The organism is Sphingomonas sp. BL-S-30, from assembly GCF_055521475.1.
In genome coordinates this window covers 2,096,903-2,319,887 of sequence record NZ_CM145481.1, presented here as the reverse complement: position 1 = coordinate 2,319,887, position 222,985 = coordinate 2,096,903, and the positions used below count along the sequence as shown (strand labels likewise).

Here is a 222,985-nt window from a genome sequence, read left to right as displayed (position 1 = left end):
GCGCTGGCGACGGGCGAGGCGGGGACGGTGTATCTGTGCCACCCGTTCCTGGTTCACGCGGCGCAGCCGCATCGCGGGACGATCCCGCGCTTCATGGCGCAACCGCCGCTGCTTCCGGCCGAACCCCTGGCGCTGCGGCGGGCGGATGGGGGGTATAGTCCGGTCGAGGCGGCGATCCGGGAAGCGCTTTCCGACGGTTGACGGCTTGAAGGAGCGGCCGCCGGCTGCCTATGCGTGTTGGATACCAACGGCGGCCCAAAGGATGATGCGGACATGACTCAGCCAGGCGACGATCTTCCCGAGACCCTGCGATCGGTGCGGACCCGGCCGCTGTTCGTACTGCGCCTCGATGTGAGCGCGATGCATGCCGTCGGCGGTCCGGAAGGGTCACCGCGGCGTGTCGCGATCGTGCCGGGCGGGAGGTTCGAGGGCGATCGGCTCTCCGGCACCGTGCTGGACGGCGGCAGCGACTGGCAGATCCTGCGCGGTGACGGGGCGGCCACGCTCGATGTGCGTCTCATCCTCCAGACCGGGGACGGCGCGCTGATCGGCATGACCTATACCGGCCTGCGCCACGGCCCGGCCGAGGTCATGGACCGGATGGCGCGGGGCGAGGCGGTCGACCCGGCCAGCTACTATTTCCGGTCGAGCGCGAGCTTCACCACGTCGGATGCGCGCTACGAATGGCTCAACCGGATCATCGCGATCGGCATCGGCCACCGGATCAAGACGGGGCCGGTCTATAGTTTGTTCGAGGTGCTTTGAGCGCGAAAGACGCGGGCACCTGCCGAACCTCGAGGGCATGATGATCGACCAGATCGGCGCGGTGCCGGGCGTGATTCGCTGTTGGGGCGACACGATCATCGACGACGGGACCGGTTAAGCGGGAGCCTCCGAACGAGGCAGCTCGGACAGGACCTGTCGGCCGCTCTCGATGAGCTCGCTCAGCTGCCCGGCATAATGCAGCGCGATGGTTTGCCCGCCCGGGGCCTCCGCGGTTAGGCGGCCATGACCATGATAGATGAGAAAACCCTCGTCATGGGCGCGCTTCAGCAGGCGCCGGACATGGAGATGCGTCACGTCGAAGCGGCGCGACAGGTCGCTCAGCGACACGGTGACGGGCTCGTGCGTGTCGATGAGCGTGAGCGTCCACAGAAATTGCGAGCCGGCATAGGGATGGAGGAACGCCCGGCGCAGCGCGGGGAACGGATCGTGCATGCGCGACAGGGCGTGGAGCCGCGCGGCCTGAATTACGAGCAGCCGTTCGAAGATGGCGGGCTGGTCGAGCAGGTCCGGCAGTGGCGCCAGCGCCGGCTCGATTATGGCCGCCGCGTCGATCGCGGCCTGCAAATGCCGGCGCCAGGCAGCGAGGAACAGCGCGGTCGGCCGATAGGTCGATGGCCCGCTCAGCTCCAGATAGCCGATATACTGCAGGAACTCGACGATCGACCTGGCCCTGCCCGCGCTGAGGAAGCCGGAATCCGCGCAGATCTGCTTGAAAAGCGGCAGGGTCAGGCCGCCCATACCGTGCAGATAGGCCGCCGACATCGCCGCGATATAGCGGCCGGCATCCTTGAAGACGGAAGCGAGCCGGCGGTCGTCGTCGCACAGATCGAGCATGTTGGCGGCCAGCCGGCGCGACGCCGCGCTGAATGCCGCGTGACGGCTGACCTCGCCCCAGGCCGCCGGCACGGCGGGATCGGTCGACGGGATCGTCGCGTGCATCAGCCCTCCGAACTTTTCCCGGCGCGCCGACATATCACAGCGCCGGGCGCGAACAAATTTGTTCAATTGCCGTAACGATCTCCCCGTCTCACGGTCGACCGGCTCGGCCAAGGACGATGCGGGAGGGGACCGCGGCGCCATTCGGCCGGGCGTCGATCTGTCGTTGGGGAAATGCCGATGCCGACCATCAGGGCCTGCCTCCGGACGCTTCGCTGGATCCGGTTTCTGCCGGCCGCGGCGGTGCCGGTCGTGGCATGGAGTCAGACTCCGCCCGCCAAGCCGCCAAGCCAGCCGGCCGATGCCGCGGGCGTATCGGCCGCGATGAGGCAGCAGCTGCTGTCGGCGCAACGCCAGCTGCTGCCGCGCACGCCGGCCGAAGCCAAGCTCGACTCCGGCCTGCTGCTCGCGGCGCGCGGCCCCGTCGTGACTCAGGCCGGCGCGGCGCCGCTTCGCCCCTACGCCGCCTTGCCCGGCGGCAAACCGTCCACCGGCGGTGAACTCGTCGTGATCAAGGGGGACATAACGCCTGCGCTGCATGACTTCATCGTCAGCCAGGGCGGCACCGACATCGCCGAAATTCCCGAATATCATAGCATGTCGGTGCGGCTGCCCTTGTCGAGCCTCGCGGCGGTGACGGCGCGGCCGGAGGTGCGCAGTATCGCGCTTGCCCGGTCGCCGGTGGTCAACCAGGCGACCCCCGCGCCGGGCCAGGGCGCCAATTGGGATGGCGACGCGGCGCATGAAGGCGCGTTGCTGCGCGGCACCTTCAAGGCCGACGGTACCGGCATCAAGGTCTGCGTCATCTCGGACAGTATCGATCACCTCGCCGAATCCCAGCAGAACGGCACGCTCGGCGCCGTCGAGGTGCTGGCGGAGCCCGCGGGCGTCCCGACTCCCCACGGACATGGCGAGGGCACCGCGATGCTGGAGATCGTGCACCGCATTGCCCCGGGCGCCACGCTCGCCTTTGCCGATATGGGCGACACGCGCGTGCGCATGGCGATCAACGTGGCGCGGCTCGCGCTCGACCATTGCACCATCATCGTCGACGACATCACCTATTCCGACGAGACGCCGTTTCAGGATGGCGAGATCGCCCGGGCCGCCCGCGCCGCGACGGACAATGGCATCCTGTTTTTCTCGTCAGCCGCCAATAGCGGCAATCTCGCCCAGCATACGAGCGGCACCTGGGAAGGCGATTTCAGCCCGAGCACGAGCACGATCCAGCTACCGTCGTTCGACCCGGCCACCAACCAGATCACCAATATCACCTACCGCTTCCATCAGTTCGCGCCGGGGGTCGTGTTCGACGAGGTCACCCAGGCCAATCCGGGCGCTCCCAATGCGCAACTGACCTGGAACGACCCCGTCAGAGACTCGCCGGACACCATCAACGACTATCTGTTCGCGGCGTTCGACGAGGCGGGGCAGTTGCAGACGCTCGCTTCCTCGGTCGATGACGTGCCGATGATATCGGTCGACCTCAGGCCGCATTACCGCCTCGCCGTCCTGAAGGCGGAAACCGACGCCGCGCGCGTCGTCCGCATCGTCACCAATCGCGGCAGGCTGGCCTATGCCACGGACGGACAGACCTTCGGGCACAATGCGCTTGGCGCCGCGAAGGCCTTCACGATCGCCGCGGTGACGGCGCAGCAGCGGACGGCACCGTTCCGGTCGAACGGCTATGATCGCGGCGCACCGACGCTCGACGTCGAATCCTTCAGCTCGGACGGGCCGCGCCGGGTCTATTATGACGGTGCCGGGCAACCGCTCGCGCCCGACAGCCTGACCTATGCGAGCGGCACGATCCTGCGAAAGCCCGATTTCGCCGCAGCCGACTGCGTCGTGAATTCAGTCCAGGATCCGGCCTTTCAGCCCATGTTTTGCGGCACCAGCGCCGCCGCGCCGCAGGCCGCCGCGATCGCCGCGCTGATCCTGTCGGCCGCGCCGAAGGCCGATGTCAAAGAGGCGTTCGCTGACAGCAGCCTGCTGCTGAAGGACATGTCCGGCCCCTCGGGCCTGGGCGCCGCCACCTGGACCGACAGCCAGGGACTGGGCCTGATCAATCCGGTCGTCGCGCTGCGCAGCGCGCTCGACGATCAGGGGATCGCCATCGAATCCTTCACCGAAATCGCGCCGCTGGGCGGCGTGTCGGACTCGAGCGGCCATCGGTGCGGGCTGACCGCGGCGTCAGGCGGCGCGGTGCCGACCCTGAACGGGGCGACACCGGGCTGGACATTGCCGCCCAATGCTTCGGTGTCGATCGTCTGCAAGAACCTGCCGGCCGACGCAGTGCGGATCGAGGCGCTGCTCGGCTTCGAATATAGCTCACCCACCGCCAATGCCGTGTGGCGAGTCCACACGGTCGCCCGAAACGCGGCGACCGGGGCCGAGGTGCGCACCAACAACTGGACCGGCTCCTGGGGCCCCGGATATAATCACAATCCGGGCGTTGGCAGGGTCTGGTCGGAGAATATCCCGGAACTGCCCGCCGGCACGCGGATCGACTATCAGTTCGACATCTCCAACGCAGGGAATCTGCGGACCCTGTTGCTGCGCCGGTTCCGGATCGGTCCCCTCGCGGCGTTCTAGGACGATACGAGGCTGGGCATTCATGAATCTCCTGCATGATGACATGCCGGTTTGATGGGGTAATCGTGCAGCGCCCGGACGCGTAGGCTGTAACGGCGCGCAAGGGAGACCCATGATGAAACCGATCGTCGCGACCACGGCGGCGCTGCTCCTGGCAGGGCCCGCGGAAGCACAGCGAACAGCCTCGGTCGCGCCCAGGGCGATGCAGGTGATCGCGCCAGCGCTGGCGGATTATACCGACGCCATCTTGTTCGGCGATGTCTGGAAAAGGCCCGGCCTCGCCGCGCGGGATCGCAGCCTGGTGACGCTGTCCGTGCTGGTCGCGACCGGCAGGACCGCGCAGATGCCGGGGCATCTCAACCGCGGGCTCGATAACGGCGTCCGGCCGACCGAGATTGCCGGGCTGGTCACCCACCTCGCTTTCTATACCGGCTGGCCCAATGCGGTATCGTCGCTCGAGGTGGTGGAAAAGGCGTTTGCCGCGCGGGACATCGACCCGGCGACCTTGCGGGCCGCCGCTGCGCCGTTGCCCGTGCCGGCATCCGACGCCGCCCGTGCCCGGTCGGTCGAGGAGAATGTCGGGCCGGTGGCGCCCAAGCTTGCCGAACTGACCAACGACGTACTGTTCGGCGATCTCTGGCGGCGGACCGATCTCAGTCCGCGCGATCGCAGCCTCGTCACCATCGCGGCGCTCGCGGCGATCGGGGCCGACGACCAGCTTGCCTTCCATCTGCGGCGCGGCGTGGAGAACGGGCTGACGCGCGACCAGATCGGCGAGGCGCTCACGCATCTCGCCTTCTACGCCGGCTGGCCGAGGGCGATGGCGGCGGTCGCGGTCGCCGGGAAGGTGCTTGCCGGAGGCGCCCCAGCGCCAGAGGCGAGCGATCGCGCCGACGCGTTGAGCGTGGTGCGGCCCGGCGGACAGCCTGTTCCGGGCTCGGCGGCCAATTTCACCGGATCGGCTCTGGTGAGCTCTCCGTTCAAGGGCAGCGGCGATGCGCGGGTGGGCGGGGCGACCGTCACCTTCCAGCCGGGTGCGCGAACGCACTGGCATCGCCATCCGCTCGGGCAATTGCTGATCGTCACTGCTGGGCGTGGCTGGGTGCAGGCCGAGGGCGAGCCGGTGCGCGCGGTCGGCCCGGGCGATGTCGTCTGGACCGGGCCGGGCGTGGCGCATTGGCACGGCGCGACGCCGGCCAGCGCGATGACTCATGTCGCGGTGGCGGAGACGCTGGATGGCAAGGCGACCGAGTGGCTCCAGCCCGTCAGCGACGCGCAGTATCGCGGGCCCGACTGAGTCGTCCGCCCGCTCATGAAACCGAGTCATGGGCGCATGCCGGATACGGCATCAATCGCGCGCATCGCGACTCGGTTTCGTGCGTTGAGTTCTGAAGTGCTACACTCTCCTGTTTTCCGAGACGCTGGAAAGGAATCGACCCGATATGGCTGGCGATCTGGAAATCTCCCGGCGCGGCGTTCTGGCGGCGACCGCCGCCACCGCCGCGCTCACTGCCGTCCCCAAAGCGGAGGCGCAGGGCGTCCCGCCGCGCACCACGCCGTCGATGATGACGGTGGCGATGGAGGTGAACGGCAAGCGCCGCGAGCTCGAGCTCGACACGCGCACGACCCTGCTCGACGCGCTGCGCGAGCATCTGCAGCTGACCGGCACCAAGAAAGGCTGCGACCATGGCCAGTGCGGCGCCTGCACGGTGCTGGTCGAGGGCAAGCGCATCAATTCCTGCCTGAGCCTGGCGGTGATGCACGAAGGCGACAAGGTCACCACGATCGAGGGGCTTGGCACGCCGGGCGACCTGCACCCGATGCAGGCGGCCTTCATCAGGCATGACGGCTATCAATGCGGTTATTGCACCCCCGGCCAGATCTGTTCGGCGGTGGCGGTGCTCGGCGAGATCAGGGCCGGCGTGCCGAGCCATGTGTCGGCCAGTCTGACCGAGCGGCCGCAAGCCACCAATATGGAGATGCGCGAGCGGATGAGCGGCAATATCTGCCGGTGCGGCGCCTATTCCAACATTGCCGAAGCGATGGCGGACGTTGCGGGAGGGGCGGCATGAAACCGTTCAGCTACGAGCGCGCCGAAACGCCGGCCGCCGCTGCCGCTGCCGTCGTACGGACGCCCGGCGCCAAGTTCATCGCGGGGGGCACCAATCTGCTCGACCTGATGAAGCTGGAGATCGAGGCGCCGCAGCATCTCGTCGATGTCGGACCGCTGAAGCTCGACCGGATCGAGAAGACCGAAGCAGGCGGGGTCCGGATCGGCGCGCTGGTGACCAACACCATGCTGGCGTCGGACGATCGCATCCGGCGCGATTATGGCGTGCTGACCCGGGCGATCGTGGCGGGCGCGAGCGGGCAGCTGCGCAACAAGGCGACGACCGCGGGCAACCTGCTCCAGCGGACGCGCTGTCCCTATTTCTACGACACCAACCAAGCCTGCAACAAACGCAAGCCGGGGTCCGGCTGCGCCGCGATCGGCGGGTTCAGCCGGCAGCTCGGCGTGATCGGGACGAGCGACACCTGCATCGCCACCTATCCGGGCGACATGGCGGTGGCGATGCGGCTGCTCGACGCGACGGTGGAGACGGTCGACGCGGCGGGGGTGGCGCGGACCATTCCGATCGCCGATTTCCATCAGCTGCCGGGCAAGACGCCGCATATCGAGACGGTGCTGAAGCGGGGCGAACTGATCACGGGCGTGACCCTGCCCAGGCCGATCGGCGGCACGCATCTCTACCACAAGGTGCGCGACCGGGCGTCCTATGCCTTTGCGCTGGTGTCGGTGGCGGCGGTGATCCGGCCGGACGGCACGGGGCGCGTCGCGATCGGCGGCATCGCGCCGAAGCCCTGGCGGATCGAGGCGGCCGAGGCGTCGATGCCGCGCGGGGCGAAGGCCGTCGCCGCGCACCTGCTGGCGGGCGCGAAACCCACCCATGACAACGCCTTCAAGGTGCCGCTGGTCGAGCGAACCATCGCGGCGGTGATGAGCGACGCGAGGAGCCGGTCATGAAGTTCGACACGCCCGCGGGCACCAATCCGATCGACCAGCTCAAGGTGATCGGCAAGCCGACCGACCGGATCGACGGGCCGCTCAAGACCACCGGCTCCGCGCCCTATGCCTATGAACGGCATGATGCGGTGGCGAAACAGGCTTATGGCTATCTCGTCGGCAGCGCGATCGCCAAGGGCCGGATCAACCGGATCGATACCGAGGAAGCGAAGGCCGCGCCCGGCGTGCTGGCGGTCGTCACCACGCTCGACATGCCGAAGCTGGCCAGGGGCAATTTCAACACCGCCTCCCTGTTCGGCGGGCCGGAGGTGCAGCATTATCACCAGGCGGTCGCAATCGTCGTCGCCGAGACGTTCGAGCAGGCGCGGACCGCGGCCAATCTGGTGCGTGTCGATTACGCGCGGGCGAAGGGCAGTTTCGATCTGGCCGCGCTCGCGCCGACCGCGCCCTATACCGGCGATGGCGATGCCAAGATCATGCGCGTGGGCAATTTCGACGGCGCGTTCGCCACCGCGCCGGTGACGCTGGACGCGACCTATACGACGCCCGACGAATCGCATGCGATGATGGAACCGTTCGCAACGATCGCGGCGTGGGAAGGCGACAAGCTTACCCTGTGGACGTCGAACCAGATGATTGCCTGGACCAAGGCCGATCTGGCGAAGACGCTGGGCATTGCGAAGGAGAATGTGCGGCTGGATTCGCCGTTCATCGGCGGCGGGTTCGGCGGCAAGCTGTTCCTGCGCGCCGATGCGGTGCTGGCGGCGCTCGGTGCCAGGGCAGCGAAGCGTCCGGTCAAGCTGGCGATGACTCGCCCGATGATGATCAACAACGCCACCCACCGACCGGCGACGATCCAGCGCATCCGGCTGGGCGCGACGCGCGAGGGGCGGATCACCGCGATCGCGCATGAAAGCGCGTCGGGCAATTTGCCGGACGGCAAGCCCGAATCGGCGGTGCAGCAGACGCAGCTGCTCTATGCCGGCGAGAACCGGCTGACCGCGATGCGCCTGGCCGAGCTCGACCTGCCCGAAGGAAATGCGATGCGGGCGCCCGGGGAAGCGCCCGGCCTGATGGCGCTCGAAATGGCGATGGACGAGATGGCGGAGAAGCTCGGCATGGATCCGGTGCAGTTCCGCATGCTCAACGACACCCAGGTCGATCCGGCAAAACCGGAGCGGAAATTCTCGCAACGGCAGCTGGTCGAGTGCCTGCGCCTCGGGGCGGAGCGTTTCGGCTGGGACAAGCGCAACGCCAAGCCGGCCTCGGTGCGGGAAGGGCGCTGGCTGATCGGCATGGGCGTGGCCGCGGGTTTCCGCAACAATCTGCTGATGAAGTCGGCGGCACGCGTTCGCCTCGACGGCAAGGGCGTGGTGACGATCGAGACCGACATGACCGATATCGGCACCGGCACCTACACCATCCTGGCGCAGACCGCGGCGGAGACGATGGGCATCGGGCTCGACAAGGTGGTGGTGAAGCTGGGCGATTCCGATTTTCCGGTTTCGGCCGGGTCGGGCGGGCAATGGGGCGCCAATAATTCCACCGCCGGCGTCTATGCCGCATGCATGAAGCTGCGCGAGACGGTGGCGCAGCGGCTCGGCTTCGATCCGGCGACCAGTGCCTTCGCCGATGGCAAGGTGCGGGCCGGCAAGCGCAGCGCCGCGCTGGGCGAGGCGGCGCAGGGCGGCGAGATCGTGGTCGAGGACGGCATCGAATATGGCACGCTCGACAAGCAATATCAGCAATCGACCTTTGCCGGGCATTTCGTCGAGGTCGCGGTGGATGGCTTCACCGGCGAGACGCGGGTGCGGCGCATGCTGGCGGTCTGCGCGGCGGGGCGGATCCTCAACCCCAAATCGGCGCGGAGCCAGGTGATCGGCGCGATGACCATGGGTGTCGGCGCGGCGCTGATGGAGGAATTGGCGGTCGACAAGCGTTTCGGCTTCTTCGTCAACCACGACCTCGCCAGTTACGAGGTGCCGGTCCATGCCGATATCCCGCACCAGGAGGTAATCTTCCTCGACGAGGTCGATCCGATCTCCTCGCCGATGAAGGCGAAGGGGGTGGGCGAACTGGGCCTGTGCGGGGTCGGGGCGGCGATCGCCAATGCGATCTACAATGCGACGGGGGTGCGGGTACGCGATTATCCGATCACGCTCGACAAGCATCTCGATCGGTTGCCGGAGATGGCCTGAAGCAGTGTTCGCTGGCGGTTATTTGTGCGACGCGACGGGCCGCATCTTGAAGCCGGTGATTTTCGTCCCGTAGCTGCACTCGAACGAGCGTCGTTGCTTGCCGTCGTCCACCGTGCCCCAGACGACGATCTTGCTCGCGCTGCGCTGCTCGACGTCGATGAGGCGCACTGTGCCATAGGACGACGCGCGGGTGCTGCAGTCGGTCGCTGCCGCGCCGTGCGACTGTTCGTTGTTCTTCGGTGTGCCTGCCACGCCGCGGGCTGCCATGCCGGCGGCGCCGACCGCGAGGCCGGCGACGCAACCGCCCAGCGCTAATGCGGTCCCAGCCAACAGCGCTGATGCGATTATGCGAGTCATCCCGGTCGAGGCCCCATTGCCCGCGGCATCGGCGCCACGGCCGGCAACCTATGATGGCACTTCACAGGGCGCAATGGCGCCGAGACAAGCTAGACGGCGTTGGCCGCGCTGAGCACCGCCCTGACCGATGCCGTGGCGATATCCGCGTCGATGCCCACGCCGAACACCGTGCGGCCGTCCGACGTGCGGCATTCGACATAGGCCGCCGCCTGCGCATCCGCCCCGTGGCCGATCGCGTGCTCGCTATAGTCGACCACGTCGAGCTGCGGGCCGGTCGTCTCGCCGAGCGCGGCGATGACGCCCGAGATCAGCCCGTTGCCGCGGCCCGAGATCGAGCGCTCCTCGCCGCCAATTGCGACACGGCCGACGAACAGCCGGTCGCCGGACGCCCCACTCTCATGATAGTCGAGCAGGGTGAAACGATCGTGGGGCTTGGCGAGATAGGCCTTGTGGAAGGCGTTCCAGATGTCCTCGGCGTTCAGCTCCCGGCTCGTCTCGTCGGCCATGGCCTGGACGTGACGGCTGAGATCGGCCTGGAGGCGCTTGGGGAGCTTTAGCCCCTTGTCCTGCTCGATCACCCAGGCGACACCGCCCTTGCCGGACTGTGAGTTGACCCGGATCACTGCCTCATAGCTGCGACCGAGATCGGCCGGGTCGATCGGCAGATAGGGGACTTCCCAGAACTCGTCGTTGCGCGCGGCCTGGGCAGCGAAGCCCTTCTTGATCGCATCCTGATGTGAGCCGGAAAAGGCAGTGAACACCAGCTCGCCGGCATAGGGATGGCGCGGATGGACGGGGAGCTGATTGCAATAAGTGACGGTGTTGATGATCTCGTCGATGTCCGAGAAATCCAGCTTTGGATCAATACCTTGCGTGTACATGTTGAGCGCGACCGTCACCAGGTCGCAATTGCCGGTGCGCTCGCCATTGCCGAGCAGGCAGCCCTCGACGCGGTCGGCGCCGGCCATCAGGCCCAGCTCCGCCGCCGCCACGCCGGTGCCGCGGTCATTGTGCGGATGCAAGGAGATCACGACGCCGTCGCGGTTGCGGATATTCTTGCCGAACCATTCGATCTGGTCGGCATAGATGTTGGGCGTGGCGCACTCGACCGTCGCCGGCAGGTTGAGGATCAGCGGGTGATCGGGGGTGGGGCGCAGCACCTCCATCACGGCCTCGCAGACCTCTACCGAGAAATCGAGCTCGGCAGTGGAGAAGGTTTCCGGGCTATATTCGAAAAACCAGTCGGTATTCGGCTGGGCGGCGGCGCAGTCGCGCAGGATCTTCGCGCCGTCGACTGCGATCTGGCGGACTTCGTCGCGGCTCATGCCGAACACGATCTTGCGCCAGGCCGGGCTGACCGCATTGTAGAGATGGACGATCGCCCTGGGGGCACCGCGCAGGGATTCGAAACTCGTCTCGATCAGGTCGCGGCGGGACTGCGTCAGGACCTGGATCGTGACGTCGTCCGGGATGCGGCCGGTTTTCACGAGGCCGGAGATGAAATCGAACTCGGTCGCGCCGGCGCTCGGGAAACCGACCTCGATCTCCTTGATGCCGACCTTGCAGATCAGGTCGAAGAAGCGGGTCTTCTTCTCCCCGTCCATCGGATCGATCAGCGCCTGGTTGCCGTCGCGCAGATCGGTCGAGAGCCAGCGTGGCGGCTGGGTGATGGTTCGCGACGGCCATTCGCGGTTGGGCAGATCGATCTGCGGGAAGGGGCGGTATTTGGTCGAAGGGTCACGCAACATGGGTCTAATCTCGCTGCTCGCGGTCGTCGTTCGGGTCGGTTGAGGCCCTTAGGCGGGTCGCGCGCGCCAAAGGCGCACGGCGGAAATCGCGCCTAAGGGCGCGTAAGTCGAAGCAGCGAAAGGCGTAGCGCCAGCGTCATATGAATGCGCGTTACCGCGTCACCGCGCCTCATGTCCAGCCTGTCCTTCGAACAAACGGTCGAGCGGGCCTTCGGGCAGGAACCACAGGACCGCAACGAGCGCGGCGCAGGTGACGCCAAGCCAGGGCGAGAGGAAGGTGAGGGGGATGCCTGCCAGATAGAGCAGCCCGGCAAAGCGGCCCTTGCGGCCGTAGCTGCGATAATAGGCCTCCGCTGCCGGGCCCTGCCTGCCGGTGCGCCGGATGACCGACTGGAGCCACATATAGGCGACCGACGGCAGCAGCATCGTCACGAGATAGAGCAGGGTCGCCTCGCGGTTGAAATGATGCTCGCCGAGATAGGAGGTGGAGAAGGGCACCAGCGAGAGCGCGAACAGCAACAGGATGTTCGACCAGATCAGCCCGTTGGTGACATGAGTCGCATGGGTGAACAGGCGGTGATGATTGACCCAGTAGATCGCGACATAGGCATAGCTCAGCACATAGGCGAGAAACACCGGCCAGAGCGTCCAGAGCTTGTCCATCCCCTCGGAAATCGGGGGATGAAGCTCGAGCACCATGATGGTGACGATGATGGCGACGACGCCGTCCGAGAATGCTTCCACCCGGCCGATGCCCGGCCGGCCTTCCTCAATCGCGGACGGCGCCGGGTCGGTCACTGCGCGACGAAGCCGGCGTTGATGGTCAGATCGACCTTGTCGGATACGGCGGGGACCAAAAAGGTGATTCCGAAATCGCTGCGCTTGATGCTGGTGGTCGCAGCGAAGCCGAAGTTGAGTTTCTTGGCGCCCTGGGTGGCGTTGCCCGCGCCGACGAAGCGCGCGGTGAGCACGACTGGCTTGGTCACATCCTTCAGGGTCAGGTCACCGGCGATCGTCGCGGTGGTGCCGTTGATCGTGACCTTGGTCGAGACGAACTTGGCGGTCGGGAATTTCGCGGCGTCGAAGAAGTCGGGCGTCTTCAGATGCGTGTCGAGCGCGGGGAGCGTGGTGAGCACCTTGTCGATCGGGATGGTCACGTCGACCTTCGAGTTGCCCGGGTTGGCGGTGTCGACCACCAGCGTACCGGTCGGCTGGGTGAACTGGCCGGTATATTCAGTGAAGCCGAAATGGTTGACCGTGAACAGGATTTGGCTGTGGCGCGGCTCGACCTGATAGGTGCCGGAGACGACTTTCGTGGCGTCGAGCGTACCGGGAGGGCCGGCCGGGGTTTGCGCCAGCAGCGGGGCGGTCGCGAGCGCCAGGACGGCGACAAAGGCATAGCGCATGGGAAATCTCCGAGAGAAAAGGGCCGCGCCAAGATGACGCGGCCCCCTATGAATGCAAGCGCCGAAGCGGAAACGATCCGTTGGCTGTGAGTGCCCTTGACGCCACTAACCCCACATCCGTTCGTCCCGAGTAGCCATCGAGCCTGTCGAGATGGCGTATCGAGGGACAGGCGTTTCGTGCGTAACCTGTACCTCGATACGCGCCCTCGATACGACTTCGCCTACTCGGTCGCTACTCGGCACGAACGGGTGGTGAAATTGTAGCGCGCTCAGTTCTTGTCCTTGTCCACCAGCTTGTTCGCGCCGATCCAGGGCATCATTGCGCGCAGTTCGGTGCCGACCTTTTCGATCGGATGCGCCGCTGCCGCCTTGCGGGCTGCCTTGAGCTCGGGCTGGCCGGCGCGGTTGTCGAGCACGAAGTTCTTCACGAAACGGCCACCCTGGATGTCGGCGAGCACGCGCTTCATTTCGGCCTTGGTCTCGTCGGTGATGATCCGCGGGCCCGTGGTGATGTCGCCATATTCCGCGGTATTCGAGATCGAATAGCGCATGTTGGCGATGCCGCCCTCATACATCAGGTCGACGATCAGCTTCACTTCGTGAAGGCACTCGAAATAGGCCATTTCCGGGGCGTAGCCAGCCTCGACCAGGGTTTCGAACCCGGCCTGGATGAGATGGGTGAGACCGCCGCACAACACGGCCTGCTCGCCGAACAGGTCAGTCTCGCATTCCTCGCGGAAATTGGTCTCGATGATGCCCGAACGGCCGCCGCCGACGCCCGACGCATAGGCCAGCGCAATGTCGTGCGCGTTGCCGCTCTTGTCCTGGTCGATCGCGATCAGGCAGGGCACGCCGCCACCGCGGACATATTCGCTGCGCACGGTATGGCCCGGGCCCTTGGGCGCGATCATGATCACGTCGAGATCCTCGCGCGGCTCGATCAGCGCGAAATGCACGTTGAGGCCGTGCGCGAAGGCGATCGCCGAACCCTTTTTCAGGTTCGCGTGCAGATCATCGGCATAGATCGCCGCCTGGTGCTCGTCGGGCGCGAGGATCATGGTGATGTCGGCCCAGGCGGCTGCCTCGGCATTGGTCATCACCTTGAAGCCGGCACCTTCGGCCTTTTTCGCGGTCGCCGAACCGGGGCGGAGTGCGATCGCGATCTCCTTCACGCCGGAATCGCGCAAATTCTGGGCATGGGCATGGCCCTGGCTGCCATAACCGACGATCGCGATCTTCTTGTCGGTGATCAGGTTCAGATCGGCGTCGCGATCATAATAGACACGCATTGTATAAGCTCCTTCGTTCGATTTTTGCGCGTCATGCTGAACTTGTTTCAGCATCCAGGCGCGGTCAGCTGATCCAGGAGCGACGCTCCCGAGGCGATTGGCCGCGCATGGACCCTGAAACGAGTTCAGGGTGACGGTGTGTTTGTGGCGCGGTTACGCGGCTTCTTTCCCCCGCGCGATGGCGACGATGCCGGTGCGGGCGACCTCGATCAGGCCGACTTCACGCATCAGCGTGATGAAGGTGTCGATCTTCTCCGGCCCGCCCGTCACCTCGAACACGAAGCTCGACGTGGTCGCGTCGACCACGCGGGCGCGGTAGACATCGGCGAGGCGCAGCGCCTCGATCCGGTGGTCGCCGGTGCCGCGGACCTTGACCAGCGCCAGCTCGCGCTCGACATGCGGGCCCAGCGCGGAGAGATCGGTCACCGAATGCACCGGCACCAGCCGGTCGAGCTGGGCGAGGATCTGCTCCATCACATGATCGGACGCCGAGGTGACGATGGTGATCCGGCTGACCGCCTTGTCGGCGGTGACGTCCGACACGGTCAGGCTTTCGATATTATAGCCGCGCGCGGTGAACAGGCCGGCGATCCGGGCGAGGATGCCCGGCTCGTTATCGACCATGATCGCCAGCGTGTGGCGCTTCGCGGTTTCTTCCTTGATGTGCATCAGACCAGTGCCTTCGCCTCGTCGTCCATCTCGCCCGAGACTTCGGCGGCCTGGAGAATCATGTCGGTATGGGCAGCGCCCGAGGGGATCATCGGGAAGCAGTTGGCGAGCTTCGCCACCATGCAGTCCACCATCACCGGCCCGTCATGCGCGAGCATCTCGGCGATGCCGGCCTCGAGCTGGTCGGGGTGCTCGATGCGGATGCCCTTCCAGCCATAGGCTTCGGCCAGCTTCACGAAGTCCGGCAGGGAATCGCTGTAACTCTCGGAATAGCGGCTGGAATAGGTTAGTTCCTGCCATTGCCGGACCATGCCCATATATTCGTTGTTGAGGATGAAGATCTTGACCGGCAGCCGGTATTGGGTGGCCGTGCCGAGCTCCTGGATGTTCATCTGGATCGAGGCTTCGCCGGCGATGTCGATGACCAGCGCATTGGGGTTGCCGAGCTGCGCGCCGATCGCGGCGGGCAGGCCATAGCCCATCGTGCCGAGCCCGCCCGAAGTGAGCCATTTGTTCGGCGCCTCGAAATCGAAATGCTGCGCGGCCCACATCTGGTGCTGGCCGACCTCGGTGGTGATGATCGGCGATTTTTTGTGCGTCGCCTCCCACAAAGCCTTGATCGCGCGCTGCGGCATGATCTCAGTGGCGCTGTCGACGAAGTCGAGGCTCTTCACCGCGCGCCAGCCGGCGATGCGCTGCCACCAGTCGGACAGGTCGGGCTTGGGATGGCGCCGCGCCTTGTAGACGCGGACCATGTCCTCCAGCGCGTGGCCGACATCGGCAATGATCGGCAGGTCGACGCGGACGTTCTTGTTCACCGACGACCGGTCGATATCGATATGCACCTTGCGGCTGTTCGGGCTGAAGGCGTCGAGCCGGCCGGTGACCCGGTCGTCGAAGCGCGCGCCGAGGCAGAGGATCAGGTCCGCCTGGTTCATCGCCCAGTTCGCTTCATAAGTGCCGTGCATGCCGAGCATGCCGAGCCACTGGTCGGAGGTGGCGGGGAAGGCGCCAAGCCCCATCAGGGTCGAGGTGACCGGCGCGCCGGTGATCCGCGCCAGTTCACGCAGCAACTGGCTCGCTGCCGGGCCGGCATTGATGATGCCGCCGCCGGTGTAGAGGATCGGCCGTTCCGCCGCGGCGAGCATGTCGACCGCCTGCTCGATCAGCGCCTGGTCGGCCTTCACCTGCGGGCGATAGGTCTTGTGCTTGATCGGGCCCGGCTTGACGTAGCGGGCGCTGGCGACCTGAACGTCCTTGGGAATATCCACGACGACGGGGCCGGGGCGGCCCGAGGTGGCGATGTGGAATGCCTCATGGATGACGTCGCCGAGCTGCGCCGGGTCCTTCACCAGATAATTATGCTTGGAGCAGTGGCGCGTGATGCCGACGGTATCGGCTTCCTGGAACGCGTCGGTGCCGATCAGCGCGGTCGGGACCTGGCCGGTGATGACGACCATCGGGATCGAATCCATCAGCGCGTCAGTGATGCCGGTGACGGCATTGGTCGCGCCGGGGCCCGAGGTGACGAGCACGACGCCAGGCTTGCCGGTCGAGCGGGCATAGCCCTCCGCGGCGTGAGTCGCGGCCTGTTCGTGCCGGACCAGGATGTGCTTGATCCGCTTGCTGCGGAACAGCGCGTCATAGATCGGCAGGACGGCGCCGCCGGGATAGCCGAACACGACCTCCACGCCGAGATCGCACAGCGCCTCGACCAGGATATCGGCTCCGCTCTTCTCGGTCGTCATATCGTATCTGCCTCTTATGACCCAGTGCGACGCAACATTGCTTCGCGAAAGGCGCCGTTAATGATCGAAAATTTGTGCGTCAAGCTTCTTGTGGAAATCTAGTTTCAAAATCGTCCAGCAGCACGCATGTTTCTGTCGCTGCCACGCGGGGCCACATAGCGGGAGGTTGGTTCCGAAACCACGTAAATTGTCGTTTGGCATATTGGCGCGTCGCCAGTTGCGCCGCCGCCAGCGCCTGATCGGGCGTCATGGCGCCGGCCAGCATCGCGCCGATCTCCGGCACGCCGATCGCCAGGCGGACGGGCGCTGAGGGCAGGATATCGGTCCGGGCGAGCACCGCGCGTGCTTCCTCGATCCCACCTTCCGTGAACATCGCCTGCAGCCGCACGTCGCAGCGCGCGAGCAGCCAGTCGCGATCAGGCAGCATGACCATCGGCATCAGCTCGATCGCATGGCCGATCCCGCCGGTCTTTTCCTGCTGCCATGTCGCCAGCGTCCTGCCGGTGGAGCGAACGACCTCGAGCGCGCGCGCGACCCGAGTGGTGTCGGCGGGCGCAAGCCGGGCGGCGGCGGGCGGATCCAGTTCCCCAAGCTGCGCATAGGCCCGGGCGACGGGCAGCGCGCGCACCTCGCCGCGGATCGCCGGATCGATCGGCGGCACAGGGGCGATGCCGTCGAGCAGGGTACGCATATACAGCCCGGTCCCGCCGGCCAGCACCGGCAACTGGCCCGCCGCATGCGCCCGGTCGATCTCCGCCTTGGCCTCGATCGCCCAGCGCGCGGCGGAATAGATGTCGGCGCCATCGACATGGCCGAACAGCCGGTGCGGCACGCGGGCTTCTTCCTCCACGCTCGGCCGCGCCGACAATATGCGCAGATCGGCATAGACCTGGGCTGAATCGGCGTTGATCACCACGCCGCCATGCTTTTGTGCGATCGCCATGGCGAGCGCGGACTTGCCGCTGGCGGTCGGCCCTGCAATGAGCGCCACGCGCGGCTTACGAGGCAGGGGAGACGTCATGTTCATCGCAACGCTGATAGCAGCGGGAAAACTCAGCGGGGACGATATTTCCGCCGCGCAGCACCGGCTCGACGCGGCGGGTTGCCTGCCCGCGGCGCATGTCTGGCTGGACGAGGGATATGCCGCCGACATCATGTTCGGGCTCGCGCCAGAGGCAGCGCGCAGCGCGCTGGTGGGCGTGTTCCCGGATATGGACGTGGTCGTGCAACTGGCCGAGGGGCGCGAGAAGAAGCTGCTCGTCGCCGACATGGATTCGACCATGATCACCGTCGAATGCATCGACGAACTGGCCGATTATGCCGGCATCAAGCCGCAGATCGCCGCCGTCACCGAGGCGGCGATGCGCGGCGAGCTGGATTTCGAATCGGCGCTGGATGCGCGCGTGGCGCTGCTCAAGGGACTGGACGAGGGTGTCATCGCCCGATGCCTCGCCGAGCGCGTGACGATCATGCCCGGTGCGGTGGCGCTGATCCGCACGATGAAGGCGCGCGGCGCGATGACGATCCTCGTGTCGGGCGGCTTCACCCGCTTCGCCGAGCCGGTCGCGGAGATGATCGGCTTCGACCGCGCCATCGCCAACCGGCTGGAGATCGTCGACGGGGCGCTGTCGGGTCTGGTGACCAAGCCGATCGTCGGCTCCGACACCAAGGAGCGCACCTTGCTGGACGCGACCGCCGAGCTTGGCCTGCCGCCCGAAGCCACGCTCGCGGTGGGTGACGGCGCCAACGATCTGGCAATGATCAAACGGGCAGGGCTGGGCGTCGCCTATCACGCCAAGCCGATCGTCGCCGCCGCAGCCGCCGCGCGGATCGACCATAATGATCTGACCGCTATGCTCTATGCGCAGGGAATCGCCCGGAAGGACTGGGTCGGGGCCTGACCTAGTCCGCCGGTCTTACGGGCGGACGAATCGCGCTGACAGTAACCGATCGATCGACCACGCGCCGCCGCCGCGCGCGATCAGCGGCAGCAGGATCGCCGCCCAGCTGAGATGCGTGGACCACGCATCGGGATAGACGAAGATCTCGATGGTTAGCGTCATCAGGAACAGCGCCAGCGCCGAGAAGCGCGTCGCCAGCCCGAATACCAGCAGGATCGAGAAGAGGTGCTCCGACACGGTCGCGGCCACCGCGGCGATGTCGGGCGGGACCAGCGGCAGGGCATATTCGGTACGGAACAGCTCAAAGGTGCTGTCGGTGATGGTCAGCAGGCCCTCCACTTTGGTCCTGCCCGACAGGAAAAAGACCGAAGCGATGCCGAGGCGCGCGACGAGCAGCAGCAGGGCATCGGGCAGCAGCGCCGAGCCACGGTCGACGGTGCGCCGGTAAAGCGAGATGATTGGGACCATGATGGGCTCCATTGGGAGGTGGCCGGGGCGCGATCGTGTCGCGCCCCGGCGGATGCGGCTTACGCCCTGGGGGTCAGCGAGCCCGCGCCCTTGGGGGTCTTGATCGTGGTGCAGGTGCCGGCCTTGACCAGCTTCCATGCGTCGCCCTGATAATTGACCTTCGAGGTACCTGCGCAGCTCGTACCGGCGCCGGCCTTGCAGTCGTTCTTGCCGGCGAGCGAGACGCCGTAACATTTCTCCATCGCGGGCTTGGTCTGGGCCGAGGCGGCGGTGGCGAGAGTCGCGCCGGTGATGGCGAGGGCGAGCGTGGCGGCGATGGTGGCGTGGGTCGAACGCATGGTCTTTTCCTTCGATTTGGGGGCCTCCGGGGCGCGCGGCGCCGCCGGGGGAAGGGCGGCGCCGCGCGGTGCCCGGGTAGAGGAGGCTGGAATGCCCGGGTCACCCTGCCAGTTCGCCGGCGACGCGACCGCGGTTACAAATTTCGCCCTCGAACATTTTTTTCGACGATCGGCCGCGATGCTGTAACCAATCGCGCGGACGCCCCGAATTCTTCCCGAGGGAGCGCGAATGCGGGCAAGCGAGGCAGAATTGCGCGGATTGATGATCAGCGGGCTCGACGGCAATGCCGGCGATCACGCTGCGCTGCTGCGCCTGCTCGTGCCCCTGCTGCGCGGCTTCTATCGGCGTCGATCCGGCGGCGACGACGATATCGAGGATCTGGTGCAGGAAACGCTGATTGCGGTGCACACGCGCCGCGCCACTTATGACCGGGACCGCGCCTTCACCGCCTGGCTGTTCGCCATCGCGCGCTACAAGATGATCGACCATTTCCGCCGCCACCGCCGCTTCCAGCCGATCGACGGGCTGGAGGACATCCTGGTCGCGGAAGGGTTCGAGGATGCGTCGAGCGCCCGCATGGATGTCGCCGACCTGCTCGACTCCTTGCCGGCCAAGCAGGCGCGGATGATCCGCGCGACCCGGCTCGACGGGCTGAGCATCGCCGAAGCGGCCGAGGCCGACGGGATCGGCGAATCCGACGTGAAGGTCTCGGTCCATCGCGGCCTCAAGACGCTGATGGCGCGCATCCAGGGAGGCCGGCGATGAATACCGACGACCTCATCACCGCGTTGTCGAGCGACGTCGCCCCGGTTCGCCGCGGCGCGGTCGGCCGGCGCGTGCTGCTCGGCCTGGGCGGAGGAATGTTGGTGTCGCTCGGTCTGGTTGTGGCGTGGATGGGCATTCGGCCCGATCTCGGCACCGCGATGCACGGCTTCGCCTTCTGGATGAAATGGGCCTACACCATCTCGCTGTCGATCGCCGCGCTTGCAGTGACGATCCAGCTCGCCAGACCCGAGACCACGCGGCTGCGCGGCCTGTGGCTGGTCGCCATCCCGGCGGTGTTGCTCACCGGCCTGGGCGCAATGGAGCTGATCCGGACGCCGCCCGGCGACTGGCTGCGGATGTGGCTCAGCTATAGCTGGATGCAGTGTCCGTGGCGTGTCGTCGCGCTGGCGATGCCGATTTTTGTCGGGTTGCTCTGGTCGTTCCGGCGGCTCGCCCCAACCCGGTTGCGCGCGGCCGGTGCGGCCGCGGGGCTGTCGGCGGGGGCCTTTGCCGCGACGGTCTATTGCCTCCATTGCCCCGAGGTGTCGGCGATCTTCGTGCTGACCTGGTATTCGCTCGGTATCCTGCTCGCCACTGCGATCGGAGCGCTACTTGGGCCGCGCCTGCTGCGCTGGTAGATTTTTGGGGTAAATTTCCCAGCGCTGTAACCCGCCACGCGACCCGCCCGAATGACGGAAGCCAATCCGGCATCCCCCATTCGGAGACCATCATGACCATCCTTCGCACCGGCGTCAGCTTCGCCGCAGCCGCCGCCGTCGTTGCCATCAGCGCCGCCGCTCCCACCGTTGCCGTGGCCAAGGGAGCCGCCGCCAAGGTCCATTGTTACGGCATCAACACCTGCAAGGGCACATCCGACTGCAAGACGGCGAAGAACGACTGCAAGGGCCAGAATGACTGCAAGGGCATGGGCTTCAAGGAACTCTCGTCCAAGCAGTGCAAGGCCGCCGGCGGCAGCCTGACCGCGCCCAACTGATCGCGCGACGGCCCGGCGGTGTCAGCGCCGTCGGGCCGGCTTTCTCTCTGACGTCCCCAAAAACATTGCTTCCCCGGCGAAGAGTGCCGGGTCGGATCGTCCCCCGGACGATCCTTGAACATGCGGGGCATGTTCAACCCGGCAATCTTCGCCGGGGAAGAAGACAAGGCGATATTACTGGAAGACCCTTCATGATCTCCCCTTTCTCCGGCTATGGCCTGGGCCTGCGCAAGCCGCATTATGCCGACTTTCTCGATCACCGTATCGGCGTCGATTTCGTCGAGGTGATCTCGGAGAATTTCATGGTCCCGGGGGGCCGGCCCCGGCAAATCCTTCGCGACGTCCGCGAGCGCTATCCGGTCGCGCTGCACGGCGTGTCGATGTCGGTCGGGTCGGCCGACGGGCTGGACGGGGCCTATCTCGCGCGGCTGCGGCAGCTGGTGGAAGAGATCGAGCCGTTGTTCGTCTCCGATCATCTGAGCTGGTCGCGGATCGAGGGGTTCAATTCCCACGACCTGTTGCCTTTGCCCTATACGGACGAAGCGCTCAGCCTCGTCGCGGCCAATATCGCCCGCGCGCAGGACACGCTGGGCCGCCCCATGCTGATCGAGAATCCGTCGACCTATATCGATTTTCCCGGCGCCGACATGACCGAGTGGCAGTTCCTTGATGCGCTGTGCGCGAGGACTGGCTGCGGGCTGCTGCTCGACGTCAACAATGTCTTCGTCAGCGCGACCAATCACGGGTTCGATCCGATCGCGTATCTCGATAGAATCCCCGCAGGCCGCGTCCGCCAGATCCATCTCGCCGGCCATAGCCAGGGCGCGGCGTTGTTGATCGACACGCACGACCGGCCGGTGCCGCCCTCGGTCTGGGATCTCTACGCCTATATCCTGCCGCGACTGGGTCCGGTGGCGACGATGATCGAGCGCGACGACGCCATTCCGCCGCTCGAGGAACTGCTCGCGGAGCTGGCCATCGCGCGGCGCATCGGCGGCCGGGCGCTGCAGGCAGCGGCATGAGCCTGCTAGACCTGCAGCGCGACATGCGCGCCTGGCTCGTCAGCGAAGACGAACCGGCCGCGGCCCGCCTCGGCACGGGTGTCGCGCCGGGGCTACGCGTCCATCAGAATAACTACCGCGCTCAGCTCGTCGCCTGCTTGGCCGACAGCTTTGCGCGGACACGTGACTGGATCGGCGCCGAGGCATTCGACGCAGCGGTCGCCACCCATATCGACCGCGTGCCGCCGAGCAGCTGGACGCTCGACGCCTATCCCGGCGATTTCCCGGCGACCCTCGCGTCGCTCTACCCCGACGACCCCGAGGTGACCGAGCTCGCCTGGATCGAGAATGCGCTCGGCGAAGCCTTTGTCGCCCACGACGCCACGCCGCTGACGCGCGGGGACCTCGCCGATATCGACTGGGACCGGGCAGTGCTCGCCTTCACGCCGACGCTCGATCTCGGCGCGCTGACCAGCAACGCCCCGGCGATCTGGTCGGCGCTGGCCGAAGGCGAGGCGCCGCCCGCAGCCGTGCTGCTGGCAGAACCGGGCGCGATTCTGGTCTGGCGGCAGGACCATGTGTCGCATTTCCGCGCGATCGATCAAGTGGAGCGTCAAGCGCTCCTCTGGGCGCGTGTCGGCTTGCCGTTCGCCGGTTTATGCGATCGCATGGTGGCGTCCTGGGGCGAAAGCGACGGGATCGCCCGGGCGGGCGGCATGCTCGGCCAATGGATCGCCGATGGATTGATCGTCGGGTGGCGTTTCACGGCGACCTGAGCCGGCTGCCACCGCTTCCAAGGGCGCGGCTCCGGCCAGCGTTGCCTCGGCGATTGACGCCACTGGCCGGCCCCGCGACAACCCCTATGGCCCGTTAACTGCTTCTTGACGTCTGCGGTGGCATTCCTCCCCCTCGAACAGTGGGAGTTGATGGGGCACATGCGCGTTCTCGCGATGGCATCGCAAAAAGGCGGATCCGGCAAGACCACTTTGTCGGGGCATCTGGCCGTTCAGGCGCAACTGGCGGGCGCTGGCCCGGTCGTGCTGATCGATATCGATCCCCAGGGGTCCCTGTCCGATTGGTGGAACGAACGGCACAGCGAATTTCCGGCCTTTGCCCAGACCACCGTCGCGCGGCTTGCCGCCGATCTGGAGGTGCTGCGTCAGCAGGGCTTCCGCCTGGCGATGATCGACACGCCGCCGGCGATCACCATGGCGATCCAGAGCGTGATCGCGGTGGCCGAGCTGATCGTCATCCCGACCCGCCCTTCGCCGCACGATCTGCGCGCCGTCGGCGCCACGGTCGATCTGTGCGAGCGCGCCGGCAAGCCGTTGCTGTTCGTGGTCAACGGCGCGACGCCCAAGGCCAAGATCACTTCCGAAGCCGCCGTCGCGCTGTCGCAGCACGGCACGGTCGCGCCGATCACCGTCCATCACCGCACGGATTTCGCCGCATCGATGATCGATGGGCGCACGGTCATGGAAGTGGATGGCAATGGCCGGTCGAGCCAGGAGATCCAGCAGCTCTGGACCTATATCTCGGACCGACTGGAGCGGAATTTCCGCCGCACCGTCTTCTCGGCGCCGACCACGCAGAATGGCTATGCGTCGCAGCGTCCGGCAGCTGGCGGTTTCGGCCGCCGCGTGGTGGGGTGAGAGGATGACGATGTTAGGGCAGTCCAAGCCGTTCGCTTCGCTCTCGTCGACGCTGCTCGCCCGCAAGGGCCAGGCACGTCCCGCCATGCGGCCCCAGGGTTTTGGCGGCTTCGGCGCCATTCCGGCGCCGCACGACGATCTCGGCTGGAACGACATGGGAGAACCGGACGGCCATGGCGCCGAGCCCTATGCCCCGCCCGCCATCGTGCCGCCCGTGCTGCGTCAGCGCGAGGCGCTGCAGGAGGAATTCGAGGCACCGCAGGTCGCGCGGTGGCCAGCGACCGAGCTTGGCTCTCACGAGTCCGAACCGGCGTTTGAGGCTGTGCGTGACGAGGCGGAGTCAGCTTCTATTCCCGACCCGGAAGCCGAGCCCGAGCCCGAATTCGAGTCGGCCTCGCTGCTCGCGATCCGGGTCGCCAAACCAGTGCCGGCACCCGTTGCCGTATCGGCGGCCGTCGTCGCCCGGATCGGGCATGAGGCGCAGGCCAAGGCCGGCAAGGCCGCCTTCACGCTGCGGCTCGACCATGGCCGGCATCTGCGCCTGCGCCTTGCGAGCGCGCTGCACAATTGCTCCGCTCAGGTCCTGGTGACTCAGGCGCTGGACTCGTTCCTGCAATCCCTGCCCGAGGTGGAAGAGCTGGCCAGCCAGCTGCCGCCCCGCGCGACACGCTGAATTGAAGTTGGGGGAGTTCCGATGAAGACCCGGGCGATCGTCACTCTTGGGCTCACCGCGCTTGTCGGCTGCGGTGCGCTGGCCGGCATCACTTCGCATGGCGGCATCGCTTTCGCCAGCGCGCGCGACGAATCGCGTGCCGAGCGCAAGGCGGCGTCGGAAGCGGGCAAGGCGCGCGCGGCGCTGAACCGGGGCAAGACCGGGCAGGCGGTATTCCATGCCGAAGCCGCTGTCGGGTTGCGCCCGCAGGTCGCGGGCTTTCGCGCGCTGCTAGCCGAAAGCTATTTGCGCGCCGGCCGGTTCGATTCCGCGCGCCAGGCCTTTGCCGACGCGACGACGCTCGATCCCGGCAACGGCAAGCTGTCGCTCAACCTCGCGCTGGCGCAGATCGCCACGGGCGACTGGGGCACGGCGCGTCAGACGCTCGACACTCACAAGGACATCATCCCGGTCAGCGACCGCGGGCTGGCAATGGCGCTGGCCGGCGATCCCGCCGGCGCGGTCGACGTGCTGAATGTCGCGGTGCGCTCGCCCGGCGCCGATTCCAAGACACGGCAGAATTTCGCGCTCAGCCTTGCGCTGGCCGGCCGCTGGCAGGAAGCGAAGACGATGGCGTCCTTCGATCTCGCACCCGACCAGATCGATCAGCGCATGCTGCAATGGGCCGCATTCGCGCGCCCGACATCGGCCTATGATCAGGTCGCCGCGCTGCTCGGCGTCAGGGCGGTGATGGATCCCGGCCAGCCGGTGGCGCTCGCGCTCAACCGTTCGATGCCGGGCACCGCGCTGGCCGCCGCAGCCCCGGTCGACGCGTTCACGCCCAGCCAGGCGGACAAGGCGCCTCAGGCAGCTCAAGACGTGCCCGCCGCGGCCGTGGCGGTTGCCGCGATGCCCGTCGACGCCGCCCCGGCGGCCAAGCCCGCCTTTGCCAATGTCGTGTTCGGCCCGCGCGAGGAAATCGTTCAGCGCCTCCCGGCGACCAGGCTCGCCTCGCGGCCCGTTCGTATCGCGAGCGTGAAGGCGAAGCCGGTCGTGGCAGCGGTGACGCGTGCGCCGGCGAAGGGTAATTATTTCGTCCAGCTCGGCGCATATCAGAACGCCGCCGTGGCGAAGGATGCCTGGGGACGGGCAGTCCGCGGCAATGCGACCTTTGCCGGGCAGATGCCGTCGGGCGTGAGCATCACATCGGGTGCCGGCAGCCTCTACCGCCTCTCGGTCGGCGGCTTCGCCCGCGCCGAGGCCGACGCGTTGTGCCGGCGCTTCAAGGCCAGGGGCGGCACCTGCTTCGTCCGCGTCCAGGCCGGCGATCAGGTGGCGTCCTGGGCGCGTCCCGCCGGCCGGCAGATCGCGTCGCGCTGAGCCTCAGGCTGGTGTTGCGCCGTTCCCGGTTGCGCCGGGAAATCCGCGCAGACTCTGCATAAAGACCGGCCATGCCGGCTCGTCCGCCAGCAGCATATGGTTCTCGCTGTCGCAGGACAGCAGCCGCGCGTCCGGGATCAATCGCGCCATTTCCTCGGCGCAGGCGTGCGGGATGATGCGGTCGCCCCGGCTGTGCGCGATCAACGTCTCGGCGGTGATCGCGCCGAGCTCGCCGCGCAGGTCGAGCGAGCGGAAGACATCCTGCAGCGATTCGTTCAGGCCCATGATCGTGCCGAGCCGATCGTTGAACCAGTCGATCATCGCGCCGCGCGCATCGGGCCAGTAGAGCGCCCCGAGCATGCGCCCGAACACCTCCCGGCCGCCGTCGCGGTAGATGCGGCCCATGTCGAGCAAGGACTTGCGCCGCTTGATCTCCTCGGGATCGCCGCGCACCTCGAAGCCCGCGGCATAGCCGCCATACAGTATCATGCGGCGCACGCGCGCCGGGTGGCGCGCGGCATAAGCGAGCGCGACCAGTGATCCATGCGACAGGCCGAACAGGTCGAACCGGTCAACGCCCGATGCGTCGACCACCGCCGCGAAATCCTCGAGCAGCGCGTCGAACGTCCAGCGCGGCGGATCGCGGTCCGACCGGCCCACGCCGCGCAGGTCGCTGCGGATCAGCCGCCGGCCCCGGCGTGCCTCGCTGACCCAATGCTGCCAGGCGACCGAGGCGCGATCCTCCTCGATCTGGTGGAACCACACCGCCGGCTGGAGCAACGGGAAGCCTTCGCCCATGTCCGACCAGCCGATGCGCGTGCCGTCGGGCGAGGTGCAGACGGCGATCCTTTCCTCCGCCTTCGCGGCGGCGGATGGCGCCGCCGGGTCGCTGTCGCCGGCACTCCCGGCTTGTGCCAGCCTGCGCCGCCACACGCCGGGCGGATCGCCATATTCGCGCTTGAAGGCGCGGGTAAAGGCTGCCTCGGAATTGAAGCCGACATCATAGGCGATATTGGTGCTGCTTGCTCGGCCGTCGCGCAGCATGTTCGCCGCGACGCGCATGCGCCAGCGCGCGCAATAGCGCATCGGTGCCTCGCCGATCAGCGCGGTGAAGCGGTCGGCAAAGGCGGAGCGCGACATGCCGACCTCCCGCGCCATGCCGGTCACGTCGAGCGCCTCGGCATAGCGATTGTGGATGATCGACAGCGCCCTGGCGACGCCTGGGTCGCGCAGGCCGGTGAGCCATCCCCCTTCTCCCTCGGGCAGGCCCTCGATGTAGCGGCGCACCGCCTCGCCGAACAGCAGCTCGGTCAGACGCGCGACGACCATCGGGGGCGCTCCGGCATATTGCTCCGCGGCGAAGCGGAGCGAGCTTTCGAGCCAGTCCTTGGTGGAAGGGTCGCCGGCGTGAATCAGCATCATGCTGGGCAGGCTCTGGATCAGCGCATTCTCGGGCGAGCTGCTGCCCAGAAAGCCGCAGTAGAGCATGGTCTGGTCGCCGTTGCCTGCGACGCGGATTCGAGCGGGCTCCCCGCTCGGCCCCGGCTCGATCAGATCCTCGGACGCGACTGGCGGCAGCCCCGGTTCGGAATAGAGCAGGTGCCGGTCGTTGCGCGGCAGCAGGATGACGCATCCGGCCTCGGCCTCCACCGGCGGCTCGCCCGGAACCTCCACCCAGATCCGGCCCGACCGGACATAATGATAGGCAATCACATGCGCCGGTTCGGCAAAATAGGCCGCGCAATGTTCCTTGGTGAACTGGGATGCAAGGCAGGACGGCCCGCCGAGCTCGGCGTCGATCACGACGCCGCCGCTCAGGCGCATCGACGACAATATGTCGGCCAGTACATCCATCGCCGGATTGTCCTCTTTTCCGGCGTTTCGATCAATTGTTTCGGTTGCGCGATCATTCAGCTCAGGGCCGAACCGGCCTAATTCGCCGTCAACGATAAGAAACCTGGTCGCATTTTTTAGGGCACCCCCCGCCCGCATCCAGGAGAACAAAAGACAATGAACATCATTCCCCCGCCCGACGTGACGAAATTGCTGTTCGTCACCTGCGGCACGCTGATTTGCGGCGGCTTCACGCTGGCGCTGGCGCTCACGCCCTTCGGCATCGCCTGACCCTTCACGGAGATTTTCCATGTATCGCGACTTTACCTACGCGGAGGTGCTTGCCTCCTCGGAGCGCGCCGGCTGGCGCCTCGACGACGTGCTCGGGCCGGACGACCGGCTCGACTTCACCGCCCGGTTCATGCCCGAAGCCCTGGCACGAACCGATGCGGCCCCTGGCCTCGACGCGGCGGAGCGCACGCTGCTCAACCAGATCAGCGGCCATCAATATCTCAGCCTGTTCGGCGTGATCGAGGAGTTCATCCTCCCGTTCGTGCTCGATCATGTCCGGCCGCTGCTCGATGCGGACGATTACCGCGTCCGCGCGCTGCTCCAGTTCGCCGGCGAGGAGGCGAAGCATATCCAGCTCTTCCGGCGATTCCAGGAAGCCTATGCGGCCGGGTTCGGCACGCCCTGCCAGGTGATCGGCCCGGCCGAGGCGATCGCGGCGGAGGTGCTGCGGCACGATCCGCTCGCGGTGGCGCTGGCCATCCTGCACATCGAATGGATGACGCAGAACCATTATCTGGACAGCGTCCGCGACGATGCCGGGCTCGATCCTTTGTTCAAGAGCCTGTTGCGGCATCACTGGATGGAGGAATGCCAGCACGCCAAGGTCGACACCCTGATGGTGGAGGCACTGGCCGATGGCCGCGACGATGGCGCGATCGTCGCCGCGGCGGGCGAATATCTCGAAATCGTCGCCTTTATCGACGGCGGGCTCGGACAGCAGGCGGCGTTCAACGTCGCCGCGCTGGAGCAGGCGACCGGCCGCCCGGTCATCGACGGCATGGCGCTGATCGCGCAGCAGCACCAGGCGGCGCGCTGGACCTATCTCGGTTCGGGCATGGCGCATCCGCAGTTCGTCGGCACGCTTCAGGCGATTTCGCCCGCCGCGCTCGCGCTGGTGAATGCCGCCGCGCCGCAATTCAACTGATCATCAACCAAGGAGAATTCCCATGCTGGACATGGTTTCGAACAAGAACATCAACGACATCGATCTGACCGCGCTGGGCGAGGTCGTCGAGGCGATCCAGGCGGAGCCCGCTCGGGCCAAGGCCGGCTTCCACGTCACCAGCCGGTGGACGGGGCAGACCCGCAGCGAAACGACCGTCGAGGAAATTACCCTGGGCGGCGAGCGGATCGCGCGCGATTTCCGGATCGTGGCGGACGAGCCAACCGAATTGCTCGGCACCAACACCGCACCGAACCCGCAGGAACTGCTGATGGCGGCGGTCAACGCGTGCATGATGGTCGGCTATGTCGCCGGCGCTTCGATCGCCGGGATCGAGCTCGACCAGCTCGAGATCGAGACGCGGGGCGAGCTCGACCTGCGCGGCTTCCTCGGGCTGAGCGACTCGGTGCCCGCCGGATACCGGACGATCGATTATGACGTGCGGATCAAGGGCAATGGGACGCCCGAACAGTTCGCGGCGATCCACGAAACGGTGATGGCGACCTCGCCGAACTATTTCAACATGAGCCGCCCGATCCAGATGAACGGCCGTCTGGTCGTCGGCTAGGCGTTCGGTTCATGCCAAACGGGGAGGCCCTTCCGCCGGCAGGCGGGAGGGCCTTTGCGCGTATCCAACGAGACTTGTTGCGCGGAATCACTCTCCCCGTTCGGGCTGAGCTTGTCGAAGTCCTGCTCTTCCCTTCTCCGGAAGAAAGAACAGCCCTTCGACAAGCTCAGGGCGAACGGAGGTGGGGGATCAATCGAGCTTAAAAATGTTCTAGCGAAGCTCGCTGCCGCCCTTGAACAGGCGCAGCACCTTGCCCTGCACGGGCAGCTTGTCGAACGGCGTGTTGCCGGCCTTGGCGACCATGCGATCGGTGTCGATCTGCCACGGCGCTTCCCAGTCGAGCAGCATGAAATCGGCAGGCGCGCCTTGCGTAAGCGTGCCCGCTTCAAGCCCCAGCACCTTCGCCGGATTGGCCGCCAGCAGCGCGAACAGCCGGTCGATCCCGATCACGCCGTCACGCACCAGCCCGAGCGATAGTGCCAGCAGGGTCTCCGCACCGGCCATGCCCGCCGAGGAATCGGCGAAGGGCAGGCGCTTCTCCTCGGGCCCGCGCGGATCGTGGCTCGAGCACAACAGGTCGATCGTGCCGTCGGCCACCGCCGCGAGCGCTGCCTGGCGGTCGCTCTCGCTGCGCAGGGCGGGGGAGAGATGCGCGAAGGTGCGGAAATCGCTCATCGCATTGTCGGACAGGAACAGATGCGCCGGCGTAATGCCGCAGGTCACCGGCAGGCCGCGCGCCTTGGCGCGGCGGACCAGGTCGAAGCCGGCCGCGGTCGTCACCTGGCGGAAATGCAGCCGGGCGCCGGTTTCCTCGGCCAGGATCAGGTCGCGCGCGATGGCCAGCGCTTCGGCGGAAGCGGGCGCGGAAGGCAGGCCCAGGCGGGTCGCGGTCTCGCCTTCGGTCGCAGCCGCCGCGCCGACCAGCCCGGCATCCTCGGCATGCGTGATCACCGTCAGGTCGCAGTCGTGCGCATAGGCAAGCACGCGGCGCATCACGCCCGAATCGGCGATCCAGCGCCGTCCGGTCGCGACAGCGCGGGCGCCGGCATCGCGGGCGATCGCCATTTCGGCGAGGTCGGTGCCGGCCAGGCCGCGCGTCGCGGCGGCGATCGGGTGGACCCAGATGTCGGGCTTGCCCATGTCGGCGGCGCGCTGGATGATGCCGGGGTCGTCGAGCACCGGCGACTGATCGGGCATCAGCCCGACCCGCACGATGCCGCCCGCGCGGCAGGCGGCCTTGTCGACCGCGAAGACGCCGAGATCGATGATCGCAGGAGCGACGAGCACGGAGCGGCCAAGCGTGGCGCAATCGGTGAGGTCGGCGCCCGCGGGCGCGTGGCCGCCGATCGAGACGATCTTCTCGGCGTCGATCACCAATGTCGTTGGGCCGTCCGCCTGTGCGCTCACCAGCACGGCGTTGGAGAAGGCGCGGATCATGCCCAGCCCTCCACTTTCCGCGCTCGCCTCGTCAGCACATCCAGGCACGCCATGCGCACCGCGACGCCCATCTCGACCTGTTCGGTGATCGCCGATCGCTCGACATGGTCGGCGACGTTCGAATCGATCTCGACGCCGCGGTTCATCGGGCCGGGGTGCATCACCAGCGCATCGGGTCTGGCGCGCGCGAGCCGCTCCAGGGTCAGGCCGTAGCGCATATGATATTCGCGGGTGGACGGCACGAAGCCGCCCGACATGCGCTCGGTCTGCAGGCGCAGCATCATCACCACATCGGCACCGTCGAGCGCCGCGTCGAAATCGGTGAAGGGCGTCACGCCCATCCGCTCGATCGCGGCGGGCATCAGGGTCGAGGGCGCGCAGACCCGCACCTCGGCGGCGAGCGCGGTCAGCGAAAGGATGTTGGAGCGCGCGACCCGGCTGTGCAGCACGTCGCCGCAGATCACCACGCGCTGCCCCGCGACAGACCCGCGACGGCGGCGGATCGTCAAGGCGTCGAGCAGTGCCTGAGTCGGATGTTCATGGCTGCCGTCGCCGGCATTGAGCACCGGACAATCGACCTTGTCGGCGATCAGCCGCACCGCGCCCGAGCTCATATGGCGGATGACGATCACATCGGCGCGCATTGCGTTGAGCGTCATCGCCGTGTCGATCAGCGTCTCGCCCTTCTTCACCGAGGACTGGGCGGCATGCATGTTGACCACATCGGCGCCGAGCCTTTTGCCCGCGATCTCGAACGACAGCAGCGTGCGCGTGCTGTTCTCGAAAAAAGCGTTGATCTGGGTGAGACCTTCGAGCCTTTTGTCGCTCTTGGCGCGGCTGCGGTTCGCCTCGACCCACTGCTCCGATTCGTCGAGCAGGAACATGATCTCGTGCGGCTGCAATCCGTCGATCCCGGTCAGGTGCCGGTGCGGAAAGACGGCGCTGCCCTGGATGAGGGTCGCGGGGCGGTGATCTGATGCTGGCATTAAAGGGGTTCGGTAGCGAGGGGTGGGGCAGGGCGCAAGATGGCGCCACGCGGACAGGGGCCTGGAAAGAAACGTCCAGAGACCCGCATATTATGGCAGGATCGTCATTCGATCACGCCCCAAGGCAATGAAATATTGAGAGTTTCCACTTGGAGGCTGGCCCACTCCGCGAAACCATCCATTTGGTGGTGAATCCAGTTCGGCTTGGTACGCACGACATGAATTCCACGCGATCTATCGATCGTCCCGCGAGCACTCGGTTTAGGTGATCTGCGCTTGCCTGCTCGCTGCGCCGAAGGATATTGATACCAAGAATTCCGCCGCCGTTTAACTAACCATCGGTTCGCGAACGAGATAGCTGCCGCTCTTTGCCGCATAAGGCGGTAATTGTTTGCCATCCAAGGGGGCGCGCTCCGCATTACCATCAAGGCAGTCTGACCATGGGCAAATCCGCAATTGTCATAGTAATATCAATGGCTTGTGTCATATTGCCGGGAACGGTGTGGGCCGTATCTGACACATCAGCCGCTATTTCGGAGGCGTTGCGCCGGGCGGACAGGATCGAAATCCTCGTCATCAGGCCGGATCTGGAATCACCGGTTCGGATTAACCAAAATACGCTGAAATCCTATGCGTGTCATATCGAGTTGAGCCGAGGGACGCGCACCATGTCGGATTTCTCCCATGCATTATCGACTCGATCGATCCGCTATGAGTTTGGTCGGAACTCTGGTGGAGATTTGCGCATCGGCGTGATCATCTGGAAAGATGGTCAGATGATAAAGCAGATTTACTCAGCAGGGGTGGCGGGGGCCGATGGCAGAACAATCGCCGTCGTCGACGGTGGGGCCGCGACAATATCGAGCAGTCTCGGAGATGTGGTGCGTCACTATTTCCGATCTTACACGGGCCCGAAAATGCCTGCTCCGGGCTCAGCGCCTACCTGTCGGACATTATAGGTTGTTTGATGACCTGCGCGGGAGGATCGCGCAAATTGCAGACCCGATCAGCGTAAATATCCGTCGAGCCGATTGTTTGCGTCCAGTCGAGTATCGACGGCGCATCGCACAAGGTCATCCGGAGGACTCGACGCGCGCTTGGCTGGTTAACATGTAATGCACCAACGCACGGCTGAATGTGTCTCGACCTCAGGCACTTGCCGTGTAGGATCATGGTACATCCGGGTCGCGGGTCGGTGGGGAAACGAGTGACGAATGACGATGCGGGGGCGGCTTTTGGCCGGCTTGTGCCCGATGTGCGGTTCCATCTGCCGGCGCCTGAACTTCGTGATCTGATCACTGCCTATGTCATCGTCGAATCGACGTTGCCGCTCTGCGATTTCCTTCATCCCGAATGGGCGAATGTCCGGTTCGTGCTGTGGGGCGAATGGGAGATTCAGGATCTCGCCACCGGCGCGATGGTTCCGGCCTTCGCGCCGGCGCTGTTCGGCCCGACTGATCGCACCCGCCAGTTTTCGAGTCCCGCCGGCGGGCTGCTCGGCGTCGGGCTGACGCCATTGGGATGGGTCAGGCTGATCGGCGGTAATGCGGGCGCGGTCGCGAACAAGGTGGTGCCGCTCGGCGACGGATTCGGCATCGATGGTGTGGAACTGGCGGCCACGCTTCGCGCCTGTCCCGACGATGCGTGTCGCGTGGCGCTGCTCGACCGCACGCTCATTCGCCGCTCGCGGCATGGCGGCAAACAGAACCCGCTCGCGCTCAGGGCGCATGACGTGCTCGTCTCCGGCTCGGCGGCCGATGTCGCCGAATTCGCCGATCAGCTCGATGTTCAGCCGGCCAAGCTCAGCCGGCTGTGCCTGCGCGTGTTCGGCTTCACCCCCAAGCGCCTGCTGCGCCGCCAGAGGTTCCTGCGGACCCTGGGCGCGGTGCGTAATGCGCTGGATCAGCCGCTGACCGAGCTGATCGATCCCGCCTATTACGACCAGGCCCATTTCAACCGCGATTTCAAGGCGTTCATGGGCACGAGCCCGCGGGCCTATTTCAAGTCGCCGCGCGAGGTGTTGCGCCGCGCGATCGAGGAACGACTGCGCGTGGTCGGCGCGCCCGTCCAGGGGCTTCACCCGTCGAAACGGAACGGTGAGAATGAACCCTAGCGATTGAGAAAAGGTGCATTGAATACCTCCGTCATGCCGGACTTGTTCCGGCATCCATTTCCCCTCCCGCGCTGAAGGTATTCGTTGCGCGATGGTCCCCGGAACAAGTCCGGGGTGACGGTTGGGTAGGTCGGATTCTAGCCGCTCACCAGCGCGTCGATCGCGCCCTGCAGGATGTACGCCGCCGCCATCTTGTCGACCAGTTTCGCCCGTTTCGCACGGCTGGCATCCTGCTCGATCAGGGTGCGGGTAACCGCCTGAGTCGACCAGCGTTCGTCCTGGAGGAAGATCGGCAGGCCGAGATCCTCCATGTTACGGGCAAAGGCGCGGCTCGACTGGCTGCGCGGGCTCTCGCTGCCGTCGGTCAGGTTGAGCGGCAGGCCGATGACGATGCCCTTGACCTGCTGCTCGACGATCAGCGCGGCGAGCGCCGTCTTGTCCTTCTGGAACTTGGTGCGGCGGATCAGCAAGGCCGGGCTGGCGAAGCTCCACCCCGCATCGCACAGCGCTGTGCCGATCGTCTTGGTGCCGACGTCCAGCCCGATCAGGCGCCCGCCCGTCGGCAGCGCCTCGCGGAAGACGGCGCGGTCGGTGGTGATCATGAAAGGGCATACCCCAAACTGTCACCCTGAACTCGTCTCAGGATCCGTGCGCGGCCAGCTGCCTCAAGAGCGGCGCCGGTGGGGCAAGTGAACGCGTATGGATGCTGAAACAAGTTCAGCATGACGAGTGGAGGAATATCAGTCATTTTCGCGCCTTGAACGCCGCCAGCCGCCGCGCGGCATCGGCGCGGACATTGGCCCAGAACAGGCTGTAATCGTACACATGGTAATTGTTGCCCGGCAGCACATAGCTGCCGAGGTCGGGCGGCGTGCCGATCATCAGCAGCCCGCGTCCTTCGCACTGCGCCGGGACCTGGCCCGCCTGGATCGTCGCGGCACCCAGATCCTTGTCGGGCACCAGGGTGCCGAGATTGGCCGTCGCCGGCGCGGCTGCATTGGCCGTGCCGGTGATCGGGTTGGTGCAGACCATCGCGGTGCCCCGGCGCGGCGCGCCGGTGAAGCCGCTGGTCGCGTCATAGGCGTCGAGGATCAGCGCCGGATCGGCCGGCTCGGCGAAGCTCTGCCAGGAAAGGATGCAGCCGGCCTGGTTGGCCGCGGCGCATTCCGGCAGGCCCATGCGCGCCAGGTCGGCGGCCTTCGAGACCGGCCAGCCAACCACATAAGCCGCGACGATCCGCTTCGCGAGCGGCGTGCCGGCGATCCGCTCATGCAGCAGCCGGGTCAGATGGAGCGCGCCCTGGCTGTGGCCGGCAAGGATGATCGGGCGGTCGCCCGCCTCTTTCAGGAACTGGTCGAAGGCGGCGGCGACATCGCCATAAGCGAGATCCAGCGCCTTTTGCGCCTCGGCCTTGGTCGTCAGGAACGCGCCGAAGGTCGCCTGGCGGTAGCGCGGCGCCCAGATCGCGCCGGCCTCGTTGAAGGCGGTGGCCTGGGCGCGCAGGAACAGCTCGGCCCGGGCATTGGCGTCCACATCGTCGAGCGGCGCGTTCCAGCGCTGGCCGTTGAGGAAGGAGGTCGGGTGGATGAAGAATATCGCTGCCTCGGGCGCTGCGGCCGGCTGATACCCAGCAGGTGTCCATAGCGCGGGATTGCCGCGCTTGTCCGGCCGCGCGAACCACATCTTCGCATCGGCATAGGCGTTCGGCGCGACCGCGGGTTGGGCCTCGAACACGGCCTTCGGCACGAAGGTCCACCGCGTCATCTCGATGCCATACAGCCGGAAGACGAACAGGCCGGCGATTGCGAGCACGATCAGCACGGCGATCAGATAGAGGAATTTGCGGGCCATGGAGGGCCCGTGCCGCAGGATCGCGGCGCTTGCAATCGGCTTCGGCGGCGCGAGGCTGGCGGAACAACCTGATCGCGTACGGCGCCTTTTGGTTGCGCGCCTTGGCCGCGCTCTGCTAGCCGCGCGGCCATGTCCGTAGATATCGCAACCGTGAAGAAGATCGCGAGCCTTGCCCGCATCGCGATCACCGAGGAAGAGGCCGCGCGCATCGCGCCGGAGCTCGACAACATCATGGGCTGGATCGAGCAGCTCGGCGAGGTCGACACCTCGTCGGTCGAGCCGATGACCGCCGTCATCCCCAACCATCTGCGCCTGCGCGACGATGTCGTCACCGACGGCAATGTGCGTGATGCAGTGCTCTCCAACGCCCCGGCGGCGGAGCATGGCTTCTTCGCCGTGCCGAAGGTGATCGAATGATGATCGCAGATCAGCATTCGATCATCCCGGCGCAGGCCGGGATCCAGGAGTCAAAGGCATGACCGAGCTGACTGATCTGGGCGTCGCCGCGATCCGCGACGGCGTGCGAGAGGGCACCTTCTCGGCGCGCGAAGTGGCCGACGCGTTCGTCGCCAAGGTGAGCCAGGCCAAGGCGCTCAACGCTTTTCTGGTTGAAACGCCCGATCATGCCATCGCCGCCGCCGAGGCGGCCGACGCGGCCCGCGCGGCGGGCGAGACGCTCAAGCCGCTGGCCGGCGTGCCGATCGGCATGAAGGACCTGTTCTGCACCAAGGGCGTGGCCTCCACCGCGGCGAGCCATATCCTTGAGGGCTTCACGCCGCCCTACGAGTCCACCGTCTCCGGCAAGCTGTGGGATGCGGGCGCGGGCATGCTGGGCAAGCTCAACATGGACCAGTTCGCCATGGGCTCGTCCAACGAGACCAGCTATTTCGGCAACGTCATTTCGCCCTGGCGGCGTGCGGACGGCGGCAACGCGGCGCTCGCGCCGGGCGGTTCTTCCGGCGGCAGCTCGGCGGCGATCGCGGCGCGGCTCTGCCCGGCGGCGACCGGCACCGACACCGGCGGCTCGATCCGCCAGCCGGCCGCCTTCACCGGTATCTCCGGCATCAAGCCGACCTATGGCCGCTGCTCGCGCTGGGGCGTGGTGGCGTTCGCCTCGTCGCTCGACCAGGCCGGACCGATGGCGCGCGACGTGCGCGACTGCGCGATCATGCTGGAGGCGATGACCGGGTTCGATCCGAAGGATTCGACCTCGCTCGACCTGGAAGTGCCGAAATGGGAGGCGGGCCTGTCATCCAGCCTCGTCGGCAAGCGCATCGGCATCCCCAAGGAATATCGCGTCGACAGCATGCCGGCCGAGATCGAGGCGCTGTGGCAGCAGGGTATCGACTGGGCGCGGGACGCCGGCGCGGAGATCGTCGAGGTTTCGCTGCCGCATACGATTTATGCGCTCCCGGCCTATTACATCATCGCGCCGGCGGAGGCCTCATCCAACCTCGCCCGCTATGACGGCGTGCGCTATGGCCTGCGCGACCTGCCCGAGGGCGCCAACCTGCAGGACATGTATGCGGCAACCCGCGCCGCCGGTTTCGGCGACGAGGTGAAGCGCCGGATCATGATCGGCACCTATGTGCTCTCGGCCGGCTTCTACGACGCCTATTACACCCAGGCGCAGAAGGTCCGCACGCTCATCGCGCGCGATTTCGAGCGCGCCTGGGAAAGCTGCGACCTGCTGCTCACGCCGACCGCGCCGTCCGCGGCGTTCGCGCTGGGCGAAAAGACCGATCCGATCGCGATGTACTTGAACGACGTGTTCACCGTGCCCAGCTCGCTTGCCGGCCTGCCGGCGATGTCGGTGCCCGGCGGCCTCGACAAGGCGGGATTGCCGCTCGGCCTGCAGATCATCGGCAAGCCGCTCGACGAGCAGGGCGTGCTGAACGCAGGGCTGGCGCTGGAAGAACGCGCCGGCTTCGTCGCGCGGCCGGAGGCGTGGTGGTAGGATGGGGCTGCTGGTCGAATTACTGTTCGAACCGGCGCTCCATTTTGGCTGGCGATTGATCAAGTTTCTTTGTCGGGAGCCCGAGCCGCGACGGCGGCGATGGCCCGACCAGGACGAAAGCGAATGAAATGACTGAAGCCGCATACCGCATCCGTGGCGCCACCGGCGATTGGGAGGTCGTGGTCGGCCTCGAAGTCCATGCCCAGGTGACCTCCAACGCCAAGCTCTTCTCGGGCGCGGCGACGGCGTTCGGTGCCGAGCCCAACACCCAGGTGTCGCTGGTCGATGCCGCGATGCCCGGCATGCTGCCCGTGCCGAACCGGGAATGCATTCGCCAGGCGGTGCGCACCGGCATGGCGATCGACGCGCAGATCAACAAATGGTCGCGCTTCGACCGCAAGAACTACTTCTACGCCGATCTGCCGCAGGGTTATCAGATCAGCCAGCTCTACCATCCGCTGGTGGGCGAGGGCGCGATCGACATCAGCCTCGACGACAAGAACCCGGACGACGCGACCAAGCGCATCGGCGTGGAGCGCATCCATGTCGAGCAGGATGCCGGCAAGCTGATGCACGATCAGCATCCGACCCAGAGCTATGTCGACCTCAACCGGTCAGGCGTGGCGCTGATGGAGATCGTCAGCCGCCCGGACATGACCTCGCCGGCCGAGGCCGGGGCCTATCTGCGCAAGCTCCGCTCGATCCTGCGTTATGTCGGCTCGTGCGACGGCAATATGGAAGAAGGCTCGATGCGCGCCGACGTGAACGTCAGCGTGCGCAAGCCCGGCGATCCGCTCGGCACCCGCACCGAGACGAAGAACGTCAACTCGGTCCGCTTCGTCATGGCCGTGGTCGAGCAGGAAGCGCTCCGCCAGGTCACCGCGCTGGAGGCTGGCGAACGCATCGTCCAGGAAACGCGGCTTTACGACCCCGACAAGAATGTGACCCGGTCGATGCGCTCCAAGGAGGATGCGCACGATTACCGCTACTTCCCCGATCCCGACCTGTTGCCGCTCGAACTCGACGACGCGTTCCTCGAGGAATGCCATGCGAGCCTACCCGAGCTGCCCGACGCCAAGCGCCGCCGCTACGAAGCGCTGGGCATCACGCCTTATGCCGCTGCCGTGCTGACGGCTGAGGTCGAAGCGGCACGCTGGTTCGACGCCTTGCTGGAGACGGGTGCGAAGCCGGTCGCCGCGGCGAACTGGGTGACGTCGGAGTTGTTCGGCGCGCTCAACCGCATCGGCAAAGACATCGAGGAGTCGCCGGTCAGCCCGGCCCAGGCCGGCGAGCTGCTGGGCCTGGTCGCTGACGGCACCCTGTCGGGCACGCTCGCCAAGCAGGTGTTCGAGATCATGCTGGAGACGGGGCAGGGCGCCGGCGCGATCGTCGAGGAACGCGGCCTCAAACAGACCAGCGACACCGGCGCGATCGAGAAGGTCATCGCCGAAGTGATGGCCGCGAACGAGGACAAGGTCGCCGAATATCGCTCGGGCAAGGATAAATTGTTCGGCTTCTTCGTCGGCCAGACGATGAAGGCGATGGGCGGCAAGGCCAATCCCGGCGTGGTCAATGATCTGCTGAAGAAAGCGCTTTCCGGTTAGGAGCGCGCAAATATAAATTGCCTATTTCTAGGGGTAATTTCAGATCATTTCATTGGGCTTGCCGGTACGCTATTAATTGCAGGCGCAGCGACGGAGAAATCGTAGATCCTAGAAGTGCCATTGGCTCCGGTGAAGACGAAGGCATACTCTCCGGTTGCTAAGCCAGCTCCAAATGAAACTTCGTAAATTCCTTTTTCCTTTTCTTCACTATCAAAATGGATCGTGACCTTTGGATCGATTCCCTTTCGCATGAAAATGGGTGATCCACCATAGAAAGATGCCTTTCCAATAGAGATTTCGCGGCTTCCACTCTTCTCGCGGAATTTTATCAAACTGAATTCTTCCGGAGATTGTGCGGCAATTGAATTTTCTGTCCCAAAATCTGACACGTTTGGGTTAGACGTGTCAAAATAAAAGTAAAAGACGGGAGCAGTTGTCGGAATTTTTAATTGCCCTCCAACTCCCGGTACGACCATTTTGGCCACCAAGGGGAAAACGATACTGCCGTTCCCTGAAGTCTGCATGCCGCTCGATTTTGAAGGGCGCAAAATCTGAAGTTTGGCGGGGCCACTCCAATTCTGGAGCAAATAAATACCTGGGGAATGCTTTACGCGCGGGTCGGGTGAAATGTCGTTTCCGGCAACTCCGCGCTGCTGATCCAAGGTAGCGCACCGCCGCACCATTGCTGAAATGACATTGTCAGCAAGGCCCGTTTGTTTCAACACGATAAGTTGATCGGTTGATACATCATAATTACAGGGCGTGCTATTAATCTTGTCAATAATCACAATTTCCCCGAGCCCAGCTTTTGTCAATGCTACGATGGTGCCATTATCATTTGTCTGCGCCTCTGCGCTAATGGAAAAAAGTACGATAGCAAGAATAGAGCTGGAAATGAACTTCATGAGATATACCCCCCCCCCCGGGACCACCGATGGTCGGCAGTAACCGACCCACCACATTTGCTCAATATGATTCCCGTATCGAATAGGCAGATGGGGTACATCAATGCGCCATCGGCACGCAAAAGAACCGGCAGTAAACGCAACAAGGCGATGCAGAAGGGACACTGCAATCGTTTGAGGCAGGTCCGATAGTTTAGTGGCACCTAACCACCACTAAACATGGCAGACTCTACCGACGGATCTCTACCGCCCGATTCGGCGCTCTACTGCGTGTCGTCCTGGTTCTTCGTCACGCCGCCGGTGCCGCCGATGCCATCCGGAATGCCGGACGAGGTGAAGGCGTCGGGCTCGCGTCCGCCTTCGCCGCGTTCGACCGCGTCCTTGCGGGCATCGACGATCTGCTCGATGTCGCTGCGGTTGTCATTGTCCGCCTCGGGCGGGCTGTCGGGGTGCGGGTCTCGATCGGTCATGGGGTCGTCCTCTCAACGGAAATCGGTGCCGCCGACCGGCTGGCCGGGCGCGAAGCCCGGATCGCTGTCCGGCTGGGGCGCGGGCACGTCGATGTCGGGGGCATTGGGCCCAACCTCGGGCGGCGGTGCCTCGGGCTGCGCCGGCTGGCTCGGCTCGGGCGGCAATTCTTGTGGCGGGGTAGTGGCCATTGGCATTCTCCTCGACTACATAACGCGCTTGCACCGCGCCGGGTTGCTACGCCCGTGCGAGTTGCTATAGACGCCGCCGACCGGCGGTGTCCCATGCGGGCGTGGCGGAACTGGTAGACGCGCCTGGTTTAGGTCCAGGTATCGCAAGATGTGGGGGTTCGAGTCCCTTCGCCCGCACCAGTCTCGTCGCGCTGGGCGAGGGGTGCCGCGACCCAGATCCCCTGAAAAGGCCCAGAGCTAAAAAAGGCAAGTGTTGAAATGCAGACTGTCGAGACGTTGAACGAGGGCCTGAAGCGCGCCTACACGCTGAAGATCACGGCAAAGGACATCGATTCGAAGGTCGATGCCGAACTGAAGCGTGTCGCGCCCCAGGTGCGCATGCCCGGCTTCCGCCCCGGCAAGGTGCCCGCCAATCTGGTCCGCAAGATGCACGGCCCCGCGCTGCTGCAGGACGCGCTCAACACCTCGATCCAGGAAGGCGTCCAGACCCTCCTCACCGAGCAGAAGCTGCGCCCCGCGACTCAGCCTGCGGTCAGCCTCGATGAAGGCTATGAGCTCGGCCAGGACGCCGAGGTCAAGGTCGAGCTCGAAGTGCTCCCGGACGTCCCGACCCCGTCGATCGACCATCTGAAGCTCGAGCGGCTGACCGTACCCGCCGACGATGCGGCGCTCCAGGCGCAGCTCCAGAAGTTCGCTGACCAGCAGAAGCGCTGGGACGATGCCAAGCCGACCTACAAGGCGAAAGAGGGCGACCTGGTCGTCATGGACTTCGTCGGCAAGGTCGACGGCGTCGCCTTCGACGGCGGCACCGGCACCGACATGTCGGTCGAGCTTGGCTCGGGCCGTCTGATCCCGGGCTTCGAGGATCAGGTCGTCGGCGTGAAGACCGGCGACGAGCGCCAGATCAACGTGACCTTCCCGGTCGACTATCAGGCGAAGGACCTGGCCGACAAGGCAGCGACCTTCGACCTCAAGATCACTGCGGTGAAGACCGCCGGCGAGACCAAGATCGATGACGAGCTCGCCGTCTCGCTCGGCCTGAAGGACCTGGATCAGCTCAAGGAGCTGCTCAAGGGCCAGATCGAGCAGGAGCTGAATCAGCTCACCCGCACGCACATGAAGCGCAAGCTGCTCGATCAGCTCGCCGAGGGCCATGATTTCCCGGTTCCGCCGTCGATGGTCGAGGCCGAGTTCGCCCAGATCTGGCAGCAGCTCGAGCATGAGGCCACGCACGAGGCCGATCCGGAAGCCGCGATCGCCGAGATGGAATCCGAGCGCGACGATTATCGCGCCATCGCCGAGCGCCGGGTGCGCCTCGGTCTGCTCCTGTCGGAGATCGGCCAGGCGAACGGCGTCGAGGTCAGCCAGCAGGAAATGAACCGCCTGATCGCGCAGGCCGCGTCGCAATATGGCCCCGAGGACCGCACCCGCTTCATCGAATATGTCCGCTCGGAGCCGATGGCCGCCGCTCAGCTGCGCGCCCCGCTCTATGAGGACAAGGTCGTCGACTGGCTGTTCGAAAAGGCCGACATCAGCGACCGCGAAGTGACGCGCGAAGAGCTGGAAGAGGCGATCGAGTCCGAGGACGGCTTCGCCAGCGGCACGCATCATCACGATCATGACCACGACCATGATCATGATCACAAGCCGAAGAAGAAGGCTGCCGCGAAGAAGGCCGCTCCCGACGAGGCAGCAGACGAGGCCCCCGCCGAGGAAGCCAAGCCCGCGAAGAAGGCTGCCGCCAAAAAGGCCGAGCCTGCTCCCGAAGCGGCCGAAGAGCCGGTGAAGAAGCCGGCTGCCAAGAAGGCGGCCAAGCCGGCGGCGGAAGAGGCCCCGGCCGAGGACGCCGCACCGGCCAAGAAGCCGGCGGCCAAGAAGGCGCCCGCCAAGAAGGCCTGATCTATCTGTGGGGCGTCGCCGCGAGATGCGGCGACGTCCCGCAACCTTTAAGACCTCTCAGGCGAAGACTTCTTCCAGATTGGATCCGTCGAGCCCGCGCTGACCCTGCGTGATGCCGCGAATCAACAGGATCGCGGGGACGGCCAGGGCGATATCGATCACGCTGCTCACGCCAAGAATGATGGTGTTGTCGCCCCCTTCCCGAGTAGAGGCGGCGAGAAACCACCCCGAGAGGTTGGTCACCAGCCACGCCGCCCACCAGCCGGCGACGAGGCTGTCATTGGTATCGTACGGCACCACACCGCGACTGGCGTTCCACAATTCGCGCATGCCCTGGAACGGCTTGAACAGGCTGGCGATCGGCACGGCGAACCACCAGATCCGCGAGGCCGGCGTGAACTCGAGATCGTCGATATTCGCTGCGATCAGGTTGCGTCCTGCCCGATAGATCCAGAAAGCGAACACGATCATCGTGACGATCTTGAAGACGAGCGCGGACATATCGACTTCCGTGGCGATCGGCATGATCAGCGCCTGGAAACTTCCCGGCAGCAGATACGCCCAGAGCAACACGACCGGAGTCCACAGGGCGTCGATCACCACCATGGCCGCAACGACCGCCGTCAGCGGCCGCAGGTCCCGAATTTCCATTGATATTCCCCCCGATGCTCCCGGTGGCGATCATCCGGTGCCCGGGGGAGATCGTCAAACGACAAAATGGTCGAACCCGGACGAATTCGTCCCTATGGCTGCGGCATGACGTCCCGCATTGCTGTCCTGCTGCCCTGCTACAATGAGGAAGCCGCCATCGCGCAGACGGTGGCCGGTTTCCGCGCCGCGCTGCCCGACGCGACCATCTACGTCTATGACAATAACAGCCGGGATCGCACGGTCGAGGTGGCGCGCGCCGCGGGGGCGATCGTCCGCACCGAACGCATCCAGGGCAAGGGCAATGTCGTCAGGCGGATGTTCGCTGACGTGGATGCCGACATCTATGTAATGGCCGACGGCGACGCGACCTATGATGCGGCCTCGGCGCCGGCACTGGTGGCCCGCGTGCTCGAGGAACAGCTCGACATGGTCGTGGGCGCCCGCGTCACTCAGGCGGATGCGGCGTACCGGCGCGGTCACAAGATGGGCAATGCGCTGCTCACCGGCATGCTCGCGCGGCTGTTCGGGCGCAGCTTCACCGATATCCTGTCGGGCTACCGCGCCTTTTCGCGTCGCTTCGTGAAGAGCTTCCCCGTGCTGTCGGCGGGCTTCGAGATCGAGACCGAGATCAGCGTGCACGCGCTCGAACTGAAAATGCCGGTCGCCGAGATCGAGACGCCCTATTTCGCGCGGCCCGAAGGCTCCGAATCGAAGCTCAGCACCTATGGCGACGGGTTCCGCATCCTGCGCACGATCGTCCAGCTCTACCGGATCGAGCGGCCGGTGCTGTTCTTCGGCAGCATCGGCGCGCTGCTGGCGGGGCTGGCGGTAATCCTCGCGATTCCGCTGATCATCACCTATATGCATACGCATCTCGTGCCGCGCTTCCCCACCGCGATCCTCGTGACCGGGCTGGTGATCCTCGCCTCGCTCAACCTGTTCACGGGGCTGATCCTCGATACGGTGGTGCGCGGCCGGCGCGAGGTTCGGCGCCTCGCCTATCTGGGGCACCGCGCGCCGGGCGGTGAGGATCGGCGGAGCGGCGGGTACGGGGGTTGAACTCGTTTCCGCCAGCGCCGATGTAAGGCATCTACTGGGGCATAAGGATTCAAAGGCACACTATGCATAACCCGTTCGAGACCGGCGACTTCATGCGCCCGCTCACTTCCAATGGTTTCACCACCCAGGCGCCGCAGGCGGGCCTGGTTCCGATCGTGATCGAACAGTCGAATCGCGGCGAGCGCAGCTTCGACATCTATTCGCGCCTGTTGCGGGAGCGGATCATCTTCGTGACCGGCGGCGTCGAGGACCATATGGCCTCGGTGATCAGCGCCCAGCTGCTCTTCCTGGAGTCGGAGAACCCCAAGAAGGATATCTTCATGTACATCAACTCGCCGGGTGGCGTCGTCACGGCGGGCATGGCGATCCATGATACCATGCAGTATATCCGGCCGCGCGTCGGCACGGTCTGCATGGGCCAGGCCGCCTCGATGGGCAGCTTCCTTCTGGCCGCCGGCGAGCCAGGCATGCGTGTCGCGCTCACCAACGCGCGCATCATGATCCATCAGCCTTCGGGCGGTGCGCAGGGCATGGCCAGCGACATCGAGATCCAGGCACGCGAGATCCTGCGTATCCGGCACCGGATGAATGAGCTCTATGCGCATTACACCGGCAAGCCGATCGGCGAGATCGAGCGCGCGATGGATCGCGACAAATTCCTGTCGGCGGATGAGGCCAAGGAATTCGGCCTGATCGACGAGGTGTTCGACAAGCGTCCGGCGATTGCGGACGATAGCGCTACCCCGATTCTGCCCGCATCCTGATGCGGACCGGCCATGTCGCCGGCGTCATGGCGATGTTCGCCCTGGCGCTGGCGACGGGTTCGTCGGCTGCCGGGGCGATGGCGCTTCATTCGGGCGGCGCGCAGAGGGACGAGCGGGTAGTCGAGCAGACTGACGACCGGGCGCTCGGCAAGACGCCCGATCAGGCGACACTCGATGCCATCGACGACGCTATAGCGCACAAGGATGCGAACCTGGCGCGCGACAGAATCGCCAGGGCGCTAGGCACACCATCGCTCGATCGCGACGCCGTGATCGGCCTGCTGAGACTGAGGGCGATCACGTTTTCCTGGGGGAACGATACCACAGGCTTGCGCGATTCGCTTGCGCGCCTGGAAACGGCGGCGCCCGATGATCCGGAGCAAGCGGCGTTCGCAGTTGGCCTGCTCGGGCATATGATCAGCCCGCAACTCGGATCGGAAGTCCTGAGCCGGTTCATCGCGCAATTCCCCGACAAGATCGGCCTGCTGGACGCGGGCTATACGTCGACGCTTGTCGGGCGTATCCGCCGTGGCGGGCTGGCCAGGGAGGCGGACGACGCAACGCTGTTCCTGGCGGAACATGGCTTTTCCGCCACCTCGATGGATATTCGTACCGCGTTCCAGCGGACGGCGGCGGGTGTCGCCATCGCCAGGGGGCAGGTCGATCGTGCGATCGCACTGGTCGCCGATGTGCATGATCGGGATGCGCTCACCTTTCTCCTGACCGATCGCCGGTTTGCACCGTTGTGGCCGGCACTCTCGACGCGTGTCGGGCCGCATATGCGCGCGGCCGAAGCCGCGAACATCGCGGAGACCAAGGCTGTGCTGGCGCAGTCGCCCGACGATCCGGAAGCCAAACGGAGCTTGCTCGACGCCTATTTCTCCGCGGGCCAATTCGACAATGCCGATGCGATCGGCGCCAGTTTCGGCGCCACGCCGGAAGCGCTGCAGTCGTTGAACGAGGCCGATAGCTGGGTCGTCGTCGATCACGCCTATTCATTGTATATCCGCAATCGCCAGGCCGAATCGGATGCGCGGTTCGCTTCGGTCACTAACCGGGATATCGCGCGCAATTTCTGGATCATCAACGCGATGATCACGCGGGTGGACATGCTCGTTCGAACGGGCCGCTTCGAGACGGCTGCGCCCTTGTTGGACCAAGTGATTCCATTGACGGAAACATCGGCCACTCCGGCAGCGCGGCAGTTTCTGCGGCGCGGGAAGATATGTTCCGATCGGGCGCTACGCCCGGGCATCGACCAGTCCGCCATCATCGCCCAGCTAGAGGCTCATGCGCGCGATGCCCCGATCAGTACCGTCGAGGGCCTGTTCTGTATCGGCGAGCCGGACAAGGCGGCGGCGCTGATCATCTCGATGCTCGCCGATCCGGAGCAGCAGCCCGATGCAATCGCCTGGCTTCAGCCGGACGGCGTCTTCCGGCTCGGGCCTCCCTCGATATGGTCTGCCGACTGGAATTCACTGCGTGCACGCCCCGACGTGCACGCCGCGTTCGATCGCGTGGCGCGGACCTTGCCGAAGGACCTGTGGCCGTCGGATGCGTCCGAGAAGCCTCTGCGCTGATCGCAATGGGTTGTTTCCTGTTTCCTGCATGAACATATTGGCTATCGTCGGCGCTGAACTATCATTAGGCTGTTTCGCCGGACGATAGTGAAAGCGGCTTGAACGCCCTCGCGGCTGCGACGGGTTGCGTAATCGAATGAAGGTATCTGGTTTATGACGAAGCTCAGCGGTGGCGACTCGAAGAGCACGCTGTATTGCTCGTTCTGTGGCAAGTCGCAGCACGAGGTACGCAAGCTGATTGCCGGGCCTACCGTGTTCATCTGCGATGAGTGTGTCGAGCTCTGCAACGACATCATTCGCGAGGAAACCAAGTCCGCGCTCGTCTCCAAGAAAGACGGGGGCGTGCCCACGCCGCAGGAGATCTGCGACGTGCTCGACGACTATGTCATCGGGCAGAAGCGCGCCAAGCGAGTCCTCTCGGTCGCCGTGCACAATCACTACAAGCGCCTCAACCACGGCCAGAAGGGCGCGGATGTCGAGCTTGCCAAGTCGAACATCCTGCTCGTCGGGCCGACCGGCTGCGGCAAGACCTTGCTCGCCCAGACGCTCGCGCGAATCCTCGATGTGCCTTTCACCATGGCCGATGCCACCACGCTGACCGAGGCGGGCTATGTCGGCGAGGATGTCGAGAACATCATCCTGAAGCTGCTCCAGGCCTCCGACTATAATGTCGAGCGGGCGCAGCGCGGCATCGTGTACATCGACGAGATCGACAAGATCAGCCGCAAGGCCGAGAACCCGTCGATCACGCGCGACGTGTCGGGTGAGGGCGTTCAGCAGGCGCTGCTCAAGCTGATGGAGGGCACCACGGCCTCCGTCCCGCCGCAGGGCGGGCGCAAGCATCCGCAGCAGGAATTCCTGCAGGTCGACACGACGAACATCCTGTTCATCTGCGGCGGCGCGTTCTCGGGTCTCGAAAAGATCATCGGCGATCGCCTCCAGGGCAAGTCGATCGGGTTCGGCGCCTATGTCGCTTCGCCTGAGGAACGCCGCACCGGCGAGACGCTCAAGTCGGTCGAGCCCGAGGATTTGCTGAAGTTCGGCCTGATCCCCGAATTCGTCGGCCGTCTGCCGGTGATCGCCACGCTCGAGGATCTCGACGTGCCGGCGCTGGTGACGATCCTTACCGAGCCGAAGAACGCCCTGGTCAAACAGTATCAGAAGCTGTTCGACATGGAGGAAGTGAAGCTCGGCTTCACCGACGACGCGCTGGTCCAGGTCGCCAGAAAGGCGATCGACCGCAAGACCGGTGCGCGGGGGCTGCGTTCGATCCTCGAGGGCATCCTGCTCGACACCATGTTCGACCTGCCGGGAATGGACGGGGTCGATGAGGTGATGATCGACAAGGACGTGATCGAAGGCCGCAAGGAACCGATCCGCGTCTATGCCAAGAAGGACAAGGCGGGCGCCGGCGCCGCTTGATAACGAGGCAGGCATCTCAAATCGCGATGCGTGTCTTCTTCTCCCTCTCCCCTTGTGGGAGAGGGAAGGGGCCCATCGCTCTTGCGATGGGAAGGGTGAGGGGGACACGCGTAGTTGCGGTTTTGAACCTCACTCCCCCTCATCCGGCGCTTCGCGCCACCTTCTCCCACAAGGGGAGAAGGGTATAGGCGCCTCATAACGGCATGCCTGAACACGCCAACCCAACTATCCGAGTCGCCGCCACCAGCGACCGCACCGCCATCGCGGCCATGCTCGCCCGCGCCTTCGTCGACGACCCTGCGACCAGCTACATCTTCCCCGACCCCGCAGAGCGCGCCAAACGCCTGCCCCGAATGTTTGCCCTGTTGTTCGACGAGGACGCGCACGGCATGCGCCTCGTCACTACGGGTGGCGAGGCGGCCACCTTATGGCGGGCCCCCGGCCACAATCGAACGACCCTGCTCGATCTGCTGCTCCACGCGCTGCCGCTGGTGAGCCTGTTCGGCACCGCACTCGGCCGGGCGCTGGCGGTGTCCAACGCGATCGACGCGCATTTTCCCGCCGGTGACTATTGGTATCTCCACATCGCCGGTTGCGATCCCGCATCGCAAGGCAAGGGCCTTGGCGGCGCCACGATCCGATCGGGATTGGAACGTGTCGCGGACAGCGGATTGCCGGCCTATCTCGAGACACCGAGTGAGAAATATATCGGCTTCTATCGCGGACTCGGCTTTGACGTGATCGGCGAATGGGCCGTGCCCAAAGGCGGCCCGCGCTTCTGGTCGATGATGCGGCCGGCGGATTGATCCATGCGAGCACTCGCCATCCTTGCCCTCGCTCTCTCGTCGGTTACTGCCATGCTCTCCGCACCGCCGGCCAATGCCCAGCAGGAAAGAAGGCCCAGCGAGATGAACGAAGCACGATTCTGGCAGATCGTCAGCGAATCGGCGCGCAATGAGCCGGATCCGCAGAGCCAGGCGACTGCTTTGCGCGCGGCGCTCGACCGCCTGACGCCGCAGGAGATCGAGGCCTTCGCCGACATCTTCGACGAACTGATGCGCCGATCCTATCGCTGGGACCTATGGGGCGCCGGCTTCGTCGTGGAAGGCGGCATGTCCGATGACGGCTTTGAATATTTCCGCCGCTGGCTGATTTCGCGAGGCAAGACCGCGTTCGAAAAGGTCAGCGCGGACCCGGACTCCCTCGCCGACATCATACCGGACGATCATGACGGCGAATTCGAATTCGAGGAATTCCGCTATGTCGCCGACGAGGCCTGGGCGAACAAGACCGGCCGCAGCGCCGAGGCGATGCCGCGCAAGGCTCAGACGTACAGTTCGGACCCGTCGGGCACACGGTTCACCGAGGACCCTGCAGCCCTCAAAAAGCGCTATCCGAAACTATGGGCGCGGTTCGGCTCGGATTGATCGATTCAACTTTACCCTCGACCATTGCAGCAACGAGCTGGGCAGAATGCTGCAAGCATCCGCCCCGCTCTTTCACATGGTGAAATGTTGGACGATTCCAGCCGCCGATGAGCGGAAAGAACAGCGCGTTTTGTCGTCTGTTATCCGCTGTTACTGCGTAACAGGGAAAACGCAGCGCAAGCAGTTGATCCGGCTCCGGAAAATCGAGCCGAAACTCCAACATAACAGCGGAAGAAAAAAACATCGCCCGAACAGGGGCATTGTTGGAGCGAATCAGGACTCCGCCAGGAAGTCGCCGAGCCGGTCCAGCCGCCGCTCCGCCGGTGAACGTCGATCGCGGATCCATTGTTCGAGGATCGAGAAGCCGCCGGGCACCAGCTGGCAGCTCCGCACGCGCCCGACCTTCTCGGTGCGGACCAGCCCGCATTCCTCGAGCACCTGCAGATGCTGAGCCACCGCGGTCAGGGTGATGCCGAGCGGAGCAGCCAAGGTGGAGACGGACAAGGGCCCTGCGGTCAGCCGCTCGACGATCGCCAGTCGCGACGGGTCGGCAAGCGCGCGCAGCACGCGCTCGACCCTGGCCGCCGGCTTGGTGTCGGGAATCGTCACGCCTCCGGCAATATCGCCCCAAGCCGGTCGAACAAGGCGTTCCACCCATGCTCGCGCATCTCGGGGCCGTCCGCGCCTTCGAGGAACACGGCCTGATGCGTGCAGATCAGGTCGGTGCCGCTGTCGGTCGCGACGAGTTCGATGGTCAGCAGCGCGACCGAGATGGGCTTGCCGCCGATCGTCATGGTGGCGGCGCTGACGATGCGCTGGTCGGGGACGATGTTGTGGAAATATTCCTCGTTGGCGAGTTCCACGCCCTCGAACGGCGTATCGGGGCCCATGCGCGATCGGGAGACGGAGCGGCCGCCAACGCGGAAGTCCATCTCGAATATGGCGCCTTCGCGATCGGCGTACCAGCGGCGCTTCCGATCTTCCTGGCTGAGCGCGGCGAACACGCGCTCCCTTGGAACAGGATAGCTGCGCTCGATCACGAAGGTGCTGGGAAGGACGGGCAATGTGTCCATGATGTCACGACTCCATAGTGAAGTGATGGCTTCACTATGGCGAAGCTCGCGTAACAGTCAAGTCATCACTTCACTATTGGTTCGTGCATGGCGCATCAGCACTGCATAGGTCCCGAGCGCCAGGAACAGCCCGGTGAACCAGGCATATGCATAAAGCCCGGTCCAGAAGCCGCCGAGCCAGCCGAACGTTCCCGGCGCCACGGTCGCGAGGAAACCCGGCAGATTGGGCAGCACGCCTGCCGCGAAGGCGATGAGGGCGCGGCCGTTCCACCCGCCGGCATAGGCATAGCGTCCGCCCTCGCGGTACAGGTCGTCGATATCGAGCCGGGTCCGCCGGATCAGCCAGTAATCGGCGATCAGGATGCCGGCGATCGGGCCGAGCAGCGCGCTGTACCCGGTCAGCCAGACGAAGATGTAGCCGCCGGTCGTCGCGAGCAGCTTCCACGGCATGATCAGCACGCCAATCACTGCGGTAATGAGACCTCCCGTGCGATAGGAGATCTTCCCAGGCGCGAGCGACGAGAAATCATAGGCGGCGCACACCAGGTTCGCGGCGATGTTGCACGAGATGGTGTCGATCGCGATGACGATCAGCCCGAGCAGCACCAGCGGCCCGGCCAGCGTGCCCGACAGCGCGACCGGGTCCCAGATCGCATGGCCGTAAATCACCACCGTCGCCGAGGTGGTGATGACGCTGGCCAGCGCGATCAGCCCCATGCCCGGCGGCAGGCCGATCGACTGGCCGATCATCTGGTCGCGCTGGCTCTTCGCGAAGCGGGTGAAGTCGGGGATGTTGAGCGCGAGCGTCCCCCAGAAGCCGACCATCGCGGTGAGCGATGGCCAGAACACCAGCCAGAACTGCCCGTCGCGCGCGCCGCCGGGCACGAAGGCGGAGGGGCTGGCGAAGATCGGACCGAGTCCGCCGGCCTTGTCCACCGCCCACCAGACGAGCGCGACGCACACCAGGATCTTGATCGGGGCGGTCCAGGTCTCGAGCCGCCGGATCGTCGTCAGCCCCTTGCTGACGAAGAACAGCTGCAGCGCCCAGAAGGTCGCGAAGGACAGCATCTGCCCGACGCCGATGTCGAGCACGGGCACGACCGGCCCCTTCAGGCTCTGCCCGACGAACACGCCGAGCAGGGTCAGCAGCGCCTCGCCGCCGATCCAGGTCTGGATGCCGAACCAGCCGCACGCGACCAGCGCTCGCGCCACCGCGGGCAGGCGGGCGCCCCTGGTGCCAAACGACGCCCGCGCCAGCACCGCATAGGGGATGCCGTAACGCGCGCCGGCATGGCCGATCAGCAGCAGGGGGACGAGCACCACGACATTGCCGAGCAGTACGGTCAGCGCGGCCTGGCCCGCCGACATGCCTTGCTCGATCAGGCCGGAGGCGAGCATCCAGCTGGGCACCGCGACGATCATGCCGATCCAAAGGGCCGCGAAATGATACCAGCGCCAGGTTCGCTGCGTCGCGTCCGTCGGCGCGAGATCGCGGTTCCAGAGCGAATCCGTGGCGTGATCGGTCATGTGCGTTCCCCCGTCGGGGAGTTGGCCGCAATTCGCGCAGCGGCGCAAGAGCGGGAAGGATCAGGCCGGTTGCTGGATCCGCTGCACGATGTCCTCGGCGACCTTGCCCGCGACCGGGGCCAGGTGGTCGAAATGCGCCGTGTAGCGCGCCATGCCCTGGCTCAGCGATCGGAGTTCGGCATCGAGATCGTGCAGCTCGGCATCGGGCAGCAGCACCTCGATTACGTCCCAGCGCGACCAGCCCGCCAGCGGCGTCATGCCGAGCATCTGTCCGCGCCGGCTGGCGACCGCCGAGGTGATGCGCGAGCTGGCGCTGCCCGGCGCGTGAATCGTCACCTGCGCGATCGGTTCGAGCAGATAGGGCGACGCGGCGGCGAGCGCTTCCGCCATGGCGATCCGCCCCGCGGTGCGGAACGCCAGTTCGGAGCTGTCGACCGCATGGAACGACCCGTCGACCAGCGCGACCGCGACATCCACCACCTCGACGCCGAGCGGTCCTTTCGCCATCGCGTCGCGCACGCCCTGCTCGACGGCGGGGATCCATTGCCGCGGGACCGCGCCGCCGGTGATGCGGTCGTCGAAGCGGAAACCCTGTCCGCGCTCCAGCGGCGCGATCTCGATCACCACATCGCCATATTGGCCATGCCCGCCCGACTGTTTTTTGTGCCGGCCGCGCTGGCTGGCGGCTTTCCTGATGGTCTCGCGATAGGCAACCGCGGGCGGCCGCGCCGAGATCGCCACGCCGTAGCGCCGCTTCAGCCGGTCGAGCGCGACCGCGAGATGCTCGTCGTTGATTCCTCGCAGCAGCGTCTCGCGCGATCCCTCGTCCTGGCCCCAGCGCAGCCCGGGATCTTCCTCGGCCAGCTTGTTCAGCGACGTGGACAGGCGGACCTCGTCCTTGTGATCCTTGACCGCGATGGCCAGCGCATGGTTCGCGGTCGGCACCGGGGAGGCGGCGGCTAACGCCTCGGGTCGCGCGGCGATGCCGATCAGGTCGCCGGCCCTCGCCGCATCGGCCTTGGCGATGCCGACGATCTCGCCCGGCTCGGCGCGCTGGATCCGCGTCGCCGCGCCACCCTGAAGCGCGAACAGCGCGCCCGCGCGCATCGCCTCGCCATCGCCCCCGACCAGTTCGGCGCCTTCGCTCAGCGGCCCGCCGAACACCCGCGCGATCGCCAGTCGGCCGATCGTGCTGCCGTGCGAGATCTTGAGCACCTGCACCGCCGGACCGGCGATGCCGATCCGCTCCGCGGTCCGCGCGGCGGTCGGCGTGTCGTGGCGCAGCATCTTGAGCAACCGGCGGATGCCGAAGCCGTTGAGCGCCGAACCGAACAGCACCGGCACGACCAGCCCCGCGGCGGTCTCCCGCGCCAGGTCGCCAAAGATCGTCTCGAGGCTCGGCACCTCGTCCGATAGCAGCTGTTCGAGCAGCACATCGTCATGATCGGCAAGCTGCTCGAGCATATGGAAACGCGCCGCCGCCTCATCCTGCCTGAGATGCGCGGCGAGGGGGACCTGCTCGGAGCGTTTGCCCGGTTGGTAATGATAGGCGCGTTCGAGCGCGAGATCGACGAACCCGGCGGTGCGCTCGCCGGCGCGGATCGGGATCTGGCGCGCGACCAGCGCGGCGGCGCTCATCGGCTGCAGTGCGGTCAGCAAATCCTCGATGCTGCCCCGCGCCTGGTCGATCTTGTTGACGAACAGCGCGTGCGGGATGCCGATCGCTTCCAGCCGCCGCAGCGTGGGCTCGATCAACGGCGCCCGCGCCGGATCGGGATCGATCACCACCAGCGCCAGATCGGCGGCGGCCAGCGCCATCTCCATGTCGGTCGCGAAGGCGGGAGAGCCGGGCGCATCGGCGATCAGATAGCGGTCGCCCATCCAGTCGAAGCGCAGCAGGTTGAGTTCGGTCGATCCGCCCCTTGCCCGCGCCTCGGGGCTGGCATCGCCGACACAGCTGCCGGCATCGACCGCGCCAAGCCTCGGGACGGCGCCGGCGGCGAACAACAGGGCTTCGCCAAGGCTGGTCTTGCCCGTGCCGGCGGGGCCAACAAGCGCGATCGCTCTCGCGCCTCTGCGGATCTCGTCCACTCACGCTCTCCTCGTCCTGCCGGCCTTTCGTAGCGAAGGTCGGTCGTCGGGAGTCGCGACGGTCTGCCTATAGCGCCCGGAACGCAAGAGCGGGGCGGGATTTCAGTCGCCGATCCGGCGGCAATGCATTCCGCCCTATGTCAGGAACGCGACCGACGCCCGAGGCACGAGACTGGTGCCGACCATGCAGATCTCCGCATCATGCGGTCGTGGCGCGGCGATCCGTTCGGTCAGCATGGAAAGCGCGCGTTCCGCCATTTCCTCGACCGGCAGCTCGATCGTCGAAAGCGATGGCAGGCTCTGCTCCGCGAGCGGGATATCGTCGAAGCCGAGGACGGAAAGGTCTTCCGGAACACGCAAGCCGCTTGCCTGCGCATGGCGCAGCGCGCCGATCGCGATGACGTCGGCGGCCGCGAAGACGGCGGTGGCGCCCCCCGTCGTGATCGCCGCGCGCGCCTCGGGCTCCAGGTCGACCGAAAAGGCATTGCGCACCCGAAAGGCGAGCATGCCCTCGGCGCGGATCAGCGCCTCCGCGCCGTCGCAGCGGTCACGCATGCTGGCGATGTCGGTCGGGCCCGAGATGATCCCGATCCGGCGATGCCCGGCGTCGAGCAAATGCCGGGCGGCGATCCGGCCGGCACCGAGATAGTCGACTCCGACCGTGGCATAGCCGGGCAGCGTTCGATCGAGAACGACCGTCGGGGTATGCGCGAGCACGCTTTGCGACGTATCCTTGTCGCGGATCGGGAACCAGACCAGGCCGTCAACGCCCAGGTCGGTCGCCTTGGCGAGCGCAGCATGTTCGAGCGCTTCATTGCCTTCGGTATCGATCAGGAACATCGCATGGCCGCGGCTCCGCGCCGCGCGGAACATTGCTTGCGCCAGTGCCGGGAAGAACGGATTCGCCAGGTCGGGCAGCAACAGCGCCAGGGTGCCCGATCGGCCCGTCTTCATCGCCCGCGCGGCGACGTTCTGGCGATAGCCGATACGCTGCGCCACCGCGAGAATGTGCGCGCGGGTCTGCTCGCCGACCGATCCGTTGCCGTTGACGGCGTAGGAAGCGCTTGCCAGCGAGACGCCGGCTTCGCGGGCCAGGTCCTTGAGCGTCGGTCGCCGGCTGGAAGGAACGTCAGGCATGGGATGGGGCGCACTCGGGAAGCTGCCGACCGGCATAGGGTCGCATGCCGCCACCAGCAACCGTCACGCTGGTCAGGGCGCCGGTGCCGGCAGCGCGGGGTTGAGCGCGAGAATTGCCAGCCGCGTCGGCGCATCCCCGACGAAATTGTTGTCGTTGACCAGCACGATCCGGTCGCGCCTCGGCGAAGGCCACCAGGCCATGCCTTCCAGATTGCCCATATCGCCGGGAAGATCGTCGAAGTCGATCAGCAGTCGCTTGGCCGCTACCGTGATGGCTGCCCCTTCGAGGCGCGCGACCGCCGCGACGTCTGTCGCGGCCGTGAAGTCCGCCAGATAGAGCCGGCAATGGAAACGGTAACGCCCGCCGCCGACGGGCGCGCCCGAGCGTTCGAGCACCAGCATGCGCCGATCGTCGAGCGCGAGGATCTCGGAAATGCCATTGTCCGCATCCTTGCCCGTTGCGCGAGGCGGAACCGCATCGAGGCGATAGGCGAATTGCCGCCTCGGTGCGCCCGCCTCCAGCCTGATGAAGCGAACCAGCGCGCTGCGACCGTCCCCGGCGGGCAGGCCATCCTCGATCAGCGGTGCCTCCATGGCGAGCCACAGGGCACCGTCCGGGGTGAAGTCCAGGCCCTCGATCGTCCGATTGTCGCGCGGCCCGGATCGCCCGGTCGGGTCGGGCGCGAGGTTGGCCGGCAATGCCGCCTGGCCCTGTGTTCGCCCCTGTCGGTCCATCCAGCGTATCACGGGGCCATAACCATGGTTGATATCGCCTTCGCTCGACCAGATCAGCCGGCGGCCATCGGGGGCGACCCGGACTGCCTCCGGATCGACGGCTTCGCGCCCTTGCCCCGCCGACGGAAAGACCGCGCCCCGTGCATCCCTCAGCGCCACGCTCTCTCGATCGGTCACGCGCCAGTGGCCATGCGCGGCGCGGGCGAGCCGTGCCGTGTAGAAGCGAGCGGGCGCATGATCGGAACGGTCGTCGCTCAGCAGCAGCCAGCGCCGCCGCCGGGCGTCATAATCGACCCCCGAGATACCCCCGAAACCCGTGTCGAAACGATGCGGGTCGAGCTCGATCGTATCGACCAGCCGGACGGCGGCCGCCGCCAGCGCCGCCGGGCACTCCTGCGCGCCTCCCTGCGTGGCCAGGACCAGCAGGGCCATTGCCGGCAAGGCGGCGCAGCACGCGAGGCGTCCCATCAGAACTTGACGCGGAACGACAGCGTATAGGTGCGTGGCGCGCCGAGGAAATAGCGGTCGAGCGTGATCGCCGGCAGGCTGAATTCGGGCTGGGTCGCGGTGGAGCTGGAAACCGATCCGATATACGCCTTGTCGAACAGGTTATCGACGTTGAACTGCAGCGTGACCGCGCGGAACGGCCCTGTATCGCGCAGCGTGTAGCTCGCGCCGGCGCCTGCCACGGCATAGCTCGGGATGGTCTCCACGCCGACTTCGCGAAAGGTCGTCGCGGCCACCAGGTGTCCGCCGACGCGATCGCCGACATATCGCAGATTGGCCTGGATGCGCGCGCCTTCGATCGGCGTCACGCCGATCTCGCCATAGGCACTGTGGCGCGGGATATTGCGCACCCGCTCGCCCGCGATCACGCCCACTGCGGCAAGCGCCGCTCGTTGGGGAGAACCGACCGGCAAATCGTCGTGCCTGGCGTCCTGGTAGGAATAGCTCGTATAGAAATCGACCGGGCCGAAATTGCCCAGCGCGGTCGCTTCGATGCCGCGCGTGCGCTGCCCGGCGATGTTGGCGGCGCGAGTCGCGACATTCCCGCGGATGATCTCGTCCGGCTCAGTCGCGCCGGGATCGTTGGGGACGATGCCGATATTGTTGGCGAGATCGACGGAATAGGCCTGAAGCGAGAGCGCGAGGCGATCCGTCGTGTAGCGCACCCCGAGATCGATATTCTCCGACTGGATCGGGTCGAGCGCGCCTGGACTGATCACGGCGGTGGAACCGAGGAACGCATCCTCGGGAATGCCGGCGAAGTTCCGGGCATAACCGCCATAGACCTCGATTCCGCGTATCGGGGTCAGGGTGAAGCCAACCTTCGGGTTGATGTCCGAATGCTGCGAAAAGTCGAGCTCGGCCTTGTATTCGAGCGGCGAGCGCGCCTTGTATTTCACGTTGATCCAGTTGGCGCCCAGTTCGACGCGCAGCAGGCACGGCACCAGCGCAACCGAATCCTGGGCGTAGAGCATCGTCGTCTCGATGCTCGTCCAGCGCCGATATTCGACATAGTTGAGCGCGCTGCGGTCATAGGTGATGCCCGAAGCGGGATCGATCAGGCGATAAAATCGCCGCTCCTCGCTCGACTCGCCGCCTTCCCACCAGCCGCCAACGCGGACGCGGTTGCCGGCGATCAGATCGTCGAGGCGGAGTTCGGCAGTGGCGCCATAGCGGTCGCGATCACGCGGCGTGACCCGCATGTCGGCGGGCCCGCCCACGACGTTGCTGTTGCGCAGGGTCGTGAGCGCCGGGCGGATCGCGCCGCCGCTCGCATTATAGCCGGTCACCGCATAGGGATCGCCGCTGGCAAGGGCGCGGGCACGATCCTGATAGCGGAAGGATTCACCGCGCAATGTCTGGTAATAGGGATTGACCGTCAGCAGCACCTTGTCGCTGACCTGAAGCCCCATATTGGCATAAGCGAGCAGATCCTGGCGCGTGCCGCCAAGTGCGCCGCCATAGTTGACGTCGATCGCCGGAATGCCGCTCAGCCTGTCGGTGGCCTGGTCCGAGCGTGGAGCGGCACGGAATTCGGCGAGCGAGATGATGTTGAAATCATTATCCTGCTGGTCGTTCCAGCTCACGCGCGCCTTGATGAAGGATCCGCCCTCGAAGGTCTTCACGGCCTTGAATTCGGCATGCTCGCGGTGCGAATGGCGGTTGGCCGGGCCGGTCCAGACATCGTTCGCCTGATTGGAATAGCTGGCATAGGCGGACAGGCCGGGCGCGATCTCGCCGGTATCGACGCGGAAATAGCTGCGCCAGAAATCATAGGACCCATAGCCCGCCTCGAACGCGGCGCTTGGGCGCAGCGACGGATCGTCGGTGGTGAAGTCGACAAAGCCGCCCAGCGCGAAGCGCGAGGGCGCGCCGAGATCGCCGGCGCTCTGCGATACGGTGATGCGGCGGATATTGCTCGTTTCGATGAAGCGCTGGGGCGGCGAGCCACCGTTGAAACGCGCGTCGCCCGTGGGAATGCCGTCGAGGGTGAAGCCGACCTGTTCCTTGTTAAGCCCGCGCATGGCGAATTCGAACGAGAAGCTGCCGCCGCGCGCATCGCCGGTCGTCGCCTGGACGCCGGGGATCTTGTTGAGGCTCTGGGTGATGTCGGCGCCGAACGGACGGCCGTCGATATCGTCGCGCCCGAGCACCAGCACGGCGCGACTTTCGCCGGCGCCCACACGCGCCGCGGTCACGACGATGTCGTCCTGTTCCCTGGCGGCCGGCACGGGCGGAGACGTCGCGTCCTGCGCCTGCGCCTGCGCCTGCCCGGCGGCGAGCGCGGCCAGCGTCACGCCAAGCAACAGGCGGCGGGGCGAGAGCGGAGCGGAAAGGAATAGATCGGGCATGGTCGGCGTTCCCCCTGAAGGTCTGATGGGGCGCCTCTCGCATGGTGATGTGACTATTTAGTGAAACGTTTCACTAAAAATGGGACGGCCGTCGTGAAGCCATCGATTTGCACTGACTTTGGACCTGAAATGGATTGGGCAGGGCTCTAGCTACCTTGCGTAAACCGCCATGCTGGGCGGGGTTAAATGCCCAGCCATGCAAGTCCCCCCGGCAGCGTCTCCGGGGCATAGTCCACCTGCAGAACCCGCCGTCGCCGGGGGTGAACGGCCGCATCGGACGCATGAAGGATTGGCGTGGCATACAGCCAGACATCGCCATCGTCCGCGAGGCATTCGGCAATCCCGCACTCGGCCACTACGGCATCGATGTCGTCTTCCGCCACCCGCCCAAAGCGATGCGATCCCGGCGCGACGAGCAGTGGCGCATTATCCGGACCGACGGGGTCGAGATGAACCCGCAACGTCACCATGCCCGCCAGCAGCTCGAACGGTGGCGCGACATGAAGCAGCCCGGCCTTGACCGTCCACGGCCCGAAACCGGCGACGTCGCGCCGCTCGGCTACGACGATCGTCCGGTCCTGATGCCAGCCCAGCGCCCAGTTGGTGGCGGCGGTCTTGTCGAACAGGATCGCGCGAACCGGGCGCGCGCCGGCGCCAATCGCATCGGCGGCGATCCTGGCGATCGGGCCGGCGGGATCGAGGACGCCGCGTAACCCCTCGATACCGTGCAGCCGGATGCCGGCGCGGTCGGGATCGAGAGTCGTGACGATCGCCTCGATCTCCGGCAACGATGGGGCCGCCGCGGAGGGGAAGCGCTCGGCACCGTCCCTCGCGAAGGTCAGCTTCTCCGTCAGAAAACCCCCGGCACGAATCGCTTCACCCGCGCCGCATAGGCGTCGTAGTCCGCGCCGAACTGGCCGCGCAGCAGCCGTTCCTCATGCCGCACGCGCAGCCAGGTTGCGATGGCATAGACCGGCACCGCGATCATCAGGTTGCGGGTGTGGCCATAAGCGACGGCCATCGCGATCATGAACAGGAACAGCGCGACATAGATGGGGTGGCGCACCACCGCGAAGGGGCCGGTCTGCACCAGCTGATGATCCTCGCGGGTGCGCGCGACCAGGCTCCAGTTCTTGCCCATCGTCCGCGACGAGGCGTGGAACAGGCCGACCGCGCCGAGCATCAGCACGAATACCGCGACCCCCTCGATGATCGTCCTGGCCGACATCGGGTCGAGCGATACGTCGATCCGGCCATAACCGGCGATGGCGATGCCCAGGCCCTGCACGGCGATCCAGATCCAGGACGCCCGGTTGCTGCTCGCATCGGCCACCTTGGGCACCCTGGTCGCCCGGTACCGCGCAGCCATCAGCGCCGTGAAGAAGGCAAGGAAGCCAAGGGCCAGCGCCGCGAGGCCGGGTAGTCCGACCGGATCGATGGGGAACAGGGTCATCGCACTCCTCCTAATATTTAGCTTTCCCCGGCGCTGCCTTCCACGCCTTGTATTCCTCCAGCGCCCTGGAGCGTTTGAGGATTCGGGCAGCCGGGTCGATCACGACATGCGCGCCGGGCGCGACCGCGATACTGTCCTTGCCCCCGGTCATCGCCAGCCGCTCGACCTCGTCATCGATCTGCACCTCGACCGGCATGGGGAAGGGGAGGCCGTCGGGCGCCTTCCAGCTCAAGTTCAGCATGCCGCCGTCGCGGGTCTCGACCAGCTCGGGGAGCGCGGCCTTGCGCAGATAGACATCGAAGAACCAGCCATAGTCCTCGCCGGTCACCTGCTTGACGAAGCCTTCATATTCCAGCGACGATCCGAAGCGCGGCGAGAAATTGCCCGGCTTCGGGTCGATCCGGCCATAGACGGCGAGCCGGGTCACGTCGCGAAATGCCGCATCGCCGATCAGGTTGCGCAGGGTGTGGAGCATCCACGATCCCTTGTAATAAATGTCCTGGGCCGGACCACCCTTGGCGGTCTCATAGACCTCCTCCTCGGTGCGGACTTTGCCGGAGATGAGCGGCTGGAGGTTGGCGATCTTGTTGCGTTGATCGTCGAGCATCGTCGCATAGCGCGCGCTGCCCTCGCGCCACAGCCCGTAATAGGGCTGCATGTACGAGCCATAGCCCTCGTGCAGCCAGTAATCGTCCCAGTTCGCCGCCGTCAGCTGGTTGCCGAAATATTCATGGGCGAATTCATGGTGGAACAGCCAGTCGAAACCTTCCGGCGCCTTGGCATATTCATTGCCATAGGCATTGATCGTCTGGTGCTCCATGCCCTTGTGCGGCGTCTCGACCACGCCGAGCTTCTCGTCGCCGAACGGGTAGGGGCCAATCTCGCTCTCGAAGAAGTCGAGCGTGGGGGCGAATTCGGCGAACAAGCCCTTCGCCTTCGCTTCCTCGCCCGGCAGATACCAATAGAACATCGGGATTTCGTTGCCGTAGCGGCTCTTGTAGATGCCCGAGATCTCCTCATACGGTCCGACGTTCAGCGCGATGCCATAGGTGTTGGGCTGGCGCACGCTCCAGTTCCAGGTGGTGCGCCCGTCCGGCAGCGTATCGACCCCGATCAGCTTGCCGTTGGACGGCGCCTTCAGTCCCTTGGGCACGGTGATGTGCAAGGTGACGTTCTCGGGCTCGCCGGTGGGGAAGTCGAGACAGGGCCAGAACAGGTCGCAGCCATAACCCTCCGCGGTGGTCGCGAACCAGGGCCGTCCGTCCGGCGTCTTCGCCCAGACCATGCCGTCGTCCCAGGGCGCGTTCACCGCGACATGCGGCGTACCGCCATAGGTGATCGTCGCGACGACCTGCTCGCCGGCGGCGACGGTTCTCGGCAGCGTGATCGTCAGCCGGCCGTCTGTATCGGAGAAATCGCTCTTGGGGAGCGGCGTACCGTCGATCGCGACGGCGCTGGGCGCGATATTCCTGTCGAGGTCGATCAGCAGCCGCGTCAGCGGTGCCTTGGCGGTGAAGGTCAATGTGGCGAGTCCATGCAGTTCCTGCGTCGCCGGCAGCACCTCGAACTTCAGGTCGGCATGGTCGAACTTCAGCCTGGCCTGGTCGGGGTCGATGACACCGCCCGATCGTTGAGTCTGCTCGGTGATCGGCGGCTCGCCTTTTTTCGGGAGGGCGGTCGCGGCGGTGAGCGACAGCGCGGCGAGCGCCAGGGCAGGTTTCAGGAGCATGGGAATTTCGTACCTCAGCATTCGGTAAGCACAGTCGATATGGCCGCTAAAAACGTTCGGCGATTGATGGATTGGTCAACAGCACCATATAAGGGAGAACTGGCGCCTCGTTCAGGCGCTGCCGGAGTATCCATGACCCAATCCTACCCAGTCCTGCCGCTTCGCGATATCGTCGTCTTCCCGCACATGATCGTGCCGTTGTTCGTTGGCCGCGACAAGTCGGTCGCGGCCCTTGAAGCGGCGATGGCCGCCGACAAGGAAATCTTCCTCGTCGCCCAGCTCGACCCCGCCGAGGACGATCCAGAGCGCGAGGACCTCTACGACATCGGCGTCACCGCCACCGTGCTCCAGCTGCTGAAGCTCCCGGACGGCACCGTGCGCGTGCTGGTGGAGGGCAAGGTCCGCGCGTCGCTCGACACCTTGTCGGCGACCGACACCTATCTGACCGCGACCGTCGCGACCGTCGAGGAGGCCGTTGCCGAAGGCAATGAAGTCTCGGCGCTGATGCGCTCGGTGGTCGACCAGTTCGAGAATTACGCCAAGCTCAACCGCAAGCTGCCGGCCGAGACCGCGGTGCAGCTCGGCGAGATCGAGGATGCGTCGCGCCTGGCCGACGCGGTCGCTGCGAATATCTCGGTGAAGGTCTCCGACAAGCAGTCGCTGCTGGTCGAAGCCGATCCTTCGCGCCGCCTGGAAATGGCCTTCGCCTTCATGGAAGGCGAGCTTGGCGTCCTGCAGGTCGAGAAGAAGATCAAGAGTCGCGTCAAGCGCCAGATGGAGAAGACGCAGCGCGAATATTATCTCAACGAGCAGCTCAAGGCGATTCAGCGCGAGCTGGGCAATGAGGGCGAGGAAGGCGAGGGCGACGAGATCGCCGAGCTGACTCAGAAGATCGCGACGCTCAAGCTCTCCAAGGAAGCCCGCACCAAGGCGACCGCCGAGCTCAAGAAGATGAAGACGATGGCGCCGATGTCCGCCGAGGCGACCGTCGTGCGCAATTATCTCGACGTGCTGCTGGGCCTGCCCTGGGGCAAGAAGTCGAAGATCAAGAAGGACATCTCCGCCGCGCAGGCGATCCTCGACGAGGATCATTATGCGCTGGAGAAGGTCAAGGACCGGATCATCGAATATCTCGCGGTCCAGGCGCGCACCAACAAGCTGAAGGGTCCGATCCTGTGCCTCGTCGGCCCGCCCGGCGTGGGCAAGACCTCGCTCGGCAAGTCGATCGCGAAGGCGACCGGGCGCGAGTTCATCCGCCAGTCGCTCGGCGGCGTGCGCGACGAAGCCGAGATTCGGGGCCACCGGCGGACCTATATCGGCTCGCTACCGGGCAAGATCGTGACCAACCTGAAAAAGGCCGGCACGTCCAACCCGCTGTTCCTGCTCGACGAGATCGACAAGCTCGGCCAGGATTTCCGCGGCGATCCCGCCTCGGCTTTGCTCGAGGTGCTCGACCCGGAGCAGAATTCGAAGTTCCAGGATCATTATCTCGAGATCGACATCGACCTGTCGGACGTCATGTTCGTGACGACCGCCAACACGCTCAACCTGCCGCAGCCCTTGCTCGACCGCATGGAGATCATCCGGCTCGAGGGGTATACTGAGGACGAGAAGGTCGAGATCGCGGAGCGGCACCTGGTCGCCAAGCAGGTCGAGGCGCACGGCCTGAAGGACGGCGAGTTCACGCTCACCACCGAGGGGCTGCGCGCGCTGATCCAATATTATACGCGCGAAGCCGGCGTGCGCACGCTCGAGCGTGAGATCGCCAAGCTGGCGCGGAAGGCGCTGCGCCAGATTCTCGAAGGCAAGACCACCAGCGTGACGATCACGCCCGACAATCTCGCCGAGTTCGCGGGCGTGAAGAAATATCGCCACGGCCTGGGTGAGGAAGAGAATCAGGTCGGCGCGGTGACGGGGCTCGCCTGGACGGAAGTCGGCGGCGAGTTGCTGACGATCGAAAGCGTGACCGTGCCCGGCAAGGGTTCGGCCAAGGTGACCGGCAAGCTCGGCGACGTGATGAAGGAGTCGATCGAGACCGCGTTCAGCTTCATCAAGGCGCGGTCGCCCAGCTACGGCATCAAGCCGAGCGTGTTCGCCCGCAAGGACGTGCACATCCATCTGCCCGAGGGCGCCGTTCCCAAGGACGGGCCGTCGGCGGGCATCGGCATCGTCACCGCGATCATCTCCACGCTGACCGGCGTGCCGGTGCGGCGCGACGTCGCGATGACGGGCGAGGTGACCCTGCGTGGCCGGGTGCTCCCAATCGGCGGGCTCAAGGAGAAGCTGCTCGCGGCCTTGCGCGGCGGCATCACCACCGTGCTGATTCCGCAGGAGAATGAGAAGGACCTGGCCGAGATCCCGGCGAACATTCGCGAAGGGCTGACCATCATCCCCGTCGCGCATGTCGACGAGGTGCTGCGGCTTGCGCTGACCGGTCCGCTGACGGCGATCGACTGGACCGAGGCGGATGACCTCGCGGCCCAGCCTCCGGCCGGCGTGGCGCCGATCGGCGGCGAACTCCATCATTAATCAAGCTGTCAAGCGAAACGGCCTGAATTTCGCCCCTTTAGGCGAAATTTTAGGTCGTTTTGTTTTGACAGCCCCGGATTGAGCCGCCTTACTGTACCACCGGCTATGCGCCGCGACTCATTTCAATGTATCATTTTTCAAGACGGGGGTTCTTTCGGCATGAACAAGCAGGAATTGATCGGATCGGTCGCCGACGCGTCCGGACTGGGCAAGGGCGATGCCAGCAAGGCGGTCGAGGCAGTGTTCGATGCGATTTCGGCTGCACTGAAAAAGGGTGACGAGGTTCGTCTGGTCGGTTTCGGCACTTTCTCCGTCAGCAAGCGCAAGGCCTCGACGGGCCGCAACCCGCGCACCGGTGAGCCGATGACGATCAAGGCGTCGTCGCAGCCCAAGTTCAAGGCGGGCAAGGGCCTGAAGGATTCGGTCAACTGATCGACGAATGATATGGGCGCCGGGGCTGGACAAGCCGCGGCCCCTTTTCTAAGGCGATGACATCAGGGGCGGCGGCGACGCCGCCCTATTCCGTTGGCGGCAACGCCGGCGAAGACATTGCGGCCCTTTCGGGGAATCGCGATGGGCGCGTAGCTCAGCGGTAGAGCACACCCTTCACACGGGTGGGGTCACAGGTTCAATCCCTGTCGCGCCCACCAGTTTTTCAAACCCGCCGGTCGTTGGCGACCGGCGGGTTTTTCGCGTCGCGCTCTCTGGTGCGTCATCTATCTGCAATATCAGTCATCAATCTGACACGATATTGTCGCCGTTGAGTCTTCGAATCCGCACCGAGGAGTCACGGGCCGTCCCTAGCGGGGGCTCGTGGTCGACAGGGGGAACACCGAGTCGATCCGGAGAGCGTGCCCGCTCTCACCCACAGATCGAACGGAGACCTTATGGCCAGCTTCAAGCGCGTTAGCCTCATTCTTTTGACCAGCTGCGCGGCGGCAGCCCTTTCGGGTTGCGGCGCGAGCGACATCGCTTCGCCAGGCGAAGGCGTGATTGTCGTTCCGGCTCCCACCCCGGCTCCCGCGCCGACCCCGACCCCGACGCCGACCGGCCCCGTGCTGGTGACTCCGGCCGCTGCCTGCCCGGCCATCCCCGGCCCGGATCAGCTGATCAATGCCGGCACCATTTCCGGCCCGACCGGCGAATATCGCAACTGCGCCTTCCCGGCCCGCTTCACCGCCAACACCCAGATCGCCCGCACCACCGGCGTGATCTACTCGCTGCCTGGCCGTGTCGATGTAGGCACCGATCAGGGCGCGGCGAGCACCGGCAACAACGTCACGCTGACGATCGATCCGGGCGTGGTGATCTTCGGCGCGACCGGCGTGTCCTTCCTGGCGGTCAACCGCGGCAACCGCATCGACGCAGTCGGTTCGGTGACCCGCCCGATCATCTTCACCGGCCGCGGCAACGTGACCGGTTCGGCGACCGACGATACGTCGCAGCTGTGGGGCGGCGTCGTCCTGCTCGGCCGCGCGCCGATCACTGACTGCCTTGCACCGCTGGCCACGCCGGGCACCACCGCCTGCGAGCGTGACACTGAAGGAACCAGCAACGCGCTCTATGGCGGCGCGACCCCGGCCGACAACAGCGGCCGCATGCAATATGTCCAGATCCGCTATTCGGGCTTCATCCTCTCGGCGGCGTCGGAACTCCAGGGCCTGACCCCGTCGGGCGTCGGCAGCGAGACCGTGCTCGACCATATCCAGGTCCATAACAGCTCGGACGACGGCATCGAGATCTTCGGCGGCCGTCCGAACCTGAAATATCTGGTGCTGACCGGCAACGAGGACGACAATCTCGACACCGACGTCGGCTACAAGGGCTTCATCCAGTTCGTGATCGCGGCCCAGCGCACCGGTCTCGGCGACGCGATGATCGAGGCTGACTCGGACAACACGCTGGAAGAGAACACGCCGCGGCAGAACACGCGCCTCGCGAACTTCACTTTCATCCAGCGCTCGACCACCGGCGCCGACCTCGCGGCGATCCTGCTGCGCGGCAGCACCGACTACACGATGGTCAACGGCGTCGTCGTCAGCCCGAGCCTGGCCTGCCTGCGCATCAGCCGTGCAAACACGCTCCGTGCCGCCGATGCGGCCCTCGACGAAGCCGGCCCGCCGGTGTTCCACTCGATCAACATGCAGTGCGCAGCCAATCCGTTCCTCGGGAACAGCGGCGTGACCGATGCACAGGTTCGTACCGCATTTGAAGCCGGCACCAACAACAGCTCGACCTACACGCCGAGCCTGACCAGCGGCTTCATCAACGGTGCCAACGAAACCGCTCGTCCGGCCTTCGCGGCGGCGACGCTCGGCAGCTTCTTCACCTCGCCGGGCTATGTCGGCGCGGTCAAGGACTCGACCGACACCTGGTATGCCGGCTGGACCTGCAACTCCTCGACGCTGAACTTCGGCGCGACGAGCCAGGCCTGCACCACCCTGCCGACCAGCTGATCGCCGATCGGTCAAACGGGGCGGCGCGGTTGCGTCGCCCCGTCATTTCTCAAGTAAACCTACCCCGGGGGATAATACATGTCGAAGCCGCTTAGCCTGGCGAGCTTGCTCCTCGTTTCCACCGCTCTGGTGTCCCCGGCCGCTTTCGCTCAGACGGCACCTGGCGCGACGCAAAGCACGACTCCTGCCGCTGATTCCGCAACGGCCGCCGATCCGGCGCCGCAGCAGGAAGAGCAGGCCGATGTTTCCATTCCCGGCGGCGGTGACGATACCGGCCCCGACATCGTCGTCGTGGGCCGCAACGTGCCCAACGTCGTGCGCGCTACCCCGCAGGTCGCTTCGGTGCTGTCCAGCGCCGACATCGCGCGGACGGGCGAGGGCGACATCGCCGGCGCGCTGACTCGCGTCACCGGCCTCAGCGTGGTCGGCAACGGCTATGTCTATGTGCGCGGTCTCGGCGACCGCTATTCGCTCGCCCTGCTCAACGGCTCCCCGCTGCCCAGCCCCGAGCCGCTCAAGCGCGTCGTTCCGCTGGACATCTTCCCGACCAGCGTGATCGCCTCCTCCTATGTGCAGAAGAGCTATTCGGCCAATTTCCCCGGCGAATTCGGCGGTGGTGTCGTCAACCTGACGACCAAGGCGATCCCGCGCGAGGCCTTTCTGTCGGTCGGTGCCTCGGTCAGCGGCGATACGGTGACCACCGGGCAGCTCGGCTACACCTATGCGGGCAGCCGTCTCGACTGGACCGGCTTCGACAATGGGACGCGCACGCTCCCGACCAACTTCCAGAACGCGCTGGACAGCGGCAAGCTGATCACCGTTGGCCCGGACTTTTCGGTCGAGCAGATCGGCCTGCTTGCCTCCAGCCTTGCGAATGCGCGGACCACCGTCCTGCAGCGCAACGACAATATCCCGGTCAACTTTTCGGGCGATCTGTCGGGCGGCGCCTCGATCAATCTGGGCGATACGCTGCTCGGCGTGATCGCGTCGGCCAGCATCGCCAATACCTGGCGCACCCGCCAGTCGCTGCAGCAGACCGCCGGTGCTGCCGACCTGTCGGTGCCGGACAACAACTTCAACCGCGTGATCACCGACAATCGCGTCGTGGTGAGCGGCCTGCTCGGCCTTGGCCTCGAATTTGACGAGAACAAGGTCCGCTGGACCAACCTCTATATCCGCGACACCCTGAAGCAGGGTCGGCTCGGCGTCGGCAACCGCTTCATCTCGGCCAATCGCGACCTGATGGTTCAGGACACCGGCTGGTACGAGCGTCAGCTGATCGATACCCAGCTGACCGGCGAGTTCCGCTTCGACAATCTCAGCCTCGATCTGCGCGGCGGCTATGCGAACACCCAGCGTGAGGCGCCGTACGAGCGCAGCTTCACCTATGTCCGGACCAACCAGCCGCTGACGTCGGATCCGACGGGCAACAAGTACGTCAACGATCTGGGTGGCAACAACCAGGAAGGTACCGCGACGGTATCGTTCAGCGACCTCAACGAGAATCTCTACTCGGGCGGCGCCGACCTGTCGTACAAGTTCACGCCGGAGATCACCGCGACGGTCGGCTATGCCTATTCGGATACCGACCGCACCTCGACTCGCCGCGACTTCACCTATCGTGGTTCGAACCTGCCGATCAGCGTGCGCCAGCTGCGCCCGGACTACCTGCTGTCCGACTATACGATCCAGTCGTTCGATATCGTCCTGCTCGAAACCTCCGGTTCGGCCGGCACGGCGGCGTTCGAGGCCAAACTGCGCACCCATGCAGGCTATGGCCAGATCAAGGCCGAGGTCATTCCCGGGCTGAAGTTCGACGTCGGCGTCCGCTACGAGACGGCGAAACAGACGGTGCTGCCGATCAACCTGTTCGGCACGGTCAGCACCGCGATCGTCGAGACTAACCTGAAGAACGATTACTGGCTGCCGGCTGCTACCCTGACCTGGGAAGTCGCCAACAACATGCAGGTGCGCGCGAGCGCGTCGAAGACGATTGCCCGGCCGCAATTCCGCGAACTCGTGTCGCAAATCTATCTCGACACTGACTCGAACCGTCAGTTCCGCGGCAACCCGTCGCTGGTCGACAGCAAGCTGACCAATGCCGAGGCGCGCTACGAATGGTTCTTCGCACGCGACCAGCGCATCATGCTCGGCGGCTTCTACAAGAAGATCGATCGCCCGATCGAGGCCTTCTCGTCCTTCAACTCGGACGGGTCGGTCAACACCAGCTTCGCCAATGCTCCCGAGGCGACTCTCTACGGCGCCGAGTTCGAGGCGCAGAAGCATTTCGACATGGCTGACTGGTTCGGCGGCAATTTCTTCGCCAGCCGCCGCCTAGTGGCGATCGCGAACTATACCTATTCGAAGTCGAAGCTGAAGGTCCAGGCGGGTGATCTCGCGGTCGTGAACGGCGTGCCGCTCGCCGCCGCCAGTTTCTTCCGCGATGGCGCGCCGATGACTGGCCAATCGGAGCACCTCGTCAATCTGCAGCTCGGCATCGAGGACAAGGAAAAGCTGTCCCAGTTCACCTTCCTCGTGAACTATGCCAGCAAGCGCGTGACGAGCCGCGGCCCCTCGGGCCAGCCGGACATCTACGAACAGCCGGGCGTCGATTTCGACTTCGTCGCGCGTCAGGGTGTGAAGCTGTTCGGGCTCGATACGGAGCTGAAGTTCACCGCGCGCAACATCCTGGGCACCAAATATCAGGAGTTCCAGGAGCTCGGTGACAACCGGATCTATTACAACCGCTACGATGTCGGCGCGAAATTCTCGCTGGGGATCGGCATCAACTTCTGATCACGCCAGAAAAGGGGAAACTGACCCCGGCCGCGCCGCCGCGCGGCCGGGGTTTTTCTGTGATCGCCGGTCGCGCGGATCGGCGCCGAATGACGCCCCGCCTGACGGACCTCCGTTACGCCCAGCCCCAGGGCTTTTCCCGAAACCATTTCGTGATCACATATTTCACGCCGCTGCGCACTTTCATGCCTTGATGGATCGTCGCCGGGTTCAGGCTGCCGTCCGGGCGCCGGTTGTTCCAGGTCAGCAGCTTGCCCGTTTCCGGCTGGACGATCTTGTCGATCGCCTTGAACCGGGTCGCGCCGCCGGCCTCGGGCTCGTTGAGGTAGATCATCACCGTCCAGGTGCGATTGCCGGCGACCCCGCAATAGCGCTGATAGTCGATGCCGGACGGCTCGAAATAATCGGTATGGCCCTTGAATTCCTGGCCGACGGCATAACGCTGGCCCTGCATCGGCTCGCCGAACACGGGATCGAGGCCGGTAAAGGCGATGATCCTCGCCTCGACCTCTGCCACCACGGGATCCAGCGGGTCGAGATCGCCGGTTTCGCTGGTGCGGAAGGCCGCATCGCCATTGGGATCGGAGATAGTCGACGGCCGGCGTACGGAGTCGATTCGGTCGATCACCGCAGCGCAGGTCGCGGGATCGAGGAAGCGGCGACGCAGGAACAGATTCAGCTTCGGGCTCGGCACGCGCTGTACGCCGGGTTGTCCGGTGAGATGCGCGGTCAGGCCTTCGGACGGCAGGCCCGAACCAAAAGGGCTGGGCAGGGCGGTGGTTTCCGGGGCATCGGCCATGGTGGCGCTGATGCCAAAAAGCCCGGGTCTTTTCCAGTATGACAAGCTATACATGTCGTGTCTCGGAAGGTTCACAGGGGCGACCTACGACTGTAACAATCGCCGCCTAGCAGGTGCGCGATCGGGGATTTTCCGCATGCGTTTGGTTCTGGATGCGCGGGCACGCGCGCTGCTGCGGCGGTTGCCCCGCACCACTGTCTATACGGCGCTTGAGCTGCTGCTGCTCGCGCTGCTGGCGGTGCAATGCGCCCGGCTGATCTGGGTGCTGGTCACGCCCGTCGGGGCGCTCGGCCCGTGGCAACCGGTGCGGCCTGGCTTTACCGGTTCGCCGACCGCGCTGCTGCAGGGTTTCGATCCATTCTTCCGGCTGAGCGGCGGCGCCGACAACAAGACCGTGGTGGTGACCTCGCTCCAGCTCAGCCTGTTCGGCACGCGCGTGAACGAGGCGATGGGCGGTGGTTCTGCGATCATCGCCGGTCCCGACGGCGTGCAGCAGAGCTTCGCGGTGGGCGACGAGATCAGCCCGGGCGTGAAGCTGAAGGCCGTTGCGTTCGATCACGTCACGATCGATCGCGGCGGCGCCGCGGAGGATCTGTTCCTCGACCAGAGCGGCGCGGTCGAGCCTGTCGCTCCATCGCCGCCGTCGGGCGCCACGCCGTCCCTGCTGCCGAACCCGCCGAATCTGCCCGGCCTGCCTAACGCGCCCGGCCCTAGGGTCGGCCTGACACCGGCCCAGCTACGCGCGGATATCGGTTTCATCCCCCGCGTCGATGGCGGCAAGATCAGTGGTCTCGTCGTGCGCCCGCAGGGCTCGGGCGCCGCCTTCCGTCAGGCCGGTCTGCGCGAAGGCGACGTCATCACCGCGATCAATGGTCGCGCGGTGACGGGGCAGGGCGATATCGAGCAACTCGGCACGCAGATCGGCAAGGGCGGCACCATCCCCGTCACGGTCGAGCGCGGCAACGACACACTTTCCCTCACCCTTACGATCGCGGGCCAATGAAAAAGCTACTTCTTGCACCCGTCCTCGCGGCCGTGCTGGTCGGCACGGTAACCGCGCAGACGACGATGAACGTGCGCGATGCCGATATCCGCGCCTTCATCGCCGATGCGGCGCGAGTCACCGGGCGGACCTTCATCATCGATGCCCGGGTCCAGGGCAAGGTGACCGTCGTCACTGACCGGCCGCTGTCGCGCTCCGAATATTTCGAGGTGTTCCTCTCGACGCTCCGTGCCAATGGCCTGGTCGCGGTGCCGACCTCGAACGGCGCGTTCCGCATCCAGCCAAGCGACAATTCGGCCTCCCAGCCGAGCCGGATCGGCTCGAGCGGCGCCGCGCGCAACAGCCTGGTCACGGAGATCGTCCGACTCCGCGCGATCGATGCGGCGTCGGCGGTCGACACCGTCCGGGCGCTGGTCAGCGCTCAGGGGTCGGTGACGGCCAACCGCGGCGGCAATTCGATCGTGATCGTTGATTTCGCCGACAATGTGCGTCGCGTGCGCGAAGTGCTGCGCCGGATCGACACCGACAATAATTCGACGCGGGTGATCGCGCTCAAGAATGCCGGCGCGCGGGAGATCGCGACCGCGCTCCAGGCGCTGGTGGGATCCGGCGGGCAGGGTACGGCGCCGGGCAGCGGCCAGAGCGTCAGCGTCGTGGCGATCGTCGGCTCGAACTCGGTGGCGCTGCGCGGCGACCCGTCGTCGGTGGCGCGGCTGGCAGTAGTAGCCGAGGATCTCGACCGGCGTGCCAAGAACGGCACCGAGATCAAGGTCGTCTTCCTCGAAAATGCCGATGCCGAGCAGCTCCTGCCCGTGCTGCAGCAGCTGGTCGGCCAGACGCCGACTCAGCCGACGCAGAGCAACACATTGTCGCGCTCCAATTTCGGCGGCACGGGCAATAACGACAGCCAGACCTCGAACACGCCCGCGCCCGTGCAGCAGGCGGCCCCGGCTGCCGCCGGCGGCGGAACCGGCCAGCCTGCGATCGTCGCCGAGGGCGGCCGTACCGCGGCAGTGGTGACTCGCTTCACCGGCGCCAATGCCATCGTCATTGCCGCGCCCGCCGAAGTGCAGCGTCAGCTTGCTGAGGTCGTGCGACAGCTCGACACGCGGCGCGAGCAGGTGCTGGTCGAGGCGATCGTCGCCGAAGTCTCCGACGCGACCGCCAGCAAGCTGGGCGTCCAGTTCCTGCTCGCCGGTCTGCCGGGCAGCGGGGTTCCGACCTTCGCCACGGCATACAGCAACTCGGCGCCCAACCTGCTGACCATCGCCGGTGCAATCGGCGCGCGTTCGCTCGCCACAAGCACCACCACGGTCAACGGCACCACCACCGTCACCACCAACGGCAGCGCGGTGGGCGATTCGCTCGCGCAGTCTGCGCTGAACTCGATCCTCGGCGCCTCGGGCGGCTTTGGCGGCGGTGCGTTCAACATCGGCAAGGACGCGATCTTCGGCACGATTATCAGTGCGGTGAAATCCGACACCACGTCGAACCTGCTCCAGGCGCCGTCGCTGACCACGCTCGACAACCAGCCCGCCCGCATCCTGGTCGGCCAGGAGATCCCGATCACGACCGGCCAGGCGCTCTCGACCAATTTCGACAATGCGTTCCGCACCGTCCAGCGCGAGAATGTCGGCATCCAGCTCGAGGTGCGGCCGCAGGTCAATTCGTCCGGCGCGATCAAGCTGTTCCTGCACCAGCAGGTCAGCAGCATCGCCGGCCCGGTGTCGAGCGATAATAGCGACCTCATTCTCAACAAGCGCGAGGTCGAAACCACCCTGACCGTCGATGACGGTCAGATCGCGATCATTGGCGGCCTGCTCAGCGACGACGAGCGGCGCACGATCGAGAAGGTGCCGTTCCTGGGCGATTTGCCCGGCATCGGCCAGTTGTTCCGCTCCAAGGCGAAGCAGCGCACCAAGACCAATCTGATGATCTTCATTCGCCCGACCGTGCTGCGCACGCCCGAGGATAGCCGCAGAGTGGCCGAGCGGCGCTATGGCTATCTGCGCCTCCAGCAGGCCGGGCAGAATCCTGAGTCCGAGCCCAGCATCGATCAGCTGGTACGCGACTATATGGGGGCCGCAGCACCCCTGCCGGCGGCGGGTACGCCGGGCGGGATCGAGGATCCGCGGGTCGCCGTGCCGGTGATGCGCAATTCGACTAAAGTCATCCGGCCGAGGGACAAGTGATGCAGATCGCTCCAGGCAATGCGGAGGATGCGGTGGAACCGCTGGTGCTGGCTGAAGGCAGTGCGCTGCCCGATCGCATGATCGCGATTCCCTATGGCTTCGCCCGGCGCTTCGGTGTCGCGCTGGACATCGGGGAGGGCAGCCACCTGTCGATCGCCATGCGCGAGGGGTCGGACCCCAAGGTCCTGCTCGAGCTGCGCCGCCATCTCGCCCGCCCGTTCGATGTCAGCTTCGTGACGCCCGAGGATTTCGACCGACTACTGTCCGATCGCTATGCGATGGACGGCCAGGCGGCGGCGGTGGCCGCCGGCACGCTCGGGCTGGGCGACGAGCTCGATCTGCTCGCCGGCGACCTGCCGACCGCAGACGACCTGCTCGACACCGCCGACGATGCGCCGGCGATCCGCCTGATCAACGGCATCATCGCCGATGCCGCGCGCCACGGTGTGTCGGATATCCATATCGAGCCCTACGAAACCGGCCTGGTGGTGCGCATGCGCATCGATGGCGTGCTGCGCGAGACCCTGCGCATGCCGCCGCACGTCGCGCCGGTGGTGGTCAGCCGCGTCAAGGTCATGGCGCGCCTCGACATTGCCGAACGCCGCATCCCGCAGGACGGCCGTATCGGCCTGACGCTCGGCGGCAAGCTGCTCGACGTCCGCGTCTCGACTCTGCCGAGCCGCGCCGGCGAGCGCGTGGTGCTGCGAATCCTCGACAAGGAGAATGCCGGGATCACGCTCGACGTGCTCGGCATGACCAATGCGATCAACACGATGCTGAAGGGCGCGCTGTCCGAGCCCAACGGCATCATCCTGGTCACCGGCCCGACCGGCTCGGGCAAGACGACCACGCTCTACGCCGCGCTCCGCCTGCTCAACGACGGCAGCCGCAACATCCTGACGGTCGAGGATCCGGTCGAATATGCCATGGACGGCATCGGCCAGACTCAGGTCAACCCCAAGGTCGGCCTAACCTTCGCCGCCGGCCTGCGCGCGATTCTGCGCCAGGATCCCGACGTGGTGATGGTCGGCGAAATCCGCGACCGCGAGACCGCCGAGATCGCGGTCCAGGCGTCGCTCACCGGCCATCTCGTGCTCTCCACCGTCCACACCAACGACGCTGTCGGTGCGATCACCCGGATGCGCGACATGAAGGTCGAGCCGTTCCTGCTCGCCTCCACCTTGCGCGCGGTCATCGCCCAGCGCCTCGTGCGCAAGCTGTGCGAGCATTGCCGTCGCCCGGTCCAGGCCAGCGGTTCGGTATCGGCCTTGCTCGGCTTCGACGTCGGTGCCGTGGTCTACGAGCCTGTCGGCTGCGAGCATTGCCAGGGATCGGGGTTCAAGGGCCGGATCGGCGTGTTCGAGGCGATCCGCGTCGACGAAACGATCCGCCGCCTGATCAACGACGGCGGCGACGAGGCGATCATTGCGCGCCACGCCTTCCTTCATTCGCCCAATCTCGGGTCGGCCGCACGCCAGCTGGTGCGCGAGGGCCTGACCACGCCCGAGGAAGCAGTCCGCGTCTCGCGCCGCGACATGGCCGATGTCGAGGCACCGCTGGTGGTGGACGCGCCGACGAATGGCTGATTTCGACTATCTGGCCATCGACACGCGCGGCCGTGAGACTCGGGGGCATATCGCCGCCGAGTCGATCGACGATGCGCGTGTCCTGCTGGATCGAAAACGCCTCTATGTCGTGAAGGTGGAGGCCGGATCGGGGGCGGCCCCGCGCGGCAAGCCGCTGCTCGCCGATCTGCGCTTCGGCTCGAGGAAGATGAGCGCGAAGCAGCTTTCCCTGTTCACCCGCCAGCTGGCGACGCTCAACCGTGTCTCGCCGCTGGAGGAATCGCTCCGCACCATCACCCGCCAGACCGAGCAGGAAACGGTGCGCACGATCGTCTCGCAGGTCCATGCCGGCGTGGTCGAAGGCCGCCGCCTCGCCGAGGCAATGGGCCGCGAGCCCAAGAGCTTCCCGCCGCTCTATCGCGCGATGGTTTCGGCCGGCGAGCGCTCCGGCTCGCTGCCGATCATCCTCGAACGCCTCTCGGTCCTGCTCGAGCGCCAGGCCGAGATCAACGGCAAGATCATCACCACGCTTGCCTATCCCGCCGTGCTCGCGGTGGTTGCGATGGGGGTGGTCACCGCGCTGATGATGTTCGTCGTGCCGCAGGTGGTCGAGCAGTTCGACACGGTCGGGCAGGAGCTGCCGTTGCTGACCAAGATCGTCATCGGCATCTCCGCGGTGCTCGTCGGTTATTGGTGGGCGATCCTCATCGCGATCGCGCTCATTGCCTTCGGGGCGTGGTGGGCGCTCAAGGATCCGGGGATCAGGCTTGCCTTCGACAGCTGGCTGCTCCGACTGCCGCTGCTCGGTCGCCTGATCCGCGATCTCCACGCAGCCCGCATGGCGCGCACGCTCGCGACGATGGTCGCCAGCCGCTTGCCCTTGCTCGAGGGCCTGACCCTGACCGCGGGCACGATCCACAATCGCCGGCTCAAGCTCGCCTCGGACGAGATCGTCGAATCGATCCGCGGCGGCGGCAGTCTGTCGGCGGCGATGCGCCGCGCCGGGGTGTTCCCGCCGCTACTGACCTATCTCGCCGCGTCGGGCGAGACGGCGGGGCAGCTCGACGACATGCTCGAGCGCGCGGCGGATTATCTCGAACGCGAGTTCGACCGCTTCACGGCCACCGCGCTGTCGCTGCTGGAACCCGCGATCATCGTGCTGATGGGCGGAATCGTCGCGACCATCGTTCTTTCCATCCTGCTGCCGATCCTGCAGCTCAACACGCTCGCCGGCCAGTGAAGCCATGATGAGGACTGCCATGAACACCCCCCGCAAACCCGCCAACCGCAAGCGCCGTCAGGAAGAGGGATTCACCCCCGTTCGGCGTTCCGCCGAACGCGGCTTCACGCTCGTTGAGCTGATGGTCGTGATCGTGATCCTCGGCCTGCTCGCGACGATCGTCGCGATCAACGTCATCCCGAGCGGCGAGAAGGCCAAGGTCATCAAGGCCAGGACGGATATCTCGACGATCGAGGGTGCGCTCGACACCTACAAGCTGCACAACGACGTCTATCCGAGCACTTCGCAGGGGCTTCAGGCGCTCGTCACCGCGCCCGACGGCGCTGATCCCGCCAAGTATCAGCGCGGCGGCTATATCAAGCGCCTGCCGGACGATCCTTGGGGGCGCCCCTATCTCTACGCCTCGCCGGGCCAGCATGGCGACGCCGACATCTGGACGCTCGGTGCCGACAACAAGGAAGGCGGCGAGGGCGCCGACGCCGATATCGGCAGCTGGCAGTAATTGTCGCGACCGACCGCCTTTGAACTGCGGCCCCACCGCAACGATCGCGGCTTCGAGCCGCGTCGGCGTTCCGCCGAACACGGCTTCACGCTGATCGAACTGATGATCGTCATCACGATCATCGGACTGGCCTCGGCTGCGGTGGTCTGGGCGCTGCCTGATCCGCGTGGGCGGCTGCTCGACGAGGCGACGCGCTTCGCGGCACGGACGCGCGCGGCGCAGCAATCGGCGGTTGTCGGCGCGCGCCCGGTGAGCGTGTGGGTGTCCGGCGGCGGCTATGGTTTCGACGAGCGCACGCACGGCAAATGGGTGCCCGTGGCGGAGAAGCCGCTGCGCGTGACCAGCTGGGGCAAGGGCACGCGCGCCGTGGTGACCGATACCGGCGGGCGCCAGCGCATCATGTTCGACACGACCGGCCTCGCCGATCGCCCGCTCGACGTTCGGCTGAAGCGCGACGCGGAGGAAGTGTCGGTGCGGATCGCTCCCGATGGCTCGGTCAAGGTCGGCGGGTGATGAAGCATCCTTCTTATCGTTCCCCCGCGGAGGCGGGGGTCCAGGAGCCACAATCGGCTCGCTTGCGGCTCTGGGTCCCCGCGGTCGCGGGGAGATTTTCGCGTAGGCGCGAAAGTGGCTTCACGCTCATCGAAATGATGGTCGCGCTGGCGGTGTTCAGCCTCGCCGCGCTTGCCCTGATCCGGCTGGAAGGCGCGACGATCCGCGGCACCTCGATCCTCGATTCGACGCTGACCGCGCAGATGGTTGCGCGCAATGTCGCGATCGAGGCGATGACCGACGCCAAGCCGCCCACGGTCGGTATCGCCAAAGGTGTCGAGCAGAATGGCGGCAAAGCCTGGACCTGGACCCGCGAAACGCGCGCGACCGCTGACGCGCGCATCCTGCGTATCGACGTGCAGGTCGCCGACGCCGCGGGCAGCCGCCAGGGTCACCTCACCGTGGTGCGCGTCGCGACGATCGGAGGCGCTGCCTCATGAAACGCGCTGCTGAACACGGCTTCACGCCTGTGAGGCGTTCCGCCGAACACGGCTTCACGCTTGTCGAGGTCATGATCTCGCTGATGATCTTCGGCCTGCTCGCGGCGGCGGGCGTGGCGCTGTTGTCGTTCAGCGTGCGCGCGCAGGCGGCGACCGACCGGAAACTCGACGACGTCCAGGCGCTCAACCGCCTCTCCTCGGCGCTGGCGGGCGATCTCGCCCAGGCGACCGAACGCCAGACGCGCAACGAGGCAGGCGATCTTCTGCCCGCCTTTTCTGGCGAGGCCGGATCGGGCAGCACGCCGATGCTCCGCCTCGTCCGCGCCGGCTGGAGCAACCTCGACGCCGCGCCGCGTCCGGGCGAGCAGAAGGTCGAATATCGCCTCGCCAATGGCGCGCTCGAACGTGTAGCGTATCCGATGCTCGACGGGGCGCAACCGCTTCCCGCAGCGGTGATGCTCACGCACGTCCGCCAGGTGTCGCTGCGCTATCGCATCAACGGCGCCTGGAGCGACCGCTGGCAGGGCACGCCGATCTACGCCTTGCCCCAGGCAATGGAGATGCGCGTGCTGCGCGACGACGGAGTCGAGTTCCGCCAGATGTTCCTGGTCGGCGCCGGCTATGGCAAGCGGAAGGCACCCGATGGGAGCTGAGCGCGCCTCCGAACGCGGTGCGGCGCTGCTCACGGTGCTGCTGCTCGTCGCGCTGATCGCGGTACTGGCCGGTACCGCATTGGAAAAGCTGCGCCTCGCGACAAAGCTTGGCGGCAATGCCATCGCGATGGACCAGGCCCGCGCCTATGGCCTCGCCGCCGAGACGCTGGCGCTGACCAAGGTCAGCGACCTGCTCGCGCGCGACGCCAGCCGCGTGACGCTCGCCGGCGGCTGGAGCGGCCGCGCGATCCCGCTGCCGGTGCCGGGGGGACTCGCCACCGCCCGGGTCGTCGATGGCGGCAATTGCTTCAACCTCAACAGCCTGGTGGTCGAAACCGCGCCCAGCACCTATTCCTCCTACACGCCCGCGCGCATCCAGTTCGCCCGGCTGATCCGGCTGGTAGGCGGGCCCAGCGCCTCGGCCGAATCGATCGCCGCCGCCGCGTCGGACTGGATCGACAGCGACACCAGCCCGATCGATCTCGGCGCCGAGGATGCGAGCTATAGCGGCCAGTCGACGCCCTATCGCACCGCCAACACGCTGATGACGGATCCGAGCGAGCTGCGCGCGGTGGCAGGTGTCACACCGGCGATCTATGCAAAGCTCCAGCCTTGGCTCTGCGCGCTGCCGCTGGCCAAGCCCTCGAAGATCAACGTCAACACCTTGCTCCCGGAACAGGCGCCCTTGCTCGCGATGCTGATGCCCGACACCATGACCGTCGAGGCCGCCCGCCAGGTGCTGCTGCGCCGTCCGCCAGGTGGTTATGAAAGCCCCGCCGCTTTCTGGAAGCTGCCCTCGCTGAGCGCGATCACCCCGCCGCCTGACGCCTTTGCGCAGACCGCCGTCACGACGGGCTGGTTCGATCTGCGGGTCGATGTAACGCTTGGCGGGGCGGAACTCGAACAACATGCGCTGATCGACGCGACGGAGCTTCCCGCGCGGCTCGTCTCCCGGCACTGGGGCGAGCCGTCATGACCGAGTCGCTCACCCTCTTCCTGCCCACGGGCACCACGCCCTGGCGCTGGCTGCGCATCGCCGACGGCTCGGTCGCGGCGCGGGGCGAAGGTTTGCCCGATCTCCCCGATGCGGATGCCGCGCCGCCGATCGTGGTGGTGCCGGCGGAAGCGGTCACGCTGCACTGGGCGGAACTGCCCGATCGCTCGACTGCCCAGGCAGTCACGGCGGCGCGGATGCTGGTCGGCGACGCCAGCGCGGCGCCGATCGGCGAGCTGCATGTCGCGGTGGGCCGGGAGGGCGACAATGCCGAGCGTCCGATCGCGGTCGTCTCGGTCGCCCAGATGCGGGCATGGCTTGAAACGCTCGCGGTGCACGGCATCGATCCGGTGATGCTGGTGCCGTCGCCGATGCTGTTGCCCCGGCCGGACCAGGGATATCTTCGCGCCGATCTGGGCGGCGAGGGGGTGGTGCGCGGCCCCACCAGCGGTTTCGCCGACGAGGCGCGGCTGACCGAGCTGGTCACGGGCGGCGTCGCGCCCACGGTGCTCGGCCGCGACGAACTGGAGGTCGCGATCGCCGCTGCGCTGGCCTCGCCCGCGCTCGACCTTCGCCAGGGGCCGTTCGCGCGGCGCAAGCGTTTCGCGATCGATTGGGGCCTGATCCGCCGGCTTGCCTGGCTGTCGGTCGCGATCCTCAGCGTCACGCTGCTGATCAGCCTGGTGCAGATCATGAAATACAGTTTCGCCGCGGATTCGCTCGAGCGCCAGGCCGATCTGGCCGCGCGCCAGGGCCTGCCGCGCGGCGAGACGGTCAACAATGCCGATCGCCAGCTCGATGCGCGCCTGTCCGGCCTGCGCGGCGGCGGGGCTGGGTTCAGCCGCACCGCGGCCGCCGTTTACGCCGCCGTCCGGTCAGTGCCGGGCGCTGAGGTCCGCGCGGTGTCCTTCCAGGCCAATGGCGATCTGCGCGTCTCGGCCGCGACCGAGAATGAGGGTCAGGTGAACGACCTGAAATCGCGGATCGAGGCTTATGGCTTCGTCGTGAAGGCGGGCGTGTTTCAGTCCAACGCGGGCCGGGTGACGGGCGAGATGACGGTGAGTGCGCGATGACCGAGCGATTCCGCCTCTGGTTCGCCGGGCGCTCCTTGCGCGAACGACGGATGCTGTTGGTCATGGTCGCGCTGCTCGCGCTGACCATCGTCTGGGGCGGGATCATTCGCCCGGTGACGGACGGTCTGTCGTCCGCGCGGGAACGCCATACCGACGCATTGATCCGCCTTGCCGAGGCCCAGGCGCGCGTGAAGGAGCTCGAGACAGTCCAGCGCCAGCGGCCAGCGCCACTCGAGGCGCAGCTCGACACCGTCATCCGCGACCGGGCGAACGAGGCTGGCTTCGCGCTGGCCAGCGTCACGCCGGACGGGCCGGATCGGGTGCAGATCACCATCGCCACCGCGCGGCCAGGGCCGCTGCTCGGGTGGGTCGCCGGCCTGGAATCGGCGGGCATCCTGGTCGACTCGCTGTCGACCACTGACAATGGCGACAAGACGGTGTCGGCGCAGCTGTCCCTGAAGGTGCGCGGGCAATGAAGCGGCTCCGCCTGACGACCGGTCCCCGGGCCTTTTTCGGCGCGGCCCTGGTGATCGCGCTGATCGTCTTTCTGCCGCTGCGCCTCGCCATGGGCTGGTTCGATCTCGGCAATACCGGGCTCACCGCGCGCGAGGTCAGCGGCAGCATCTGGTACGGCACCTTGCGTGAGGCGAGCTTCGGCGGCGTCGCCCTGGGCGATCTGCGGGCGCGCCTGTCGCCGATCCAGCTGCTCGTCGGACGTGCGCGAATCGATCTCGCGGGGCCGGGCAGGGGCACGGCCCAGCCGTTCCGCGGTGCGATCGGCGTCAGCCGCCACAGCTTCGGTGTCGACGATCTCACCGCGACATTGCCGGCGGGCAATGTCTTTGCCCCGGTGCCGGTCTCCGCGCTCGATTTCGACGATGTCAGCGTGCGATTCCAGGACGGCAATTGCCAGAAGGCGGAAGGGCGGGTGCGCGCGACGATCTCGGGCGATCTGGCCGGCATTAGTCTCGGCCAGGGCATGACCGGCACCGCGCGCTGCGATGCGGGCGCGCTGCTGCTGCCGCTCGCCAGCCAGGCTGGCACGGAAACGGTCGCGCTGCGCCTCTGGAGCACCGGGCGTTTTCGGGGCGAACTGACCGTGCAGCCGCCGGCGGACCCCGCCGCGACCGAGAAGCTCGTGCTCGGCGGCTTCCAGGCAACGCCCGCGGGTTATACGCTTTCGATCGAGGGGCGCTTCTGACGCTGGGGCGGACACAGCGGCGACGGGTGGCGCCGCGATAGGGAAAAGGCTAATCTTGACGATGCCATGTTTCGCCCGCTAGGGGCGCTGGCTCTGCGGCGATCGTAGTTCAATTGGTTAGAGCGTCGGCTTGTGATGCCGGATGTTGCGGGTTCAAGTCCCGTCGGTCGCCCCATTCTTTCATCAGCCAGGAAAATCGCGTGACCAGCGGCTGGGGCTTCCCCGATTTTGACGACCATGAGGGCGTGCACCTCTTCACCGATCCGGCTTCGGGCCTTCAGGCGGTCATTGCGATCCACTCGACGGCGCTGGGTCCTGCGGCCGGCGGCGTGCGCTTCTGGCATTATGCCGACAGCGACGGCGCGATAACCGACGCGCTGCGCCTGTCGCGCGGCATGAGCTTCAAGAATGCCATGGCCGGCCTGCCCATGGGCGGCGGCAAGGGCGTCGTGCTTGCGGCGAATCCGGGTGATTCGATCACCGTTCCCCAACTCGAGGCGTTCGGCCGCGCGGTCGACTCGCTCGGCGGCCGTTATGTGACCGCCGAGGATGTCGGCATGTCCGAAGCGAGCATGAAGACCATCGCCACGATGACGCGTCATGTCTCCGGCCTGCCGGTCGCGGCGGGCAGCGCGGGCGGCGATCCCGGGCCCTTCACCGCGATGGGCGTGTATCTCGGCGTGAAGGCAGCGGCGAAGCGCGGTCTTTCGGCCGATTCGATGAAGGACGTGCATGTCGCGATCCAGGGCGTCGGCAGCGTCGGGGGCGGTCTCGCCCGCCTGCTGGCGAAGGATGGCGCACGCCTGACCCTCGCCGACGTCAATGCCGACAAGGCGGCCGCACTGGCGGCGGAGCTGGGCGCGGAGACGGCGCTGGCGGATGCGATCCTCGGCATCGAGGCGGACCTGGTCAGCCCCAACGCCCTCGGCGCGATCCTGACCGCCGAATCGATCGGCGCGCTGCGCACGACGGTCGTGGCCGGCGGCGCGAACAATCAGCTCGCCACCAGGGAAGACGGCGCACGCCTCGCCGAGCGCGGGATCCTCTACGCGCCGGATTACGTCATCAACGCCGGCGGCATCATCAATGTCGGCCTCGAATATCTCGGGCACGGCGACCAGGCGGAAGTCGAAGCCCGCATCGCGCGCATTCCCGATCGCCTGATCGAAGTCTGGGACGAAAGCGACCGCACCGGCGCGCCGGCGTCCGACGTGGCGGACATGATTGCGCGGCGGTTGATCGGGCGACAAACCTCCTAGGCATTTCTGTTCCCCGGCGAAGGCCGAGGCCCAGCTGGGAGGCGATCATGGCAAGGCGCTGCACAAGGCTACAGTAACCTTTCCAACTGGGCCCCGGCCTTCGCCGGGGAACAGAATCCCGCACGTAATCCAACCGCGCCGTTATGAAGCAACCCCCACCAATTTATAAAACCGCACCGCATTATTATAGAAGATATCCCGCTTCTGTTCCTCGCTGAGGAACGCGGCTGACTCCACCCCCTCGATGGCCAGGCCGATCGCATCCGGCCAGTACATATGGTCGGAGCCGAACATGATGCGCTTGCCGAAACCCGCATCGACGAACTTGCGCAGATAGTCGTGGAAATGCGGGCGTGGCATGAGCCAGTCGAGCGCCCCGGTATCGATGTTCACGTTCGGGTAGAGCATCAGCATGGCCAGCGTATCGTCGAGATAGGGCCAGCCGCCATGCATCAGGTTGATCCGCAGCGTCGGATGGCGATTGAGCGCTTCCTCGATCAGACCGGGATTGCCGAAGCGCGCCCGCGCCGGCCGGCAACAGGGATCAAAGGGCGTTCCTTCCGGCATCGTCCCGCTGTGGAGCGCCACGGGAATGTCGAACGCCTCGGCCAGCGCCAGATAGGGCTCATAGGACGGGTCGCTGAGCGACAGGCCGGCATATTGGGAGGTGACTTCGCCGAGCACGCGCAGCTTGCCTGTGGAAAAGGCGCTCCGCAACATATCGAGCGGCGGCAGCGGCGTGTCTTCCGACCCGCGTATGCCTGCCCCGGCGACGAAACGATCCGGATCGCGGTCATGCCAGTCGATCGCCGCCTGCAAGCGGTCGCCATCGCCACCGCTGACGATCCCCTTCACCACATTGTGCCGCTTCATCTCGGCGATGCACGCCGCCAGGTGACCCGCGCCGTTCCGGATCGGGCTCTTCGCGCCGGTGATCGGATTGACGATCGGGTTGGGGAACGGCGTGGTGGCCGGATAGGCATGCATATGCACGTCGATGATCGGCCGTGCCCCATTGGCATCGGAGGCGATCAGGGCGCCGGGCAGGGCGACGGAGGCGATACCGGCCCCACTCAGTTTCAGGAAATCCCGGCGCGCGATCTGCATTCCAGTCCTCACTCGATCCTGTAGCAATGTCGGCGGTTCGATGGCCTCCGACAATCGGGAGCTATCCCGCGCATTGCCCGCGCGAAATGACCTCGGAGGTCATGTCTCCTGAAAATTAGCGGTCGATAATGCGTGCCGGGTGGCCCCCGCCGCGGATTTGCCGCCCATGCGGTGGCATCCACGCAACGCGCAGTTGAGTAGCACCCCAACTGTCTCTAGACGCGGAGGCCAACGTGCCGAGCCTCCATGCCTTCGCCAATCCCGCGCGCTTTCTGAAGCTCGCCAGGCCACTTACCCCGATCCTGTTCTGGTCGGGGCTCGTGCTGCTCGCGATCGGCCTGTGGGGCGCGCTGTTCCGTATCCCGCCCGACTATCTCCAGGGCGAGACGGTGCGGATCATGCACATCCACATCCCGACCGCGTCGCTCGGCATGGGCGCCTGGGCCGGGATCGCGCTGTCGTCGATCGTCTATCTGGTCTGGCGCCATCCGCTGGCGATGGTCGCGGCGCGCGCCATCGCGTTGCCGGGCGCGGTGTTCTGTGGCCTCTGCCTCGTCACCGGATCGATCTGGGGCCGGCCGACCTGGGGCACCTGGTGGCAATGGGATGGCCGGCTGACTTCGATGCTGTTGCTGTTCTTCGTCTATCTCGGCTTCATGGCGCTGACCCGCGCCGATGCCGAGCGGGGCGGAGACGGCCGAATTCCGGCGATCTACGGCATTGCCGGGTCGGTGCTGCTGCCGATCATCCGCTATTCGGTGGTCTGGTGGAACACGCTCCACCAGGGGCAGAGCATCAGCCTGACCAAATCGACCATCGACAATTCCATCCTCTGGCCACTGCCCTTCACCTTGCTCGGCTTCTCGCTGATCTTCGGAGCGGTGGTGCTGATGCGGATGCGGACCCTTCTTGCCACGGCCAAGGCCGAGGCGCGCATGCGGCGGATGGCGGCATGAACCCCTGGCCGTTCGTTTTCGGTGCCTATGGCATCACCCTCGCCGCGGTCACCGCCCTGGTCCTGTGGAGCTGGGTCGCGATGCGACGGAGCGAACCTAAATGAAGGCCAAGCATCAACGGCTGACCCTCGCACTGCTGGCGGTCGCGGCGGTGATCGGCGCCGCGCTGCTCGCGCTGTCGGCGCTGAAGGACCAGGCCGCGTTCTTCTACGCGCCGGGAGACGTGAAGAAGGGCGAAATGCCGCTGGGCCGCGCGGTGCGGCTGGGTGGCATGGTCGAGGCAGGCTCGATCGCGAAGCTGCCCGACGGCGTCTCGATCCGCTTCGTCGTCACCGACGGCATCGCCAAGGTGCCGGTCGCGTTCAAGGGCATCGTGCCCGACCTGTTCCGCGAGAAATCGGGCGTGGTGGCCGAGGGCAGCTTCAACCCGGACGGCAGCTTCACCGCGACCAACCTGCTGGCCAAGCATGACGAGAAATACATGCCGCCCGAAATCGCAGGCAAGATGCACGAGACGAAGTCGCTCGAACAATGATCGCTGAAGCAGGCCTGGCCGCGCTCTGGTTCGCTGCCGCGCTCGCGGCGTTGCAGCTTGCGCTGGCGGCGGTGGGCGTTCGCCGCGCGATATTCTCTGGCTCGTCCAAGGCCAGCGCCGACGATGTCGCGCTGACCAACCAGATACTCTCCGCCGTGCGCCCGGTCGCGGTAGTGCAGGGCCTGCTCGCCGGCCTGGCGCTGCTGCTGCTGATTACCGTGTTCGTCCGCTCCGACATGTCGGTGTTGCTGGTCGCCACCAACAGCCATTCGGACAAGCCGCTGCTCTACAAGATCGCCGGTGCCTGGGGGAACCATGAGGGCTCGATGCTGCTCTGGGTCACCATCCTTGGGCTTGCCGGCGGGGCGGTCGCGATCCTCGAGCATCGTCTCCAGCGTGCGACCCTGATCGCGACGCTCGGCGCGCAGGCAATGATTGCGCTGGGTTTCTATGCGTTTCTGCTATTTTCCTCCAATCCGTTCGCAAGGCTGAATCCGGCGCCGGTCGACGGCAACGGGCTCAACCCGCTGCTGCAGGACCCGGGCCTGGCCTTCCATCCGCCGACGCTCTACATCGGTTATGTCGGAATCTCGGTCGCTTTCTCCTTCGCGGTCGGCGCGCTGGTGACGCGCGATGTCGGGCCTGCTTTTGCCCGCGCGATGCGGCCCTGGGTGCTCGGCGCCTGGATCTTCCTGACTCTCGGCATCACCGCAGGCAGCTATTGGGCTTATTATGAGCTCGGCTGGGGCGGCTGGTGGTTCTGGGACCCGGTCGAGAATGCCTCGCTGATGCCGTGGCTCGCCGCGACCGCGTTGCTTCATTCGGTGACGGTGCTGGCCACGCGCGACGGTCTGCGCGCCTGGACGGTGATGCTGGCGGTGGTCGCTTTCTCCATGTCGATGATCGGCACTTTCCTGGTGCGCTCGGGCATTCTGACCAGCGTCCATGCCTTTGCGGTCGACCCCAAGCGCGGCGCGTTCATCCTCGTGCTGCTCGCGCTCTATATCGGCGGCGCGCTGTTGCTGTTCGCGGCGCGGGTCGGCACGGTGCGCCAGGGCAATACCTTCGAGCCGGTCAGCCGCGAAGGCGCGCTGGTCGCGAACAATCTGCTGCTGAGCGTTGTCCTGGGCATCGTGCTGATCGGCACACTCTATCCGATCGTCGCCGCGGGCATGGGCGTGCAGCTCTCCGTCGGCCCGCCCTTTTTCGACAAGACCGCCGGGCCGATCGCGCTGATCCTGGTCGCGATCATGGGGGCGGGGCCGCTGATGCGCTGGCGTCGCGACGAGCCCAATGCCGTGCTCGGTCGCATGACCGTGCCCGTCGCGGCGACCGGCATTACCTTTGCGGCCTTTGCGGCGCTCGGCGGCGGGATCGGCATTCTGCCGCTGCTCGGCCTGTCGCTCGCGGTCGGGGCCGGCACCGCGAGCGTCGCGCCGTTGTGGAAACGCAATCTGCGGCGCACGCCGCTGTTCACCTGGGGGATGGTGATCGCGCATCTCGGCATCGCGGTGAGCCTCGCCGGCATGGCCTCCGACAGTGCCTTCACCAAACAGACGCTCGTCGCGGCGCGGATCGGCGAGCCGCAGCGCGTCGGCCCGTTCACGGTCACGCTCGACCATATCCGGCCGGTGATCGGCCCGAACTGGTCGGCGCTCGAAGCGACGCTGACCGTGCGGCGCGGCGACGGCACGGCCTTCACCCTGCGCCCGCAGTCGCGCTTCTTCGCCTCGCCGCCGACCGTGACCAGCGAATCCGCCATCGCGACCAAGATCGACGGCCAGCTCTATACCGTGCTGGGCCAGGAGGACGAGCAGGGCCGCTGGCAGCTCCGCCTGTGGTGGAAGCCGTTCGTCACGCTGATATGGTTTGGCGGCGCGCTGATCGCGCTCGGCGGGGCATTGTCGCTGCTCGGTCGCCTGCGCCGTGAGCGCCGCGTCGTGGCGCGGGAGGAGGAGGCATGAAGCGGATGCTGCTCTGGGTGCCGTTCGGGGCATTCGCCCTGTTGTTCGCGGTGGTGGCAAGCGGGCTGATCGCGCCGGTCGATCGCACGGTGAAATCCGCGATGGTGGGCAAACCCTTGCCGAAATTCACGCTACCGGCGATCATCGAGACGAAGCCCGGCCTCGGCACCGAGACCTTCCAGCAGGGCAAGCCGCGCCTGCTCAACGTCTTTGCCAGCTGGTGCGTGCCGTGCATCGCCGAAGCGCCGAACCTGATGCGGCTGAAGGCGATGGGCGTACCGATCGACGCGATCGCGATCCGCGATACCGGCCCGGCGATCCGCGGCTTCCTGCAGCGCAACGGCGATCCCTATGAGCGCATCGGCGACGACAAGGTCAGCGCGGTACAGCTCTCGCTCGGCTCGTCCGGCGTGCCCGAGACCTTCGTGATCGACGGCCACGGGCGGATCGTGAAGCAGCATATCGGCGACATCCGCGCCGAGGACATTCCCGCGATTCTCGAAGCCCTGCAGGCGGCGAAATGACGCCAACTCACAGCCGTCATGCCGGACGTGTTCCGGCATCCATCGAGCCGCAAACGCTGCTGCGTGTGCGGAAGCGTGGCCCCCGGAACACGTCCGGGGTGACGGCAGGTTTGTTGGGATTGCTGCTCCTCGCAGCCCCGCTCCACGCCGATAGCGGCCTGCCGCCTGCCGCGCTCGCCAATACGCAGCTCCGAGATCCGGCGAAGGAGGCAAAGGCGCAGGCGCTGATGATTACCCTGCGCTGCCTCGTCTGCCAGGGCCAGTCGATCGCGGACAGCGATGCGGACATGGCGGGAGACATGCGGGCTTTGGTGCGCCAGCGTATCCAGGCCGGAGAAAGCCCGGAGTCGGTGCGGCGCTGGCTGATCGAACGCTATGGCGACTATGTGACCTACGACCCGCCGTTCAATGGCGTGACGGCGGCGCTGTGGCTGGCGCCGCTCGCCATGCTCGCCATCGGGGCGTGGCTCGCGCGCGGCAGTTTCAAGAGGAAACGGCGCTGATGGGCTGGATCATGCTCGCTCTGATCGGTCTGGGCTCGGCGGCCGTGCTGTGGTTCGCCGGCGTCGCACGATCGCTCTGGACCTTTGTCGGCGCGGCGATGATGCTGGGCGCGGCCGGTTATGCGCTGCAGGGCGATCCGGTGCTGCCGGGCCATCCGGTCGCGGCCAATGCCGATCCGATCGAGGTCGATCCCGCCCTGACCGAGCTGCGCGATTCGATGCTGGGGCGCTATACCGCCGAGGGTGCCTATCTGATCGCCGCTGACGGCGTGACGCGCACTGGCGATACCCGAAGCGCGGTCCAGGCGGTGCTCGGCGGGATCAACAAATATCCGCGCAGCCTGGCGCTGTGGACCGGGCTCGGCTCAGCACTGTCGGTGCATGACAATGTCGTGTCGCCCGCCGCACTCTACGCCTTCCGGCATGCGGCCGAGCTCAATCCGAAGCACCCGGCGCCGCCCTATTTCCTTGGCCTCGCCTATATCCGGGCCGGTGAATATGCGGTGGCGCGGCCCTATTGGGCCAGGGCGCTGGAGCTGTCGCCGCCCGAACAGCCCTATCGCAAGGAGATCGCGGCTCAGCTCGCGCGGCTCGATGCGTTCCTCACCATGGCCGAACGCGGCCAGCTTCAGGCGCCCGCCAACTGATTGCTGCATCCGGCAGGCCCGTTAAGTAATATATTGTAATGTATAGATAATTCTACGTATCAGGCGTCGCCTTCGGACGAGAAGATATGGGACAAGCTGGTGTCTCATATCTCCCTCGATTCAATTTAGCCGATACGTGCCGTACCCAGCCGCGGTGCCGTCCGTAAAAGCCTGTCAGCCCCGCCAAGCCTCGAACGGCAGATCGAGCGCGTCGGCGACGGCCTGATGGCGGATTTTGCCGCCCGAGACGTTCAGGCCGTTGGCCAGGTGTGGATCGGCCTTCATCGCGTTCTCCGCGCCGAGCTTGGCGAGCTTCATCACGAAGGGCAGCGTGGCGTTGTTGAGCGCGAAGGCCGAGGTCCGGGCGACCGCGCCGGGCATGTTGGCGACGCAATAATGGATCACGCCGTCGACCTCGAACACCGGGTCCTCATGCGTGGTGGCGTGCGAGGTCTCGAAGCAGCCGCCCTGGTCGATCGCGATATCGACCAGGACCGAACCGCGCTTCATCGTCTTGAGCATCTCGCGGGTGACCAGCTTCGGCGCTGCGGCACCCGGCACCAGCACCGCGCCGATCACGAGATGCGCGTTCTTCACCGCCGCGGCGATCGCCGCCTTAGAGGCATAGGCGGTCTTGATCTGGCTGCCGAAGAACATGTCCAGCTCGGCCAGCCGCGCGTTGGAGATGTCGTAGATCGTCACATCCGCGCGCATGCCGACCGCCATCTGCGCCGCGTTTACGCCCGAGACGCCGCCGCCGAGGATCGCGACCCGCGCCGGCGCCACGCCGGGCACACCGCCGAGCAGCACGCCGCGTCCGCCCTGTTCCTTCTCCAGATAATGCGCGCCGACCTGGATCGACATGCGGCCGGCCACTTCCGACATCGGTTTGAGCAGCGGAAGGGAACGGTCGTTCGCCGTCACCGTTTCATAGGCGATGCACGTCGCGCCCGACTTCATCAGGCCCTCGGCCTGCGGCTTGTCGGCGGCAAGATGGAGATAGGTGAAGAGCAGATGACGCGGCTCCAGCATCGCCACTTCGCCCGGCTGGGGCTCCTTGACCTTCACGATCATGTCGGATTGCGCAAAGACGCTCGCCGCATCGGGCAGGATCTTGGCGCCCGCCGCGACATAGTCGGCATCCTCGAAATCGATGCCGAGGCCCGCGCCGGTCTGGACGAACAGCTCGTGCCCGGCCGCGGTCAGCTCGGCGACCGACGGCGGGGTGAGACCGACTCGGTACTCGTGGTTCTTGATTTCCCTGGGAACACCGATGCGCATGAAAGCTCTCCTGGATTTTGCCTGCATATACACCAGAGGGGCCGGGAAGTGCTTGCAATCTGCTGGTCGGCTGGCCCCGAGTTGCAATCGCATTGCGTATATGACGCGATTAGCGCAATGGATTCCCGCATGGACAGCATCGATCGCAAGATCATCGCACAGCTTGGTGAGGAGTCGGGTATCACCAGCGAGGAGCTGGGCGAGCGAGTAGGCCTCTCTCCCTCGGCCGCGCATCGCCGGGTGAAGACACTGGAACAACTGGGGTTGATCCAGGGTTATCGCGCCCGGCTGTCGCGTGCCGCGCGCGGCAATCCGTCGACGGTGTTCGTCTCGGTCACGCTCACCGACCAGCGTCAGGCGACGATGATGGCGTTCGAGCACGCGCTGTCATCGACCGCGCAGGTCAGCGAGGCGCATCTGATGAGCGGCGAATCCGATTATCTGCTCAAGGTGCTCGTCCGCGAGGATGACAGCTATGAGCGGATTCACCGCGAAGTCCTGTCGGTGCTGCCGGGCGTCCACCGACTCGTCACGCAGTTCACCATCCGCACCTTGGCGACGGAGGAATAGGATGCGCCCCAGCCCCAATCTGGGTGGCGTTGCCGGGGCATTGGCCCCGTGCTACTGCGCCGCCTCTTCGAACGCAGGGGCGCAGTTCGTTTCACCCATGACCTATGTATTTGAAAACCGGGCAAGATTGTCCCGCCCGTGAGCAGTGACTCGCCCAGCGTGGACGAGTCCGCGCCCGCGGAGGCCACGGCATCCGCCATTCATCATCATAAGGACGGGCTCGCCAAGCTCGCGCTCGGCGCGATCGGCGTCGTTTTCGGCGATATCGGCACCAGTCCGCTGTACGCCTTTCGCGAGACCTTTGCCGGCCACCACAAGCTGGCGCTCGATCCCGCGCACATCTGGGGCGTCGTCAGCCTGATGTTCTGGTCGATGACGGTCGTGGTGACGTTCAAATATGTCTCGATCATCATGCGCGCGGACAACAAGGGCGAGGGCGGCAGCCTGGCGCTGCTCGCGCTGATCAACGGACAGACCAAGACGCGGCGCTGGTCGAACGGCATCATCCTGCTCGGCGTGTTCGCGACGGCTTTGTTCTACGGCGACTCGATGATCACCCCGGCGGTGTCGGTGCTGTCGGCCGTCGAGGGGCTGGCCGTTGCGGCGCCTGCGTTCGGCAGCCTGGTGATCCCGATCGCGGTGCTGATCATCATCGGCCTGTTCATGATCCAGCGTAACGGCACGTCGCGCGTGGGGCTGTTCTTCGGGCCGATCATGCTGGTCTATTTCGCGGTGATCGCGACGCTGGGCCTGCTGAGCATCGTCCACACGCCCGCGATCCTCTGGGCTTTCTCGCCGCATTATGCGGTCGAGTTCTTCATGCTCGATCCGATCCGCGCCTTCCTCGCGCTCGGCTCGGTCGTGCTCGCAGTGACGGGTGCCGAGGCGCTTTATGCGGACATGGGGCATTTCGGGCGCAACCCGATCCGCGTGTCCTGGCTGTTCTTCGTGCTGCCGGCGCTGATGCTGAACTATATGGGGCAGGGCGCGCTGCTCTTTCGCGAAGGCGATCACGCTTTGCGCAGCCCATTCTACATGCTCGCGCCCGAGCATCTGCAGCTCCCGCTGGTCGTGCTCGCCACGGCTGCGGCGGTGATCGCCAGCCAGGCGGTTATCTCGGGCGCCTTCTCGGTGACTCAGCAGGCAATCCAGCTCGGCTTCATCCCGCGCCTCCGCATCGAGCACACCAACGCCGCGACCGCGGGGCAAATCTATATCCCGCTGGTCAACTGGGCGCTGCTGGTGATGGTTCTGCTGCTGGTGATGTTCTTCCGCACCTCGTCCAACCTCACCTCGGCCTATGGCATCGCGGTGACGGGCGCGATGCTGATCGACACCTGCCTGCTCTCGGTCGTGCTGTTCCGCCTGTGGCATTGGCCGAAATATTACGCGATTCCGCTGCTCGCGGTCTTCTTTCTGGTCGACGGCGCCTATTTCGCGGCGAACCTGACCAAGGTGCCCTCGGGCGGCTGGTTCCCGCTGCTGGTCGGCTTCATCATCTTCACCTTCCTGACGACCTGGTCGAAGGGGCGGCAGCTGATGATCGACCGGATGCGCGAGGCGGCGATGCCGATCAAGGTGTTCATCCAGTCTGCCGCGACCTCGGCGACTCGGGTGCCGGGCACGGCGGTATTCATGACCTCCTCGCCCGAGGGTGTGCCGCATGCGCTGCTGCACAACCTCAAGCACAACAAGGTGCTGCATGAGCGGGTGATCCTGCTCACGGTGAAGATCATGGACGCGCCCTATCTGCCCGAATCGGAGCGCTTCATGCTCGAGAATCTGGGGGACGGTTTCCACCGCATGATCCTGCGCTACGGCTTCATTGAGGAGCCCGACGTGCCGGTCGCGCTCTCCCGAGTGCATCAATGTGGCGCCGATTTCCGTATGATGGACACCAGTTTCTTCCTCGCACGGCAGACGCTGTTGCCCTCGGCGCGGCCGGGCATGATGATCTGGCGCGAGAAGCTGTTCGCCTGGATGCTCCGCAACGCGGAAAGCGCGATGGAATTCTTCCGCCTGCCGACCAACCGCGTGGTCGAACTCGGCAGCCAGCTCGAGATTTGAGCGAGGCCGCGCCGATTATCGTGACGGCTTTGCTCGGCAAGGCCGATGCGGCGTGGTTCGATGGCCTGCGCCGCGCGCATTTCCCGCCGGAGCGGAATCAGCTGGATGCGCATCTCACGATGTTCCACCACCTCGCGCCCTCGCTCGAGGCCGAGCTGAAGCACCGGCTGGCCGGCGAGACTCGCGGCGTGAACTCGCCCCAGGCATGGGCGGCTGGCCTGGTCTCGCTTGGCGGCGGTGTCGCCTTCCGGATCGAGAGCCCTGAACTGGCCGATATCCGCGACCGGCTGGCCGAGGCATTCGCGCCGATGCTGATGCCGCAGGACCGCGCCGGCTGGCGCCCGCATGTGACGATCCAGAACAAGGTGCCGCCACAGCAGGCCAGAGCGTTGCTGCGGGTGCTGGAGGCCGATTTCCGGCCGCGGCCGGTCGTGATCGCGGGGCTGGCGAGCTGGTGGTATCGCGGCGGACCATGGGCGCCGCTGTCGCGTCACATGTTCGCTTGACCAGAACGGGCGAGCGCTCCTATAGGCGCCGCTCTCGAATGGCTGGGGCGGAGTAGCTCAGCTGGTTAGAGCACGGGAATCATAATCCTGGGGTCGGGGGTTCAAGTCCCTCCTCCGCTACCATATCGTAGTGGGCCCACCTGCCATTCGCGATCCTCACAGACTGACCGAATCGATCCAGCGCCGCGCGCGCCGGGAGATGTCGGCCGGCAAGTCGGCCGGGTCGGCCTCGATGACTCCCTCGATCTCGATCGACCAGCGCTTCGGCCGGTAGATCACGTTGTGCACGAGGAAGACCGAGGCGCGGTCCTGGCGGTTATGGAGTGGCTCTTCTACCTCGAAAACCAGGCTCGGCGCGTCATGCGCCGTCATGCCGATTTCCTCGCGCAACTCGCGCAGCACATTCTGCTCGGCGCTCTCCCGAGGCTTGCGACCGCCGCCTGGAAGGTGCCAGCCGCGCGCATAGCTCAGTTTCACGAGGATGATCCTGCCCGCAGGGGTGATGGCGACGGCATGCGCCCCATCGACATCGGGTCTAGTCAGAGCCCAGAGGCGACCGCGCCCATATTGGAAACCGCCGACCAGGAGCCGGAGTGCCTTCCGGTACAGGGTGTGGATCAAGGATCTTCCCCTCAGACCGCCGCTCGTGGCGGGAAGTGCCGCGACTTGGCGCTGACATGCTGTTTTGGCATCAAGGAAGCAATGCGCTTGCCGAATTCATATTGGCCTCCGCCTTTTCTGCCCTTCGCAATTCGGCTAGCGGAGCCTGATCCAAGGAGATGCCCATGAAGACCCGCGCCGCCGTTGCATTCGAGGCGAAGAAGCCGCTTGAGATCGTCGAGCTCGACCTCGAGGGACCCAGGGCCGGCGAAGTGCTGGTCGAGATCATGGCGACGGGCATCTGTCACACCGATGCCTACACGCTGGACGGGCTCGATTCGGAAGGGCTGTTCCCGAGCGTGCTCGGCCATGAGGGCGCCGGCATCGTGCGCGAGGTCGGGCCGGGCGTGACCAGCGTGAAGCCGGGCGACCATGTGATCCCGCTCTACACGCCCGAATGCCGCCAGTGTAAGTCGTGCCTCAGCGGCAAGACCAACCTGTGCACCGCGATCCGCGCGACCCAGGGCAAGGGGCTGATGCCCGACGGCACCAGCCGCTTCAGCTACAAGGGCCAGACCATCTTCCACTATATGGGCTGCTCGACCTTCTCCAACTTCACCGTGCTGCCCGAGATCGCCGTCGCCAAGATCCGCGAGGACGCGCCGTTCAAGACCTCGTGTTACATCGGCTGCGGCGTCACGACTGGCGTCGGCGCGGTGGTGAACACCGCCAAGGTGCAGGTCGGCGAGAATATCGTGGTGTTCGGGCTCGGCGGCATCGGCCTCAACGTGCTGCAGGGTGCGCGGATGGCGGGCGCCAACAAGATCATCGGCGTCGACATCAACCCCGACCGCGAGGAATGGGGCCGCCGCTTCGGCATGACCGACTTCATCGACGCCCGCGGCAAGTCGCGCGAGGAGACGATCGCGGCGATCCTCGCCCTCACCGATGGCGGCGCCGACTTCACCTTCGATTGCACGGGCAATACCGAAGTCATGCGCACCGCGCTCGAGGCGTGCCATCGCGGCTGGGGCACCAGCATCATCATCGGCGTGGCGGAAGCGGGCAAGGAGATCAGCACGCGGCCGTTCCAGTTGGTCACCGGGCGCAACTGGCGCGGCACCGCATTCGGCGGCGCCAAGGGCCGCACCGACGTGCCGAAGATCGTCGACTGGTATATGAACGGCAAGATCGAGATCGACCCGATGATCACGCATGTCCTCAGCCTCGAGGAGATCAACAAGGGCTTCGACCTGATGCATGCCGGCGAGAGCATCCGCAGCGTCGTGGTCTACTGATGGAGACCGTTAGCACCAACAGGGCCCATGGCGGCGTGCAGGGCGTCTATCGCCACGCATCGACCGTGACGGGCACGCCGATGACCTTCTCGGTGTTCGTGCCCGAGCATGACGACGGCGTGAGGCTGCCGGTGCTCTGGTATCTGTCGGGGCTGACCTGCACCCACGCCAACGTCACCGAGAAGGGCGAGTACCGCGCCGCCTGTGCCGAGCAGGGCGTGATCTTCATCGCGCCCGACACCTCCCCCCGCGGCGACGAGGTGCCGGACGACGAGGCCTATGACTTCGGCAAGGGCGCAGGCTTCTATGTCGATGCGACCGAGGAGCCCTGGTCAGCGAATTTCCGCATGCGCAGCTATATCGAGGACGAACTGCCCGCGCTGATCGCGGCGGAGTTCCCGATGGCTGATCTGACGCGCCAGGGGATCACGGGCCATTCGATGGGCGGGCATGGCGCGCTGACCATTGCACTGCGCAACCAGGGGCGGTTCAGGAGCGTCTCCGCCTTCGCGCCGATCGTGTCGCCGCTACATTGCCCCTGGGGCGAGAAGGCGCTGACCGGCTATGTCGGCGCGGACCGCGAGGACTGGCGGACCTATGATGCCTGTGCGTTGATCGCCGATGGTTTCCGTATGCCGGAAATCCTTGTCGATCAGGGGGATGCCGATAGTTTCCTTACAGAGCAGCTCAAGCCGGAATTGCTGCGCGAGGCCTGCGCCCAAGCGGGGATCGACCTGACCTTGCGGATGCAGCCCGGGTACGACCACAGCTATTATTTCATCTCCAGCTTCATGGCTGACCATGTCGCCTGGCATGCCACCCGGTTGAAGGGCTGAAAGCAAAACTGCACCTCCCGGCCATTCCGCCGGCGCCACGCCGACGCCATGTTGCCAGCGGACACTGATCGCCCCTAGATGCGGGCGACCTCATCACGGACGATTCCATGACCACCCATTCGACCCGCATGCTCATCCTCGGCTCCGGCCCGGCCGGCCTTTCCGCCGCCATTTACGGCGCGCGCGCCGGCCTGGCGCCGATCGTCGTCCAGGGCATCCAGCCCGGCGGCCAGCTGATGACCACGACGGACGTCGAGAATTACCCGGGCTTCAAGGACGTGATCCAGGGCCCATGGCTGATGGAGCAGATGCAGGCCCAGGCCGAGCATGTCGGCACGCGCATGATGTGGGACACGATCGTCGAGATCGACCTTTCGCGGCGTCCCTTCCGGCTGATCGGCGACAGCGGCGACGTTTATCAGGGCGACGTGCTGGTCATCGCGACGGGCGCTCAGGCCAAATGGCTGGGCCTCGACAGCGAGGAAGCGCTGAAGGGCAAGGGGGTCAGCGCCTGCGCGACCTGCGACGGCTTCTTCTTCCGCGGCAAGAAGATCGCGGTGATCGGCGGCGGCAACACCGCGGTCGAGGAAGCGCTGTACCTGACCAATCACAGCCACGACGTCACCTTGATCCATCGCCGCGACTCGTTCCGCGCCGAGAAGATCCTTCAGGACCGGCTGTTCGCGCACAAGAACGTGAAGGTGCTGTGGAACAAGGAAGTCGAGACCTTCGTCGACGGCGGCGGCAACGCCGGACTCGTCGCGCTCGACCTGGTCGACACCGTCACGGGTGAGAAGTCGCGGCTCGACGTCGAGGGCGGCTTCGTCGCGATCGGCCATCATCCGGCGACCGAGCTGTTCCGCGGGCATCTGGAACTCGACAGCGACCATTATATCAAGGTCCAGACCGGCTCCACGAAGACGAGCGTGCCGGGCGTGTTCGCCTGCGGCGACGTGATGGACAAGGTCTATCGCCAGGCAGTGACGGCGGCGGGAACGGGCTGCATGGCCGCGCTGGATGCCGAGCGCTTCCTTGCCGAAGCCGATTTCGAGGTTGCCGAAGCGGCCGAGTGACGCCCTGAGGGCCGCGCGACTCTCGAACTTATCGGTGTTACTGGTTCGCCTTGCTCGCAGCGAAGCGGACCAGGGCCCCGAAAGTCTCCAGCATCTCGCCATCGACCTCGTCATCCTCGATCAGGATGCCCAGCCGTTCCTCTAGTTCCGTCAGCATGCCAGCCACGGCCATGGAATCGAGTTCCGGCAGCGCGCCGAACAGCGGCGTCTCGCTGCGAAAGGCGCCGACGCGCTCCTCGCTCAGGCCAAGCACATCGCGCAGCACCGCGCGGACCGCGGCATCGATTTCGGCATTGTCGTCAGGAAGCACTATGAACCCCGGTTTCATCCCTTGTTGGCTTCGCCGTTAGAGACTGGGCGGTAGGATGCCAAGTGCGGGCCTTGGCAGCACAGGTGCGCGGTGCGTATCAGGAAGCATGATACCGCTAGATCCCGTGCCGCAGCCGATCGACGCATTGCCCGCGCGCGGCGCGACGGGCGATGTGGCGCTGGTCGATCGGGCCGGGAGCCTGGATTTCGCCGAGCTCGAAGTGCTGACGGGGGCCTTGGCGGCGTGGCTGGCCGGGCAGGCCCTGCCGCCAGGGGCACGTGTCGCCTCTTGGCTGCCCAAGGCGCGCCTTGCCTGTGTGCTGCCGATGGCGGCGCCGCGCGCGGGCCTGATCCATGTGCCGATCAATCCGGTGCTGAAGCGGGCGCAGGTCGCGCATATCCTTGGCGACAGCGGCGCGGCATTGCTGGTGACTCAGGCGGCGCGTGAGTCCTCGCTCGAGGCCGGCGACGTGCCGGGCGAGTGCAGGCTGGCGCTGGAGGATGAGGCAGTCAGTGATGACGTCATCCCGCCATCCTCCGCCGATACAGATGCGTTGGCGGCCATCCTCTATACCTCGGGTTCCACGGGCCGGCCCAAGGGCGTGATGCTGAGCCATGCCAATCTGTGGCTCGGCGCGATCTCGGTCGCGCATTATCTTGACCTCTCGCCTGTCGACCGCGTGCTGGGCGTGCTGCCGTTGAGCTTCGACTATGGCCAGAACCAGCTTTTCTCGACTTGGGCCGCGGGCGCGTCGGTGGCGCCGCTCGACTATCTCACTGCGCGTGACGTCATCAAGGCGGTCGACCGGGTCGAGGCGACGAGCCTGGCGGGCGTGCCGCCGCTCTGGGTGCAGCTGCTCGAGGCGGAATGGCCGGTCGAGACCGCGGCGCGGCTGAGGCGGCTGACCAATTCAGGTGGCGCACTGACGCCAGGCATGATCCGGGCATTGCGGCAGCGTTTCCCGCAGGCCGATCTCTATCCGATGTACGGACTGACCGAGGCATTTCGGTCCACCTATCTGTCACCCGAACTGGTCGATACCCATCCCGAGGCGATCGGGCGGGCGATTCCCTTTGCCGAGGTGATGGCCGTGCGCGCCGACGGGTCGCGTGCCGCGCCGGGCGAGCCTGGCGAACTGGTCCATGCCGGGCCGCTGGTCGCACAGGGTTATTGGGGCGATGCCGAGCGGACCGCGCTGCGCTTCAGGCCAGCGCCCGGCTGGGCTGAGCATGGCGGCACGGCCGTGTGGTCGGGCGATACGGTGATCGAGGGCGTGGACGGCCTGTTTCGCTTCGTCGGGCGCGACGACGAGATGATCAAGAGCGCCGGCAACCGGATCAGCCCTACCGAGGTTGAAGAGGCAGTGCTGTCGGGCGGCGAGGTGGCCGAGGCGGTGGCGATCGGCGTGCCCGATGCCCGGCTCGGCCAGGCGATCGTGGTGGTGGCGCGGGCGAACGGTGACGCGGGCGCGGCGGAAGCGGGGTTGCGGGAGCGTCTGCGACGGGAGTTGCCGAGCTTCATGCAGCCCGCGCGCTATGAATGGGTAGAAGCGATGCCACGGAATGCCAATGGCAAACTCGACCGGGCGGCCATCACACACTCCGTTCGCCCTGAGCTTGTCGAAGGGCTGCCTTCTTTGGCTGAAGGGGAAGAACAGGGCTTCGACAAGCTCAGCCCGAACGGGGAGGGGGGAACCCCTCAATCAGATAGGGGAGCGACGTCATGAAGCCGATGGGCACGATTCCCACGGAATTTCGTGGCGACGGGCCGCTGATCATCGCGGGCAGAACGGCCGAGGAATGGATTCAGGTGGCCGGCGATACGCCGCTGTTTGTCTATGATGTCGGCATGGTGAAAGCGCGGATCACGCGGCTGCGCGCGGCGATGCCGGCGGCGCTCGATCTTCATTATGCGATCAAGGCCAACCCGTTCGCGCCGCTGATTGCCGCCATGGCGCCGCTGGTCGACGGTCTGGACATCGCCTCGAAAGGAGAGATGGCGCTGGCGCTGGCGGCGAAGCCGGGCAGCGCGATCAGCTTTGCCGGGCCGGGCAAGCGGGACGACGAGATCGCCGCGGCGATCGAGGCGGGGGTGACCCTGAACCTGGAATCAGAAGGCGAGGCAAACCGCGCGCTGACCACAGCGGAACGGCTCGGCGTCACGCCGCGGCTTGCGATACGGGTCAATCCCGAGATCGAGCTGCGCGGATCGGGCATGCGCATGGGCGGCAGGGCCTCCCCCTTTGGGGTGGACGCGGAGCGGGCGGGCGCGCTGGCGAAGCAGGTGATCGCGGCCGGGGCGGACTGGCGCGGATTCCATATCTTTGCCGGATCCCAGGCGCTTGACCCACAGGCGATCATCGAGACCCAGGCCGAGACGCTGGCGCTGGCCGGACGTCTGGCGGACGAGGTCGGGGTCACGCCACCGCTCGTCAATCTCGGCGGCGGGTTCGGCATTCCCTATTTCCCCGGCGAGGTGCCGCTTGACGTCGAGGCGATCGGGGCGGCGCTGGCCGAGCGCCTGACGTCATTGCCGGATGCCCTGGAGGGTACGCGTTTTGCGATCGAGCTTGGGCGCTGGCTGGTCGGGGAGGCGGGCGTCTATCTGACACGCGTGATCGATCGGAAGGAAAGCCGCGGCGAGCTGTTCCTGGTGGTGGACGGCGGGCTGCACCACCAGCTCGCGGCCTCGGGCAATTTCGGCACGGTCGTGAAGCGAAACTATCCGGTGGCGGTCGCCTCCGCCAGGAAAGATGCGCCCGTCGAGACCATCAGCGTCGTCGGGTGCCTGTGTACGCCGCTCGACCGCCTGGCGGACCGAGTCGTGTTGCCCGCCGCCCGGCCCGGGGACGTGGTCGCCATCTTCATGGCTGGCGCCTATGGCCTTTCCGCGAGCCCCGCCGCATTTCTGGGGCACGACTTGCCGCGCGAGATTCTCGCCTAGAAGACCACCATTGCCGCGCGGACGGTCAGCGCGACCAGGCAGAGCGTGGCCAGGGTGAAGATCGAGAAGCGGACGATCACCCGATTCACCGTGACCTGAACGATGCTGTGCACCACGCGCAGACCGACATAGGCCCAGGCGACCCATAGTGCATTGCCATTGCCCATGCCGCTCAGCGCCAGAGTCAGTGCGACGGCGTAGAACAGCGTCGGCTGTTCCATGAGATGGTTGTAATTGTCGGCCGGCCACTGCGCCTCGGCCGGGATGCGCGCACGCAGATCGGCCCCGTTGCCGCCAACCAGGTTCCTGGTGTCGATCTTCGCGGCGCTCATTGCCGGAATGCGCTTCGCGTACATCCAGAGCCACATTACGAGGCTCCAGGCAACCAGCGCGACAACGGGCGCAAGGATCCGATGTTCGGTCATGACGACAGTTCCCCTCCTGTTATGCGGAGAAGCTGCCTCAATCGTGACGGAGGCGCAATACTGGCGCCACGGGGTCGGTCACGCCCTTACAAGTAACAAGGGGTCGGAACGACCGTGTGCGGCGTTCCGACCCCTGTCAGCGCTCGTCGATCTCGGGCGCGCCGATCAGTCGAAGCTGGCGCCCCAGCGGCGCTTGGTGCGGGTCTTCCACAGGCCGCGGTGATAAGCGTCCGACGCCAGCAGCGGCATGACCGAGCCCGCTTCCGCGAACACCATCTGCTCGATGCCGGTGTTGACCTTGCCCCAGCTCGCGGCCTCCTGCAGCGTCGAGGACGAGCAGGCGCCGTCGCGCACGTCGGCGACGGTGATCTGCACCGCATATTTGTGTACCTGGACGTCGTCATGGCCGAGGATCTCGGCGCAGACCACGGTGTCCTGGATGAAGTTTTTCGGCACGCCGCCGCCGATCATCAGCAGGCCGGTGGTGCCGGCCTTGATCTTGATGTCGGTCAGCTCGCGGAAGTCGGCGATGGCGTCGAGCACCATGTACGGCTTGCCTTCCTTGGCGCGGTCTACCTGGTGCTTGACCAGCCCGAAGCCGGCCGAGCTGTCGACGAACGCCGGGCAGAAGATCGGCACGTCATGCTCATAGGCGAGCTTGACCAGGCTGTTATCCTTCTTGCCGTTCTCGACGAGATACTTGCCCATCGCGCGGATGAACTCGCGGCTGGAATAGGGGCGCGGCTCGAGGCCGTTCGCGATCTCGTAGATCGTGTGGTCGCAATCCTGGAGCTGCTCTTCGTCGATATAGGTGTCGTAGATGCGATCGATCAGCAGCGAGCGCAGCGTGTCGTCGTCCGGCACTTCGAGCGCCTGATAATGCTTGTGGCCAAGGCCCTCGAAGAAATCCATGTCGACGATCGACGCGCCCGTCGCGACCACACCGTCGATCATGTTGTTGCGCAGCAGCTCGGCGTACAGGTCCATGCAGCCGCCCGCCGAGGTGGACCCGGCGATTACCAGGAAGATCGAGCAATCTGGATCGGCGAGCATCTGGTTGTAGATGTCGGTCGCGCGGCCGAGATCGCGGCTGGTGAAGCTCATCTTCTTCATCGCGTCGACGATCGGGCGCGCGTCGAACTTGGTGATGTCGATATGCTCGACCTGAGTCGAGAGCAGCTCTGCCTTACGGGTGTCGTTGATGGCTTCGGTCATTACAGTCTCCTCATTCCCCTCCCGCTTGCGGGAGGGGTTAGGGGAGGGCAGGTCGCCACAACCCCAATGAATACAGGCCCTCCCCCTACCCCTCCCGCGAGGCGGGAGGGGGGAAGAAGAGCGGTAGTGGTTGCTAGTTACAGCGTGACGACGTTCGAAGCGACCTCGCGCTCGTCGCTGACGTACAGGGACGCCATCGGTTCGTCCTCGACGATCACCGTCTCGTCCGATCCAAAGCCGTTGAACGCCGTGCGCATCGCGCAGCCATAGGCCCCGAGCATGCCGATCTCGATATAGTCGCCGGCACGGGTGTCGGCTGGCAGCAGGAACGGGCCGGCCATGTGATCCATATCGTCACAGGTCGGGCCGTAGAAGCTGAACTCCATCAGCTTCGCCCGGCTGTCAGGCTCGCGCAGCAGCTCGACCGGGAAACGCCAGCCGATATGCGCCGCATCGAACAGCGCGCCATAGGCGCCGTCGTTGATGTAAAGCTCGTCGCCACGGCGACGCTCCACCCGGACGATCAGCGAGCTGTATTCGGCGCAGAGCGCACGGCCGGGCTCGCACCACAGCTCGGACGAATAGCTGACCGGCAGGCTTTCGAACGCACGGTGGATCGTCTCGAAATAACGCTCCAGCGGGGGAGGCTCCATGCCCGGATAGCTGGACGGGAAGCCGCCGCCGACATCGATCACGTCGACCGTGACCGCCGCGTCGACGATCGCCGCACGGACGCGCTCAAGCGCGTTCGCATAGGCTTCCGGCGTCATCGCTTGCGAGCCGACATGGAAGCAGATGCCAAGGGCATCGGCAGCCTGACGTGCCGCGAACAGCAGCGCCTTGGTCTCGCCGGGTGCCGCGCCGAACTTCGACGCGAGGCTGAGCTTGGAATGCTCCGACGACACGCGCAGGCGGACACAGAGCGTCAGATCCTGGGCGCCGCGAGTGGCGCGGACGATCTTGTCCAGTTCCTCGAGCGAATCGAGCGAGAAGACGCGGACGCCATGCGTGAAATACGCCTCTTCGATCGCTTCCTCGGCCTTGACCGGATGCATGAAGCACAGGGTCGCGCCGGGAACGGTGCGGGCGACGAGCCGTACCTCGGCAATCGAGGCGACGTCGTAATGCGTGATTCCGCTCTCCCACAAGACCTTGAGCAGGTCCGGCGAGGGATTGGCCTTCACGGCGTACATCGAGCGGCCCGGAAACTTCTCGACGAAGAAGCGGGCGGCACGCGATGCGGCGTGCGGGCGAATGAGCGTTACCGGCTGAACCGGTCCGTGCTTAGCGATATCGATGCCGCGAACGGCGTTCGAAAGGGTGGTCGCTAACCCCAGCGCGCTATGATGCTTGTGCAACTCAAGGGACCTCCAAGTGCCTAATGGCGGACGAAAGCTGCCTTGCGGTTGGAAGTCCCATGGGGCAGCGGGAAGCGCGAAATAGGGTCGACTTTCTCCAATGTAAAGTGGAATTGGACCCACGGAGGCATGATGTGACATTTTTGCGACAACCTACCCGTGCGGGCGTGCGAGACGCCGCAGCAAAGATCGCGGGAATCCTGCCGCCGTCGCCGCTGTTCGTGATGGAAATCCGTGGAATTTCAGTGGCTTTCAAGGCGGAGTCGTTGCAGCCGGTCGGCGCGTTCAAGCTGCGTGGGGCGTGGCATCGGCTCACCGCAATCGACGAAGAATCGCGCCGAAAAGGCGTTGTGGCCTTCTCTTCGGGCAATCATGCGCAGGGTGTCGCCTGGGCGGCGAAGCGGCTCGGCATGCCGGCGGTGATCGTGATGCCGGCCGATGCGCCGAAATCGAAACGCGACGGGACGCTGGCGCTGGGGGCGGAGGTGGTCAGCTACGACCGCGCGACCCAGAGTCGCGAATCGATCGCCGCGCAACTCGCCGAGGCGCGGGGTGCGGTGCTGGTGCCGAGCTTCGACGATCCCTGGATCATCGAGGGGCAGGGGAGCGCGGGAATCGAGGCATCGGCGCAGATGGTCGAGCGTGGGCTGGGCGAGCCAGTGCAGGTGATCGTGCCGTGCGGCGGTGGCGGACTGGCGGCGGGAATCGCACTGGGGCTGCGCGATGCCTTCGTCACGGTGGTCGAGCCAGAGGGCTGGGACGATATGCGCCGCTCGCTCGAGGCCGGCTGGATCGAGCCGGTAGGACCGAATCCGCCGCCGACGGCGTGCGACGCGCTGCAGACGACGCTCGTCTCGCCGCTAACCTTCGACGTGCTGTCGCGGCGCGGCGTGCAGGGCGTGGCGGTGAGCGAGCGCGAGATTCGCAACGCCCAGCGCTGGGCGGCGGAAAAGCTGCGGCTGGTGGTGGAACCGGGCGGCGCGGTGGCGCTCGCCGCCTTGCTGGCGGGCAAGGTCGAGATGGCGCACGGGACGCTGGTCATCCTGTCCGGCGGCAATGTCGATTCGGCGGCATATGGCGCCGTGCTGGCCGGGGGTGAGTAGGATGGACGGCTATCTCGGCGCGCTCGGCGGAATCGCGCAGGCCATGTCGGCGACCGCGCCGGCGATCAGCATGCTGGCGGTGTTCGCGCTGATCATTGGCGGGATCTATCTGCTGGTGAAGAAGCGCGAGCGGCAAAAGGGCATCTTGATGCTGGTTCTAGCGGTGGTGATCTTCGGCAACGTGCTGGTCTGGACGCTTTAGGCTTGGCCGATCAAGTCGAGTGCGAGCTGCTCGATCTCGTCATGCCAGGCCAGCCGGGCGCGCCAATGCGCGGGGATGCCGCTCGCCCCGTATAAGGCGCCGGCAAGCTGGCCGGTGATCGCCGCGACCGTATCCGCATCGTCGCCGAGATTGGCGGCGAGAAGAATCGCCTCTTCGAAGGATTTGGCGTTTCCGACGCACCACAGCGCGGCCTCGAGGCTGTGAACGACATAGCCGCTCGACGAAATCCGATCGCGGGCCTTGTCGCGCCAAGAGCCCGCAAAGATTTCGGCTACGCGTGGTGAGCCATCGAACGCGAACGACGAGAGAACCTCGTCCCGCGACGCGCCGAGGATCGCCCGGGCAGTGAGTAATGCGAGGCCCTCACACGCGTCCTGACATTCGTCTGCAGCATGAGTCAGGCGGCTTTGTCGGCGCGCGATGTCGGCGATCACATTTTCGCCGCGATGCGCACCCCAGATGGCGACGGGTGACAGGCGCATCAGCGAACCGTTGCCGGCACTGAGTGGGTCAAACGATCCCGCGAATGGATGGCCGTCGTTTTCGAACTGCTGAAGCGCCGTGCGGGTCGCCATGCCGATATCGAAACAAGTGCCGGTGCAGCTATACACGCCCCAGCGGAACCAGTTCACGAACCGCGACATGCAGTCGCGAGGATCGAACCCCTCCGCTTTGACGAGGCTGTTGCCGAGCGCGAGCGCCATTGCCGTATCGTCGGTCCATTCACCCGGTTGCAGGTCAAATGGTCCGCCGCCAACCATGTCAGTCAACGGTGGTTGTGTATCGCGGGTCGTGAATTCGAGGGTCGTACCGACCGCGTCACCCGTGGCAAGCCCGAGCAATGCGCCGATGGCGCGATCCTCGATGCTTGCCGGAATCGTCACCGGATCGGCGAGTTCGGGTCGAGCCGCATGTCGAGATACTGATCCACCGAGGTCATCAATTCGGGCATTTCATGCTCGAAGAAGTGGTTCGCCTTCGGGATCGTGTCGTGATGGATCGTGATGTGCTTCTGCGTGCGGAGCTTGTCGACCAGCTTCTGCGTCGCGAGCGGAGTCACCACTTCATCCGCTTCGCCCTGGATGATGATGCCCGAGGCCGGGCAGGGCGCGAGGAAGGTGAAGTCGTACATGTTCGCGGGCGGCGCGATCGAGATGAAGCCGCGGATTTCCGGACGGCGCATCAGCAGCTGCATGCCGATCCACGCGCCGAAGCTGACGCCGGCGATCCAGGTGGTCGAAGCTTCCGGGTGGAAGCTCTGCACCCAGTCGAGCGCACTTGCGGCGTCCGAAAGTTCGCCGACGCCATTGTCGAAGGTGCCCTGGCTCTTGCCGACGCCGCGGAAGTTGAAGCGCAGGGTCGCGAAACCGCGGCGCTGGAAGGTCTTGTAGAGCTCCTGCACGATGCGGTTGTTCATCGTGCCGCCCGACGACGGGTGCGGATGCAGGATCATCGCGACAGGCGCGCGCGGGCGCGGCGCGGGAGCGAAACGGCCTTCGAGACGGCCGTCGGGACCGGGGAAAATGACTTCTGGCATGGGACCTGCTGACAAAAATTCGGTGAGCGCGTGGGCCGCGCGGAATTGGGCGCTATATAGGCATGACGCGCCCCGGCGCAATCATTGTGCCCATGAGGACCCCCGACACTTGGCCGACCGCATCTATCTCGATCATGCCGCGACGACGCCGATGTTGCCCGAAGCGGTGGCCGCGATGGCCGATGGCATGGCGCGCTGGGCCAATCCGTCGTCGCCGCATGCCGAAGGGCGGGCGGCGCGGGCAGTGCTGGAAGAGGCTCGCGGACGGATCGCGGCGGCCTATGGCTGGGCGGGCGAGACGATCCTGACCAGCGGGGCGAGCGAATCGCTGGGGATCGCACTGAACCGGTCGGTCGCCGAGCGGCGGGCGATCTCCGCGGTGGAGCATGATTCGGTGATGCGGGTCGCGCTCGATGCGGCGGTGCTGCCGGTGGATGCGGCGGGCCTGGTCGACATGGCTGCGCTGGCCGAGGTGCTGGCGGGGCCGGGGCGGGTGCTGGTCGCGGTGCAATGGGCGAACAGCGAGACCGGCGTGCGCCAGCCGGTCGCGGCGATCGCCGAGGTCGTGCATGCGGCGGGGGGGCTGTTGCTGGTCGATGCGGCGCAAATGCCGGCGGGGGCGGACAGCGACGTTGTGGCGCATGCCGATTTCGTGGCGATCTCGGCGCACAAGCGTGGCGGGCCGCCGGGGGTTGGTGGATTGCTGGTGCGCGACTTCTCCTCGCTGATCCCGACTGGTGGGCAGGAGCGCGGCTATCGCGCCGGGACCGAGAATCTGCCCGGCGTGCTCGGTTTCGCGGCGGCACTGGGCGTGGCAGAGGATATCGAGCGCCTGAGGGCGCTTCGGCTGAAGCTGGACGACGCCATTGCACGGTCGGGCGGCGAGGTGGTGGCGCGGGGCCAGCATCCGGCGATCGGCGCCTATCGCATGCGGGGTCTCGCCGCGACGACTCAGCTGATCCGGTTCGACATGGCCGGGATCGCGGTGTCGGCGGGCAGCGCCTGCTCCTCGGGCAGCATGAAACCCAGTCATGTGCTGGGCGCGATGGGCTGGAGCGTCGATGCGTCACGCGAAGTGGTGCGGGTGAGCTTCGGGCGGTCGACCACCGAAGCGGCTGTCGACGCCTTCATCGCGGAATGGCGCAACGTGTCGCGGGCGGCGCGGGCGTTCGCGGCGTGATCTATCTCGATTATCAGGCGACCACGCCGCTGGCACCCGAGGCGTTGGCGGCGATGGTGCCCTGGCTGCAGAACCAGCACGCCAATCCGCATTCGGCGCACGCGCCTGGACGTGCGGCGAAGGCAGCGGTCGAGGTGGCGCGGGGCGCGGTCGCGGCGTTGCTGCCGGCGGGCGGATCGCTGAGCTTCACCGGCGGGGCGACCGAGGCGATCAACTGGGCGATCAAGGGCGTTGGCGCCGGGCGGATCGTCACATTGGCGACGGAGCATGCGGCGACGCTCGACACGGTCGAGGCGCTGGCGCGGGCGGGCAGGGCAGTCACCGTGCTGCCGGTCAAAACCGACGGACTGCTCGATCTGGAGGCGGCGCGGGCGGCGATCGGGCCGGGGACGGCGCTTGTGGTGGCGATGCTGGTCAATAATGAGATCGGCGTGATTCAGCCGATCGCCGAGCTTGCGGCAATCGCCCATCAGGCGAACGCGCTGTTCCTGTGCGATGCGGTGCAGGGTTATGGCCGGATGGCGATCCCCGACGGGTGCGACCTGATCGCGATCTCGGCGCACAAGATTCATGGCCCGAAAGGCATCGGCGCGTTGTGGATCCGTGACGACGTGACGATCGAGCCGTTGCTGCACGGGGGCGGGCAGGAGGCAGCCGGTCGGTCCGGTACGCTGTCGCCCGCCTTGTGTGCCGGCTTCGGCGCGGCCGCGAAGCTGATGCTCGACTATTGCCATGACGATGCGCTTCACATCGGCCATCTCTGGGATATGGCGATCGAGGCGCTGGGAGAGGGCTGGGCGATCAACGGCGCGGTGAGGCAGCGCTATCATGGCAACCTCAATATCCGCCGCGACGGGCTCGATGTGAATCGGCTGATGTCGGCATTGCGCGATATCGCCTTTTCGGCTGGCTCGGCCTGTGCCAGCGGGTCGGGCCGGTCGAGCCATGTGCTGCGCGCGATCGGGCTGAGCGAGGCGCAGGCGCGGTCGAGCATCAGGCTCGGCTTCGGGCGGTATACGACGGAAGAGGAACTGGTGATCGCCATCGACCGGATCAATGCCGCCGCTGCGGCGCAGCAGATCGCCGCGTGATGCGGGTGCGCTTCATCCGAATCGACGGATCGATCAGCGAGGTCGAGGCGAAGGCCGGCGACCGGCTGCTCGAGGTGGCGCAGGCCGATGCCCAGCCGCTCGAGGGGACGTGCGAGGGGCAGATGGCCTGTTCGACCTGCCACGTCATCCTGGATGCGGCCGATTTCGACCGGTTGCCGCGCCCGAGCGAAGATGAAGAGGACATGCTCGATCTCGCAGCGGGCGCCACGCGGACCAGCCGGCTGTCCTGCCAGATCTGGCTCGACGAGACGCTCGACGGACTAACCGTACGGATTCCGGGTGAAGTTCGGAACATGCAGGGCCGTTGATCATTCCGCTCCCGTGCCTTCATGGCACGCAGGAGAAGAAACCCATGAAGATCTTGGCTTTGATGGCAGCAGGCCTGATTGGCGCCGCCGCCCTGACCCCCTTGCCGGCGGCCGCTGCCGGTAGCGGACAAGTGGTGGTGCATGAGCGGACCACGGTTCGCCACGTCAGCACGAACCGCCACAATCGCTGGCGCTGGAAGACGGTATGCCGCACCAAATGGCGCAACCATCATCGGACGCGGGTCTGCAGAAAAGTTCGCACTCACTGGTAACCGCACTTTCCGGGAGATCATCCAAGGAAAGGAAATTTCATGAAAACGATCGCTCTCATGTCCGCCGCGGCGCTTGCCGCAATCGCCATGGCGCCGGTGACGGCAACAGCCGCGCCGCATCATGGCTGGAAATGGAAGACGGTCTGCAAGACCGGCTGGCATCACGGCCACAAGACGCGCGAATGCCACAAGGTCCGTACCCGCTGGTAAAGCGGGCTTGATCACTCCGCCCGACTCCCCCATATGCGCCGCGGGAGTCGGGCGGACGTGGTCGTCGCCAACCCGGTCAGATCCGGAAGGAAGCAGCCGCAACGATTTCGCCGCGGGTCGTTCCGGCTCCCACCTATTCCAGCCGCGCGGCTCCATGCATTGGAGGGCCTTCGGCGGCGCGCAGCTCCTCGCGAAAGCTTTGGAGAGCGCTGTAACTGGTCTCCATTCGCAGTTCCGCTGATTGACCCTCAATCTGCTGATCCTTGACGAGCGCCACGACGAGGAGTCGGCCGGTTCTGCCGAGGGGTTCAATACGAATGCGGACCTCGGGAATGTCGAATATGGCTTCTTTCTCGCCTTCGACCTGCCTCCCATAACCGATGAGCAGCTCGGGCGCGTTGTCAGTCCCAATGGGATAGCGATCCAAAGCCGTGCCGAAATCCGAAAGAACGCTGCGATGCGTGTAACAGGCGCCGCTCCTCGCCGCGAAGCCGGATGAGGCCATGTTGATGTAGATTTCATCGCTCCAGGCATCGTCGGGCTGCCAGTCGATCTGCAAATAGTTGGTCATCGCCGCCTCCCGACGTGACGAACGTAGTGGGACGCACTAGATCAGTCCACAATGTCCGACTCCTTCGATCTTGGCGAACCACCCCAGCCCGCAAAGGCTGAGGTCTACCGCGTCCTCGCGCGCAAATACCGGCCGCAGACCTTTGCCGAGCTGATCGGCCAGGATGCGATGGTCACCACGCTGGCCAACGCGATCAAGCGCGGGCGGCTGGCGCATGCATTCCTGCTGACCGGCGTGCGCGGGGTGGGCAAGACCTCGACCGCGCGGCTGATCGCCAAGGCGCTCAACTGTATCGGGCCCGACGGCAATGGCGGGCCTACGATCGACCCGTGCGGTGTGTGCGAGCCGTGCCGCGCGATCGCCGAAGGCCGGCATATCGACGTGATCGAGATGGACGCGGCAAGTCATACCGGCGTCGACGATGTGCGCGAGATCATCGACGCGTCGCGCTATTCGGCGGTGTCGGCGCGGTTCAAGATCTACATCATCGACGAAGTCCACATGCTGTCGAAGAACGCGTTCAACGCGCTGCTCAAGACGCTGGAAGAGCCACCGGCGCATGTGAAGTTCCTGTTCGCCACGACCGAGGTCAACAAGGTGCCGGTAACGGTGCTGTCGCGGTGCCAGCGGTTCGACCTGCGGCGAATCCCGGCGGACAAGCTGGCGGCGCATTTCGGGTGGGTCTGCGAGGCGGAGGGTGTCGAGGCCGAGCCCGAGGCGCTGGCGCTGATCGCGCGGGCGGCCGAGGGCTCCGCGCGCGACGGGCTGTCGATCCTCGACCAGGCGATCGCGCATGCGGGCATCGAGGGCGAGGGCGTGAAGGCCGGCGCGGTGCGCGAGATGCTGGGCCTGTCTGATCGCGGCGCGATCCGCGACCTGTTCGGGCTGGTGCTGAGCGGGGACGGGCAGGGCGCGCTGGCGGCGCTGCGGCGGCAATATGATTTCGGGGTGGACCCGCTCGGCGTGCTGCGCGCGATGCTGGAGACCGTTCATGCCACCACGCTCGTCAAGCTGGGCACCGCGCCCGAGGCCGGGCAGGCGGTGGAGGAGCGCGAGGCGCTGGCGGGGTGGGCCGGCAAGCTGAGCTTCGCCGCGCTGCACCGGCTGTGGCAGCTGCTGCTCAAGGGCCATGACGAGGTCGCGCGCGCGGCGCTCCCGATCGAGGCGTGCGAGATGGCGCTGCTACGGCTGATCCATGCTTCGACCCTGCCCGATCCGGGCGAGCTGGCGCGGATGATCGCGAACGGCGCACCGCTCGGCGGCGCCGCACCTGCCGCGCCGGCGGCGCGGGCGTCGGCCCAGCCGGTCGAGGCGAACCTGCCCAATAGCATCCGCGATCTGGTCGCGTTCCTCGAGGACCAGGGCGAGCATGCGCTGGCGGTCAAGATGACGCGCAGCGCGAGCGTCATTCGCTTCGAGGCGCCCGAGCTGGTGCTGAGCTCGTCCCGGCCCTTGCCGGCGGACCTGATCCGCGAGCTGAATGTTGAACTGAAGCGGCTGACGGGCAAGCCGTGGAAGGTCACGTCGGAAGACGCCCAGGGCGCGCCGACCATCAAGGACGAGGAAGAGGCGAAGCGCGACGCGATGCGCGCCGCCATCCTCGAAACCCCGGTGGTCAAGGCCGCGTTCGAGGCGTTTCCCGATGCCGAATTTCCCGAAACCGAACTCGACCGCCTGATGGCGGCACAACGGAGCGTATCATGAAGAGTATCGAAGACATCATGGCCATGGCGCAGAACGTCCAGGCCGAGCTGACCAAGGCGCAGGCCGGCCTCGACGCGATCGAGGTTGAGGGCGCGGCCGGCGGCGGGCTGGTCAAGGTCAAGGCGTCGGCCAAGGGCCGGATCATCGGCATCGATATCGACGAATCGCTGCTCGCGGCGAGCGAGAAGCAGATGCTCGAGGACCTGATCGTCGCGGCGTTCAACGACGCCAAGGTGAAAGCGGACGCGGCATCGAGCGCCGAAATGTCCAAGATGACCAGCGGTATTCCGCTGCCGCCGGGGTTCAAGCTGCCTTTTTAAGGGAACAATCCATCGCACCTTCTTGTTACGCACCCAGCAAAACAGGAGGATGCCATGGCTGACGATCGTGTAACCGAAACCCCGCATACCACCGTGATCGAGAAAAGCGGCGGTGGCGGCGCAGGTATCTTCATCGGGATAATCCTGCTGATCGCCGTGGTGATCGGCGGCTTCTATCTGATGAACCAGAGCAAGAACGACAATCTGAAGACCGATGCCGTGACCAGCGCGGCGAAGGATGTCGGCGACAGCGCCAAGAAGGCCGGCGACGCGGCCGAGAAGGCGGCGCAGTAAGGCCAATTTTCACCGTTCGTGCTGAGCTTGTCGAAGCACTGTTCTTCTTTCGCCCGTCGAGAAGAAGAGCAGCCCTTCGACAGGCTCAGGGCGAACGGGAAGGGGTCTCTTCTGCGAGAATTTACCGCAAGCACCCGTCGAGTCCATCATTGCGCACCACGCCGACCTGGCGGGTGAGGACATTGCCGTGGCGGCGGGTGAAGCCCTTGGCGCCGATCACGGCGCGTTTCTTGGGAAGCGGGAAGATGGCGGCGAGACGGCCGGCCTCGGCGGGCGTCATGGTCGATGCGTCATGGTTGAAATAACGGATCGACCCTGCGTTCACGCCATAGGTGCCGATCCCGGTCTCGGCCACGTTGAGATAGACCTCCATGATCCGCCGCTTGCCCCAGATCGTCTCGATCAGGACGGTGAAATACGCCTCGAGCACCTTGCGGGGATACCCCCCGCCCTGGATCAGGAACACGTTCTTGGCGGTCTGCTGGCTGATCGTCGAGCCGCCGCGGATGCGGCCGCCCTGGGCGTTGCGGGCATAGGCCTTGGCCAGCGCCGCGAAATCGAACCCGTGATGCGTGCAGAAATTCCCGTCCTCGCCGGCGATCGCCGCGCGCGCCATGTCGGGATCGATGCGCGACAGCGGCATCCAGGATTTGGTGATGCCATGCCCGCTCACCGCGTCGCCGAGCATGGTGAGTGTGACCGGCGGCGGCACGAAACGGTAGAGCACGACCATGAACACCGAGAGCAGGACGAAGGCACCGATCAGCTTGAAGAACCAGCCGATCAGGCGACGCAGAAACGAGCGGCGGGGTTTCATGGGTAAGGCAGGTTCCGGATCGTCTATCGGCGCGTAGTGCGCGCTTCGGTTGCTGGTTTGAATCGACGCGGGCGGCGCGGTGGGGCGCGGCCGTATGGGGTCTGCCCCGAATTCCAATGGCGGCCCCCGCTCGTCGCTCATTTCCCTCTTCTAGGCGAGCGAGGCGGGCGCGGCAAACCGGCCGGCCGCGGGCAGTGTCGCGATCAGCGCCCGAGCTGCCTCCACGCCTGTTTCATAAGCGCCGTGCGCGGTGGAAAAGTCAGTGCGCGAGCAGGCCTCACCGGCGAAGAACAGGCGATCGTCGACCGGCGCGGCAAGCACCGCGCGCTGCGGCGCTCCGCCGACGCGCGCGTGCGAATAGGAGCCGTGGATGTGCGGCTCGGCACGCCAGCGCGTCGTGACGATCGGCGTCATCCGGTCGCGCCAGTCGCTGCCGAGCAGCGCGACCAGCTCGCGAATGGCGAAGTTCGCGGCGGCGCCGTCGCCCTCGTTCTCCAGCGCCTCGGCGCAGTCGCCGCCGAAGAAGCATTCGATCAGCGGCAGGCCGAACAGGCCGAGGCGGTAGCTCGCGGTGCAGTTGCTGTGGGGATTGCCGATGAGATGGCCATTGTTGGGAAGCTCGATACCGTCGATGCGCAGATAGACCTTGTCGGCAAGACCGAGCGGGAGCGCGGCCGCGGCTTCATGCTTGGCGGGGAGCGGCGGATCGAAGACGATCCTTTCCTCCCCCAGTGCCGTCGTCGGCACGCTAAGGATGACTCGACGGGTTTCGATCGTGCCGCGGTTGGTTTCGATCTTCAGCGCGGGGCCGCGATGGTCGATGCGGCTGACGATCGTGTCGAGCTGCACCGGAACACCTGCCGCATGATGCGCGATCAGGGTGCCGTAGCCCTGAGGCACCGTCCAATTGTCGTCGGTCGACGCATCCTCATAAGCGGCCCAGTCGTGCAGCGAGACCTGCGCCAGCGGGGCGCCGTTGACGTAGCCCGAGATCGCATCGATCAGCGGACGCCAGGGATCGTCGGGGGCGATGAAGGCGGAGAGCGGCTGGTCGGGGCCGGAAAGCGCGGCATGGGCCGCTTCTTCCCAGCGTGACCAGGCCCTGGAATAAGCCTCCTGTTCCTCGGGCGGGAAGCCCAAGTTGCGCCATTGCGAGCGCCAGTTGGAAGGGGAGCGGTCGACGGTAAGGCCGTAGTGCTCGGCGAGTTGCGTCCAGGGGTTGCGTTTGGCGGAGTGAAGCCAGGCGCACCCTAGATCCACTATCATCTCCCCCCGCGAAGACGGGGGAAGAGAGGAGGGCAAGGCAACACTATGCGCTCGCCCGCCGAGGCGGCTGCCCGCCTCCACCAGCAGGACGTCCAGCCCCGCGTCATGAAGTGATCTCGCGGCGGCGATGCCGGCCGCGCCGGCGCCGACGACGATCGCGTCAGCACCGGCCATGGCTTACGCCGCGACCAGCATCCGCTTGTCGCCGGCGAGGCGCATCATCGCCTTTTGCAGCTTCTCGAAGGCGCGGACCTCGATCTGGCGGACACGCTCGCGGCTGACGCCGTACACCTGGCTCAGTTCCTCGAGGGTCTTGGGATCGTCGGTCAGGCGACGCTCGGTCAGGATGTGCTTCTCGCGCTCGTTGAGGTCGTCCATCGCCGAGACGAGCATGTCGTGGCGAACGTCCGCTTCCTGTGCGTCGGCGACGACCGAGTCCTGCAAGGGCGCATCGTCCTGCAGCCAATCCTGCCACTGGCCTTCGCCGTCTTCACGCATCGGCACGTTGAGCGACGTGTCGCCGCCCATCGACATGCGGCGGTTCATGCTGGTGACCTCTTCCTCGGTCACCCCCAGATCCTTGGCGATCTTGGCGAGATGCTCGGGGCTCAGATCGCCGTCCTCGAACGCGTCGAGCTTCGACTTCATCCGGCGCAGGTTGAAGAACAGCTTCTTCTGCGCGGCGGTGGTGCCCATCTTCACCAGGCTCCACGAGCGCAGGATGAATTCCTGGATCGAGGCGCGGATCCACCACATCGCATAGGTCGCAAGACGGAAGCCGCGATCGGCCTCGAACTTCTTCACGCCCTGCATCAGGCCGATATTGCCCTCCGAGATCAGCTCGGACACGGGCAGGCCATAGCCGCGATAGCCCATCGCGATCTTCGCGACGAGGCGGAGGTGGGACGTGACGAGCTGCGCCGCCGCGTCTGTGTCGCCGTGCTCCTCGAAGCGCTTGGCGAGCATATATTCCTGCTCGGGCGCGAGGATCGGAAACTTCTTGATCTCGGACAGGTAGCGGTTGAGGCTTGCCTCTCCGCCGAGGGCGGGGATCGTCGCCGGGACGTTGCTGCCGCTTGCCATGATCAAATCTCCCTTACTGATGCGCCGTCCCTACTATGAGGCGACGCGCGCTTGAACCTATACGTAGAGTCTATCGAACAGTTCCTGCATGTCGGCCGGCATATCGCTATCGAATGCCAAAGCTGTGCTTTCGACGGGGTGAATGAACCCGAGCCGGGCCGCGTGCAATGCCTGTCGGTGGAAATCCAGGGTTTCCAAAATGGACCGGTGGACTGGTTTTGTTCTACCATAGACCGGGTCCCCAAGCAAGGGATTTCCGATCGAGGCCATGTGAACACGCACCTGATGGGTGCGGCCGGTCTCCAGCCGGCATTCGACCAGAGCGGCTTCCTTCAGCCGTTCCAATGTCTTGTAATGCGTGACCGCGCGCTTGCCGGTCGGCACGATCGCGATCTTCTTGCGGTTCGCGGGCGACCGCGCGAGCGGGGCGTCGACGGTGCCCTCCGACGGAAGCGGGCGGCCGGTGACGATCGCCTTGTAGCGGCGATCGATGCTGTGATCGTGAAACTGCTTCGCCAGGCCTTCATGCGCCCGGTCGGTCTTGGCCGCGACCATCAGCCCCGACGTATCCTTGTCGATGCGGTGGACGATGCCGGGCCGCGCCACGCCGCCAATGCCGGACAGGCGCCCGGCGCAGTGGTGGAGCAGCGCATTCACCAACGTGCCGTCGAAATTGCCGGCGGCGGGATGGACGACGAGGCCGGCCTGCTTGTCGATCACGATCAGGTGATCGTCCTCGAACACGACGTTCAGCGCGATATCCTGGGCTTCGTTATGCGCCGGTGTCGGCAGCGGGACCGCGATGGTGAAGACGCTGCCGGCAATGGCTTTACGCGACGGATCGCGAGCGAGTGTGCCGCTTTCGTCGATCACGGCACCGGAGGAGAGCAGGGCCTTCAGCCGCTCGCGCGACATGGTCGGCACTGCGTCAGCGAGAGCGCGATCCAGACGCCAGCCACCGGCTTCGTCCGAGATGCGTGCTTCGATATTTGTAACCCCCCGGTCCATGCCGTAGCGATGTGGGAATGGAGTACGGAATTTCAAGCACTCTCCTGGGTAGACTGCTAACCGACGTGAAAAATTCCCCGGACGCGGAGGTTTGCGGGCTGTTGTTTGGCGGGGAAGGGCGGATCGAGGCGGCCGAAGCATGCGCCAATGTGGCGGCCGAGCCGGCGCGGGCGTTCGAGATCGATCCGGCGGCGCTGTTCGCAGCGCATCGGTGCGCGCGGGGCGGCGGGCCCCGGGTGATCGGGCATTATCATTCGCATCCTTCCGGCGAGGCAGTACCGTCGCCGCGGGATGCGGCGCAGGCAATGGGAGACGGTGCGCTGTGGCTGATCCTGACGGCACGCGAAGCGCGGCTTTGGCGGACGGATCGTGTCGGCGCGTTCGAGGCGGCGCCACTGGCGGTGAAAGACGCGTGAAGTAAAACGCGTCGGGGCTGCCGAAAATCGGACAGTAAAAGAGGATTTTTGCCAGCCAACGTCGACCCCGATTTTTCGGGTATGCCCCGCGATGCCGCGAGTAATGGAACTGATAAACCAGCGCGACCGTATTCGATGCGCCGGATTCCCCAGTCATCGTTCGTTTCAGGCGTGGCGTAATAGTCATCGACTATTTCCCGATTTATGAGAATCGATCATGGCTATTGTCGGGTTTCCTGATTGTCGCGCGCGTGCCCACACGACTTGAACGGCGTTCTTGCCGGGCGGATCGGCCTCGCCGAGGGCAGGTCAATCCGATTTACGGCGGGGTCGCCGACACCGCGCTTTGAGGCGCCACTCCTCCGGCCGGCGATTGCGCAGCCAACGCAACGCGACCCTGGAGTCGGCGAGGACATGGTGCCGGCAGTCGGCATAAAGCGGCGTGTCGCTGTTTCGGTCGAAGACGTGCTCGGCCTGATAGGCATAGCCGATCGCGCGCCGGAACATGCTCGGTTCCACCAGCCCGGCATGGTCGCCGCGGCCCATCGCGACCGCGAGGCCGAATTCCGGATATCGGTCGAGCCAGCGGTACAGGGTGGCGATGCTGACCGAGAAGCATTTGGCGAGCGCCGCATTGTCGGTGCCGAGCCGGCAGAGCAGGCGCGCCTGCCGGGCGAAGGCGGGGTCGTAGCGGGTGGGGCGTCCTCTTTTCATGGGACGAGGATGAGGAAGGGGCGTCGAGATTTGAATCGATGCCGGAGATTCATGAGGTTTGCGCCTGGCCCCAGACTGCCGCCGCTCGGAAAGGTGCTACCCGGGCCATGGAGGCTCCCGGCATCGTCTATCAATTAACGCGCGGATGGAGTCTCGCGCAGCAATCTGGAATTGCAAGTAATTCTCAATAGCTCTAAAGCGGCGTCTCCGTTCATCAAGGGGTGACACCGTGAAATTGATCCTGAGACGCCTCGCCGTCGTCGCCGCGAGCGTACCGTTGGTCCTTGCCGGGGCGGCGCAGGCACATATGCCCTATGTCCTGCCGACCGTGTTCGATGTGGGCCAGGGCGATCATGTGACGGTCTCCTCGTCCTTCGCCGAAACCGCCTTCGTTCCCGAGATCGCGATGCGCAACGCGCCCTTCCACCTGATCCGCCCGGATGGCAGTCGTGGTGACGTCGGCCCGGTGACCTATCTGCGGGACCTGTCGATCTTCGAGGCCGACCTGAAGGCGGACGGCACCTATCGCATCACCAGCGGCCAGCGCGCCGGGCGGAAATCGACCATGTACCGTGATGGCGAGAAATGGGTGATCCACGGGGAGGATGGTGCGGAAACCCCGCCGGGGGTCACGACGGTTGCCGTGCAGAGCATGACGCTGGCCGATGCCTATGTCACGCGCGGCCCGCAAAATGACACGGCGCTCAAACCCTTCGGCCAGGCGCTGGAAATCCAGGCCGTGACTCACCCCAACGCGATCAGCGCGGGCAGTGAAGCCCGTTTCGTGCTATTGTTCGACGGCAAGCCGCTCGCCAATACCGATGTCACGCTGTTCCGCAGCGCCGGGGTTTATGACGGCCGCAAGGTCGCGGTGGAGACCAGGAGCGATTCAGGCGGCGCGTTCACGCTGAAGATCGAGGACGTGGGCGCCTACCTCATCATGGCACGGCATCGCGCGCCGGCGCCGGCCGGGTCCGAAACGCCGTGGCGGAGCTATACCTACACGCTGGCCTTCGACGCGGCCTAGACGTCGCACCATGAAGCGAAGGTCGCTGCCTGGCCGTGCAGGACGCCGTCCGGGTCGATCAGCTGCCAGACGACCCCGTTGTCGATGCGGAAGCGGCGGCCGGATTTTGCGACGCGTATGCCGGAATAGTCGGCGACGAAGCCGTTGCGGGCCACCTCGTCCAGCAATCGCTGCCGCTCCGCTCGATCCGGCGCCTCGGCCGACAGGCGCGAGGGCAGGGTGACGAACGCGTCCCACGGATATTCGAAACAGGCTTGGGCGGTACGGTTGGCGTAGATGAACCGCGGATCGGGGTCGGTATTGTGCGCGAGCACTACAAAGGGGGATTCGTGATAGAGCCAGCCGGCGTCACGGTCCGCTGCCAGCGGCACGCCTACCAGGCGCGCATAGCTGCCTGTGAGCAGGTCGAAAAAGGCCGGGTCGACGGAGAGGTTTGCGGAGGAGCCGGGGGCGATCTGCATCTGGTTATGTCCTTCGAGCGTGCCGATCAGGCCGGCCATATTGACCATGACCAGGTTCGGCCACGTAACTTGTCGCACGGTGGCGGCAACCAGATTTCCGTCGAGGTCGCTTGACCGGTCGAGATGGTGGGATAGTCATTCCGCCATGGCAACGATGTTCCTGCACTCGCCCGCGCTGTTCGGCGCCCTGTTGTTCGCGACGCTGCTGCTGGCCGTCGAGATCGGCCGCCGGCTCGGGCTGCGCTGGGCGCCGCGCGAGGGCGGGGCACATGGCGGGACCGCGGCGCTCGACAGCGCGGTGTTCGCGCTGTTCGGGCTGCTGATCGCTTTCACCTTTTCCGGCGCGGCGTCGCGCTTCGACGCGCGGCGTGACCTGATCGTGCAGGAGGCCAACGCGATCGGCACGGCCTATCTGCGCGTCGACCTGATGCCGGACGCGGACCAGCCGGCGATGCGGGACGATTTCCGGCGCTATGTCGACTCTCGGCTGGCGGCCTATCGGGTGGTTTCCGATCCGATCGCGTTCAAGGGCGCGCTGGATCGATCGGCCATCCTGCAGAACCATATCTGGAAGCAGGCGATCGTCGCCACGCTGGAAGCGGGCGCATCGCCGGCGATCGGCACGCAGTTGCTGCCGGCGATCAACGACATGATCGACATCACCACGACCCGCGCGACGGCGACCCAGATGCACCCGCCGACGATCGTCTATGTGCTGCTGCTTGCCCTGGCCTTTGCGAGCGCGCTGCTCGCCGGATACGGCGTGGGCGAGGCGCATGCACGGCACTGGCTGCACAGCGGCATCTTCGCGGCGATCCTGACCGTCACCCTCTATGTCATCGTCGATTTCGAGCATCCGCGCATGGGCAGCATGCGAGTCGACAATTTCGACAGCCTGCTGGTCGATATGCGCGCGTCGATGACCTGATCCCCCGCGCCGACGCTTCATCGTGCCGCCGCCGTCCGGGCGTCGGACAATGCCTGCTTCATCGCCACCGCGAGCAGGGGCGGGCGCATTCTGTGCCGCGGCAACCATCGGTCTCGGGCCGGCCAACATCACGATACCGGCGCGACTTGCACAGTCGCGCCCGCATCGCCAGAAGAGCAAACCCATTTTCCCCGGAGCAATTTCATTCCATGACCATCAGCCCGGTCGACTTCGCCAGCCTGTTATGTTCCCGCCTGTGCCACGATCTGCTGAGCCCGGTGGGCGCGCTCAACAACGGACTCGAATTGCTCAACGACGAGCAGGACCCGGATATGCGCGCGCGCTGCCTGGACCTGCTCGGAGAGAGCGCCAGGGCGTCTGCGAACAAGCTGAAATTCTTCCGGCTCGCCTTCGGCGCGGCGGGCGGCTTCGGCGAGACCGTCGACGCGCGCGAGGCGCGGGCGGCGATCGAGGGGCTGTTCGGCGACAATCACCGGGTCAATCTCGGCTGGCTGGTCGAGGACGCGACCTTGCCCAAGGCAGCGATCAAGGTCCTGCTCAACCTGGCGCTGATCGGCGGTGATTCGCTGGTCCGTGGCGGGCAGCTCGATATCGGGGCTGAGGCACTGGACGGCAATGTCGAGATCGTGGTGCGGGCGGATGGGCCGCGCATCGTGCTCGACGACGAATTGCGAACCATGCTGCAGAGCGGGCAGCAGGACGACGAGACGATCACGCCGCGCGGGGCCGCCGCCTATCTGGTGCATTCGCTGGTCGCCGAGGGCGGCGGCACCGTAAAGGTATCCGATCCCGGCGAGCCGGTGCTGCTGTTCGGGGCGACATTCCGGGTCGGGTGACGAGTCAGCGACCAAAAGAGACCGGCGCGAGGTTCGCTGAAAAGCAAGAATCGAAGCCTCGTTAAACGCACCCTTAACCAGTGCCTTGCCATGGTCGCCCCCGCATCCCCGGGGGCCCATGGACGATCTTCTTCAGGAATTCATCGCCGAGACGCGCGAGACGCTTGAGGCGCTCTCGGGCGAAATCGTCGCGTGGGAAGCGTGCCCGGACGATCGCGAGCGGCTCGATGCCATTTTCCGTTTCGTGCACACGGTGAAGGGGAGCTGTGGTTTCCTGGATCTGCCGCGCCTCGCCCGCCTCAGCCACGCCGCCGAGGACGTGCTCGCGGCGGTGCGGTCGAACGAGCGCCTGCCCGACACGCGGCTGGTCAACGCCGTACTGGCGATCGTCGACCGGATCGGCGAGCTCGTCGAGGCGATCGATGCCGGCGTGCCGATCGAGGAGGATGGCGAGGACGAGCTGATCGCGGCGCTCGAGGAAGGATCGGCGCTTGCCATCCAGGCGCACAGCGCGAACGCCACGCGCAGCCCGACGCGCAGCGTGCGCCTCAATGTCGACCTGCTCGACAGGATGATGAGCGGCATGTCCGACATGGTGCTCGCGCGCAACGAGCTGGCCCGGCGCCTGCGCGACGACGGCGCCGACCCGACGGTGGAGGCAGCGCTGGAGCGGCTGTCGCTGACCGTCGCGGAGATGCGCGACACCGTCACGCGGACTCGCATGCAGAAGATCGATGCGCTGTTCTCCGCCCTGCCGCGCATGGTGCGCGACACCGCGGCCGAGCTCGGCAAGTCGGTGGCGCTGCGAGTCGAGGGCAGCGATGTAGAGCTCGATCGCGAGATGATCGAGATGATGCGCGACCCGCTGGTCCATATCGTCCGCAACGCGATCGACCATGGCCTCGAATTGCCCGCCGAGCGCCGCAAGCTGGGCAAGCGCGAGAGCGGCCGGCTGACCGTCTCCGCGCGGCAATCGGGCAACCAGATCATCATCGAGATCACCGATGACGGGCGCGGCATCGACACCGACCGGCTGATCGCCAAGATCGCCGCCAAGGGCGTGCGCAGCGCCGAGGAGCTGGCGGCGCTGAGCGACAAGGCGAAGCTCGCTCTGGTGTTCGAGCCCGGCGTCTCGACCAAGGACGCCGTCACCGCCATTTCCGGCCGCGGCGTGGGCATGGATGTGGTCCGCGCCAATGTGGAGCAGATCGGCGGGCGGATCGAGCTGTCCAACACGCCGGGCAAGGGCCTGCGCATCGCCATTCACGTGCCGCTGACCCTATCGATCATTGCGACGATCGGCGTCGGGGTCGGCGATCAGCGGTTCGCGATTTCCCGCCAGGCGATCGAGGAGATCGTGCGGGCGGGCGGCGATGCCATCCGGGTCGACATGCTCGGCGGCACGCCCGCCGCCACGGTGCGCGACCGCCGCATGCCGCTGGTCGATCTGGGCGGGCTGCTCGGGCTTTCGGGCAGACGCGACTCGACGATGCTGGTGATCGTCGGCGTGCCCGGCGGAAGCTACGCGCTCGCGGTCGAATCGGTGCTCGATCATGAAGAGCTGGTGATCAAGCCGGCGGCGCCGGCGGTGATGGCGACCGGGGTCTATGCCGGGCAGACGCTGCCCGACAGCGGCCTGCCGATGCTGCTGCTGGACTGCGCCGGCATCGCGACCATGGCGGGCCTGCAGTTCGGGGGCGAGGTCGCCGTCGACGAGGTAGCCGCGGAGGTGGTGGCACCGACCGTGTCCGCCCTGTTGTTCGACGATCTGGACGGCGAGCGCCGGCTGGTGCCGCTGACCATCATCGACCGGATCGAGCCAGTGCCAGTCGAGGCGATCCGCTTTTCCGGCGGGCGGCTACGGCTGTCGGTCGAGGGGCGGATCATTCCGCTCGCGGTGCAGGGCGAATGGGACAGGCGCGACATGGTCTCGGTGCTGCGCCTGCGCGACGGCGATGCCGAGATCGGCTATGCGATCAGCGAGGCGATCGACATCGTCACCTTGCCCGAGACGGTCGTGCCCGCGCGCGAAGCCGGCCCCGTCGCCGGTGTCGTCTCGATCGACGGCGAGCAAATCGAGCTGCTCGATCTCCACTGGCTGTTCGCGACTCATGGCGCTGAACTCGGTGCCGCCGCGCCGCCGGTCTGCCTGATCGACGGCGCCGAATCAGCCTGGATGACGACCTTCCTCAAGCCGGTGCTGGAAGGTGCCGGGTATCGGGTGGCCACGGGTCTTAAAACGGGCGAGGCGGCCGCTGTGGTGCTGACGATGAGCGCTTCGGGCGCGCCGGTGCAGGGCAATGTGCCGGTGGTGCGGCTGCGCCGCGACCGAGCCGTTGGCGGCCCCGCCGATACGAGCATCTATCGTTATGACCGGGACGGCCTGCTCGCCGCCCTGGCCCGGTCGGCGGGAGGCCGCTGATGTCCGATCTCTTCCTTATCGCGCATATCGCCGGCCGCGCCGTGGCGATCGATTCCCGGCAGGTGGAATCAGTCGTCGATATCGGCGCGGTCGTGCCGGTCCCTGGCGCCGACCGCCAGGTGCGGGGCCTTGCCGCGTTGCGCAGCCGGGTGGTGACGGTGATCGACACCCATGCCGCACTCGGCCTGCCGACGCCGGAGATCGAGGCGACACGGGCCGTCATCACGCATGTCGAGGGCCATCATTATGCGATCCTGGTCGATTCGCTCGAGGATGTGGCACCGTTCGAACTGGCGCCGCTCTCGCCCGGGATCGTGCTCGACCCGGGCTGGCGCACGACCGGCTGCGGCATCGTCGAACGCGCCGGCGAGCCGATCCTCGCGATCGACCTGCGCGCGCTGGTGCCCGGGCTGACGGCGATCGCCGCATGACGATCGGTTAACCCGAAACTCACGGGTTTCCGGCAAACAGGCCGCTCGACCGGGCGGAAACAGGGTGAGACTCGATGAAGACGTGTCTTGTGGTGGACGATTCGAAAGTGATCCGCAAAGTGGCGCGTCACATTCTGGAAACGCTGGACTTCGAGGTTTCCGAGGCCGGCGACGGGCAGGAAGCGCTCGATTCGTGCCTCGCCTCCATGCCCGACGTGGTGCTGCTCGACTGGAACATGCCGGTGATGACCGGCATGGAATTCCTGCTGGCGCTGCGGGACCGCACGCCATCGCCCCGGCCCAAGGTGGTGTTCTGCACCACGGAGACCGGCCTGGCGCATATCCGCGCCGCGATGGATGCCGGTGCCGACGAATATGTGATGAAGCCGTTCGATCGCGAGATGCTGGAGAGCAAGCTTCAGATCGTCGGCATGGCCTGAAGGGCCCGTCCGCCATGCCCCTGGGATCAACCCTCATGGCCGGCCGCACCGTCGAGAGCCGGGACCGGCCGCGCATCCTGATCGTCGACGATTCAGCGGTGGCGCGCGCGGTGATCGCGCGCGCGATCGACCTGAGCGGCAAGTTCCTGGTGGCGGGCGCCGTGCCGCACGCCCGTGCAGCGCTCACCTTTCTGCAGGGGCAAAAGGTTGATGGCATCCTGCTCGACATCGAGATGCCCGGGATGAACGGCCTGGTCGCCTTGCCCGAGCTGCTCGTGGCGGGCGCCGGCGCCAAGGTGCTGGTGGTTTCGTCGTCCTGCGGCGAGGGGGCGGCGGCGACGATCGAGGCGCTGTCGCTCGGCGCGGCCGATACGCTGGTGAAACCCGATATCGGCGACTTCGCCGCGCGTTTTTCCGTCGCGCTCGACGAGAAGCTGGAACGCCTGTTCGAAAAGACCGAGGCCGTTGCCGGGGAGATGCGGCTGGCGACGGACCGCGCCGTCGGCGGCGGATTCGACATCGTGGCGATCGGCGCATCGACCGGCGGCATTCATGCGCTCAGCCTGTTGTTACGTGAAATCCCGGCGAGTTTCCAATTGCCGATCCTGATTACTCAGCATCTCCCGGACAGCTTCATGACCTATTTTGCCGATCAGGTAGCGACCCTTGCCGGGCGGCCATGCGATGTGGCGACCGATGGGATGCGGATCCAGCCAGGTCGTGCCATCGTCGCGCCGGGTACCGCGCATATCCGGGTGGTCGCCACGGGCGAGGGCGCGGCGTTGCGCCTGTCGACCGAGCCGGCGAAGAGCGGTTGCACGCCGTCGGTCGACCCGATGTTCGACAGCCTGGCCAAGGTGTTCGGGTCGCGCGCGCTCGGCATTGTGCTGAGCGGCATGGGACGCGACGGCGCTGACGGCGCAAGGCGGATCATCGAACGCGGCGGCAGCGTCGTGGTGCAGGACCAGGCAAGCTCGGTCGTGTGGGGCATGCCCGGCGCCGTCGCGACCGGCGGCACCGCCAGCGCGATCATGCCGCCTGCGGAAATCGGAAAAATGGTGGCGTCACGCCGGAGGCCCGGATGTTGACACCCGCACCCCGTACCAGGCCGGCAGGCGCGCTCAACGTGCTCGCCGCGCTGCTCGAATCCCGCACCGGGCAGCAGATCGCGGCCAATCGCGAATGGCGGATCGAGAGCGCGCTGAAGCCGCTGATGCGCGAGCGCGGGCACGAGACGCTCGACCAGCTGGTCAATGACGTGCTGCGCCTGCCCAGCGTCGGCGATCAGGTGGTCGACGCGCTGCTGAACCAGGAAAGCTCGTTTTTCCGCGACTCCGCGGTGCTCGACATGATCGCCGACGCAGTCGACGCGATGCGTGCCGAAGGGCTGACCCGGCGCGTGCGGATCTGGTCGGCCGGATGCTCGATCGGCCAGGAACCGCTGTCGCTCGCCATGCTGTTCGCCGAGCGCGACGCGGCGGACGGCGCGCTTTCACCCGAAATCATCGCCACCGACGTTTCCGAAACCGCGCTCGCCCGTGCGCGCTCGGGACGCTATTCGCAATTCGAGATCCAGCGCGGACTGCCGGTGCGCCGCATGATGCAATGGTTCGATCCGGTCGGCGGCGACTGGGTCGCCAGGCCCGAGCTCGTCCGCCAGATATCCTTCCGCAAGCTCAACCTGGTCGCCGATCCACTGCCGATCGGCCGCTTCGACATCATCCTGTGCCGCAACGTGCTGCTGTATCTGTCGGCCTCGCTGCGCACCCGGGTGTTCGACCGGCTGGCCGAGGTGGCGCGCCCCGGCGCGCTGCTGGTGCTCGGGGCGGGCGAGACGGTGATCGGGCAGACCGAAGCGTTCCGTCCGAGCCAGCGCTATCGCGGGCTGTACGAGCCGACCGGCGCTCCGTTCGTGCGCGCCATCGCGGTCTGATCGACGGTTTACATTCGCCGGGACAGGCCGCAAGCGGCCCCGCGATGACTCAGGCGATATCCGGGGAAGGGCAGGCCAGGGGGTTCGGCCCGCACGATCTCATCGTCGTGGCGGGCATGAACATCCTGTGGGGCTTCAACATCATCGCGGTGAAGATGGCGGTGAGCGGGATTGCGCCACTGACCGCGGGCTTCCTGCGGCAACTGCTCGTCCTGATCGTCTGCCTCGGCTCGCTCCGGGTCATCCGCGGCCGGATGCGGGCGCTGACCGCGCTCGGCATCCTGTCGGGCGGCGCCTTTTATGTCGCCACCAACCTGTCGCTGGCGATCACGCATCATGTCGGCGCGCTGGCCATCGCCGGGCAGCTTGGCGTGCCCTTTTCGCTGTTGCTGGCCATCATCGTGTTCCGCGAGAAGATCCGCCTGCCGCGGATCGCCGGCATCGCGCTGTCGGTCGCCGGTGTCGGCCTGCTGGTGTTCGACCCGGCGATGATCGACGAGATACCGGGGCTCGCGCTGACCGCGCTGGCGAGCTTCATCTGGGCGATCTGCTCGCTGATCCAGCGCAACCTGATCGGAGTGCCGGTGCTGACCATCTATGCCTGGATCGGACTATGGGGTTCGATCGTCCTCGGTACGACCGCGCTGGTCGTCGAGACCGAGGCGATGTGGGCGATCCCGCAGATTCCGCTCCGGACGTTCGGCTGGGTCGTCTTCTCCGCCATCGGATCGACCGTGCTGGGGCAGGGGGCGATGTCATGGCTGCTCCAGCGCCATCCGGTGAGCACCGTCACCCCGCTCACGCTCGCCTCGCCGATCATCGCGGTGTTCGCGACGGGATGGTATTTCGATACGCCGCCGACGGTGCTTATGCTGACGGGCGGTGCTATCGCGATGGTCGGTGTCGCCATCGTCACCATCCGGACCGCGCGCGCAGGGGACACGCCATGACGATCATCGACACGCCCTCGCCCAATTTCGACGAGCGCCGCCTGGGGGTCTCGATCATCGTCCTGCATTATACCGGCATGCAGGACGCGCAGAGCGCGATCGACCGGCTGCGCGATCCGGTGGCCAAGGTCTCGGCGCATTATCTGGTGGCGGAGGACGGCACGATCCTGCGCATGGTGGCGGAAGACAAGCGCGCCTGGCACGCGGGCAAGGCGCGCTGGCGCGGGATCGAGGACGTCAACAGTGCGAGCATCGGCATCGAGATCGTCAATCCCGGCCATGAATTCGGCTATCCGCCCTTCCCGGAGCAGCAGATCGACGCGTTGCTGCCGCTGGTCGCGGAGATCAAGGAACGCCACGGCATCACCCGCGGCAATATCGTCGGGCATTCGGACGTCGCGCCGACGCGCAAGCAGGATCCGGGCGAGCTGTTCCCGTGGAACCGCCTCGCGAGACTGCGCCTTGCCCTGCCGCGACCGACCCGGAACCTGATGGACCCGATGTGGACCGATGCCGGTTTCCTGATCGCGCTGGAACGGTTCGGCTATGACGTGTCGGACAAGCTGGCGGCGGTCGTCGCTTTTCAGCGTCGCTATCGCCCCGAGCTGATCGATGGCGAGATCGACGGGGAGTGCCGTTCGATCCTGCTGGCGCTGTTGTTGCCAAAACCCGCCGGAGACGATTGATTTTTGTGTCCGCTTTCGCACGAGTGAAACTCGCGCTACAGGGCTCCGGCCAGAGGGTCGGGCGGCCGCGTCACGTGCAAGCGTGCCGAGGAAAGTCCGGGCTCCGCGAAACGACGGTGCCGGGTAACGCCCGGCGGGGGCGACCCCAGGGAAAGTGCCACAGAGAGCAGACGGCGAAGGCTTCGGCCCCGCCACGGTGAAAGGGTGCGGCAAGAGCGCACCGCGCGACTGGTAACAGGAGCGGCACGGCAAACCCCACCGGGAGCAAGACCGAATAGGGGCGGCATATGGGCTTCGTTTCAGCTCGTCGCCCGGGTTGGTTGCTTGAGCCCGCATGCAAATGCGGGCCTAGAGGAATGGTCGCCCATCCCTGAAAAGGGTGGACAGAACCCGGCTTACAGACCCTCTGGCATTTTTCCGAAGCGCTTCTTTACGCTGCAATATTATCGCCGCATAACCGTCGAAAGGCGGGGATATCATGCGGGCACTCAAGGCAGGAATTGCAGGCGTCGCGTTGATCGCCGCGGCGGCACCGGTTGTCGCGCAGCAGGCGACCATGACTGTCCAGCAGGATTTCGAAGCGGCCGCCGCCCTCGACGCGGGCACCGACAAACGAGCGGCGCTCAACGCCTGGGATGCGCTCGAGCGCCGCACGGTGAAGAACAAGCGCAGTCATGCCATCATGCTCGTGCGCAAGAGCGCGGCACTCTTCGCGCTCGACCGCAAGGACGAGGCCGTGGCGGCCGCGCGGGCCGGCCTGGCCGACTTGCCGGCCAACGACGCCTCGCTGAGCGATGACCGTTACCGTGCCTATCTCAACCTCGGGCGTATCGCGCAGGAGGCAGTCGATTATGCCAGCGCGATGGCGGCTTATCGCGATGCGGCCGGCGCGAGCGATTCGGCGGCCAACCGATTTGCGGCACTGCTCGGCCTCGTCCAGACAGCCACTTATGTCGACCCCGCCGTTGCTGCGGACGCGCTGGCGAAGGGCAAGGCGATCATGGCGACGGCCAAGGTCGACCCCGTGGTTTCGGCGGAGTTCGCCCGGCGCGAGGGTCTGTTGCTGCTCAACAATGGCGACTTCGCGGGTGCCCGCGCGAAATCGGCGGAAGCGGTAAAGCTCCTTGGTGGCCTGACGACGCGTGTCGACCTGCGCGATGTCTCGGCGCGGTCCGACACCGCGATCGCCGCGCTGCTTGCCGGGAATTCCGAAGAGGCCCGAAAATATATGGCCTATACCGGGGCGGGCCGCCTGCCCAAGGGAACCTTCGATCCGGCCGTGCAGATGAAGGCACCGGCTTGCGGCGGAGAGGGCGGGCTCAAGCCGGACGACATGGCCGTGGTCGAATTCAGTATCGGCGATGACGGAACGGTGATTTCGAGCACGCCGATCTACGCGGCGGGCGGCGGCCCGGTGGCGCTGGAATTCGCGCGCGCGGCGCTCGCCTGGTCGTGGACGCCCGAACAGGTGAAGACGCTGCCGCGATTCTTCCGTTACAATATCCGGATCGAGATGCGCTGCTCGACGGAGTTCGAGCGGCCGTCGATCGGCAATTTCCTCTCGGCCAGCCTGGAAAACTGGCTGGTGGAAAAGCATCTGACGGTTCCCGCCAAGGATGGCCTGTCGGATGCGCAGGCCCTGCCGCGCCAGCGCGTCGCGCTCGTCGCCGCCGAGGCGAAGGGCGCGGAGTCGCTCCAGACGCTGCCTGCGCTGTACCGGTTGGTCGACAATGTCGTCCTGCCGCGTGAAGAGGCCAATGTCCTGGCACGCCGCGCACTCGCCATCGCGGACGCGAACGGCGTGCCCGCATTGCCTCGTCTGGCGTTGGACCTCGCCGAGCGCGGTTCGGCCCGCGCCACCGGCAAGCGCGGGAGCGATTTCGCACACGAGGCGATGCCCCTTCTGGCACAGCCATCATACGCGAATGATCCGCAGGCCAGATCGGCTTTGCGACTGCTGATCGCGGATGCCGATGAGCGATCAAAGGGATCGCGGACGCGTGAGTTGCTGCGTCAGGTGGCAGAGGATGCCGCTCTCGTCGCGAACGACCCGATGCGAGTCGGCGCGTTGGTCCGCATCGCCTCGATCGAGCAGCAATCGGGTAATGCGGAGGCGGCACGGGCTGCGTTCGAGCGATCGGGGCTGGCGGCCAATCAATGCGGTATCGTCGATTCGCCGCCGAAGTTCCTGAGCGCCGGGGGCACTTTTCCGCAGGAAGCCATGCAATGGGGCTTCGAGGGTTGGACCCAGACCCAGTTCGACGTGTCGGCGGAGGGGCGGGTGGTGAACGAGCGGGCCATTCTCAGCTATCCGCCGTTCGTCTTTACCAAGGCTGGCGTACGCACCATGGCGGGTGCACGCTATGCGAAGTCATATCGCCCCGACGGGTCGCTCGGATGCGGCGCGAGCAGCCAGCGAGTCCGATTCACCCTTGGTTTCTAGAATCCTGGCTGTGACCGGGGCTCGGGTACGATAATCACCATTCTCGCGGTTGCGCTCCCGATTGCTTCCCCTATGTCGGGCCAATGGCGCGTTCCTCCTCCCGATCGGTCGACTGGGGCTTTCCCCGCTGGCGCGGCTATGGCGCCGGGCGCGAGGCGACGACGGTGCGGCTGTGCGACCGGCACGGCTGCGACGCGCCGGGCAACTGCCCCGCGCCGAAATCGCCCAACAGCCCGGAACGCTGGTATTTCTGCCAGGATCACGCGGCGGAATATAATCGCGGCTGGAATTATTTCGAAGGCCTGACCGCCGAGGAAGCCGCGAAGCGTGAGGCCGACGAAACCCGCACGGCGGATGGCTATGCCGAGGCGAAGCATTATGGCTGGGCGGGTCCCGGCGACGGCAGCCGATCACGCGACGAGATGCGTGCGCTGGAGGTGCTCGAACTCGAGGCCGACGCCGATTTCGACGCGGTGCGCGTGGCCTGGCGGCGGCTTGCCAAGTCCAATCATCCCGATGTCCGCCCTGGTGACAAGGAAGCAGCGACCCGGTTCCAGGCGATCCAGGCGGCTTATGACGTGCTGCGCACCGCCGAGGACGCGCGACAATGGAAACCCGCCGGTTGAAATCGGTCCGGTCGGCCTGGTCGAGCACGCTGCTGGTCTGCAAGAAATGCTCGAAGAAGCTGGATGGCGGCTTCGGTCCCAAGGGGCGGACGCCGCTCGCCAAGGCGCTACGAAAGCATCTCGGACTGAAGAAGGGCCGCAAGGGCAGGGCCGGCATTGTCGAGGTGAAATGCCTTGGTGTCTGCCCACGCGGCGCGGTGACGATGGTCGACGGCGCTGCTCCCGGCGAGTGGATGCTGGTGAAAGCCGGGACCAATCTCGATGCGGTTGCCGAGGCGGTCGGCCTGACGACGGCGACCGCGTGAGCCGCGACACCAGCTTCTATGTGAGGGCGAAGACGGTGAGTGATCTCGTTGCGGTGCAGAAGCGGCTGCGCCCCGGTGATGCAGTGCTCTACGCCGATCTAGACTGCGGATGCCGTCCGGGCGACCCGTGAGGGATCCCGACCGTCTGGTCGCGGCATTGCGCCAGATCGTGACCGCGCCTCAGCCCCTGTAGCGTGCCGCGGTCTCGCGGATCAGGGCGATCATGTTGGGTATGCCCTGAGTGCGGTTCGAGCTGAGCTGGTTCTTCAGGTCGAAGGGCGCCAGCGCCGCCTCGATATCGGCCGTGAGGATCGCGGCGGGGGCCTGATCCTGCACCGTCAACAGCACCAGCGCGATGATGCCCTTGGTGATCGCGGCGTTGGAATCGGCGACGAAATGGAGCCTGCCGTCATCCTTTGCCGTGGGATAGACCCATACCGACGCGGAACAGCCGCGGACCAGCGTGGTGTCGGTCTTCAGCGCCTCGGGCATCGGTTCCAGGTCCTTGCCCAGATCGATCAGCAGACGGTAGCGATCGTCCGCATCGAGGAAGCTGTATTCGTCTTGCAGGTCAGCGAGGCTTTGCATGAGGTGGGCGCTAGGGCCTGTGCGGACCAAAATCAAACCGATGTTCCTTCCCCGGCGAAGGCCGGGGTCCAGTTGGGAAGGCCACTCGACGGCACGCATCGCCAGTTACAACCGTCCCCCAACTGGACCCCGGCCTTCGCCGGGGAAGTAGAAGAGCGAGGGTGTCCTTCACTACATTACCGCGCCGCTTCGCACCTGAGGATGTGCGAGGTGCGGCGCAGCCAGGTCAGAGATCCACGCCGGCGGCGATCGCCTCGAGCTTGCGGATGCGTTCCTTCAGGTCGGCAATCTCGATGCGGGCGCTGGCATTGGGCATCGAAGGGGCGGTGTGCAGGTCGCCCTGCAGATTGAGCTCCTGGCGCTTCAGGGCGAGCCAGCCGCGCCAGCCGGTGAGGGCGACGAAGCTCAGCATGCCGAGGCCCGCCAGCGTGGTCATTGCCATGGTGATGTAGAAGTTCGGATCGGTCATGATCCCTGCTCCCTCGGTCAAGTGCGGTCGCGCAGCTTTTCGATCTCGCGATCGAGGCGTGCGCCGCTGGTGTCGTTTTCGGTGGCGAGCCGTTCGAGGACCGCCAAGCGCTCCTTCATGGCCCGGAGTTCTTCGCGCAGCCGCTGGTTCTCTGCCTGGGCCATGCCGTCGTCGCGGACGCTGTAGTCGTTGCCCTTGCGGTCGCGGCCGATGCCGTAGCGAGCGCGGAGCACGCTGCCGATCGTGGCAATGACGACGATGGCGACAACCATTTCAAAGGGGTTCATGTTTCAACTCCCTGTTTCGAAAACGGGTGCTTCAGAGGGCCTTGCCGGCCTCACGCTCCAGGCGGCGGCGGGGGGCATCGACCCGCTCGCAGAGGTAGACGGCGACGCCGGCAACAGCGGTCATCACGGCCAGGAAGATAATCATCGCGAAATCCTTCTATTCAAAGTTCAGTTGAGCGGGGGCTGGTTCCGGAGCTTCTCGATCTCGTCCGCGACGTCGATGCCGCGGTCGGTGACGATCCTCTCCAGCACACGCACCCGTTGTTCGAGGCCGCCGGTCTGGGACGCATATTGCGCGGCCTTCTCGGCGATCATCTTGGCTTCGAGTTCCATCTGCTTCTCGCGGTGGGCCAGCCACGGCTTGACGATCACGCCGCCGACCACCGCCACCAGTCCGACCATGATCGCGAGGATCGGGATCATGAAAACGATATTGGGTTCCACAACCTGTCTCCTCAGTTTGCCTTCAGCCGGAGCTGTTCGATCTCGCGATCAAGGCTGTGCGCGCCGTCCGTGACGATGCGTTCGACATTAGCGAGCCGATCCTTAACCGCGCCGATCTCGGCGCGAAGCTGGCTGTTCTCCTGGGTCAGCAACTTGACCCGCTCGATCGTTTCCTCGCCCGAGCTCGGATAGAGCGTCTGCCCGTTGCTTCCCGTGAGCGGATAGCCGTGGCGGACCTTCATCCAGGTGGTGACCAGCCAGGCGCCGATCGCGATCAGCGTCAGCAGCGAAACCGGCTTGATCAGCTCCATGATCAGATGTTCGTTCATTGGTGCTGCTCCTAGCGAAGGGCGTCGATTTCGCGAGCGGTGCGCTCGGCGGGATCGGTGGCGATGCGTTCGAGGACGGCGATCCGCTCCTCGAGGCGGGAAACCTGGCCCACCAGCCGCTCGTTCTCGGATGAGAGGAGGTGGATCTTGCGTTCGGCGTCGGGACCGTCGTCGGCGTAGCGATCGCGGTACCGGCGGCTGCGGCGTGTTTCGATCGGCAGGCCGTGCTGGGCCCGGATCCACATCTTCGCGACACCGCCGAGCATGGCGAGGGCGATGATCGCGAGGACGAAAATTTGACCGTTGTGCATCGTTCTAACTCCTGAGCCTGTGCGCTTCAGCGCAGCTCGTCGATCTGGCGGGCAGTGCGTTCGGCGGGGTCGGTTGCGATGCGTTCCAGCACTGCGATCCGTTCCTCCAGCCGGCTGATCTGCCCGGCCTGGCGCTCATTCTCCGTCGTCAGCAGCTGGATCTTCCGTTCCGCGTCGGGGTCTCCCTTCGCGCTCTTGCCGGACCACTCATCCTCGAGAGGATAGCCGTGGCGGGCGCGGACCCAGTTGTTGATGATCCAGCCGGCATAGGAGATCGCGATGATCGCGATCACGAAGCCAGGTCCACCCCAAGTCATTGTCATTCTCCCCTGTTCGGCGGCGAGGTTCAGCGCAGGCTGTCGATCTCGTCGGCGAGGCGGCTGTTGCGGCTGGTGTACATCATCTCGATGTCGGCGAGCCGGCGATCGATGTCGCGGAACTTGGAGCGGACCTCAGCGGTCGAGCGCTTCGGGTTCGAACGGACACCCTGCCAGAACTTCGCGTCTTCCGGGGTTTCGTACAGGCCGTAGGGCTTGCTCTCGGCCATCCAGGCGACCAGCCAGTAAGCGAGCAGCGTCCAGGGGAAGCCGCCGGCGATGGTGAGCAGAACGGCGCCGACGCGGACCCAGGTGACATCGACCCCGGTGTAATCGGCGATCCCGGCGCAGACGCCCAGCCATTTGCGGTTCTGCTTGTCGAGATAGAATTTGGTGCGGCTTGCGGACATCTCAGTTGCTCCTGGGAAGGTCGTTGCTGGTCGAAGGCGTCATCGTGCCGGGGCGCCACTCGGGGTGGTCGGCGGCGACGATGCGCTCCACGGTATTCAGGCGGTCTTCGAGCCGGCGGGCGAGATAGTGCAGCTCATCGAGCAGATTCTCGTCCTCGGTGGTGATCTTCGGCGCCTGCTTCCACTTGGTCACATAGTGGAGGATCACCCAGGGCATGCCGATGAACAGGATGCCGCAGACGATCGCTGGGATAAGGACGTCTTCCATCTCAGACTTCCTTCGAGCCGGCGGCGCGCGCCTTCATCGCGGCGAGTTCCGCCTCGACCTTCTCGCTTGCCTTCAGCTCCGCGATCTCCTCCTCGAGGCTCTTCGGGACGCCCATGCCGGCGACTTCGGCGCGGCCCTCGGCCATGTCGACCCGGCGCTCCATGATCTCGAAGCGCGAGAACGCGTCCTGCATCTTCGGGCCGGCATACATTTCGCGCAGCTTGTAGCGGTTGTGCGCGGTCTCGAGCCGGGTGACGATCGAGTTCTGGCGGGTGCGGGCCTCGCGAAGCTTGGTCTGCAGCTTGTTGATGTCCTCTTCCGAGGCGCGGAGCGCTTCGTCGAGCACCGTGATCTCGCCGGTCAGCTGGGCGGCCATGTCGGCGGCCTTCTGCTTTTCGACCAGGGCGGCCTTGGCCAGGTCCTCGCGGCCCTTGGACAGGGCCAGCTCGGCCTTTTCGGTCCAGCTTTCCTGAAGCGATTCGAGCTTCGAGATGTGGCGGCGCATTTCCTTCTGGTCGGCAATGGTGCGCGCGGCGGAGGCGCGGACTTCAACCAGGGTCTCCTCCATCTCGAGGATGATCATGCGGATCATCTTGGCGGGGTCTTCCGCCTTGTCGAGCAGATCGGTGAAGTTGGCGGCGATGATGTCGCGGGTTCGGGAGAAAATGCCCATCTCGAAAACTCTCCTAATAGGTACGCAGGATACTGGGTGAGGGTTGAAGGGGTGCCGGGGCGGTGCAAGGGGTGGCCGCCCCGGCAGCGCCGCCTGACGATCAGGCGGCGGTCTGGGTGTAGAGGGCCGCCGGAGCGGCCTGGGCCGGCGCGACGGCGCCGAGCAGGAAGGTGGAGCCCAGCACGACCGCACAAGCGACGGCTGCGACGGTGTGGCGGAGGTCGCCGGCTTTGTAGCGGTTCTTCATGGCGTAATTCCCTGTAACTGGTTGTCCGTGTCGCCCTGTTGGGCAGATGCCAGGAGTATTGCAGGGAGCGTGCCAGTTTCTAAAAGCTCGGTTTTCCGCCATTTTCGGCTGAACGCCACATGAACCGATCTAAAATATCTTGCCAAGCCTTGGGAATTTACGCCAAGGCTTGGGCATGGATCGCACTACCCAGGTCATCGGCCAGTCGAACGTTTTTCTAGAGACGCTGGAGCGCGCCAGCCGCGCGGCCGCGCTCGACCGCCCGGTGCTCGTCATCGGCGAACGCGGCACCGGCAAGGAGTTGGTCGCCGAGCGTCTCCACCGCCTGAGCCCACGTTGGGACCAGCCTCTGGTGGTGATGAACTGCGCTGCCTTGCCCGAGACGCTGATCGAGGCCGAATTGTTCGGGCATGAGGCAGGGGCCTTCACCGGCGCGACCAAGTCGCGCGTCGGGCGGTTCGAGGAAGCGCATCGCGGAACCCTGTTCCTCGACGAACTCGGCACCTTGTCGATGGGCGCGCAGGAAAGGCTGCTGCGCGCGGTCGAATATGGCGAGATCACCCGAATCGGATCCTCGCGACCGTTGCAGGTCGATGTCCGCATCGTCGCGGCGACCAACGAGAATCTGCCCGACAAAGTGGCGCGGCACCAGTTTCGCGCCGATCTGCTCGACCGGCTGTCGTTCGAGGTGGTGACCCTGCCGCCGCTCCGTGCGCGCCCCGGCGACGTGATGGTGCTGGCCGAGCATTTCGGGCGGCGCATGGCCTCCGAAATGGGCTTTGACGACTGGCCCGGATTCGGCCCGAACGCGATGGCGGCGATGGTCGACTATCAATGGCCCGGCAATGTGCGCGAGTTGCGCAACGTCGTGGAGCGCGCCGTCTATCGGTGGGAGCAGGCAGGGCCGATCGATGCGATCGAGTTCGACCCGTTCCATTCACCCTATCGGCCGGCACCGGCCGGCGCGCCCCTGACGCCCGCGCCGGTGTTGACGGCGCCGCCGGAAAGCGCGCAGCCCGTGACGGCACCGGCGGAGGAGGCCGATGAGGCACCGTCCGACTTCAAGACGCGCATTGCCCGGTTCGAGCGCGATCTGCTGACCAAGGCGCTTGGCGAGCATCGCTTCAATCAGCGCGCCACCGCGGAAGCGCTTGGGCTGAGTTACGACCAGCTTCGCCACGCGTTGAAGCGCCATGGGCTTATTTCCGCCGGGGCGTGACGGAATCGGTTGCGTAACGAGGCTGTCGGACCCATTTCACCGGCTCGGCGTTGCGTCAGTGACCCGCGCATTTCCAAGGAGGATGACTCATGGCTTTCGAACTGCCCCCGCTTCCCTACGCCTATGACGCGCTGGAGCCGACCATCAACGAAGAGACGATGAAGTTCCATCACGACAAGCACCACAAGGCGTATACCGACAAGCTCAACGAGGGCGTCGAAAAGGACCCCTCGCTGGCCGGCAAGACGATCGAAGAGATCCTGGCCGTGATCTCGACCCAGCCGCCGCTGGTCCGCAACAATGGCGGCGGTTTCTGGAACCATGACTTCTTCTGGAAGATCATGACCCCGGGCGGCGGCACGCCTTCGGGCAAGCTGGCGGAGGCGATCGACGCCTATGGCGGGCTCGACAAGCTGAAGGAAGATTTCAACGGCAAGGGCGCCGGCCAGTTCGGCTCGGGCTGGGCATGGGTGATCGCCGACGCCGATGGCAAGCTGCAGGTCACCAGCACGCCGAACCAGGACAATCCCCTGATGGACGACGTTGCCGTGAAGGGCACGCCGATCCTGGGCAATGACGTGTGGGAGCACGCTTATTACCTGATCTATCGCAACGACCGCCCCGGCTATCTCAAGGCGTGGTGGGACGTGGTGAACTGGGACGAGGCGGGACGCATCTACGACGGCGTGGTGGGCTGATCTACGGAATTCCTCCCCTGAGCGGAGCTCAGGGGAGGGGGGCGTAGCTGCGATCAGCGACATGCCGGGGGCATGTCGCGGCAGCGAAGCCGGGTTGCGGAGCAACCCGTGGCGAAGCTGGCGGAGGGGTTTGGAGCGCGGTGAACGCGTCCAAGTAGGAACGGTGAGAGTTGCGGCGTTCGCGCGGAGCCGGTCTATGCCAGGCCCCGCCCGACCAGCCCCTCCACCGCCTTCGGCGCGTTCGAGCGAGATCCTATTCCCCGGATAGGATCTTGTTCTGCCGGGGGCAGAACAAAGCTCGGACGCCCTCCCCGTTCCGGGGAGGAGTTTTTATCCCTCAGGCGGGACCGGCGGCTCTTGCCCTGTATTCAGCCCGTGCTTCATCAGCATCGGCACATTGGCGATCGCGAAGACCAGGGTCAGCGGAATCGCACCCCATAGCTTGAACGCCACCCAGAAATCGGTGGTGCTGTTGCGCCACACAACCTCATTGAGCACCGCCATGCAGGCGAAGAAGATCGTCCAGTTGATCGTCAGCTTGCGCCAGCCCTGTTCGGTCAGGCCGGGATAAGCGGTCTCCAGCAGCGACTGGAGCAAAGGGCGACCGGTTGCGAGGCCGAACGCCAGGATCGCCGCGAAACTGGCATAGACGAAGGTTGGCTTGATCTTGATGAAGGTCTCGTTGTGGAAATAGAGCGTGGCGCCGCCGAACACGAGCACCAGGGTTCCGGTCATCCACAGCATCGGCGAGATGCGGCCGGTCTTCCAGCGCGAGACGACCATCGCGATCGCGCTCGCGACCATGAACGCCGTCGTCGCCGCGAGCAGCCGCGCGATCTGCGGGCCGCCGCTCATGAAATTCACGACGAAAAAGACCGCGAGCGGCGCGACGTCGATCGCAAGGCGGAGGCCGGGGCCAACCGGGGGAAGCTTGGTTTCACTTGCCATGGCGAACCCCTTCCACACCCGCGATGATCCGCGCAACCTCGTTCGCATCGAACGGCCGAAGATCGCCCATGCCCTCGCCGACGCCGATGGCGTGAATCGGCAGGCCATATTTCTCCGCCGCGGCGACCAGCACGCCGCCGCGCGCGGTGCCGTCCAGCTTGGTCATGATCAGCCCGGTGACGCCGGCGAATTCCTTGAACACCTCGATCTGGTTGAGCGCGTTCTGGCCGGTCGTCGCGTCCAGCACGAGCAGGATGTCGTGCGGGGATTCCGGGTTGATGCGGCCGAGCACGCGGCGGATCTTGGACAGCTCGTCCATCAGCTCGCGCTTGTTCTGCAGGCGCCCGGCAGTGTCGACGATCAGTGCGTCGATCCCAGTGGCGGTCGCCTGCTTTACGGCCTCATAGACGATACCGGCTGCGTCGCCGCCTTCGTTGCCCGAGACGATCGGCACGCCGACCCGACCGGCCCAGGTGGCGAGCTGGCCGATCGCGGCGGCGCGGAAGGTGTCGCCGGCGGCGAGCATGACGCCATAATCCTGCTCGGTCAGATAATGCGCCAGCTTGGCGATGGTGGTGGTCTTGCCGGACCCGTTGACGCCGATGACCAAGATCACCTGAGGACGTGGAAACGCCGCGATCTCGAGCGGTTTGGCGACCTTTGCCAGGACCTTCTCGATCTCCTCCGCGACGACCAGGCGGATGCCGAGTTCCTCCATGTTGCGCTCGAAGCTGCCCTCCGCGAGGCGCGCCCGGATGCGCGAGGCGGTCTCCGGGCCGAGATCGGAGGCGATCAGCGCTTCCTCGATCTCGTCAAGCGTCGCCTCGTCCAGGCGCGCGGCACCCAGGCCGGCGAGATTGCCGATCAGGCGATCGGAGGTGCGCTTGAAGCCGCCGAGCAGTTTGTCGTGCCAGCTTGGAGTAGTGCTCATGCAGGGATTCCGGTGAGGATGGTGGCGCTGGCGCCGGTGATGAGGATGGGTTGGATACTCCCAACCTCCGTTCGTGCCGAGCCAACGGGGAGGGGAAAGCGTACTTCCGCGAAAGCCGGGGCATGGCCGCGGTCGCCGGGGCGCTCCACCAGGACCGGCTGGACGGTGCCGACCAGGTTTTGCAGCCAGCTCGCGCGTCGTACCGTGCCAGCCTCGCGCAACATCGCGGCGCGGCGCTTGCCCACTTCCGGCTCGACCTGCGGCATCCGTGCCGCGGGCGTGCCCTCGCGCGGCGAATAGGGGAAGATATGCGGGTGGACGATGTGGCAATCGTCGATCAGCGCCAGCGTGTTGCGGAACATCGCCTCGGTCTCGGTCGGGAAACCGGCGATCAGGTCGGCGCCGATCGCGATCTCGGAGCGCGCCGCCTTGAGCCGTTCGACCATCCGGACGCTCTCCGCGCGGTTGTGGCGCCGCTTCATGCGTTTCAGGATCATGTCGTCGCCCGCCTGGAGCGAGAGATGGACGTGCGGCATCATGCGTGGCTCGGTCGTCAACAGCTCGAACAGCCGGTCGTCGATCTCGATCGAATCGAGCGAGGACAGGCGCAGGCGCTCGAGCGTCGGGACATGGTTGAGGATGCGTTCGACCAGCAAGCCGAGAGAAGGCGTGCCGGGCAGGTCCGGGCCGTAGCTGGTGAGGTCGACTCCGGTCAGCACGATTTCGCGGTGTCCGGTATCGACCAGTGTCCGGATCCGGTCGATCACCCCGCCGGCCGGAACCGAGCGGCTGTTGCCGCGCCCGAACGGGATCGCGCAGAAGGTGCAACGATGGTCGCAGCCATTCTGCACCTCGACGAACGCGCGGGCGTGCGCGGCAAAGGCGGCGGCAAGATGCGGCGCCGTCTCGCGCACCTGCATGATGTCGCCGACCATCACCTCATCATGCGCTTCCCAGGCTTCCGGTTTCAATTTCTCGGCGTTGCCGATCACCCGGTCGACCTCGGGCATGGCGGCGAAGCTCCGCGGATCGATCTGCGCGGCGCAGCCGGTCACCACGATCTGCGCCCCCGGCCGGTCGCGGCGCGCGCGGCGGATCGCGCTGCGCGTCTCGCGCACCGCGCTGTTGGTCACGGCACAGCTGTTGACGACCACCATGTCGCGGGCGCCGACGAGCGTACGGATCGTCTCGCTTTCCGCGATGTTGAGACGGCAGCCCAGGCTGATAATGTCGGGCTCAGCCATCAGGGAGGCCGGAACGGTGGTACATGCGCGGTGATCTAGGGGCGGGTTCGGACGAAGTCCATGAAAAGGCCCATGCGATACTATCCTTCTGGTTTGACGAGGTTCCGGCGAAGAAGCGTTTCGGCAAGGATTTGGCGCTCGACCGCGAAATCGCCCAACGGTTCGGTGCATTGCGCGACGCGGTGCTGGCAAGCCAGGCGCGTGGCTGGCGGGACGACCCGGAGACTTTGCTGGGGGCGATCATCCTGCTCGATCAGTTCTCCCGCAACATCCACCGCGACACGGCGGCGGCGTTTTCCGGTGACGCGCTGGCGCTCGACCTGACGCGCGAGGCGATCGAGCGGGGCTGGGACGAACGGCTCGACCCGGACGAGCGGCGGCCCTTCCTCTACATGCCGCTGATGCACGCGGAGAGCCGCGAGGCGCAGGCGCTGTCGGTCGGCTGTTTCGAGCAACTCGGCAACGAGGAGAATCTCTCCTACGCCCATGACCATGCCGATGTGATCGCGCGGTTCGGGCGATTTCCGTCACGCAACGCGGCCCTCGGCCGGCAATCGACGCCCGATGAACAGGCCTATCTCAAACAGCCAGGCGCTGGCTGGTAGAAAGGCCGGCAGTTATCTCTCTGATATCGCCGGCAGCCGGCTGAAGCAGCAGGCGCCGCTCGGCGAGCAGGCGACGGGTGTTGGCGATGCTCATCGGCCGGCCGTAGAGATATCCCTGGCCTCTGGAGCAGCCAAGCGCGCGCAGCCGCTCCTCGATCGATGCGTCCTCGATACCTTCCGCGGTGATCGGCAGGTTGAGGCTGTCGCCGAGCCGGGTGATGGCATTGACGATCGCCGCGCTTTCGGAATTCTCGGTGATCGACATGATGAAGCTCTTGTCGATCTTGATCCGGTCGAAGGGCAGGGCGCGGAGATGCGCCAGCGACGAATAGCCGGTGCCGAAATCGTCGAGCGCGAGCCTGACACCCTGGTTCTTCAGGCTGGCGACGATCGACTGGGCGAGCGGCAGATTGTCGAACAGCGAGCTTTCGGTAATCTCGATTTCGAGCCGGGTCGCCGGGAAGCCGGTTTCGGTCAGGACCTTGATGATCTTCTGCGCGAGCCAGGCGTCCTTGAGCTGCCAGGGTGAGATGTTGACCGAAATCGACAGCGCCGGATTCCAGTCCTTCGCCGCCGTGAAGGCCTGGCGCATGATCGAGAGCGAGAGATCGGCGATCATGCCGGTTTCCTCGGCGATCGGAATGAAGGCCTCGGGCCCGACCAGGCCGCGTTGCGGATGCTCCCAGCGCGCCAGCACCTCGAACCCGCCGAGCCGGCCGGTGGTGAGATCGATCTGCTGCTCGAAATAGGGAACCACCTCCTGCCGCGGGATCGCGCCGCGCAGGCCGGCCTCGAGCTCGTTGCGTGCCTGGAGCTCGCGCTCCATCGACAGGTCGAACCAGGCGAACCGATTGCGGCCCGAATTCTTCGCGGCGTACATGGCGATGTCGGCAGAGCGAGTCAGTGCATCGATGGTCGCGCAATCGAAGTCCGAGCGGGCGATACCGAGCGAGACGCTGATATGGAGCTGAAGCCCCTCCGCCCTGAACGGCTGGGCGAGGCGCGACACGATTCGCTCGGCGATGCGTTCGACCGTGTCGGGATGGGCGGGGTCGAACAGAAAGGCGCAGGCGAACTCATCGCCGCCGAAGCGCGCGGTCAGCGCGATCGAGGGCATTGCGGCCGCGATCTCCACCGCGACCTCGCGCAATAGCGTATCGCCGATCGCGTGGCCGTGCATGTCGTTGATCGTCTTGAAATGGTCGAGATCGAGCATCATCATCGCCATCGCCTTGCCCCGGCGTTCGGCACGGGCGAACATCGCCGCACCCTGCTCGCCAAGGCTGCGGCGATTGAGGAAGCCGGTCAGCGGGTCCTTGGCGGCGAGCTGGTGCGCGCGTTCCTCGGCGGCGGCGCGGACCGTGACCTCGCGGGCGAGTTCGCGGTGGCGGCGCCAGCCGAACAGGATCAGGGCGACGTTGAGCAGCAGGGCGATGACCAGAGTCTGGTCTGTGCCTTCCCCACCGGAGAAATAATGCTGAAGCGTCGAGGACAGCACTGAACTGCCCGTGCCAATGAACAGCAGGATCGAGGCGACGGTAATTGCCCCACTGATCGAGTCGCCACGCGTGCTGGGCACTTCCAGCCCCGAGTCGTCGCCGATTTCACCCACCATCCCACGTGCCCCACGGATACTCATGCACCCCCTTTCCACGACAGGCGTATAGATCGGGTTAAGCCCGGTGCATGCAAATTGCCGGCGCGCACCGAGGTTGCGCGATCATGTGCGGTGCGCTAAGGGCCGCCGCGATCGTTTCCGTCATGGGATTCGTGAAGGGGTGCCCATAGGGCTACGCCGGCCGACGAGGTTTCGTCCGCCGGCGTTCTTTGCGTTTCTCGGGCCGGATGTCGATCCGGAATGAAAGGTTGTTGATGTTCGAGAGCCTGAGCGACCGTCTTGGCGGTGTGTTCGATCGACTGCGTGGGCGTGGTGCGCTGACGGAGGCGGACGTGCGCGCCGCGATGCGCGAGGTGCGCGTCGCGCTGCTCGAGGCTGACGTGGCGCTGCCCGTCGCGCGCGATTTCGTCGACAAGGCGACCGAGAAGGCCGTCGGCCAGAATGTGCTGCGTTCGGTCACGCCGGGCCAGCAGGTCGTCAAGATCGTCAACGACGCGCTGGTCGAGATGCTCGGCTCGGACGCGTCGGAGCTGGAGCTGGGCGTTACCCCGCCGGCCGTGATCATGATGGTCGGCCTGCAGGGCTCGGGTAAGACGACCACCACCGCCAAGATCGCGCTGCGGCTGGCGAAGCGCGAGCGCAAGAAGGTGCTGATGGCGTCGCTCGACGTCAATCGCCCGAACGCGCAGGAGCAGCTGGCGACGCTCGGCACTCAGGCGGAGGTCGCAACCCTGCCGGTCGTGCCGGGCCAGCAGCCAGTCGATATCGCGCGGCGCGCGATGCAGGCGGCGAAGCTGCAGGGCTATGACGTCCTGATGCTCGACACCGCCGGCCGTCTCCATGTCGACCAGGCGCTGATGGACGAGATGAAGGCGGTTGCCGACGTCGCCAGGCCGGCCGAGATCCTGCTCGTCGTCGATGCGCTGACTGGCCAGGACGCGGTCAATGTCGCAAGCAGCTTCTCCGCACAGGTGCCGCTGACCGGCGTGGTGCTGACTCGCATGGACGGCGATGCGCGCGGCGGTGCTGCGCTGTCGATGCGTGCCGTCACCGGCAAGCCGATCAAGTTCGCCGGCATGGGCGAGAAGCTCGACGCGCTCGAGGCGTTCCATCCGGGCCGTGTCGCGGGGCGCATCCTCGGCATGGGCGACGTGGTCGGCCTGGTCGAGCGTGCCGCCGAGGCGATCCAGCAGGAAGACGCCGAGAAGATGGCGGCGAAGCTGGCCAAGGGCCAGTTCGACATGAACGACCTGCGCGCCCAGCTTGGCCAGATGCGCCGGATGGGCGGGCTCGGCGCACTCGCCGGCATGATCCCCGGCATGAAGAAGGCGCAACAGGCCATGGCTTCGGGCGCGGTCGACGAGCGGATCCTGCTCCGGATGGACGCGATGATCACCTCGATGACGCCCAAGGAGCGCGCCAAGCCGGAGATCATCAACGCCAAGCGCAAGATCCGCGTGGCGAAGGGCAGCGGCACGACCGTGCAGGACGTGAACAAGCTGCTCAAGATGCACCAGGAAATGTCCACCGCCATGAAGAAGATCCGCAAGATGGGCGGGTTGAAGGGCATGGCGGCGATGCTCGGCCGAGGTGGTCCTGGGGGCGGCATGGGTGGCCTCGGCAATGCCCTTGGAGGCCCCGGCCTCGGCAACATGCTGGGCGGCAACGGCCCCGTTGGCGGCCCCGGATTGCCGGGGCTGGGCGGCGGACAGGCCAATCTGCCCCCCGGTTTCGAGAATTTGATCAAGAAGAAATAACGTAATCGAAAGAAGGAAGAAGAAGTAATGGCACTCAGCATTCGTCTGTCGCGTGGCGGCTCCAAGAAGCGTCCGTACTACCGCATCGTCGTGGCGGACGCCCGTTCGCCCCGTGACGGCCGCTTCATCGAGAAGCTCGGCACCTACAACCCGCTGCTCGCCAAGGACGATGACAAGCGCATCGTGCTCGACGGCGAGCGTGCGAAGCATTGGCTGAGCGTCGGCGCGCAGCCGACCGACCGCGTTGCCCGTTTCCTCGACGTCGCGGGCGTCCGCGAGCGTCCGGCGCGCAACAACCCGAACAAGGGCAAGCCCGGCGAGAAGGCCACGGAGCGCGCCGAAGAGCGTGCGACCAAGCAGGCCGAAGCCGATGAGGCAGCCGCTGCAGCCGCCGCCGCGCCGGCACCCGAGCCTGAGCCCGTTGCCGAGGAAGCTCCCCCGGCGCAGGACAGCAATGAGGAAGCCGAGGCCGTGATCGCCGCCGAGGTCGAAGCAGCGACCGAAGAGCCGACGCCGGAAGCCGAAGCGGTTGCCGAGGCAGTCGCCGAGCAGACCCCGCCGGTCGAAGCCGAAGCAGCTCCTGAAGCGGCAGCCGAGGAAGCCGCTCCCGAGGCAGCCGCCGAGGAGGCTCCCGCAGCCGAAGCGAACGAGGCGACCCCGGACAGCGATGCCGGCGACACCGACGAGACCGCCGAGGGCAAGTCGGCTCAGGCTCCGGCCGAGGGCTGATGCCTAAGGACGCCCCCGTCACGCTCGCCGTCATCATCGGCGCGCACGGCGTGACGGGGGAGGTCCGTCTCAAGGTCTTCACCGAGGACCTGAAAAGTTATCAACGCTTCAACGACGGCACGCTGACGCTCAAGTCGGTGCGCCCGGGCAGCAATGGTGCCATCGCGCGCATTGCCGAGATCAACGATCGCAACGCCGCCGAGGCGCTGCGCGGCACCGAATTGACGGTGCCGAGATCGGCGCTGCCTCCGCTCGAAGAGGGCGAATATTACCATACCGACCTGTTGGGCCTGCCGGCCGTCTCGACGACGGGCGAGGACCTCGGTCGCGTGGTCGCGATCGACGATTTCGGGGCGGGCGACGTGATCGAGATCGAGCGGCCCGACGGCAAGCGCTTCATGGTGCCGATGCGGCCCGAGGCAGTGCCTGAGTGGGACGCGGAGCGGATGGTCGTCGCCGAGGAGTTCGTCACCGCCTGATCGGGCGGCGCTCGTCGAGCAGGTTGCGGATCGTCGTCGCGGCGACGCCGGCTTCGCCCATCGCGTGGCTGATCTGATCCAGCCCCTTCACCACATCGCCCGCCGCGAACAGGCCGGGGACCGAGGTGCGCTGATGGTCGTCGACCTCCAGGCACCCATCCTCCGATGCCCGCGCCCCGGCCGCCACGGCGAGGCCCGAGCGGATACGCGAGCCGAGCGCGGGGTAGATGCTGTCGAAATGCAGATCGCCAGCGGGTGTCGTCGCGACGATCGTGTCCGTAGCCACTCGCAGGGGCGTGCAGGGGCCGTCGACATGGAGGATGCCCGCCTCTTCCAGCTTGGCGCGGCAGGTCGCGTCGAGATCGTGCGCGGCGCCGGGCGCGATCAGGGTGACGTCGTCGCTGTAGCCGCGAAGGAACAGCGCCTCGCGCATGCCATGCTCGCCGGTGCCGATCACGCCGACGCGCTGGTCGGTGACCTCATAGCCGTCGCAGATCGGGCAATAGCGCAGCAGCCCGCGCGACAGCGCTGCGTCATGCTCGTCGGCGGGCATGTCGGGGCGGTTGTTGAGCACGCCGGTTGCGAGCAGCACGGTACGGGCGCGGAAGACGGTACCGCCCTGGCCGACATGGACCTCGAACCCGTCCTCCGACGGGACGATCGCCGAGACCTCGGCCAGTTCGCGCCGGGCGCCGAAGCTTTCGGCCTGGGCCAGCATCAGGGCGAGCAACTCCTTGCCCGCGATGCCGCCCGGAAAGCCTGCATGGTTGTGCGTGCGCGGGATCAGCGCCGCGCGGCTGGAGCCGCAGTCGAACAGGCGGATCGAGAGATGGAAACGGGCAAGGTAGATCGCGGCGGTCAGCCCGGCGGGGCCGGCCCCGATGATGATGCAGTCTTCCATGCCCAGCCTTAAAGGTCGGCGGCGAGGATGGTTCCCGGCAGGTGGCAACGATTGACGGTATGAACATCGGAATGTATATACATTACGTATATACGGAGACTGATATGAACGCTCCACGCAAGTCGCGTACCTTCAAGTCGGGCAACTCGGTTGCCCTGAGGCTGCCCAAGTCGCTCGGCATCGAAGCCGGGGTCGAGATGACCGTGCGCGAGGAGAAGGGGCGGTTCATCGTCGAGCCGGTTGTGGCCGAACCGCGCAAGATCGATTTGACCGGCATCTATGGATCGATTCCGGGGCTGAAGTTGCTGACTTCCGAGGACCGTGAGTTCGAGGAGCGGGAACTCGACTGGGAAGGGAAGCTGCTGAAGCGTGACTGACCCGAAGTTTCTGCTCGACAGCAATATCCTGATCTATCTTCTCGGTGGTCTTTCTCTCGAAGCAAAGGCGCGAGTCGAGGAGCGTCCTGTCGAAACGATCGCAACCTCGGCAGTTGCGTTTGCCGAGGTGATGCTCGGAGCGAAGGCACTCGATGCGGAGCGGGAAGCGCGGCGGTTGTTCGCCAACCTTCAAGTCCTGCCGTTCGACGCCGAGGCAGCGCTTGTCTATGCGAGGTTGCCGTTCAAGCGCGGGCGCTTCGACCGCTTGATTGCGGCGCAGGCTCTGGCGCTGGGCCTGACCCTCGTCACCAACAACGAGCGCGATTTCGCCGACATCCCCGGCCTCAAGATCGAGAACTGGACCATATGACCTTCGCCGCCACCGTCCTGACGCTCTACCCGGACATGTTCCCCGGGCCGCTCGGCGTGTCGCTGGCCGGGCGGGCGCTGGGCGAGGGGAGATGGTCGCTCGATGCGGTCAACATCCGGGACTTTGCGGCGGACAAACACCGTACCGTCGACGATACGCCGGCCGGGGGCGGGGCAGGGATGGTGCTGCGCGCCGATGTGCTGGCCGCGGCGATCGACAGCGTCGCCGATGACCGACCCATTCTCGCCATGACGCCACGGGGCGTGCCGCTGAGCCAGGAGCGGGTTCGGGTGCTGGCGGAAGGCCCCGGGGTCACCATTCTGTGCGGCCGGTTCGAGGGATTCGACGAGCGGATCTTCGAGGGACGGCAGGTCGAACAGGTCTCGATCGGCGACTATATCCTCTCCGGCGGGGAGATGGGGGCGCTGGTGTTGCTCGACGCTTGCATTCGGCTGCTTCCCGGCGTAATGGGCGCGGCTTCCAGCGGTGTGGACGAGAGCTTCGAAACGGGGCTGCTCGAATACCCGCAATATACCCGACCTGTTGAATGGGAAGGGCGCACGATCCCCGAAGTGCTGCGATCGGGGGATCATGCGAGGATCGAGGCATGGCGAAAGCTGATGGCCGAGACCGATACACGGCTAAGGCGGCCGGACCTTTGGGAGCGCCATGAGGGCGCTCGGGTCAGGTCGCCCTCTGGCGCGCGGCGACAGACGAAGGACGAATGAGATGAATCTCATCCAGACGATCGAAGCCGAGAACATTGCCAAGTTTCTCGAGAACAAGAAGATCCCGGAATTCCGCCCGGGCGACACGCTGAAGGTCGGCGTGAAGGTCGTGGAAGGCGAGCGCACCCGCGTTCAGAACTATGAAGGCGTGTGCATCGCGCGTTCGAACAAGGGCATGGGCTCCAACTTCACCGTGCGGAAGATTTCGTTCGGTGAGGGCGTCGAGCGCGTCTTCCCGCTCTATTCGCCGAACATCGATTCGATCGAGGTTGTCCGCAAGGGCGCCGTGCGTCGTGCGAAACTCTATTATCTGCGCGGCCGCACCGGCAAGTCGGCGCGTATCGCCGAGCGCCGCGACACGCGTCCGGCCAAGGCAACCGCTGCCGAGTAATCGGTCAGGCATTTTCGCCGAAGTTTCGAACGGGGCGTGGGGACGATGGTTTCCACGCCCCGTTTCGTTGTGCCTGGAAGGGCCGGCGATCTCCAACAGCGACTCGGCTTTTGCGCTGTTGCGCGCAGCGCATTTTTTCTTTCCGCTGTTATGTTGGATTTTGGATCCGGATTTCCCCAATATTTATAGAGACTTGAGAGGCGATACCGCTGTTAAGCATAACAGCGGTAAAATCGGCCGAAAACAGCGGGAAAGTTCCGCTGTTTTCCGCTGTTACCGCGGTAAAAACATGCCTGAAATGATATCACGATGAGAAGGAGCGGGCCGGCGCAGATGCGCGCACCGGCCGCGCCTGCTGCCACACCGCGCGCGTGGGTTGAATCGAGCAGAGCTGACGATCCCCTATTCGATCCGGTCGTCATCGAGAAAATGGAAGCGCCGGCGGGCTCGTATCACGAGGGGCGCGGCGGCGATGGCTTTCGTGCCCGTTTTGCGTGCCGCGCAAATGCTTAACGCACGCGCATGAGGATGGCGGCGATCGTCCCGGAGAGCCGGGTGTGATGCTCGACCCAGGCGGCACTATGGAAATCATCGTGCATGGCCGCAGGCTTCGTCACGGACTCGCCCGTTTCCACACCGAATAGGCGATGGTGCCATTGCCCGAAGCGCTCGCCGGGACGGCATAGGACAACAGGTCGTTCGCGTAGGTGTAGTCGCGGACCTGCTTCCTGCCTTCCCAATTGGGGAAGGACGCTGCCTGGATGTCGAACAGCAGCTGGTGCCGCGCACGATCGACCGTCACCCGGCCGAAATGGGTGCTCGATCCCAATACGGCCTGGCGATATTCGTCGGGCGATCCGCTGGTCTTGTCGCCCGAGGCGAATTTGGGGCGGTCGACCCGAAAGATCTGCAGGCTGTAACGGCCCGACGCATCGACCGTCAGCAGCCCTTGGGGATGCTCGCCATAGCCCGTCACGCTTGTGCCGTCGGCGCGTATTTCGTAAGCGGATTCCATCGTCCAGGTGCCGGTCAAGGACAGCGGCGCGGGATCAGGGGGCGAAACGGCGGAGGCCGGTGCCAGAAGGAGCCAGCCCGCCAGCAGCATCGTGATGGGTGTCGACATGATCAGCGCCTTTCAGTGAGTAACCGACTCAGCAGGTTACACGACATGTGTTGCGACGGCGCCGGTAACCTGTCAATGGGGTTTCATGAGCCGGCAGAAGATACGACCTCCGTCATTGGCCACATCCGAACTGCGCGACGGTTTCCGTTTCCGCGGAGGCCATGCGGCGCTCGATTTTGCCGCGACGCTGGCCGCCCGGATGAAGCCTTCGCCGCGCGACCTGATCGCGACCCCGACCGATCTCGATCGATGGCTCGCGGCCGCTGGCCTGGCCTCCCGGCTGCCGTCGACGGCGGACGACCTTTCCAGCGCCCGCGCGCTGCGCGAGGCGATCTATGCGCTCTCCACCGCGGTGATCGCCGGCGGGCCCATGCTTCCCGACGCCGTCACGACGCTGAACCGGATCGCGCAGGCGCCGTCGGCCGTGCCGCATTTGGGAGAAGATGGGAGCCTCCGTCTCGACGGTTCGCCGGGCGCCTTCCTCGCCACGCTCGCGCGCGACGCGATCCAGCTGTTCGGCGCAGATCCGGACGGGCGCCTGCGCCAATGCGAATCCGACGGTTGCGCGCTGCTGTTCCTCGATACCTCGCGGGGTGGCGATCGCCGCTGGTGCTCGATGACCGGGTGCGGCAACAAGGCCAAGGTCGCGGAGTTCAGGCGGCGGAGGCGGGAGGCCTCCTGATTACCCGTAGCTGACGATCTCATATTCGATCCGGTCGTAGTCGAGGAAATAGAAGCGCCGGCCGGGTTCGTAATCGCCGTGCGAGAAGGGTTCGAGCCCGGCGGCGACCACACGGCGTTCGATCTCGTCCAGGTCGTCGACCACGGCAGCCGACGGACGGCGATCAGCAACAGCTTTGCGCCTGTCGACGCAATACCGTAATCCCTAAGCGATTATTGCGCGCATCCAGGGGCCGGAGCCGGCAGAACCGGCGCACTGCTCCCCGTACGCCAGGTCCAGGACTGGCTGCCTTCCGCGCGGCGTCGGCACATCACCTGCTCGTGAAGCGCGTACATGCCCAGCATGAACCCGGTCGAGGCGTTCGCGCTTTCGCCGAAGTGCATGAAGGCGCTCGCGGTGCCGAACGGCGCCCAGGCCGGTCCGTTGGAGGACGACGGCGTCCCGTTGCGGGCAAAGCCGGTCCAGTAATCGAGCATCTGGTCCGAGATGCGCCGTTCCGTGGCGGTGTTGGGGATCGCCGGCCAGAAGGACGGGGTATTGGTCATCGTCCCGAATACGAACGGCACTTCGCTGGCGTGGAAGCCCGTCATGTCCGCGGCGTCCGCGCTCGGATAGCTGTGGCTGAAATAATAGAGGTATGCCGGCTGCCCTAGCGCCGCCTGCTTACGCACCAGCCGTTCCGAGGCCCAGCCGAACACTGCGTCGCGGGTGCTGTCCAGGCCGTTCTGGGCGAGGTCGCGAGACGTGGGGTAGAGGCGCAGATAGGCGTCGGCGAGGTCGCCGTACCGCGCCTTGATCTCGTCCGCATAGGCCTGCGCGCTTTGCGGAACCGGCGGCAGCAAGTGGCGCAGGGTGCGGATTTCGCCGCTGTTGAATCCGGCGATGAGCGGCACCGGTGCCTGCTCGCCGCGATCGAAGGTGTCGACGAGCTGGCGCTTGAGGATCTTGCCGTCGATCGTACCATAGGGAACATAGCCTGTGGCGGCGGACGCATCGGCGAGTTGGCGCGCGTCCATCGCGCGCAGTGCCGCGAGATTGGGCGCCTGCAGCTTGCCCGCCAGCCAGAGGCCGATGTCCTCGGCGGCGAACTCTTCCCCGCGCTTGCTGCGCAGCTCGGGCATGGTGAACAGATAGCCGCTCTCGACGATGGCCCGGTCGAACGTGCCGCGCGCCGTCGGCGAAGCGAGCAGATATTCAGTGCTGAGCGCGCCCGCCGATTCGCCGAAGATCGTCACGTTGCGCGGATCGCCGCCGAACGCGGCGATGTTTTTGCGCACCCATTGCAGCGCCTGGATCTGGTCGAGCAGGCCGTAATTGCCGGAGACGCCGTCCGGCGATTCCTTGCTCAGTTCGGGGTGGGCGAGATAGCCGAACACGCCCAGGCGATAGTTGATCGAGACAAGCACGACGCCGCGTTTGGCGAACGCCCCGCCGTCGTACATCGGCGAATGGCCCGAACCCCAGATCAGCGTGCCGCCGTGAATCCACACCATGACCGGCGCATTGTGTGCGTTCGCCGGTGCGGTCACATCGAGCGTCAGGCAATCCTCCGACATCGCGACCTTGCCGCGATCATAGGGACCCGCCGCCATTGGCGGCTGCATGCAGGCGACGCCCATGGTCTTTGCCGGCCGCACGCCTTTCCACTGCGGCATCGGCGCGGGCGCGCGCCAGCGGCGCTCGCCCACCGGGGGCAGCGCATAGGGGATCGCGCGGAAGACATCGGCATCGCCCTCGCGCAGGCCGCTCACCGACCCAGCCGGGGCCTTGACCACTGGTGCCTGGCCGGGCGGCGACGCGCCTGCGTCGGCGGGTATGGCGAACGCCCCGCAGGTGGCGATGGCGACGATCAGCAGGTGCGACAGGCTCTTCATGACAGGGCTCCTTCGTGGAGACGTTCGTTGCGACGGATCAGGCGACCCAGGACCAGAAAGAGCGCGGCTCCGATCAGGTACATGGGGGCGAGGGCGTAATAAGCGGCCTGGAGGGCGTGGCCGCCATGCGTCGGCCGGAAGAAGTCGCTGGCCATGCCGACATAGGTCGGGCCGAGGCCGAGGCCGATGAAGTTCATCACCAGCAGCAGCAGCGCGCCGGAGATCACGCGCCGCTCGGCCGGAACCTCGCCTTGCACGAAGGTGACGGTCGCAGACAGGAAGAAGGAATTGAGGAACATCGGCACGCACAGAAAGGCCAGGGCCAGCTGCCAAGTCGGCGCCCAGACGAAGCCGAGGAAGAAGGGCAGGGCGAGCAGCAGCGAGATGGCCGGGACCGTGGCATAGGCCGCCTTGCTGCGTGCCGCGAACCGATCGACGATCCGCCCCGAGGCGAAGATTCCACCCCCCATGCCGATCCCGACGACCAGCGCATACCAGACCGCGACGTCGCCCAGCGCCATGCCCTTTTCGCGCATCAGGAACAGCGTCGTGAAATTGAGCAGTCCATAGGTGATGAAATTGCCCGCACCGCTGGCCAGCGACGCCATCAACAGCAGCGGATTGCGGAAGAAGTGCGCGATTGTCGCGACAAGTCCGAGCGGCTTGGTGCCGGGGGGTGATGCCTCTGACGGCGCGTCCTTCTGCCCGCGCGCGGGCTCCCGGACGATGAACCAGACTCCCAGCGCTGCGACCACGCCGATCGCGCCGATCACGTAGAAAGGCGTGCGCCAGTCGAAGGCCGCCGCCAGCGTCGCTCCGAAGGCAACGCCCAGCGCCGACCCGATCGGCGGGCCGAGATTGAAGATCGCCATCGCCGTGGTGCGCCGCTCGCGCGGGAAGGAGTCCGAGATGATCGCGTAGGATGGCGGCACGCCGCCTGCCTCGCCGATGCCGACCATCATCCGCGCCGCCACGAGCTGGCCGTAACTGCCGGCCAAACCGCAGGCCGCGGTCGCCGCGCTCCAGATCGCACAGGCGACCGACAGGACATGGACCCGATTGGTGCGATCGGCGAGCCAGCCGATCGGGATCGCGATCACGCAGTAGAAGCACGCGAAATAGAAGCCGGTGATCATGCCCAGCTGGCCATCGCTGACGTGCAGGCCGTCCTGGATCGGCTTGGCGAGGATCGAGATCAGCTGGCGATCGAGGAAATTGAGGACATAGACGAAACACAGCATCGCCAGCGTGATGGTGGCGCCCCGGCTCGATCGAGTAGTCATTGGCTGTTCCACGCGTCTCTCCTCAAGCCTTGCCGAGCCAGCCCGGCTTGCCCCGTCCGCCGGCATAGCCGGCGGCGACACGCTGCTTGAGCAGGGGCGGCGGGCGGAAGCGCTCGCCGTAGGAATCCAGCAGGATCTCCTGGACCTGGACGCACAGGCTAGACGTCACAGCGTCCATCAGGGCGAACGGCCCGATCGGATGGCCGAGCCCCAGACGGCAGGCCGTGTCCAGGTCCTCGGGCGTCGCGACGCCTTCCTCGACCAGCCGCACTGCCTCGATCAGCATCGCGTGCAGCATCCGGTTCACCGCGAAGCCGGCGACGTCCTTGACCGCGATCGGTTGCTTGCCGACGCGGGCGAGCAGGGAGAGGGTCCAGGCGAGGATGTCGGGATCCGTGTCGAAGGCCGGGACGACCTCGACCAACTGCATCCGCGAGACCGGCGAGAAATAATGGGTGCCGAGGAATCTCGCCCTGCGCTCGGGCGGCAAGGCCGCGCTGAGCGTCGAGATCGGCAGGGTGGAGGTATTCGATGCGATGATGCATGCCGGCGGGCAGGCATGGTCGAGTGCGGTGAGGACCGTGCGCTTGACGTCGAGCGATTCGAACACTGCCTCGGTCACCAGGTCGCGGTCGCCGAAACGGGCGAGATCGGGCGCGGGCTGCAGCCGTTCGAGCGCCAGGGTGCGCTGATCCGCTGTGTAGAATCCGCGCGCGATGCCGCGATCCAGGACTGTGCCGAGCCTTGCCATTGCGGCGTCCAATGCCGCCGGATTGCTGTCGTTGAGCAGCACGTCCATGCCCGCCAACGCGAAGACGAGCGCGATCTCCGCGCCCATCAGGCCCGCGCCGACGACACCGATCTTCAGGTCAGGGCCGATCTTCAGTTCAGGGGCGAGCGGCGACATAATGGTCGAACTCCCCTTGCGCATGAGCGGTGCGGAGCCGGACCTTGTCGATCTTGCCGGTCGCCGCCAGCGGCATGCGCGGCAGCTGAATGATTTCATCGGGCAGCCACCAATCGGCTACTCTGCCGCGCAGCGCCTCGATCAGCGCCCAGGCGTCGCCGGTGTCGCCGAGGCTGAGCTCCACCACCAGCACCGGGCGCTCGCCCCATTTAGGGTGAGGCTTGCCGATCACCGCGACCTGGCCGACGCGCGGATCGCGGCCGATGATCGCTTCCATCTCCGCCGGGTTGATCCACTCGCCGCCCGACTTGATCAAGTCCTTGGAGCGCCCGCAGATCGTCAGCGCGCCGCTTTCGTCGATGGTGGCGAGATCGCCGGTGTCGAAATAGCCTTCCGGATCGAGCGCGCTGTCTGCAGCGTTGAAATAGCGGTCGATCACCGCAGGTCCCTTGACCTTCAGATGCCCGATCACGCCGCGTTGCTCCGGCAAGGTGACGTCATCGGCATCGGTGAGCCTGAGATCGACGCCGAATGGCGGGCGGCCGGAGGACCGCTCGGCATCCGGCGGAAACTGCACCGAATCCACGGTGCCGAGCGGCGACATCTCGGTCATGCCCCAGGTCGTCTGGACGCGCGCGCCCAGCCGCTCCTCCATGCGCCGGATCAGCGCCTCCGGGCATTTCGATCCGCCGATGATGAGGCGCTCGAGGCTCGGCACGTCCTCGCCGGTGGCGTCGAGATGGTCGAGCAGGCCGATCCAGACGGTCTGCACGCCGCCGGCGATGGTCACTTTCTCGCTGCGGATCAGCGCCGCCAGGCTTGCGCCGTCCAGCTCGCGCCCGGGCAGCACCAGGCTCGCGCCCACCGCCGGCGCGGAGAAGGGGAACCCCCAGGCATTGGCATGGAACATCGGGATGGCGACGAGAATCGTGTCCTTCGCCGACAGGCAATAGGCGTCGGGCTGAATCGACATCAGCGTGTGGTGATAATTGGAGCGGTGGGTGAACACCACGCCCTTGGGCTTGCCGGTCGTGCCCGAGGTGAAGCACAGGCCGGCGGGACTGGTCTCATCGAACTGGCCCCATTCGATATAGCGGCCATGTGCCTCGACCAGGGCGTCGAGCCCCTCGACCGGCACCGCGCAGCCGGCGACAAGGGCCGGATCGGCAGGCGCATCGAGCAGGATGACTCGCTCGACCCTCGGGCAAAGCGGCAGCACTTCCGCCAGTATCGGTGCGAGGGTCGCGGCGATCGCCAGCACGCGGTCCTCCGCCTCGTTGATCATCGCCGCGAGCTGCGCCGCGGTAAGCCGGGGATTCAGCGTATGGCACACCAGGCCGGCATTCATCGTCGCATAATAGAGCTCAAGATGATGCTGCGTATTCCACGCCAGCGTGCCGACGCGGTCGCCGACCCGGAGCCCGATGGCCAGCAGCGCGCCGGAGAGCCGGTTGCTGCGCGCGCGCAGGTCGGCATAGCCGGCACGCTGCAGGACCGCGCCGCGCGATGCGGTCGCGACCGTGCCGGCCCCATGCCATTTGGCGGCATGGTCGATGAACTTGTCCAGGGTGAAGGCGTGATGTTGCATCTGGTGGAATACTTGCCGCTGGTGCGAGGGTCGGGAGGGCCGAAGGAGACCGCGGCCATTGCCGCGATCTCCGGGTGCCCGTTCGATCGGTCAGAATGCCTTTCGCAGGCTCATGGCGGCATAGCGCCCGATGACATTGTAGCCGCCGCCGATCCCATCGGTGGCCGGGAAATAGGGCGGCGTCGCGTCGAACAGATCGTTGATCTGCAGCGACAGTTCCGTGCCCTTCGCAAGGCCGACATTGGGCAGCCGCACGGACAGCCGCAGATCGACGGTGGTGTACCCCTTGGCGGTGTAGACGCTCGATCCGGTCGGGGTCGCATAGGGGCCGGTCACGCCGCTGCGATGATTGACGAAATTGACCAGGGTGACCGGACCGGCCGTGACGCCCAGGGTCGTCCGCAGCGTCGTACGCGGGATACCGGCATCCAGCGAGTTGCTGACGATGGAGGTCGCCGAGAACTGCGTCTTGTAGGTGAAGATATAGTTGCCGGCGACGCCGGCGAACGCCGAACCGAACGAGGTCTGACGGCGATAATTCACGTCGAAGTCGAGGCCGTTGGTCTTGCGCACCCCGAAATTGCCCTGGCGAAGATCGAGGAAGTTCCCGACCGTCGGGACCGCGGCGAAGGTGAAGTAGAAGGGCACGGTATTGCTGATGCCGCTGGCCACCTGCGCGGCCGACGGATTGCGGAGGACCCGCGACGCGAAGGTCGGATCGGTGAAGATCAGCGCGCCCAGCCCGTATGGCGTGCCGATCACGTCGTTATAGACGATGTCGTAGAAGGTTACGCTCGCGCTGAAGCCGGGAAGGAAGGTCGGCCGCAGATCCGCGCCGAACGAGAAGGTGCGGGCCTTTTCGGGCTTTAGCGACTTGTTGCCGCCGAGCAGCAGGATCGTATTGACCTGGGTTGCGCCGCGCGAGGGATCGCGAACGCCAAAGGCGTCGACCAGAGAGGCTGCCGCGTAATAGGAGCCGACGGTCGAGCCCAGATCGCGCAGCCCCGGTGCGCGGAACGAGCGTCCGTAGGTGCCCCTCAGGGTAAGCCCGTCTAACGGCGCCCAATCGATGCCGACCTTCGGATTGGTGGTGGACCCGAAATCGCTATAATGGTCATAGCGCCCCGACAGCGACAGCGAGAGGCTGTGCATGAAGGGTGCTGCGTTCCCTTGACCGAAGAACGGCACGAACAGTTCGCCGTAGAGCGAGCCGACGTTGCGATCGAGATCTTCGGGGAACCCGACACCGCCGCTGGAGCCCCGCTGGTCATAGGTCTCGCGGCGATATTCGGCACCGGCCGCGATCTTGATCTGCCCGCCGGGCAGTTCGGCCAAGGGGCCGTCGATCCTGACAGCGCCCAATTTGGTGCGCTGGTGATTGATGAAATCGGTCGGGTTGTTCAGGATCGCCGCGACGACCGCCGGGCTGGTGCCGGTTCCGAACGGATCCAGTGCGGTCGCGCGCGTGGTTCCGGCTGCGGCCGCGGTCAGCGCCGTGGTGTTGATCCCGGGCTGGAACGTGTCGTTGCGCGACCAGTTGAAGGTGCCCGAGGCCGTCAGCTTGAAATCGCCGAGTTTCGCATCGACACCGACCGACGAATTGCCGCTTCTGACACGATAGGTCTGATCGAAATGGTCCGCGCCGACGAGGTTGTCGGGCCGGAAATCGACATATTCATACCCCGCCGCGGTGCCGGGCGGCGCGCGGTAGAACGGGTTTGACGGAAGAATGAGGACGAAGGTCTGACCGGGCAATGCGGCCTGGACCGTGTCCTTGCGATCTGAATAGAGGACTTCGCCCCATAGCGTCACGTTCGTGGCGACGTCCTGGCGCGCGGTCAGGAACGCGCTGTGCGTGCGATTGGCGGGAAGAAGGTCGACGGGCCCTCTCGGGTCACAGGTGTTGGTCCCTGGCGCAAGGCCGGGCGCGGCGTAGATGGTTCCAAGGAACAGATTGACGTTTGCCGCCGGGCACACCGTCGCGCGGGTGTCCACACCGCCGGCCGCCCTGAAATCGAGCGAGCGATAACGCCGGTCGGCACCGGTGATGTTATTGCTCTCCGCATATTGGTACGATGCCGCGATCGATCCGCTGCCCCAGTCCTTGCCGACGATGCCGCCGGCACTGAACGTGTGATAGTCATCCGCCATGCCGTAGCGGGCGGTGGCCTCGACACCGGAAAAGTGATTGCGCGTGATGAAGTTCACCACGCCGGCAACGGCGTCCGAGCCATAGATGGCCGAAGCACCGTCCGCGACGATTTCCACCCGTTCGATCGCCAGTTCCGGCAGGAAGGGAAAATCGGGATTGGTTTGCTGCGTGCTTCCCGAGATCAGCCGATGCCCGTTCATCAACGGCAATGTCGCGCTCGACGGCAGGCCGCGGAGGCCGGGGGCGAAGGAACCCAGTCCGCCATTGCTGGTCCGGGGTGCGGTATTGAAGCTGTTCAGTTGCGGCACGGTGGCGAGCAGATCGGGCGTGGTCGCCGCGCCGATCAGCTTGATGTCGTCCCGCGACAGCCGGATCAGGTTGGACCCGGTGGGCGGAACGCCGCGAATGCTGGTTCCCGTGACGACGATCTCGGTTGTGTCGCCGTCAGCTGCGCTTGCATCGGACGGAGAAACCTGCGCGTCCGCTGCGGCGCCGGTGTCCGTGCTTTGAGCCCATGCCGGCGCGGCTGCGCACAGCATCGCGGCGAATGCCGAGGTACCGAGCAGGCGCGCGTTGAGATTCCGATTACCGGTCATGACATCCTCCCATATTTTTTATCTTGGGAGCATGTGGTCGATCAGGCGGCTCCGTGGCGATGACCAGTGTGACAGGAAGATTTAACACAAGTGACCAGCTGGTCGCCGCGAGTCTAGGCGGTTGTGCGATCGCTGAGCAGTAGCGTTGCCGCCGTGACACGGCCGCTGTCCGACTTGTAGCGCGCGCGATAGTCGCTCGGCGTCACGCCCGCCCATTCGGCGAAGTTGCGCGTGAAGCTGCCCGGCTCGCTGAACCCGACGCGGTAGCCGACTTCGGTTATCGGCAGCTCCGTCGCCAGCAGATAGGCGGCCGCAAGCTCGCCGCGGAGTCGCGTCCTGATGTGCTGGAAGCTCTCACCCTCCCGCGCGAGATCGCGCCGGAGCCGGCGCGGGCGGCTGCGCAATCGCGCCGCGACGGATTCGATGGGGGCCGACCAGATTTTAGCGCGCTGAAGCTCGACAAGCGCGTGCTCGGTTTGCGCGCGCCAAGTCGAACGGCCGATCGGCGTCGCGAACCAGTCGGGATTGCTCGCATTATATTCTTCGAATTCGGCGAGCGTGCGGTGGACCAGCGGCGCGCCAAGATCGGCGCGATCATAGCAAAGCGCATCGATTGGCGCCTCATATTCGATCGGACAGCCGAACAGCGCGAACCGATCGAAGCCGTTCGCCTGGACCGGCCGCGCGGCGCGCACGCTGACGCCGCGGAGGCGCAGCGGACGTCCGATGAGCCAACTGAACCACTGGAAAATCCATACGAAGCGCAGCCAGACGAAGATGTCGCGGTCCACGCCATCGACGGTGTGATAGACGCAGACATGCTTGAGGCCGGCATGGTCTTCGACGAGCTGGGGGCCAATGTCTCCCGACAATGCCTGGGTGAAGCGGATGCTGACCCGGATCGATTCCCCGAATGTCTCGCAGTGCAGATAGGTGAGCGTGCGTTCCAGCTCGAGCGCGAGCCGGAACCGCTCCGCGAAGAAGCCGAAAAAGGAATCATCAAGCGCGATTTGAGCCTGCCGCACCAGGCGAAACAGGTCGCGGCCATCGATCGACGCCTGGTCGTTGCCATACACTGCCGGGTCGATGCCCGCTTCGCGGAGCAATGCGTGCGGATCCTGCCCCTTCAACACGGCCCCGCCGAGGAGGCGTTCCACGGCAATGCCGTCCAGCCCGGCCAACCGCTTGGGCGCGGTGTGTTCCAGCGCTATATCGGGCATGTCGGTAACATCGGCCATCGGAACCAGAGACTTTCACGATCGCCCGCAACGCGCGGCACAACCAGGTGAGCGACCGTTGGATCGGCCATCTTCGACCGCTTAAACTACGCGTTCGATCGAAAAGCTAGGGATGCGCTGCTGCGAGGCACGCAGGGTCCGGCCCTGAACGGATAGCGGTCGCCCTATGATGCAGGCCCCGCCGCGCCGAACCGCCGGTAGAGCGTCGGCAGCAGGAACAGGGTGAGCAAGGTCGCGCTGACCACGCCGCCGATCACCACCGTGGCAAGCGGCTTCTGCACTTCGGCGCCGGCGCCGTGACCGAGCGCCATCGGTACGAAGCCGAGACTCGCCACCAGCGCCGTCATCACCACCGGGCGCAGGCGCGCCAGCGCACCCTCCCGTGCCGCTGACGCACGGTCGTGCCCCTCGGCAACGAGCTGCTGGATCGAGGTGAGCATGACCAGTCCGTTCAGTACTGCGATGCCCGACAATGCGATGAACCCGACCGCGGCGGAGATCGAGAAGGGCATGCCGCGCAACAGCAGGGCGAGCACGCCGCCGACCAGCGCGAGCGGTACGCCGGTGAAGACGATTGCGGCATCGCGGATGTTGCCGAGCGCGCCGAACAGCAGCAGCATGATTAGCGCGAAGCATGCAGGCACGACCAGCGCGAGCCGGTCGCGTGCCGAGGCCAGATTTTCGAACTGGCCACCCCATTCGAGCCAGGTGCCGGCGGGAAGCTGAACCTCGCGTGCGATCGCCGTGCGCGCTTCGGCCACGACGCTCGCCACGTCGCGGCCGCGGACATTGGCCTGCACCACCACGCGGCGCTTGCCGTTTTCGCGGCTGATCTGGTTCGGGCCGTTCAGGACCTGGATGTCGGCGACCGAGGCGAGGGGGACGAAACTGCCGCCCGGCGTCGGCACCGGCGTCTGGCCGAGCGTCTCGAGATCGGCGCGCGCCGCATCGGCGAGGCGGATGACGACGGGGAAGCTGCGGTCGCCTTCGAAGATCCGCCCCGCCTCGCGCCCGCCCACCGCGGTGGCGACGGTGTCGGCGACGTCCTGAGCGCCGACGCCGACCCGCGCGGCGCGATCCTGCGCATAAGCGATGTCGAGCATCGGCAAGCCTTCGGTCTGCTCGACCTTGACGTCCTCTGCGCCGGGCGTGCGGCGAAGTACGGCGGCGATCCGGGCGGCGGTGGCATTCATCTCGGCAAAGTCCTCGCCGAAAATCTTGACTGCCACATCCGATCGCACGCCGGCGATCAGCTCGTTGAAGCGCATCTGGATCGGCTGGGTGACTTCATAGGCATGGCCGGGCACCTGCGCGATCCGTGCCTCGATCCGCTTCACCACCGCGGCCTTCTCCTCGGACGGCTTCGGCCAGAACCTGCGGTCCTTGAGCATGATGAAGGTATCGGTCGCGTTGGGCGGCATCGGATCGGACGCGACCTCCGCCGTGCCGGTGCGCGAGAAGACGGTGCGGATCTCGGGCATGCCTTTCAGCGCGTGTTCGATCTGGGCTTGCATCTTCTGGCTCTGCTCGACCGAGGTGCCCGGCACGCGGAAGGCGGAGACGAGCACGTCGCCCTCGTCGAGCTGGGGCAGGAATTCCTGGCCGAGCGTGGTGTAGGCGCCGGCCGCCAATGTCAGCGCGCCGATCGCGATGCCGATCGTCAGCTTCGGCCGCTTCATCGCGCGGTCGAGGCCGGGTTCGTAGCGCCGGCGCAGCCAGCCCAGCACGCGCCCTTCCTTTTCCTCGACCGGGCGTGACAGCGCGACCGCGATCGCCGCGGGAACGAAGGTGAGCGACAGGATGAAGGCGAAGATCAGCGCCATGATGACGGTGAGCGCCATCGGCTCGAACGTCTTGCCCTCCACGCCGGTGAGGGTGAGCAGCGGGACATAGACGAGGATGATGATCGCCTGGCCATAGACGGAAGGGCGGATCATCTCGCGCGCGGCGGCGGTGATGGTGGCGAGCAGCTCCGGGAGGAGCAGCGGTCGTCCTTCGGCATGCTGGCGCCCGGCGATGCGGCGCAGTGCGTTCTCGACGATGATCACCGCGCCATCGACGATCAGGCCGAAGTCGAGCGCGCCGAGGCTCATCAGATTGGCCGAAACGCCGAGGCGGAGCATGCCGAAGCCGGTGAGCAGCATGGTGATCGGGATCACCAGTGCCGCGATCAGCGCCGCGCGGAAATTGCCGAGCAGCAGGACCAGCACGATAATGACGAGCAGGGCGCCTTCGGACAGATTCTTCGCGACCGTCGCGATGGTGGCGTCGACCAGCCTGGTGCGGTCCAGCACCGGTTCGATCACGATGTCGCGCGGTAGTGAAGGCGCGATCGCCTTGAGCCGGGCGTCGACGCCGGTCGACACGGTGCGGCTGTTCTCGCCGATGCGCATGATCGCGGTGCCGGTGATCACTTCGCGGCCATTTTCCGAGCCGGCGCCCATGCGCACGCCCTGGCCGAGCCGCGCTTCGGCGACCTGATCGAGGGTGATCGGCACGCCCTCTCGCGTGGCGATGACCGTGCCGCGCAACTGGGCGAGGGTGCGGATGCGCGCGTCGGCGCGGACTGCCAGGCCCTCGCCGTTGCGGTTCACCGTGCCGCCGCCGGTCGCGACGTTGTTGCGTTCGAGCGCGGTGGCGAGATCGGCGAGCGACAGTTTCAGCGCGGCGAGCCGCTGGACGTCGGGGACGACGAGATATTCCTTCTCGTATCCGCCGAGCGAGTCGATCCCGGCGACGCCGTCGATCGCCTTGATCTGTGGCGCGACGATCCAGTCCTGCACGGTGTGGAGATAGGTCGCCTTGTCGGCCTCGCTCGCCAGCCGGTCGCCTTCGGGGGTGATATAACTCCCGTCCGGTTGCAGGCCGGGTTCGCCCGGGCGGTGCTGGTCGTGCGCGCGTTCGGCATAGCGCAGGGTCCAGATATAGACTTCGCCGAGGCCGGTCGCGATCGGGCCCATTTCCGGCCGGACGCCCGAGGGCAATGTTTCCTGCGCGGCGGTCAGCCGTTCCTGTACCTGGGCACGGGCGAAATAGATGTCGGTCGAATCCGAGAAGATCGCGGTGACCTGCGCGAAGCCGTTGCGGCTCAACGAGCGCGTGCTTTCCAGCCCCTTGATGCCGGCTAGCGCGGTCTCGATCGGGAAGGCGACCTGCTTCTCGATCAGTTCCGGCGACAGAGCGGGCGCGATGACGTTCACCTGCACCTGGTTGTTGGTGATGTCGGGCACGGCGTCGATCGGCAGGCGCGCGAGCGAGATGCTGCCGATGGTCGCGGCGATGGCGGTGAGCAGCAGGACCAGCCAGCGCCGGTCGACGGCCCATGTGACGATATGGTCGATCACGGGTCAGTCCTCATGCCCGGCTTCGGCGGCGCCGAGCGCCGACTTGAGCGTGAAGCTGTTGGCCGCGGCGATCTTCTCGCGCCCGTTGAGGCCGGCGGTCACGACGACCGCGGCGCCATCCTGCCGGCCGAGCGTGACCGGTGTCGCGCGGAAGCCGGTGCCGGTGCGGGCGAAGACGATGGTCTTGCCGTCGAGCGTCTGGACGGCGGTGGAGGGTATGCGGATCGTGGCGTCGTTGCCGCCCGGAAGCTGGATCGAGGCCGTGACCGGCTCGCCGGCACGCCATTGCCCGGCTCGATTGTCGAGCATGGCGATGGCGGGCACCTGGCGCGTGGCGGCGTCGAGCACGGGCGAGACGAAGCTGATGCGGGCGGACTGGCTTCGGCCCGGTGCGGTGACCTGCACGGTGACGCCCGGCCGCACGCGCCCGGCATCGGCGGGCGACAGCGACAACGCGACGCCGAGGCGATCCAGCCGGGCGATACGGAACAGCTCGGTATCGGCTGCGTCCGCCGCGAAATTCCGGCCGAGAATGGCGGGCCTCGCGATGATCCTGCCCGATATCGGCGCGGCGATGACGATGCGGTTGTAGCTGCCACCGCGCGCGCCGCTGGCGGCGACCTGCTCGCGCGCGAGCCGCAGCGCCACGTCGGCCTGTCGGGCGGCGGCGCGGGAGATGTCGACCTCGCGGCGGGGCCGGAAGCCTCTCGCGTAGAGCGCTTCGTCTCGCGCGAGCGTCGTGCGTGCGAGATCGGCGCCGGCGGCGGCACGTTGCACCTCCGCCTGAAGACCGGCGGCCTCGCGGCTTTCCAGCACCGCCAGGGTCTCGCCGGCACGCACGCTGTCGCCGAGATTGTGGCGCAGCTCGACGATGCGGCCGGGCAAGGTGGCGGCGACGATCCGCGTTGCCTGCGGATCGCTTTCGAGCAGCGCGGGCAGCTCGATGGTGCCGCCATTGCCGCCGATCGTCGGGCTGACGATTTCGATGCCTGCGGTGGCGATCTGTTTGGGGGTAAGCTGTACCATGCCGTCGTCATGGCGGGATTCCGCCTCGGCATGGTTTTCGGCAGGGGGGCTCGCACCGCCACAGGCAGCGAGGGCAAGCGGGAGCAATGCTCCAACGATGATTTTCATGACGATTTTCCTGGGGCAGCGGGAAGCCCGCGCCGACCGAGTTTCAGGGCCTGAGCGAAAGCGCGAGCGCGCTGTCGATCAGGCGCGGGGCGGCTTGAAGGCTGGACCGATCAGGCGCCGTGCGACGCGGGACGTGCCGGATGCGTCGGGCGCCTCGCGCGCGATCAGGCCCGGCTGGAGCGTCGCGGACGCAACCGGTGCACCGAGGCTGTGCCCGTGACAGGTGCCGTGATGATGGGGAAAGGGCTGGTCGGCGTCCGCCGGCACCTGATCGGCATCGCCGTCGACATGGGCGGTTCCGCCGCAGGAGGTCTCCGGGGCGGCATAGCCCTCCTGCGCGCACAGGGTCGCGGTCGCCAGCAGAGACGACGTAAGCAGGCACAAGAGCAGGAGCCATCCACGACGGAGCATCGATGCCGGGATAGCGGCTCGCGCCGGCCCTGTCATCGCAAAGCCTTTGGCGGCGTCGATCCCGCGTTGCCGTGGAGTCGTTTCACGGAAGTGATCGCCATGATTGGGCTCCGAATCTGTGGGCGATCGCCTCCATGCACTCTGAAGTCGCTACAGGGTCAAGCCATGAAGCGACATGTTGTGTATTATCATTGCAACACACTCCGTCCTGCGCTACCCAAAGGCTTCCAGCCGTTGGGGACCAGGCGATGACCGAGCAGACGACAGCCAGGGTCGAGGAACCGGACGGCGCGCCGCGTATCGCGGTGCTGGACATCCTGCGCGGGGTGGCGATCCTCGGCATCCTGTTCATGAACGTCAACGACATGGGCGCGTCGTTCCGCGCCGGGGGCGATGTGCGGCATTTCGGCTGGGCGCCGGTCGACCAGGTCGCCTGGTGGCTGCGCGAGGTGTTCGCCAACGGCACGGCGCGCTGCCTGCTCGAGATGCTGTTCGGCGCGGGCATGGTGATCCTGACGAGCCGCGCGGCCGAGGCGGCCGGGCGCTGGCAGGTGATGCGGCGTTATTATTGGCGCAACATCGTGCTGGTGGCGTTCGGGCTGGTGCACATGTTCATCCTGCTGTGGGGCGGGGACATCCTGCACACTTATGGTTTGGCCGCGCTGGTGGTGTTCTGGTTCCGCAGGCTCGGGCCGCGCTGGCTGATCGCGATCGGCCTGCTCATGGCGGTGACGCAACTCGGCGGTGCCGGCTATTTCGGCTATTATCGCGGCGTGCAGCAGCAGGCCGAGCTTACCGAGCTGAAGGCGCGGAGCGCGGCCGGCAAGGTGCTGAGCAAGGACGACAAGGCGGCTTTGGCAAAGGCGCAGAAGCGCGAGGCCGAGCGGACCAAGGACCGCGCGGAGCGCCAGGCGGAGATCGCCAAGGAAGATGCCGACCGGTCGAGCACGACCGTGCGCTGGGTGAGCGAGCAGGTGCGGATGAGCGCCGAGCGCCTGTTCGGTCCGGGCGAGCTGTTCGCGATATGGGAATCGGCGAGCCTGATGCTGATCGGCGCGGCGCTGTTCAAGCTGGGCATCTTGCAGGGGGAGCGGTCGCGGCGCTTCTACTGGCGGATGACGATCGCGGCCTATCTGGTCGGCGGATCGCTGCGCATCTTCGGCGCCGAGGAGATCATGCGCTTCGATGATGCGCCGCACATCAGCTGGGCGACACAGGAGATCGCGCGGCAGGCGATGACGCTCGGCCATGTCGGCCTGATCAACCTGCTGGCGACGAGCGTGATGGGCGCGCGGCTGGTGCATCCGCTGGTCGCGGCGGGACGGACGGCGCTGTCGATCTATGTGCTGCAGACGATCATCTGCCTGTGGATCCTCTATCCGCCCTTCGCGCTGGCGCTGTACGGCACGCAAGGGTGGGCGGCGATGATGGTCACGGCTCTGGTCATCGATATCGGGCTGTTGTGGCTGGCCAATGTCTATGTCCGCCATTTCCGCATCGCGCCGGTCGAATGGGCGTGGCGGTCGATCGTGGAGGGGCGGCGGCTGCCGTTTCGCAAGGTGGCGGGGTGACTCTCCAACGTTGCGCCTGGGCCGGCAACGACCCGCAGATGCGCGCCTATCATGACGCGGAATGGGGCGTGCCCGAGCGTGACAGTCGGGCGCTGTGGGAGAAATTGATGCTCGACGGGTTCCAGGCGGGGCTCGCCTGGATCACGATCCTGCGCAAGCGCGATGCGTTTCGCGAGGCGTTTCAGGGGTTCGATCCCGAGATGGTTGCGCGGTTCGGTGAAGACGATGTCGCGCGGTTGCTCGGCGATGCGGGAATCGTGCGGTCGCGATCCAAGATCGAGGCGACGATCGGCAATGCCCGGGCCTATCTGGCGATGCGCGAGGCGGGCGAGGATTTCTCCGCATTTGTCTGGGGCATGGCGGGCGGCGCGCCGATCCTGGGCGACGGCGTGCATCTACCGGTCAAGTCGCCGCTGTCGGAGCAGATGTCGGTCGCGTTGAAGAAGCGCGGGTTCAAGTTCGTCGGGCCGGTGATCGTCTATGCCTGGATGGAGGCAGTGGGGATCGTTGACGATCATGCGGCGGGGTGTTTCCGGCGGAACAAGGGGTAGATGGCGTACAACTACTTCCCTCCGTTCGCCCTGAGCTTGTCGAAGGGCTGTTCTTCTCCGCCCGGGAGGAAGAGCAGGGCTTCGACAAGCTCAGCCCGAACGGGGATAGGTTGCGATCTTTCGCCTTAGGCGCCAGGCTTGGCCTATTCGTATCGCGGGGAAAGAGCGATGCCGACGGTGGTTCGCGACCTGCCATTGCTCGAGGCGATCCTGTCGGAATGGCGGGAGACGATCGGCGACGATTATGCCGGCTATCGCAACCATGTCTGCCGCGTGGTGAACTTCGCCTTCGCGCTGGGCGACTGGAGCGAGGAGCAGAAGCGGCGGATCGTCATTGCCGGGGCGTTCCACGATCTCGGTATCTGGTCGGCGGGGACGGCGGATTATCTGCCGCCGTCGATCGCGCTGGCACGGGCCTGGCTGGTCCGGGAGGGGTTGGAAGCCTGGGCGGAGGAGATCGCGCTGATGATCGACCTGCACCACAAGATCACGCCCTATCGCGACCCGCGCTTTCCGCTGGTCGAGGTGTTTCGCCAGGCCGATCTCGCTGATGTATCGCTGGGGATCATGCGCCGGGGACTGCCGCTCGCCTTTGTCGGCGCGCTCAAACGGGCCTTTCCCAATGCCGGCTTCCATTGGCGGCTGGTGAAGCTGGTGGGGCAGGGGCTCGCCGCGCATCCGCTCAACCCGATCCCGATCTTCCGCTGGTAGCGCGCCTCTTTACGACAATGCGACACCCCGCAATAAGCGACGGCATGCGCCCGCATCCGCCGGGCTTTGAATTATCGGGACTGGAGATGATCGATGCCGAAATCCTGGCTGCTGGCGGGCGTCATGCTCGCCGCACTGGCGACCCCTGTCATGGCCGCTGAGCCCGGCGCGCCGGTGACGGCCGCGCCCGCCGATGCGGCGGCGAAGAAGCTGACGCTCGAACGCCTGTTCTCCAGCCCCGACCTTGCCGGCGCGCAGCCGCGCGCACTGAAGCTGTCGCCCGACGGGACGTTGCTCACCTCGCTCAAGCCGCGGCCCGACGACAAGGACCGGCTCGACCTGTGGGCGCTCGACACCAGGACCGGCAAGGAGCGCATGCTGGTCGATTCCAAGAAGGTCGGCAGCGGCGCCGAGCTGTCCGAAGCCGAGAAGATGCAGCGCGAGCGCGCGCGCATCGGCGGGACACGTGGCATCGTCGCTTATGACTGGGCGCCCGACGGCAAGTCGCTCCTGGTGCCGCTCGACGGCGATCTGTATCTGGCGACGCTGGACGGCAAGGTCTCGCGCCTGACCAACACGCCCGATGGCGAACTCAACCCGGTGGTCAGCCCGAAGGGTGGTTTCGTCAGTTTCGTGCGCGACCAGAATCTTTTCGTCCAGCCGCTCGGCGGTGGTGCTGCGAAGCAGGTGACGACCACTGGTGCCGGCACCGTGCACTGGGGCGAGGCGGAATTCGTCGCGCAGGAGGAAATGGATCGCACCACGGGCTATTGGTGGTCGCCGAACGACGCGCGCATCGCGGTCGAGCGGTTCGACGAAGCGCCAGTGGGCATTGTCACGCGCGCTGCGATCGGGGCCGACGGGACCAGGGTTTATAACCAGCGCTATCCCGCCGCGGGCACGCCCAATGTGCTGGTCGAGCTGTATGTGATGAATGCCGATGGGACCGGCCAGGTGAAGGTCGATCTTGGCAATGATCCCGACATCTATCTCGCCCGGGTCGACTGGACGCCCGACGGCCAGACCCTGTTGGTCCAGCGCGAGAGCCGCGACCAGAAAACGCTCGATATGCTGAAGGTCGATCCGGCGACGGGCAAGAGCACGATCCTGTTCACCGAGAAATCGGGCGAGCGGAGCTGGATCAACCTGTCGGACGCCTATCATCCGATGAAGGACGGCAGCCTGATCTGGCGCTCCGAGCGTGACGGCTATGGCCATCTCTATCGCTTCGCCAGGGGCAAATGGACTCAGCTGACCAAGGGCGAATGGACCGTCCAGGCGCTGAACGGGGTGGATGAAGCCAAGGGCCGGATCTTCTTCACCGGCAACAAGGACGGCGCGCTTGAGCAGCATGTCTATTCGGTGGATATCGCGCGGCCCAACGACATCACCCGCCTGACCGAGCTGGGCTGGTGGAACGCCGGCAAGATGGACAAGGCAGCGAGCCGGCTGATCGTCACCCGTTCCAACCCGACCCAGCCGCCCCAGACCTTCCTCGCCGATGCGGCGGGCAAGCGCATTGCCTGGGTCAACGAGAATGCGGTGGTGCCGGGGCATCCCTATTATCCCTATCTCGCGAGCCACCAGGCCAAGAGCTTCGGTAGCTTCAAGGCGGCTGACGGCACCACGCTTTGGTACGAGATGATCACGCCGGCGCTCGAGCCGGGCCGAAAATATCCGGTGTTCTTCGAACATTATGGCGGCCCGGGCACCGGCCAGCAGGTCACGCGCGCCTGGCAGAGCCCGCTGGCGCAATATGTCGTCAGCCGCGGCTATGTCTATTTCCGCATCGACAATCGCGGCTCGAACAACCGCGGCAAGGCGTTCGAGGACCATATCTATCGCGCGATGGGTACGGTCGAAGTCGAGGACCAGCTGACCGCCGCAAAATGGATCAAGACTCAGCCATTCATCGATCCGGCGAAGGTCGCGACCTATGGCTGGTCCTATGGCGGCTACATGACCCTGAAGATGCTCGAGGCGAACCCGGGCGTCTATGCGGCGGGCATTTCGGGCGCACCAGTGACCAAATGGGAATTGTACGACACCCATTATACCGAGCGTTACATGGGCGACCCGAAACGGGACGCGAAGGCCTATGCTGCGTCCGACGCGATCGACGATGCGGCGAAGATCAGGGATCCGTTGCTGCTGATCCACGGCATGGCCGACGACAATGTCGTGCTCGACAATTCGACCGCGTTCGCCGCCAAGATGCAGGCGCAGAATGTGCCGTTCCAGATGATGTTCTACCCGGGCAAGACGCACAGCGCGGGCAAGGACGTGCATGTCTGGACGACGATCTTCGATTTCCTCGACGAGAAGCTCGGGAAATAGACGGCACTGCGCTGGCCGGGGCGGGACCAAGGGAGAATCGCCGTCCCGGCCAACGAGGATGACGGCGATTATTCGCCAATGGCGCGGAGAGCTCGTGCTCCCGCGACCGCCGTCATCAAATCTATTCGGCCTGTTGCATTAACTGACTCCCGCCATTGTATTGCAAGGGGAGTCCGAACCATTTTCGCGATGAATTCATAACGGCTGCGATATAATATCGGTATATCGAACAATATTGGTCCATGACGATCGATCGAGAAGACTTGTTTGCATCGCATTATCGTGAAAATCCGGAATCGCCCTTCGTTGACCTTGTTCGGGGCGTGACATAGCCTTGGCGCTTCCCGGGGGGAGACGATCATGACCGACACGGTTCACCTGGCGCCGGTGCGTGGGCGCGCGCGGATCGAGATTCTCGACGTGCTGCGCGGGATCGCGATCCTCGCGATCTTCTACATGAACATCCCGTTCCAGGCGCAGTCGGTCCTGACCTTCTTCGCCGATGTCAGGCTGGTCGGCTGGACGCCGGCCGATCAGGCCGTATGGGCGGGCACGCAGATATTCCTCGACGGAACGCAGCGCTGCCTGCTCGAATTCCTGTTCGGCGCCGGCATGATGGTGCTGACCGCAAAGGCGATGGAGCCGGACGGGCCGGTCGCGATCGCCGATCTCTATTACCGCCGGACGATGTGGCTGCTGGCGTTCGGGCTGTTCGACATCTTCATCATCCTGTGGCCCGGCGACATTCTGGCGACCTATGCGCTCGCCGCGATGTTCCTGTTCCCCTTCCGCAAGCTCGGACCGAAGACGCTCGTCGCGCTCGGGCTGGGCTTCGCGCTGTTCACGGCGATCGGCGGAGCGGGGCAATATGCCGAGCGCGCGGCACTGGTCGACAAGGTGCATGCGGTGGAGGCGAAGCAGGCGAACGGTCAGGCGGCGCCGCAGGATAGCGAAACGATGAAGGAATGGCGGCAGGCGCAGGATGCATTGCGCGTCACGCCGGAAGTTCAGAAGCAGATCGATTGGGAGCGCCAAGCGCACGCTGCCGGAGTGGCGGATTATTATGGCTTCTACTGGACTGTCTGGCAGCGCTTTTTCATCGGCGAGGGGCTGTTGTTCATGACCGTGCTCGAAGCATTCTTCGCCATGCTGATCGGGATCGCCTTGTGGAAATGGGGGATCATCCAGGGGCAGCGCAGCGGGCTTTTCTATGCCGTGCTCGCGCTTGCCGCTTATGGGTTGGGTGTCACGGCGCGGTCCATCGGGGTGAGCGAGGCATTTTCCTTCGCGCCGATCCCCAGGACGATCTGGGCGACCAGCGAACTCGCGCGGCTGGCCATGGGGCTGGGGCATCTCGCGCTGATCAACCTGCTGTACAAGGCGGCGATCGGGCGGACGATCCTGGGACCGTTCCGGGCGGCGGGCCGGGTCGCCTTCTCGCTCTATTTCCTCGAACAGATCATCGGGCTGCATATCCTGTTCTCGTCTTACGGACTGAACCTGTGGGGCCGTTTCGGCTGGGCGGGCATGGCCGCGATCGCGACCGGGGTGATCCTGCTGGTGCTGATCATCGCCAATGTCTGGACGCGCTATTTCGCGATGGGGCCAATGGAATGGGCGTGGCGCAGCCTCGCCTATCTGGAGCGGCAGCCGTTCCGGAAGGTGCAAGGCGCTGCTTCCCCGGGCTGATAGATTTCCTGTACTGGACAAAATGTCGGGGGCGCGTATGCGACCGCTTCGTCTTCGGACTGGAGTTTGGACATGGGTTATCGGGTAGTAGTCGCAGGCGCGACCGGGAATGTCGGGCGGGAGATGCTCAACATCCTGGCGGAGCGCGAGTTTCCGGCGGACGAGATCGCCGTCGTCGCATCGTCGCGGTCGACGGGCGACATGGTCGACTATGGCGAGACCGGCAAACAGTTCAAGGTCCAGAACATCGAGCATTTCGACCCGACCGGGTGGGACATGGCGCTGTTCGCGATCGGATCCGAGGCGACGAAGATCCACGCCCCGCGCTTCGCCGCGGCCGGCTGCACCGTGATCGATAATTCGTCGCTGTACCGGATGGACCCGGACGTGCCGCTGATCGTGCCCGAGGTGAATCCCGAGGCGATCAACGGCTATACGCGCAAGAACATCATCGCGAACCCGAACTGCTCGACCGCGCAGATGGTCGTCGCGCTCAAGCCGCTGCACGATATCGCGAAGATCAAGCGCGTCGTCGTCGCGACCTATCAGTCGGTGTCGGGCGCTGGCAAGGCGGGCATGGACGAGCTGTTCGAGCAGAGCCGCAACATCTTCGTCGGCGATCCGGCCGAGCCGAAGAAGTTCACCAAGCAGATCGCCTTCAACGTGATCCCGCACATCGACAGCTTCCTGGACGACGGATCGACCAAGGAAGAGTGGAAGATGGTGGTCGAGACCAAGAAGATCCTCGACCCGAAGATCAAGGTCCATGCGACCTGCGTGCGCGTGCCGGTGTTCGTCGGCCATTCGGAAGCGATCAACATCGAGTTCGAGAACGAAATCTCCGCCGAGACCGCGCAGAAGATCCTGCGCGAGGCGCCGGGTGTGATGCTGATCGACAAGCGCGAGGACGGTGGTTACGTCACCCCGATCGAATGCGTCGGCGAATATGCGACCTTCATCAGCCGCGTCCGCGAGGACCCGACGGTGGAGAACGGTCTCGCTCTGTGGTGCGTGTCCGACAATCTCCGCAAGGGCGCCGCGCTGAACGCGGTGCAGATCGCGGAACTGCTCGGACGGCGGCACCTGCAAAAGGCGGCGTGAACCAGTGATCGAGGGCGGCTGCCGCTGTGGCGCGTGTCGCTACACGCTGGCCATGGAGCAGCTGCCCCCGGTCTATTGCTGTCACTGCCGCGATTGCCAGACCTGGTCGGGCAGCGCCTTCACTGAACAGGGCGTGGTGCGCGAGGAGGCGATCGCCGCGACCGGGCCGATCGTCGAGTATCGCTTCACCAGTCCGAGCGGGTCGGAATCGCGTCAGCGGCTGTGCGGGACCTGCCATACGCGGTTGTGGAACACCAACAGCGCACGCCCCGGTATCGCGGTTGTGCGGGCGGGGACGCTCGATGCGAGCGACGGGCTCGAGCCGAAGTTGCATATCTGGGTGAAGCGCAAGCAGCCCTGGGTGGTGCTGGCCGCGGATGTGCCGGCGTTCGAGGAAAGCGCGTCACCGGCGGAGTTTGTGGCGATCCTGTCGCGCTAACCTCGCCCCCCTTCTTCCCCGGCGGAGGCCGGGGCCTAGTCGGGGGACGATCATGGCTGGCGCTGCGAGCCGTTACATCAACCTTTCCAACTGGACCCCGGCCTTCGCCGGGGAAGGAAGAGGGGGAGCGGAACCGCGCCTTCTTTAGCTCGGATTTGGCGCGAGAGTTCCAGCTACTCCGCCAGCACCGCCTCGACCTTGCCCTTGGGCTTCTTCAGGAAGAACACCAGCGGCAGCACCGCGATCGAGATTCCGGCCATCAGGTAGAAATCGTCGATATAGGCGATCATTGCCGCCTGGCGGTTGATCATCGCATCGGCATAAACGAACACGGTGTCCGACAGCGCCCCGAACCGGTCCACCGCGCTGAGATCGAGCGACGGGATGGTCTGCGCGGTGACGTGGCTGGCCAGATCCGAGTGGCTGGTCTGGATGTTGCGGGCGAGCAGCACCGTCACCATCGAGATGCCGGCCGACTGGCCGACATTGCGGAACAGGTTGAGCAGACTGGCGCCATCGGTGCGGTAATTATGGCTGAGCGTCGCGAAGGCGAGCGAGTTCAGCGGCATGAACACCAGCCCCATGCCCAGGCCCTGGACGAAGCCGCTGATGATCACCGGCCAGAAATCCATTTCCAGCGACCAGGTCGACATCTGGTAGAGCGAATAGGCGAAGATGATCAGCCCGACGACGATGACGAGGCGGGTATCGACCTTGCCCATCATCTGGCCGGCGAGAAACATGGTGAGCAGCACGCCGACGCCGCGCGGCGCGAGCATCAGCCCGGTATCGACCACCGGATAGCCGAACAATTGCTGCAACATCGACGGCAGCAGCGCCATCGGCGCCATGGTCGAGATGCCGATGACGACCATGAAGATCATGCCCATCACCAGGTTGCGATTCTTGAAGATGGCGCGGTCGAACAGCGGTTTGTCGGCGGTCGCGAGATGGACGATCGCCATCCACAGGGCGGCCGCCGCGATCAGGGCCTCGATCATGATCTCCCAGCTGGCGAACCAGTCGTCATGCTGGCCGCGGTCGAGCATCAGCTGGAAGGAGGCGACCGCGATCGAGATCATCGCAAAGCCCATCGCGTCGAACGAGCGTTTCGCCTTGGGCCGCGAGGGGAGCAGGAACCAGAGGATGGCGAAGGTCAGCAGGCCGACCGGCAGGTTGACGTAGAAGACCCAGCGCCAGTTATAGCTCTCGGTCAGCCAGCCGCCGATGACCGGGCCCATGATCGGGCCGACCATCACGCCCATGCCCCAGACCGACATGGCCTTGGCGGCATTTTCGGGCGGGTTGATGTCGAGCATCGCGGTCTGCGAGAGCGGGCCGATGAACGCGGCGAACACGCCCTGGGCGACGCGGAACAGCACCATTTCCTCGAGGCTGATCGCGGTGCCGCATAGCATCGAGGCAATGATGAAGCCGCCGACCGCGAACAGGAACAGGTTGCGCGAGCCGAGCCGGTCCGACAGCCAGCCGGTCGCAGGGATCGCGATGGCCGAGGCGACGATATAGCTGGTCAGCACCCAGGTAACCGTCTCGCCGGTCGCGCCGAGGCTGGTCTGCATGTGCGGCAGGGCGACATTGGCGATGGTGGTGTCGAGGATCTGCATGATCATCGCCCCCATGACGCCGACGGTCAGGAGCCCGCGGTTCCTGACCGGCAGCATCGCCTTGCCGGGCGGATGATCACTCACTTGGTGCCGCCAGCCTTTGTATCGATGGCGACGTCGGCGCTGAGGCCGGCGATCATGGCGCGCGGCGGCGTGCCCTCGATCGCGATGCGCACCGGCACGCGCTGAGTCACCTTGACCCAGTTGCCGGTCGCGTTCTGCGCGGGGAGCACCGAGGATTGCGAGCCGGTAAGCGCGCCGATGCTGGCGACATGGCCGCGCACCTTCAGGCCGGGATAGGCGTCGAACTTGATCTCGGCGGGCTGGCCGACCGCCATATGGTTGAGATCGGTTTCCTTGTAGTTCGCCTCGATCCAGGCCGCCTGGCTGACCACGATGCTGACCACCGGCACGCCGCTGGGCATGATGTTGCCGACCTGGAGGCGGCCGGTCTGGCTGGCGATGCCGTCCTTGGGCGCACGCACTTCGGTACGGGAGAGATCGAGCGCTGCCTTGGCGCGCTGCGCCAGCGCGGCCTGGACCGCGACCGGCGAACTGGAGGCGGCGGTGCCGCTGCCGAGCTGGTTGCGGGCATGCGCGGCATCGGCCTGGTATTTCGCGAGCTGAGCCTTGGCGGCGGCGACGCCGTGACGCGCGGCGTCGAGGCTGGCACGGGTGGTGAAGCCCTGCTTCATCAACGCTGCCTGACGGTCATAGGTCGCCTGGGCGAGCTGGATATCGGCCTGGGCGCTTTCGATATCGGCCTGCGCGCCGCCCATGTCGGTCGACATGGTGTTTACCTGCACCCGCGCATTGGCAAGCGCGGCGTCGGCCTGGGCGAGCGCGATCCGGAAGGGCTCGGGGTCGATGCGGAACAGCACGTCACCCGCCTTGACCGGCTGGTTCTCCTTCACGTTCACCGCGACGATGCGCCCGGTAACGTCGGGGCTGACCGAGATCATGTCCTGTTCGACATAGGCATTGTCGGTCGAGACGTAGCGGCCCGAGGTCAGGTAGAAATAGCCGCCGACCAGGGCGAGCAGCAGCGGCACGCTGAGCATCAGCACCGGACGCAGCCAGTTGCGGCGCTTTGCCGGGGTGGGGGTCGGAGCGGGCGCCGTGACCTCCTCGATCGGATTGATGGCGATCGTGTCGGCCTTGGTCTGGTCGATCCTGGGGTCTGCATCAGCCATGGTTGGCCTCGTCGCTTTCGAACTGGGTGTTGAGATTGGTGCGGATGGTGGTGAGCGAGGCCATCAATTGGTCGCGCTGCGCGGTGTCGAGGCCGAAGAGCGCGGTTTCGATCATGCCCTCGGCCAGGACGCGCAACTGATCGAGGATCGGCAGCGCCTTGGGCGTCAGGAAGATCTGCCAGGCACGGCGATCCGCGGGATCGGGCCGGCGCTCGACCAGATTCGCCTCTTCGAGGCGGTCGATCATGCGGGACAGGGTGATCGGCTCGACTTCGAGCAGATCGGCCATGCCGCCCTGATTGATGCCTTCGTGGCGCTTCAGGGTGGTCAGCGTACGCCATTGAGTTCGCGTCACGCCCATCAGGCGCGCGCGCTCGTCGAAACGCCGGCGCATCAGGCGCGAAACATCGCTAATCATGAAGCCGACCGAGTCACTCATGGGCGCGCATATAATAAGCATGCTTATATAATCCTAGCCCTGTCCGGGCGATTATTTTGCATCGCAACATGCAGGAGGCAGAATGCGACAGGAGATGGCTGGCGGATGCCAATGCGGACGCGTGCGGTATCGCGCGACGATCGATAATCGCGACGCCTATCTCTGCCATTGCCGGATGTGCCAGCGCGCGACCGGCGGCGTGTCGATCGCCTTCAAATATGTGCTGAAGGCGGACGTGACCTGGGAGCGGGAGCCCGACCGATACGCCTCGTCACCAATCGCGGTGCGGGGTTTTTGCGCGGCGTGCGGGACGCCGCTGACCTATGAGGCGCATGACAGCGACCATCTCGACCTGACGGTCGGCAGCTTCGACGATCCGTTCGGTTTCGTGCCCACCCAGCATTCGGGCGCGGAGAGCTGGCACGAAGCGTGGCTTGACACGACGGGCCTGCCCGCCGAACGGACTGACCAGAACCACCGCCTCGTGCAACGCTGGATGGACGCCATTGGCAAGTTCCCCGATTGAACCGGATTTCTTCGAAAGCTTCGATGGCGCGCGGATCGCGTGGCGCGAGATGGGGGAGGGGCGGCCGGTCGTTCTGATCCATGGCTTTTTCTCGGACGCCATGACCAACTGGATCCGTTACGGCCATGCGGCGAAGATCGCGGCCCGGGGATTCCGGGTGATCATGCCCGATCTCCGCGCGCATGGATCGAGCGCCAAGCCGCATGATGCGGCGAGCTATCCGCCCGATGTGCTGGCGCAGGACCAGTTTGCGCTGATCGCGCATCTCGGGCTTACCGATTACGATCTCGGGGGGTATTCGCTCGGTGCGCGGACGACGGTGCGCATGCTGATGAAAGGCGCCACGCCGGGGAAGGTCATCCTGTCGGGCATGGGCCTGGCCGGTCTGGTCGGCACCGCGCGGCGCGGCGACCATTTCCGGCATATCCTGACCAATCTCGGCAAGCATGAGCGCGGCACGCCGGAATGGTTGGCCGAGGCATTCCTGAAGACGACCAAGGGCGATCCGGTCGCGTTGCTCCGGATCATCGATACCTTCGTCAACACCGATAAAGCCGATGTCGTGGCGATCCAGGAGCCGGTGCTGGTCCTGACGGGCGACGAGGACAATGACAATGGATCGGCGGCGGAGCTGGCAGCGGCGCTGCCCCATGCCATTTTGCGGACGACGCCGGGTGGCCATATGAGCGCGGTCACCAAGCCCGAGCTGGGGCAGGAGATAGCGGACTTCCTCGCCGCTTGACCGTGGCGCGGGGGCGTCACAACGTGGCGCATGACCCGATTTTATCGAGGACCTTCCGCATGATCCGCACTGGAATTTCGACGCTTGCCCTGGCCCTGTCGCTCGCCGCGACGCCGGCGCTGGCCCAGACCAAGCTCACCGCCGCCGATGCCGACGCCTTTGTCGCGAAGACCGAAAAGGCGCTCGCCGACTTCTCGATCGTCGCCAACCAGGCCCAATGGGTCAACGCGACCTATATCACTGACGATACCGACGCGATCGCTTCGCGAGTCAATGCGGAGCAGACCGAACTTCAGGTGAAGGCCGCGCTGGAAGCGGCGAAATTCGACAAGGTCGCCGGGCTCTCGCCCGACACGCGGCGCAAGCTCGACCTGATGCGCAACGCCATCACCCTGCCGGCGCCGACCCGGCCCGGCGCGGCGGATACGCTGCAGACATTGGTGACCGGCATGTCCTCCTCCTATGGCAAGGGCAAGGGGACGCTCGACGGCAAGCCGATCAACGGCAGCGACATCGAGGCGGCGATGGGCACGGAGCGCGACCCGGCCAGGCTGAAGGAGATGTGGGTCAGCTGGCACGACAATGTCGGAGCCCCGATGCGCGGCGATTATCAGCGCATGGTCTCGATCGCCAATGAGGGCGCGGTCGGCCTCGGCTACAAGGATACCGGCGCGCTGTGGCGCTCGGGCTACGACATGGACCCGGCGGCGTTCGCCAAGATGACCGACACCCTGTGGAAGCAGGTCGAGCCGCTCTATCGTTCGCTGCACACCTATGTCCGCTGGAAGCTGAACGAGAAATATGGCGACGCGGTGCAGTCCAAGACCGGTCCGATCCGCGCAGACCTGCTCGGCAATATGTGGGCGCAGGAATGGGGCAATATCTACGACATCGTCGCGCCTTCCGGGGCGGGCGATCTCGGCTTCGACACCGGCGAGCTGCTCAAGGAAAAGGGCTATGATCCGGTCAGGATGGTGAAGACCGGCGAGGGCTTCTATTCCTCGCTCGGCTTCGCGCCGCTGCCCGAGACCTTCTGGACGCGCTCGCAGATCGTCAAGCCGGCGGACCGTGAAGTGATCTGCCACGCCTCGGCCTGGGACGTCGACAACAAGGACGATCTGCGCATCAAGATGTGCACCAAGGTGAATGGCGACGACTTCGTCACGATCCATCACGAGCTGGGGCATAATTATTACCAGCGGGCGTACAACAAGCAGCCCTTCCTCTACGAGAACGGTGCCAATGACGGCTTCCATGAGGCCATTGGCGATTTCGTCGCGCTGTCGATCACGCCCGATTATCTCGTCCAGATCGGGCTGCTCGGCGAGGCGAAGGTGCCGAGCGCGGACAAGGATATCGGCCTGTTGCTACGCCAGGCGATGGACAAGGTGGCGTTCCTGCCGTTCGGCCTGCTGATCGACAAATGGCGCTGGGGCGTGTTTTCGGGATCGATCCGGCCGAACGGTTACGAGGCGGCGTGGAACGCGCTTCGGCTGCAATATCAGGGCGTCGAGCCGCCCGTCGCGCGTGACGAGACCCGCTTCGACCCCGGCGCGAAATATCATGTGCCGGCCAGCGTGCCCTATACGCGCTACTTCCTCGCCCGGCTGCTGCAGTTCCAGTTTTACAAGGCGGCATGCGACCAGGCGGGCTGGAAGGGGCCGCTGCATCGCTGCTCCTTCTATGGGAACAAGGAAGTCGGCGCGAAGCTGAACGCGATGCTGGAGCTCGGCCAGTCCAAGCCGTGGCCGGATGCGCTCGAGGCGTTCACCGGCAGTCGCGAGATGTCGGGCGAGGCGATGGTCGCGTATTTCGCGCCGCTGAAGGCGTGGCTCGACGAGCAGAACAAGGGCAAGCCGACCGGGTGGTGAGAAAATTCCCTCTCCCAGCGGGAGAGGGAGGGAGCCGCGAAGCGGCGGAAGGGTGAGGGTGACTTTCGTGGCCACTCTCACCCTTGATCGCCCTCATCCGGCGCTTCGCGCCACCTTCTCCCGGAGGGAGAAGGGTTTAGGCGACGATGCGGTTGGGGATCGTACCCTCATCGGCGATCCCGGCCTCGAACGACGCCGAGGAATCCGTGCCGTCGGCCTGATGCGCGCCGTCGCGATGCAGCAGCGAGTCCAGATCGGTCGGGATCTTGTCGCGGAAGGCATAAAGCGCGGCAGTAGCGGCGGCGCCGACCGCGGCGACACCGCCGACGATCGCTGCGGTGCCCCAATGGCTGCCCGACTTCTTGGCGAAGGTGCCGTTCTTGCCACGAACCGGCGTTTTGCGCGCCGCTGGCTTGGCAGCGGTCTTAGGGGCCACGGTCTTGCTGGCCGCAGCAGGTTTGGCAGCAGCGGGTTTGCGGGGGGCGGTCGGCTTCTTTGCGGCGGTAGCCATCACATGCTCCTCAAGAATGTTGAGCAGCCGTAACGCACGAAACGCAAAGGGTTTCCAAGGGCCGGCCACATCCAGCCTATGCCCGCCTGCAAAGCGCGATTTCCTGCGCTCCGATGGTAGGAAACCACGTTTTTCGGCTCGGCCTGACCGAATGTCGTCCGACCCTCGCTTACCGGAAAGGCGGCTCGTTGAAGGCGCGCAATTTGCGCGAGTGGAGCTTGGCACCCTCGCGGCGCAATTCCTCGCAGGCCTGGATGCCGATGCGCATATGCTCGCTGATCGCGCGCTCGTAGAAGCGATTGGCCTGGCCGGGCAGTTTGAGCTCGCCATGGAGCGGCTTGTCCGACACGCAGAGCAGGGTGCCATAGGGCACGCGGAAGCGATATCCCTGCGCGGCGATGGTGGCGGATTCCATGTCGATGCCGACCGCGCGCGAGAGCGAGAAGCGCAGCGCCGATCGGGCATAGCGGAGTTCCCAGTTGCGGTCGTCGGTCGTGACGATCGTGCCGGTGCGCAGGCGGCGCTTGAGTTCCTCGCCCGACTGGCCGGAAACGGTCTCGGCAGCGCGGGCGAGCGCGAGCTGGACTTCGGCGATGGCCGGGACCGGGATCTCCGGCGGCAGCACATCGTCGAGCACATGATCGTCGCGCAGATAGGCGTGAGCGAGCACATAGTCGCCGATGCGCTGGCTCGGGCGCAGGCCGCCGCAATGGCCGATCATCATCCAGGCCTCGGGACGGACGACCGCCAGGTGATCGGTGATCGTCTTCGCGTTGGACGGGCCGACGCCGATATTGACGAGCGTGATGCCGGTGCGGTCGTCCGCCATCAGGTGATAAGCGGGCATCTGGTGGCGGCGCCACGCGCTGCTGTCGGCCAGCATCGCCTCGACATCGTCGCCCGCGCGCATGATCGTGCCGCCCGCGCCCGAGACTCCAGTGAAGCGGCTGGGTTTCCCGTTTTCATCGGGCCCAAGCTGCTGGCAGGCCCAGCGCACGAACTCGTCGACATAACGGTGATAATTGGTGAACAGCACATAGCGCTGGACATGCTCGGGCGGCGTGCCGGTGTAATGGCGCAGGCGCGCGAGCGAGAAATCGGTGCGCAAGCCGTCGAACAGGGCCAAGGGTCGCGTGCCGTCGGCGTCCGTGTAGAGCCCGTCGGCGATCTCGTCGCCGATATAGGCAAGCTCGGTCGCCGGGAAATGGCGCGCCAGGTCGAGCGCCGAGACTTCGTCCAGGCTCATCGCGTGCCCGGCATCGAGCACATAGGGGAAGGGGATTTCCTGCCGGCCGGGCACTGCCTCGACGAAGACGTCATAGTCCTCGATGAGCAGGGTGAGCTGTTCTGTCAGATAATCGGCGAAGATCGCCGGCTTGGTGACGCTGATGCGATATTCGCCCGGGGTGACGAGCCGGCCGAACGAGCGCATCGGGGTCGGGCGATCATTGTCGCCGCGATAGCGCAGCCTGATCTCGGGATAGGCGAAGCTGCCGTCATGCCGCGCGTCGCGCGAAGGAACCGAACCATCGGTGAGATAGGCTGTTAGGGCCGCCTGCAGCCGCTCGACCGATGCACGGTAGAGGGTGTCGAGCTGGGCGACGATATCGGAGGCAGTCGTCATCCTTCGTGGCTAAAGCACGCGCATGACGCTGGCAAGACGGCCGGAGGAAGAGGAAATGAAACGGGGCGCCGGTGAGAGCGCCCCGCTCATGTCAGGTCAGGATTTGTCGTCTTCGCCGTCATCCATCAGCTTGCTGATGCCATAAGCGGCACCGGCGACGGCGGCAGTCGCGCCGGCCGCGATGGCCGCCGCCGCGGCGGGATGCTCCTTGACCGCTTCGACGGTCGATTCGACCGCTGATCCGATCGCTTCCTGGGCGCGTTCGAGGAAAGACTTCTCGTCAGTCTTCGCGGCGGTGCTGTTGGTCTCGTCGGTCATTTATGCCTCCATGGTCGATCGCAATTCCCGAACGGGGAAGGAACGTGCAAGTTCCCGGCGGGGAGGCGGATCGTTGCCCGCCCGCGCCCCGCCGAGTGGCGACCCGAGTCTCAGACCTTCAAAGGTCGTTCAGCATGTGCTCGGCCGAGGATACGTTGAATTCGCCGGGAGCCTCGACATTGAGCTGCTCGACGACGCCATCATTGATGACCATCGAGTAACGCTGGCCGCGCGTGCCCAGGCCGAACTTCGAGCCGTCCATGGTCAGGCCGACTGCTTCGGCGAAGGTGCCGTTGCCGTCGGCGAGCATGGTCACCGCATCGGCGTCGTTCGCCTTGCTCCAGGCGCCCATCACGAACGGGTCGTTGACCGCGGTGCAGGCGATCTCGTCGATGCCCTTGGCCTTCAGTTCCTCGGCCTTGTCGATATAGCCCGGCAGGTGCTTGGCCGAACAGGTCGGCGTGAAGGCGCCGGGCACGGAGAACAGGGCGACCTTGCGGCCCGCGAAATATTCGTCCGAGCTGACCTGCTCGGGGCCATTCGCCGTCGCCTTGACGAGAGTGGTGCTGGGCAGCCGATCGCCGACGCTGATGGTCATGTTGGAATCCTCCTGGAGCGCGCATTGTTCTGGTCGCCGCGGGACCGCGGCGGGATCGATCGTCGCGAAAAACGCGACGGAGCCTACCTCGTGCAGGCGCGTTCGGATTTCAAGCATGGCGAGCGCCGATGGCTGCGCTATGATGGACGACGATGGATAAAACGGCGAATCTCACGGGGCAGCTTCTGCTCGCAATGCCGGGAATCGGCGATCCGCGCTTCGAACGCGCGGTGATCGCGATCTGCGCGCACGACCCGAAGGGCGCGATCGGCATCGGCATCGGCCAGACGATTCGCGGGCTGGGACTGCACGAGGTACTGGCGCAGTTCGGCATCGAGCCGGGCGCCGCGCCCGACGCGCCGGTCCATTCGGGCGGCCCGGTGGAGCAGCGTCGCGGCTTCGTGCTGCATTCCAACGACTGGAGCGGGCAGGACACGATCGACGTCGCCGGGCGCTGGGCGCTGTCGGGCACGATCGACGCGCTGAAGGCGATCGCCGATGGATCCGGGCCGAGCCGCTGGCTGGTCGCGCTCGGCTATGCCGGCTGGGGCGAGGGGCAGCTGGACGAGGAACTGACCCGGCATGGCTGGTTCAATGTCCAGGGCGATATCGAGCTGCTGTACGACACGGACGCCGCGATCCGGTGGGAACTGGGATTTGCCGAGGCGGGGATCGACCCACGCCTGCTGGCGACCAGCACCGGAACGGCCTGAATTTCTCCTCGAGCCTCTCGCTTTCGCTGAGCGGTACCGCTACCATCCTATAGGAAATCCGGGCGGCCTGCCGATCCGGAAAAAAGGAGTGGGTGGCATGAAGCCGAGCCGGATCGTCGCGCTATGCGCGTTCATCGGGGTGGCGCTGTGGGGCAGCGCGACGTCTCACGGGCAGATAAAGCCACCTGCCGGGTTGTTCGAGCAGAGCGTCGATATCGGCGAGACCGCGTTGCGTGGGTCGGTGCTGTGTGACGCGGCGACGGACAGCTATCGGGTCACCGGCGGCGGGGCGAATATCTGGGGCGGCAAGGACGCCTTCCATTTCGTGGCGACGCGGCGGCCGTCGGGCGATCTTCATGTCGCCGCCGACGTGGCCTTTGTCGGGACCGGCGGAGACCCACATCGCAAGGCGGGGCTGATGATCCGCGAGAATCTGACGCCGGGATCGCGCTATGCCGATGTGATGGTGCATGGCGACGGGCTGACGGCGCTGCAATATCGCGAGGTGCAGGACGGGCCGACCCGGCAGATCATGTCGAACGTCAAGGCGCCGCGCGGGATCAGGCTGGAGCGGGAAGGGGACTATGTCTTCTTCTCGGTGCGCGGGGCGGACGGCATGTGGCACCATGCCGGCGGCAATTTCCGGATCGCGCTGCCCGACGCCTATGTCGGGCTCGCGGTCTCGGCGCATGACAACAAGGCGAGCGAGACCGCGATCTTCTCCGACGTGTCGCTGACGGTGCCGGTGCTCGCGCAGGTGCCGGACACGGGATATCCGGCAAAGGTCGAGAGCACGCTCGAGACGATGCAGGTCGCGGGCGAGCAAAGCCGGACCGTGGTGCGCCATTTCGTGGGCAAGATCGAAGCGCCGAACTGGACGCGCGACGGCGCCGCGCTGATCTACAACAGCAATGGCCGCATCTATCGCATCCCGGCGACGGGCGGCGAACCGGTGGCGATCGATACCGGGCGGCACATCAAGAACAACAACGATCACGGCCTGTCGCCCGACGGCACGCAGCTGATCATCTCCGACCAGATCGAGCCCGACAATCTCTCGCGCATCCATGTCCTGCCGCTCACCGGATCGGCCGAGCCGCGCGAGGTGGTGAGCCATGCCGATGCGCGATCCTACTGGCATGGCTGGTCGCCCGACGGAAAGACGATTGCCTATGTCTATGTCCATACGAAGAACGGGACCTATGACATCCGCACCCGGCCGCTGGCGGGCGGGCCGGACACGATGCTGATCAGCGGACCGGGCACCGACGACGGGCCGGAATATTCGCCGGACGGGCGCTGGCTCTATTTCAACTCGACCCGGTCCGGATCGATGCAGATCTGGCGGGCGAACGCGGCGGACGGGACCAATCCCGAGCGGATCACGCAGGACGAGGCCTATCGCGACTGGTTCCCGCATCTCTCGCCCGACGGGAAGTGGATCGCGTTCATTTCGTTCGGGCTGGATGTCGCACTGGGCGATCATCCGCCGAACCGCGACGTGCTGCTGCGCATCATGCCGGCGGACGGCAGCGCACCGCCGCGCGTGCTGACCCGGCTGTTCGGCGGGCAGGGGACGATCAACGTGCCGTCCTGGTCGCCTGACGGCAAATCGATCGCGTTCGTGAGCTACCGGCTGGTGCGGTGACGTAACGCTGTTCGCGGGCGACGTGAATCCAGCAGGTAATCGAGATGTGCGAATCCCGAAACCGGCTGGGCTAATCATGCCATGGCCTCCGGCGTCACCTCCTCGCCTGTCGACCGGCGATCGTGGAAGCCATAACATATAAAGACATCTTTATATTTGATTTGGGGGCGCCGGGGGCCTATGTGGCCGCTATCCATTAGCCTATCCGGAGACACCTACGTGGCCACCGCACTCGCCGACCGCGCTCAAGACTATGTCGTTGCCGACATCGATCTCGCCGATTTCGGCCGCAAGGAGATCAACATCGCCGAGACCGAAATGCCCGGCCTCATGTCGCTCCGCGAGGAGTTCGGTGCATCGCAGCCGCTGAAGGGCGCGCGCATCACCGGTTCGCTGCACATGACGATCCAGACCGCGGTGCTGATCGAGACGCTGACCGCGCTCGGTGCCGACGTCCGCTGGGCGACCTGCAACATCTTCTCCACCCAGGACCATGCCGCCGCCGCGATTGCCGCGACGGGCGTGCCGGTGTTCGCCGTGAAGGGCGAGAGCCTGGCCGACTATTGGGACTATGTTGGTGACATCTTCAACTGGGGCGCCGACACGGACGGCACCACTGCCAACATCATCCTCGACGATGGCGGCGATGCCACCATGTTCGCGCTGTGGGGTGCGAAGATCGAGGCCGGCCACACGCTGGGCGAGCCGGAGAATGAGGAAGAAGTCGAGTTCCAGCGCGCGCTGAAGGCGTTCGTGGCCAAATATCCCGGTTACCTGACCGAGACGGTCAAGAACCTGAAGGGCGTGTCGGAAGAGACCACCACTGGTGTTCACCGCCTGTACGAGATCGCGAAGAAGGGCGAGCTGCCCTTCCCGGCGATCAACGTGAACGACAGCGTGACCAAGTCGAAGTTCGACAATCTCTATGGCTGCAAGGAATCGCTGGTCGACGCGATCCGCCGTGCCACCGACGTGATGCTCGCCGGCAAGGTCGCGACCGTCGCCGGCTTCGGTGACGTCGGCAAGGGCTCGGCCCAGTCGCTCCGCAACGGCGGCGCGCGCGTGATGGTGACTGAAGTCGACCCGATCTGCGCGCTGCAGGCAGCGATGGAGGGCTTCGAGGTCGTGACGATGGAAGAGGCTGTCACCCGCTCGGACATCTTCGTGACCGCGACCGGCAATGCCGACGTCATCACCGCCGATCACATGAAGGCGATGAAGCCGATGTCGATCGTGTGCAACATCGGCCATTTCGACAGCGAGATCCAGATCGCGGCGCTCAGCAATTACGAGTGGACCGAAGTGAAGCCGGGCACCGACCTGGTGAAGTTCCCGGACGGCAAGCAGATCATCGTGCTGGCCAAGGGCCGCCTGGTGAATCTGGGCTGCGCGACCGGCCACCCGTCGTTCGTCATGTCGGCCAGCTTCACCAACCAGACGCTGGCGCAGATCGAGCTCTTCACCAAGGGCGAGAACTACAAGAACGACGTGTACGTCCTGCCGAAGCATCTCGACGAGAAGGTCGCGGCGCTGCACCTCGAAAAGCTCGGCGTGAAGCTGTCGACGCTCACCGCAAAGCAGGCCGGCTATATCGGCGTGCCCGTCGAGGGCCCGTTCAAGCCGGACCATTACCGCTACTGATCGATCGCAAGATCGCTAGGGAAGGGGCCGCGGAGCAATCCGCGGCCCTTTTGTTATCTGGCAGGCGCCAGCGGAGCGAGCGCTGTCTTCAGTTCGTCGAGCCAGGGCTCGTACGATTTCCACAGATCGACTGCATCGCGATTGAGCGCGCGCCTGACCTGCTCGGCGCTGGGAGTGCGCACCGGGCGGGCATTTTCATGGAAACGGAGGCAAGCTTGATCGAAAGGGAGGCCGATTCCATCGAGCAGGCGGCGGACCTCGCGTTCGGGATCTTCGAGCAGGTCTTCATGCTGGAGGCGAATGACGCGGCCGGGCAGGACTTGATCGAAATGGTCCATCAACCGGACATAATTGCAATAATAATGTCCGACATCCGCGAGGGAGTAAGCGAAGCTCTGGCCGCGGGCGAAATGCTGTTTGAAATTGGCAAAGCAGCACGCCATCGCCTCGCGTCGCGCGTCGATAATGGTCGCGTTGGGCAGGATCAGGTGGATCAGCCCGACGTTCATCCAATTGATCGGCAGCTTGTCGATAAACAGCGGGCGCGCTGTCTTGCGATGCGCGGCGGTGGCGCGAAGATACTCCTCGCCAAGCGCCTTTATCGCCGCACCGTCCAGATCTTCCAGCAGATCGGGATACCGTGTGCCGACGTCACGCCAGCGGTCGCCCAGCAGGCGACGGATCATCGCCGGAATCTCTGGCAGTTCCGAGGTCCCCTCGATCTGTGGATGGCTGGACATTATCTGCTCGATCAAGGTCGATCCGGCGCGCGGCATACCGACGACGAAGATCGGGTCTCGCGCCGTTGCACCGTCGCTGGCATGGCGCGCGAAGAAGTCGGCACTGAAGAAGGTGATGGCTTGATCGACCTTTTCGACGACCTTGTCCGGATCGTGCGGGACCAGTCTGAGGCGTTCGCAATTGCCAGCGGCGTAGTGCCGGAACGACTGCTCAAACTCCCCGCTATCCTCCTTAGCCTTGCCCAGCGCGAAGTGGAGGTACATTTTCTGCGCGTCGGTGGTGCCCGAAGCAACAAGCACCTCCATCCGTGCGACATCACCCGCATCGAGCTGCCGAACCTTCATGTTGGATAATGACCACCATGCCTCGACACAGGCAGGGTCGAGTTGTATCGCCCGCCGGTAAGCCTGGATTGCATCAGCCGACCGGCCCACCGTCTTCAGGGTATTGGCATAGCCGACCAGCGCATGAGGCGTGTCGGGCTCCAGCCTGAGCAGTTCTTCGTGGAACTCGATCGCGAGATCATAGTCGCCGATCTCGCCCAGAAGCCGGATCTTCTCTTTTAGCGCATCGAGATTGCCAGAGTCGCGTCCGAGCAGATTGTCGAGCGCGTCCAGCGCGTCGCGTGTACGGCCCTGTGCGTGGAGTACGCTGACCAGCTTCATCCAGGCGTCCTCGAACGCCGGGGCGACAACCAGGGCCCGCCGAAGAAACCGTTCCGCCTCGTCGTGGATGGTCAGGCGATGGGCGAGGTCTCCCATCATCATGAGCGCGAGGGCATCTTCGGGCTGTTCTGCGAGACGATGACGGATCAACTTTTCCGCGTTGCCCAAACGGCCATCGGTCAGGTGACGAATCGCCGCGTTCATCGCCGGCTCACGGACCGACTGCATGATCGCTTCGTTAGATGCGGCGTCCGCCTCGGCGGTTCGGCCGAGCGCATAGAGCGCGCTGCTCAGCGCGCGAAGAGCCGAACCGTCGCGCGGATCGGCGGCAAGAAGTGCCCGGGCTTGCCGTTCGATCGACCGCGCATCTTCACTTGCCTCACGAGAAGCAGAGCCGTCAGGTCTCATTGAGCATCATCCGCCATCCGATCGGCGTCATTGTTACGCCGTGATATCGGCCCAGGCAAAGCAATCGCCGCCCGGGTAGACCGAGCGGCGATTGGGAGGCTGTGCCGCAGCGCCGACACCGTAAGCGTTGCGATCAGAACTTGGCGACGAAGCCTGCGTAAGCAAACGCACCGAGATTCGTATAGATTCCGCTGCCTTCGCCCGCACCCGTCAGCCCAAAAGGCGGACGCTTGTTCAGCAAATTGTCGACGCCGATATACATATTGTATCGTTTGTTGACGTCGACCTGGAGACGCACGTCGTGATAGGCGACGGGCTTGTAATATTCGATTGGATAAGCGTCGGCATTCTGTGGAGCACGATCCTGCACGCCATGAGCATCTTCCCAGAAGCCGGGGACCATGCGGCCAATATAACGGAATTTATAGCCGAACGTGACCGGGCCGGTCTTGAACGAGGTTTCGATATTGAAGGTATTCTTAGGATCTCCGAGTTCACCAAGGACCTGATCGTAACGCCCGGGGTCGGTGGGATCGAGATAGGAGTTGTTCTGAAGCGCGCGCGTGTAGATGCCATGGATCGACAGATGTCCGATCCTGCCGATGTCGCGTTCATAGCCGAGATCAAAATCGATGCCGCTCACCTGCAGCTTCGCATAGTTCAACGGCACGAGGTGCAAGCTGTTGTTGAGGATCTGGCCCTGGACTTCGCCCGCCGGCCCGATTCCAGTGCCGGTGTAGCGTGAGAACAGGTTGCAGAACTGGTTATTCAGGTTCGCTGCATCATAACACGCATTGAGAACTTCCTGAGTCCCGGGCGACGTGATGACGTCGTTCACCGTTATGTTGTAATAATCGGCTGAAAAGGAGAAGCCGGGCAGGAAAGTTGGCTGGAAGACGCCGCCTATCGTGAAAGAATCCGATTTTTCGGCCTTCAAATCGGAGTTGCCGCCCGAAAGATACCCGATAGAGCTGATATATTCGAAATTATAGGCCGCCGGCACGCCGTCGGAATGACAATTAGCCGCGCGCGTCGTCGATCCGGCGCCGATATGGGTATTGTCACAAGGATCGTAGACCGTATCGAAATTTTGCCCGAGCGGAGTATAGAGATCGCTCAGATTTGGTGCACGAACCGCCCGCGCATAATTGCCGCGCAGCCTCAACGATCGGACTGGCGACCATTCGACGCCGCCATTGTAGGAGAGGACAGTGCCCGTCGAGCCCTTGTAGTTGGCGACTCGCAACGCACCGCTGACAGTCAGTTCGTGGAAGAACGGAACGTCCTTCAGGATCGGCAAGCGGAGCTCGCCATAAGCTTCCTTGACCTCGAAGGAGGGCGGGTTGAATTCCGGTATCGCGTTGTAAAAGGTCAGGGCGGCGGCAGTGATATTGTCCTGCTGGTAGAATGCCGTTTCCCGGCGATATTCTCCGCCGACCGAGAAGCCGACTGGGCCACCTGGCAGGTTGAACCACTCGCTCGTATCACCGGTTACGAACCCTCCGAGTACGAGCTGAGTGATCTTGCCGTCTGCGTAAGAGTTCTGAAGAATATAGTTGCGTGCCGCGTCGGTGACCTTGCCCGAACCGAACAGATTAACGGGCACGCACTGCGCGACATCATTTGCAAGAAGCGACGACGCGAAGGAGGAATTGTTGGCACCCTCGAACGGCAAGGCGGCACTGGGATCGATCTTCGAACGGCAGACGATATTCCCGTTAGGTGTGCCATTCTGGTATTGGCCCTGGTCGACGGCGTCGATCGAGAGCAGATAGCGTTGCAGGTTCACGTTGCCGAGAATTGCGGTGTGTTCGCGAAATTCGCCATAATTGGCAGAAATTTCGTAGTGCCAATCCTCGTTGAAATCGCCGCGGGCGCCGAGCACCGCCCGGTATGTTTCGCGTCGCGCGGTTTCGACTCGGTTGGTCAGGTCGACGGCATTCTTGTAGATTTTGACACCGCATTGACCGCCCTGGCGATCCGCATCCGGAACGCCATCGCCACCCGATACATAATAGCAGTTCGAATCATATGAATCCTGCTGAAGGAAAAGGTCGCGAGCTTGCTGCGTCAGATATGGGTTGTCGCTGAAATATGCCTCGCGAAGCGACCCGGAGGAGGACGTGAAAAAGGGACCGCTTGCGCTGCCGATGGAATCCGTCCGCGTATAGCTTCCCTCGATAAAGGGAACGAACGCTCTGCTGAATTCGAAATGACCAATGATGTTGGCGCTGTAGCGATCGAGCTTCGGCTGGAACGCGAACTGCGTTCCGTCGCGGAAGTTGTCGCCGTTCCCGCCGACATAGCTGGGCGTGAACGACAGAGCATTGGTGATCGTGCCCGTCTGAGGCGTCAAGGTGCCGTTGGGCTGGAAAATATAGGGCTGATAGGCGATGCCGTTTCCGCCACCGGTTCGGCAACACAGCAGGAAGGTGCCGGCATTGCTGTAGGTGCCACTCCGCAGATCGCGCACAAATGCCCTGTCCGGGATGCCGTCACTGCCGTTGGGAGTGCCGGCCGGATCTGAATCCACGGTGATGAAAGCGTCGTTCCGGCGCGAATAATCGCGACCGGACGCGTAAAAATCCTCCTGGTGCGCATATTCGAGGTTGATCGCGATATTGCCGCGGCCATCCGCGAAGTTCGTGCCGGCAAGAGCGCTGAGATAATAGGACCCGGCATCGCCATATTTGCTGGCGCCGCCCTGACCGCGGATTTGCACGCCTTCGTAATTGTCCTTGAGGATGAAGTTGACGACGCCCGCCAGCGCATCCGATCCGTAAATCGCGGAGTTGCCGCCGGTGACGACGTCGACGCGTTCGATGAGGTCCGTTGGAATGGTGTTGGTGTCCACCGATGTTGCGGTGCTCAGAATGTCGCTCGCCACATGGCGCCGGCCGTTCACCAGCACGAGCGTACGTTGTGTGCCGAGACCGCGCAGATCGAGCAGGTTGAGGCCGGACGTGCCGAGGAAGCGAGTGGAGTTTGCCTGACTGAACGTGCTGCGCAAGGCAGGGAGGTCGTTCAGCACATCGCCGATAGACGTCTTGCCTGTCTGAAAGAATTCCTCGCCCTGCACGCTCGTGACCGGGATCGGCGAGCTGAGGTTCGGGCGCCTGATGCGCGAACCGGTGACGACGATGTCGCCGTCGTCGCTGGCCGCCGTATCCGCCGGCTGGTCAGGCTGCGCGATATTAGGTGCTGCAGGGTCCGCCGCGGTCTGCGCTGCGGCGGGTGCGGTGATCATGAGCGCGCCGACAAAGGTGATTGAACACAAGGCGCTCGACGAACGAAATTGGTTCTTTCGCATTACTTTGGCCCCTTTTCTGGGCCCCCTGACCGGTAGTTTGCGAAAAACCACTCTTACGTTCAAGAGCTGTTCATCAATTATAACTTTTCAATGTCATCGGTGTTTCGCAAATATCACACATTGCCCCAATGTGACCTCGTTTTCGGGCCTTCCATGGTTTTTGAAATTGCACGGGGGATGTCCTAGGACAGGCCTCGTGAAGCGCCCGCTGTGCGGTCGGGTCAAAAGGGGCTGTGGTGAGTCAGATTTCGACGGTCGCAGGCATGGTGGCGGGAATAGTGCTCGCCGTGCTGATTGCCGGTGCCTGTGCCGCGCTCTATGCCGGCTTCAGGGCGCGCCGCGACGCGGTCGCGACATTGGACGCGAATGCGCGCCTGGAGGCTCTGGTCGGGTCTGCCCCTGCGCTGGCCATGATCGTGCGGGGAGATGGCCGGCTGGAATTGTCGGATCGACTGGCAGGCTGGCTCGGCCTGTCGCCGGTGCCCCGCTATCTCGACGATCTGGCCGGGCAGGACGGCGGCCTCACCCCGGACGACGCACATGCCATCGCCGCTGACGTCGCCGCGGCGCAAAAGTCCGGACGCAGCTTCTCGCGGTCGATCCGCGCGCGTGGATCGTCGCGCGCGTTGATGATCAAGGGCCAAAGGGCGCCGCGCGACCTGCAGGCGCCGGGCGGCGTCGTGCTCTGGATATTCGATGCGACGGAGAGCGAGGCAGAGATCGCCAGGCTCGACGCGGAGCGGGCGGACGCACGCGCCGCCTTCGATGCCTTGACCGGGCTCATCGAAGCGGCGCCGCTGCCGATGTGGTATCGCGGCCCCGACCTGCGCCTGGCAATGGTCAATTCAGCCTATGTCGAGGCAGTCGAAGCGCCCGATGCCGCGGACGTGATCCGGCGCGGCGTGGAGCTGGTCGAGGGATCGGGTATCGGCGGACCGCTGGCGAACGCGGTGGTCGCGCGCGATACGGGCAAGCCGCAAATGCAGAGCATGCCCGCGACGATCCGCACCATGCGGCGGATGCTGTGCGTTTACGACGTGCCCTTGCCGACCGGTGGCGTGGCGGGCTTTGCCGTCGATATCGAGGAGCTGGAGCAGGCGCGAAGCGGCATCAAGCGCTTCGCGGAGGCGCAGCGCGCGTTGCTCGACCGGCTGTCCGCCGGCGTCGTTCAGTTCGGCGCTGATCGAACGCTCGCCTTTTGCAACCAGCCCTTCCGCCGGCTGTTCGCGATCAACAGCGAGTGGCTCGCGGACCGGCCGGAATTCGATCGGGTGCTCGAGCGCATGCGCGAAGCGAACCGCTTGCCGGAGGTACGGGACTTCCCGGGCTGGAAGGCGGAGCGGCGGGACTGGTTCCTCGAGGCGGACGGTGCGATCGAGGAGCATTGGCATCTGCCGGGCGGCGTGCATCTGCGTGTCGTGGCGCAGCCCTTGCCTGATGGGGGCCTGTTGCTGATCTTCGAGGACCGCACCGAGCAGGTCCAGCTCGCCAGCGCGCGCGATACGCTGCTGCGGGTGCGCACCGCGACATTCGACAATCTCTACGAAGCGCTGGGCGTGTTCGCCGCGGACGGGCGGCTGCAGTTGTGGAACAACAAGTTCCGCGCGCTCTGGGGTTTCGACGAGGAATTCCTGACCAGCCATCCCGGCGTGGACAAGCTGGCGGAGGCCGCGGCGCGGCAACTCGCCAAGCCGCGGCGCGCATCGCTGATCGGCGATCTGGTGCGGGCGGCGACCGTCGAACGGCAGCAGCGCGGCGGCGAACTAGAGTTCGCCGACGGGCGCTTCTTCGAGCTGGCCGCGGTGCCGCTGCCTGACGGCAACGGCTTGTTCACGATGCTCGACATCTCGGACGGCCGCCGGATCGAGCGGGTGCTGCGCGACCGCAACGAGGCATTGGAAGCGGCCGACCGGGTCAAGACCGCGTTCGTGGCCAATATGAGCTATGAGTTGCGCACTCCGATCACGTCGATCAGTGGCTTCGCCGAGATGCTGGCCGAGGGCTATGCCGGCAAGCTGAACAAGGATGCGCATGACTATGTCGCGGCGATCCTCGAATCGGTCGAGCGGCTCGGCTTCTTCGTCGACGAGGTGCTCGATCTCACCCAGAATGAGGGGCGCACGCCCGTGCTGGAGATGATCGAGGTCGATCTGGACGGCGTCGCGCGCGCGGCCGCGGCGGCGGTCGAACCGCTGGCCGCGCGCAAGCAGCTCGATTTCGCGGTCGAGATTTTGCCTTCGGCCGGCGCCGTGAAGGGCGATGCAAAGCGCTTGCGCCAGGTGGTGGAGCATTTGCTGAGGCACGCCATTGGCGGCACCGCGGAGGGCGGCCGTATCCTGCTCCATCTCGACGGCACTGCGGCAGCGGCGCGGATCGTGGTGTCGGACGACGGGGCTGGCATGACGCGCGAGGCGGTCGCGCATGCGTTCGACCGCTTCGCGGAGCCGGGCGTCTCGCCCGGTGGCGAGCGGTCGCTGGGGCTCGGCCTGCCGCTCGCCAAGCAGTTCGTCGAGGCGCATGGCGGAACGATCGACCTGGTATCGGAGCCGGGCGAAGGGACTTTTATCACTGTCACATTGCCGCGGTGCTAGCTTGAATGTGCATGGTTATGCGCATACTATATGCGCATAGATTGGAGGCTTTCCATGACGCGATCTACCGTCCGTGAAACGAAGACGCCGTTTCGGCGGCCGACCAACGTCTCGCTCGATGCCGCGATGATCGAGGACGCCAGAGAACTGGGCATCAACATTTCGCGCGCTTGCGAAGAGGGGCTGGCGAAACAGATTTCCGAAGAGCGCGGGCGGCGCTGGCTCGAGGAAAATCGCGAGGCGATCGAGGCCTCAAACGCCTATGTCGCCGAACACGGCTTGCCACTCGAGAAATACCGCCTCTTCTGATGGCCCGATTCGATATCTATCAACGGCACGGCGAGCGCGGATACCTACTGGATTGCCAATCCGACCTGCTCCGGAATCTCGATACGCGCTTCACCGTGCCCCTGTTCGTGTTCGAGGATGCGCCCAAGCCGGCGGGCCGGCTCAATCCAATTTTCGACGTTGAAGGGCAACGGGTCGTGATGATGACGCAGTATGCGTCCGCCATCGGGAAGAATCTCATCGGCAATCGGGTCGGAACGCTCGATCGGGAACACGACGCCATCATGGGTGCGCTCGACATGCTGATGATCGGCTACTGAAATGGCGATAACGCTTGCCGACCCCGCCGCGACCGAGGCGCTTGGCGCGCGTCTCGCCGAACTCGCCGGACCGGGCGACGTGATCGCGCTGACCGGTCCGCTCGGTGCCGGAAAGACGAGCATCGCGCGCGGGTTGCTCGCGGCTTTGGGGCTTGAGGGCGAGGCGCCGAGCCCCAGCTTCGCGATCGTGCAGCCCTATGCGCCGCCCGAGGTCCGGTTTCCGGTACTGCATGTCGATCTCTACCGGATCGACGACCCGGACGAGATCGAGGAGCTCGGGCTCGACGAGGCGCTGTCCGATTCGCTGCTGATCGTCGAATGGCCCGAACGTGCGCCCGGCATGTGGCCGGAGGCGCTGGCACTGAGCCTGACGATCGAGCCCGATGGCACCCGCGCCTTGACAGCCGAGGTGCCGGCGGCTTGGAGGGCGCGATGGCAGCAGATATGACTCCGCCGGCCGCCGCGGCCGATTTCCTCGCGGCGAATGGCTGGGAAGGGGCTGACATCCTCCCCGTGGCGGGCGACGCCTCGTTCCGCCGGTATTTTCGCGTCGTCGCGGGCGATCGCAGCGCGATCCTGATGGATGCGCCGCCGCCACAGGAAGATCCGCGCCCCTTTATCGACGTCGCGCGATGGCTGGGCGAACGGGGGTTCGCCGCACCGGCGATCCACGGCGTCGACCTCGACCGGGGCCTGGTCCTGCTCGACGATTTCGGCGACATCCGGATGCGCGAAACGGTCGATGAACAGGCTGGGCGCGCGACCGGCCTGTACGAGGCCGCGATCGATATCCTGATCCGGCTTCACCAGCACGAGGCCGGGCCGCTGGCACCCTATGACCGTCCGGTGCTTCACCGCGAGGCCAATCTGCTGACCGAATGGTATTGCCCGGCGGTCGGCATAGAGGCCGATCAGGCGGGCTATGACGCGGCATGGGACAAGGTGTTCGACGCGGCGCTCGCCGGGCCGGTCGTGACGGTGCTGCGCGATTATCATGCCGAAAATCTGATGCTGATCGGTGGGACCGACACGCTCGGCCTGCTCGACTTCCAGGATGCGCTGGCCGGCCATCCCGCCTATGACTTGGTCTCGTTGTTGCAGGACGCGCGGCGCGATGTGGATCCGGCGCTCGAAAGCGTCATGCTTGCGCGGTACAAGCGGATCACCGGCGCCGGGGAGGATTTCGACATCGCCTATCATGTCCTGGGCGCGCAGCGGAACGCGAAGATCGTCGGCATCTTCACCCGGCTGTGGAAGCGCGACGGCAAGCTGCGCTATTCGGCGCTGTGCCCGCGCGTCTGGCGCTATCTCGATCGCGACCTGGCGCATCCGGCGCTGGCACCGGTCAAGACGTGGTTCGACGCCAACATCCCTGCCGACAGGCGCGGCGACCCGATGGTGATTTCCGGCCAATGACGACCAAGCGAACTTTAGCGATCCGCCCCGACCCCGGCGGCGACGTTCCCGAAACCGCGATGGTGATGGCGGCGGGCCTGGGCAAGCGCATGCGCCCGCTGACCGCCACGCGGCCGAAGCCGCTGGTCGAGGTGGCGGGCAAGCCGCTGATCGATCATGTGTTCAACCGGCTGCGCAGCGCCGGGGTGAAGCGCGCCGTGGTCAATGTCCATTATCTCGCCGATGCGCTCGAAGCGCATCTGATGAATCGGGTCAAAGGCATTGAAATCGCCGTATCCGATGAGCGGGGCAAGCTGATGGAGACAGGCGGCGGCATCGTTCAGGCACGCGACCTGATCGGCGACAAGCCGTTCCTCGTCGTCAACAGCGACAATCTCTGGGTCGATGGACCGGCCGACGCGATCAGGCTGCTCGCCGCGCGGTGGGACGATGCGGCGATGGACGCGCTGCTGCTCATGGTGCCGCTCGCCAAGGCGTATAATCATGGCGGGCAGGGCGATTTCCATCTCGCGCCCGATGGACTGATCACCAAGCGTCGCCAGCCCGGGCGGCCCGCGCCGTTCGTCTATACCGGGGTGCAGATCCTGTCGCCGCGTGTGATCCAGGACTGGCCGGAGGGACCCTTCTCGACGATGATCTTCTGGGAACGCGCGATCGCCGCCGGCCGCGCTTACGGCCTTGTCCATCAGGGCCTGTGGTTCGATGTCGGCACGCCGGGCGCGATTGTACAGACCGAGGCGATCCTCGCTGATGGCTGAGGCCGTCAAACCGGCCCTCTTCACCATCCCAGCGCACCGGGCCTTTGCCGACGCGCTCGCCGCCGGGTTGATCCGGCGCTTCGGCGGGGAACCGCTGGGGCTCGCGCGCGGTCTGGTGCTGCTGCCCAACAATCGCGCCAAACGGGCGATGACCGACGCCTTCGTGCGCGCCAGCGAGGGCGGGCTGCTGCTGCCGCGGCTGGTGTCGATCGGCGAACTGGACGAGGCGACGGGTGCAGCGCTCGATCCGGCGGACGACAGCGATCCGGTGCCGCCTGCGGTACCGCCACTCCAGCGCCGGATGATCCTGGCGCGGCTGGTGGCCGAGGAGCAGGCGCGGACGGGCCAGCCGGTCGACGCCGCCGAAGCGGTGCGGCTGGCGGGCGATCTGGCGCGGACGCTCGACCAGCTGCTGGTCGAGGAGGTGGCGCCGGCGAAGTTGCGCGACCTGGAACTCAGCGAGGAGCTGTCGGACCATTGGCGTCGGGCGCTGGCGTTGTTCGGAATCGTGCTGGATCGCTGGCCGGGCGAGCTGAAGCGGCTGGGCAGGATCGACCTCGCCGATCGGCGCGGACGCTTGCTGCGCCGGCTGGCCGCGCGGTGGAAGCTGGCCCCACCGCCGGGTTTCGTGTGTGCCGCCGGCATTACCGATTCCGCGCCGGCCGTGGGGCTGCTGCTGCGCTGCGTGTCGGAGCTGCCGCGGGGCATGGTGGTGCTGGCCGACCTGGCGACCGGCATGGACGAGGAGGAATGGCAGGCGCTCGGGCCGCACGAGCCCGATCCCGTCACCGGTTTCCGCCGCCGCTCGATCGAGACTCATCCGCAATTCCATCTGAAGCTGCTGCTCGGGCGGATGGGCGTGAACCGCGACGAATTCCTGCCCTGGCGCGATGGCGGCGGGCATGACGCGACCGCGGCACGAGGACGCGCCATTGCCAATGCGCTGGCGCCCGCCGAATTCACCGGGAAATGGACCGGGCTCGAGGCGGAGGATCGCCGGCTTTCGGGCATCGTCGCGGCCGAACTGGCGACACCGGCCGAGGAAGCACAGGCGATCGCGCTGGCGTTGCGCGAAGTGCTGGAGATGCTGGGCCGCACCGCCGCCCTGGTGACGCCGGATCGCGCGCTGGCGCGCAGGGTGGCGGCGCATGCGGCGCGCTGGGGAATCGAGATCGACGATTCCGCCGGGCGGCCCTTGTCGATCCTGCCCTCGGGCACCTTGCTCACCGCGCTGGCCGAGGCCGCGACCCAGCGGTTCGCGCCGCTCGCGCTGCTGACCTTGCTCAAGCATCCGCTGGTGCGTTTCGGCGAGGGACGTAGCGCATGGCTCGAAGGGGCGCGCGCGCTCGACCGGGTGTTGCGCGGGCCGCGGCCGGCGGCGGGGCTGGCGGGGATCGACTCTCATCTCGCCAATCCATCGGAGCGGGAACGGCGGTTGTTCGCCGAAGCGGCGGCCTGGTGGCCCGAGGCGCGCGCGCTGTTGTCGCCGATTGAAGCGGTTTTCGACGGCGACGCGCAGCCTTTGGGGAGGCTGGTCGCCGCGCTCCGCGAGACGGCGCAGGCGCTGTGCGGCGATGCGCTGTGGAGCGGCCCGGCCGGGCGAGCTGCGTCCGAATTGCTCGCCGATCTAGAAGCGGAAGCCGATGCCGGCCCTGCCAGCGTCGATCCCGCCAGCCTGGCGCCACTGCTCAAGACCCTGATGGATGAGACGGCGGTGCGTCCACCCCAGGGCGGCCACCCGCGCCTGGCGATCTACGGTCTGATCGAGGCTCGGTTGCAGACCGCGGATTTAATGATCCTCGGCGGCCTGAACGAAGGCACCTGGCCCGGCCAGCCAGCGCCCGATCCATGGCTGGCACCCCGCATCCGCGCCGAGCTCGGCCTGCCGGGCCTCGAACGCCGTGTCGGCGTGTCGGCGCATGATCTCGCGGGCGCGCTGGGCGCGCCCCAGGCATTGATCACGCGGGCGCGGCGCGATGCGAGCCAGCCGGCGATCGCCTCGCGCTTCTGGCTGCGGTTGCAGGCGCTGGCCGGCGAGCGGTTCGAGCGCGCGCGCGCGCTGGAGCGCTGGACGCGGGCGCTCGACCGCCCGGACACGCATGAGCCGGCCGATCAGCCCGCGCCGTCGCCGCCCGCGATCCTGCGGCCGAAGCGCATTGCCGTCACGGATGTCGACCGGCTCAAGGCTGACCCCTACGCTTTCTACGCCAAGCGCATTCTGCGACTGATGTCGCTGGATCCGGTCGACGCCGACCCCAGCGCGGCATGGCGCGGCACGGCGGTGCACGAGATCCTCGAAGTCTGGGCACGCGAGGACGATTGCGCGCCCGATACGCTGCGCCGGCGCGCGCTGGCGATGCTGGCGGACGAACGCACCCACCCGATGATGCGCGCGCTATGGCAACCGCGGCTGATGGAGGCGATCGACTGGATAGCGGCGGAGATCGCGCGCGGATCGGCGCTGGGCCGCAAGGTGCTCGCGGTCGAGAAGGACGGCAAGATCGACATCGCAGGCGTCACGCTGACCGGGAAGTTCGACCGGATCGACCGGCTGCCCGACGGGTCGCTGTCGGTGATCGACTACAAGACCGGCAAGGCGCCGTCGCCGGCCTCGGTGCGTGCGGGGTTCAGCCTGCAGCTCGGGTTGCTTGGCCTGATTGCCGAGCGCGGCGGGTTCGAGGGCATAAGCGGCGAAGCACGGGGTTTCGAATATTGGTCGCTGGGCAAGCGCAACGACAGCTTCGGTTACATCACCTCGCCGGTCGATCCGGCGGGCAAGGCCGACAAGGTGCGCCCGGAGGATTTTCCCGCGCTCGCCGCACGTCATTTCACCGAAGCGGTCGCTGCTTGGCTGACCGGCAGCGAGGCCTTCACCGCCAAGCTTCACCCCGAATATGCGCCCTATGCCGACTATGACCAGCTGATGCGCCGCGACGAATGGTATGGCCGTGAGCGGGGATAACCGGCCTCTTCCGCATCTGAAGGGCAATCAGGCGGCAGCGAGCGCGCCCGATGCGCATGTCTGGCTGTCCGCCTCGGCCGGCACCGGCAAGACCCAGGTGCTGACCGCGCGGGTGTTCCGCCTGTTGCTGCGCGGGGTGGATCCGGGCGCGATCCTGTGCCTGACCTTCACCAAGGCGGGCGCCGCGGAGATGGCGGGGCGGATCAGCGCCCGGCTCGCCGCCTGGGTGCGCATGCCCGAGAACGACCTGAAAAAGGATCTGTTCGCGCTGGGCGAGGACCATCTCGATCCGCGCCGCATTGCCTACGCCCGTACCCTGTTCGCCAAGGTGCTTGATGCGCCGGGCGGCGGCCTGCGTATCCAGACGATCCACAGCTTCTGCCAGGGCCTGCTCGCGGCGTTCCCGGTCGAAGCGGGGCTGGTGCCCGGCTTTCGTCCCCTCGAAGGACGCGAGGAAGCGGTGCTGGCGCGGGAGGCGCTGGCCGAGATGCTGGTCGATGCGGATCGCGACGGGCGGCTCAAGCCGATCGACACGATCGGCCGGCTGAGCGTAAGGCTGGGCGAGGGCGAGGCAGAGAATTTCCTGCGTGCCTGCGCCCGTGCGCCGAGCGCGATGGAGGAACTGCCGCGCGGTGACGGTCTGCGGCCCTTCATCCGTCGTGCGCTCGATTTGCCGACGGGCGATATCGAGAGCGTGATCCTGAGCGCCTGCAGCGACGATGTGGTGGATCACGAAGCACTCGACGCGATCGGCGGCATGAACAGCGGCTGGGGTACCAAGAGCGGGATCGAGCGCGCCGGGGTCATCTATGGCTGGCTGGAAAAGCCGGTGGCCGAGCGCGCCGCGTCGCTGGCCGATCTGCACAAGGTCTGGGCCAAGGCGGACGGCGATGTGCGCTCCTTCGGCAAGGGGCAGGCGCCGCAGGAAGAGGATTATGCGGAGCTGGCGGGTGGCCTTTATGGCTGGTGCGCCGAACTGCTCGATCTGCGAGTGCGTGCCGTCTACGCCGATCTGCTCGCGGACGCGCTCGACGTCGGGCGCGATTATGCCGCCGCCTATGCGCGCGCCAAGCGCCGGGTCGGCGGGGTCGATTTCGACGATTTGATCCGCGCGACGATCGACCTGCTCGGCCAGCCCGGCATGGGCGAATGGGTGCGCTTCAAGCTCGATCAGGTCACCGAGCATATCCTGATCGACGAAGCGCAGGACACCAATCCCGAGCAATGGTCGATCATCCGCGCGCTCGCCGACGAATTCTTCGCCGGGCTCGGCGCGCATGACGAGCGGTTGCGGACGCTGTTCACGGTGGGCGATTACAAACAGGCGATCTTCGGCTTCCAGGGCACACACCCGATCTATTTCCAGGCGGCGGAGCGACATTTCGGCGGGCTGGCCGAGGATGCGCAGGGGCCGGACGGGGAGGGGCTGCGTTTCGACCGGCTGTCGCTCACGCACAGTTTCCGCTCGACCCGGCCAGTGCTCGAATTCGTCGATGCGGCGATCGAGGCGATCCCGGAGCCGGGGCTCGGCGCCATCGCCGAGCGCGAGCCGCATGCCAGCGAGGTGGAAGGGCCGGGCACCGTCACGCTCTGGCCGCTCACCGTCGCCGGCGGCAGTGAGGAGGATGAGGAAGGCTGGATCGCCGATTCCACCCGTGAGCTCGCCAGCCGGATCGCCAGGCAGATCAAGGCCTGGATCGGCACTTTGGTGTTGGAGAGCCAGGGCCGCACCCTCCGCCCCGAAGATGTGATGATCCTGGTCAAACGGCGCGGCGAACTGGCCTCGCTGATCGTCGCGCGGCTTTATGCCGAGAATGTGCCGGTCGCCGGCGTCGACCGCCTGCGGCTCAACGCGCCGCTGGCGGTGCAGGATCTGCTCGCCGCGATCCGGTTCGTGCTTCAGCCGGGGGACGATCTGTCGCTCGCCAGCCTGCTCGTCTCGCCGCTGATCGGCTGGAGCCAGGAAAGACTGATGGAGGCAGCCCCACGCGAGGCCGGCAGCCTGTGGCGGCATCTGTCGCGTACTCAGCCGCGCGATGCGCTCGATCCGCTGCACCGGATGCTCGACCGGGCGGATATCGCCACCCCCTATCAGTTCCTCGAAGAGATGCTGTCCGGCCCGCTCGACGGGCGGCGCAAGCTGATCCGCCGGCTCGGCCAGGAGGCCCGCGATCCGATCGAGGAATTGCTTAACGCGGCGCTCAATTTCGAATCGCTTGGCACGCCCTCGCTGCAGCGCTTTCTCGACTGGTTCGATCGCGGCGATGTCGACATCAAGCGCGATCCTTCCGCGCCGCTCGACGCCGTGCGGGTGATGACGGCGCACGGCGCGAAGGGCTTGCAGGCGCCGCTGGTGATCCTGGCCGACGCGGCGGTCGATCCGACCAAATCGCCGCGCTCCACGCTCGACTGGACACTGGAGGGCATGGCGAACGCGCTGCCGATTTTCCGGCCGCGCGCGAGTGAGCGCGGTGGCCCTTTGGGCGAGGTGCTCGAAGCCGATGCCCAGCGCGAGCTGGAGGAGCATTGGCGGCTCTTCTATGTCGCGGCGACACGCGCGGAGGAACGGCTGGTGATCGCGGGCGCGCTGGGGCCGCTTGCCAGGGGCGAACCGCCGCCGTCGAGCTGGTACGCCGCTGCCGAGCGGGCGATGACCGCGCTGGAGGTGCCGCCTTCGCCGGAAGCGCGGAGCTTCACCGGGATCGTGCCGCAACGCGCGGTGCCTGTCTCGACCAGGAAAGCGGCCGAGGTCGAGGACGAGACTGCGCTGCCTGCCTGGACTCAGCAGCGCGCGCCGGTCGAAGCGCGGCCGCCGCGCCCGCTGGCGCCGTCGTCGCTGGGCGAGGATGTGGTGGCCGATCCGCCGCCTACCCCGGCGATGCGCGTCGCCGCCGAGCGCGGCAAGCTGATCCATGCGCTGTTCGAGCGCTTGCCGGCCGTGGCGCCTGACGAGCGCAAGAGCGCGGCGGATCGCTGGCTCGACCGGGTCGGCGGGGTCGCCGATGCCAATGCGCGGACGGATATCGCGCGGACGGTGCTCGCTGTCCTTGAAGACACCCGTTTCGCCGAGCTGTTCGGTCCTAACTCGCTGGCGGAAGCGCCGATCGCGGCAGTGGTCGGCGACGGCGTCGTTGTATCGGGCACGGTGGACCGGCTGCGCGTGACGCCCGAGCGGATCCAGGTGGTCGATTTCAAGACGGGACGCCAGATCCCGCTGACGCCCGAGGAGATCCCGCCCTATCACGCACGCCAGATGGCGGCCTATGTCGAGGCGCTCGGGGTGATCTTTCCCGGCCGCGTCATCGAGGCCGCGCTACTCTACACCAATGGGCCAAAACTGCTGATCGTGCCGGACGCTTTCCTCGCGATGCACAAGCCCGGCTATGCACCCGCGCAACAAAGCTACGACCTGCCGGGTTGAGTGCTTTGGCCGGGCTCCCTAGATTGCCGGCAACACAGGAGATTCCCGACATGCCAACCAAGCACATCACCGACGACAGCTTCCAGGCTGACGTCCTCAGCTCCGACAAGCCGGTGCTCGTCGATTTCTGGGCTGAATGGTGTGGCCCCTGCAAGATGATCGGCCCGAGCCTGGAGGAGATCTCCGAGGAACTGGGCGAGCAGGTGACCATCGCCAAGCTGAACATCGACGACAATCCCGACGCGCCGGGCAAATATGGCGTGCGCGGCATCCCGACGATGATCCTGTTCAAGAACGGCGCCCCGGCCGCGACCAAGGTCGGTGCCGAGCCCAAGGGCCGGATCAAGGCATGGCTCGAGGGCGAGCTCGCCTGATCTGAGCTGTCGAAATGGATCGGGGCCGCGCGGCAGAGGCTGCGCGGCCCTTTTTTCATCAGCGATGATCATCATGGCGTTCCGCGCCATCAATGCGATCGATCGATTCAAATCCTGATCCGACGTCTCCACTATGACGTCGGACGAAGCCCGGCCTTGCTTCGACCGGCTCTTTCTCATGGCGATGTGGATGGTGCGCGCCTCGCACGCGAATTTCGCTGTTATGCGGACGGAATTCCCTGTTAATCCGGAACAGGGAAACCCAATCAAGTGATTGTAAAATCATCAATATTTTGATATAACTGCGAACTTCGGGCCCGAAAAAATGGAATTCCCTGTTAATTTCCCTGTTATCGCGCGGGAACAGCGAACTTCCTGCCCTTGCCGCGTGGCGACTCAGGTGAGCGGGATCATCACCTGGCTGGCATAACCGGCTCGCGCCTGGAGACCTTCATACCAGTCCGCCACATTGGGCAGGTCGGGGCGCTCGATGGGCAAGGTGAACCAGCTATGGACATAGACGCCCATCGGCACGTCGCCGATGCCGAAGGCGTCGCCTGACAGCCAGGGGCTCTGTGCGAGATGTGCGTCGAGCACGGCCATCTTCTTCGCGCACGCCTCGGCCGAGCGCCTGATTGCGTCCTCGTCGCGCTGGTCCTCGGGCCGGCGGATCAGGTTGACGAACGCGTCGCGCTGAGCCTCGGCATAGTCGATCTGCCAGTCCATCCAGCGATCGGCCATCGCCCGAGTCGCCGGGCTGGCGGGCCAGAAGCGATCGGGGGCGTGGCGCGCGGCGAGATAACGCAGGATCGCGTTGGATTCCCACAGGGTCACCTCGCCATCCTCGATCGTCGGGATCATCGCATTGGGGTTCTTCGCGAGATACCCGGCATCCATGCCGAATTGGCCGCCGACATCGTGGCGCACATAAACCAGGCCTGCTTCTTCCGCGAACCACGCGACCTTCTTTACGTTATGCGAGTTGAGGCGGCCCCAGATGGTCAGCATTGCGTCGGCCTTTCAAAACTACCTTCCCCGGCGGAGGCCGGGGTCCAGTCGGAGAGGTCGTGGTAATTGAGCGCGGCGCTCAACCATGATCGTCCCTCAACTGGACCCCGGCCTCCGCCGTGGAAGGAAGGGGAGGTAAACAGAGTTCAGCTCCGGTAATCCGCGTTGATCGCGATATAGCCGTGCGTCAGGTCGCAGGTCCAAACCGTCGCGCGGCCGTCGCCCAGGTCGAGATCGACGCCGATATCGATCTCGCTGCCCTTGAGATGCGCCGCGACGGGCGTCTCGTCATAGCCCGTCACTGCCAGGCCATCGCGCGCGACCTGAGTCTCGCCGAAGCGAATCGACAATTTGTCGCGCTCGGCGGGCTCGCCGGCCTTGCCGACCGCCATGACGACGCGGCCCCAATTGGCGTCCTCGCCGGCGATGGCAGTCTTCACCAGCGGTGAATTGGCGATCGACAGGGCGATCACCCGCGCGCTGCGGTCGCTCTCGGCGCCAGTCACCTCGACCGTGATGAACTTCGACGCGCCCTCGCCGTCGCGCACCACGAGATGGGCGAGCTGGAGGCAGAGATCGGCCAGCGCGGCGCGGAAGGCGTCGGCGCCGGCATCGTCGGAGGAAGTCAGCGGCGCATTGCCTGCCGCACCCGTTGCAAAGGCAAGCACCGTGTCGCTGGTCGAGGTATCGCTGTCCACCGTGATGCAGGAGAAGCTCTTCACGTTCGCGTCCGACAGCGCCGCCTGCAGGAAGCCCGGTTCGACGGCCGCATCAGTGAAGATGAAGCCGAGCATCGTCGCCATGTCGGGCATGATCATGCCCGATCCCTTGATGATGCCGACCAGGTTGACCGTCCTGTCGCCGATCACCGCCTGCGTCACCGCTGCCTTGGCGAAGGTGTCGGTGGTCATGATCGTCGCCGCGGCTTCTTCCCAGCTGCACGGATCGGCCTGGAAGGCAGCGTCGAGGCCGGCCTCGCTCTTGTCGATCGGCAGCGGCACGCCGATCACCCCGGTCGAGGCGACGAACACGTCCGAAGGCTGGCAGCCGAGCCGCGTGGCGACGCGCGCCACGAGATTCTCGACGGCCTCGCGGCCGCGATCGCCGGTAAAGGCGTTCGAATTGCCGGCATTGACCACCAGCGCGCGCGCCTGGCCGAGCACCAGCGCCTTGCGGCACCATTCCACTTCGGGCGACGGGCAGCGGCTCTGGGTGAGCACGCCGGCCACGACGGTGCCCGGATCGAGCGTGACGAAGGTCAGGTCGCAGCGATCCCAGGTCTTGTAGCGCGCGCGGGCGATGCGCGGCGTGACGCCGGGAATCGCGGGCAAAACAGGGAAGCCTTCAGGCGCGAGCGGGGAGCGGGTGCTGGACATGCGCGTCCTAATAGGGTGCGCCGGGCCGTAGGCAAATGACATCGCGGCCAAAACCATGGCGACCGTGCAATTTGGCGGTATCATCGCCGGGGTGGCGATGGAGGCGAGGTGATGATCGGACAAGGCAGGACAGTCACCCTGATGGTGATGGCGACCGTTTTCGCCCTGCTCCTTTTGCTGGTCGTCATTATCGTGATGGGCATCGAGGAATATGGCCCCACACTCCGGACCGTCTTCGGAGGGGCGCCGGAATCGGAGCGGGCCGTTGCCGACCGGAAAACGGTACTGGCCGAAAGCCGGGCCGTACCAACCGCGCCGCGCTTGCCCGACGGCTCGATCGGGGATCCGGGAACGACAAGCATGGACAATTTGGTGACACTGGGAAGGCCGGTGCCGCTTCCCGATCGAGCGCATGCCGGCGTCAAGGCAATACCGACAGTAAATCCGGGCAGCTGGTTCACCGCTGATGCCTATCCCACCGATGCGATCCGCGCGGGTGCGCAGGGGCGAGTGCTGGCCAGACTGGCGATCGATCCGGCCGGTTCGCCGAAGGCATGCACCATCCTCGCCAGCAGCCGATCGGCCAGCCTGGACGCGACGACCTGTTCGATCCTCATGAAGCGTGCGACGTTCAAACCGGCACGGGATCGAAACGGTGTGCCGACCGTTGGCGATTATACGGTGCCCGTCCGCTGGGTATTGCCCGAGAATTGAACGGCCTTTCCCCATGAGCAATTGCTGGACGCCTGCACTGCGAGCCACTACATCGCACGCCGCAATGGAACTGCTTCTCATCCTCACTGCTCTGCTGAGCGCGCTGACTGGCGCGATTTCCGGCGTGCGTGCGCCCGAGGTGCGGTTGCATCAGGCAGTGGTCGAGGCAACGTCTGCGGCTCGTACAAGCGCTCCCGCCGCCGCGCGCGTCGCGGCACGGCCGATCGTCCAGGCGATGCCGACGCTCGTCGCGGCCGCAGTCTTCGGCGTGAAGGCCGTCTTTGCGCTCGATACCGTCATTCCGCTCTATGCGGAGCGCCGTCGCGAATAGCGCGACCGCCTGATCCGGCTGCGGCCGGATCCACCTGTCATGTTCATTCCGCCGCCCGGCACGACCCGGCGGCCATGCCTTTATAGATCGGGAATTCTCCATGCTCGGCGGCTTTGCCAAATCGCTTTTCGGTTCCTCGAACGACCGTTACGTCAAATCCCTCGGCACCATCGTCGCGAAGATCGCGTCGTTCGAACCGACCATCTCGGCGATGAGCGACGCCGAGCTTGCCAACCAGACCGTGCTATTCCGTGAGCGGCTGGCGAACGGCACCAAGCTCGACGACCTGCTGCCCGAGGCGTTCGCCACGGTGCGCGAAGCCGCGAAGCGGACCCTGGGACAGCGCCATTACGACGTGCAGATGGTCGGCGGCATCGTGCTCCACCGCGGCGAGATCGCCGAGATGCGCACTGGCGAGGGCAAGACGCTGGTCGCGACGCTCGCGGTGTATCTGAACGCCCTGCCCGGGACCGGCGTCCATGTCATCACCGTCAACGATTATCTCGCGGCGCGCGATGCCGACTGGATGAGCCAGATCTATAGCTTCCTTGGCCTGACGACCGGCGTGATCATCCCCAATTTGACCGACCAGCAGCGCCGCGACGCGTATGCCGCCGACATCACCTATGGCACGAACAACGAGTTCGGCTTCGATTACCTGCGCGACAACATGAAATACGAACGCGCCTCGATGGTGCAGCGCCCGTTCGCCATGGCGATCGTCGACGAGGTCGATTCGGTGCTGATCGACGAAGCGCGTACCCCGCTGATCATCTCCGGCCCGACCGACGACAAGTCGGATCTGTATCGCAGCGTCGATCTGGTGGTGAAGCAACTCGCGGCCGAGGATTACGAGAAGGACGAGAAGCAGAAGTCGATCATCCTGACCGAGGACGGCACCGAAAAGGTCGAGCGCATGCTCGAGGCAGCCGGGCTGCTCGAGGGCGCGAACCTCTATGATTTCGAGAACACCCAGGTGGTGCATCATCTGAACCAGGCGCTGCGCGCCAACATGATGTTCAAGCTCGACACCGACTATATCGTCAAGGACGGCAAGGTCATCATCATCGACGAGTTCACCGGCCGCATGATGGATGGCCGGCGCTGGTCGGACGGGCTTCACCAGGCGGTCGAAGCCAAGGAAGGCGTCCAGATCGAGCCCGAGAACCAGACCATGGCCTCGATCACCTTCCAGAATTATTTCCGCATGTACCCCAAGCTCTCGGGCATGACCGGCACCGCCGCGACCGAAGCGGCGGAATTCTACGACATCTACAAGATGAACGTCGTCACCATCCCGACCAACGTGCCGGTGCAGCGCGTCGACGAGGAAGACGAATTCTACAAGGACACCGCCGACAAGTTCCAGGCGATCGCCAAGAAGATCAAGCATCACGCCGATCTGGGCCAGCCCGTGCTGGTCGGTACCGTCTCGATCGAGAAATCCGAGCTGCTGTCCGACTTCCTCGTCAAGGAAGGCGTGAAGCACGAAGTTCTCAACGCCCGCCAGCATGAGCGCGAGGCGCATATCGTCGCGCAGGCAGGCCGCAAGAGCGTCGTCACCATCGCCACCAACATGGCGGGCCGCGGCACCGACATCCAACTCGGCGGCAATTTGGAATTCCGCGTGAACGATGAGCTCGCCGAAATGCCCGAAGGGCCGGAGCGCGAGGCCGCCATCGCCGCGATCAAGGCGGAGATCGCCGCCGAAAAAGCCGAGGTGCTCGCCGCGGGCGGCCTGTTCGTACTCGGCACCGAGCGCCATGAGAGCCGGCGCATCGACAACCAGCTGCGCGGCCGTTCGGGCCGCCAGGGCGATCCCGGCCTCAGCCGCTTCTATCTGAGCCTCGACGACGATCTGCTGCGCATCTTCGGCCCGGACACCTTGTTCGCGCGCATGATGCGCTCGAACATCGGCGACGGCGAGGCGATCGGATCGAAATGGCTGTCCAAGGCGATCGAGACCGCGCAGAAGAAGGTCGAAGCGCGCAACTACGACATCCGCAAGCAGGTCGTCGAATATGATGACGTGATGAACGATCAGCGCAAGGTCATCTATGAGCAGCGCGCGGACATCATGGATGCGGATACGGTCGGCGACGTCGTTGCCGACATGCGCACCGAGCTGGTCAATTCGATCGTCGGCGAGGCTTGTCCGCCCAATAGCTATCCCGAGCAATGGGACGTGGAGGGCATGCGCGCGAAGCTCGCCGAGACGCTCGCGCTCGAGCCGCCGATCGACGACTGGCTGAAGGAAGAGGCGATCGATCCGGAAGTGGTCGAGGAGCGCGTGCGCGAGGCGGCCGACGCGATGGTCGCCGAAAAGGCCGCGATGCTCGAGCCGGACCAGTGGGTGCAGGTGGAGAAGTCGATCCTGCTGCAGAATCTCGATCATCACTGGAAGGAGCATCTGGCGACGCTCGATGCGCTGCGCCAGGTCGTCCATCTGCGCGCCTATGCGCAGAAGACGCCGATCAACGAGTATAAGCAGGAAGCCTTTTCGCTGTTCGAGCGCATGCTCGGCAATATCCGCGAGGATGTGACCCGCACCATCGCGCATGCCCAGTTCCAGATCCAGGAAGCACCGCCGCTGCCTGACCTGCCTGACTTCATCACGACTCATTTCGACCCGTTCAGCGGTGACGATGACAGTGATGATATCGATGCGGGCACGCGCGGCCTGCTGACCACGACCCTGCCGCCGCTATCGATCCCGCGCCCGATGGGCGACGAGGTTGGCGAGGATCCGGCTGAATGGGAAGGCAAGGTGAGCCGCAACGCACCATGCCCGTGCGGCTCGGGGCGCAAGTACAAGCATTGCCACGGCGCGGTCGGCGTGGCCTGACAAAGAGGCTCCCCCGCTGGCGCGGGGGAGCCTTTCTTTTATTTGGGCATCACGATCGACGGACCGAGGTTGTTCATCACCTCGCGCGCGTCAAAGGCGCGGACATTGTCACGCGGCTTGGGGCCTCGGCCGAGCACGATCTCGGCATTGGCCTCATATTTGTCGACCGTGTTGATATCCACGCTGCGGTCCCAGAAGGGGTCGCCCCAGAACGGATCCCAGCTGCGCCAGCCAAAGCCTCGGCCGCGATAGCGCCAGCTCGGGCCCCAATAGCCATAGGGCCCGGGGCCGAAGGCGCTCGGCGTGGTGTAGGTGCGGGTGCGCCGGTCGGTGTCGCGATCCGCCAGGATGAAATAATCATAGCCATGCTGCACCGTCAGCTCGGCCGACCGATACAGCAGATACCGCTCGACCGTGTCGCGCGAAGTGTAGCTGTTGCCGGCGAAGCTCACCATGTAGCGGTTGGCCTCGATCATCCGGTCGCTATAGCCCGCGCGCGCGAAGCCGGTGCCGGTTGCCGGGCGATAGGCGGTTTCGGTGGCGCAGCCCGCCGTCATCAAGGTTGCGGCGCCCAGCACTGCGACGAGGGCGGCCCGCGAGATTCCTGTCTTCATGTCTTCCTCCAGCACGTTCCGATGCGACAAAGCGTGCTGCATCGGCCGTCAGATGTGGAACGTACGACTCAGCCCAAGTGTCCGTGACAAATACGTAAGCATGCCGTCATGGACGCACCGACCGGGCAGAAGCGGCGCCCAATGAGAAGACGTCGCGGGCGGCGTGAGGCCGTAAAGCTTAGCTATTGAGCTAAGTGACGGTGTATATTACTTAGCCCTATGGAACAGTATCAAGAACAGCTGAGCGGTGTTTTCCGGGCACTGGCCGATCCGACACGCCGCGCGGTGCTCGGGCGGCTGGGCAGGGGGCCGGCGAGCATCAGCGAATTGGCGCAGCCCTTCGATATGGCGCTGCCGTCCTTCATGAAACACATCCACCTGCTCGAGGAGAGCGGCTGGATCCGCACCCGCAAACAGGGCCGGGTGCGCACCTGTTCGATCGAGAAGGCGACCTTCGCCGCGATCGACGACTGGCTCGCCGATCAGCGCGCCCTTTGGGAGGAACGCACCGACCGGCTCGAACAGTTCGTCACCAGTATTGAGGAGAAACCGCAATGAACCCCGACCTCGACCTGACCATCTCCCGCATCATCAAGGCGCCGCGCGCTGCGCTGTGGAATGCCTGGACCGATCCGGCGAAGTTCGCGCAGTGGTGGATCCCGGCGCCGACGCTGTGCAAGGTCGTGGCGATGGACCTGCGCCCCGGCGGCGCGTTCACCACCTTGATGAGCGAGGATGGCGGAGATTTCGTGCCGCATCTCGACGCCTGCTTCCTCGCGGTGGACGAGATGGAGCGGATCGTCTTCACCAACTGCCTGCTCGGCGGATGGCGGCCGGCCGAACGCGGTTTCATGAGCGCCGTCATCACCTTCAGGGACCATCCCGAGGGCACCGACTATCACGCCCATGCGATGCACAAGAACCGGGCCGACCGGGATACCCATGAGAAGCTGGGCTTCCATGACGGGTGGGGCACCGTCGCGGCGCAGCTGGCGCGACTGGTGGAATAAGGCTTCAGCGCACGCCGGCCATCATATCTCCGCCGTTGCAAGATCGCTCGTCCCATCCGCATCGCGGCGGGGCAGCGTTGCGGGATCGTCGCTGAGCGGGAGCCTGACGCAGAACATGCTGCCCTTGCCCTCGCCATCGCTCTTCACCTCGATCGATCCGTGGTGAAGGGCAATGATCTGGCGGACCAGCGCGAGGCCGATACCGAGGCCGCCGGCGGCCTGTTTCCGATGATCCTCCACCTGGGTGAAGATCTGGAAGATCCGGGACTGCATGTCGACCGGGATGCCGATGCCGTTGTCGCTTACCCTGATCTCGACAGAGCCGTCAGCGCAGCGTGCGGTAAGCGAGACGGCGCCACCGGCAGGGGTGTATTTGGCCGCGTTGTTCAGGAGATTGGCCACTACCTGGGCGATCCGGGTATGGTCCGCGTCGATCCACACCGGCTCCGAAGGCAAGTCGACCGTGAAGCTGTGCTGCGCGGCATCGAGGTTGAGCTGGCTCGCCTCGATCGCTGACCGCAGGACCGTGTTCAGCTCGATCCGTTCCTTGCGGAGCGAGATCTTGCCCTCGCTGATCCGCGATATATCGAGCAGATCCTCGACCAGCCGGGAGAGGTGGAAAAGCTGGCGCTCCATCTGCTCGCGAATGGCGTCGGCCTGGTCGGACGATGCCGCGCGCTTCTTCAGCAGATGCAGGCCCGCGCCAAGCGCGGCGACCGGGTTGCGCAGCTCGTGCGCCAGGACGGCAAGGAATTCGTCCTTGTGCCGATCGGCGTTCCTGAGCGCCTGTGATGCTTCCTTCAACTCGTCGCGTTGCGCCGCGATCTGCCCGCGCTGGCGATACAGGTCAAAGAAGATGGTCGCCTTGCTGCGCAGGATATCGGCTTCGATCGGCTTCTGGATGAAATCGACCGCGCCCGCTTCATAGCCACGAAAGCGGCGCTGGTTATCGGCGCTTCCCGCGGTCACGAAGATGATTGGAATATGGCGCGTCCGTTCGTTCCCGCGCATGAACTCGGCGAGCTCGAACCCGTTCATGCCCGGCATCTGCACATCGAGCAACGCGAGCGCGACATCGTGGCGCAGCAGCAGTTCCAGCGCTTCGTCGCCCGATCGCGCCTTGAGCAGGACGAGACCCTCACGACCGAGCAGGGCCTCCAGCGAGAGGAGGTTTTCCTCGAGATCGTCGACGAGAAGACAATGCACCGGTCCCATTACGCTCGTCATACCGCACATTCTTTCACCAGATAGTCCGCGATCGCGGTAAGCGGCATGGCGCGTGCCGTGGCGCATTCGTTCAGGGCTGCCATCGGCATGGTGTTCACATAAGCCGATAACGGGTCTTCGACGAGCGCGGTTCCGCCTGCGTCCGCGATCGCCTTCAGGCCCTTTGCGCCATCTTCATTGGCACCGGTCAGAACGATGCCGACAAGCGCCGGGCCGAAGGCATCGGCAGCGCTCTCGAACAGGACGTCGATCGAAGGGCGCGAATACAGGACCAGATCGTCGGTCGATAGCGACAGCGTGCCCTCCGCCTCGACCAGAAGGTGATAATCGGGTGGCGCGAAATAGATCACGCCACCAAGGGCAGGCTCCTTGTCCTCGGCCTCGCGCACCACCATCCGGCATTTGGCCTGGAACAAGGGCGCAAGCATGTTTTTGCGGTCAGGCGGAATATGCACCACGATCAGGATCGGTAGCGGATAATCGGCGGGGAGTGCCGGCAGGATCTGCGACAACGCCTCGACCGCGCCCGCCGACGCCCCGATCACGATCGCCCGTGCGGCAACATCGCTCATGGCTCGCGCCTCTGGTAGATCTTCTCCTCGCGGACGAATTCGCCAAAGGCGGCCGCATGCGCGGAAAAGCGCAGGCTCTCCTTCGAGCCCAGCCCGAGAAACCCGTTTCGCGGCAGGGAGTCGCGGAACAGGCCGATGGCCCGATCCTGCAATTCGCGATCGAAATAGATCAGGACGTTGCGGCACGAGATCAGGTGCATCTCGGCAAAGACGGCGTCGGTGACCAGACTGTGATCCGAAAACACCACCCGGTCGCGCAGGGTCTTGTCGAACGCGGCGCCTCCATAGGCGCTGCTGTAATAGTCGGAGAGCGACGATTTGCCGCCGGACAGCCGATGATTTTCCGTGAACGCCTTGATCCGGTCGAGCGAATAAATGCCCTTCGATGCGGTATCCAGCGCGTCCTGGTTGATGTCGGTCGCATAGAAGATCGTCCGCTCTTCAAGCCCTTCCTCGCGGAACAGGATGACGAGCGAATAGAGCTCCTCCCCGCCGCTGCACCCCGCGATCCATATCCTGAGCGACGGATAGGTGCGCAGATGCGGCACGACCTTCTCGCGGATCGCCCGGAAATAGGCGGGATCGCGAAACATCTCGCTGACCTGGATCGTGAGATAGTTCAGCAGGCGCGGCAGCATCGCTTCGTCGTGCAGGAGCCGTTCCTGCATCGCGGAGAAATTGGCGAATCCCATCTGCGTGCGCGCCTGACGCAGGCGCCGCTTGATCGACGCCTGCGCATAGTGCCGGAAATCATAATGGTAGCGCTGATACAGCGCCTCCAGCAGCAGCCGGAATTCGATATCCTCGGTCTCGTTGGGCATGAGCGGGCCTATCGCGGCATCCAGACCCGGACGAGCGAGAGCAGCTTGTCCACGTCCAGCGGCTTGGCCATGTAATCGCTCGCGCCCGCCTCGATGCAGCGCTCCTGATCGTCGGGCATCGCCTTGGCGGTCAGCGAGATGATCGGGAGCTTCTTCCACCGCGCATCCTTCCGGATCTCGCGCATCGCGGTAAGGCCGTCCATCACTGGCATCATCACGTCCATCAGCACCAGGTCGATCGCGTTTCCGCCGTCCGCGGCGGATTTCTCCAGCGCGTCGATCGCTTCCCGGCCGTTGCGGGCAATCTCGACCAGCGCGCCGCGCGGCTCGAGGATATTGGTCAGCGAATAGACGTTGCGGACGTCATCCTCGACGATGAGAATGCGCCGTCCCTCGAGGATCGCATCGCGATTATGCGCCTTCTGGATCATCTTCTGCTGTTCGGGCGACAACTCGGTCACCACCTGGTGCAGGAACAGCGAGACTTCGTCGAGCAGCCGCTCCGGCGAGCGGGCGCCCTTGATGATGATCGAGTCCGAATAGCGGCGCAGGCGCTGCTCGTCGTCCGCCGACAGGTCGTGGCCGGTATAGACGATTACCGGCGGGAAGCTGTGCGCGCCGTCCTCGCTCAGCTTCTCGAGCAAGGCGAAGCCCGACGAATCCGGCAGGGTGAGATCAAGGACCATACAGTCGAACGTCTCTTCCTGCAGGCGCTGGAGGCATTCGGCGGCGGTGCGCGCGCCGACGGTTTCGACCACGCCTGAGGCGAGCAGTCTGCTGACGGCGTCGAGCTGTACCGGATCGTCCTCGACGATCAGGACTCGGCGGACCGTGCGCGCAAGCTTCGAGGACAGCGCCTCGAGAACATCGACCAGTTCCTCGCGCTTCACCGGCTTGACGAGATAGCCGATCGCACCGAGCGACAACGCGGTCTGGCTATGGTCGCTGCCGGAGACGACATGGATCGGGATGTGCCGCGTCTCGACGTCGCGCTTCAGCCGGTCGAGCACGGCAAGGCCCGACTGGTCTGGCAGACCGACATCGAGCACCACGGCGCTCGGCTTGAATTGCCGGGCTAGGTGCAGGGCTTCCTCCGCGGTGCCGGCGACGAGGCATTGGAAGCCCATCTCGTGCGACAGGTCGCGGACGATCCCGGCAAAGCTCGGATCGTCCTCTACCACGAGCAGGACCCGGTTCGATCCGGCAAGCGTGTCGCGATCGTCCTCGACCCTGCGCGGGAGCTTTGCCGCTTTGGGCGGGTTGGCCGGTGCCGAAGCGGCGGAAGCCTCGCGTGGCGCGGGCACGCGCTCGTCCCGCGGCGCCACCATCGCCGGATCGTACGCCAGCGGAAGCGTTAGCGTGAAACTGCTGCCCTCGCCCGGCGTGCTGGCGAGCGCGATGCTGCCGCCAAGCAGGCGTGCCAGCTCACGCGAGATCGACAGGCCGAGGCCGGTGCCGCCATATTTACGGCTGATCGTGCCGTCGGCCTGGCGGAAAGCATCGAAGATGTCGCGTTGCTGCTCTTCCGCGATGCCGATCCCTGAATCCGTGACGGCGAAGGCGACGCGTTCACCGTCGAGACAGTCGATGGAGAAACGTACGCTGCCTTGCTCAGTGAATTTGAAGGCGTTGGACAACAGGTTCTTCAGGACTTGTTCGAGACGCTGTCGATCGGTGTCGATCGTGGTCGGGCAATGCGCCGCGACCGCAATGTCGAACTGCAAGCCCCGCTCGCCGGCGATCGGCTGGAACATCTGCCGCATGTCAGTCGCCAGCCGCTCCAGCGCCACCGTTTCCGGCCGCACCTCGATATGGCCAGCCTCGATCTTGGAGAGATCGAGAATGTCGTTGATCAGCGACAGCAGGTCGTTGCCCGAGGACTGGATGGTCCGGGCATATTTGACCTGCTCCTCGGACAGATTGTCGTTCGGATTGTCGCCGAGCAGCTTGGACAGGATGAGCAGCGAATTGAGCGGCGTTCGGAGCTCGTGCGACATGTTGGCGAGGAAGTCGGATTTGTAGCGGCTCGCCTGCTCCAGCTCGCGCGCCTTCAGTTCGACCGCGGCGCTCGACCGCGTCAGGTCGTCGCGCTGCGCTTCGAGGAGTTGGGCCTGCTCCTCGAGCTGGGCGTTGGTCTGTTCGAGCTCGACCTGCTGCTGCTCCAGCCGGACCTGGGATTCCTTGAGCGCGCGGCCCTGCTCCTCGAGCTCTTCGTTCGAAACCCGCAGCTCCTCGCTCTGCACCTGCAGTTCTTCGGACTGGCGCTGCGTTTCTTCGAGCAAATTCTGCAATTCGGTCCGGATGCGCGCCGAGCGCAGCGCCACGCCGATCGATCCGGACACCTGTTCGAGAAAGGTGAGTGCATGCTCGCCGACCGGATGCAGGAAGCCGAGTTCGATCACGCCGTGCACCACATCGTCGGCGACCGCCGGCGAGATCGTCAGATGGCGCGGCTTGTCCTGGCCGAGTGCCGAACCGATGGTCAGATAGCCATCGGGAATGTCGCTCAGCATGGTCGGCACGCGGTCGGCCGCCACGCGGCCCAACAGGCCTTCCTTGAGCGAGAAACGATCGACGATCTTCGCATCCGCCGGCACGCCGTCGACCGCGATGCGGCGATAATGGGCTCCCTCGCCGCCAAAGACGGCGCCGCCCTGCGCGCCGAGGAAACTCGTCAGGAAGGTGAGGATATTTTCGCCCAGCTGCTCGGTCGCCTGGTCGCCCAGCATGGCGGAGGCAAGGCTGGCCTGGCCGGTCTGCAACCATTGCTGCCGTTCGCGCGCAATGGAGGCGCGGCGGATGAGGAAACCGATAACGAGCGTCAGCAGGACGCCAAGCAGGCCCGACAGCACGCCGCTGACCCATGCCGTGCGGTAGGCAGCGGCCATTTCGTCGATCCGGATCTGGCGCAGCCGGCTCTCTTCCTGCTGCATGAGATCGAGTTCGGCGCGGATCGCGTCCATCTCGATCTTGCCGCGATCGCTCGTCACGATCGCGAGGGCGGGGACGAGACCGGCATTCTGGCGCAGATCGATGGTCCGTTTCAGCTCGGCGAGCTTGGCGGCGATATGGCGCCGCAACGTGGCGATCCGCACCTGCTGCGAGTCATTGTCCCGGGTGAGCGACATGATGTTGGTGAGTTCGGGCGCCACACGCGCCCGGGCGTCTTCATAGGGCGCCAGATATTTCTCGTTACCGGTGAGCAGATAGCCGCGCTGACCGGTCTCCGCATCCTGTACGGTCGAAAGCAGATCATAGAGCGACGTAATCACGTCATGCGAATGCCGGATCTTCGCATCGTCTTCGCGCAACACGTTGATGTTGGAATAGGCGATCGCGCCGCTGACCAGGAAGAACAGGATCACGATGGCGAGGCCCACCACCACGCGCGCGTCCATCCCGGGTTTCGGCGCCGTCGGGGCGCGCGCGATCGTAAGCGAAGTCATTCACGTCTCTGAGCTGGAGTGGTTCCCAATCGGCCTATCGCCGATCCGCAATCGAATCAAAGGCATAACGATTAACGTCCATCAGGGCGCAAGCCGATCGCGGCCACCGGGGCGTGCACGCGGCGACCGGGTCGTTTTCCCGTGGCATGAGACGCTTACCCGGCACCTAGGGCGAGGGATCTTCGGTTTCGGACGGCCAGTGCAATGCCGCGCTTATCCATGGCAGCTCCTCCGAAAGTCGCTTGAGCCTGCCGTTCCTCAGGCTTTCGCGCGACAGCGCGGCGATATCGCGCGGGAGCGCGCCGAACTCGCCGCGCCGCACCAGGAGCTGGACGTGGCGGCGGAATTGCGCGCGGCGCATCGGCGCTGCCTGAAGCGCCGGCAGGAGGTCGATATGGCTTGCGAGGCACAAGGGCGTGGTGATGCTCCAGCCAACGCCGGCGGCGACGGCGGAAAGCTGCTGCATCGTCGAATCCACTTCGACGATATTCGGCAGTTTGAGCCGGAGCCGCGTCATCTGGCGCTCGATCCGCTGGCCCATTGCCGACAGCAGCGAATAGCGGACGAACGGCGTGGCGGCGAGCGCCTCGATGGGATCGAGCGGGCCGGGGTGATCGACCGGGGCGATCAGGATGAAATCCTCGGTCATGATCGGGAAATGCTCGATATCCTCGACCTCTTCGAGCTGGCTGCTGCCGGTTATCAGCATGTCCAGCTTGCGGGCGAGGAAGTCGTGATGCTGCAGCATCGAAATGCCGGATCGCAATTTCCATTGATGCGCGCGCTGCCCCATCTCCTTCAGGAGGGGAGCGGTCAAATGATTGGCGATGCTTTCCGCCATGGCGATGGTGACGCAATCGACCACGCGTTCGCCGCCCTCGCGGACCTGGCGCGCCAGGCCGCGCGCCGCGGCGACGAGGGTCACGCCGTCGCGCAGCAGGACCTTCCCGCTGGGGGTAAGCGCGAGCGGCCGCATCGCGCGATCGAACAGGCGCACGCCCAACGCTGCCTCGAGCTTCGAGATGGTTTGCGACACGGCGGACTGAGTCATGCCGAGATGCCGCGCCGTCTGGGTCATGCCGCCGAGTTCGGCGGTGAGGACGAACACCTCGATCGAATTCAGTTCATATCCGGGCGGCAGCTTCATGGTCTCAGGCAGGTCCTCGCACGATCGACGTCAGCATGCCCACCATGTCCCGGCCCGTCGAGCGGGGGAGCATAGCCTCGGCGGCCGTTGGATAAGCAACACTAATCTCGCATATCAGGCCATCGCCCCTGAAAAGGAAGGCCGACGGCCGGAACACCCGCATTTCCTCAGCGATCGGAAAACATGCCTTGAAAACACATGCTCGTGTCGTGGTGATCGGTGGTGGCGTCGTCGGGGTATCGACGCTGTATCACCTGGCGAAGCTGGGCTGGTCCGACGTCATGCTGATCGAGCGCAAGGAACTGACCTCGGGGTCGACCTGGCACGCCGCCGGGCTGCTGCCGCTGTTCAACCTGAGCTATTCGGTCGGCAAGATGCATCAATATTCGGTCGGCTTCTATCCGACGCTGGAGGCCGAGACGGGGCTCAATGTCGGCTTCTCCAACGTGTCGAACATCCGCCTTGCCTGCACCCCGGACCGGCTCGACGAATATCTCTATTATGCCGGGGTCGCGCGCACGATCGGCGTCGATGTCGACATGCTCACCCCGGACGACGTGAAGGCGTTGTGGCCGCTGGCCGACATGACCGGCGTGATCGCGGCGATCCGCCACCCCGCCGACGGCTATATCCAGCCCGCCGACCTCACCCAGGCGCTGGCCAAGGGCGCTCGCCAGCTTGGCGCGGAGATCAACCGCAACACCGTGGTGACCGCGATCGCGCAACAGCCGGACGGCTCATGGCTGGTCTCGACCGACCAGGGCGATGTCCTGTGCGAGCATGTCGTCTCCGCGAGCGGCAATTTCGCCCGCGGCACCGGCGCCATGGTGGGGCTCGACATTCCGGTGATCCCGGTCGAGCATCAGTATCTGGTCACCGAGCAGCATCCCGCGATCATGGAACGCAAGCGGGCCGGCCTTCCCGAGATGGGCGTGCTGCGGGAATCCGATGCCAGCTATTATATGCGCGAGGAAGCGGGCGGCCTTCTCCTCGGCCCTTATGAGGTCGGTGCGCCGGTCTGCTATCCCGACGGACCTTCGGCCGAGTCCGAATATGAATTGTTCCCGGAGGATCTGGAGCGGCTCGAGCCGCATATCCTGGCGGCGATCGCCCGCGTGCCCGCATTCGGCGAAGTCGGCATCAAGCGCGTCTATAATGGCGCGATCGCCTATACCCCGGACGGCAGCCCGATCGTCGGCCCGGCGCCGGGGCTCAGGAATTTTTGGCTGAACGAAGGCCATAGCTTCGGCATCACCGCGGCGGGCGGGGCAGGGTGGCAGCTCGCGCACTGGATCGTCGACGGCGAGCCGACGATCGACATGATGGGCGTCGATCCGCGTCGCTTCGGCGATTATGCCGGCAAGGGTTATCTCACCGCCAAGAATGAGGAGGCCTATGCCAAGGTCTTCACCGTACATTATCCGGACGAGGAGCGCGAGGGCGCGCGCGGCCTGCGCCGCACGCCCTGCTATGACCGGATGAAGGAAAAGGGCGCGGTGTTCGGGACCGTTTTCGGATGGGAACGGCCGAACTGGTTCGCGCCCCCAGGCTATCAGTTAAGCGCGGATGATCTGGTCCGGCCCGATGTCCTGCTCAACCGCAACTATCCGGTGCCGGAAGGCGATGCGCCGATCCGCGAACAATGGTCGTTCCGCCGCTCGAACTACTTCGAGCATGTCGGGAATGAATGCCGCCATGTCACTGAAAAGGCGGGACTGCTCGACATGAGCGCCTTCGCCAAATGCGAGATTTCCGGGCCCGGCGCGGAAGCTTGGCTCGACGGGTTGCTGACGAACGCGGTGCCGAAAAAGATCGGGCGCGTCACCTTGTCGTACCTGCTGACCGCGCGGGGCGGGGTGCGCAGCGAGTTCACCGTCTACAAACAGGGGCCGCAGCGTTTCTACCTGGTGTCGGCCGGGGCCTATGAGAAACACGACCATGACTGTCTGAAGAAGGCGATGCCGCGGGACGGCTCGGTCGCGTTCGAGCGGCTGACGACGGCAATGGGGGTGCTCGTCCTGGCTGGCCCCAGGTCTCGCGAGATCCTGGCCAAGGTGACCGGGACCGACCTGTCGAGCGCCGCCTTCCCCTGGCTCACGGGCAAGATCATCAGCATCGGGGTAGCGCCGGTCGAGGCGCTGCGCGTGAATTTCGTCGGCGAACTGGGCTGGGAGATTCACCACCCGATCGAGATGCAGAACTACATCTTCGACCTGCTGTTCGAGGCGGGCGGGGACGATCTCAAACCATTCGGCATTCGCGCGATGGATTCGATGCGGCTGGAGAAGGGCTACAAGCTGATCCCGCGCGAGCTTTCGGTCGAATATTCAGCCTATGAGAGCGGCCTGGCGCGTTTCATCGGCACGAAGAAGACGGACTTTTTCGGTCGGACGGCGCTGTTGGCACGGCGCGACGCCGGGGAGCCGAACGCGCTCGTCACGCTGGAAGTGCACGGCGTGACCGATGCGGACGCGCGCGGCGCGGAACCGATCCTTGTCGGCGACGAATTGGTCGGGCGCGCCACGTCGGGCGGCTATGGCTGGCGGACGGGCAAGTCGCTGGCGCTGGCGATGGTCAGGCCGGATCTCGCCGAGGCGGGCAGGGACCTGGACATCGTCATCCTGGGCAAACGCCACCGCGCCACCTTGATCGCGGATTCGCCGTTCGATCCCGAGAATGACCGGCTGAGGAGCTGATCCTCATGTCCGGCTATGAGAATATCGCATCGCTGCTCGAACAGGATCGCCCCGGTTATACCTTGCCGCAGCAGCTCTATGTCGGGCGCGAGGCGTTCGACTTCGACAAACAGGTCATGCTGAAATCGGTGTGGCTCTACGCCTGCACCGTCGCGCATGTGAAAAAGCCCGGCGATTATTACCTGTTCGACCTCGCCAACAACTCGATCATCATCGTTCGCGGCCGCGACGGCGAGGTTCGCGCCTTTTACAACAGCTGTCGTCATCGCGGCGCCCGCATCTGCTCGGCGCCGTCGGGCAGCGCGCCACGGCTGATGTGCCCCTAT

At 65.8% G+C, this 222,985-nt stretch carries 216 protein-coding genes, 4 tRNA genes, 2 other RNA genes and 1 pseudogene (2 of these 223 cut by a window edge); 131 read left to right on the top strand and 92 right to left on the bottom strand.

Features of this window, described 5'->3' with window-relative positions; translation table 11 throughout:
* Nucleotides 1-201 carry the 3' end of a phytanoyl-CoA dioxygenase family protein gene (locus ACZ1I5_RS10705; RefSeq protein WP_465173671.1) on the top strand. 597 nt of this gene lie to the left of the window's left edge, so 201 of the gene's 798 nt are visible here — the last part of the coding sequence; the start codon falls outside the window, past its left edge; the stop codon is at nucleotides 199-201.
* A 72-nt stretch (nucleotides 202-273) separates the two neighbouring features.
* Nucleotides 274-765, top strand: a complete 492-nt coding sequence (locus ACZ1I5_RS10700; protein ID WP_465173670.1) for a DUF3237 domain-containing protein — start codon at nucleotides 274-276, stop codon at nucleotides 763-765.
* Between the two features lie 114 nt (nucleotides 766-879).
* On the opposite strand, the gene ACZ1I5_RS10695 is transcribed toward ACZ1I5_RS10700, so the two are convergent.
* Nucleotides 880-1,725 carry a helix-turn-helix domain-containing protein gene (locus ACZ1I5_RS10695; protein WP_465173669.1) on the bottom strand — a complete coding sequence of 282 codons (846 nt, stop codon included), beginning with the start codon at nucleotides 1,723-1,725 and terminating at the stop codon, nucleotides 880-882.
* A 177-nt stretch (nucleotides 1,726-1,902) separates the two neighbouring features.
* Between ACZ1I5_RS10695 and ACZ1I5_RS10690 the strand changes: the two genes are divergently transcribed.
* From ACZ1I5_RS10690 to paoC, 5 genes are all read left to right on the top strand, one after another.
* Nucleotides 1,903-4,317 carry a S8 family serine peptidase gene (locus tag ACZ1I5_RS10690; protein WP_465173668.1) on the top strand — a complete coding sequence of 805 codons (2,415 nt, stop codon included), beginning with the start codon at nucleotides 1,903-1,905 and terminating at the stop codon, nucleotides 4,315-4,317.
* A gap of 115 nt (nucleotides 4,318-4,432) precedes the next feature.
* A complete protein-coding gene (locus ACZ1I5_RS10685) occupies nucleotides 4,433-5,614 on the top strand; it encodes a (R)-mandelonitrile lyase (protein WP_465173667.1) in 1,182 nt (393 codons plus the stop codon).
* 145 nt (nucleotides 5,615-5,759) lie between these two features.
* Entirely contained in the window at nucleotides 5,760-6,389 is a 630-nt protein-coding gene (gene paoA, locus ACZ1I5_RS10680; protein ID WP_465173666.1) for an aldehyde dehydrogenase iron-sulfur subunit PaoA, read from the top strand.
* Nucleotides 6,386-7,342 (top strand): FAD binding domain-containing protein, encoded by a 957-nt coding sequence (locus ACZ1I5_RS10675; protein WP_465173665.1) that lies wholly within the window; start codon nucleotides 6,386-6,388, stop codon nucleotides 7,340-7,342. Before paoA ends, ACZ1I5_RS10675 begins: the two co-directional genes overlap by 4 nt.
* Nucleotides 7,339-9,540, top strand: a complete 2,202-nt coding sequence (paoC, locus tag ACZ1I5_RS10670) for an aldehyde oxidoreductase molybdenum-binding subunit PaoC (RefSeq protein ID WP_465173664.1) — start codon at nucleotides 7,339-7,341, stop codon at nucleotides 9,538-9,540. Before ACZ1I5_RS10675 ends, paoC begins: the two co-directional genes overlap by 4 nt.
* Nucleotides 9,541-9,558: 18 nt before the next feature.
* Here paoC and ACZ1I5_RS10665 read toward each other — a convergent pair whose 3' ends face one another.
* From ACZ1I5_RS10665 to miaA, 8 genes are all read right to left on the bottom strand, one after another.
* Nucleotides 9,559-9,870 carry a hypothetical protein gene (locus ACZ1I5_RS10665; protein ID WP_465173663.1) on the bottom strand — a complete coding sequence of 104 codons (312 nt, stop codon included), beginning with the start codon at nucleotides 9,868-9,870 and terminating at the stop codon, nucleotides 9,559-9,561.
* Nucleotides 9,871-9,986: 116 nt separating this feature from the next.
* Nucleotides 9,987-11,645 (bottom strand): 2-isopropylmalate synthase, encoded by a 1,659-nt coding sequence (leuA, locus tag ACZ1I5_RS10660; RefSeq protein ID WP_465173662.1) that lies wholly within the window; start codon nucleotides 11,643-11,645, stop codon nucleotides 9,987-9,989.
* Nucleotides 11,646-11,804: 159 nt separating this feature from the next.
* On the bottom strand, nucleotides 11,805-12,443 hold the full coding sequence (locus ACZ1I5_RS10655) for a TMEM175 family protein (RefSeq protein ID WP_465173661.1): 639 nt from the start codon (nucleotides 12,441-12,443) through the stop codon (nucleotides 11,805-11,807).
* Nucleotides 12,440-13,051, bottom strand: a complete 612-nt coding sequence (locus tag ACZ1I5_RS10650; protein ID WP_465173660.1) for a YceI family protein — start codon at nucleotides 13,049-13,051, stop codon at nucleotides 12,440-12,442. The genes ACZ1I5_RS10655 and ACZ1I5_RS10650 overlap by 4 nt, the downstream gene beginning before the upstream one ends.
* 269 nt (nucleotides 13,052-13,320) lie before the next feature.
* Nucleotides 13,321-14,394, bottom strand: coding sequence for a ketol-acid reductoisomerase (gene ilvC / locus ACZ1I5_RS10645; protein ID WP_465173659.1), 1,074 nt, complete (start codon nucleotides 14,392-14,394; stop codon nucleotides 13,321-13,323).
* 99 nt (nucleotides 14,395-14,493) lie between these two features.
* Nucleotides 14,494-15,009 carry an acetolactate synthase small subunit gene (gene ilvN / locus ACZ1I5_RS10640; RefSeq protein ID WP_465173658.1) on the bottom strand — a complete coding sequence of 172 codons (516 nt, stop codon included), beginning with the start codon at nucleotides 15,007-15,009 and terminating at the stop codon, nucleotides 14,494-14,496.
* Entirely contained in the window at nucleotides 15,009-16,757 is a 1,749-nt protein-coding gene (locus ACZ1I5_RS10635; protein WP_465173657.1) for an acetolactate synthase 3 large subunit, read from the bottom strand. The genes ilvN and ACZ1I5_RS10635 overlap by 1 nt, the downstream gene beginning before the upstream one ends.
* 79 nt (nucleotides 16,758-16,836) lie before the next feature.
* Complete coding sequence (miaA, locus tag ACZ1I5_RS10630; protein ID WP_465173656.1) at nucleotides 16,837-17,778, bottom strand: tRNA (adenosine(37)-N6)-dimethylallyltransferase MiaA; 942 nt, start codon at nucleotides 17,776-17,778, stop codon at nucleotides 16,837-16,839.
* Here miaA and serB point away from each other — a divergent pair.
* A complete protein-coding gene (gene serB, locus ACZ1I5_RS10625; RefSeq protein WP_465173655.1) occupies nucleotides 17,777-18,658 on the top strand; it encodes a phosphoserine phosphatase SerB in 882 nt (293 codons plus the stop codon). The genes miaA and serB overlap by 2 nt on opposite strands.
* A gap of 15 nt (nucleotides 18,659-18,673) precedes the next feature.
* On the opposite strand, the gene ACZ1I5_RS10620 is transcribed toward serB, so the two are convergent.
* Together ACZ1I5_RS10620 and ACZ1I5_RS10615 are read right to left on the bottom strand one after the other, a co-directional pair.
* Nucleotides 18,674-19,126: a DoxX family protein gene (locus tag ACZ1I5_RS10620; protein ID WP_465173654.1), complete on the bottom strand. Its 453-nt coding sequence runs from the start codon at nucleotides 19,124-19,126 to the stop codon at nucleotides 18,674-18,676.
* A 59-nt stretch (nucleotides 19,127-19,185) separates the two neighbouring features.
* Nucleotides 19,186-19,464, bottom strand: coding sequence for a BufA1 family periplasmic bufferin-type metallophore (locus ACZ1I5_RS10615; RefSeq protein WP_465173653.1), 279 nt, complete (start codon nucleotides 19,462-19,464; stop codon nucleotides 19,186-19,188).
* Between the two features lie 262 nt (nucleotides 19,465-19,726).
* Between ACZ1I5_RS10615 and ACZ1I5_RS10610 the strand changes: the two genes are divergently transcribed.
* From ACZ1I5_RS10610 to ACZ1I5_RS10575, 8 genes are all read left to right on the top strand, one after another.
* Nucleotides 19,727-20,230 carry a sigma-70 family RNA polymerase sigma factor gene (locus ACZ1I5_RS10610; protein ID WP_465173652.1) on the top strand — a complete coding sequence of 168 codons (504 nt, stop codon included), beginning with the start codon at nucleotides 19,727-19,729 and terminating at the stop codon, nucleotides 20,228-20,230.
* Nucleotides 20,227-20,868: a DUF1109 domain-containing protein gene (locus ACZ1I5_RS10605; protein WP_465173651.1), complete on the top strand. Its 642-nt coding sequence runs from the start codon at nucleotides 20,227-20,229 to the stop codon at nucleotides 20,866-20,868. The genes ACZ1I5_RS10610 and ACZ1I5_RS10605 overlap by 4 nt, the downstream gene beginning before the upstream one ends.
* Before the next feature lie 92 nt (nucleotides 20,869-20,960).
* Nucleotides 20,961-21,224, top strand: coding sequence for a BufA2 family periplasmic bufferin-type metallophore (gene bufA2 / locus ACZ1I5_RS10600; RefSeq protein ID WP_465173650.1), 264 nt, complete (start codon nucleotides 20,961-20,963; stop codon nucleotides 21,222-21,224).
* A gap of 191 nt (nucleotides 21,225-21,415) precedes the next feature.
* Nucleotides 21,416-22,246 carry an MNIO family bufferin maturase gene (gene bufB, locus ACZ1I5_RS10595; protein ID WP_465173649.1) on the top strand — a complete coding sequence of 277 codons (831 nt, stop codon included), beginning with the start codon at nucleotides 21,416-21,418 and terminating at the stop codon, nucleotides 22,244-22,246.
* Nucleotides 22,243-23,001 (top strand): HvfC/BufC N-terminal domain-containing protein, encoded by a 759-nt coding sequence (locus ACZ1I5_RS10590; RefSeq protein WP_465173648.1) that lies wholly within the window; start codon nucleotides 22,243-22,245, stop codon nucleotides 22,999-23,001. The genes bufB and ACZ1I5_RS10590 overlap by 4 nt, the downstream gene beginning before the upstream one ends.
* A 159-nt stretch (nucleotides 23,002-23,160) precedes the next feature.
* Nucleotides 23,161-23,877, top strand: a complete 717-nt coding sequence (locus ACZ1I5_RS10585) for an AAA family ATPase (protein WP_465173941.1) — start codon at nucleotides 23,161-23,163, stop codon at nucleotides 23,875-23,877.
* A gap of 4 nt (nucleotides 23,878-23,881) precedes the next feature.
* Nucleotides 23,882-24,550 carry a hypothetical protein gene (locus ACZ1I5_RS10580; RefSeq protein WP_465173647.1) on the top strand — a complete coding sequence of 223 codons (669 nt, stop codon included), beginning with the start codon at nucleotides 23,882-23,884 and terminating at the stop codon, nucleotides 24,548-24,550.
* A gap of 21 nt (nucleotides 24,551-24,571) precedes the next feature.
* Nucleotides 24,572-25,909, top strand: a complete 1,338-nt coding sequence (locus tag ACZ1I5_RS10575; protein ID WP_465173646.1) for an SPOR domain-containing protein — start codon at nucleotides 24,572-24,574, stop codon at nucleotides 25,907-25,909.
* A gap of 3 nt (nucleotides 25,910-25,912) precedes the next feature.
* Here ACZ1I5_RS10575 and ACZ1I5_RS10570 read toward each other — a convergent pair whose 3' ends face one another.
* Nucleotides 25,913-27,763, bottom strand: coding sequence for an alpha/beta fold hydrolase (locus tag ACZ1I5_RS10570; RefSeq protein WP_465173645.1), 1,851 nt, complete (start codon nucleotides 27,761-27,763; stop codon nucleotides 25,913-25,915).
* 289 nt (nucleotides 27,764-28,052) lie between these two features.
* Here ACZ1I5_RS10570 and ACZ1I5_RS10565 point away from each other — a divergent pair, with 289 nt between their 5' ends.
* Nucleotides 28,053-28,958, top strand: a complete 906-nt coding sequence (locus ACZ1I5_RS10565) for a diiron oxygenase (protein WP_465173644.1) — start codon at nucleotides 28,053-28,055, stop codon at nucleotides 28,956-28,958.
* A gap of 22 nt (nucleotides 28,959-28,980) precedes the next feature.
* On the top strand, nucleotides 28,981-29,544 hold the full coding sequence (locus tag ACZ1I5_RS10560) for an OsmC family protein (RefSeq protein WP_465173643.1): 564 nt from the start codon (nucleotides 28,981-28,983) through the stop codon (nucleotides 29,542-29,544).
* Between the two features lie 210 nt (nucleotides 29,545-29,754).
* On the opposite strand, the gene ACZ1I5_RS10555 is transcribed toward ACZ1I5_RS10560, so the two are convergent.
* Nucleotides 29,755-30,981 (bottom strand): dihydroorotase, encoded by a 1,227-nt coding sequence (locus tag ACZ1I5_RS10555; protein ID WP_465173642.1) that lies wholly within the window; start codon nucleotides 30,979-30,981, stop codon nucleotides 29,755-29,757.
* Entirely contained in the window at nucleotides 30,978-31,967 is a 990-nt protein-coding gene (locus ACZ1I5_RS10550) for an aspartate carbamoyltransferase catalytic subunit (protein WP_465173641.1), read from the bottom strand. The genes ACZ1I5_RS10555 and ACZ1I5_RS10550 overlap by 4 nt, the downstream gene beginning before the upstream one ends.
* Nucleotides 31,968-33,174: 1,207 nt before the next feature.
* On the opposite strand from ACZ1I5_RS10550, the gene ACZ1I5_RS10545 reads away from it, so the two are divergent.
* Nucleotides 33,175-34,080, top strand: a complete 906-nt coding sequence (locus tag ACZ1I5_RS10545) for a helix-turn-helix domain-containing protein (RefSeq protein ID WP_465173640.1) — start codon at nucleotides 33,175-33,177, stop codon at nucleotides 34,078-34,080.
* A 137-nt stretch (nucleotides 34,081-34,217) separates the two neighbouring features.
* Here the strand turns inward: ACZ1I5_RS10545 and ruvX are convergent, their stop codons facing one another.
* Both ruvX and ACZ1I5_RS10535 read right to left on the bottom strand, forming a co-directional pair.
* On the bottom strand, nucleotides 34,218-34,682 hold the full coding sequence (gene ruvX / locus ACZ1I5_RS10540; protein WP_465173639.1) for a Holliday junction resolvase RuvX: 465 nt from the start codon (nucleotides 34,680-34,682) through the stop codon (nucleotides 34,218-34,220).
* A 142-nt stretch (nucleotides 34,683-34,824) separates the two neighbouring features.
* Nucleotides 34,825-35,931 (bottom strand): DUF3089 domain-containing protein, encoded by a 1,107-nt coding sequence (locus ACZ1I5_RS10535; protein ID WP_465173638.1) that lies wholly within the window; start codon nucleotides 35,929-35,931, stop codon nucleotides 34,825-34,827.
* 129 nt (nucleotides 35,932-36,060) lie between these two features.
* On the opposite strand from ACZ1I5_RS10535, the gene gatC reads away from it, so the two are divergent.
* The 3 genes from gatC (at nucleotide 36,061) to gatB (ending at nucleotide 39,492) form a co-directional block, all read left to right on the top strand.
* The gene (gene gatC, locus ACZ1I5_RS10530) at nucleotides 36,061-36,348 is read left to right on the top strand and encodes an Asp-tRNA(Asn)/Glu-tRNA(Gln) amidotransferase subunit GatC (protein ID WP_465173637.1); all 288 of its coding nucleotides are present in this window, start codon (nucleotides 36,061-36,063) and stop codon (nucleotides 36,346-36,348) included.
* 58 nt (nucleotides 36,349-36,406) lie between these two features.
* A complete protein-coding gene (gene gatA, locus ACZ1I5_RS10525; RefSeq protein ID WP_465173636.1) occupies nucleotides 36,407-37,888 on the top strand; it encodes an Asp-tRNA(Asn)/Glu-tRNA(Gln) amidotransferase subunit GatA in 1,482 nt (493 codons plus the stop codon).
* A gap of 128 nt (nucleotides 37,889-38,016) precedes the next feature.
* Nucleotides 38,017-39,492: an Asp-tRNA(Asn)/Glu-tRNA(Gln) amidotransferase subunit GatB gene (gene gatB / locus ACZ1I5_RS10520; protein ID WP_465173635.1), complete on the top strand. Its 1,476-nt coding sequence runs from the start codon at nucleotides 38,017-38,019 to the stop codon at nucleotides 39,490-39,492.
* Between the two features lie 44 nt (nucleotides 39,493-39,536).
* Here gatB and ACZ1I5_RS10515 read toward each other — a convergent pair whose 3' ends face one another.
* The 3 genes from ACZ1I5_RS10515 to ACZ1I5_RS10505 form a co-directional block, all read right to left on the bottom strand.
* The gene (locus tag ACZ1I5_RS10515; protein ID WP_465173634.1) at nucleotides 39,537-40,397 is read right to left on the bottom strand and encodes a hypothetical protein; all 861 of its coding nucleotides are present in this window, start codon (nucleotides 40,395-40,397) and stop codon (nucleotides 39,537-39,539) included.
* A gap of 263 nt (nucleotides 40,398-40,660) precedes the next feature.
* Entirely contained in the window at nucleotides 40,661-40,867 is a 207-nt protein-coding gene (locus ACZ1I5_RS10510) for a hypothetical protein (RefSeq protein ID WP_465173633.1), read from the bottom strand.
* A gap of 12 nt (nucleotides 40,868-40,879) precedes the next feature.
* Nucleotides 40,880-41,056 carry a hypothetical protein gene (locus ACZ1I5_RS10505; protein WP_465173632.1) on the bottom strand — a complete coding sequence of 59 codons (177 nt, stop codon included), beginning with the start codon at nucleotides 41,054-41,056 and terminating at the stop codon, nucleotides 40,880-40,882.
* A 95-nt stretch (nucleotides 41,057-41,151) separates the two neighbouring features.
* Here ACZ1I5_RS10505 and ACZ1I5_RS10500 point away from each other — a divergent pair.
* Nucleotides 41,152-41,236 (top strand) — tRNA-Leu (locus ACZ1I5_RS10500).
* Nucleotides 41,237-41,314: 78 nt separating this feature from the next.
* Nucleotides 41,315-42,955: a trigger factor gene (tig, locus tag ACZ1I5_RS10495; RefSeq protein ID WP_465173631.1), complete on the top strand. Its 1,641-nt coding sequence runs from the start codon at nucleotides 41,315-41,317 to the stop codon at nucleotides 42,953-42,955.
* Between the two features lie 57 nt (nucleotides 42,956-43,012).
* On the opposite strand, the gene ACZ1I5_RS10490 is transcribed toward tig, so the two are convergent.
* Complete coding sequence (locus ACZ1I5_RS10490) at nucleotides 43,013-43,606, bottom strand: DUF4328 domain-containing protein (protein WP_465173630.1); 594 nt, start codon at nucleotides 43,604-43,606, stop codon at nucleotides 43,013-43,015.
* A 105-nt stretch (nucleotides 43,607-43,711) separates the two neighbouring features.
* On the opposite strand from ACZ1I5_RS10490, the gene ACZ1I5_RS10485 reads away from it, so the two are divergent.
* The 6 genes from ACZ1I5_RS10485 (at nucleotide 43,712) to ACZ1I5_RS10460 (ending at nucleotide 49,858) form a co-directional block, all read left to right on the top strand.
* Nucleotides 43,712-44,665 (top strand): glycosyltransferase, encoded by a 954-nt coding sequence (locus ACZ1I5_RS10485; RefSeq protein WP_465173629.1) that lies wholly within the window; start codon nucleotides 43,712-43,714, stop codon nucleotides 44,663-44,665.
* A 62-nt stretch (nucleotides 44,666-44,727) separates the two neighbouring features.
* Nucleotides 44,728-45,429, top strand: a complete 702-nt coding sequence (clpP, locus tag ACZ1I5_RS10480; protein WP_465173628.1) for an ATP-dependent Clp endopeptidase proteolytic subunit ClpP — start codon at nucleotides 44,728-44,730, stop codon at nucleotides 45,427-45,429.
* Complete coding sequence (locus tag ACZ1I5_RS10475; protein ID WP_465173627.1) at nucleotides 45,429-47,009, top strand: hypothetical protein; 1,581 nt, start codon at nucleotides 45,429-45,431, stop codon at nucleotides 47,007-47,009. The genes clpP and ACZ1I5_RS10475 overlap by 1 nt, the downstream gene beginning before the upstream one ends.
* Before the next feature lie 153 nt (nucleotides 47,010-47,162).
* Nucleotides 47,163-48,431, top strand: a complete 1,269-nt coding sequence (gene clpX, locus ACZ1I5_RS10470; protein ID WP_372854985.1) for an ATP-dependent Clp protease ATP-binding subunit ClpX — start codon at nucleotides 47,163-47,165, stop codon at nucleotides 48,429-48,431.
* 203 nt (nucleotides 48,432-48,634) lie between these two features.
* The gene (locus ACZ1I5_RS10465) at nucleotides 48,635-49,237 is read left to right on the top strand and encodes a GNAT family N-acetyltransferase (protein ID WP_465173626.1); all 603 of its coding nucleotides are present in this window, start codon (nucleotides 48,635-48,637) and stop codon (nucleotides 49,235-49,237) included.
* A 3-nt stretch (nucleotides 49,238-49,240) separates the two neighbouring features.
* Nucleotides 49,241-49,858: a DUF4240 domain-containing protein gene (locus ACZ1I5_RS10460; protein ID WP_465173625.1), complete on the top strand. Its 618-nt coding sequence runs from the start codon at nucleotides 49,241-49,243 to the stop codon at nucleotides 49,856-49,858.
* Between the two features lie 273 nt (nucleotides 49,859-50,131).
* Here ACZ1I5_RS10460 and ACZ1I5_RS10455 read toward each other — a convergent pair whose 3' ends face one another.
* From ACZ1I5_RS10455 to ACZ1I5_RS10410, 10 genes are all read right to left on the bottom strand, one after another.
* Nucleotides 50,132-50,467: an ArsR/SmtB family transcription factor gene (locus ACZ1I5_RS10455; protein ID WP_465173624.1), complete on the bottom strand. Its 336-nt coding sequence runs from the start codon at nucleotides 50,465-50,467 to the stop codon at nucleotides 50,132-50,134.
* The gene (locus tag ACZ1I5_RS10450; RefSeq protein ID WP_465173623.1) at nucleotides 50,464-50,931 is read right to left on the bottom strand and encodes an SRPBCC family protein; all 468 of its coding nucleotides are present in this window, start codon (nucleotides 50,929-50,931) and stop codon (nucleotides 50,464-50,466) included. The genes ACZ1I5_RS10455 and ACZ1I5_RS10450 overlap by 4 nt, the downstream gene beginning before the upstream one ends.
* Nucleotides 50,932-50,988: 57 nt before the next feature.
* Nucleotides 50,989-52,458 (bottom strand): NCS1 family nucleobase:cation symporter-1, encoded by a 1,470-nt coding sequence (locus ACZ1I5_RS10445; protein ID WP_465173622.1) that lies wholly within the window; start codon nucleotides 52,456-52,458, stop codon nucleotides 50,989-50,991.
* A gap of 60 nt (nucleotides 52,459-52,518) precedes the next feature.
* Complete coding sequence (locus tag ACZ1I5_RS10440) at nucleotides 52,519-54,549, bottom strand: elongation factor G (RefSeq protein WP_465173621.1); 2,031 nt, start codon at nucleotides 54,547-54,549, stop codon at nucleotides 52,519-52,521.
* A 135-nt stretch (nucleotides 54,550-54,684) separates the two neighbouring features.
* Nucleotides 54,685-55,686: a LacI family DNA-binding transcriptional regulator gene (locus tag ACZ1I5_RS10435; RefSeq protein WP_465173620.1), complete on the bottom strand. Its 1,002-nt coding sequence runs from the start codon at nucleotides 55,684-55,686 to the stop codon at nucleotides 54,685-54,687.
* 72 nt (nucleotides 55,687-55,758) lie between these two features.
* Nucleotides 55,759-56,853: an esterase-like activity of phytase family protein gene (locus tag ACZ1I5_RS10430; RefSeq protein WP_465173619.1), complete on the bottom strand. Its 1,095-nt coding sequence runs from the start codon at nucleotides 56,851-56,853 to the stop codon at nucleotides 55,759-55,761.
* A gap of 35 nt (nucleotides 56,854-56,888) precedes the next feature.
* Nucleotides 56,889-59,279, bottom strand: a complete 2,391-nt coding sequence (locus tag ACZ1I5_RS10425; protein WP_465173618.1) for a TonB-dependent receptor — start codon at nucleotides 59,277-59,279, stop codon at nucleotides 56,889-56,891.
* 182 nt (nucleotides 59,280-59,461) lie between these two features.
* Entirely contained in the window at nucleotides 59,462-60,067 is a 606-nt protein-coding gene (locus tag ACZ1I5_RS10420; protein WP_465173617.1) for a phytanoyl-CoA dioxygenase family protein, read from the bottom strand.
* A gap of 62 nt (nucleotides 60,068-60,129) precedes the next feature.
* Nucleotides 60,130-60,732, bottom strand: coding sequence for a methyltransferase family protein (locus ACZ1I5_RS10415; protein WP_465173616.1), 603 nt, complete (start codon nucleotides 60,730-60,732; stop codon nucleotides 60,130-60,132).
* Between the two features lie 10 nt (nucleotides 60,733-60,742).
* A complete protein-coding gene (locus tag ACZ1I5_RS10410; protein WP_465173615.1) occupies nucleotides 60,743-62,461 on the bottom strand; it encodes a M1 family metallopeptidase in 1,719 nt (572 codons plus the stop codon).
* 132 nt (nucleotides 62,462-62,593) lie between these two features.
* Between ACZ1I5_RS10410 and lon the strand changes: the two genes are divergently transcribed.
* The 5 genes from lon (at nucleotide 62,594) to ACZ1I5_RS10385 (ending at nucleotide 70,242) form a co-directional block, all read left to right on the top strand.
* Nucleotides 62,594-64,990, top strand: coding sequence for an endopeptidase La (gene lon, locus ACZ1I5_RS10405; RefSeq protein WP_465173614.1), 2,397 nt, complete (start codon nucleotides 62,594-62,596; stop codon nucleotides 64,988-64,990).
* A gap of 159 nt (nucleotides 64,991-65,149) precedes the next feature.
* Nucleotides 65,150-65,422 carry an HU family DNA-binding protein gene (locus ACZ1I5_RS10400; RefSeq protein ID WP_272627303.1) on the top strand — a complete coding sequence of 91 codons (273 nt, stop codon included), beginning with the start codon at nucleotides 65,150-65,152 and terminating at the stop codon, nucleotides 65,420-65,422.
* Nucleotides 65,423-65,565: 143 nt separating this feature from the next.
* Nucleotides 65,566-65,640, top strand: a tRNA-Val gene (locus tag ACZ1I5_RS10395).
* A gap of 237 nt (nucleotides 65,641-65,877) precedes the next feature.
* A complete protein-coding gene (locus ACZ1I5_RS10390; protein WP_465173613.1) occupies nucleotides 65,878-67,446 on the top strand; it encodes a hypothetical protein in 1,569 nt (522 codons plus the stop codon).
* A 78-nt stretch (nucleotides 67,447-67,524) separates the two neighbouring features.
* Nucleotides 67,525-70,242, top strand: a complete 2,718-nt coding sequence (locus ACZ1I5_RS10385) for a TonB-dependent receptor domain-containing protein (RefSeq protein WP_465173612.1) — start codon at nucleotides 67,525-67,527, stop codon at nucleotides 70,240-70,242.
* A gap of 115 nt (nucleotides 70,243-70,357) precedes the next feature.
* Here the strand turns inward: ACZ1I5_RS10385 and ACZ1I5_RS10380 are convergent, their stop codons facing one another.
* Nucleotides 70,358-71,041 (bottom strand): prolyl hydroxylase family protein, encoded by a 684-nt coding sequence (locus ACZ1I5_RS10380; protein WP_465173611.1) that lies wholly within the window; start codon nucleotides 71,039-71,041, stop codon nucleotides 70,358-70,360.
* A 136-nt stretch (nucleotides 71,042-71,177) separates the two neighbouring features.
* On the opposite strand from ACZ1I5_RS10380, the gene ACZ1I5_RS10375 reads away from it, so the two are divergent.
* The 14 genes from ACZ1I5_RS10375 (at nucleotide 71,178) to ACZ1I5_RS10310 (ending at nucleotide 83,715) form a co-directional block, all read left to right on the top strand.
* Nucleotides 71,178-72,044 (top strand): type II secretion system protein N, encoded by an 867-nt coding sequence (locus tag ACZ1I5_RS10375; RefSeq protein WP_465173610.1) that lies wholly within the window; start codon nucleotides 71,178-71,180, stop codon nucleotides 72,042-72,044.
* Nucleotides 72,041-74,236 carry a type II secretion system secretin GspD gene (gspD, locus tag ACZ1I5_RS10370; RefSeq protein WP_465173609.1) on the top strand — a complete coding sequence of 732 codons (2,196 nt, stop codon included), beginning with the start codon at nucleotides 72,041-72,043 and terminating at the stop codon, nucleotides 74,234-74,236. Before ACZ1I5_RS10375 ends, gspD begins: the two co-directional genes overlap by 4 nt.
* Complete coding sequence (locus ACZ1I5_RS10365; RefSeq protein ID WP_465173608.1) at nucleotides 74,236-75,822, top strand: GspE/PulE family protein; 1,587 nt, start codon at nucleotides 74,236-74,238, stop codon at nucleotides 75,820-75,822. The genes gspD and ACZ1I5_RS10365 overlap by 1 nt, the downstream gene beginning before the upstream one ends.
* A complete protein-coding gene (gene gspF / locus ACZ1I5_RS10360) occupies nucleotides 75,815-77,041 on the top strand; it encodes a type II secretion system inner membrane protein GspF (protein WP_465173607.1) in 1,227 nt (408 codons plus the stop codon). Before ACZ1I5_RS10365 ends, gspF begins: the two co-directional genes overlap by 8 nt.
* A gap of 19 nt (nucleotides 77,042-77,060) precedes the next feature.
* Nucleotides 77,061-77,543 (top strand): type II secretion system major pseudopilin GspG, encoded by a 483-nt coding sequence (gene gspG, locus ACZ1I5_RS10355; protein ID WP_465173606.1) that lies wholly within the window; start codon nucleotides 77,061-77,063, stop codon nucleotides 77,541-77,543.
* Nucleotides 77,544-78,056 carry a GspH/FimT family pseudopilin gene (locus ACZ1I5_RS10350; RefSeq protein WP_465173605.1) on the top strand — a complete coding sequence of 171 codons (513 nt, stop codon included), beginning with the start codon at nucleotides 77,544-77,546 and terminating at the stop codon, nucleotides 78,054-78,056. It abuts the gene before it with no gap.
* A 62-nt stretch (nucleotides 78,057-78,118) separates the two neighbouring features.
* Nucleotides 78,119-78,535: a type II secretion system minor pseudopilin GspI gene (gspI, locus tag ACZ1I5_RS10345; protein WP_465173604.1), complete on the top strand. Its 417-nt coding sequence runs from the start codon at nucleotides 78,119-78,121 to the stop codon at nucleotides 78,533-78,535.
* Nucleotides 78,532-79,188 (top strand): type II secretion system minor pseudopilin GspJ, encoded by a 657-nt coding sequence (gene gspJ, locus ACZ1I5_RS10340; RefSeq protein ID WP_465173603.1) that lies wholly within the window; start codon nucleotides 78,532-78,534, stop codon nucleotides 79,186-79,188. The genes gspI and gspJ overlap by 4 nt, the downstream gene beginning before the upstream one ends.
* The gene (gspK, locus tag ACZ1I5_RS10335) at nucleotides 79,178-80,164 is read left to right on the top strand and encodes a type II secretion system minor pseudopilin GspK (RefSeq protein ID WP_465173602.1); all 987 of its coding nucleotides are present in this window, start codon (nucleotides 79,178-79,180) and stop codon (nucleotides 80,162-80,164) included. Before gspJ ends, gspK begins: the two co-directional genes overlap by 11 nt.
* Nucleotides 80,161-81,255: a type II secretion system protein GspL gene (gspL, locus tag ACZ1I5_RS10330; protein ID WP_465173601.1), complete on the top strand. Its 1,095-nt coding sequence runs from the start codon at nucleotides 80,161-80,163 to the stop codon at nucleotides 81,253-81,255. The genes gspK and gspL overlap by 4 nt, the downstream gene beginning before the upstream one ends.
* A complete protein-coding gene (gene gspM / locus ACZ1I5_RS10325; protein ID WP_465173600.1) occupies nucleotides 81,252-81,731 on the top strand; it encodes a type II secretion system protein GspM in 480 nt (159 codons plus the stop codon). Before gspL ends, gspM begins: the two co-directional genes overlap by 4 nt.
* A complete protein-coding gene (locus ACZ1I5_RS10320) occupies nucleotides 81,728-82,456 on the top strand; it encodes a type II secretion system protein N (RefSeq protein ID WP_465173599.1) in 729 nt (242 codons plus the stop codon). Before gspM ends, ACZ1I5_RS10320 begins: the two co-directional genes overlap by 4 nt.
* A gap of 98 nt (nucleotides 82,457-82,554) precedes the next feature.
* A tRNA-His gene (locus ACZ1I5_RS10315) sits at nucleotides 82,555-82,631 on the top strand.
* A 25-nt stretch (nucleotides 82,632-82,656) separates the two neighbouring features.
* Entirely contained in the window at nucleotides 82,657-83,715 is a 1,059-nt protein-coding gene (locus tag ACZ1I5_RS10310; RefSeq protein ID WP_465173598.1) for a Glu/Leu/Phe/Val family dehydrogenase, read from the top strand.
* A gap of 141 nt (nucleotides 83,716-83,856) precedes the next feature.
* Here ACZ1I5_RS10310 and ACZ1I5_RS10305 read toward each other — a convergent pair whose 3' ends face one another.
* Entirely contained in the window at nucleotides 83,857-84,822 is a 966-nt protein-coding gene (locus ACZ1I5_RS10305; protein ID WP_465173597.1) for an amidohydrolase family protein, read from the bottom strand.
* 233 nt (nucleotides 84,823-85,055) lie between these two features.
* Here ACZ1I5_RS10305 and ccmC point away from each other — a divergent pair, with 233 nt between their 5' ends.
* The 7 genes from ccmC to ACZ1I5_RS10270 all read left to right on the top strand — a co-directional run bounded on the left by ccmC (nucleotide 85,056) and on the right by ACZ1I5_RS10270 (nucleotide 89,951).
* The gene (gene ccmC / locus ACZ1I5_RS10300) at nucleotides 85,056-85,778 is read left to right on the top strand and encodes a heme ABC transporter permease CcmC (RefSeq protein WP_465173596.1); all 723 of its coding nucleotides are present in this window, start codon (nucleotides 85,056-85,058) and stop codon (nucleotides 85,776-85,778) included.
* Complete coding sequence (gene ccmD / locus ACZ1I5_RS10295) at nucleotides 85,775-85,882, top strand: heme exporter protein CcmD (RefSeq protein WP_465173595.1); 108 nt, start codon at nucleotides 85,775-85,777, stop codon at nucleotides 85,880-85,882. Before ccmC ends, ccmD begins: the two co-directional genes overlap by 4 nt.
* Entirely contained in the window at nucleotides 85,879-86,313 is a 435-nt protein-coding gene (gene ccmE / locus ACZ1I5_RS10290; RefSeq protein WP_465173594.1) for a cytochrome c maturation protein CcmE, read from the top strand. The genes ccmD and ccmE overlap by 4 nt, the downstream gene beginning before the upstream one ends.
* The gene (locus ACZ1I5_RS10285; protein ID WP_465173593.1) at nucleotides 86,310-88,277 is read left to right on the top strand and encodes a heme lyase CcmF/NrfE family subunit; all 1,968 of its coding nucleotides are present in this window, start codon (nucleotides 86,310-86,312) and stop codon (nucleotides 88,275-88,277) included. Before ccmE ends, ACZ1I5_RS10285 begins: the two co-directional genes overlap by 4 nt.
* The gene (locus tag ACZ1I5_RS10280; protein ID WP_465173592.1) at nucleotides 88,274-88,801 is read left to right on the top strand and encodes a redoxin family protein; all 528 of its coding nucleotides are present in this window, start codon (nucleotides 88,274-88,276) and stop codon (nucleotides 88,799-88,801) included. The genes ACZ1I5_RS10285 and ACZ1I5_RS10280 overlap by 4 nt, the downstream gene beginning before the upstream one ends.
* 110 nt (nucleotides 88,802-88,911) lie before the next feature.
* Nucleotides 88,912-89,304, top strand: a complete 393-nt coding sequence (locus ACZ1I5_RS10275; RefSeq protein WP_465173940.1) for a cytochrome c-type biogenesis protein — start codon at nucleotides 88,912-88,914, stop codon at nucleotides 89,302-89,304.
* Nucleotides 89,304-89,951: a tetratricopeptide repeat protein gene (locus tag ACZ1I5_RS10270; protein WP_465173591.1), complete on the top strand. Its 648-nt coding sequence runs from the start codon at nucleotides 89,304-89,306 to the stop codon at nucleotides 89,949-89,951. Before ACZ1I5_RS10275 ends, ACZ1I5_RS10270 begins: the two co-directional genes overlap by 1 nt.
* Before the next feature lie 174 nt (nucleotides 89,952-90,125).
* On the opposite strand, the gene ald is transcribed toward ACZ1I5_RS10270, so the two are convergent.
* On the bottom strand, nucleotides 90,126-91,232 hold the full coding sequence (gene ald, locus ACZ1I5_RS10265) for an alanine dehydrogenase (RefSeq protein ID WP_465173590.1): 1,107 nt from the start codon (nucleotides 91,230-91,232) through the stop codon (nucleotides 90,126-90,128).
* A gap of 129 nt (nucleotides 91,233-91,361) precedes the next feature.
* Here ald and ACZ1I5_RS10260 point away from each other — a divergent pair, with 129 nt between their 5' ends.
* From ACZ1I5_RS10260 to ACZ1I5_RS10245, 4 genes are all read left to right on the top strand, one after another.
* Nucleotides 91,362-91,802 (top strand): Lrp/AsnC family transcriptional regulator, encoded by a 441-nt coding sequence (locus tag ACZ1I5_RS10260; protein ID WP_465173589.1) that lies wholly within the window; start codon nucleotides 91,362-91,364, stop codon nucleotides 91,800-91,802.
* A 198-nt stretch (nucleotides 91,803-92,000) separates the two neighbouring features.
* A complete protein-coding gene (locus tag ACZ1I5_RS10255) occupies nucleotides 92,001-93,869 on the top strand; it encodes a potassium transporter Kup (protein WP_465173939.1) in 1,869 nt (622 codons plus the stop codon).
* Nucleotides 93,866-94,375, top strand: coding sequence for a 2'-5' RNA ligase family protein (locus tag ACZ1I5_RS10250; protein WP_465173588.1), 510 nt, complete (start codon nucleotides 93,866-93,868; stop codon nucleotides 94,373-94,375). The genes ACZ1I5_RS10255 and ACZ1I5_RS10250 overlap by 4 nt, the downstream gene beginning before the upstream one ends.
* 46 nt (nucleotides 94,376-94,421) lie before the next feature.
* Nucleotides 94,422-94,498: transfer RNA gene (locus ACZ1I5_RS10245), tRNA-Met, on the top strand.
* Between the two features lie 33 nt (nucleotides 94,499-94,531).
* On the opposite strand, the gene ACZ1I5_RS10240 is transcribed toward ACZ1I5_RS10245, so the two are convergent.
* On the bottom strand, nucleotides 94,532-94,996 hold the full coding sequence (locus tag ACZ1I5_RS10240; protein ID WP_465173587.1) for an NUDIX domain-containing protein: 465 nt from the start codon (nucleotides 94,994-94,996) through the stop codon (nucleotides 94,532-94,534).
* Nucleotides 94,997-95,160: 164 nt separating this feature from the next.
* Between ACZ1I5_RS10240 and ACZ1I5_RS10235 the strand changes: the two genes are divergently transcribed.
* The 3 genes from ACZ1I5_RS10235 (at nucleotide 95,161) to trxB (ending at nucleotide 98,182) form a co-directional block, all read left to right on the top strand.
* On the top strand, nucleotides 95,161-96,273 hold the full coding sequence (locus tag ACZ1I5_RS10235) for an S-(hydroxymethyl)glutathione dehydrogenase/class III alcohol dehydrogenase (protein ID WP_465173586.1): 1,113 nt from the start codon (nucleotides 95,161-95,163) through the stop codon (nucleotides 96,271-96,273).
* Nucleotides 96,273-97,109 (top strand): S-formylglutathione hydrolase, encoded by an 837-nt coding sequence (gene fghA / locus ACZ1I5_RS10230; protein ID WP_465173585.1) that lies wholly within the window; start codon nucleotides 96,273-96,275, stop codon nucleotides 97,107-97,109. The genes ACZ1I5_RS10235 and fghA overlap by 1 nt, the downstream gene beginning before the upstream one ends.
* A gap of 107 nt (nucleotides 97,110-97,216) precedes the next feature.
* On the top strand, nucleotides 97,217-98,182 hold the full coding sequence (gene trxB, locus ACZ1I5_RS10225; protein WP_465173584.1) for a thioredoxin-disulfide reductase: 966 nt from the start codon (nucleotides 97,217-97,219) through the stop codon (nucleotides 98,180-98,182).
* Nucleotides 98,183-98,219: 37 nt separating this feature from the next.
* Here the strand turns inward: trxB and ACZ1I5_RS10220 are convergent, their stop codons facing one another.
* Nucleotides 98,220-98,492, bottom strand: coding sequence for an acyl carrier protein (locus tag ACZ1I5_RS10220; protein ID WP_465173583.1), 273 nt, complete (start codon nucleotides 98,490-98,492; stop codon nucleotides 98,220-98,222).
* 106 nt (nucleotides 98,493-98,598) lie between these two features.
* On the opposite strand from ACZ1I5_RS10220, the gene ACZ1I5_RS10215 reads away from it, so the two are divergent.
* Together ACZ1I5_RS10215 and ACZ1I5_RS10210 are read left to right on the top strand one after the other, a co-directional pair.
* Nucleotides 98,599-100,218, top strand: coding sequence for an acyl-CoA ligase (AMP-forming), exosortase A system-associated (locus ACZ1I5_RS10215; protein ID WP_465173582.1), 1,620 nt, complete (start codon nucleotides 98,599-98,601; stop codon nucleotides 100,216-100,218).
* Nucleotides 100,215-101,435, top strand: a complete 1,221-nt coding sequence (locus ACZ1I5_RS10210; protein WP_465173581.1) for a pyridoxal-dependent decarboxylase, exosortase A system-associated — start codon at nucleotides 100,215-100,217, stop codon at nucleotides 101,433-101,435. Before ACZ1I5_RS10215 ends, ACZ1I5_RS10210 begins: the two co-directional genes overlap by 4 nt.
* On the opposite strand, the gene ACZ1I5_RS10205 is transcribed toward ACZ1I5_RS10210, so the two are convergent.
* From ACZ1I5_RS10205 to ACZ1I5_RS10195, 3 genes are all read right to left on the bottom strand, one after another.
* Complete coding sequence (locus tag ACZ1I5_RS10205) at nucleotides 101,432-101,860, bottom strand: MAPEG family protein (RefSeq protein WP_465173580.1); 429 nt, start codon at nucleotides 101,858-101,860, stop codon at nucleotides 101,432-101,434. The genes ACZ1I5_RS10210 and ACZ1I5_RS10205 overlap by 4 nt on opposite strands.
* Nucleotides 101,861-102,025: 165 nt before the next feature.
* On the bottom strand, nucleotides 102,026-103,075 hold the full coding sequence (locus tag ACZ1I5_RS10200; RefSeq protein WP_465173579.1) for a 1,9-bis(guanidino)-5-aza-nonane synthase: 1,050 nt from the start codon (nucleotides 103,073-103,075) through the stop codon (nucleotides 102,026-102,028).
* Nucleotides 103,076-103,212: 137 nt separating this feature from the next.
* On the bottom strand, nucleotides 103,213-104,433 hold the full coding sequence (locus ACZ1I5_RS10195; protein ID WP_465173578.1) for a type III PLP-dependent enzyme: 1,221 nt from the start codon (nucleotides 104,431-104,433) through the stop codon (nucleotides 103,213-103,215).
* 134 nt (nucleotides 104,434-104,567) lie between these two features.
* Here ACZ1I5_RS10195 and ACZ1I5_RS10190 point away from each other — a divergent pair, with 134 nt between their 5' ends.
* On the top strand, nucleotides 104,568-105,536 hold the full coding sequence (locus tag ACZ1I5_RS10190) for a threonine ammonia-lyase (RefSeq protein WP_465173577.1): 969 nt from the start codon (nucleotides 104,568-104,570) through the stop codon (nucleotides 105,534-105,536).
* Nucleotide 105,537: 1 nt separating this feature from the next.
* The gene (locus ACZ1I5_RS10185) at nucleotides 105,538-105,738 is read left to right on the top strand and encodes a hypothetical protein (protein ID WP_465173576.1); all 201 of its coding nucleotides are present in this window, start codon (nucleotides 105,538-105,540) and stop codon (nucleotides 105,736-105,738) included.
* Here the strand turns inward: ACZ1I5_RS10185 and ACZ1I5_RS10180 are convergent.
* Entirely contained in the window at nucleotides 105,735-106,601 is an 867-nt protein-coding gene (locus ACZ1I5_RS10180) for an ADP-ribosylglycohydrolase family protein (RefSeq protein ID WP_465173575.1), read from the bottom strand. The genes ACZ1I5_RS10185 and ACZ1I5_RS10180 overlap by 4 nt on opposite strands.
* Before the next feature lie 38 nt (nucleotides 106,602-106,639).
* Nucleotides 106,640-107,296, bottom strand: coding sequence for an alpha/beta hydrolase (locus tag ACZ1I5_RS10175; protein ID WP_465173574.1), 657 nt, complete (start codon nucleotides 107,294-107,296; stop codon nucleotides 106,640-106,642).
* A 109-nt stretch (nucleotides 107,297-107,405) separates the two neighbouring features.
* Here ACZ1I5_RS10175 and ACZ1I5_RS10170 point away from each other — a divergent pair, with 109 nt between their 5' ends.
* The 6 genes from ACZ1I5_RS10170 (at nucleotide 107,406) to ffs (ending at nucleotide 110,515) form a co-directional block, all read left to right on the top strand.
* Nucleotides 107,406-108,476, top strand: coding sequence for a cysteine desulfurase family protein (locus tag ACZ1I5_RS10170; protein ID WP_465173573.1), 1,071 nt, complete (start codon nucleotides 107,406-107,408; stop codon nucleotides 108,474-108,476).
* On the top strand, nucleotides 108,434-109,567 hold the full coding sequence (locus tag ACZ1I5_RS10165; RefSeq protein ID WP_465173572.1) for a cysteine desulfurase family protein: 1,134 nt from the start codon (nucleotides 108,434-108,436) through the stop codon (nucleotides 109,565-109,567). Before ACZ1I5_RS10170 ends, ACZ1I5_RS10165 begins: the two co-directional genes overlap by 43 nt.
* Nucleotides 109,564-109,896, top strand: coding sequence for a 2Fe-2S iron-sulfur cluster-binding protein (locus tag ACZ1I5_RS10160; protein WP_465173571.1), 333 nt, complete (start codon nucleotides 109,564-109,566; stop codon nucleotides 109,894-109,896). Before ACZ1I5_RS10165 ends, ACZ1I5_RS10160 begins: the two co-directional genes overlap by 4 nt.
* A 44-nt stretch (nucleotides 109,897-109,940) precedes the next feature.
* Nucleotides 109,941-110,168: a hypothetical protein gene (locus ACZ1I5_RS10155; protein ID WP_465173570.1), complete on the top strand. Its 228-nt coding sequence runs from the start codon at nucleotides 109,941-109,943 to the stop codon at nucleotides 110,166-110,168.
* A 39-nt stretch (nucleotides 110,169-110,207) separates the two neighbouring features.
* Nucleotides 110,208-110,378 carry a hypothetical protein gene (locus tag ACZ1I5_RS10150; protein ID WP_465173569.1) on the top strand — a complete coding sequence of 57 codons (171 nt, stop codon included), beginning with the start codon at nucleotides 110,208-110,210 and terminating at the stop codon, nucleotides 110,376-110,378.
* 39 nt (nucleotides 110,379-110,417) lie between these two features.
* Nucleotides 110,418-110,515: signal recognition particle sRNA small type (gene ffs / locus ACZ1I5_RS10145), an RNA gene on the top strand.
* On the opposite strand, the gene ACZ1I5_RS10140 is transcribed toward ffs, so the two are convergent.
* Complete coding sequence (locus ACZ1I5_RS10140) at nucleotides 110,512-110,949, bottom strand: hypothetical protein (protein ID WP_465173568.1); 438 nt, start codon at nucleotides 110,947-110,949, stop codon at nucleotides 110,512-110,514. The two genes, ffs and ACZ1I5_RS10140, sit on opposite strands and share 4 nt — an antisense overlap.
* A 51-nt stretch (nucleotides 110,950-111,000) precedes the next feature.
* Between ACZ1I5_RS10140 and ACZ1I5_RS10135 the strand changes: the two genes are divergently transcribed.
* From ACZ1I5_RS10135 to ACZ1I5_RS10125, 3 genes are read left to right on the top strand one after another with little or no spacing between them, the layout of a single operon-like run.
* Nucleotides 111,001-112,653 carry a DNA polymerase III subunit gamma/tau gene (locus ACZ1I5_RS10135; protein WP_465173567.1) on the top strand — a complete coding sequence of 551 codons (1,653 nt, stop codon included), beginning with the start codon at nucleotides 111,001-111,003 and terminating at the stop codon, nucleotides 112,651-112,653.
* Nucleotides 112,650-112,973 carry a YbaB/EbfC family nucleoid-associated protein gene (locus tag ACZ1I5_RS10130; protein ID WP_465173566.1) on the top strand — a complete coding sequence of 108 codons (324 nt, stop codon included), beginning with the start codon at nucleotides 112,650-112,652 and terminating at the stop codon, nucleotides 112,971-112,973. The genes ACZ1I5_RS10135 and ACZ1I5_RS10130 overlap by 4 nt, the downstream gene beginning before the upstream one ends.
* Before the next feature lie 54 nt (nucleotides 112,974-113,027).
* Nucleotides 113,028-113,267 (top strand): hypothetical protein, encoded by a 240-nt coding sequence (locus tag ACZ1I5_RS10125; RefSeq protein WP_465173565.1) that lies wholly within the window; start codon nucleotides 113,028-113,030, stop codon nucleotides 113,265-113,267.
* 121 nt (nucleotides 113,268-113,388) lie between these two features.
* Here the strand turns inward: ACZ1I5_RS10125 and mtgA are convergent, their stop codons facing one another.
* From mtgA to ACZ1I5_RS10105, 4 genes are all read right to left on the bottom strand, one after another.
* A complete protein-coding gene (gene mtgA / locus ACZ1I5_RS10120) occupies nucleotides 113,389-114,084 on the bottom strand; it encodes a monofunctional biosynthetic peptidoglycan transglycosylase (RefSeq protein ID WP_465173564.1) in 696 nt (231 codons plus the stop codon).
* A gap of 150 nt (nucleotides 114,085-114,234) precedes the next feature.
* Nucleotides 114,235-115,524, bottom strand: coding sequence for a flavin monoamine oxidase family protein (locus tag ACZ1I5_RS10115; protein ID WP_465173563.1), 1,290 nt, complete (start codon nucleotides 115,522-115,524; stop codon nucleotides 114,235-114,237).
* A 3-nt stretch (nucleotides 115,525-115,527) separates the two neighbouring features.
* Nucleotides 115,528-116,433: an RNA polymerase sigma factor RpoH gene (gene rpoH, locus ACZ1I5_RS10110; RefSeq protein WP_465173562.1), complete on the bottom strand. Its 906-nt coding sequence runs from the start codon at nucleotides 116,431-116,433 to the stop codon at nucleotides 115,528-115,530.
* Nucleotides 116,434-116,490: 57 nt separating this feature from the next.
* Nucleotides 116,491-117,441, bottom strand: a complete 951-nt coding sequence (locus tag ACZ1I5_RS10105; protein ID WP_465173560.1) for an RluA family pseudouridine synthase — start codon at nucleotides 117,439-117,441, stop codon at nucleotides 116,491-116,493.
* 17 nt (nucleotides 117,442-117,458) lie between these two features.
* Between ACZ1I5_RS10105 and ACZ1I5_RS10100 the strand changes: the two genes are divergently transcribed.
* On the top strand, nucleotides 117,459-117,857 hold the full coding sequence (locus ACZ1I5_RS10100; RefSeq protein ID WP_465173559.1) for a M67 family metallopeptidase: 399 nt from the start codon (nucleotides 117,459-117,461) through the stop codon (nucleotides 117,855-117,857).
* 309 nt (nucleotides 117,858-118,166) lie between these two features.
* On the opposite strand, the gene ACZ1I5_RS10095 is transcribed toward ACZ1I5_RS10100, so the two are convergent.
* Entirely contained in the window at nucleotides 118,167-118,571 is a 405-nt protein-coding gene (locus ACZ1I5_RS10095; RefSeq protein WP_465173558.1) for a hypothetical protein, read from the bottom strand.
* 229 nt (nucleotides 118,572-118,800) lie between these two features.
* Here ACZ1I5_RS10095 and ACZ1I5_RS10090 point away from each other — a divergent pair, with 229 nt between their 5' ends.
* Nucleotides 118,801-119,598, top strand: a complete 798-nt coding sequence (locus ACZ1I5_RS10090) for a DUF4198 domain-containing protein (protein ID WP_465173557.1) — start codon at nucleotides 118,801-118,803, stop codon at nucleotides 119,596-119,598.
* Here ACZ1I5_RS10090 and ACZ1I5_RS10085 read toward each other — a convergent pair.
* On the bottom strand, nucleotides 119,595-120,098 hold the full coding sequence (locus ACZ1I5_RS10085) for an MEKHLA domain-containing protein (RefSeq protein ID WP_465173556.1): 504 nt from the start codon (nucleotides 120,096-120,098) through the stop codon (nucleotides 119,595-119,597). The genes ACZ1I5_RS10090 and ACZ1I5_RS10085 overlap by 4 nt on opposite strands.
* Before the next feature lie 106 nt (nucleotides 120,099-120,204).
* On the opposite strand from ACZ1I5_RS10085, the gene ACZ1I5_RS10080 reads away from it, so the two are divergent.
* The 13 genes from ACZ1I5_RS10080 to ACZ1I5_RS10020 all read left to right on the top strand — a co-directional run bounded on the left by ACZ1I5_RS10080 (nucleotide 120,205) and on the right by ACZ1I5_RS10020 (nucleotide 132,080).
* Nucleotides 120,205-120,987 carry a bestrophin-like domain gene (locus tag ACZ1I5_RS10080; RefSeq protein WP_465173555.1) on the top strand — a complete coding sequence of 261 codons (783 nt, stop codon included), beginning with the start codon at nucleotides 120,205-120,207 and terminating at the stop codon, nucleotides 120,985-120,987.
* 209 nt (nucleotides 120,988-121,196) lie between these two features.
* Complete coding sequence (locus ACZ1I5_RS10075; RefSeq protein WP_465173554.1) at nucleotides 121,197-121,844, top strand: histidine phosphotransferase family protein; 648 nt, start codon at nucleotides 121,197-121,199, stop codon at nucleotides 121,842-121,844.
* 118 nt (nucleotides 121,845-121,962) lie between these two features.
* Nucleotides 121,963-124,266 carry a chemotaxis protein CheA gene (locus tag ACZ1I5_RS10070; RefSeq protein WP_465173553.1) on the top strand — a complete coding sequence of 768 codons (2,304 nt, stop codon included), beginning with the start codon at nucleotides 121,963-121,965 and terminating at the stop codon, nucleotides 124,264-124,266.
* Complete coding sequence (locus ACZ1I5_RS10065; RefSeq protein ID WP_465173552.1) at nucleotides 124,266-124,697, top strand: chemotaxis protein CheW; 432 nt, start codon at nucleotides 124,266-124,268, stop codon at nucleotides 124,695-124,697. Before ACZ1I5_RS10070 ends, ACZ1I5_RS10065 begins: the two co-directional genes overlap by 1 nt.
* A 74-nt stretch (nucleotides 124,698-124,771) precedes the next feature.
* Nucleotides 124,772-125,137, top strand: coding sequence for a response regulator (locus ACZ1I5_RS10060; RefSeq protein WP_465173551.1), 366 nt, complete (start codon nucleotides 124,772-124,774; stop codon nucleotides 125,135-125,137).
* Between the two features lie 35 nt (nucleotides 125,138-125,172).
* A complete protein-coding gene (locus tag ACZ1I5_RS10055; protein ID WP_465173550.1) occupies nucleotides 125,173-126,225 on the top strand; it encodes a chemotaxis protein CheB in 1,053 nt (350 codons plus the stop codon).
* On the top strand, nucleotides 126,219-127,070 hold the full coding sequence (locus tag ACZ1I5_RS10050) for a CheR family methyltransferase (protein WP_465173549.1): 852 nt from the start codon (nucleotides 126,219-126,221) through the stop codon (nucleotides 127,068-127,070). The genes ACZ1I5_RS10055 and ACZ1I5_RS10050 overlap by 7 nt, the downstream gene beginning before the upstream one ends.
* Nucleotides 127,071-127,114: 44 nt before the next feature.
* Entirely contained in the window at nucleotides 127,115-128,020 is a 906-nt protein-coding gene (locus ACZ1I5_RS10045) for a DMT family transporter (protein ID WP_465173548.1), read from the top strand.
* Entirely contained in the window at nucleotides 128,017-128,706 is a 690-nt protein-coding gene (locus ACZ1I5_RS10040) for an N-acetylmuramoyl-L-alanine amidase (RefSeq protein WP_465173547.1), read from the top strand. The genes ACZ1I5_RS10045 and ACZ1I5_RS10040 overlap by 4 nt, the downstream gene beginning before the upstream one ends.
* A gap of 49 nt (nucleotides 128,707-128,755) precedes the next feature.
* An RNA gene (rnpB, locus tag ACZ1I5_RS10035) (RNase P RNA component class A) lies at nucleotides 128,756-129,120 on the top strand.
* Nucleotides 129,121-129,184: 64 nt separating this feature from the next.
* Nucleotides 129,185-131,149: a hypothetical protein gene (locus ACZ1I5_RS10030; protein ID WP_465173546.1), complete on the top strand. Its 1,965-nt coding sequence runs from the start codon at nucleotides 129,185-129,187 to the stop codon at nucleotides 131,147-131,149.
* Between the two features lie 83 nt (nucleotides 131,150-131,232).
* Nucleotides 131,233-131,775, top strand: a complete 543-nt coding sequence (locus ACZ1I5_RS10025; RefSeq protein WP_465173545.1) for a J domain-containing protein — start codon at nucleotides 131,233-131,235, stop codon at nucleotides 131,773-131,775.
* The gene (locus ACZ1I5_RS10020) at nucleotides 131,757-132,080 is read left to right on the top strand and encodes a hypothetical protein (protein ID WP_465173544.1); all 324 of its coding nucleotides are present in this window, start codon (nucleotides 131,757-131,759) and stop codon (nucleotides 132,078-132,080) included. Before ACZ1I5_RS10025 ends, ACZ1I5_RS10020 begins: the two co-directional genes overlap by 19 nt.
* 180 nt (nucleotides 132,081-132,260) lie before the next feature.
* Here the strand turns inward: ACZ1I5_RS10020 and ACZ1I5_RS10015 are convergent, their stop codons facing one another.
* The 11 genes from ACZ1I5_RS10015 to ACZ1I5_RS09965 all read right to left on the bottom strand — a co-directional run bounded on the left by ACZ1I5_RS10015 (nucleotide 132,261) and on the right by ACZ1I5_RS09965 (nucleotide 136,423).
* A complete protein-coding gene (locus ACZ1I5_RS10015) occupies nucleotides 132,261-132,668 on the bottom strand; it encodes a SufE family protein (protein ID WP_465173543.1) in 408 nt (135 codons plus the stop codon).
* A gap of 226 nt (nucleotides 132,669-132,894) precedes the next feature.
* The gene (locus ACZ1I5_RS10010) at nucleotides 132,895-133,137 is read right to left on the bottom strand and encodes a hypothetical protein (protein WP_465173542.1); all 243 of its coding nucleotides are present in this window, start codon (nucleotides 133,135-133,137) and stop codon (nucleotides 132,895-132,897) included.
* Nucleotides 133,138-133,154: 17 nt separating this feature from the next.
* Nucleotides 133,155-133,424: a hypothetical protein gene (locus ACZ1I5_RS10005; protein ID WP_465173541.1), complete on the bottom strand. Its 270-nt coding sequence runs from the start codon at nucleotides 133,422-133,424 to the stop codon at nucleotides 133,155-133,157.
* A gap of 168 nt (nucleotides 133,425-133,592) precedes the next feature.
* Nucleotides 133,593-133,847: a hypothetical protein gene (locus ACZ1I5_RS10000; protein WP_465173540.1), complete on the bottom strand. Its 255-nt coding sequence runs from the start codon at nucleotides 133,845-133,847 to the stop codon at nucleotides 133,593-133,595.
* Nucleotides 133,848-133,879: 32 nt separating this feature from the next.
* Entirely contained in the window at nucleotides 133,880-134,197 is a 318-nt protein-coding gene (locus ACZ1I5_RS09995; RefSeq protein WP_465173539.1) for a hypothetical protein, read from the bottom strand.
* A gap of 11 nt (nucleotides 134,198-134,208) precedes the next feature.
* The gene (locus ACZ1I5_RS09990; protein ID WP_465173538.1) at nucleotides 134,209-134,508 is read right to left on the bottom strand and encodes a hypothetical protein; all 300 of its coding nucleotides are present in this window, start codon (nucleotides 134,506-134,508) and stop codon (nucleotides 134,209-134,211) included.
* 26 nt (nucleotides 134,509-134,534) lie between these two features.
* Nucleotides 134,535-134,825 carry a hypothetical protein gene (locus ACZ1I5_RS09985; protein ID WP_465173537.1) on the bottom strand — a complete coding sequence of 97 codons (291 nt, stop codon included), beginning with the start codon at nucleotides 134,823-134,825 and terminating at the stop codon, nucleotides 134,535-134,537.
* Between the two features lie 29 nt (nucleotides 134,826-134,854).
* A complete protein-coding gene (gene pspC, locus ACZ1I5_RS09980) occupies nucleotides 134,855-135,235 on the bottom strand; it encodes an envelope stress response membrane protein PspC (RefSeq protein ID WP_465173536.1) in 381 nt (126 codons plus the stop codon).
* 1 nt (nucleotide 135,236) lies between these two features.
* Nucleotides 135,237-135,503, bottom strand: coding sequence for an envelope stress response membrane protein PspB (gene pspB, locus ACZ1I5_RS09975; RefSeq protein ID WP_465173535.1), 267 nt, complete (start codon nucleotides 135,501-135,503; stop codon nucleotides 135,237-135,239).
* Between the two features lies 1 nt (nucleotide 135,504).
* The gene (gene pspA, locus ACZ1I5_RS09970) at nucleotides 135,505-136,176 is read right to left on the bottom strand and encodes a phage shock protein PspA (protein ID WP_465173534.1); all 672 of its coding nucleotides are present in this window, start codon (nucleotides 136,174-136,176) and stop codon (nucleotides 135,505-135,507) included.
* A gap of 100 nt (nucleotides 136,177-136,276) precedes the next feature.
* Nucleotides 136,277-136,423, bottom strand: coding sequence for a hypothetical protein (locus ACZ1I5_RS09965; RefSeq protein WP_465173533.1), 147 nt, complete (start codon nucleotides 136,421-136,423; stop codon nucleotides 136,277-136,279).
* Between the two features lie 175 nt (nucleotides 136,424-136,598).
* On the opposite strand from ACZ1I5_RS09965, the gene pspF reads away from it, so the two are divergent.
* Both pspF and ACZ1I5_RS09955 read left to right on the top strand, forming a co-directional pair.
* Complete coding sequence (gene pspF, locus ACZ1I5_RS09960) at nucleotides 136,599-137,642, top strand: phage shock protein operon transcriptional activator (protein WP_465173531.1); 1,044 nt, start codon at nucleotides 136,599-136,601, stop codon at nucleotides 137,640-137,642.
* A gap of 89 nt (nucleotides 137,643-137,731) precedes the next feature.
* On the top strand, nucleotides 137,732-138,340 hold the full coding sequence (locus ACZ1I5_RS09955) for a superoxide dismutase (protein ID WP_465173530.1): 609 nt from the start codon (nucleotides 137,732-137,734) through the stop codon (nucleotides 138,338-138,340).
* Between the two features lie 330 nt (nucleotides 138,341-138,670).
* Here ACZ1I5_RS09955 and ACZ1I5_RS09950 read toward each other — a convergent pair whose 3' ends face one another.
* From ACZ1I5_RS09950 to mtaB, 3 genes are read right to left on the bottom strand one after another with little or no spacing between them, the layout of a single operon-like run.
* Nucleotides 138,671-139,288, bottom strand: a complete 618-nt coding sequence (locus ACZ1I5_RS09950; protein WP_465173529.1) for a septation protein A — start codon at nucleotides 139,286-139,288, stop codon at nucleotides 138,671-138,673.
* Complete coding sequence (gene ftsY, locus ACZ1I5_RS09945; RefSeq protein ID WP_465173528.1) at nucleotides 139,278-140,219, bottom strand: signal recognition particle-docking protein FtsY; 942 nt, start codon at nucleotides 140,217-140,219, stop codon at nucleotides 139,278-139,280. The genes ACZ1I5_RS09950 and ftsY overlap by 11 nt, the downstream gene beginning before the upstream one ends.
* A complete protein-coding gene (mtaB, locus tag ACZ1I5_RS09940) occupies nucleotides 140,216-141,463 on the bottom strand; it encodes a tRNA (N(6)-L-threonylcarbamoyladenosine(37)-C(2))-methylthiotransferase MtaB (protein WP_465173527.1) in 1,248 nt (415 codons plus the stop codon). Before mtaB ends, ftsY begins: the two co-directional genes overlap by 4 nt.
* Nucleotides 141,464-141,486: 23 nt before the next feature.
* On the opposite strand from mtaB, the gene ACZ1I5_RS09935 reads away from it, so the two are divergent.
* Complete coding sequence (locus ACZ1I5_RS09935; protein WP_465173526.1) at nucleotides 141,487-142,068, top strand: DUF924 family protein; 582 nt, start codon at nucleotides 141,487-141,489, stop codon at nucleotides 142,066-142,068.
* Here ACZ1I5_RS09935 and ACZ1I5_RS09930 read toward each other — a convergent pair.
* A complete protein-coding gene (locus tag ACZ1I5_RS09930; protein WP_465173525.1) occupies nucleotides 142,043-143,683 on the bottom strand; it encodes a putative bifunctional diguanylate cyclase/phosphodiesterase in 1,641 nt (546 codons plus the stop codon). The two genes, ACZ1I5_RS09935 and ACZ1I5_RS09930, sit on opposite strands and share 26 nt — an antisense overlap.
* A 257-nt stretch (nucleotides 143,684-143,940) precedes the next feature.
* On the opposite strand from ACZ1I5_RS09930, the gene ffh reads away from it, so the two are divergent.
* The 3 genes from ffh to rimM are packed head-to-tail and all read left to right on the top strand — an operon-like array spanning nucleotide 143,941 to nucleotide 146,651.
* Nucleotides 143,941-145,443, top strand: a complete 1,503-nt coding sequence (ffh, locus tag ACZ1I5_RS09925; protein ID WP_465173524.1) for a signal recognition particle protein — start codon at nucleotides 143,941-143,943, stop codon at nucleotides 145,441-145,443.
* Between the two features lie 27 nt (nucleotides 145,444-145,470).
* A complete protein-coding gene (rpsP, locus tag ACZ1I5_RS09920) occupies nucleotides 145,471-146,172 on the top strand; it encodes a 30S ribosomal protein S16 (RefSeq protein ID WP_465173523.1) in 702 nt (233 codons plus the stop codon).
* Nucleotides 146,172-146,651, top strand: a complete 480-nt coding sequence (gene rimM / locus ACZ1I5_RS09915) for a ribosome maturation factor RimM (protein WP_465173522.1) — start codon at nucleotides 146,172-146,174, stop codon at nucleotides 146,649-146,651. The genes rpsP and rimM overlap by 1 nt, the downstream gene beginning before the upstream one ends.
* Here the strand turns inward: rimM and ACZ1I5_RS09910 are convergent.
* Nucleotides 146,641-147,552, bottom strand: coding sequence for an NAD(P)/FAD-dependent oxidoreductase (locus ACZ1I5_RS09910; protein WP_465173521.1), 912 nt, complete (start codon nucleotides 147,550-147,552; stop codon nucleotides 146,641-146,643). The two genes, rimM and ACZ1I5_RS09910, sit on opposite strands and share 11 nt — an antisense overlap.
* Before the next feature lie 104 nt (nucleotides 147,553-147,656).
* Here ACZ1I5_RS09910 and ACZ1I5_RS09905 point away from each other — a divergent pair, with 104 nt between their 5' ends.
* From ACZ1I5_RS09905 to rplS, 4 genes are read left to right on the top strand one after another with little or no spacing between them, the layout of a single operon-like run.
* On the top strand, nucleotides 147,657-147,929 hold the full coding sequence (locus tag ACZ1I5_RS09905; protein WP_465173520.1) for an AbrB/MazE/SpoVT family DNA-binding domain-containing protein: 273 nt from the start codon (nucleotides 147,657-147,659) through the stop codon (nucleotides 147,927-147,929).
* Nucleotides 147,922-148,299, top strand: a complete 378-nt coding sequence (locus ACZ1I5_RS09900) for a PIN domain-containing protein (protein WP_465173519.1) — start codon at nucleotides 147,922-147,924, stop codon at nucleotides 148,297-148,299. The genes ACZ1I5_RS09905 and ACZ1I5_RS09900 overlap by 8 nt, the downstream gene beginning before the upstream one ends.
* Complete coding sequence (gene trmD / locus ACZ1I5_RS09895; protein WP_465173518.1) at nucleotides 148,296-149,027, top strand: tRNA (guanosine(37)-N1)-methyltransferase TrmD; 732 nt, start codon at nucleotides 148,296-148,298, stop codon at nucleotides 149,025-149,027. The genes ACZ1I5_RS09900 and trmD overlap by 4 nt, the downstream gene beginning before the upstream one ends.
* Before the next feature lies 1 nt (nucleotide 149,028).
* Nucleotides 149,029-149,418 (top strand): 50S ribosomal protein L19, encoded by a 390-nt coding sequence (gene rplS / locus ACZ1I5_RS09890; RefSeq protein ID WP_465173517.1) that lies wholly within the window; start codon nucleotides 149,029-149,031, stop codon nucleotides 149,416-149,418.
* 613 nt (nucleotides 149,419-150,031) lie between these two features.
* Here rplS and ACZ1I5_RS09885 read toward each other — a convergent pair.
* Entirely contained in the window at nucleotides 150,032-150,541 is a 510-nt protein-coding gene (locus tag ACZ1I5_RS09885) for a lipocalin-like domain-containing protein (protein WP_465173516.1), read from the bottom strand.
* An 85-nt stretch (nucleotides 150,542-150,626) separates the two neighbouring features.
* Here ACZ1I5_RS09885 and ACZ1I5_RS09880 point away from each other — a divergent pair, with 85 nt between their 5' ends.
* Nucleotides 150,627-151,223, top strand: coding sequence for a CGNR zinc finger domain-containing protein (locus ACZ1I5_RS09880; RefSeq protein ID WP_465173515.1), 597 nt, complete (start codon nucleotides 150,627-150,629; stop codon nucleotides 151,221-151,223).
* On the opposite strand, the pseudogene ACZ1I5_RS09875 reads toward ACZ1I5_RS09880, so the two are convergent.
* From ACZ1I5_RS09875 to ACZ1I5_RS09830, 10 genes and pseudogenes are all read right to left on the bottom strand, one after another.
* Nucleotides 151,224-151,367, bottom strand: a pseudogene (locus tag ACZ1I5_RS09875) (VOC family protein); the annotation flags it as partial.
* A gap of 68 nt (nucleotides 151,368-151,435) precedes the next feature.
* On the bottom strand, nucleotides 151,436-153,097 hold the full coding sequence (locus tag ACZ1I5_RS09870; RefSeq protein WP_465173514.1) for a carboxylesterase/lipase family protein: 1,662 nt from the start codon (nucleotides 153,095-153,097) through the stop codon (nucleotides 151,436-151,438).
* Nucleotides 153,094-154,380, bottom strand: a complete 1,287-nt coding sequence (locus tag ACZ1I5_RS09865; protein ID WP_465173513.1) for a spinster family MFS transporter — start codon at nucleotides 154,378-154,380, stop codon at nucleotides 153,094-153,096. Before ACZ1I5_RS09865 ends, ACZ1I5_RS09870 begins: the two co-directional genes overlap by 4 nt.
* Nucleotides 154,381-154,402: 22 nt before the next feature.
* Nucleotides 154,403-155,287: a 3-hydroxyacyl-CoA dehydrogenase family protein gene (locus ACZ1I5_RS09860; RefSeq protein WP_465173512.1), complete on the bottom strand. Its 885-nt coding sequence runs from the start codon at nucleotides 155,285-155,287 to the stop codon at nucleotides 154,403-154,405.
* The gene (locus ACZ1I5_RS09855; RefSeq protein ID WP_465173511.1) at nucleotides 155,268-156,875 is read right to left on the bottom strand and encodes an AMP-binding protein; all 1,608 of its coding nucleotides are present in this window, start codon (nucleotides 156,873-156,875) and stop codon (nucleotides 155,268-155,270) included. The genes ACZ1I5_RS09860 and ACZ1I5_RS09855 overlap by 20 nt, the downstream gene beginning before the upstream one ends.
* Nucleotides 156,876-156,965: 90 nt before the next feature.
* Nucleotides 156,966-159,623 carry a TonB-dependent receptor plug domain-containing protein gene (locus ACZ1I5_RS09850; protein WP_465173510.1) on the bottom strand — a complete coding sequence of 886 codons (2,658 nt, stop codon included), beginning with the start codon at nucleotides 159,621-159,623 and terminating at the stop codon, nucleotides 156,966-156,968.
* 113 nt (nucleotides 159,624-159,736) lie between these two features.
* Nucleotides 159,737-160,861 (bottom strand): AraC family transcriptional regulator, encoded by a 1,125-nt coding sequence (locus ACZ1I5_RS09845; RefSeq protein WP_465173509.1) that lies wholly within the window; start codon nucleotides 160,859-160,861, stop codon nucleotides 159,737-159,739.
* A gap of 164 nt (nucleotides 160,862-161,025) precedes the next feature.
* Entirely contained in the window at nucleotides 161,026-164,205 is a 3,180-nt protein-coding gene (locus tag ACZ1I5_RS09840) for an efflux RND transporter permease subunit (RefSeq protein WP_465173508.1), read from the bottom strand.
* 3 nt (nucleotides 164,206-164,208) lie between these two features.
* On the bottom strand, nucleotides 164,209-165,339 hold the full coding sequence (locus ACZ1I5_RS09835; protein ID WP_465173507.1) for an efflux RND transporter periplasmic adaptor subunit: 1,131 nt from the start codon (nucleotides 165,337-165,339) through the stop codon (nucleotides 164,209-164,211).
* A gap of 78 nt (nucleotides 165,340-165,417) precedes the next feature.
* Nucleotides 165,418-165,750 (bottom strand): hypothetical protein, encoded by a 333-nt coding sequence (locus tag ACZ1I5_RS09830; RefSeq protein ID WP_465173506.1) that lies wholly within the window; start codon nucleotides 165,748-165,750, stop codon nucleotides 165,418-165,420.
* 248 nt (nucleotides 165,751-165,998) lie between these two features.
* Between ACZ1I5_RS09830 and ACZ1I5_RS09825 the strand changes: the two genes are divergently transcribed.
* The 7 genes from ACZ1I5_RS09825 (at nucleotide 165,999) to ACZ1I5_RS09795 (ending at nucleotide 174,149) form a co-directional block, all read left to right on the top strand.
* Complete coding sequence (locus ACZ1I5_RS09825) at nucleotides 165,999-167,321, top strand: DUF418 domain-containing protein (RefSeq protein WP_465173505.1); 1,323 nt, start codon at nucleotides 165,999-166,001, stop codon at nucleotides 167,319-167,321.
* On the top strand, nucleotides 167,318-167,872 hold the full coding sequence (locus ACZ1I5_RS09820) for a DNA-3-methyladenine glycosylase I (protein WP_465173504.1): 555 nt from the start codon (nucleotides 167,318-167,320) through the stop codon (nucleotides 167,870-167,872). Before ACZ1I5_RS09825 ends, ACZ1I5_RS09820 begins: the two co-directional genes overlap by 4 nt.
* 168 nt (nucleotides 167,873-168,040) lie before the next feature.
* Nucleotides 168,041-168,583, top strand: coding sequence for a hypothetical protein (locus ACZ1I5_RS09815; protein ID WP_465173503.1), 543 nt, complete (start codon nucleotides 168,041-168,043; stop codon nucleotides 168,581-168,583).
* A 93-nt stretch (nucleotides 168,584-168,676) separates the two neighbouring features.
* Complete coding sequence (locus ACZ1I5_RS09810) at nucleotides 168,677-170,920, top strand: S9 family peptidase (RefSeq protein ID WP_465173502.1); 2,244 nt, start codon at nucleotides 168,677-168,679, stop codon at nucleotides 170,918-170,920.
* 360 nt (nucleotides 170,921-171,280) lie between these two features.
* On the top strand, nucleotides 171,281-172,609 hold the full coding sequence (locus ACZ1I5_RS09805) for a DUF418 domain-containing protein (protein WP_465173501.1): 1,329 nt from the start codon (nucleotides 171,281-171,283) through the stop codon (nucleotides 172,607-172,609).
* A gap of 72 nt (nucleotides 172,610-172,681) precedes the next feature.
* Nucleotides 172,682-173,710, top strand: coding sequence for an aspartate-semialdehyde dehydrogenase (locus ACZ1I5_RS09800; RefSeq protein ID WP_465173500.1), 1,029 nt, complete (start codon nucleotides 172,682-172,684; stop codon nucleotides 173,708-173,710).
* Between the two features lie 4 nt (nucleotides 173,711-173,714).
* Nucleotides 173,715-174,149, top strand: a complete 435-nt coding sequence (locus tag ACZ1I5_RS09795) for a GFA family protein (RefSeq protein WP_465173499.1) — start codon at nucleotides 173,715-173,717, stop codon at nucleotides 174,147-174,149.
* A 173-nt stretch (nucleotides 174,150-174,322) separates the two neighbouring features.
* Here the strand turns inward: ACZ1I5_RS09795 and ACZ1I5_RS09790 are convergent, their stop codons facing one another.
* From ACZ1I5_RS09790 to ACZ1I5_RS09780, 3 genes are read right to left on the bottom strand one after another with little or no spacing between them, the layout of a single operon-like run.
* Complete coding sequence (locus ACZ1I5_RS09790) at nucleotides 174,323-175,858, bottom strand: DHA2 family efflux MFS transporter permease subunit (RefSeq protein ID WP_465173498.1); 1,536 nt, start codon at nucleotides 175,856-175,858, stop codon at nucleotides 174,323-174,325.
* On the bottom strand, nucleotides 175,855-176,967 hold the full coding sequence (locus ACZ1I5_RS09785; protein WP_465173497.1) for an HlyD family secretion protein: 1,113 nt from the start codon (nucleotides 176,965-176,967) through the stop codon (nucleotides 175,855-175,857). The genes ACZ1I5_RS09790 and ACZ1I5_RS09785 overlap by 4 nt, the downstream gene beginning before the upstream one ends.
* Nucleotides 176,960-177,406, bottom strand: coding sequence for a MarR family winged helix-turn-helix transcriptional regulator (locus tag ACZ1I5_RS09780; protein ID WP_465173496.1), 447 nt, complete (start codon nucleotides 177,404-177,406; stop codon nucleotides 176,960-176,962). Before ACZ1I5_RS09780 ends, ACZ1I5_RS09785 begins: the two co-directional genes overlap by 8 nt.
* 82 nt (nucleotides 177,407-177,488) lie before the next feature.
* On the opposite strand from ACZ1I5_RS09780, the gene ACZ1I5_RS09775 reads away from it, so the two are divergent.
* The 3 genes from ACZ1I5_RS09775 to ACZ1I5_RS09765 are packed head-to-tail and all read left to right on the top strand — an operon-like array spanning nucleotide 177,489 to nucleotide 180,545.
* Nucleotides 177,489-177,932 carry a GFA family protein gene (locus ACZ1I5_RS09775; RefSeq protein ID WP_465173495.1) on the top strand — a complete coding sequence of 148 codons (444 nt, stop codon included), beginning with the start codon at nucleotides 177,489-177,491 and terminating at the stop codon, nucleotides 177,930-177,932.
* Entirely contained in the window at nucleotides 177,913-178,674 is a 762-nt protein-coding gene (locus tag ACZ1I5_RS09770; RefSeq protein WP_465173494.1) for an alpha/beta fold hydrolase, read from the top strand. Before ACZ1I5_RS09775 ends, ACZ1I5_RS09770 begins: the two co-directional genes overlap by 20 nt.
* Before the next feature lie 59 nt (nucleotides 178,675-178,733).
* Entirely contained in the window at nucleotides 178,734-180,545 is a 1,812-nt protein-coding gene (locus ACZ1I5_RS09765) for a M2 family metallopeptidase (RefSeq protein ID WP_465173493.1), read from the top strand.
* A 136-nt stretch (nucleotides 180,546-180,681) separates the two neighbouring features.
* On the opposite strand, the gene ACZ1I5_RS09760 is transcribed toward ACZ1I5_RS09765, so the two are convergent.
* The 4 genes from ACZ1I5_RS09760 to ACZ1I5_RS09745 form a co-directional block, all read right to left on the bottom strand.
* Complete coding sequence (locus ACZ1I5_RS09760) at nucleotides 180,682-181,056, bottom strand: hypothetical protein (RefSeq protein ID WP_465173492.1); 375 nt, start codon at nucleotides 181,054-181,056, stop codon at nucleotides 180,682-180,684.
* A gap of 169 nt (nucleotides 181,057-181,225) precedes the next feature.
* Nucleotides 181,226-182,680 carry an AMP nucleosidase gene (locus ACZ1I5_RS09755; protein WP_465173491.1) on the bottom strand — a complete coding sequence of 485 codons (1,455 nt, stop codon included), beginning with the start codon at nucleotides 182,678-182,680 and terminating at the stop codon, nucleotides 181,226-181,228.
* Between the two features lie 96 nt (nucleotides 182,681-182,776).
* The gene (locus ACZ1I5_RS09750; protein ID WP_465173490.1) at nucleotides 182,777-182,998 is read right to left on the bottom strand and encodes a hypothetical protein; all 222 of its coding nucleotides are present in this window, start codon (nucleotides 182,996-182,998) and stop codon (nucleotides 182,777-182,779) included.
* A 118-nt stretch (nucleotides 182,999-183,116) separates the two neighbouring features.
* Nucleotides 183,117-183,596, bottom strand: a complete 480-nt coding sequence (locus ACZ1I5_RS09745) for a redoxin family protein (RefSeq protein ID WP_465173489.1) — start codon at nucleotides 183,594-183,596, stop codon at nucleotides 183,117-183,119.
* A gap of 152 nt (nucleotides 183,597-183,748) precedes the next feature.
* On the opposite strand from ACZ1I5_RS09745, the gene ACZ1I5_RS09740 reads away from it, so the two are divergent.
* The 3 genes from ACZ1I5_RS09740 (at nucleotide 183,749) to ahcY (ending at nucleotide 187,598) form a co-directional block, all read left to right on the top strand.
* Nucleotides 183,749-184,309 (top strand): YqgE/AlgH family protein, encoded by a 561-nt coding sequence (locus tag ACZ1I5_RS09740; RefSeq protein ID WP_465173488.1) that lies wholly within the window; start codon nucleotides 183,749-183,751, stop codon nucleotides 184,307-184,309.
* 97 nt (nucleotides 184,310-184,406) lie between these two features.
* Nucleotides 184,407-185,957 carry a TolB family protein gene (locus ACZ1I5_RS09735; RefSeq protein ID WP_465173487.1) on the top strand — a complete coding sequence of 517 codons (1,551 nt, stop codon included), beginning with the start codon at nucleotides 184,407-184,409 and terminating at the stop codon, nucleotides 185,955-185,957.
* 180 nt (nucleotides 185,958-186,137) lie between these two features.
* Nucleotides 186,138-187,598, top strand: coding sequence for an adenosylhomocysteinase (gene ahcY / locus ACZ1I5_RS09730; protein ID WP_465173486.1), 1,461 nt, complete (start codon nucleotides 186,138-186,140; stop codon nucleotides 187,596-187,598).
* A 53-nt stretch (nucleotides 187,599-187,651) separates the two neighbouring features.
* Here ahcY and ACZ1I5_RS09725 read toward each other — a convergent pair whose 3' ends face one another.
* Both ACZ1I5_RS09725 and ACZ1I5_RS09720 read right to left on the bottom strand, forming a co-directional pair.
* A complete protein-coding gene (locus ACZ1I5_RS09725) occupies nucleotides 187,652-189,412 on the bottom strand; it encodes a tetratricopeptide repeat-containing sulfotransferase family protein (protein WP_465173485.1) in 1,761 nt (586 codons plus the stop codon).
* Between the two features lie 133 nt (nucleotides 189,413-189,545).
* Nucleotides 189,546-192,722, bottom strand: a complete 3,177-nt coding sequence (locus ACZ1I5_RS09720) for a TonB-dependent receptor domain-containing protein (RefSeq protein WP_465173484.1) — start codon at nucleotides 192,720-192,722, stop codon at nucleotides 189,546-189,548.
* A gap of 263 nt (nucleotides 192,723-192,985) precedes the next feature.
* Here ACZ1I5_RS09720 and ACZ1I5_RS09715 point away from each other — a divergent pair, with 263 nt between their 5' ends.
* The 9 genes from ACZ1I5_RS09715 to trxA are packed head-to-tail and all read left to right on the top strand — an operon-like array spanning nucleotide 192,986 to nucleotide 204,852.
* Nucleotides 192,986-195,313 carry a sensor histidine kinase gene (locus tag ACZ1I5_RS09715; protein ID WP_465173938.1) on the top strand — a complete coding sequence of 776 codons (2,328 nt, stop codon included), beginning with the start codon at nucleotides 192,986-192,988 and terminating at the stop codon, nucleotides 195,311-195,313.
* A gap of 54 nt (nucleotides 195,314-195,367) precedes the next feature.
* On the top strand, nucleotides 195,368-195,622 hold the full coding sequence (locus tag ACZ1I5_RS09710; protein WP_465173483.1) for a type II toxin-antitoxin system CcdA family antitoxin: 255 nt from the start codon (nucleotides 195,368-195,370) through the stop codon (nucleotides 195,620-195,622).
* A complete protein-coding gene (locus ACZ1I5_RS09705; protein ID WP_465173482.1) occupies nucleotides 195,622-195,921 on the top strand; it encodes a CcdB family protein in 300 nt (99 codons plus the stop codon). Before ACZ1I5_RS09710 ends, ACZ1I5_RS09705 begins: the two co-directional genes overlap by 1 nt.
* Before the next feature lies 1 nt (nucleotide 195,922).
* Nucleotides 195,923-196,369: a tRNA (adenosine(37)-N6)-threonylcarbamoyltransferase complex ATPase subunit type 1 TsaE gene (tsaE, locus tag ACZ1I5_RS09700; RefSeq protein WP_465173481.1), complete on the top strand. Its 447-nt coding sequence runs from the start codon at nucleotides 195,923-195,925 to the stop codon at nucleotides 196,367-196,369.
* The gene (locus ACZ1I5_RS09695; RefSeq protein ID WP_465173937.1) at nucleotides 196,366-197,337 is read left to right on the top strand and encodes an aminoglycoside phosphotransferase family protein; all 972 of its coding nucleotides are present in this window, start codon (nucleotides 196,366-196,368) and stop codon (nucleotides 197,335-197,337) included. Before tsaE ends, ACZ1I5_RS09695 begins: the two co-directional genes overlap by 4 nt.
* A complete protein-coding gene (locus tag ACZ1I5_RS09690) occupies nucleotides 197,334-198,095 on the top strand; it encodes a nucleotidyltransferase family protein (RefSeq protein ID WP_465173480.1) in 762 nt (253 codons plus the stop codon). Before ACZ1I5_RS09695 ends, ACZ1I5_RS09690 begins: the two co-directional genes overlap by 4 nt.
* Nucleotides 198,088-201,057: a double-strand break repair protein AddB gene (gene addB / locus ACZ1I5_RS09685; protein ID WP_465173479.1), complete on the top strand. Its 2,970-nt coding sequence runs from the start codon at nucleotides 198,088-198,090 to the stop codon at nucleotides 201,055-201,057. Before ACZ1I5_RS09690 ends, addB begins: the two co-directional genes overlap by 8 nt.
* The gene (addA, locus tag ACZ1I5_RS09680) at nucleotides 201,038-204,478 is read left to right on the top strand and encodes a double-strand break repair helicase AddA (RefSeq protein WP_465173478.1); all 3,441 of its coding nucleotides are present in this window, start codon (nucleotides 201,038-201,040) and stop codon (nucleotides 204,476-204,478) included. Before addB ends, addA begins: the two co-directional genes overlap by 20 nt.
* A 50-nt stretch (nucleotides 204,479-204,528) precedes the next feature.
* Complete coding sequence (gene trxA, locus ACZ1I5_RS09675) at nucleotides 204,529-204,852, top strand: thioredoxin TrxA (protein WP_465173477.1); 324 nt, start codon at nucleotides 204,529-204,531, stop codon at nucleotides 204,850-204,852.
* Between the two features lie 58 nt (nucleotides 204,853-204,910).
* Here trxA and ACZ1I5_RS09670 read toward each other — a convergent pair whose 3' ends face one another.
* The 3 genes from ACZ1I5_RS09670 to argJ form a co-directional block, all read right to left on the bottom strand.
* Nucleotides 204,911-205,138, bottom strand: a complete 228-nt coding sequence (locus ACZ1I5_RS09670; protein WP_465173476.1) for a hypothetical protein — start codon at nucleotides 205,136-205,138, stop codon at nucleotides 204,911-204,913.
* A 110-nt stretch (nucleotides 205,139-205,248) separates the two neighbouring features.
* Entirely contained in the window at nucleotides 205,249-205,860 is a 612-nt protein-coding gene (locus tag ACZ1I5_RS09665) for a glutathione S-transferase family protein (RefSeq protein WP_465173475.1), read from the bottom strand.
* Between the two features lie 146 nt (nucleotides 205,861-206,006).
* Complete coding sequence (gene argJ / locus ACZ1I5_RS09660) at nucleotides 206,007-207,236, bottom strand: bifunctional glutamate N-acetyltransferase/amino-acid acetyltransferase ArgJ (RefSeq protein WP_465173474.1); 1,230 nt, start codon at nucleotides 207,234-207,236, stop codon at nucleotides 206,007-206,009.
* A gap of 111 nt (nucleotides 207,237-207,347) precedes the next feature.
* Here argJ and ACZ1I5_RS09655 point away from each other — a divergent pair, with 111 nt between their 5' ends.
* The 3 genes from ACZ1I5_RS09655 to secA all read left to right on the top strand — a co-directional run bounded on the left by ACZ1I5_RS09655 (nucleotide 207,348) and on the right by secA (nucleotide 211,126).
* Complete coding sequence (locus ACZ1I5_RS09655) at nucleotides 207,348-207,950, top strand: energy transducer TonB (protein ID WP_465173936.1); 603 nt, start codon at nucleotides 207,348-207,350, stop codon at nucleotides 207,948-207,950.
* 64 nt (nucleotides 207,951-208,014) lie between these two features.
* Complete coding sequence (locus ACZ1I5_RS09650; RefSeq protein WP_465173473.1) at nucleotides 208,015-208,281, top strand: hypothetical protein; 267 nt, start codon at nucleotides 208,015-208,017, stop codon at nucleotides 208,279-208,281.
* A 100-nt stretch (nucleotides 208,282-208,381) separates the two neighbouring features.
* On the top strand, nucleotides 208,382-211,126 hold the full coding sequence (gene secA, locus ACZ1I5_RS09645; protein ID WP_465173472.1) for a preprotein translocase subunit SecA: 2,745 nt from the start codon (nucleotides 208,382-208,384) through the stop codon (nucleotides 211,124-211,126).
* 38 nt (nucleotides 211,127-211,164) lie between these two features.
* Here secA and ACZ1I5_RS09640 read toward each other — a convergent pair whose 3' ends face one another.
* Nucleotides 211,165-211,740 (bottom strand): CC0125/CC1285 family lipoprotein, encoded by a 576-nt coding sequence (locus tag ACZ1I5_RS09640; protein ID WP_465173471.1) that lies wholly within the window; start codon nucleotides 211,738-211,740, stop codon nucleotides 211,165-211,167.
* Nucleotides 211,741-211,959: 219 nt separating this feature from the next.
* Between ACZ1I5_RS09640 and ACZ1I5_RS09635 the strand changes: the two genes are divergently transcribed.
* Both ACZ1I5_RS09635 and ACZ1I5_RS09630 read left to right on the top strand, forming a co-directional pair.
* Nucleotides 211,960-212,298 carry an ArsR/SmtB family transcription factor gene (locus ACZ1I5_RS09635; RefSeq protein WP_465173470.1) on the top strand — a complete coding sequence of 113 codons (339 nt, stop codon included), beginning with the start codon at nucleotides 211,960-211,962 and terminating at the stop codon, nucleotides 212,296-212,298.
* Nucleotides 212,295-212,750, top strand: a complete 456-nt coding sequence (locus tag ACZ1I5_RS09630; RefSeq protein ID WP_465173469.1) for an SRPBCC family protein — start codon at nucleotides 212,295-212,297, stop codon at nucleotides 212,748-212,750. The genes ACZ1I5_RS09635 and ACZ1I5_RS09630 overlap by 4 nt, the downstream gene beginning before the upstream one ends.
* Before the next feature lie 21 nt (nucleotides 212,751-212,771).
* Here ACZ1I5_RS09630 and ACZ1I5_RS09625 read toward each other — a convergent pair whose 3' ends face one another.
* The 5 genes from ACZ1I5_RS09625 to ACZ1I5_RS09605 all read right to left on the bottom strand — a co-directional run bounded on the left by ACZ1I5_RS09625 (nucleotide 212,772) and on the right by ACZ1I5_RS09605 (nucleotide 219,963).
* Nucleotides 212,772-213,977, bottom strand: coding sequence for a hybrid sensor histidine kinase/response regulator (locus tag ACZ1I5_RS09625; protein WP_465173468.1), 1,206 nt, complete (start codon nucleotides 213,975-213,977; stop codon nucleotides 212,772-212,774).
* On the bottom strand, nucleotides 213,974-214,549 hold the full coding sequence (locus tag ACZ1I5_RS09620; RefSeq protein WP_465173467.1) for a chemotaxis protein CheB: 576 nt from the start codon (nucleotides 214,547-214,549) through the stop codon (nucleotides 213,974-213,976). Before ACZ1I5_RS09620 ends, ACZ1I5_RS09625 begins: the two co-directional genes overlap by 4 nt.
* A complete protein-coding gene (locus ACZ1I5_RS09615) occupies nucleotides 214,546-215,370 on the bottom strand; it encodes a CheR family methyltransferase (protein ID WP_465173466.1) in 825 nt (274 codons plus the stop codon). The genes ACZ1I5_RS09620 and ACZ1I5_RS09615 overlap by 4 nt, the downstream gene beginning before the upstream one ends.
* An 8-nt stretch (nucleotides 215,371-215,378) precedes the next feature.
* The gene (locus ACZ1I5_RS09610; protein WP_465173465.1) at nucleotides 215,379-218,816 is read right to left on the bottom strand and encodes a response regulator; all 3,438 of its coding nucleotides are present in this window, start codon (nucleotides 218,814-218,816) and stop codon (nucleotides 215,379-215,381) included.
* A 166-nt stretch (nucleotides 218,817-218,982) separates the two neighbouring features.
* On the bottom strand, nucleotides 218,983-219,963 hold the full coding sequence (locus ACZ1I5_RS09605) for a LysR family transcriptional regulator (protein WP_465173464.1): 981 nt from the start codon (nucleotides 219,961-219,963) through the stop codon (nucleotides 218,983-218,985).
* A 188-nt stretch (nucleotides 219,964-220,151) separates the two neighbouring features.
* Between ACZ1I5_RS09605 and ACZ1I5_RS09600 the strand changes: the two genes are divergently transcribed.
* Both ACZ1I5_RS09600 and ACZ1I5_RS09595 read left to right on the top strand, forming a co-directional pair.
* Entirely contained in the window at nucleotides 220,152-222,659 is a 2,508-nt protein-coding gene (locus ACZ1I5_RS09600; protein WP_465173463.1) for a GcvT family protein, read from the top strand.
* 5 nt (nucleotides 222,660-222,664) lie between these two features.
* Nucleotides 222,665-222,985 carry the beginning of an aromatic ring-hydroxylating oxygenase subunit alpha gene (locus tag ACZ1I5_RS09595; RefSeq protein WP_465173462.1) on the top strand. The gene runs 927 nt beyond the window's last position, so the window shows 321 of its 1,248 coding nt (coding positions 1-321); it begins with the start codon at nucleotides 222,665-222,667; its stop codon lies off the right edge, out of view.

Coding starts and splice junctions, on each gene's coding strand:
- ACZ1I5_RS10700 (WP_465173670.1), top strand. CDS start 274: ATGACTCAGCCAGGCGACGATCTTCCCGAGACCCTGCGATCGGTGCGG.
- ACZ1I5_RS10695 (WP_465173669.1), bottom strand. CDS start 1,725: ATGCACGCGACGATCCCGTCGACCGATCCCGCCGTGCCGGCGGCCTGG.
- ACZ1I5_RS10690 (WP_465173668.1), top strand. CDS start 1,903: ATGCCGACCATCAGGGCCTGCCTCCGGACGCTTCGCTGGATCCGGTTT.
- ACZ1I5_RS10685 (WP_465173667.1), top strand. CDS start 4,433: ATGAAACCGATCGTCGCGACCACGGCGGCGCTGCTCCTGGCAGGGCCC.
- paoA (WP_465173666.1), top strand. CDS start 5,760: ATGGCTGGCGATCTGGAAATCTCCCGGCGCGGCGTTCTGGCGGCGACC.
- ACZ1I5_RS10675 (WP_465173665.1), top strand. CDS start 6,386: ATGAAACCGTTCAGCTACGAGCGCGCCGAAACGCCGGCCGCCGCTGCC.
- paoC (WP_465173664.1), top strand. CDS start 7,339: ATGAAGTTCGACACGCCCGCGGGCACCAATCCGATCGACCAGCTCAAG.
- leuA (WP_465173662.1), bottom strand. CDS start 11,645: ATGTTGCGTGACCCTTCGACCAAATACCGCCCCTTCCCGCAGATCGAT.
- ACZ1I5_RS10650 (WP_465173660.1), bottom strand. CDS start 13,051: ATGCGCTATGCCTTTGTCGCCGTCCTGGCGCTCGCGACCGCCCCGCTG.
- ilvC (WP_465173659.1), bottom strand. CDS start 14,394: ATGCTGAAACAAGTTCAGCATGACGCGCAAAAATCGAACGAAGGAGCT.
- ilvN (WP_465173658.1), bottom strand. CDS start 15,009: ATGCACATCAAGGAAGAAACCGCGAAGCGCCACACGCTGGCGATCATG.
- ACZ1I5_RS10635 (WP_465173657.1), bottom strand. CDS start 16,757: ATGACGACCGAGAAGAGCGGAGCCGATATCCTGGTCGAGGCGCTGTGC.
- serB (WP_465173655.1), top strand. CDS start 17,777: ATGTTCATCGCAACGCTGATAGCAGCGGGAAAACTCAGCGGGGACGAT.
- miaA (WP_465173656.1), bottom strand. CDS start 17,778: ATGACGTCTCCCCTGCCTCGTAAGCCGCGCGTGGCGCTCATTGCAGGG.
- ACZ1I5_RS10620 (WP_465173654.1), bottom strand. CDS start 19,126: ATGGTCCCAATCATCTCGCTTTACCGGCGCACCGTCGACCGTGGCTCG.
- ACZ1I5_RS10615 (WP_465173653.1), bottom strand. CDS start 19,464: ATGCGTTCGACCCACGCCACCATCGCCGCCACGCTCGCCCTCGCCATC.
- ACZ1I5_RS10610 (WP_465173652.1), top strand. CDS start 19,727: ATGATCAGCGGGCTCGACGGCAATGCCGGCGATCACGCTGCGCTGCTG.
- ACZ1I5_RS10605 (WP_465173651.1), top strand. CDS start 20,227: ATGAATACCGACGACCTCATCACCGCGTTGTCGAGCGACGTCGCCCCG.
- bufA2 (WP_465173650.1), top strand. CDS start 20,961: ATGACCATCCTTCGCACCGGCGTCAGCTTCGCCGCAGCCGCCGCCGTC.
- bufB (WP_465173649.1), top strand. CDS start 21,416: ATGATCTCCCCTTTCTCCGGCTATGGCCTGGGCCTGCGCAAGCCGCAT.
- ACZ1I5_RS10590 (WP_465173648.1), top strand. CDS start 22,243: ATGAGCCTGCTAGACCTGCAGCGCGACATGCGCGCCTGGCTCGTCAGC.
- ACZ1I5_RS10585 (WP_465173941.1), top strand. CDS start 23,161: ATGCGCGTTCTCGCGATGGCATCGCAAAAAGGCGGATCCGGCAAGACC.
- ACZ1I5_RS10580 (WP_465173647.1), top strand. CDS start 23,882: ATGACGATGTTAGGGCAGTCCAAGCCGTTCGCTTCGCTCTCGTCGACG.
- ACZ1I5_RS10575 (WP_465173646.1), top strand. CDS start 24,572: ATGAAGACCCGGGCGATCGTCACTCTTGGGCTCACCGCGCTTGTCGGC.
- ACZ1I5_RS10570 (WP_465173645.1), bottom strand. CDS start 27,763: ATGGATGTACTGGCCGACATATTGTCGTCGATGCGCCTGAGCGGCGGC.
- ACZ1I5_RS10565 (WP_465173644.1), top strand. CDS start 28,053: ATGTATCGCGACTTTACCTACGCGGAGGTGCTTGCCTCCTCGGAGCGC.
- ACZ1I5_RS10560 (WP_465173643.1), top strand. CDS start 28,981: ATGCTGGACATGGTTTCGAACAAGAACATCAACGACATCGATCTGACC.
- ACZ1I5_RS10555 (WP_465173642.1), bottom strand. CDS start 30,981: ATGATCCGCGCCTTCTCCAACGCCGTGCTGGTGAGCGCACAGGCGGAC.
- ACZ1I5_RS10550 (WP_465173641.1), bottom strand. CDS start 31,967: ATGCCAGCATCAGATCACCGCCCCGCGACCCTCATCCAGGGCAGCGCC.
- ruvX (WP_465173639.1), bottom strand. CDS start 34,682: ATGATCACCACCGACCGCGCCGTCTTCCGCGAGGCGCTGCCGACGGGC.
- ACZ1I5_RS10535 (WP_465173638.1), bottom strand. CDS start 35,931: ATGGCCCGCAAATTCCTCTATCTGATCGCCGTGCTGATCGTGCTCGCA.
- gatC (WP_465173637.1), top strand. CDS start 36,061: ATGTCCGTAGATATCGCAACCGTGAAGAAGATCGCGAGCCTTGCCCGC.
- gatA (WP_465173636.1), top strand. CDS start 36,407: ATGACCGAGCTGACTGATCTGGGCGTCGCCGCGATCCGCGACGGCGTG.
- gatB (WP_465173635.1), top strand. CDS start 38,017: ATGACTGAAGCCGCATACCGCATCCGTGGCGCCACCGGCGATTGGGAG.
- ACZ1I5_RS10515 (WP_465173634.1), bottom strand. CDS start 40,397: ATGAAGTTCATTTCCAGCTCTATTCTTGCTATCGTACTTTTTTCCATT.
- ACZ1I5_RS10510 (WP_465173633.1), bottom strand. CDS start 40,867: ATGACCGATCGAGACCCGCACCCCGACAGCCCGCCCGAGGCGGACAAT.
- ACZ1I5_RS10505 (WP_465173632.1), bottom strand. CDS start 41,056: ATGGCCACTACCCCGCCACAAGAATTGCCGCCCGAGCCGAGCCAGCCG.
- tig (WP_465173631.1), top strand. CDS start 41,315: ATGCAGACTGTCGAGACGTTGAACGAGGGCCTGAAGCGCGCCTACACG.
- ACZ1I5_RS10490 (WP_465173630.1), bottom strand. CDS start 43,606: ATGGAAATTCGGGACCTGCGGCCGCTGACGGCGGTCGTTGCGGCCATG.
- ACZ1I5_RS10485 (WP_465173629.1), top strand. CDS start 43,712: ATGACGTCCCGCATTGCTGTCCTGCTGCCCTGCTACAATGAGGAAGCC.
- clpP (WP_465173628.1), top strand. CDS start 44,728: ATGCATAACCCGTTCGAGACCGGCGACTTCATGCGCCCGCTCACTTCC.
- ACZ1I5_RS10475 (WP_465173627.1), top strand. CDS start 45,429: ATGCGGACCGGCCATGTCGCCGGCGTCATGGCGATGTTCGCCCTGGCG.
- clpX (WP_372854985.1), top strand. CDS start 47,163: ATGACGAAGCTCAGCGGTGGCGACTCGAAGAGCACGCTGTATTGCTCG.
- ACZ1I5_RS10465 (WP_465173626.1), top strand. CDS start 48,635: ATGCCTGAACACGCCAACCCAACTATCCGAGTCGCCGCCACCAGCGAC.
- ACZ1I5_RS10460 (WP_465173625.1), top strand. CDS start 49,241: ATGCGAGCACTCGCCATCCTTGCCCTCGCTCTCTCGTCGGTTACTGCC.
- ACZ1I5_RS10450 (WP_465173623.1), bottom strand. CDS start 50,931: ATGGACACATTGCCCGTCCTTCCCAGCACCTTCGTGATCGAGCGCAGC.
- ACZ1I5_RS10445 (WP_465173622.1), bottom strand. CDS start 52,458: ATGACCGATCACGCCACGGATTCGCTCTGGAACCGCGATCTCGCGCCG.
- ACZ1I5_RS10435 (WP_465173620.1), bottom strand. CDS start 55,686: ATGCCTGACGTTCCTTCCAGCCGGCGACCGACGCTCAAGGACCTGGCC.
- ACZ1I5_RS10430 (WP_465173619.1), bottom strand. CDS start 56,853: ATGGCCCTGCTGGTCCTGGCCACGCAGGGAGGCGCGCAGGAGTGCCCG.
- ACZ1I5_RS10425 (WP_465173618.1), bottom strand. CDS start 59,279: ATGCCCGATCTATTCCTTTCCGCTCCGCTCTCGCCCCGCCGCCTGTTG.
- ACZ1I5_RS10415 (WP_465173616.1), bottom strand. CDS start 60,732: ATGACCCTGTTCCCCATCGATCCGGTCGGACTACCCGGCCTCGCGGCG.
- ACZ1I5_RS10410 (WP_465173615.1), bottom strand. CDS start 62,461: ATGCTCCTGAAACCTGCCCTGGCGCTCGCCGCGCTGTCGCTCACCGCC.
- lon (WP_465173614.1), top strand. CDS start 62,594: ATGACCCAATCCTACCCAGTCCTGCCGCTTCGCGATATCGTCGTCTTC.
- ACZ1I5_RS10400 (WP_272627303.1), top strand. CDS start 65,150: ATGAACAAGCAGGAATTGATCGGATCGGTCGCCGACGCGTCCGGACTG.
- ACZ1I5_RS10390 (WP_465173613.1), top strand. CDS start 65,878: ATGGCCAGCTTCAAGCGCGTTAGCCTCATTCTTTTGACCAGCTGCGCG.
- ACZ1I5_RS10385 (WP_465173612.1), top strand. CDS start 67,525: ATGTCGAAGCCGCTTAGCCTGGCGAGCTTGCTCCTCGTTTCCACCGCT.
- ACZ1I5_RS10380 (WP_465173611.1), bottom strand. CDS start 71,041: ATGGCCGATGCCCCGGAAACCACCGCCCTGCCCAGCCCTTTTGGTTCG.
- ACZ1I5_RS10375 (WP_465173610.1), top strand. CDS start 71,178: ATGCGTTTGGTTCTGGATGCGCGGGCACGCGCGCTGCTGCGGCGGTTG.
- gspD (WP_465173609.1), top strand. CDS start 72,041: ATGAAAAAGCTACTTCTTGCACCCGTCCTCGCGGCCGTGCTGGTCGGC.
- ACZ1I5_RS10365 (WP_465173608.1), top strand. CDS start 74,236: ATGCAGATCGCTCCAGGCAATGCGGAGGATGCGGTGGAACCGCTGGTG.
- gspF (WP_465173607.1), top strand. CDS start 75,815: ATGGCTGATTTCGACTATCTGGCCATCGACACGCGCGGCCGTGAGACT.
- gspG (WP_465173606.1), top strand. CDS start 77,061: ATGAACACCCCCCGCAAACCCGCCAACCGCAAGCGCCGTCAGGAAGAG.
- gspJ (WP_465173603.1), top strand. CDS start 78,532: ATGAAACGCGCTGCTGAACACGGCTTCACGCCTGTGAGGCGTTCCGCC.
- gspK (WP_465173602.1), top strand. CDS start 79,178: ATGGGAGCTGAGCGCGCCTCCGAACGCGGTGCGGCGCTGCTCACGGTG.
- gspL (WP_465173601.1), top strand. CDS start 80,161: ATGACCGAGTCGCTCACCCTCTTCCTGCCCACGGGCACCACGCCCTGG.
- gspM (WP_465173600.1), top strand. CDS start 81,252: ATGACCGAGCGATTCCGCCTCTGGTTCGCCGGGCGCTCCTTGCGCGAA.
- ACZ1I5_RS10320 (WP_465173599.1), top strand. CDS start 81,728: ATGAAGCGGCTCCGCCTGACGACCGGTCCCCGGGCCTTTTTCGGCGCG.
- ACZ1I5_RS10305 (WP_465173597.1), bottom strand. CDS start 84,822: ATGCAGATCGCGCGCCGGGATTTCCTGAAACTGAGTGGGGCCGGTATC.
- ccmD (WP_465173595.1), top strand. CDS start 85,775: ATGAACCCCTGGCCGTTCGTTTTCGGTGCCTATGGCATCACCCTCGCC.
- ccmE (WP_465173594.1), top strand. CDS start 85,879: ATGAAGGCCAAGCATCAACGGCTGACCCTCGCACTGCTGGCGGTCGCG.
- ACZ1I5_RS10285 (WP_465173593.1), top strand. CDS start 86,310: ATGATCGCTGAAGCAGGCCTGGCCGCGCTCTGGTTCGCTGCCGCGCTC.
- ACZ1I5_RS10280 (WP_465173592.1), top strand. CDS start 88,274: ATGAAGCGGATGCTGCTCTGGGTGCCGTTCGGGGCATTCGCCCTGTTG.
- ACZ1I5_RS10270 (WP_465173591.1), top strand. CDS start 89,304: ATGGGCTGGATCATGCTCGCTCTGATCGGTCTGGGCTCGGCGGCCGTG.
- ald (WP_465173590.1), bottom strand. CDS start 91,232: ATGCGCATCGGTGTTCCCAGGGAAATCAAGAACCACGAGTACCGAGTC.
- ACZ1I5_RS10260 (WP_465173589.1), top strand. CDS start 91,362: ATGGACAGCATCGATCGCAAGATCATCGCACAGCTTGGTGAGGAGTCG.
- ACZ1I5_RS10235 (WP_465173586.1), top strand. CDS start 95,161: ATGAAGACCCGCGCCGCCGTTGCATTCGAGGCGAAGAAGCCGCTTGAG.
- fghA (WP_465173585.1), top strand. CDS start 96,273: ATGGAGACCGTTAGCACCAACAGGGCCCATGGCGGCGTGCAGGGCGTC.
- trxB (WP_465173584.1), top strand. CDS start 97,217: ATGACCACCCATTCGACCCGCATGCTCATCCTCGGCTCCGGCCCGGCC.
- ACZ1I5_RS10215 (WP_465173582.1), top strand. CDS start 98,599: ATGATACCGCTAGATCCCGTGCCGCAGCCGATCGACGCATTGCCCGCG.
- ACZ1I5_RS10210 (WP_465173581.1), top strand. CDS start 100,215: ATGAAGCCGATGGGCACGATTCCCACGGAATTTCGTGGCGACGGGCCG.
- ACZ1I5_RS10205 (WP_465173580.1), bottom strand. CDS start 101,860: ATGACCGAACATCGGATCCTTGCGCCCGTTGTCGCGCTGGTTGCCTGG.
- ACZ1I5_RS10200 (WP_465173579.1), bottom strand. CDS start 103,075: ATGACCGAAGCCATCAACGACACCCGTAAGGCAGAGCTGCTCTCGACT.
- ACZ1I5_RS10185 (WP_465173576.1), top strand. CDS start 105,538: ATGGACGGCTATCTCGGCGCGCTCGGCGGAATCGCGCAGGCCATGTCG.
- ACZ1I5_RS10175 (WP_465173574.1), bottom strand. CDS start 107,296: ATGCCAGAAGTCATTTTCCCCGGTCCCGACGGCCGTCTCGAAGGCCGT.
- ACZ1I5_RS10165 (WP_465173572.1), top strand. CDS start 108,434: ATGGCGCAACGTGTCGCGGGCGGCGCGGGCGTTCGCGGCGTGATCTAT.
- ACZ1I5_RS10155 (WP_465173570.1), top strand. CDS start 109,941: ATGAAGATCTTGGCTTTGATGGCAGCAGGCCTGATTGGCGCCGCCGCC.
- ACZ1I5_RS10150 (WP_465173569.1), top strand. CDS start 110,208: ATGAAAACGATCGCTCTCATGTCCGCCGCGGCGCTTGCCGCAATCGCC.
- ACZ1I5_RS10140 (WP_465173568.1), bottom strand. CDS start 110,949: ATGACCAACTATTTGCAGATCGACTGGCAGCCCGACGATGCCTGGAGC.
- ACZ1I5_RS10135 (WP_465173567.1), top strand. CDS start 111,001: ATGTCCGACTCCTTCGATCTTGGCGAACCACCCCAGCCCGCAAAGGCT.
- ACZ1I5_RS10130 (WP_465173566.1), top strand. CDS start 112,650: ATGAAGAGTATCGAAGACATCATGGCCATGGCGCAGAACGTCCAGGCC.
- ACZ1I5_RS10125 (WP_465173565.1), top strand. CDS start 113,028: ATGGCTGACGATCGTGTAACCGAAACCCCGCATACCACCGTGATCGAG.
- mtgA (WP_465173564.1), bottom strand. CDS start 114,084: ATGAAACCCCGCCGCTCGTTTCTGCGTCGCCTGATCGGCTGGTTCTTC.
- ACZ1I5_RS10115 (WP_465173563.1), bottom strand. CDS start 115,524: ATGGCCGGTGCTGACGCGATCGTCGTCGGCGCCGGCGCGGCCGGCATC.
- rpoH (WP_465173562.1), bottom strand. CDS start 116,433: ATGGCAAGCGGCAGCAACGTCCCGGCGACGATCCCCGCCCTCGGCGGA.
- ACZ1I5_RS10105 (WP_465173560.1), bottom strand. CDS start 117,441: ATGGACCGGGGGGTTACAAATATCGAAGCACGCATCTCGGACGAAGCC.
- ACZ1I5_RS10100 (WP_465173559.1), top strand. CDS start 117,459: ATGGAGTACGGAATTTCAAGCACTCTCCTGGGTAGACTGCTAACCGAC.
- ACZ1I5_RS10095 (WP_465173558.1), bottom strand. CDS start 118,571: ATGAAAAGAGGACGCCCCACCCGCTACGACCCCGCCTTCGCCCGGCAG.
- ACZ1I5_RS10085 (WP_465173556.1), bottom strand. CDS start 120,098: ATGGCCGGCCTGATCGGCACGCTCGAAGGACATAACCAGATGCAGATC.
- ACZ1I5_RS10080 (WP_465173555.1), top strand. CDS start 120,205: ATGGCAACGATGTTCCTGCACTCGCCCGCGCTGTTCGGCGCCCTGTTG.
- ACZ1I5_RS10075 (WP_465173554.1), top strand. CDS start 121,197: ATGACCATCAGCCCGGTCGACTTCGCCAGCCTGTTATGTTCCCGCCTG.
- ACZ1I5_RS10070 (WP_465173553.1), top strand. CDS start 121,963: ATGGACGATCTTCTTCAGGAATTCATCGCCGAGACGCGCGAGACGCTT.
- ACZ1I5_RS10065 (WP_465173552.1), top strand. CDS start 124,266: ATGTCCGATCTCTTCCTTATCGCGCATATCGCCGGCCGCGCCGTGGCG.
- ACZ1I5_RS10060 (WP_465173551.1), top strand. CDS start 124,772: ATGAAGACGTGTCTTGTGGTGGACGATTCGAAAGTGATCCGCAAAGTG.
- ACZ1I5_RS10055 (WP_465173550.1), top strand. CDS start 125,173: ATGGCCGGCCGCACCGTCGAGAGCCGGGACCGGCCGCGCATCCTGATC.
- ACZ1I5_RS10050 (WP_465173549.1), top strand. CDS start 126,219: ATGTTGACACCCGCACCCCGTACCAGGCCGGCAGGCGCGCTCAACGTG.
- ACZ1I5_RS10045 (WP_465173548.1), top strand. CDS start 127,115: ATGACTCAGGCGATATCCGGGGAAGGGCAGGCCAGGGGGTTCGGCCCG.
- ACZ1I5_RS10040 (WP_465173547.1), top strand. CDS start 128,017: ATGACGATCATCGACACGCCCTCGCCCAATTTCGACGAGCGCCGCCTG.
- ACZ1I5_RS10030 (WP_465173546.1), top strand. CDS start 129,185: ATGCGGGCACTCAAGGCAGGAATTGCAGGCGTCGCGTTGATCGCCGCG.
- ACZ1I5_RS10025 (WP_465173545.1), top strand. CDS start 131,233: ATGGCGCGTTCCTCCTCCCGATCGGTCGACTGGGGCTTTCCCCGCTGG.
- ACZ1I5_RS10020 (WP_465173544.1), top strand. CDS start 131,757: ATGGAAACCCGCCGGTTGAAATCGGTCCGGTCGGCCTGGTCGAGCACG.
- ACZ1I5_RS10015 (WP_465173543.1), bottom strand. CDS start 132,668: ATGCAAAGCCTCGCTGACCTGCAAGACGAATACAGCTTCCTCGATGCG.
- ACZ1I5_RS10010 (WP_465173542.1), bottom strand. CDS start 133,137: ATGACCGATCCGAACTTCTACATCACCATGGCAATGACCACGCTGGCG.
- ACZ1I5_RS10005 (WP_465173541.1), bottom strand. CDS start 133,424: ATGAACCCCTTTGAAATGGTTGTCGCCATCGTCGTCATTGCCACGATC.
- ACZ1I5_RS10000 (WP_465173540.1), bottom strand. CDS start 133,847: ATGATCCCGATCCTCGCGATCATGGTCGGACTGGTGGCGGTGGTCGGC.
- ACZ1I5_RS09995 (WP_465173539.1), bottom strand. CDS start 134,197: ATGAACGAACATCTGATCATGGAGCTGATCAAGCCGGTTTCGCTGCTG.
- ACZ1I5_RS09990 (WP_465173538.1), bottom strand. CDS start 134,508: ATGCACAACGGTCAAATTTTCGTCCTCGCGATCATCGCCCTCGCCATG.
- ACZ1I5_RS09985 (WP_465173537.1), bottom strand. CDS start 134,825: ATGACTTGGGGTGGACCTGGCTTCGTGATCGCGATCATCGCGATCTCC.
- pspC (WP_465173536.1), bottom strand. CDS start 135,235: ATGTCCGCAAGCCGCACCAAATTCTATCTCGACAAGCAGAACCGCAAA.
- pspB (WP_465173535.1), bottom strand. CDS start 135,503: ATGGAAGACGTCCTTATCCCAGCGATCGTCTGCGGCATCCTGTTCATC.
- pspA (WP_465173534.1), bottom strand. CDS start 136,176: ATGGGCATTTTCTCCCGAACCCGCGACATCATCGCCGCCAACTTCACC.
- ACZ1I5_RS09965 (WP_465173533.1), bottom strand. CDS start 136,423: ATGAAGAACCGCTACAAAGCCGGCGACCTCCGCCACACCGTCGCAGCC.
- pspF (WP_465173531.1), top strand. CDS start 136,599: ATGGATCGCACTACCCAGGTCATCGGCCAGTCGAACGTTTTTCTAGAG.
- ACZ1I5_RS09955 (WP_465173530.1), top strand. CDS start 137,732: ATGGCTTTCGAACTGCCCCCGCTTCCCTACGCCTATGACGCGCTGGAG.
- ACZ1I5_RS09950 (WP_465173529.1), bottom strand. CDS start 139,288: ATGGCAAGTGAAACCAAGCTTCCCCCGGTTGGCCCCGGCCTCCGCCTT.
- ftsY (WP_465173528.1), bottom strand. CDS start 140,219: ATGAGCACTACTCCAAGCTGGCACGACAAACTGCTCGGCGGCTTCAAG.
- mtaB (WP_465173527.1), bottom strand. CDS start 141,463: ATGGCTGAGCCCGACATTATCAGCCTGGGCTGCCGTCTCAACATCGCG.
- ACZ1I5_RS09935 (WP_465173526.1), top strand. CDS start 141,487: ATGCGCGGTGATCTAGGGGCGGGTTCGGACGAAGTCCATGAAAAGGCC.
- ACZ1I5_RS09930 (WP_465173525.1), bottom strand. CDS start 143,683: ATGGTGGGTGAAATCGGCGACGACTCGGGGCTGGAAGTGCCCAGCACG.
- ffh (WP_465173524.1), top strand. CDS start 143,941: ATGTTCGAGAGCCTGAGCGACCGTCTTGGCGGTGTGTTCGATCGACTG.
- rpsP (WP_465173523.1), top strand. CDS start 145,471: ATGGCACTCAGCATTCGTCTGTCGCGTGGCGGCTCCAAGAAGCGTCCG.
- rimM (WP_465173522.1), top strand. CDS start 146,172: ATGCCTAAGGACGCCCCCGTCACGCTCGCCGTCATCATCGGCGCGCAC.
- ACZ1I5_RS09910 (WP_465173521.1), bottom strand. CDS start 147,552: ATGGAAGACTGCATCATCATCGGGGCCGGCCCCGCCGGGCTGACCGCC.
- ACZ1I5_RS09905 (WP_465173520.1), top strand. CDS start 147,657: ATGAACGCTCCACGCAAGTCGCGTACCTTCAAGTCGGGCAACTCGGTT.
- trmD (WP_465173518.1), top strand. CDS start 148,296: ATGACCTTCGCCGCCACCGTCCTGACGCTCTACCCGGACATGTTCCCC.
- rplS (WP_465173517.1), top strand. CDS start 149,029: ATGAATCTCATCCAGACGATCGAAGCCGAGAACATTGCCAAGTTTCTC.
- ACZ1I5_RS09885 (WP_465173516.1), bottom strand. CDS start 150,541: ATGTCGACACCCATCACGATGCTGCTGGCGGGCTGGCTCCTTCTGGCA.
- ACZ1I5_RS09880 (WP_465173515.1), top strand. CDS start 150,627: ATGAGCCGGCAGAAGATACGACCTCCGTCATTGGCCACATCCGAACTG.
- ACZ1I5_RS09870 (WP_465173514.1), bottom strand. CDS start 153,097: ATGAAGAGCCTGTCGCACCTGCTGATCGTCGCCATCGCCACCTGCGGG.
- ACZ1I5_RS09865 (WP_465173513.1), bottom strand. CDS start 154,380: ATGACTACTCGATCGAGCCGGGGCGCCACCATCACGCTGGCGATGCTG.
- ACZ1I5_RS09860 (WP_465173512.1), bottom strand. CDS start 155,287: ATGTCGCCGCTCGCCCCTGAACTGAAGATCGGCCCTGACCTGAAGATC.
- ACZ1I5_RS09855 (WP_465173511.1), bottom strand. CDS start 156,875: ATGCAACATCACGCCTTCACCCTGGACAAGTTCATCGACCATGCCGCC.
- ACZ1I5_RS09850 (WP_465173510.1), bottom strand. CDS start 159,623: ATGACCGGTAATCGGAATCTCAACGCGCGCCTGCTCGGTACCTCGGCA.
- ACZ1I5_RS09845 (WP_465173509.1), bottom strand. CDS start 160,861: ATGGCCGATGTTACCGACATGCCCGATATAGCGCTGGAACACACCGCG.
- ACZ1I5_RS09835 (WP_465173507.1), bottom strand. CDS start 165,339: ATGAAAATCATCGTTGGAGCATTGCTCCCGCTTGCCCTCGCTGCCTGT.
- ACZ1I5_RS09830 (WP_465173506.1), bottom strand. CDS start 165,750: ATGCTCCGTCGTGGATGGCTCCTGCTCTTGTGCCTGCTTACGTCGTCT.
- ACZ1I5_RS09825 (WP_465173505.1), top strand. CDS start 165,999: ATGACCGAGCAGACGACAGCCAGGGTCGAGGAACCGGACGGCGCGCCG.
- ACZ1I5_RS09815 (WP_465173503.1), top strand. CDS start 168,041: ATGCCGACGGTGGTTCGCGACCTGCCATTGCTCGAGGCGATCCTGTCG.
- ACZ1I5_RS09810 (WP_465173502.1), top strand. CDS start 168,677: ATGCCGAAATCCTGGCTGCTGGCGGGCGTCATGCTCGCCGCACTGGCG.
- ACZ1I5_RS09805 (WP_465173501.1), top strand. CDS start 171,281: ATGACCGACACGGTTCACCTGGCGCCGGTGCGTGGGCGCGCGCGGATC.
- ACZ1I5_RS09800 (WP_465173500.1), top strand. CDS start 172,682: ATGGGTTATCGGGTAGTAGTCGCAGGCGCGACCGGGAATGTCGGGCGG.
- ACZ1I5_RS09785 (WP_465173497.1), bottom strand. CDS start 176,967: ATGGCTGATGCAGACCCCAGGATCGACCAGACCAAGGCCGACACGATC.
- ACZ1I5_RS09780 (WP_465173496.1), bottom strand. CDS start 177,406: ATGAGTGACTCGGTCGGCTTCATGATTAGCGATGTTTCGCGCCTGATG.
- ACZ1I5_RS09775 (WP_465173495.1), top strand. CDS start 177,489: ATGCGACAGGAGATGGCTGGCGGATGCCAATGCGGACGCGTGCGGTAT.
- ACZ1I5_RS09765 (WP_465173493.1), top strand. CDS start 178,734: ATGATCCGCACTGGAATTTCGACGCTTGCCCTGGCCCTGTCGCTCGCC.
- ACZ1I5_RS09760 (WP_465173492.1), bottom strand. CDS start 181,056: ATGGCTACCGCCGCAAAGAAGCCGACCGCCCCCCGCAAACCCGCTGCT.
- ACZ1I5_RS09755 (WP_465173491.1), bottom strand. CDS start 182,680: ATGACGACTGCCTCCGATATCGTCGCCCAGCTCGACACCCTCTACCGT.
- ACZ1I5_RS09750 (WP_465173490.1), bottom strand. CDS start 182,998: ATGACCGACGAGACCAACAGCACCGCCGCGAAGACTGACGAGAAGTCT.
- ACZ1I5_RS09745 (WP_465173489.1), bottom strand. CDS start 183,596: ATGACCATCAGCGTCGGCGATCGGCTGCCCAGCACCACTCTCGTCAAG.
- ACZ1I5_RS09740 (WP_465173488.1), top strand. CDS start 183,749: ATGGATAAAACGGCGAATCTCACGGGGCAGCTTCTGCTCGCAATGCCG.
- ACZ1I5_RS09735 (WP_465173487.1), top strand. CDS start 184,407: ATGAAGCCGAGCCGGATCGTCGCGCTATGCGCGTTCATCGGGGTGGCG.
- ahcY (WP_465173486.1), top strand. CDS start 186,138: ATGTGGCCGCTATCCATTAGCCTATCCGGAGACACCTACGTGGCCACC.
- ACZ1I5_RS09725 (WP_465173485.1), bottom strand. CDS start 189,412: ATGAGACCTGACGGCTCTGCTTCTCGTGAGGCAAGTGAAGATGCGCGG.
- ACZ1I5_RS09720 (WP_465173484.1), bottom strand. CDS start 192,722: ATGCGAAAGAACCAATTTCGTTCGTCGAGCGCCTTGTGTTCAATCACC.
- ACZ1I5_RS09715 (WP_465173938.1), top strand. CDS start 192,986: ATGGTGGCGGGAATAGTGCTCGCCGTGCTGATTGCCGGTGCCTGTGCC.
- ACZ1I5_RS09710 (WP_465173483.1), top strand. CDS start 195,368: ATGACGCGATCTACCGTCCGTGAAACGAAGACGCCGTTTCGGCGGCCG.
- ACZ1I5_RS09705 (WP_465173482.1), top strand. CDS start 195,622: ATGGCCCGATTCGATATCTATCAACGGCACGGCGAGCGCGGATACCTA.
- tsaE (WP_465173481.1), top strand. CDS start 195,923: ATGGCGATAACGCTTGCCGACCCCGCCGCGACCGAGGCGCTTGGCGCG.
- ACZ1I5_RS09695 (WP_465173937.1), top strand. CDS start 196,366: ATGACTCCGCCGGCCGCCGCGGCCGATTTCCTCGCGGCGAATGGCTGG.
- ACZ1I5_RS09690 (WP_465173480.1), top strand. CDS start 197,334: ATGACGACCAAGCGAACTTTAGCGATCCGCCCCGACCCCGGCGGCGAC.
- addB (WP_465173479.1), top strand. CDS start 198,088: ATGGCTGAGGCCGTCAAACCGGCCCTCTTCACCATCCCAGCGCACCGG.
- addA (WP_465173478.1), top strand. CDS start 201,038: ATGGCCGTGAGCGGGGATAACCGGCCTCTTCCGCATCTGAAGGGCAAT.
- trxA (WP_465173477.1), top strand. CDS start 204,529: ATGCCAACCAAGCACATCACCGACGACAGCTTCCAGGCTGACGTCCTC.
- ACZ1I5_RS09670 (WP_465173476.1), bottom strand. CDS start 205,138: ATGATTTTACAATCACTTGATTGGGTTTCCCTGTTCCGGATTAACAGG.
- ACZ1I5_RS09665 (WP_465173475.1), bottom strand. CDS start 205,860: ATGCTGACCATCTGGGGCCGCCTCAACTCGCATAACGTAAAGAAGGTC.
- argJ (WP_465173474.1), bottom strand. CDS start 207,236: ATGTCCAGCACCCGCTCCCCGCTCGCGCCTGAAGGCTTCCCTGTTTTG.
- ACZ1I5_RS09655 (WP_465173936.1), top strand. CDS start 207,348: ATGATCGGACAAGGCAGGACAGTCACCCTGATGGTGATGGCGACCGTT.
- ACZ1I5_RS09650 (WP_465173473.1), top strand. CDS start 208,015: ATGGAACTGCTTCTCATCCTCACTGCTCTGCTGAGCGCGCTGACTGGC.
- secA (WP_465173472.1), top strand. CDS start 208,382: ATGCTCGGCGGCTTTGCCAAATCGCTTTTCGGTTCCTCGAACGACCGT.
- ACZ1I5_RS09640 (WP_465173471.1), bottom strand. CDS start 211,740: ATGAAGACAGGAATCTCGCGGGCCGCCCTCGTCGCAGTGCTGGGCGCC.
- ACZ1I5_RS09635 (WP_465173470.1), top strand. CDS start 211,960: ATGGAACAGTATCAAGAACAGCTGAGCGGTGTTTTCCGGGCACTGGCC.
- ACZ1I5_RS09630 (WP_465173469.1), top strand. CDS start 212,295: ATGAACCCCGACCTCGACCTGACCATCTCCCGCATCATCAAGGCGCCG.
- ACZ1I5_RS09625 (WP_465173468.1), bottom strand. CDS start 213,977: ATGACGAGCGTAATGGGACCGGTGCATTGTCTTCTCGTCGACGATCTC.
- ACZ1I5_RS09620 (WP_465173467.1), bottom strand. CDS start 214,549: ATGAGCGATGTTGCCGCACGGGCGATCGTGATCGGGGCGTCGGCGGGC.
- ACZ1I5_RS09615 (WP_465173466.1), bottom strand. CDS start 215,370: ATGCCCAACGAGACCGAGGATATCGAATTCCGGCTGCTGCTGGAGGCG.
- ACZ1I5_RS09610 (WP_465173465.1), bottom strand. CDS start 218,816: ATGACTTCGCTTACGATCGCGCGCGCCCCGACGGCGCCGAAACCCGGG.
- ACZ1I5_RS09605 (WP_465173464.1), bottom strand. CDS start 219,963: ATGAAGCTGCCGCCCGGATATGAACTGAATTCGATCGAGGTGTTCGTC.